Raw genomic sequence first — 230,686 nt, forward strand, 5'->3', positions numbered from 1 at the left:
CACTATGCTGCATTCAGACCAAGGATTTCAATACACAACCCATCACTATAACAAGCGCTTAGAGGAATATGGGATGATTGCGAGCCATTCCAGACGTGGAAATTGCCATGATAACGCCTGTATAGAATCTTTCTTTTCACATCTGAAGACAGAGAAAATTCATCTTACTCGCCCCAAAACGGCTGAGTCGCTTTACACGGCGATTGAAGAATACATCGCATTTTACAACTACAACAGATTTCAGAAAAAATTAAATAACCGTCCCCCAGTTGATTACCGGGAGACGGCCGTTGCATAGTTCGTTTTTTTCACTGTCTACTTGACGGGGGTAAGACCAAAATGGCGGATTTAATCGATCGGTGCGCGGATCGCGCCGCGGACGGTTAGGATTACGATGCTTATTGGAGGGCGCCCGTTTAAAGCGATTTGTAGTCTTGCGCGATCGCATCCATGACGCGCTTGCCCCACTTGGAAGCCTCCGAGCCCGGCTCGTTCCAGGCGTACGTGATCAAGGCCTTCCATAACGCCCAGCCCCGCGCGCGGTCCACGGCGGCTCGATCCGCGCGCATGCCGCTCAGGAAGACTTGTCGGCTGGCGGCGTCGAAGAAATTCCACGCCATCACCAAGTCGCTGGAAGGGTCGCCGACTCCCATCGTACCGAAGTCGATCACCCCGGACAGCCGGCCGTTCCGCGCCAGCAGATTGCCTACGGCTACGTCGCCGTGCACCCATACCGGCGCCGCTTCATAGCGGGTCGCCAGGGACAGCTCCCAGATTTCGGCGAAGCGCTTCCGGTCGTACGGATCGCCCAACTGCCCGATGACGGCTCTGGTATCCGAATCGTAGACGGACAAGTCTCCCCCGCGGTGGAAGTTCTGCACGCCGGCCGGAATGCCGCCCGTGGCGTCGATGGCTTCCAATTCCTTCAGAAACCCGGCCAGGTCTTCGGCAAATTCGTTCAGATCGCGCACGTTGGCATGCGTGACGGTATCGCCATCGATCCAACGGTTGACGGACCACGGAAGCGGATAGTCCTCGTCAGGCTTCCCTTCCGCGACGGGAGCCGGAATCGGAAGGGAGAGCAGCGGCTTGAAGACGGGAAGCCACGTCAGCTCTTTCGCAACCGCCGAAGCGTATCGTTCATGGCTCGGCAGGCGTACCGTCATGTCGTCGCCCAGCCGGTACGTCCGGTTATCGTGTCCGCTCTTCTCGACGGGTTTCAGCGCCAAGTCCTTCCACTCGGGAAATTGACGGTCGATCAGCCCGCGCACGAGCTCGGTCGTGATGTCGATCATAGGTCCTCGCCTCTTTCATGCTTCGTTCCCGCATCCTTACGGTACCTCGATCATAACAAGCCGAGCGCGGCGAGGCAAAGGATAAAACGGCTATCAATCAAATCCTCCCAGCCGTAACGTTCGAGCAAGTCCTTGCCCATTACCGTTCGAGCAAGTCCCGGCCTTTGCCGTCCGTCGCCGCAAGCGACTCGATCTTCCAAGGCTCGGCGGGCGTCCCGCGGACTAGTCGGAGCACGAACCTCGCTTGCCGTACCCGGTTGTCGGCGGCGTGCAGCTTCACCGCTTCGGAACGCTCCGCCACGAGGCCGTCTTCCGTGACGCTCGACGCTTTGCCCGCCTTGCTATCGGATGATATCCGCTCCGCCTTGCTCAGCAGCCGTTCCAACGACTCGTTGTAGGGATCGACGAACAGCATTCTGGCCGCCGGGAGTTCCTTGAGATTGTACGTTTTGAAAAACGTGGCGGCCAGCACATCCGGGTTCATGGTCCCCATATAGCCGGTAAGCTTGCCCGCCGCTTTATAAACCATGAGCTGATGCTCCGGGTCGACGCTCCGCGACTTATGCGTCGTGCTGCCGAGAAAATGCACGCAAAAATGCCCGGAAAACCCGTTATCCGGGATGCCGTCCCCGCCGTGCGGCATGCCGTGCATCGAGGCGGCCAGCACCGCATCGCCGGTTTCGACGAGAACCGCCCTTCGTTTCCAGCTCCATTTCCCCTCGTAGATGTCCTTCATAATCTCGGTGTCCTCCCGCGTCAACGGCTGGACATCCGCGTGGCTGCTGCCTGCCCGCCGCTGGACCCGGAAGGTCTTGCCCGTCTCCAAATCCGTCAGCGCGAACGTCGACGACATCGGAATGCGCGACTTTGCGTCATCCCAGGACAGCAGCGTGCCGTAATACGACCCCCGCAGCTCGTCGACCCGCTTCTTCAGCAGCAGCCGGTCCGGCCGCCGCAGGATGATCATCTCGCCCTGTTCGCCGTCGTACGCGAAGCCGTTGCGATCCACCGTAAGCGTCTGCCTGACCCCGCCCGTCCTCACCGAGAGGTACGTATCCGAGACCGGGAGATAAGGCGCGCGGATGCGAACGCCGTTGTTCAGCATCTTCAGCACGGCGTCGGGACTGCCCAGCGCCGTCTCGGCCGTTCGGCTTGAATTCGGCGCCGCCGCCACGCGCAACGTCGCTTCAGTGCCCGGCTCATTGTCCGGCGCGGCACAAGCCCCGACCGGTCCGAAGACGCTGCCGATCATCAGGGCCGCCAGCAGCATGATGCCGGTTTTCGTTTTGCGCAAACGATCCATGGTCTCTCTCCTCCATCGGGAGCTTGAATCGATCAAACTCCGCCTGTCGTGCGGTTCACCTTCACAGGATTTGCCAAATGGGCAGGCCTTATCCTCGGACCGCCGAACTTCGGCGCCAAGCGATTCGGCCGTTCGCATCGCTCATCCAGGCATGCGATCGCCGCCGCAACCAAAAACCGGCCCGCCCGATAGGGCAGCCCGGTTAGGACGATCGATCCATCATGACCGCGCTTGGAAATTCAAAAAACGCAGCGCAAGTTCCCGCCCCAAGGCTCGGCAGGCGATGCCGTCCGCAAACGCGGCCAGCCCTTCTTCGGCGGCTTCTTGCGCCTGTCCGTTTCGCTCCCGCGGAATCGGCGCCGGCGGCAGCGCGCCGATGAATTGAACCCGGTACGGATGATCGCGGAACGCATAGCCGACTGCATCCGATCCCAGCTTCATGTCCGGCAATTCGGCGGAATCGCCCCATCGAATCTCCAGTCCCCAGTCCGGCCGGCTTGCGGCAAAGACGACTTGCCGTTCCGAGCAGCGAATAACGAGGGTTTCTCCGTCTTCAACGTCGATCCGAACGATGAGCTCGCCGGGCACCGATTCGTCCGTCTGCACCGATCGGACGGCGAGCGGCCTGGCCTGCCCTTCGCCGTCGTAAGCGACGGGCCGAAGACCGGCCGGCTTATCCCCGCTGCTCCACCGGGCACTGTCTACGACCGGCAGGGTATCGTAATGACTGTAGCGATCCGGGCACGTCTCCCTTAAATACCGTTCCTCGTAACGTTCGTCGAAGAGGTGGATGTCGCGGATCCACAGCTCGCCGTCATTGTTCAGCAGGTTCAGCCGGTAATACCGGTTGTAATACCAGACGGATTGGCGCCCTTCTGCTCTCCAATCCGTAAGCGCGCTGATCGAGGAGGCCGGCGTGACGGGATGCGCCGCTTTGAACCAGCGGCCGGAAGCCTCCAAGGTCTCGACGCGCAGCTCGCCCTTCGCCTGCCGGGCGGCAAGCTCCTCCACCTGGTCGATCAAACCGTCCTTCATCAAGGCCCAGCCGAAGGAGTTCTCCTGCCCGACCTGCGTATAGCCGAAGGAAACCTGCTCCGGACGGAAGTTCACGTCGTAGAACCACCGGACCCACCGCGGAATGCCGCCGCCGCCCTCCGCGCCCGAATACACCGGCTCCAGGGTGATGACGCTCTGCCCGTTGCCGCCAAGCCGCGCATCGTATTGGTAGATCGGATCGCTCCCCAGCATGCGGAACACGGGGACCGGGATTTGGCACGCTTCGGTCTGCGCCGGCATGAACCCGTTCAGGCGGCTCGGGTAATAGGCTTGATTGTAATAACCGCCCCACAGCGTGTAACCATCGGTTCCCCATTGATCCTTGCAATTGCACGAAGCCGTGATGCCGTACGTATCCGATAAGTAAGCCAGCGCGTGGGCATCCAGGAACCAGGAGCCGACGGATTTGGGATAATAACCGAAGCGGGCGCGGAAATCCTCCATCAGGACATCCGCGAGCTTCTCCCGCTCCCGCGGGGTATAGCCGACCGTGAAGGCGACGTGCGCGTGCCAGTCCCAGGCGAATCGTCCCCGCCATGGAATGCCGGCCTTCTCGGCCAGCGGCTGCACGACCTCGAACCAGACGCCGATCTCCTGCGCGTCGTCCGCGTCTTGCAGCAGATCGGCGAAGGCGGGGTTGATCAGCGCGTCGTACTGCAGCAGCCAGGTCGCCGGCAGGCCGTGCCGCTGGACGAGCGACAGCTGTTCCTTGACCGGCTCGACCAGGTCGATGGGGTCCCGCGGCTCGAAGCCGCGGATGAAATTAATGATGTTCACGCGATTGGGATACGCCGTTTGTGCCTGATTCATGGCCTGATTCATGGCTTGCTTTCCACCTCTTCTACTCCCCGATGATCGCCGGCTTGTCGCTATAGACGTTGCGAGGGAGCGTCTTTTTGATATCGACCGTGATTTTGCCCGCGGGCGTGTCGCTGTACGCTTGATAGTCTTTGTTGAACTCGGCGATCGTCTCTTCGTCGTGGCCGCGGACCTTCATCTCGTTCAGGAACTGGTTATAGGCGGCTTCGAAGTCGCCGTCGTTCTTCGCCAGCAGCATTTTCGCGTAATACTTCAGACGGATATCGCTCTGTACGGGACCGTACTTCTCCACCGTGCCGCCGATCGTCGGCTTGATGCGGGCGGCTTTTGGCGTCAGGCCGAAGGTGCCCTGCTTGTGATTGATTTCCTCCGCCTTGTACAGCATCGCGTTGTAGGCCGGCCATGGCGATTCCATCGTCTTGATATGCGAGCTTCCGACGCTGGCGAGATTCTTCCACCACCAGAAGCCGTACTGCGTCACGCTTGCCATGCCGCCGTTGTCGCCGCCCCAGAATTTGGGACCGCGGAAGACGTCGTAATTTTCGACCGCCGCGCCGTCTTCCAGTTTATAGGCCCCCATGCTCTCCGGGCCGTACTCCATCAGGACGAACGCTTCGTTGGTCTGCATCCAGTCGAGGCCCTTCATGAGCCGGTCCGGGTCTTTGATCTTCGCGCTGATGCCCGTGCCGTTGGTCCCGAACGGATTGTAATTCGCGTATTGGGCCGGCTTAATCGTTTGCACGGCCGGAAGCGGCGCCGGATCGAACCAGCCGTCGGGAAACCCTTGCTTCTCGAGCGCGTTGTAGGTGATGGCTTCCGGAATATTGCGGTTCTTCAGCGTCGTGACGTTCGGATTGTCCCAGCCGCCGAACAGCATCGCGCCGAAGCGCAGATTGTTGACCTTCTCCTTGAACAGATCCTTCTTCTGGAAGGCGGTCTCGGGGTCGAGCAGGCCGTTCAAGTACTGATGGTTCAGCCAGGCGAACGCGTCTTTGAAGCCGGGCAGCTTGTAGTCGGGCACGACCGTGCCGTCCGCTTGTTCGTTGTAGCCGTTGTCCGTGCTCCGGACGCCGAACATGGACATGACGATCTCGAGACCGGCGAAATTCTCCCCGCCGAGCGACAGCGGGATCATCGCGCGGCCCTTGTCGTCCTTGATGCCTTTGACGGCGTTCAGGTACTTCTCGAACCCGTCCAGCGTCCGCAGGTCGTCGGCCGTCATGCCCGCTTTCTTCAGGATCGAGCTCTGCACCCACAAGCCTTGCGCGTTGCCCTGCCACGCGGACGGATTGTCGATCACGGGCTCGTAGGCGGACGGCACGAAATAGATATGCCCGTCGCTCGCCCGCCAATAATCGACGATGCGCTTATCGATCTTGGCCAGGTTCGGATACTTGTCGGGCTGGTTGAAATAATCGTCGAGCGGGAGCAGCTTCTTCTCGTTGATCAGACGCGACCAGACGAGACTGTCGGAAGGCAGAATGATGGCGTCCGGGAACGTGCCGGCCGCGAGCTTGAGGTTGATCTGCTGCGACAAGTCGCCGCCGTTGCCGATTTCGACCTTGTCCCAATTCACCCCCGACTGCTTCATGACTTCCTGCGTGATGGGACCGTCCAGATTGATCGGCGTCGTCATCGCGGGCGCGTACAAATTGTAATGCGTCTTCTCCGCCGGGGCGGCCGTATTCGCGTTCGCTTCGTTATTCGCCGCCGGCGCCTCGTTGCCCTTCCCCGAGCAGCCGGCGATCATCGCCGCGGCGGCCGTCATGACCAGCGCCGATTTGGCGCCGCGCTTCCATCCTTGTTTCATGTCCAATATCCCCCTATTCGGAAATCGCGTATCGATCGCGTATCGCGCGAGCCTACATCTATATCATCAATCGAACGCCCGGGCGCGGCGCGGGACGGCAGGATCCTTGCCGCCGCGGCGGCGGCCGGGCGCCCGCCTGGTACGCGGACGGCCGGCGTTATTCTTTGACGGAGCCGATCAGCACGCCTTTCACGAAGAAGCGCTGCACGAACGGATACACGACCAGAATCGGCAGAACGGTGATCATGATGGTCGCCATGCGCACGGACTTCGGCGTGATGGCATCCGGATTGTACAAGCGGGTTTGATTCATCGTCGTCATCTGGCTGGAGCTGATCATCTGGCTCGCCTCGATCGTGCTCAGCATGCGCTGCAAGTAGGTAGGCAGCGGCTGCAGCTGAATGTCGTTGACGAAGAAGGCGCCCGTAAACCAGTCGTTCCATTGCCCTACGGCCGTGAACAAGCCCAGCGCCGCGAAGAGCGGCATGGAGAAGGGCAGCACGATATGGATATAGATCCGCAGATAACCTCCGCCGTCAAGCTTGACCGACTCGACGACGCTTTCGGGAATGTTGTTTTGGAAGGAGGTTTTCATGACGAACATGTTCCAGATGCTGAAGAGAGACGGCAGCACGTATACCCAGAAGTTGTTGATCAGCCCCAGATGCATGAGTTGAATGTAGTACGGAATGAGCCCGCCGCTGAACAGCATGACGAACAGAAAGACGAACAAGAGCGGCTGTCTGCCCGGCAGTTCTTTGCGCGATAAGGCAAAGGCGACAAGCGACGTAATCAAGAGCGACCCGAAGGTGCCGATGACGGTCCGCTTCACCGTGACCCAGAAGGCGTTCAGAATCGTATTGTCGGACAGCATGACGCGGTAATTGTCCAGCGTGAAGAGCCGCGGCCACCAATAGATGCCGCCCAGGCTCGCATCCCGCCCCTCGTTCAGGGAGAGAATCAGGATATACCAGAACGGATAGACGCATAGAAAGGCGAAGACGGTCAATAACAGCGCGTTGCCGATCGAAAAGGATCGTTCCCCCAGCGTATAACGTCCCATGCGTTCACCCTCTTCCTACCATAAGCTGTCGCCGCCCATGCGCTTGGATAGCAGATTGCTGAACACGAGCAGCACGGCGGAGATGACGCTCGTCACGAGCCCGATGGCCGTGGTCTGCGAATATTGCGCTTGTCCGATGCCCAGCCGCAGCACGTACGTATCGACGACCTCCGCCACGCCCATGTTGGCCGGATTGATCATCGCGTAGATCTGATCGATCCCGACGCTGAGCAGTCCCGGAACCGTCAAGATCAGGACGATCGAGATAATCGGCACGATGCTCGGCAGCGTAATGTAGCGCATCTGGGCGAACCGGCCGGCCCCGTCCATGACCGCCGCTTCGTACAGCACCGGATTGATGCCGGAGATGGCGGCCAGATACAAGATGGTGCCCCAGCCGATTTCCTTCCACATGCTGCTCGCCACGAATATCGGGCGGAACCACGTCTCCGACCCCATGAACGCGATCGGCTCCATGCCGAGGCTGCGCAGCAGCGAATTCGCGCCTCCGCCGTCGATCGACAGGAACGCGTCGAGAAATCCGATCACCACGATCCAGGATACGAAGTGCGGGAGGTAACTGAGCGATTGCACGAGCCGCTTAAAGCGGAACGCCCGGATCTCGTTAATGAGCAGCGCGACGGCAATCGTGGTCGGGAACACGAAGAGCAGCCGGAGAAACGTAAGCAGGAGCGTGTTGCCGGTTGCCTTCCAAAAATCGTGGCTTGCCGCAAACTCTTTGAAATTCCGCAGGCCAATCCACGGGCTTCCCCAAACGCCGTCGGTGAAGTTATAATCCCGGAAAGCCATTTGCAGCCCTAACATGGGGATGTAGTTGAACAGAACGATCAGTACGATTCCCGGCAGCACGAAGGCGTACAGCGGGAGGTAGCCTTTCTGCTTCAACGTCCATAGGCGGTTCATGAATCGGTCTCCTTTCTCTTCCTCTTGCAGCGCTTCCTTGACTATAAGCGAGAGTTAAAGCGGTTACAATTATCCGATCGAACGATAAGTGCTGCTCTCGCGCTTTCATGCTTTCAAGCCGGCAAAGAGGGCGGTGCCATGGGAGCACCGCCCTTCGTCGCGACCTTATTCCGCTTGCGTATAGCCGTGAAAATCACGGTATTCCTTCGGGCTGTAACCGGTCACGCGCTTGAACAAGCCCGTGAAATACCCGATGTTCTGATAGCCGGCGCGCTCCGCCACCTCATACAGCTTGAGCTCCGGACGCAGCAGCATGTCCTTGGCTCGCTGAATGCGAATGCGGATTAACTGATCCGTGAACGAAGTGCCGAGCTCCGTCCGGAAGAGCGCCCCTAGATAGCCGGGACTCAAGAACACCGACTCCGCGACCGAGCGGAGGGACAGATTCTCATGGAAGCGTTCGTTCATGTACGCGATCGCTTTTTGCACCACGACCTGAGCGTGGCTCTTCTTCCGCTCCGCGATGAATTGGCTAACGTCCCGCAGAATACGGACGGTCTCCTGCAGCAGCTCCGGCTCCTCCCGGCACTCGAGAAGCTGCTCCCACAGCTTCCGTTCCGAGCCGAATCGGCGATGCGCTTCGCCGATTTCGGATGCCGCCCGGTACGCACCGCTAATCAGACGCATGCAGTAGCTTCTTAGCTCCGTGCCCTGCATATGGACATGGGCGGCAAGGCAGTTCAGCAATTCTCCCAGCAGCGTCAAGCTGTTCTGGCTGTCTCCCGCCCCGAGCATTTCGTAAAAGTCGTCGGTCAGCTCCTCGAGGCTCTTGGCCAGGCCGGCTCCCTGCTCCATCAGCATCTTCCAGCTGTAGACCCGTTCGTCGCAGCCGATGAGCCGCAGATTGACCGCCCGCTGCGCCAGCCGGAAGCTTTCGCTTAATTGGCCAAGCTTCGCGGCAGGCGGTCCGATGCCGATCCGCGCGTTGTCGATCCCCAGGCGTTCGATCTCCTCGCCGATGCGCAGCACGCACCGCATCGTATCCCGTTCGAACTCGCCGGCTTCGCCGCCCTGCAGAATCAGCACGATATTTCCGCGCTGCGACGTCGTGCGTAATTCCAGCAGCGAACCGCAGGCTGCCTGCGCGGCGCGTTCAAGCCTGCTCCTCTCCCGGCGGAGCCGCTCCTCCATCGGAAGCGAGGATGCCCGGTCTCCCTGGACGACGATCGTCGCCGCGCACCGCGGACCCTCGGCCGCGAAGAGGCCCAGCGCATCCGCTCGCGACCGGGCGGCCGCTTCGCCGACGACCAGACCGTGCAGGAGTTCCTGAACGAATTGCTCCTGCGCGATGGGCTTGAAGGCATCCAGCTGCTCCTTCATCTCCGTCGTTTCCCGGGTCGTCAGTCGCTTCGCCCGCTCCTCTTGATAGATGCGGTCCAAGACGGCATGCAGCTCGTCGAATAGAATCGGCTTGACGAGGAACGCATCGACCCCGATATCGAGCGCGGTCTTGGCATAGCGGAATTCTTCGTAGCCCGTAACCATCACGATGCGCATGCGGGGATTGATCGTTCGCATGCGGGAAGCAAGCTCCAAGCCGTCCGTGCCCAGCAACCGAATGTCCGTAATGAGCAGGTCGGGCTGCCGCTGCCGGGCATCCGCAAGCGCTTCGTCCGCGCTTTCCCATTCGCCGGTCACCCGCATGCGATACCGCTCCCATGCCGTATGCTTCACGATGGACCGGCGCTGGCGTTCCTCGTCGTCGACCACGAACACGTTCATCTCCATGTTAACCCCCCTCTTAGCCTGCCGCCGCGGCCTGCCTCTTCTGCTGCGGGATGTACAGCTGAACCGCGGTCCCTTCCCCGGGCGCGCTTCGGATGAGCAGCCGATACGACTGGCCGTGATGGCGCTTCAACCGCTCATTCACGTTATAGATCCCGAATCCGCCGTGCTCGCCGGCGCCGTCCGCGTTCTCCAGCAGCTCCCGCAGCTGCTCCTCCGTCATGCCGGAGCCGTTATCCGCGACCGTGATGCACAGCGATTCCTGCCGCAGCGCGGCGGAGATCGTCAGGCTGCCTCTTCCGCCGGTATGCACGAACGCATGCAGCAGCGCGTTTTCCACGATCGGCTGCAAGGTGATTTTGACGATGTCGCAGGAAAGCGCCGCTTCCTCCACGTCGAACGCGACGGTCAGCCTGCCGGGATACCGCGACTCGTGAATCTCCAGATAGGCTTTGACATGCTCCAATTCGTCCCTGAAAGGCAGGACGTCGACGCCGCGGTTCAGGGCCAGCCGGAAAAACTTGGCCAGCGCGTCCACCGTGCCGCTGATCTCGGAGGAACCGACGTCCATGGCCATGCTCTTCACGAGCGCCAGCGTGTTGTAGAGGAAATGCGGATTGATCTGCGCCTGCAGCAGGTTCAGCTTCTCCCTCTCCGCCCGGCTCCTGGCTTCGGCGATGTCTTCCATCGACTGATCCAGACGCATGGACATGGTATTGAACTCCGTTTCGAGATCCGCGAGCTCGTCCTTGCGGTGTACTTTGATGGTGAGTCCCAGATCCCCGCTTCGTACCCTGCGCATGCTCCGGATGAGGAAGTTGAGGCGCTTGGTGGTTCGCAGCCCGAACCCGGCGAGCACGCCGACGGTCAGCACGACGAACAGGATGCTGACGGAGACCGCCGCCTGCTTCACCAGCCGGAGCTTCTGCCACAGCTCTTGCTGGCTGACGACGGTCACGACCTTCCAGCCCAGCCGGTTCGTCTCGTATACGACCAGGCTTTGCTGGCCTTTGATTTTTGCCGGGTACCAGCCTTGCTTCGCGTCGTACACGCGTTCCAGATAGGCGGGCCGGACCGTGTCGGTGCCCCCCTGCGGATCCAAGTAATTCGCCAGCACCCTGCCCTGTTCGTCCAAGACCATGAAGCCGCCCTTCTTGAGCGCCAGCGGATTGGTGATCTGATCGAACAACGCCCGGTTCGACACTTCCACGTGAATGATCCCGTACTTCTCGTTCGATATGTAATCCACGAGCCATTCGCTCAGATAGAGGGAAGGCTCGGAATGATCGTCCTTCCAGTTGAAATACCAATAGAAGGATTGGTTCCCGGCCTTCATATCGGCATACCAATCCTTGGTCTCCGCCCGCTCGAGGTTCAACACCGTTCCTCCGTCCTCGTGCAGGTTCGGGTTGCTCTTGTAGAACTGAATGGTCTTCATCGGAAAATAAGAGCGGATGCGGCTGACGGCGGAATTGATCTGCTGCAGGCCCATGACTTCTTCTTCGAGCGACCGGTAAGGCTGCGTAAGCGTTGTCGTAATGCCGGAATCGAGCGAGAGCTGCATCAAGATATTCTGATACCCGATGATCCGGTATTCGATATTCTCGTTCAGCTGATAGACCACCTTCTCCAGCATCTCGCGTCCTTCCTTTTGCGCGAGCGAGAGACTGGCCGAAAATAAAACGTAGCCGATGATCAGGACGGGAATGATCAAGAACAAGATGACGACGAGAATCAATTTTTGCAGCAGCCGCACCCGGTTCCAATAGCCGGCGATCATGCACGTACTCCCTCCCGAATCGAAACCGCGAATGATGGACAAGGCCAGATTTTCATTTAGTAGTATGGCATACGTTCAACCTTCTGTAAATCGCTTTCATGGTAAGGATCGCCTATCCGGGCATGCGGCCCCGCAGCGTCAATCCAACTAAAAAACGCGTACCCTTGGGGTACGCGATGATGCGTCCTTCGCTGACCGCCGACCGGCCGGCGGCTGCTTGCCGGCGCTGCCGCCGGCCGGTCGGCGGCAGGCCGTTCGTTGATCCACCGGCGCGAACGGCAAGCCCCTTTCCCCGCAGGCCGCGGCCATCCGCTCGTTGAACGCCTGCTGCTTCCGCCTGACGGCCGCCGGCAAAGCGATCGCGGCCTCCGGCTTGCTTGAACCCGCGGACGGCGTTCCGCCGGGCGAGCAATCCATGTACGCCGCGGCCGCGGTCCGCATCTTGAAGTCGCTGACTCACCGGCTTAAAACGCGACGTACGCTTGCGCATGCTCGAATAACCAGGCTCGGTCCAGATAATCGCTCCGTTCCTCGCCCTCGTTACCTTTCCGGCCGTATTTGTCGATGAGATCGACGAACGCGGATTCGATGAACGCAACGCGCTCGGTTCCCCAGACGTCTTTCTTCAGCTGCGGGAAGCGGATGCCTTCCGCCATGTTCATGCCTTTCATCCGCTGAAAGGGCGCGGCCCACATCACCAAATCGCCCTTCAGGCTTTTGCGCGGAACCGCGAATTCCTGTAAGCCGACGATGCCCGTATTCGTGGAGAGCGCGATCAGCCCGCGCATATCCGCCTCCCGCCCGAATGGCTTCGCGCCGAATTGAAAGCATTCGATGCGGGTAATGCTGCATTTGCGCAAGAATTCAAGCCCCCATGCCGATTCGTGCACATGCGGCAAGGCAGCCTGAAGCGGACGAATACGCGGGTCATGGGCGACAGTCTCTTCCGTCGCGGCGCGGGCGGGAATCATGATGGGCATGTCTGCTCCTCCTCTACGATGGTGAAATGGATGATGAAAACAAAAAAAGACCTTCTCCGGAGTAAGAGAAAGGTCATGAACGGACAAAGTCGGATCCTCGCTCTTATCTCTCGGATTCGCTTCGTTCAGCGTTTCCGCAAGAATTAGCACCGTGCATGCCTTCGTAACGAAAAGGTATGTCGGTTGCCGGGCTTCATCGGGCTAGTCCCTCCGCCTGCTCTTGATAAGAAAGTTCAACGTATTTAGTTAGCTTCATCATACTATATCGCGTTTTGATGTCAAGCTATTTCACGGCTTACCCGTTACTAATTGCCAACCGTCTACGGCATAGCTGCTGATTTCCTCATGAATTCGTCCTCCGTACTCATTTTGCGGCGCCGGCATGGATCGGGCCATCCGTATGGCGTTTCTGTTTTCGTCAGCCGATCCGTTTGTCCAAGAGTAGGCGATTCCTTCCTTTTCCAATAGCGTATCCCAAATTGCCCCCTCGCAATCTAAGCGGGATGCGGACGGGCCTACGTTGTTGTCGGCAAAACAAAAAAGAGACCCGCAGCAACGGGCTGCGGGCCTAAGGTATATATCCTAAAGGGGGGTCGAGTTCCAGTATAGCTCCTTCACCTTAAGACAAGTTAAAGCGCACATTTCAGTTTCATTACAATTTTCTTACAAGTCTCCTCATCGACTTCGTACGCGAAGTCTTCGTCGATTCTTTTAAATCGGCAAATTGTGATTTTCTCACTAGTATAGAACTTGTCAAGCACTTTTCGATGCGTTGAATTCGAGTATACATAATTTGTTTGATCTGTATGATAAAAGAGGTCACGATTCATTTTGCGGTATGCGTTCCTGCATATCGCCTTTTTTATTTCTTCCTCCCAACACGCTCGCCCGTACTCCTTCCCCTTTCGCAGGTATCCCATCCTGTCAATCTTGTCGCATGCGCTGCCCTTCAAGCATGGCTTCTATTTTGCGCGCGCCCGTTACGCCGTTTTTTCGCCTCAAACTATAACCAAGCCAATTCTCGCGATGAAAGAAAAGAAATAGAACACTAAATTGCTTCCCGCCCCTTTCTGCCTCGCAATTTAACCCATGAAAGAAAAGTTCGTCAAAGCGATCGGGGGAATTGACAGACAAAAACTGACCGGAGTATACTGACTGCAGTCACATAAATGGTGGCCGACAAATAAACGGAGAGAGAAGGCTGTAAATCATGAAAATCGCAATCGTCGGAACGGGACATATCGGCAGTAACCTGGCGCGGATTTTCGCCCGCAACAAGCATGACGTGTCCATCGCCAATTCGAGCAATTCCCAAGCATTGCGCGATCTAGCCGCAGAAATCGGCGCAACGCCCGCTACGGTCCAGGACGTGGCGCAAGGCGCCGATGTCGTCGTCCTCTCCATTCCCCAGAAGCGCGCGGCCGACTTGCCGGCGGGATTTCTGGATCACGCTGCTCCGGGAGCGGTTGTCGTCGACACCGGCAATTATTATCCGCTGCACCGCGACGGTCTGATCGCGCCCATTGAGCAGGGAATGCCCGAAAGCCGCTGGGTCGAGCAGCAAATCAAGCGCCCGGTCGTCAAAGCGTTCAATGCGACGAATTGGTATAACTTAACGCAGGAAATCCAGTCGTTGACGCCTAACCGTTTCGCGCTTCCGGTATCCGGCGACGACGACGCGGCGAAGGAGATCGTCTTCCGGCTGGTCACGGAGGCCGGGTTCGATCCGGTCGATGCCGGCGGTCTTGACGAATCGTGGCGCCAACAGCCCGGAACGCCGGCTTACTGCACCGACCTCGACGTCGAGGCGATGCGCCAAGCTTTGTCCGCGGCCGCTAAGGAACGGAAGCCGGAGTCGTCGGCCATTCGCGCGAGCGAAGAAGAACTCAAGGCGGCGCAGGAGTCGCAAATCGCGTTTTTCCAGCGCTTCGATAACGCCATTCAGGTGCTGACGGCAGCCAACCCTTGGACGGAAGCCGCCGCAACCCGGCGGCTTGTCGCTCGGTTCATGGCGGGCAAGCACTCCATCGGAGACATTTTGGCGTATGTATTCGAGCACAAACGGCTGCTGGACGAATCGCCGGTCTAATTGCCGGACTAATTTATAGAGAAAATACGACAGCCGCAAAATCATCGGCTGCCGCGCCGCATCCGAACGTCCCGCCGGCGAAAGCGGTCCGTCCGAGCACGGTCCCTTCCCTTTCATGACCTGATCGAAGACAACGCAAGCCGCCGTTCGCGAACGGCGGCTTGTTGTCGTCCATGGCATTCATGGAGGGCGGCTACGCTTGGTAATCCCGGATCCATGCTGAACTCGCGATACGTCCTTGCCGCGAACCAGCCCCGGCTGTCCGGATTCTTTCAAGCCCTCGCCGATTACGCTCCGTCCGCGAATTTATCCAGCTTGGCGAGACCGTTACGCGTCAGCGCCTGCCGGTCCTCGTCGCGGTACATATTGATGACATTCGGCCACCCCAACGTTGTCGATTTGCGTTCGGTTCCCCTACCGATTCGGTTAGCATCCTGTATTTACCATGTTTGAACGACGTCGTCATGTGGTTAACACAAAAAGATTGCCACGCCCCTGCCAAAAAACCAATTTCCATTCGTTTCGCTTGGATGAAAACGAGCACTTTGGAAATAGTATGTCGAAAAGGATGGATACCTGCATGATTGTCATGAACAACGTCAACAAGGTTTACCCGGACGGCTATCAAGCGTTAAAAAATATCAATCTCGAATTCAAACAAGGCGAGCTTACGGTGCTGATCGGCCCGAGCGGCTGCGGAAAATCGACGACGATGAAAATGATCAACCATCTCGTCACGCCGACGAGCGGCTCGATTCTGATCGACGGCAAAGATACGCGCGAGATCGATCCGGTCGAGCTCCGCCGCGGAATCGGCTACGTCATTCAAAGCATCGGGTTATTCCCCCATATGACGATCGGGCGTAACGTAGGCGTCGTGCCCCGGTTGAAGAAATGGCCGGCCGACCGTATCGAGCAGCGCGTCGACGAACTGCTCAAGCTGGTCGGGCTGGAGCCGTCCACGTACCGCGACCGCTATCCCTCCGAGCTCAGCGGCGGCCAGCAGCAGCGCATCGGGGTCATTCGCGCGTTCGCGGCGGACCCGGACATCATTTTGATGGACGAGCCGTTCAGCGCGCTCGACCCGATCAGCCGCGAGCAGCTGCAGGACGAGATCGTCCGGCTGCAGCAGGAGCTGCACAAGACCATTATTTTCGTCACGCACGATATGGACGAAGCGCTCAAGATCGCGGACCGCATCGTCCTCATGAAGAGCGGCGAAGTCGTGCAGAGCGATACGCCGGAGCGGATCCTGCGGTATCCCGCCAACGAATTCGTGGAGTCCTTCATCGGTCAGAAGCGGCTGCGGCAAGAGGATCACGTCTACGAGAGTCCGACCGTCAACGAGGTCATGGTGAACCAGCCCGTAACCGCGTACCCCAACAAGGGGTTGGCCGAAGCCATCTCCATCATGGAGCGGCGCAAGGTCGATATGCTGTTCATCATCGACCGGCGGAGGCATCTCAAAGGCGTCGTGTCGATCTATAACGTCCTGGAGCATTACGGGGAGGAGAATATTACGGTGGCCGACGTCATGAAGCCCGTCCAATATTCCGTGCGCAGCGGCTCCCTCCTGTCCGAATCGGTGGAGATGATGAGCCACAGCCAGCTGTCCAATCTCGCCGTCATCGACGACCAGGAACGGCTCGTCGGGCTGATCACGCGGGGCAGCATCGTGCGCCATCTGGCGGAGATCTTCCCCGCTCCGGAAGAGGAGGCGTAACGGATGCAGACCTATTGGTCGTTCTTGCAGGAACGCTACGCCGACATCCTGCAGGCGTTGGGCCAGCATTTGGCCATCTCGCTCACGGCGATCGTGCTCGGCACCTTATTGGCCGTGCCGCTTGGCATCGCGCTCGTGTACAACCAGATCCGGTGGATCAACGGCAGCGTCTTCTTCGTGGCCAACCTGCTGCAGACCGTGCCGAGCCTGGCGCTCCTGGCCGTCTTGATCCCGCTCATGGGGATCGGCACGAAGCCGGCGGTCGTCGCGCTGCTGCTGTATACCATCATGCCGATTCTCCGCAATACGTACGACGGCTTCGATTCCGTCGACCGCAACGTGCTGGAATCGGCCAGGGGCATGGGCTACGGGACGATGCAGCGCATTCTGCTCATCCAGCTGCCGTTGTCGTTGCCCTACATCATGTCGGGCATCCGGGTCACGATGGTGTACATCATCAGCTGGGCGACGCTGGCGACCCTGATCGGCGCCGGCGGCTTAGGCCAGCTGATCGTGTCGGGGATGGCGGTCAACAAACCCGAGCTGATCGTGACGGGCGCCTTGGGCTCGATTCTGCTCGCGCTGCTCGTGGACGTGCTGCTCGGCATGCTCGAGAAGTGGCTGACGGGGCGGTTCGGCGGCGGCGCGAAACGAATGACGATATAGTGGAGGTTGAATGGAGAACACGATGATTGCGAAGCTGACCAAGACGATAGCGGTGCTCGGCTTGTGCGCGATGATGCTGGCGCTCGCCGCCTGCGGCACGGGAAATACCTTCATCATAGGCGCGCAGACGTTCACCGAAACCAAAATATTAGCCGAAATGTACAAAGCGCTCATCGAAGACCGGACGGACGTCAGTGCGGAGATCATTCCGGACCTCGCGTCGAGCCCGGTCGTGCTGCAAGCGATCAAGCGTAACGACCTGCAGATGGGAACGCTCTACTCCGGCGAGATCTTCAATAACCATTTTCCGATTCAGGAGACCAAGGATCGCCGGAAGGTGCTCGAGCAGGCGCAGGCCGGGTTCAAGAAATATTACGATCTCGATTGGATGGATCCGCTCGGCTTCGAGAATACCTATGCCTTCACCGTGCGGGCCGATCTGGCCAAAGCCAAGGGCTACGAGAAGATCTCCGATATCGCGGCCGATGCGCCGAACATGCGGCTCGGGGTCGACACGTCGTGGCTTGAACGGGCTTCCGACGGGTATCCGGCCTTCGCCAAGTATTACGGCATTACGTTCGGCAAGACGTTCCCGATGGAATTAAGCCTCGTCTACAACGCCGTCGCCCAAAATCAAGTCGACATCGTCCTCGCCTACTCCACCGACGCGCGGCTCAAGGCGTATCAGTTGAAGACGCTGGCGGACGACAAGCATTTCTTCCCGCCTTACGACGCTTCGCCGGTCATTCGCAACGATGCCCTCCGGAAGTATCCCGGCGTGGCGGAAGCCGTCTCGGAGCTGATCGGGAAGATCGACGCGCAGACGATGATCGACCTGAATTACGAAGTCGACATCGGCAAAAAAAGCGAACGCGAAGTCGCCCTCGCCTACTTGAAGCGGGTCGGCTTGCTTAAATCATAGGAGGATTGCGAATGGTTGAACCACATCTTACCTTTTGGGATTTCATCGACTACGTGCAGCGGAACTACGATCTGCTGCTGGGCTATCTGTACCGGCATATCCTGATGGTGCTGACGGGCGTCGGCTTCGCCTTCCTCGTCGGCGTGCCGCTGGGCGCGATCTGCACGCGAAACCGCGCCCTCGCCCGGATCATTCTCGCCATCATGAATATTTTACAGGTCGTGCCGAGCTTGGCCATGCTGGTCCTGCTGCTGTTGATCATGGGTCTGGGGTCGACGACGGTGACGGTCGGATTGTTTCTCTACTCGCTGAACCCCATCGTGCGGAACACGTACATCGGGCTGCAGCAGATCGATCCGAGCTACGTGGAGGCGGGACGCGGCGTCGGCATGAGCACGATGCAAATCCTGTTCCGCGTCCGCTTCCCGCTCGCGCTGACCTACATCATGACCGGACTTCGGATCTCCGCCGTCATCGCCATCGGCGTCGCTACGATCGCCCCGCTCGTCGGCGGCAGCGGCCTGGGCCGGGAAATCTACGCGGGCATCAACAACGGCAACTCGCTGCGCATCTTCTCCGGCGCGATTCCCGCGGCGCTGCTGGCGATCGCGGCCGACATCGTCCTCGGCTTCCTGCAGCGCAGGCTGCGGGTGGACAACCGCCGTTCGAAGAACGTCCTGCCGCCGACGCCCAAGACGCATGGGTGACCCGTTCCAGGATCAGCACGGCCTGGTCGTATCGCCCGCGCGGCTTGCCCGATATCCGCGATGAACGAAAGAAGCCGATCGATTCGATCGGCTTCTTTCGCGTAGGAGTATCCGGTTCATGGCTTGGCTTGCCCTAACGGTTCAAGATTTCATGACGGTGACGATGACGCCGTCCGTATTATTACCCGACAGCTCGTAGCTGCCGGTCGCGGGCACGTGAAGCGTCGTATCGGACGAGACCGGATAATAATACACGGCGTACGCGTCGTCTCCGACGGTCTCCGTCATGGATCGGCGCGCTTTCAACGCATCGAGGTATTCCTCGAACGCCCAGTGATTGTCGTGCATGATCGCGCTGTGCGGCAGCCCGACGTACCGGAAATGCCAAGGCTCGTCCATGACGCCGGTCACCTCCGTCTTATCCTCCGGATAGCGCGCGATGAACCCGTACTTCCACGCGTTCGCCTTCAGCCATTTCCCTTCCGGGGCGTCTTTCATCTGGGCCTTCGTCGAGCCGATATCCAGCGCCAGTCCCAAGCTATGCTCGCTATGTCCGGGAACCGCCGCGATGTCCGGTCCCAATTGTTCGTAGAGCGCTTCTTGCTCCTCGTCGTTGCGGTACCCGCTGCTGATCAGAAAATGATCGACGCCGTCTTTCGCGGCCTCCTTGATCATCGCGGCGAATTTGGCCGTCATCGCGGGCGATAGCCGGATCTGGTTGTCCAGGAGGCCGAAGCCGTTCACCAACTCCCGGTGCTGGAACAAATTAACCGCCTCGGCGTCCGCGTCGTTAGGCGGCACCGCGAGGGTCTCGTTCACGAGAAGCAAAGTCCCGTTATGCACCTGATCGGCCGCGACCCGAATCGCGAGCTCGCTGCTTGGCGCATGATTCGCCGGTGCCGGCGCTGCCGTTTCCGTAAAGGTCCCGCTCGCGGCCGGTTCCGCCGGCGCTCCCCGGTCCGCTTGCGCCTTGAACCGCGCGTAGACCACGCCAGCCAACAGCAGCATTGCCGCAAGCCATACTAACCGCTTTTTCACCTCATGTTTCCTCCCCGTTCCTTCTGGCTTTAGGTTAAAGCGAAGAAATGAAGAGAAACCGGTTGAAAAGCTTAAAGATTTATTAACGAAGGCCGATTTTGCATGCCTACGTCCGGCAGCGTTCCGAACGAAGACCGATTGGAATCATATTCCTTGCTCCGACGCATACTAACGTGCAGCTAAGATGGAGAGGTGTGTATCTGATGCCGGATAATGTCTACGCAGACTTGAAGGATACCCTCAATTCGACTGATTTCGAACAATCCGCGCATACGATTCAAGCCAAACGCGTTCACTTCACCTACTTGAAAACCATTGTGGACCAGCAGCTGATTCAGCGCGAAGTCCTGCACCGGATTCAAGCCGCGGATGCGGAGCTCGACGATTTGCTTGCGATCCAACGTTTGATCCCGCTGGAAAAGATCAACGTATCGTCCGATGTCGGCGAGATCGTGCAGCGATTGATCCGAGGCTCCGTGTACGTTCAGCTGGAGCCTGATTTCCATGAAGGGCTCTTGATCGACGTTGCGGATCTGCAGCGCGGGTACCGGAGCAATAACGAAGCGGACAATGAATACAGCGTCATCGGCCCGAAAGCCGGATTCGTCGAAGACCTCGATACCAACTTGAATTTACTGCGCAAAGAGCTGCTTACCGAACATCTGCGCTTCGAGGCGTACAGCAAAGGTTCGCTATCGCAAACGAGAGTGATCATTGCTTTCATAGACGGAATCTGCAACCCCGAGCATGTCGATACCGTCCGGCAGCGAATCGAAGACGCCGAGTTCGACGTGGTGTTCGATAGCTCCATCATTGATCAAGTCATCTCGGATAACGCGAATTCGCCGTTTCCTCTCTTTATGTCGACGGAACGCGTGGATCGAGCCAAATTCAGTCTTCTTAGCGGTCAAGTGGCCGTATTGAGCAGCGGGTCGCCCTATGTCATCACCGGACCGACCACCGTGTTCGATTTTTTCGCTTCGCCCGAGGATTATTATTTGCCTTGGATTTTGGCTTCCTTCTTTCGCTGCATCCGTTACTTTGGCGTCGCCTTCTCGATTCTTGCCTCTCCCTTCTATGTAGCCGTGCTGACCTTTCATTATTCCGTCATCCCGCAGCCGCTGCTTGGCCCCATTATCGAATCCCGGGCAAACGTGCCTTTTCCGCCGATCATTGAAGTGCTGCTTCTGGAGATCACGGTCGATATGCTGCGGGAAGCCGGGGCCCGGCTGCCGACCAAAGTCGGACAAACGCTCGGGATCGTGGGCGGCGTCGTTCTCGGAACGGCAGCCGTGCAAGCAGGTCTCACCAGCAATATCTTAATCATCGTCGTCTCCCTTTCCGCCCTGTCTTCCTTTGCCACCCCCAATTTCAAAATGGCGAACACGATTCGTTTTCTGCGGTTTCCGTTCATCGCGTTGGCGGCTGCCTGGGGCGGGTTAGGCATTACGATCGGGTTTCTGCTTCTGATCGGCCACTTGCTGCGGTTAAAGTCGTTGGGCACGCCTTATCTCGTTCCCTTGTTCCCGTTCCGGATCCGAAATTATGCGGACAGTTTTATCCGATCGTCGTTCAGCCTGACGAGCAATCGCCCTCTCTATCTGCGTCCGCTTAAATTGCATCGTTATAAGGTCCCGAAGCCGAAGGAACGCAACGATGACTACAATCGCGAATAAAAAAAAAAACCAAGTAAGGGAACTTGCGCCATGAATCGATACATCCCGCTTCTCTTCTGCTGCTTCGTCTTATCCGGATGCGCGGAACAACAGATCGTCGATCGGGTTAAGCTGATCCAAAGCATCGGCAACGACCCGCACGGCGATGCGATCAAGGTGAGCGCGACTTATCTGGCGTACGAAAAGAAAGCGAGATTGACGCTGCTGGAAGGCGACGTGAAATCGTTTGGCGATGCGTTCACGCCGTTCGCCTTGCAAACGGACCACCCCATTGCAAGCGGTCAATTGCAGACGGTGGTCATTAATGAAAAATTAGCCAAGCAAGGCGTATCCTTGCTGGCCGGCGGCATCGTGCGGGATCCCCTTATCAGCAATCGCGTTACGATCGTGCTGACGCCCGGTCGGGCGAGCGATATCTTAACCGCGTCGTTAAACTATCCGCCTGCCTACTTGCCCAACCTGATCCGACAAAATATGACGCATGAGAATACGCCGTTCACGAATGGCCATTTATTTCTAGACCAATACTTTGGGGCGGGACAAGACGTTTTTTTGCCGATTTTGGTCAAAGACGACAAAGGCGCTTTGCGAATGGACGGCGTAGGCGTGTTTCACGGCGACAAATTAGCGCTGTCGCTGAAAAATGAACAAGCGTTGTTCATCAAGCTTCTAAAAGAAGATAACGTCCAGATCCACACGAGCAGATACAACTTCAGAAACGATCGGAACAAGCTGATTTCCTTTAAAATCATTAACTCGACACACAGAATCGCCTTCCATGACGACACGGCTTCCATTTCTATGAAGGTCGTTATCGACCTTGGCGATTATTCCCCGGATTTGAACGTTGCTTTAGTCGACCGCGACATGCTCGAAGTCAAGGAACAGATCGAACGTCGCTTGACGGCTGAACTAAAAGCCATGCTGGAAGAATTCCAAACGAACCAAGTCGATCCGATCGGGATCGGCAATCTTTATCGGTCCTGCCACAGGGATTGGAACGAGCAGGCGTTTTATGCTCGTCTTTATCCGAAGCTCAAACTCGATGTACGGACGGAAGCGAAGATCGAATTGTTGGGAGTGGGGCATTAGTGCGGAACATGGTCAAGGAAAGCTACAAGGTCTCCGGCTTTTTCGTGTTTTTCCTCATCCATGCGTCTTTTGTCGGGGCAGGCGCCTTGAGTTTTCAACATTTCATGCTTGATCTATCCGGCTACGATACTTGGATCGTGGTGCTGCTAACGGGATTAAGCCTTCATCTCATCATTGGGATGATTTTCAAGATGCTCGGCAATCCGGCCAAGGATGTCATCGACTTGCATCGCTTCCTTTTCGGCAAATCCCTGGGCAGCATCGTTTCTCTCATTTTGGTCGGTTACTTTTTTTTGCTCGCCTTGACGACGTTGCGCAGCTATATCGAGATCATCCAAATTTGGATGTTCCCCCACTTCAAGACATGGGTGCTGGTCTGCATTCTCGTCTGCATCCTTTATTACGCCGTTTCCGGCGGATTTCGGGTGATCGTCGGCTATTGTTTCTTCGGGTTCCTGTTCTCCAGTCTGCTGCCGTTGTTCTTGTACTTCAACCTCAAATACGGTCATGCGAGCAATCTAGTGCCCATGGTTAATCACTCCGTTCGGGACCTGTTCGCGTCGTCGAGATTCTCGGGCATCTTCTTTATGGGGTTCGAGAGCGTACTGCTTTATTATCCGTTTATCAAGGCTCCGGAGAACAATGCGAAATGGGCCCATTTCGGATTGTTATTCGCCACGTTCAAATATTCCGCTCTCATGTTCATCACCTTCATGTATTTTAGCGAGGGACTGATCCAACATACCTTCTGGCCGACCTTTGTCATGCTGAAGGTCATCGAGTTTTCCTTTATTGAACGGATCGAGTTTATTTTTATCTGCATGTGGCTGGTGATCATTATCCCCGTGCTCTGCCTCTCGATCTGGAGCTGCACGCGAATCATCAAACGAACGACGAAGCTTAAACCCACCTGGTCGCTGCTCCTCATCCTGCTCGTCATGTTCCTGGCCGCTATTCCGTTCGACGATCGCATCAAGGTTCACTGGTTGGGGATGCAAGCGGTCCATATCGGGTTCTACTTCATTTATGCCTATATCCCGCTGCTGTTTGTCCTTTATTTGATTCGCAGCGGCCTCTCGCGGAACGCGCGGAAAGAACCGAAGACGGCGCTCCCCGAGGCATAATCGCCGGAAGAGATGGCGTCATCGGCATGCAACATACGACGACGAAGGCTGGCGCATGCGCCAGCCTTCGTCGTCGTGCCGCTTTAGAGCTTCGCACAGCCGCCTTAGAACTCCTTCAGAACACCCTCCGGGCCGTCACGAACCGGTCCTTCCACTGCCCGTCGAACGCCTCGATATGAACCCCGAGCTTGTCCGAATAGGTATGCAGGATTTTGCCGTCCCCGGCATAGATGCCGACGTGGCCGATATCGAGCCCTCTCGCGCCGAAAAACAGCAAATCGCCCTTCCGCAGGTCCGCGAGCTTGACCTCTTGGCCTTCCTTCGCCTGGTCGTACGAGATGCGCGGCAGCTCGATTCCGAGCACTTCGCCGAACACGCGCTTCACGAACGAGGAACAATCGAAGGCATCCGTTTGATCGGTCGCCGCGCCGAATTCGTAATGCGTCCCGATGAACGACGAGCCGAAGGCGATGAGCGCATCCGCCTGCTTCAACGTGAGTTCCGGGCTCGCGTAATCCGAATACTTCGGCTTGGCCGACATGAAGCCGATCTTTCCGTCCTCCGTCTGCACTTCGAGCCACTTCGCGTCGACGTCGCGAATGACATGGATCCGCTGTCCTTTCGGCAGCATCCGGACGACGGAAGCATCCGTTTCCGAGCCCGGCTCGCTTCGGAGGTTAACGCCGTATGTAATTTCGGTTTCGAACGTATGAACGGACGAGATGCTGATGGACCGGTCGTAAGCATGCCATTGGACGACATTGCCCAGGAGTTCGCTTACGAAGCGCAGCGGTACCATCGAGAAGCCGTTAATCAGCTTCCCCGGGGCGGCAAGCGGCTGCTTCTCCCCGTTTTTGTAAGCCAGGCTGTCGCCCAGCCGATAGGTAATGAGCGTATCGGCTTTCGTCGCCGTGACCGATCGCGTCTGCTCGTCCCAGCTTACCTTGGCCCCTTCCGCCTCGAAAATCGGACGCACGGGCACGTAACTGACCCCGTTCTCGATCACGGGCTGCGCGGCGAACGCCAGCGGACGGCCATCCAGCAGCAAGGACGGCGGCTGTTCCGGCTCCGCATGGGCGCGATGGGTTTGGACCGTCGTCATCGTCAAGACCAGCAACGCGAATGCTGCGGATTTGATTGTGCTTTGTTGCATGTTTTGGACACCCTTTCCAACCGAGATACTCTATAGACGCGAATCGTTTCGTTTTGTTCTGGTTTTCGGGCCGATGGATGATTTTACCATGATTCAACAACAGTATCCGCCGATCGAAAAAAAGCCTTACGGCGCTCGGGAATCCGAGCGTCGCAAAGCTTTTGCGCATGCCGTTCGGGCTGCCAGAACGAGCGGTTCGAAGCGCGGAGGGGTTATTTCTCCCAGAGCTCGATCAGCCGGCCGTCAAGATCCCGGATCCAAGCGAAATGGTCATATTCGCTGCTCTCTTTCGGCTTTGCAAGCGGAACGCCGAGTTGCTCGAGATGCTCGATCAGCGCGTCGAGATCATCGACTTGAAAATTCAGCATCGCTTGTTGATCGGTCGGAAAATAATCGTTCTCCTCGGCGAACAGCGAAAAGATCGTCTCGGTTCCTTCTTGGGCTTTTATCATCGTTAGGTTCCAATCGTTAATGTCAAGCCCCAGCGCGTCGTTATACCATTTTTTTGTCGCTTCGAGATTTTTCGTTCGCCAGAAAATGCCTCCGAAACCTTTGACCATCGTTTCCGCCCCTGTCCCTCATCGTATGTTCAGCTTAGCTACCGCCTTCGTTAGGTATTCGAGATCGCGGCGCCCGTTCTTCTTTCGGCGCCGCGCTGCCACCTCCAGATTCCCCTTTCCATGGAACGAATATTCCCCGCTCGCCGCATCTCTGCGCCTGAACAAGACCAAACAAAAAAACCAGCCATCGCGAGAACGATAGTTGGTTTCCTTCGGTGAGGCCTGGATTCCGCCGGTTGGACCGGCCGCGCATTTCGATACCGCTTCGTCTACAGTCGAATCGACACTTCCGTGCCGTCCTCGGCCTGAACATCGACCAATACCGTCCCTTTGCACCGCTGCAGCTCCCCGATCAGCAGCCGGATCGCTCGCTTCGTGCTTCGGTCGGTTAGAATCGATTGCGCCGATCGAACCCCCGATCGGCTGCCGTCCGCCGCGCCTTCGCGTCCGCCGTCCTTGCTCAGCCAATCCTTCATTTTACGCTGGACGATCGCGGAAGTCAGGATGCCGCTCCCCAGGCGCAGCACGAGATACGGAACCGGAATCGTGAACGCCCGTTCTTTGCTTTTGACCCTTACGATCATCATGCCCGGTCACTCAATGACGACGGAGACGGTCTCCTCGCCGGAGCGGACGTCGATGATTTGCCCGTCGAGCTCGTTCTCGATGGCATCGATCAGCAGGTTGATGTCGATGTCCTTCACGTACTTCGCGGCCTGCGGAATATTCGACGCGATGCTGTGCCCCGCTCCGAGCACGGCCTTCACGAGCTTCATCGGCAAATTGACGCTGACAGTCTCGTTATTTTGGGAGGCGATCCGAATTTTCAGCGTTTTGTTCAGGTACCCGCCGGAAGCGGACGACAGCCTCGCGGCATAGCCGGGTCTCCCCTGCGCCTGCGCGGCATGCGATGCCGGCGTCGTTTGCTTCTCCTTCAGCACGGCAATCAGCTCCGAAGCCCGGTCCGAATCGATTTTGCCTTCCTGCATCATGGTCAGCACCTTGCCGATTTCTTCTTTCATCGGGTCTGCCTCCTCCTTATTCTTCCTTCAATAATTTGACCGCTTCTTCCGCCGTGATCTCGCCGTTGTCGAGCATGGACAGGACCTTCTTGTGGTCGGCTTCCGGCTTCTTCCGCGTATCGTACCCGAGGGTCGCGATGATGTCGTTGAGCTTGCCGCGCACCGTCGGATACGAGATGCCGAGCTCCTTCTCCACTTCCTTGATGTTGCCCCGGTTCACGAGAAAGGTGATGACGAAATGGAGCTGTTCGGGCGAGAGCTGAGCCAGCTTCGATAATTCAAATCGGTTCTCGATCGTCGTCCGGCAATGACCGCATTCCAGCTTGACGGCGTGCAGCGGATGGTCGCATACCGGACATTGCGTGAGGATGGGATATTTCATGCTCCGCTCCTTTCTTGAATTGAATTATAAATCAATATCTTCAAGCTGTAAAGAAGAAAAATCAAATATATTGATATCCATATTAATTTTATTGATTAATTAAGTTAATACGGTTGAATTCTTAAAGTCCGGCCTAAAAAAAAGAACGCCTCGGCGAAGCCGCCGGCATGGCGTCCGGTTTCAACCCGGGCCATTCCGATCGACTCGTCGAGACGCGATTCACATGGGTACGCGACAGCTTGGGCGTCAGTCTTCGATGGCTTGGTAGACCGTGGTCCAGAAGTCGTGGATCAGCCGCGCCGAATCCGGTACGGACATTCCGACCTGCGTAAGCAGGATGCCGGTGAGCCGGTTGACCGGGTCGGCGTAGGTCGACGTGCCGCTTCCGCCGTCCCAGCCGAACTGGCCGACGGGCGCGTAATCGCCGCGATACGTGCGCACCGCCATTCCCATGCCCCAGCCGCCGTGCTGCCCTTGGCCGAACGACACGTGGACGTTGTCGGCGGCCATCGCGTTTCGCGCGGCTTGCTGTTCGGGCGTAAGACGGTTGGTCGTCATCAGCTCGACGGCCGGCCGGGATAGAATCCGCTCGTTCCCGTGCATCCCGTGATTCAGCAGCATCCGGTAGTAGGCGTGGAAGTCGTCGGCGGTGGAGACCAGACCGCCGCCCCCGCCCTGGAATGCCGGCGGCTGGCTGTGTCGTCCCCCGATCGCCTCGTCCCACACGTGGAAGGCTCCGGTCTGCGGGTCCGGGGCGTAGAGGGGCGGCAGCCGGTCCATCTTGTCGGCGGGCACGTGGAACCCGGTATCCTTCATGCCCAAGGGGGCGAAGAGCCGCTCGCGCAGGAACGTCTCGAACGACTGGCCCGATACCCTCGCGACGAGCACGCCGAGCAAATCGCTGCTGATGTGGTACTGCCAGCGTTCTCCGGGCTGGTACATCAGCGGAAGCGTGCCCAAGCGGCGCATCCACTCGTCCGGCTCGGGCATCGGCTGCGGCAGATCGGGCGTAAGCCCCTGCTCGAAGATCGCGCCCATGATCGGCGTGCCCAGCGAAGTCATGTCCATGCCGAGCCCGAACGTGGAGGTCAACACGTCCCGGACGGTGATCGGCCGCCGCGCCGGCACGGTGTCGTCCAGCGGGCCGTCGATCCGCTTCAGCACCCGCCGGTCGGCGAGCTCCGGCAGCCAAGTCTCGACCAAGTCATCCAGCCTCAGCCTGCACTCGTCGAGCAGGATCATGGCCGCCGCGACCGACACCGGCTTGGACGTCGAAGCCATCCGGAAGATCGTGTCCCGGCGCATCGGCGCGCCGCCGTCATGGCGCATCGTCCCGATTGCTTCGACGTGCGTCTCGCCGCCCCGGCTCACCAAGGCGACGAGCCCGGGAATCTTGCCGGAATCGACATGCCGTGACAGCATGGCGCGCATGCTGCGCAGTCCCGTTTCGGTGAATCCGTTGCTGCTTTGTCCCTTTTGCATCCGATATCCCTCTATTCGCTATTAGTATGAGGACCGATATACGTGCCATGACCTGCTTCGCGCGGCGTTGCCAATCACGTCGTCATACCGCTTCCCCATTCCAGAAGAAGGTAACAGCTGCTGCCGCTCCGCGCAATAAGAAGAAAGGCTTAATCCATTGCAGGCTAATCCGGCATCCGTCCGGGTACCTTATCGGACCTGAACGCGAGATCGCACCCGTCGATGGCGGCTAGATGACCGTCACGTTCGCCAATTCGGCCCCCATTCCCTTCAGCAGCGCATAGGTCAGTTTATCCATCGACGCGCCGTCGAAGCGAATGGTTTTGATCATCCGGTAGTACTTGTTCGTGAGCGCGAACCCCGGCTTGAACGACACGTTTTTGAGAGTCGCGCCATGGAACGAAACATCGGTCAAGGCCGCTTTGTCGAACTTCACGCCGATAAACGTCTGCCCGTCGAAGCGCTGCCCGCTCAGATCCGTGTATTTGAAGTCCACTCCGTCGAACACGCAGCCTTCGAACGTCGCTTTCCTGAGATCGGTCAGCGACATCGTCACGTCGGTCAGCCTTACGTCCGCGAAGCGGGCGCCGTCCAGCCCCGATTTGCTGAAATTGGTGCGGACCAAGATCGACTGATTGAAGCTGGCGTTCACCAGATCCAGCGAGGACAGGACGCAATCCGTCAAGTTCGCGCCGTCGAAATTCGCGCCGCGGACGTCGCTGCTCTTGAACGAGCTGCCGGTCAGATCCGCGCCCGAGAAATCGGAGCCGCGCAGCGCGCTGCCTTGAAACTGTCCTTTGTGAGCCGTCACGCCCGCAAAGTCGCTATCCGCCAGGTTGCTGCCGTTGAAGTTGGTCAGCACTTGCCGCTCCAGCGAGCGGGAGAGGTTGGCGACCTCCAGGATCGTCTGCTCGATGTCGCCGATGCTCTCGAGAGTCCGCTTGAATGCCGTCTCGTCGTCGATCCCCTCGGCTCGCAGCTCGCGATAGCGTTCTTGCAGATCGGAGAGCAGGTCCGCCTTCAATTCGGTGACGCTCTTGACTCCGTCGTACGGCGTAAACACGCTGTTCAGGTACTCCGTCAATTTCGCGTTCATCTTCATCCATCTCCCTAGACTAAATTTTCCAACACGCGCTTGGCGTACTCCCAGTTGCTCTTGTTGCGGGCGTAGGTCTCTTTGCCTTTACCGGTAATCCGAAAATATTTGCGCCGTCCGCCCTGCGATTCGTCGCCCCAGTACCATTCGATGTCGCCGTCGGCTTCAAGCCGCCGGAAGCTGGAGTACATCGTGGCTTCCTTCAGTTCGTACTCGCCGCCGGAACGCTCGGCGATCAGCTTGACGATCTCGTATCCGTAACGATCGGCTTCGGACAAGAGCCGTAAAATCATCGTGTCCGTATGTCCGCGAAGCAGGTCGGATGTGATTTTGTTCTCGCTCATACCAATCACCTCCATATCTGCATAATACGCCATACTACTATGACTGTCAAGGTACTTTCTTGAATAAAACACTATTTTGTTTCCGCACCTCGCATCGCGAACAAAAAACCGCGCGGCGCGCGGTTTTCCAAGGTGCTAGTTGCTTATGGCGGATGAGAGCACGAGAACTTCGAGGCGCTGCGCGGCGCGTTAGGCGCTGCTGCTTTAGGCAAAGAACCCGGGATTCTCGCGCACAAGCCAATCCAACGTTTCCGATATGCCGCGATCGCCGTTAGGAACAATCCATTCCTTCTTGATATGGGGGCTGTCCAAACAGTTCAGCTGGCTCAGGGCGATAGCCGCTTCTGCGGCGGCATCCTGTTCTTGCTCGCGGCCGCGTCGTTTTTTTCGCGCCAAGATGGCGTCCACGGAAGGCTGGAGCAGCACGACCAGCAGGTCCGAGACCGTTCCCTTCAACGCCTCTTGGTACGCAAGCAGAGGTCGCGGCGGATCGCAATACAGGATGAATTCAAGCACGACCCGTTTTCCTTCTTCTAATAGACTTCGTACCTCCGCCGCAACCCGCTTTTGAATGATCCGTTCTTCCTCAAGCGTTCGCAGCCCGTTTTGGGGATCGTTCGCTTTGAATTCGCGCCAGTAATCGTCCTCGCTCACGACGGTATAGCTGCATGCGTCTCCGATCCGTTTCGCAAGCGAAGTTTTCCCGCTCCCGCCGGGACCGGAAATCAGGATCAACTTTCGGGTAGGCGCCACCTGGAACAATCCCCCCTCTTCATTATTCTTCACCTTTAAGTCGGCGAGCGGGCCGGCGTTCGGCTTACTCATGGAATACTTCGCTACGAAAAGGCGAATTCCCTCTGAAACATGCCGAGCTTAGCATGCCGATCAAGAATGCGCTCTCCTGCTCGAAAAGACAAACAGACCGCGCGTTAAACGGCCGTCTGTTTTTCTCTCGATCCGCCAAACCCAATGACGGTGTACGTCTTTCTGCTTAGATTAGCCTGCACGCAAGGCGATTGCGCCATCTCCAGGCAATCGCGCATTGACGGAATTTGGAAAGTGAATTTTTTTTCATAACTTTCTCATAGAGTCGGGCTGACCCTTCATTCATGCGGGTTTCGGCTCTCAGTGGAAACCTCTAGGAAATGCCCGATCTGGTAAAGTGGTTACACGGCCAAATGAACCAAATATTAATAACTGGAGGGTGAATTACACATGAATATCCAAAAAACTAAAAATAAAATTTTCGCGGTCGGATTATGCGCCACGATCGGCTTAACGGCACTCGGCTTCGGACAAGCTCCGCAAGCGCACGCGCTGTCGTCGTCTTCCGCATCCAAGCTTCTGAATTACGGCGATAATTATTTGGGCACGCCTTATAAATTCGGCGTGAGCACGTCGACGACGAGATACTTCGACTGCTCGTCGTTCACGAAGCGCGTATTCAAGAAGCTGGGCTATAACCTGCCCCGCACCGCGCGCGATCAAGCAAAAGTCGGCCGTTACGTGTCGAAAAAGAATTTGAAGAAAGGCGACCTCGTCTTCTTCAAGGTACCGAGCCGCGGCAATTTCATCGGCCATGTCGGCATCTATGCCGGCAACGGTAAAATGCTGAACACGTACGGTTCCGGCGGCGTCAAGTTTACGAACATGAACTCCTCCTACTGGAAGAAGAACTACGCCACCGCGCGCCGTCTGGGCGCATAATGGATTCGATCTAACATTCACGGCCATGTAATAAACAGCGGCACTTCGGACGGAAACTACGTCCGGGTGCCGCTGTTTTTATATGTCGCTTGCCGTATAGGCCCATGTATATGTACGCCGCCCGCACTGTCGGCTGGGTCCGGTTATCGGGTACTATGCCCGATTGCCGATCGTTCCATGCCGACACCCGCATCGGGTTTGCATTTATATGTATTTGTATTTATATAAATGATCGTTTATACTAAAGACCGACAAGAGGTGATGACCTTGCAAGATATATACGCCATGATTGCCGAGCCGACTCGCCGGCGCATCTTGGACCGGCTGCTGCTTTCGGACTCGACGGTGAAGCAGCTCACCGAGGAGATCGGCGTCTCCCAGCCGCTTATCTCCAGCCATCTGCGCTTGCTGCGCGACAGCGGTCTCGTGCGCGTCCATGCCGATGCCCAGCGCCGCATCTACTCGCTCGACGCAAGCCCTCTGGCAGGCGTAGACGAATGGTTAAGCGCGTATCGCGACAGATGGAACCGGCGCATTGACCGGCTGGAAGCGCATCTGGACCGGCAAAAACGACTCAAGGAGGAACAAACGAATGAACGCGAACGAACGACGCCTTCCCAGCCTTAACCGGGCAGCGGACGGAGAATGGACGTTGGTGCTCGAACGCGAGCTCGCGCATCCGATCGAAGACGTATGGGCGGCCTTGACCGAAGCCGATCAACTGCCCGCCTGGGCGCCTTTCGCCGTTGACCGCAATCTGGATTCGGCCGGGCCCGTGGCGCTTTCCCACGTGAATCACGAACAAGAAGACGCGACGAGGCAAGGCGAAGTGCTTCTTGCGGAAGCGCCCCGCCTTCTCGTATTCCGATGGGGCAGCGACACGCTGAGGTGGGAATTGGCGTCGGACGGAAGCCGTACCGTGCTTGTGCTTCGCCACCTTTTCGCCGATCGCGGCATGGCTCCGTCGTACGCGGCGGGCTGGACGTTATGCCTCAAAGGGTTGACGGGCACGCTCGACGGCAAGCCGATGCCTTCGATGGCCGGCAGCCAAGCCGTCCGTTATGGTTGGCAAGAGCTATACGACGAATTCAAGCAGCGGTTCGAGACTAGCGGCCCGAAAGCCGACTAAAACCATAAAAAGCGAGGGAACACGATGAATAACGCAACGAAGATGACGATCGCGCGTCCGGCCCATGAAGCATTCGAGGCATTCGTCGATCCCGCGAAGATCGGCGGCTTCTGGTTCTCCTCCAGCTCCGAACGTTGGGAGCCGGGCAAGACCGTCAAGCTGCGCTACGAGGAATACGGGGCGGAAGGCGAAATCTCGATTAAAGAGATCGTCCAAGACCGGAAGATCGTCTTCGAATGGGATTACGGCACCGTGCACACGGTGACGATTTCCTTCGAGCAAGCGGACGCGAACCGTACGATCGTGGACGTGAACGAAGCAGGCTTCGCGGAGGACGCGGCGTCGATTCCGCTCATCGTCGGCAACAAGGAAGGCTGGGTGTACATGCTCACTTGCCTTAAAGGCTACTTGGAGCACGGGATTACGACGTTGCGAGCGGCCTTGGTGCACGGCTAAGGAAAATAAGCAAAAAGCAAGCTGCCGCGGCAGCTTGCTTTTTTGTCGTCTTCCCTCCATGCATTCGCAGATTCGACCTCACAGAGGGCACCTGGAAAGTTACAGGTAACGCATGCATGTCCGATCCCTCTTAATTGACGGAATTCGCTTGTGCCTCCGCCTCCGTGATCAAGGCCGCGAGCCGGTCCGGATAATCGGTGATGATGCTCGCCACGCCGGCGTCCAGCAGCCGCTTCATTTCGGCCGGTTCGTTCACCGTCCACGGATTGTAGACGATGCCGCGTTCCGCCGCCTGGGCCGTCCACTCCGGCAGCACCGCCCGATGGTGGGCATGAAGGGCGCTTGCTCCGATGCGCGCGGCGTATTCCCAAGGCTCATAGAGCCCTTCCACGTACAGCACGCCGGTCCGAATCTCAGGCGCCAGCTCCTTGCACAGCACCAGCGAATAGTGGTTGAAGCTGGAGACGATGATCCGCTCGCCCAACCCTTGGCGCCGAATCTCTTCGATGACCGCTTCCTCGAGGCCCGGGTAGGACACGATGCTGTTTTTCAACTCAAGGTTGACGTATACGTCTTCGCGCGGCTTCACCAGCTCGAGCAATTCGCTTAGCGTCGGAATGCGCTCGCCCGCGAAAGCCGGATCGAACCAGGAGCCGGCGTCCAGCTGCTTCGCTTCCTCCAGCGTCACGTCCTTCACGAGTCGGGGCGACCCGGCCGTTCGCTGCAGGGATTCGTCGTGGATCAGGACCAGTTGACCGTCCGACGTCATCTGCACGTCGGTCTCGATTCCCGTGGCGCCGAGCTCGATCGCGCGCCGGAACGCGGCCATCGTATTTTCCGGACAATAAGCGGAAGCTCCTCGATGAGCGATGTTCAGAACCATGTTCATTAGCGTGACCTCCAGTTCGATGATGGAAACGAATAATACCTGGATCATACCGGACAAAGATGCGGGCAATGTAATCGATTTGTTAAGAAGCGATTGCGGTCGCTTCGTTCGGCCGGACGAGAGCGGTCATCCGTAATCCCCGTCAAGCCCCCTTCCCCTTGCGATCGAGGCGCAGCACCATCGTCGACGTGACGATATTGCTCAGAAGCAGCCAGAGCAGCACGGCAGGAACGGCGGCAAGCAGCCCCCATGCGCCGTACGTCCTCGCCCCGCCGGCCAGACCGAACAGCGCGGCTGCCGGCGCGGCCAGCCAGAAGCGCACGAGACCCGCGGAACCGCGCAGCGCATGGTCCGTCCACCGGAACTGGGCGAAGAACGGCTCCTCCAGCATCCCGCGCCAATGCGAGATGATCCAGGTCGAGAGCAGCAGCAGGAGCGCGGCCCCGACGAACGGCTGGATGACGGCGGGCGACAGGAAGACCGCGGCCGTGGAGACGAACGCGAACCCGAGCCAGGTGCGAATGAGCGCCATCCGGCGGACGAACGCCTTCATGATCATCTCCGCGAGCATCGTCTTTCCGTCGAATCGCCGGAACAGCCGGTTCGAACGGCGCAGGAGCACCGGCCGGCCGAGCCGCACGCGGGGCTTTCGCTCGATGACGTTGCGGAGCAGCAGCTGCGTGCTCGCGAGCCGCGCCAGCTGCTCCTGCCGGGCGTCGGATTCGAAGGCGTCCCGCGCGCGCAGCTTGATGCGGAGCAGTTCGGCGCAGACGACGAGACCGGCCCCGGCCGGCGCGGCCAGCATGGCAGGCGCGCTGCCCCAGACGATCATCGGAACCAGATACGCCGCGGCGAGCAGCAGCGTGACGGCGGTCTTGACGAGCCATTTCCGAAAGCCCGCGAATCGGGCTTCGATAAGATTGCGCCACACGGCCCCGACGCAACTCCATATCCATGTGTATACGAGCATCATGACGATCGCGCCTGCCGGGTAATGATGCACCGCCGCGAAGAACGGCAGCAGCGCTCCGTAAAGGACGCCCGACAGCAGCAGCAGAACGCCCGCGGTGTACGCCGCGCCCCGCAGCAGCAGCCCTTGGATCCAGCTCCGCTTTTGGAGCAGGAACAGGACGTCGGCTTCTTCCGCGAACGAGCGGAACCGTCCGGCGAACACGACGACGAGCGGCAGACGCTCGCCCGTCCAGAGCGGCAAGTTCGCGAGCCACGACGGCGGATGATGCCAGAGGTCCGCGTACGTGCCGCCGGCGATCCAGACCGCCGGCACGAGCACGTACACCCACACCGTCCAGTCGAGCGCCGTGCGCCACGCTTTCCACTGCTCCGTCCAGAAGCGCCGCATCCTCCGCCGGAAGAGGCTTCCGGCGCGCCACCCGCCGATGGCCTGATTCGACATTCCTTTTCCCCCTTATGTCAACGCGTAGAAACAATCGGTCAGCGGAGCGTCCGCCGGACAGCCGGCCTGCTCCCGGACCTCCGCGAGCGAGCCCTGCGCCACGACGGATCCGCCGTTGAGGAGAATGATGCGATCGCAGATTCGCTCGGCGGTGTCGAGCACGTGCGTGCACATGAGCACCCCCGCTCCGCGGCGGCGTTCGTCCTGCAGGAGCTCCAGGAAATCGCGCGTCGCCCGGGGATCGAGCCCGACGAACGGCTCGTCCACGACGTACACGTCCGGCTCCAGCAGGAAGCCGATGATGAGCATCATTTTTTGCTGCATGCCTTTGGAGAAGCCGGTCGGCAGCTTATGCCGCTCGCCGGTCAGGCGGAACCGCTCCAGCATCCGTTCCGCGCGGGCGAGAAACGTCGCCTCGTCCAGCTCGTAGGCGGAAGCGGCCAGCTGGAGATGCTCCCACAGCGTCATGTACTCGTAGAGCACCGGCTGCTCCGGCACGTACGCGTAACGTCCCTGCTCGCCTCCGAGGCGCACGTCGCCGTCCACGCGGCGAAGCAGTCCGAGCAAGGCCTTGATCGTCGTGCTCTTGCCGGCGCCGTTCGGGCCGATCAAGCCGACGAGCTCGCCCTTCTCGACCGCGAACGTAATGTCGCGGATGATGTCCGCGTCCGAGGCATAGCCGGCTTTCCGTATGTCGACTTCCAATACCGTCATGCTTCGTCCTCCGCTTCGTAATCCAACATGATGTTTCGCACATCCGCGTTCACCGCAGTTACGACTAATTATCAGAAATCCCAATCTATGCTTTTATCATAGCATCTCTAGACGTATCTGTCCCTCCGGCCGGCATGCATTGCGTCATCGGCGAAAATCACCAAAATTCGGCATTGTTCGACCGCTATCCCGGCCTTATACTTAACCTAGCAAACAAACGTCATCGCCGAGAGGAGTGATTCCGCTGATTACCGAAGACCCTGCCCGCCTGTTCGACGACATGCTGACGCTGACCGCGGAGCTCTTCTTCGAACGCGAGCGCGCGGCGTTTTTGGACGGGTATTTGCGGGAAGCCGGCTCCGTGCTCGATATCGGCTGCGGGAACGGCGCCTATCTGGAAGCCGTCAAGCGGGCGTACCCTCGCCTGCGCTGTACCGGAATCGAAAAGGACGCACGCGTGTATCCGTTCGCGGCGGCCAGAACCGCGCCGGGACTTAGCTTCGTGCAAGCCGATTACAAGGATGCGGCGGCGGGCGGCGAGCCGTTCGACGTCGTCGTCATCAGGCTGGCGGCCCTGCATCTGCCGGATTTCCGGCACTTCCTCGCTTGGCTGCGCGGCGTCACGCATGAACGTTCGGCGATTCTGATTGTCGACTTGGACGACGCCGCGACCGGTCCGCTGCCCGGAGAGGAACTGCCGCTGTTCGATGCGTTGTTTCGCGCTTCGCGCAAACCGCTGCTCGCCCGGTTCCCGAAGCCTCCCCGCGAGGCGCTGGCCGAGCTCGCGCAGGCCGGAGGCTGGAGCGCGGACCTGCGGTCCTGCCGCATACGGGCCGATGAGCCGCACGCGAAACGCCGCATGTATCGGTACATGGAGACCTCGACCCGTATCCTGCAAGGCGGCCGACTCGACCCTGAACGTACAAAAGAGCTCGACGGCTGGTTGAGCAAGGAGAGCGCATCTTATTCCGCGGGCATGTTCGCGCTGACGCTGCGGCGGGACCGATACTCATGAACGGAGGTTCATCGAACGATGCTTTGGAAAACCGAATTCGAATCGGAGCTGACGCAGGTGTTCCGGGACGCGGAGCGGCTGATCGACGCCTTCCCGGCGCCGCTTAACGCGAAGGGCCGCGCCTATTTGCACGCCTTCAATCCGCTCAACCCGTCCGCCAAAAAAAATCATATCTGCTACCTGCTGCCGTTCTGGATGAGGCCGGTCGCGGACTTGGAAGCCGAACGCTATCGCCAGCTGTCGCTTGCAAACGTATTCGTGATGCTGTACTTCTTCATCCAAGACGATCTGATGGACGAAGCGCCCGCCGGCTGGAAGGAACAGCTCGCGCTCGGCAATCTGTTCCACCTCGGCATGCTGGACCTCTACCGCGCGCTGTTCGGTCATGCGTCTCCGTTTTGGCGCTATTTCCGGGATTACGTGACGGCGTGGTCGCTCGCCGTCGCCTATGAATCGCCCTCCGGCAGCCTTGTCCCCGGCGAGCTTGCCCGAAAAGCGGCGCCCGTCAAGCTGGCGAGTACCGGCGCGCTGCTGCTGGCCGGCAGGGCGGAGCTTGAGCCCGCCGTCTCCGAGGCGGTCGATTTGACGCTGGCCACGCTCCAGATGGCGGACGACTGGTCCGACTGGGAGGAAGACTTCGACCGGCGCAACGCCAACGGTCTGGTGGGCATGATCGAGGCCGAACATCGGGCGGCCGGACTTCGGCTTCCGCTGGAGAAGCATGCGATCCAAGCCGCCATTCATGTCGACGGCGCGCTCGTCCGTTACGCCCAAGCGGCCAAAGCGAACGGAGACGCGCTCGTCGGGCTTGGCCTGCCGCTCCGTCATCTGTCGGCGTTCCACGACTATTTGGCGGACGGGCTGTCCGCTTCGGCCGAAAGGCTGAGCGATACGAAAAAACGGCTGCTCGGCGGCGGGTTCGCTTATTGGCTCTCGCAGTATCAGGCTGAAACCGCCGGTATAAATCCGATGAAGGATGGACCCCATTAATGAAAAGGCCTGAACCGCCTTATCGACAAGGAGGCACGCGAACATGACACCGTCCGATACTCAAGCCGCCGTTTCCGTCAAGGAACGCATTATCGAGCGGGCCTGGCGCGACCCGGCGTTCCGAGCCGCCCTCGCCGCCGACCCCAAAGCCGCGCTGCGGCACGCGTTCGGACTTTGGATTCCGGACGAAACGGAGCTTGCCGTCATCGCCGAAACGCCGAGGCGGCTGGCGATCGTCATCCCGCCGAATCCGGCCGCCGTCGCGGAAAATCAGGAGAAGACCGATGATACGTGGTAAATGCGCCACCTCTTAAAAAAGGGAATTTCCGGTAGCGGAAATTCCCTTTTTTTGTCGTTTTTCCGTCGGAATCTAGCGATTTTTAGTAGAATTGCATCAGATTTAATGGTACACTTTACCTGGTACATAACTCCTATTAACGAGGTGCGAAACGGATGACCGAACAACAGCTGCAGCAACAAATTATCGAGAAAGCTTGGTCCGACCCTGCTTTCAAAGCCAAATTGCTGGCGAACCCGAAAGAAGCGCTGCAAGAAGCGTTCGGCCTGTCGCTGCCGGATGACGTCGAACTCGTCGTCGTTGAAGAAACGCCTACGAAATTCGCGCTCGTCCTTCCTCAAAATCCGGCGGACGCCGGGAAAACCGACGAATCGCTCGACACGTGGTAAAATCGAATCAAGGACGCAAAAAACGCGAAGGTCACATCGAGACCTTCGCGTTTGTTTCGACGAAGCGCGCGGCGGGAAAGCGGATCATCGCTTCGGTGCCGATGCCCTTCTGGCTTGTGAATTTGATCGTCCCCTGCATGACCTCGATGATGCGGAACGTCACCATCAGCCCCAGACCGGTCCCCTTCGTCTTGTTCGAGAAGTACGGTTCGCCCAATCGTTCCAGGACGCGCTCATCCATCCCGGCGCCGCTGTCCGAGATATGAATGACCACCTGCTCCCGTTCTTCGTACGCCCAAATTTTGACGACGCCCGCGCCTTCCAGCGCTTCGATGCTGTTCTTGATGATATTGATCAGCGCCTGCTTCAGCTTGGAGGAATTGCCCAAGATCCGCAGCGAGCGCGGCACGTTCATCTCCAGCCGCCCCCCGTGCAGATTCGCCAGCGGCACGATAATGCCTTCCACGTGCTTGAATTCCTCCGCCAGATTCAATTCGTGCACCTGCTCCATCTGCGGCTTCGCGAACGTCAGGAAATCGGTGATGATCGTCGAAGCCCGGTCGAGCTCGTCGATCGCAAGCTTGTAATAGTTCTCGCCGCTGCGCTCGATCTGATGGCGCGACTCGAGGATCTGAAGCAGGCCGCGCGTGACCTGAAGCGGATTGCGGACCTCGTGCGCCACGGAAGCCGCCAATTGGCTGATGATCTCCATCTTCTCCGACCGCTGCAGCTCGGAATTGTAAATTTCCAAGTCCCGCGAATACGTAAGGATCAATTTATGCTGATGCGCGAACCGTCGTCCGAGCAGCACGATGAGCGACAGGACGAACGCCACGAGTCCCCATTTCCACCACGACAGATCGTAGGTCTGGGAAGACGCGTAGAACTTCACGAGCTCCGCCGAACCGATGATGGCGAAGATCGCCAAGCCGACCGACAGGATGATCGAATCGATGTTTCGTCTCCACAGCTGCCTGCCCAGAATGACCAAAATGAGGATGAACTCGGCCAGCATCAGACAGCCGGCCGCCGTGACCGAGACGAAGAAATAAAACGACTGAAACTCATTGTGAAGCGCCCGGTTGACGATCAGCATGACAAGGCCGAATACGGAATAACCGATCTGGAACCGGCGGAAATGCTTCACGATGCCGCGATACCCGCTTCCGAACAAATACTCGAAAAACACGAGCAGCGCCGGCAGGAACGTGTACAGCGACAGATCGAACAAGCCTTGATAAACGAAGCCGTACGAACCGTAGAACGTGTACAAGAACGGGGAATACCCGATTAGCAGGCCGCCGATCGGCAGGATGATGAAGCAGAGCGCGAGCCAAAGCTTCAGCTGGTTCCGGTCAAGGAACACCGAGCAGATCAGCATGACGAACGCCACGAAGATGAACGCGCTTCCGAGGATGATATCCAGCAAGTCGTACTTCGCGTACAAGCGCATCAGATCTTGATAATTCGAAATATGAATGCCGCGCCCGAGACCCAACCGATCCGTATCGCTTTCCAGATGAAGCAGCAGCTCACGGCCGGAATCGTGATTCTCGAGCGGAATCAGCACGCGGTTCAAGTCGAACCAATGCTTGCGTTCCGAATGAAATACCGCTTCGCCGTTCAAGTACACGGTGATGTTCTGCGCGTAGATCGAACGAAAAAACGCGCCTTGGTTCTTGCCGATTTCCGGCAGCTTGATCCGAACCCACGCGGATTCCACGCGTTCCGGTTTCGAGACGACCGGAGCGGATGCCCGGATGTCCTGCCACCCCGACGCCCGCATCGCCTCGTCCGGCGATGCAAACCGGTCCCCGTCCGTCTCCCATCTCAGCTGCCAGGAAGAAATCGCGGCGTCCCCCGTGACCGGAGCCGCCTGCGCGGCCGTCGGCAGCATCGGAACAAGACAAGCGATGATGAAGAATAACCCTAAGACGACTTTAAGCTTCATTCCTTCCGACACCTCAAAACGTGGGTAATATGTATTGCGCCTATAATACCTTATTTCGACAAAATTTTCGTTTTGCCTGCCTCGTTTTCGACAAAACCCCAAAAATCATTCCATTTTTCGCCTCGCAGGTTTATTTTACCTCAAACGCGGAAAAATGTGGCACAAAAAAAAGCCGCGGGATCGCGGCTTTCTGCCAATCAAGCGTGAACCCGGCGACGGGCGCCGCCTTAGTCCTCGAACTCGACGTTATGGTACACCTGCTGCACGTCTTCCGAATCTTCCAGCAAGTCGATCAGACGCTCGAACTGCGCCTGCGCGTCTTCCGGAAGCGTGACGTACGTCTGCGGCAGCATCGTGAGCTCGGCGACGGTGAATTCCGAGATGCCGGCTTGCTTGAACGCGTCCTGCACGGCTTGAAACGCGCTCGGCTCCGCGTAGACGATGACGGCTTCGTCCTCTTCCACGATATCGCGCACGTCGACGTCCGCTTCCATCATGAGCTCGAGCACCTCGTCGACGGTCTTGCCTTCCACGCCGATTACGGCCGTGGCGTTGAACATGTACGACACGGAGCCGCTGACGCCCATGTTGCCGCCGCACTTCGTGAACGCGGAACGGACGACCGGCGCGGTGCGGTTCACGTTGTTCGTCAGCGCGTCGACGATGATCATCGAGCCGCTCGGCCCGAAGCCTTCGTAACGGAGCTCTTCGTAGCTCTCGTCGCCGCTGCCTTTCGCCTTCTCGATGGCGCGGTCGATGATCGCCTTCGGCACGTTATAGGTTTTCGCGCGTTCGAGCACGAATTTGAGCGCTTGGTTGGATTCCGGGTCCGGCTCGCCCTTCTTGGCGGCAACGTAGATTTCAATCCCGAATTTGGCGTAAACCCGGCTGGTATTGGCGTCTTTCGAAGCTTTCTTTTCTTTAATATTATTCCATTTGCGACCCATCTTGGTTCATTCCCGCTTTCTTTGGATTTCGATTGCACGCAATAACATTACCTCGTTTATTATTGCATTTTCCGCGGTACTAGAACAAGCTCTTGCGGGAAAATTGAGCCGAACCGCCCCGGGACGGCCGGCGAAGGCAGGCGATGGCAAACCGAAAAACCGGTTCCTGAGTCGGAACCGGTTTGCTCTTTGCATCGTTATTAGGCTCGATTACCGAGCCAGGCCATGACCTTGCATGCGCGGACGCGTTCGAATACGGCCGCCGTGCCCGGCTTTTGCCTTACTGCCCGCCGCCGGTTGGCCGGGCTTGCAGGTCGCCGATGATTTCCTTGGCCGCCCGTTCGCCGCTCTCGACCGCGCCGTTCATATAGCCCTGGAACGCCACGGACGTGTGCTCGCCGGCGAAGTGGCAATTCCCCCGCGTCCCTTCGCGCTCCTGCTCCACCCCGGCGAACGCCGTGTGCTGACCGACCTTCCGGTACGAATACGAGCCGAGGGAAAAGGGATTGCTTAACCAGCAGTCGCGCGCCGCCCGGCCGTTCCACTTGGCCGTCAGTCCCGGCAGGACCGGCTCGATCTGCCGCAGGAACTGCGCCGCGCGCTCGTGCGGCGTCCCCGTGATCATGCCCTCCCCGACGCTGCCGCCGGTGTAGTCCACGAGCAAGCCGGATGCGCCGGGCTGCCCCCGGACGACGTCGAACGTGTTCTGGTAGCCGGTGTCCGCGATCGTGTCGCCGTTCGAGCCGAGGCTATGCCAGTGCCGGTCGCGGAACTGCAGGTGCAGCTTGCTGTTCGCCCCCATGCCGAGCTCCCGGATCGCCGCGGCCTTGAGCGGCCGGAAGCCGGCCCGGCTGAAGTCGACGGACGAGCGGAGCACGGCGAACGGCAGCGTGAGCACGACCTTGTCCGCTTCGACGTCGACCGTCCCGGCATGCCGCTGAAACGTCAGCCGGTAGCTGCCGTCGGCCTGCTCGGCCAGCGCGATGAGCCGCATGCCGCGCCGGACCTGCGTCTCGTCGAGCTGGCCCGCCAGCCGGCGAACCAGCTGCTCGTTGCCGCCGCGGACCTGGTACCGCTCGTCGGAGAGCCCGAACATCCGGAAGCCGTCCTCCTCTTCCAGAATGCCGTGCAAATAAATGAAATTCAAGGCGCTCTGCATGCCGGCATCCGCGCCGTATTCGATCGTGCAGGCGATGTCCAGCAGCCGGCCGAATCGCGAATCCGCGCCGCCGGGCACGTTGGCCGCGATCCAATCCGTGACGGACATCCGGTCCAATTCGCGGCCCCGCTGCGTATAACGGTTATAGAGCGTCGGAAATCCCGCCGCCGTCAAATCGCGGTTCAGCGGCCCGATGACGGCTTTGAAGTCCTCTGCCGCTTCCGCGAACGAATACGGCTCGCCGTCGAAATAATACAGCGGCGCCGTGTCCGGGGGCTCGGCGTCGAGCAGATCGGTCAATTCCAGCCCCAGCTCGCGCGCGAGCCGGCGGAAGGCGCGGTGGCCCGTATCGATGAGCATGCCGCCGCGCTCGGCGACCTGCCCGTCTTCGAACTCGCCGTACCGGGTGCTGCAGCGGCCGGCCGCGGACTTCGCGTCCGCCTCGTAGACCGCGGCGTCGAAGCCGGCGGCCTTCAGCCGGTACGCGCACGTCAAGCCGGCGAGTCCCGCGCCGACGATCGCGATTCTTGGCGCCGCGGGCGCAGCCGCGTCCGCGAAAGCGCCGGCCTTCGCTGCCGGCCTTCGGGCATGCAGGGTCGGATCTTTTCCGTTTTGAATGTCGCCGACCAGGCGTTCCAGCATCGTTTTGCGGCGCTGGCGGCGTTCGTGAATCGCCTGTTCGACCGTCGTCTGCTTCGCATGAGAATCGGCTGCGACGATATACAGTTCGCGCAGCAGTCTGGCTAATGGTGTACGCGGCATCCTATCCTATCATCCTTCGAAACTCGGATTTGCTTGTCTGCAAGAGTTGTCTGCTCCAGCATATGCATCCTGCGAAGGCGCGGTTTTACGCAACCGTCTGTTTTTTCATCCCGTTTTCATCGTTTTCGGCTCCGGACGCGCATTGGGCCGGCTCACGGCCGAATGAATCATTCCACCGATTCGTGGTAAGATATACCTGGTCTGCCTGAAGGTCATTTTTATCATCTGGAGGTTAATTCGCATGCTGATTACCATTCTGATCGTGCTGCTCGTCGTCGTCCTCGTGCCTCCGCTCGTATTCTTCGGGTACATGTACGTCTTGTCGAAGCAGCCGAAGCACTCCGTCATCCGCGCCCATCCGTTCCTCGGCTGGATTCGTTACTTGCTCGAGAAGCTGGGACCGGAATTCCGCCAATACTGGTTCGATAACGATACGGAAGGCAAACCGTTCTCGCGCGCGGATTTCGTCGGACTCGTCTATGCGGCGAAGTACCGGACGGACCTGATCTCGTTCGGCGGCCGCCGGGATTACGAGAAGCCGGGCTATTATTTATCCAATGCGATGTTCCCCAAGCTCACCGGCGAGCTGCGGGTCGATAACGCCGTCGTGCGGCAAGGCCGAAGGTACGTCATCATGGACGAAGGCTTGTTCACGCGCAGGGAAAAAATCGTCGAGGAGCAGGTGAGACCGTGGCTGCTGCACGACGACGACGCCATCGTGGTCGGCGAGGGGCGTCGGGAGCCCTGGCGGCTCAAGGGCATGTTCGGTGCATCGGCGACGTCGTTCGGCGCGGTCGGCGAGCGGTACATCCACTCGACGGGAGCCGGCGCGCGCATGGCCGGCGGCTCGTGGATCAACACCGGCGAGGGCGGCGTCGCGGACGCCCATCTCGAGACGGGCGCGGACATCGTCGCCCAAATCGGGCCGGGCTTGTACGGCTACCGGGACGCGGAAGGGCATTTCTCGCTGGAGGCGTTCAAGTTCAAGGCGTCGCTCCCCCAGATCAAGGCGTTCGAGCTCAAATTCCATCAAGGGGCCAAAATCCGCGGCGGCCACTTGGAAGGCGCCAAAGTCACCGAGCCCGTCGCGAAGGCCCGTCTCGTCCCCGTCGGGCGTACCGTCAATTCGCCGAACCGGTTCGAGTTTCTGACGAAGCCGGAGGAAGCGCTGCAGTTCATTCGCACGCTGCAGGAAGAAGGCGGCAAGCCGGTCGGCGTCAAGATCGTCGTCGGCGATCCGAAGCGGCTGGAGCCGTTCTTCCAGGCGATGATCGACCTGGACGTGTACCCCGACTTCATCACGGTCGACGGCTCCGAGGGCGGCTCGGGCGCGACGTTCAAGGCGATGGCCGACGGCATGGGACTGCCGCTCTATCCCGCCCTGCTCATCCTCGACGATACGGCCCGCAAATTCGGCATCCGCGGCAAGTTCAAGCTGTTCGCGTCCGGGAAGCTCATCACGCCGGACAAAGTCGCGGTCGCGTTGGCGCTCGGCGCCGACGCCGTCAACTCCGCGCGCGGCTTCATGATGGCGAACGGCTGCATCATGGCGATGCAGTGCCACACCGGCAAATGCCCGACGGGCATCACGACGACGGACGATAAGTACCAGGAAGCGCTGGTACCGGAGGAGAAGCAATGGCGCGTCATGAATTACATCCTGCAAATGCGCGAAGGCCTCTTCTCGCTCGCCGCGGCCTGCGGGCTGTACAGCCCGAGCGAGCTGCGGCGCGAGCACGTCGTCTTCACGAGCGAAAGCGGCCAAACCGCGCGGGTCGTCGACCTGTTCCCGTATCCCGACGCCGGGTCGTAAACGGCCTACGCAAAAGCGGCTTCCCCTTTGGGCGGAAGCCGCTTTTCGCTGCCCCATGCCGGACGGTTTTTTGTTAAGCAGAGCATCGCGATGAGCCCGAGAAACAAGAGATCGCGGCGCCGGCCGGATTGCCGCCGCCTCCCCCCTCTCAAGAGCGGCTTTGCCAAACCGTCTTTAATGTGCTATTATTTGCACATATAATAACGACAAGGCGGTAGATCGCGATGGATATGCAATGGTTCGGTCAATCCTGTTTTCTTCTCACGTCCGCTCAAAGCACCCGCGTATTGATTGACCCCTTCCGCCGGTTTCTCGGGTATCGCATGCCGGTCGTGGAAGCGGATCTCGTCGCCGTCACGCACGATCACCGGGATCATAACCAGGTGAAGGCCGCTTCCGGCGACTTCAAGCTCGTGAACGGCCCCGAGCCGGCGACCGTCAAGGACGTCTCGATCCGCGGCGTCCGCACGTTCCACGACAAGCATCAAGGCGCGAAGCGAGGCAGCAACCTCGTCTTCGTCATCGAGCTCGACGGCCTCGTCGTCTGCCACTGCGGCGATCTCGGCCATCTCTTGACCCAGGAGCAAGCCGCCGCGATCGGCCGCGTCGACGTCCTGATCGTCCCCGTCGGCGGCAAAATGACGCTGGGCGGCGCCGAAGCCGCGCAAACCGTTGCGCAGCTCAAGCCGGCCGTCGCGATTCCGATGCATTACCGCACCAAGGCGACCGGCATCGTCGGCCGCCTGCTGTTCGAGCCGGCGGCGCCGTTCGTCGAGGCGACCGGGCTGCCCGCCGCTTCCGGCGTGCGTACGCTGACCCTGGACTCCGCTTCGCTTGATGCGAACCGGGGCGTCGTCGAAATGGCGTATGACAGCGAATAGAACGTTTAATGTCATTAACAATATCCGATCCGTTTTTCTTCCAACGTCCCTTGCTCTTGCAGCACAAAAAAGACCGCGCCCGACGCGCGGTCTTCGTGTATGCGGCGGTTAGTTGACTTCGATCATCCAGCCGAACGGATCTTCCAGCTTGCCGTATTGAATGCCCGTCAGGTCGTTGTAGATCTTCTCGGACAGCCGGCCCGTCTTGCCGCCGTTAATGATCAGCTTCTCGCCGCGCCAGTTCAGCTCGCCGATCGGCGAAATGACGGCCGCGGTGCCGGTGCCGAACGATTCCTCCAGCTTGCCGTTCTTGCCCGCCTCGTAAATTTCCTCGATCGAGAGCACGCGCTCGACGACCGGGACGTTCCAGTGCTTCAGCAGCTGAATGACGGAATTGCGCGTGATGCCGTCCAAAATGCTGCCGTTCAGCGCCGGGGTGTAGACGGTGCCGTCGATCTTGAAGAAGACGTTCATGCTGCCGACTTCTTCAATATACTTATGCTCCGCGCCGTCCAGCCACAATACCTGCGTGTAGCCCTGGTCCTTGGCCGCGTCCTGCGCCTTGAGGCCGGCCGCGTAGTTGCCCGCCGTCTTCGCTTCCCCGACGCCGCCGACCATGGCGCGCACGTAGTGGGACTCGACGAAGATTTTAACCGGGTTGATGCCTTCGGGATAATACGCGCCTACGGGAGACATGATGACGATGAATTGGTATTCGAGCGACGGCTGCACGCCGAGCAGCGCCTCCGTGGCGATGACGAACGGGCGGATGTACAGCGAGTTGCCTTCGCCGTCCGGAATCCAATCCTGGTCGATCTTCGCCAGCTCCTTGATCGCCTCGAGCGCCGGCTCCGTCGGAATCGGCGGCATGCTCATCCGGTCGTTCGAACGGTTCATCCGCTTCATGTTGGCGTCCGGACGGAACAGCTGCACGCGGCCGTCCGCCGTTTTATACGCTTTCAGACCTTCGAACACGGTTTGGCCGTAATGGAACACTTTCGCCGCCGGATCCAGCGTAATCGGCTGGTACGGCACGATGCGGGAACGGTGCCAGCCGAGCTCCGCCGTGTAATTCATAATGAACATATGGTCGGTGAAGTAAATGCCGAAGCCGAGCTTATCCTGCGGAGGTTTCGGTTTCGGAGTTGTCGTGCGTTCGATTTGAATCGGTGTCGATGCGATCATGCTGAATCCCTTCCCTCGTACGTAATAAGTGCACTAATTGCATTTTACTATGCCCGTGGCTATATTAATAATATCTAAATTATCCATTTTCCATACCCTATGGGTATCGTAAAGAGGCGAACCACGATGGACTTCAAGCAATTGAAATATTTCCTCGCGATAGCCGAGGAGAAGCAAATCACGCGCGCGGCCAAACTCCTGCACATGGAGCAGCCCCCGCTCAGCCGCCAGCTGATGCTGATGGAAGAGGAACTCGGCGCCAAGCTGTTCGAGCGCGGGCGGAAGCAGCTGACCTTGACCGCGGCCGGCGAGCTGCTCCGTTCCAAAGCCGAATCGCTGCTGGCGCAGCTCGACGAGACGATGCTGGAAGTCCGCGAGCTGGAGGAAGGCGTTCGGGGGACGCTCTCCATCGGGGCCGTCGTATCGTGCGTCTCGATCCTGCCGAAGCCGATTCGGCAGCTGCGCGCCGCCTATCCACAAATTACGTTCAAAATCACGGAAGGTGACCATTTTCTGCTCGGCGAAATGCTGGCCAAGCGGGCGATCGAGCTCGTCGTGTCCCGCCTGCCGTTCGAGACGGGCATCCTGCCGTCGAAGCTGTCGACGCTTCCGCTGCCGTCCGATCCGTACGTCACGGTGTTCCCCAGCTCTTGGGTGCCGCAGCCGCGCGCGGGCGGTGAAGAGCAGAGCATCGGCATGCGCGAGCTGGCGGAGTATCCGCTGCTCACGCTGAAGACCGACAACACGATCCGCATGCACGAGCAGGTCGTGAACGAATTCCGGCGCCATGGCCTTGAGCCGAATATTATCTGCGAATGCTCCAGCGTAACGGTCATCATGTCCTTGATCGCCTCCGGCATCGGCGCGACCGTCTTCCCGAAATCGATCCTCAACTCGTTCCCGTACGGCGACGTCACGATGCTGCCGATCCGGGACGCCAATTTCCAATCGGATATCGGCATCCTCTGGCTCAAGGACCACCGGCTGTCGAAGCGGGCGCAGCATTTCATCGATTATTTTCAGTCGGGCGGCGCTCAGACGTTCCGCAAAAACGTATAAATCCGCTCCAGCGCGGCTTCGAGCTGGGACTGCGAAGCGGCGTAGCAGCAGCGGATGAAGCCTTCGCCGCCGGGTCCGAACACCTGCCCCGGCACCGCGACGACGCCGACGGCGTCCAGCAGCCGCGTGGCGAATTCGTCCGAGCTTAAGCCCGTGCGCGCGATCGACGGGAACGCATAGAACGAACCTAGGGGTTCATGGCACGGAAGTCCGATTTCGCGCAAGCCCGCGACGAAGATCGCGCGGCGCCGGTTATAAGATGCCACCATCCGGTCTTTTTCTTCCAGACCGATCGTAAGCGAGGCATGCGCGGCAATCTGTCCCAGGATCGGCGCGCACGTCGCGGCGTACTGATGAATCTTAAGCATCGTCGCGATCAGCTCGGCCGGGCCGCAGGCATACCCGACGCGCCAGCCCGTCATCGCGAACGCCTTCGAGAACCCGCTGATCAGCAGCGTCCGCTCCCGCATGCCGGGCAGCTCCGCGATGCTTTCGTGGCGGCCGGCGTACGTCAGCTCCGCGTAGATTTCGTCCGTAATGACGATCAGGCCGCGCTCGGCCGCCAGCTTCGCGACCGGCCGCCAATCGTCCAGCGTCATGACGGCGCCGGTCGGATTGCTCGGGTAGCTGACGAGGAGCACCTTCGAGCGCGGCGTCAGCTTCGCCCGCAGCGAATCGGCCGTCAGCTTGAACCCGTTCTCCGCCGTCGTCTCGACCGGCACCGTCACGCCGCCGAGCAGCGCCGCGAGCGGCGAATAAGCGATATAGCACGGTTCCGGAATCAGAATCTCGTCGCCCGGCGTCAGGAGCGACCGCAGCGCGAGATCGATCGCCTCGCTGCTCCCGTTCGTGACGAGCACTTCGTCCCCGGGATCGTACGGCAGCCGGAACGAGGCGGCCAAGTAGTCCGCGATCGCTTCGCGCAGCTCGGGCAGGCCGGCATTCGGCGTATACGTCGTCCGGCCTTTCTCGAGCGCCGCCGCGCAGGCGTCCCGGACGGGCTTCGGCGTCACGAAATCCGGCTCGCCGACGCCGAGCGAGATGACATCCTTGCGTCCCGCCGCGTAATCAAAATACCTCCGTATGCCCGATGGCTGCATGTCGCGAGCCGCCGGCGACAAAAAATCCGTTAACGTTGTTCCGCCCATCCGTTTCTCCTCCTTCTTGATCGTGAAGCGCCCGAAGACGCCAAAAAGCCCGTCCCCAAAAAAGGGACGGGCCGTTACCCGTGTTACCACCCTAGTTCCGCCATCCGTCATGGACGGCAGCACTCCGTTACGTATCCGACAATACGCGTCCCGTTAACGCTGGACCTGCGGCATCGCTTACTTCTTGCGTTTCGGCTAGCTTCTCGGGGATGGCTTCGGCCGGCGTCCGAATGTTGGTTCGCACCTCTCCCAACTCTCTGCGATACGGACGGCCCGACGTACTCTTTCCCGTCAAGGAATTTCGGTTGTGTTGAATTAGTTGTCATTATAGCCAACAGCCGCCGAACGCGTCAATAGGCAAATTGCCGGCACGGTCAAAATCGCCGTTGACGCGCCGCGCGCCCGTCCGGTATGGCGGGTCTAGGAAAGCATTCCCAAATCAGCCGAATCACCCGCCATTCCGGCAGCCCGGAATTCCGGCATCCTTCGAATCCTGTACGCAAGAAGCGATTATCCCAAGAAAAGAGGTGCTCATGGACGATCGCTCCGCGCTCGTACGCGACCAATGGAACGAATGGTCCGAGACCTGGTACAAACGCTATCGGACCGGCGAGGTCATCGCCGGCTTGATCGCGCGCCCCGAATCCGCCTTCCACCCGGCGACGCTCGCGCTGATCAAGCGCGCGCTGCCGGACTTGCGCGGCAAACGGGTATGCGTGCCGTCGAGCGGCAACAATCACGCGGTCTTCGCCTTTCACCTGCTCGGCGCCCGCGTGACTTCCTGCGACATCTCCGGCCGCCAGCTGGACAACAGCCGCGCCATCGCTCTTCAGCACGGCTGGGCGATCGATTTCGTTCAGGCCGATACGATGCGGCTGGACGCGGTCGTCGACGGGGCGTACGACCTCGTCTATACGTCGAACGGCGTCCATGTCTGGATCTCCGACCTGCCGGCGATGTACGGCAGCATCCGCCGCGTCTTGAAGGACGGCGGCGCGTGCGTCATGTACGACGTGCACCCGTTCACAAGGCCGTTCGACTATAACGCCGACCGGAAGCTTCGCGTCGTCAGGCCGTACGACGGCACGGGGCCGTTCGGCGACGTGCCTAGGTATACGTGGCGCGTGCAGGATATCGCCAACGCGATGTCCGGCGCGGGGTTGCGCATCGCCCGCATCGAAGAAACGTACGCGGAAGACGGCTCCTTCTGGATCGACGAATCGCGGGACGACCAGGCGCCGCTCTCGCCGGCGGAACTGGAAGCGCTCGGCGATTGGCGCGCCAATCCGTTGGCCGCCCTGCCGCAATGGCTGTCGATTTATGCCGTTAAATAACCGATTCTGCCGCGATTCCGTCCAAGAACGCCCCGAGCTCGTTTAACGCCGCCAGCGTCTTGAACGGCACGGCGGAGCCGGGGCGGTCCAAGCCTTTCGGATTGATCCAGATCCCCTTGATGGCGAGCCGCTGCGGCGCGGCGATTTCCCATTCGTAATTGTCGCCGACCATCCACGCTTCCCGCGCGTCGACGCCAAGCCGTTCGAGCGCGTGCCGGTAGACGGCCTCTCCGGGCTTGCCCGTGCCGTACTCCTCCTCGATGAGGATGCAGTCGAAATGCGGCGCGAGACCGAACCGCTCGATCTTGCTCCGCTGCGCCCGCGAGCTGCCGTTCGTGATGAGCGCCAGCTTGATGCCGCGCGCCCGCAGATCGAGCAGCGTCTCCACGGCGCCATCGTAAAGCGCGACGGCGGCGTCGCGCGCCTCGCCGTACGCGCGCGCGATGCGCCCGGCCAGCCCGTCGTCGGCAAGCCCGGCCTCCTCCAGCACGGCCGCGACGATCGTCGTCCGCGCGGCGTCGAGATCGAGCCGTCCGACCCGATGCCGTTCGGCGTCGCTCCAGAACCATGCCGCCTGCCGCTTGATCCGCGCGATCAGCTCGAGCTGCCGCGCCTCCTCCTCCGGCATATGAAGGCCGCATACCTTGCGCCAGCAGCCGTCGATATCGACGCCGTGGTCGAAGGCGATGATCGTGTCGTCCAAGTCCAGCAAAATCGCTTTCGGCATCATTTCATCCCACGCTCCCCGCTACTAGGAATTGCTGCACATTCACTATACCAACGATTGGCTCGCGCGGGAATGCCGCCCATATAATTAACTCCGTTAATTATTTGAGTCGTTGTCGAATTCGTTTGCCACCGCCAGTTGCCTCTCCGCGAGCCCGAAGGCCCTTCCCCCGTAGTAAGCCAGCTCGTGAACGACCGCCGTCGCGCGCTCATGCGGCGCCACCGGCGAACGGCGAAACGGCGCAAGCATCGCGATCCATACCTTTCGCAACTCCTCATCCCCTCCCACATCCTTGATGCGAATGCATCCTTATACCGTTATAGTACGGGGAGGATTTCGGATGTTGCGCTCCCATTCGAATGGCGGTCGTCCAGAAATTAATGGGGTTAATTACATAAAGCGGAGCGGTATCCGCCCCGCCTAAGCAAGACGGCGGCAGTGGTATGCCGGAGCTGCGGAATCGGAATGCCCGGGCTGCAGGATCAGAATGCCCGGGCTGCGGAATCGGATCGTCTAAGCTGCCCGACAGCGTTCGACGAACCTCGTCGCAGCCGAATTCACCATCAAGACATTTAATGCCATTAACAGACCGTTTCGGATAAGTTCCGATACCGATCATTCCGTCGACCCTCATGACCGGATGTATGCGAGGTATCGGCTCATACCCGCCATTGTTTCGCGCCGCCCCTCGCTGACCGCAGACAAAAAAGCGCGCGGCCCTCCCTTATCGGGGCAGAGCCGCGCGCCTGAACGCATTGCTTTTTAAATTATTGCACGACCGAGTTGAACGACATGATCCACACGGAACCGCCGACGATGACGAGGACGATGAACAAGCCCAGGATCAGCGCCATGACGTTGTATTTCGGTCCTTCGCCTTCGCGGATGTGCATGAAGAAGAAGAGCTGCACGATCAGCTGAATGACGGCCATCGTTATGATGGTGACGATGACGCCCGTTTTGTTCATGCTCGTTTCGAACACGACCAACAGCGGAATCACGGTCAGGACGATGGAAATAAGGAAGCCGATGACATAAGCTTTTAGCGAGCCATGGTTCTCGTGTTCGTCGTGATGGCCGTGGCCGTGTTCGGCCGCGCCCGCAGGATGCTGACTCATCTTACATCACCCCCATCAGGTAAACGATCGTGAAGAGGAAGATCCACACCACGTCAAGAAAGTGCCAGTAGAGGCTGATGACGGTGATTTTCCGCCGCGTGACCGGCGTAATGCCGCGCATCTTCAGCTGGATCATAAGCCCGATCATCCAGACCAGGCCGACGGAGACGTGAAGGCCGTGCGTGCCGACCAGGACGAAGAACGCCGTCAGGAACGCGCTGGTGGAGATCGTCGCGCCTTCGTGCACCATGTTGACGAACTCGTTGATCTCGAGACCGACGAACGAGGCGCCGAGCACGACGGTCACGATCAGCCAGCCGATGAGCTGGCCGACCTTCTTCTGGTTCATTGCCAGGACCGCGAGTCCGCTCGTGAAGCTGCTCGTCAGCAGGATGAACGTTTCCGCCACGAAGCCCGGGATTTCGAACAATTCCTTGCCGGTCGGTCCGCCGTCGGTATGCGCCTTGAGGACGACATACGTGGCGAACAGCGTGCCGAACAGCAGGCAGTCGGTGACGAGGAAGATCCAGAAGCCGAGCACTTTCATCGACTCTTGGTCGTGATGGCCATGGTCATGCGACTCGGCCCCGTGCGAATGGCCGTGTTGAATGGCATGCTGCATTTATACCGCCCTCCCTGCTGCTTTTTCGGTCTCGATGACTTCTTCGACCGGTACGTAATAATCGGTGTCGTATTGGAAGGAACGGGCCAGCAGCGTCGCGCCGACGCCGAGCATCCCCAGGATCGCCATCCAGAGCCAGTCGAAGACGAAGCCGAAGCCCGCGACGAACCAGCACGCCGAGAAGATGAACGGAATGCCGGAGTTTTTCGGCATATGGATCGACTCCAGCTTCGATGCCGGAACCGGAGGAGCCGGCGCGAAATTGCGGCGCTCTTTCTCTTCCCAGTACGAATCCTGCTCGGCCGCGACCGGCACGACCGCGAAGTTGTACATCGGCGGCGGCGACGGAATCGACCATTCCAGCGTGCGGCCGTTCCACGGATCGCCCGTGGTGTCGCGTTCGCCGAATTTGACGCTGTAGAGGATCTGCCACACCTGGAAGACGAAGCCGATGCCCATGAGGAAGGCCCCGATCGTCGACACGAGGTTAAGCGGTCCCCAGCCCATATCCCAGCCGTACGTGTACACGCGGCGCGTCATGCCCATGAAGCCGAGCGCGTACTGCGGCATGAAGCAGACGTAGAAGCCGATGTTCCACAGCCAGAACGCGTATTTGCCCAACCGGTCGTTCAGCTTGAAGCCGAACAGCTTCGGCCACCAGTAGTAGATGCCCGCGAGATAGCCGAACACGACGCCCCCGATCAGCACCTGATGGAAGTGCGCGATCAGGAAGTAGCTGTTGTGGTACTGGTAGTCCGCCGGCGCCACCGCGAGCATGACGCCCGTCGCCCCGCCGACCACGAAGCACGGTATGAACGCGAGCGTCCACATCATCGGCTGCTCCAGCCGGATCCGGCCGCGGAACATCGTGAACAGCCAGTTGAACACCTTGGCCCCGGTCGGTATGCCGATCGCCATGGTCGCGATGGCGAAGAAGACGTTGACGTCCGCCCCGGAGCCCATCGTGAAGAAGTGGTGAACCCAGGTGAAGAAGGACAGAATACTGATGCTCATGAGTGCGAATACCATCGATTTATAGCCGAAAATCCGTTTTCGCGAGAACGTGGCGACGATTTCGGAGAAGATCCCGAACGCCGGCAGCACGACGATGTACACCTCGGGGTGACCCCACATCCAGATCAGATTGACGTACATCATCGGGTTCCCGCCGCCGTCCATCGTGAACAGATGGCCGCCGAGGAACCGGTCGATGAACAGCAGCGCGAGCGTCACCGTCAGAATCGGGAACGCGAAGATGATGATGACGCTGCTGGAAAAGACGGACCAGGTGAACATCGGCATTTTCATCAATTTCATGCCCGGCGCGCGCATCTTGAGAATCGTGACGATGAAGTTGATCCCCGTCGCGAGCGAGCCGATACCGGAAATCTGAATGCCCCAGATATAGAAGTTCTGTCCGACGCCGGGACTGCCCGACATCTCCGACAGCGGCGGATAGCTGAGCCAGCCCGCGTCCGGCGAGCCGCCGATGACGAAGCTGATATTGAACAGCATCGCGCCGAAGAAGAACAGCCAGAAGCTGACGGCGTTCAGATACGGGTACGCGACGTCGCGCGCGCCGATCTGCAGCGGCACGACCATGTTGAACAACCCGAACATCATCGGCATCGCCATGAACAAGATCATAATCGTGCCGTGCGTGGTAAATACTGAGTTATAGTGATCCGCCTGCAGGAAGTGCACGTTCGGCATCGCGAGCTGCGCCCGCATGAGCAGGGCGTCGACCCCGCCGCGGAACAGCATGAGCAGCGATGCGATCAAGTACATCATCCCGATTTTTTTGTGGTCGACGGTCGTTAGCCATTCCCGCCACAGCCAGCCCCACTTCTTGAAGTAGAAGAGAACGAACACGATGGCGATGGAGGTTAGTCCGATCGAGACGTCCGCGCCGTAGATAAGCGGATCGCCCGTCACAAAAAATGAGGAGGCGAATGATTTTATACTGGCGTACATAGTTGGTGCTCCTCCCTCATCCTACTGATGATTGTGATTCATTTCACTAGAATTCATATTGCTCATATCCATGTCGCTCATATCGTCCATGTCGTGGGCGTCCTTGGAATCGGACTTCGCGTCGTCCGCGTCGGCTTTATCGCCTTTGTCCGCGTCTTTGTCCATGTCCATATGGTGGCCGCCGTTCTTCGTGACGACGGAATCGAACAGATCCGCCGGATACGAGGAGAATGTCTGCTCGTCGGATTGGCTCGGTTTGGCCAGCGCCTCGTAGCCTTCCTTCGTCAGCTCGTTGTTCGAGCCTTTCACGCTTTGCACCCATTTATTGAAGTTTTCCTGCGATTCGGCGATGACGTTGAAGCGCATATGCGCGAAGTCTTTGCCGGAGAAGTTCGCGCCCGTGCCGTAATACTCGCCCGGACGATCGGCCTGCAGCCATAGCGACATCGCCATGCCCGGCATCGTATACTCTTGGCCGCCCAGCTGCGGAATCCAGAAGGAATTCATCGGCGCGTCGCTCGTCAGTTCGAAATCGACCTGCACGCCGGCCGGGATATGCACGTAATTGACGGTCGCGATGTTTTGATCCGGATATTGGAACAGCCATTTCCAGTCGAGCGACGTGACTTGAATCTTGATCGGCTTCACGTCCGTGACCGGCGGCTTCTTCGCCAGCGCATACGTATCGCGGGCCGTGTACGCGCCCAGGATGCCGATGATGATGACCGGAATGCCCCACCACAGAATTTCCAGCACCTTGCTGTCGTCCCAGTGCGGCTTATACGGCGCCTTGTTGCCCGGCTTGTCGCGATATCGCAGTACGATAAATACCGTGATCGCGAGCACGGGAATGACGACGATCGCGCAAAGGATGGCCGACAGAATAATCAGCCGGTACTGCGTTTCGGCGACGGGTCCCTGCGGGTCGAACACGACGAACTTGCCGTCGCAGCCGGACAAAAGCACGGTCGTCAGCAGTCCGGTTATCAGCAGCATCAAGCCGCGGAGTTTGGAACGTTTCTTCATCTTGCTACTCATCTCCTTACACATGCAGCGTGCTCTCATGGCCCTTTGACGCTAGCATAACAGATGACCGCGCGCTTGTTACCGCCGTTAACAAATCCGTCAATCTTCTGTTTCTTTTCCGACACTTTTCGTTCATCAGTCGTTCACGAATGGCGTAGTTAAGGGCTTTCATGGCGATTTATTAGGAAAATCCGGAAATGAACCCTGCATTTTCATCGGACAAGCTGTCACAATTTCGGGCTTTTCCAGAGCGCTCCAAAAACGCAAAAAAGAGACAGCGACGAATCGCTGTCTCTTGAACGCGTAAGCGCTATACGATTAAAGTTAAATGCGTTCCGGCTGTTGGCCTGCGGGCATTGCCTGCTGTTCTTTCGCGAACTTCGGCTGCAGCGCGTGGAACAACGACCCGAGCAAAAGCACTTGTATGCCGCCGATGATAAAGCCGAAGCCGACCATCAGGCCCAAGTTCGTGTCTTTGAAATCATGAACGAAGCAAGCGCTCATGATGATGCCGATGAGCATCAATCCAAAACCGATGCGCGGCATCAGGGACGTCCAGTACTTGATTTTCTCCGCTTGGGACGGGACGATCGCTTCGGTACCAGTTGTTTTTTGGGTTTCGTTCATCGTGCAACACTCCCGGTGACGTTTTATAGGAATAGTATAACACAATTTTGTCACGAAGCGTTCACTTTTTGTTCAATTATTAAAAAAATATTTTATCTTGCGCATCGCGAAGACTCGCCGCCCTCCCCATACGAGCGCGTAGCAGCGCCGCGCGCAAAGAAGCGCCCGCCGATTACCGCTTCCTTATCGGAACCGAATCGGCGGGCGCTTGCGCGTTCGAAGCCTTCTCCCTACGCTTGCGCGGCCGAGCCTCGCGGCCGTCGTTCAAGCTTCGTTGGAGTCCAGATGCGAATAATCCTTGAATTCCAGCAGCCCCGCCCGCTTCAACTCTTCCATATGAATCTCCGAGAGCTCCTCGAGGATCTCCTTCGCGGCGTCCGTCAACCGAATGAAAATGCTTCGCCGGTCGTTCGGATTCGGAAACCGCTGGACGAGGTCGAGCTCCTCGCAGCGCTGAATGAGCTCGATGCAGGAATTCGGCGTGATCTGCAGCCGTTCCGCCAACTCTTTGGGCGTGGCGTGCTCGCGGCCCGGGAAGCCCATGATCGACAGCATCAGCTGATGGTACTGCGGCGTCAAGCCCTTGCTTCGGGCCGCCTCTTCGCTGAAGCGGATGAATTTGCGGATTTGGTAGCGGAAATAAGCAAGCTGTTCGTAGATCGGTTTGGGCAGTCGTTCCTTCGCCATCGGTTTGGCCCCTTCCTGAAGTCGTTGGTTGCGTGCGATGCGGCTTCCTCGAGGCGTGCGCATCCTCGTTTCCTCCTATCTATACGCGCGGACGCGCATCTCCTTGTCAGGACTTTCCCGCGCACCGCAAATACTTTTATGTCATATTAAATAACATAAACCATCCGATGACGATTGACAAGATTTAATGCGTTATATAAACTAACATTAAAAATCCAGTTTGTTCGTAATCCGACATATCGATGTCTTGCATACGGGCAGCTGATCCGGCAAGGTGATGCAGCGTGACCACGAAACAGGTAAAAAGCGTTTGTCCTTACTGCGGCGTCGGCTGCGGCATCGTCATGGACGTCGAGGGCGGCCGCGTCGTCAAAGTATCCGGCGACAAGACGCATCCCGCGAATTTCGGCCGGCTGTGCACGAAAGGCGCCACCAGCGCCGCCGCGATCGCCGAATCGGGCCGGTTGGCTTCCGCGCACAAGCGAGACGCGCGCGGGCTGGCCCCGTCGCCCGTCGGCATGCGGCGGGCGATCCGCGAAACGGCCGGCAAGCTCCGCGCCATTCTCGACGAACACGGCCCGGACGCGCTCAGCTTCTACGTATCGGGCCAAATGTCGCTCGAAGCGCAGTATCTCGTGAATAAACTCGCCAAGGGATATGTAAGGACAGTTAACATCGAGTCTAATTCCCGGCTGTGCATGGCCAGCGCCGGCAGCGGCTACAAGCTGTCGCTCGGCGCCGACGGACCGCCGGGCTCGTACGAGGATTTCGACCGGACGGATCTCTTCTTCGTCATCGGCGCCAACATGGCCGACTGCCATCCGATTCTGTTCCTCCGCATGATGGACCGGGTCAAAGCCGGGGCGAAGCTGATCGTCGTCGATCCCCGCCGCACCGCGACCGCGGATAAAGCGTCGCTGTTCCTGCAAATCCGGCCCGGCACCGACCTCGCCCTGCTGAACGGCCTGCTGCACCTGCTGCACAAGCAAGGCGCCGTCGACGAAACGTTCGTCGCGGCCTATACGACCGGCTGGGAAGACATGCCGGCCTTCCTGGATGCGTACGACCCGGCGAGCGTGGCGCAAGCCACCGGCATTCCCGAAGCGGACATCCGCCGGGCTGCCGCGTGGATCGCCGAAGCGCCGGAATGGATCAGTTGCTGGACGATGGGGCTGAACCAGAGCACGCACGGCACATGGCAGACGAACGCGGTCTGCAATCTCCACCTGGCGACCGGCGCGATCTGCCGTCCCGGCAGCGGCCCTTTCTCCTTGACGGGCCAGCCGAACGCGATGGGCGGCCGCGAGATGGGCTACATGGGCCCGGGGCTCCCCGGCCAGCGATCGGCGCTCGTCGAGGAGGACCGCCGGTTCGCCGAAGATCTATGGCGGCTTCCGCGAGGAACGCTGCGGGCCGAAACGGGGCCGGGCACCGTCGCGATGTTCGAGCGCATGGCGGCCGGCGACATCAAAGCCTGTTGGATTATCTGCACGAACCCCGTCGCCTCCGTCCCGAACCGCGGCACCGTCATCGCCGGCCTGGAAGCCGCCGAGCTCGTCGTCGCGCAGGACGTATTCCTGGAGACGGAAACGAACGCCTACGCGGACTATCTGCTCCCGGGGGCTCTGTGGGCCGAGGCCGAGGGCGTCATGATCAACTCGGAGCGCAACCTGACGCTGATGCGCAAGGCGGTCGATCCGCCGGGCGAGGCGCTGCCGGACTGGATGATCGTCGCGCAGGTCGCCTGCGAAATGGGCTTCGCCGACGCGTTCTCGTACGCGTCGTCCGAGGACGTCTACCGCGAGCTTCAGCGGGCGTGGAACCCGAAGACCGGCTACGACCTGCGCGGGGCCGGCTACGATCGGCTCGGCGAGACGCCCGTGCAATGGCCGGCGGCGGCTGACGGCCCGAGCCGCAATCCGGTCCGCTACTTGAACGACGGCGCCGGCCCGCGGCTCGCCGTCCGCGAGGACGGCAGCGTGCCGCGGATCGTCTTCCCGACGCCGTCCGGCAAAGCCGCGTTCTTCGCCCGCCCCTTCCTTCCGCCCGCGGAGATGCCGGACGCCGAGCGGCGGTTCGTGCTGAACACGGGCCGCGTGCAGCACCAATGGCATACGCTCACGAAGACCGGCAAGATCGCCGCGCTCAACAAGCTGAACCCCGGGCCGTTCGTCGAGATTCATCCCGAGGACGCGGCCGAGCTCGGCATCCGCGAACGCGATCTCGTCGAGATCGCGTCCCGGCGCGGCAAAGCCGTCCTGCCGGCGGTCGTGACGGACCGCGTGATGCCCGGCGGCTGCTTCGCGCCCTTTCATTGGAATGACCTGTTCGGCCCGAACCTCGCCGTGAACGCGGTGACGAGCGACGCGGCGGATCCCGTATCGCTCCAGCCCGAGCTGAAATTTTGCGCGGTCTCGTTGAGGCGGACGACGCGTACGCAGGCGAATCAGGAGCGAACCGGCGGCGATCCCGTCGGCTCTCCCGCGCTCGAGCCCGCCGATTGGCAGCCCGCGGCCGAAGCGAGCGCCGCATTATTCAAGGAGGAGATCTTTATGGCCAAAGTGGATACATTGGCAAACATGCTGGGCATCGAATCGGGTTCCCCCATGACGCTCGACCAGCATGAGAAAATGTACGTGGCCGGCTTCATCGCCAGCCTGCGGACCGACGAAGCGGCGGCGGCGGCCGGCGTCCCCGTTCTCCCTCCGACCGCGCCGCTCGAGCCGTCCAAGCGGCTCTGGCTGGACGGCATCCTGGCCGGCATGTTCTCCCGCGCTTATTTGCCGGCGGCTGACTACGGATCGGGCGGCGCGGGCCAGGCGAACGGATCGGCCGTTTGGGGTGCCGCCGCGCCGATGTCCGGCGCGGCGATTGCCGAAGCGGCGGCCGCTCCCGCCGGCGTCCCGGACGCGCGGCGCCAAAGCGGCGCGCCGGCCGGCGCCCGGCCGGCCGAGGGGACGCGAACCGGCGTCACGATCCTGTGGGCGTCGCAAACCGGCACGGCCGAAGCGGCCGCGATCGAATGCGCCCGGCGGCTGCAGCTGGCGGGCAACGACGTGCGCCTCGTGAGCATGGACGCCTACGATATGGCCGAACTGCCGTCCGAGCGGCTGGTCGTGCTCGTCGCGAGCACGTTCGGCGCCGGCGATCCGCCGGATAACGGCGCGCGGTTCTGGCAGGCGCTTTCCGAAGACTCCGTCTTCCGGCTCGAAGCGCTGCGCTATGCGGTGCTCGCCTTCGGCGACTCCAGCTACGATCAATTTTGCGGCTTCGGGCGCAGTCTCGACGAGCGGCTGGGGCAGCTGGGCGCCAAGCGGCTGCTGGACCGCGCGGACTGCGACGCCGGCGGCGAGGACGCGCTGGACGCATGGCACCGGACGCTGGAGTCGGAAGTGAAGGCGCTTCGCGCGATCGACCCGGCAGCCGAGCCCGCCGACCGGCATTACGACCGCAACCATCCGCTGCCGGCGAAGCTGCTGGCCGCGCGGCCGTTGAACGGCCCGGGCTCGGAGAAGGATACCCGCCACTACGTGTTCGATCTGAAAGGCACGGGCCTCCGCTACGAAGCCGGCGACGCCCTCGGCGTCTGGCCGACCAACGATCCGGAGACGGTCGCGGATATCCTGGACTCGCTCCGGCTGCCGCCGGACGCCGAAGTCCACGTCAAGGGCGAACGCACGACGCTCGGGGCCGCGCTGCTCAAGCAAGCCGACATTACGCGGATCACGCCCGCGCTGCTGGAACTCGTTCGCGACCGCTCCGGCAGCGACCGGCTTGCCGCGCTGCTTCGGGACGATGCCAAGCAGGAGCTGAAAAAATGGCTTTGGGGCCGCCAGCCCGCCGATCTGCTGCGGGAGTTCCCGACCAAGGCCGGCGCGGAAGAGCTGCTTGCGGCGCTAAGGCCGCTGCAGCCGCGCCTGTACTCCATCGCTTCGAGCGCCGCCGCTCATCCCGGCGAAGTGCACATCGCGGTCTCGACCGTCCGTTACGAGCAGAACGGCAAGCTCCGCAAAGGCGTCTGCTCCGTCTACCTCGCGGAACGCGCGGACGAGGCGGCCGAGGTGCCGATCTTCGTGCAGAAGGCGCCGCACTTCCGCCCGCCCGCCGATCCGGCCGCGCCGATGATCATGGTCGGCGCCGGAACCGGCGTCGGCCCGTTCCGCGGATTTCTGCAGGAGCGCCGGGCGTCGTCCGCCGTAGGCCGCAACTGGCTGTTCTTCGGCGAGCAGCGCGAAGCCTGCGACTTCTACTTCCGGGAAGAGCTCGAGGACATGCGGGACGCGGGCGTGCTCCACCGGCTGACCACCGCCTTCTCCCGCGATCAGAAGGAGAAGGTGTACGTGCAGCACCGCATGCTGGAGCACGGCGCGGAGCTCTGGGCCTGGTTGAAGGCGGGCGCGCACTTCTACGTCTGCGGCGACGCGGGGATGATGGCGAAGGAGGTCGAAGCCGCCCTGAAGCAGATCATCCAGCGGCACGGCGGCATGAACGAAGCCGAGGCCGGCGCTTATATCCGGGAGATGGCGCGCGCGAAGCGATACGCGCGGGACGTGTACTGAGCGTTTTTCCAACCTAAGGCCCCGATGACGCAAAACGCAAAAAGCAGTCCGCCCGGTTCGTCCCGGACGGACTGCTTTTCCTATTCGCGCCTTCGGCCCCGTCAAGGCCCCGGCTTCCGCTCCCGCAGCAGCTTGGCGATCTCCTCGTCGATCGCGTCGCCGCGCTCGCCCTGCCGGAGCTCCGCCAGCGCTTCGGCGGCGAGCGCGTCGTCGCTCAGCCCGCGCAGCCGCTCCTCCTGCCCTTCCGCCGACGCGGCACGGCCGGCTTCCCATTCGGACGACGCGGCGAGCGCGCGCAGGCGCAGCTTGTCGTGCTTCGCGCCGGCTTCGTCCACCGCTTGCTTGAACGCGGCGTAGCGCGCCTTCGTCCGCGCGACGTCGTCCGCCATGCCGCGCACGGCCGCCTCCTGCGAGGCCGCCTGCCGCCGGCGCTCGTATTCGCGCTCCAGTCCCGCCCGGGCGGCGCGCTCGTCGCCCCGCGCCGCCGCCTGCTCGGCCGCCGCGCGGAAGCCGTCGGCTTGCCGCTCCAGCCCCCGCAGCCGCTCCTTCGCGGACAGCAGCCCGGATTCCAGCTTCCCGATCGCGACGGCGAATTCGCGCAGCTTCTCGCCCGCGGCTTCCGTATAGGCTTCGAACGACGGCTCGCCGCGGCCGCCGGCGCCGCTTTCGGACGCCAGCCAGCCTTTGATCCGCTTGATCAATCCCATTCCGCCGCCTCCGCCGTATTAGTCTTCGCAGTATTTGCGCTCATCCGCCGGCTGGAACGACGCTTGCGTGATGAACCGGCCGGGCTCGCCGTCGTCCCCGTACTCGTAGACGAATACATGGCCGCGCGGGATCTGATGGCCGAGCACGCGGACGTACGGGGCGTTCACCCGGTACACCGACGGGAACGGGCAGCAGTACCAGTACGAATCTTCCTTGATCATGCCCTGCGCGAGCAGCTCCTCGACCGTCGACTCGTACTCCCGCTCGACCGGCGTCTCGACGAACAGCTCCCAATGCTCGGTCAGATCCTCGATCGCCTGCGCGCGTTCGCCGGAACGGTTGATGTCGCGGATCGCGAGCTCCGAGGTCACCTTCCAAATATCGTCCGAGTCGAGCTTGCACGACTTGAACGCCGACCCGGAACGGATCGGGCGTGCGGGGATCCGCTTCAGCAGCTCGGGCTCCTTCAGCCCTTGCGCGATCAGGATGAAATTGGACAGCGCGATCCAATATTGCTCCTCCGCTTCCTCATGCGACTCGGGCGATACGCGGCGGCCGTTCGAAATCGTGCCGACGATGGAATCCCCGGCTTGGCGTCGCGTGCGCGCTTCTTCGTACAGCAGGATCGCTTCCTTAAAGCGCTCGTCTTCGTTGCGGGCGAGGTCGACGTCGAGCCGCAGCAGCTCCTCCATGTCGCCGGCGGCGCGCCGCAGCCCGGCCAAATGCGCTTCCGGGCAAGGCTTCGGCCCTTCGATCTGCTCGCCGAGCGTCACCGGCAGCGGAGTCCGCGCCGAATTCGCGAAGGCCGCTTCCTGCCGCGCCGCGACCATGATGTCCGGGAGCGCGCCGTACCAGACGTCCGCTTGATCGTGCGTAACGATCGGCACCGGCTTCGGCTCGTCGCCGTCCAGGGCGTCACCGATCAGCGCGTCCGCCATCGTCTGCAGGCTCCGCGCCGCCTGCACGAACGCCTGCGCCCGCGGCGAGCCGCTGCCGGCCAGCTCGGCGTGCAGCGCATACACTTGCTCGCCCAATCGTTTGTACGCTTCCAAATGCTCGATCGGGCATATTTTCTGCCCCGTGATTCCCTCGCGCAGCCAATCCATCAATCCCATGTTCCCTAACCTCCAAGTGGCGTAAGTTAAAAAAATGTACGCACCGCGCGTCGACATGTTTCACATTTTTTGTAATCCGATGATGTAAAACGGCCCTCTCAGCATACCACACGCGCGGGCCGGCGGGGGCACGCGGACCGAAAAAGGACGCTGCGGCAAGAAGCGCGCTTCGGGCCGGCCGTCTTCCCGGACCGCGGCCGAACGGCAAAAACCCCCGGCGACAAGACCGGAGGGTTACCGTTGCAAGCCGCGCATGCCGCGGCGATGCCGACGCTCAGCGCGTCAAGCCGGGCTCCGCCAGCCTGCGCCGCAGATGCTCGACCGCGCGCCAGCGGGCGATCAGGAAATAGACGAGCTGGATGGCGACGAACGACGCGAAGATTGCGAGCGAATGCGCCACGACGGAGTAATCGACGAGCAGCTGCAGCGCGAAGAACGCGACCGAGCTGTGCACGAGCGCCATCAGCAGCGGCACGAAGAACATGATGAACAGCTGCCGCGTCATGATCCGGCTCAGCTCTTTGCCGCTCAGGCCGACCTTGGCGATCATGCCGTACTGCCTCTCGTCGCGGTCCATGTCCGCGTACAGCCGGAAGTAGATCGTGCTCGCCGCGAACGTGAAGAAAACGATGCCGACGAGGCCGCTGACGATGAACAGCATGCCGTTCTCCTGCTTGGACGAGACCCATTCCAGCGCGAGCGAACGCAAGTAGTCGTTGCCGCTCCCGCCGTTGTTGACCCGGTCGACGAGCTCCTTCGACAAGCCGACGGTCTTCTGCCAGTCCGGGACGGCGAAGAGATACGTCCGGGAGAGCGACGTCTTATCGGTGACGCCTTTCTGCAAGCGGTCGTACAGGCCGTCGGTCACGACCAGCGTGCCGGCGTAGCCGACGTCCGGCAGGACGATGCGTGGCACGTATTTGACGATGTGCGCGTCCGTCTTCTGGCCGCCGACAACCAGCTCGACGGGGGTCGGATTGGCAGCAAGGCCGTTCGCCGTCCCCTCGCCGCCCGCCGGATTGCCGGATTGCTCCCAATCTTCCTTCTGCCAGAGATAGGACGGCGTCAGGAACGTCTCTCCGTCTCCGGCCAACGCTTCGGCGGGATATCCGAGATCCGCGGCAAGCCGGTTGTATTCGCTCAATTTCACCAGCGTGTACGACGAGTCGGTCTGCAGCGGCGACATCGGATGCACCGTGTACGGCCGGCCGGCCGATTGGAGCGCGCGGCCGATATCCGCGACGGCGGCGGGCTCCTTCGAATAATCCGCCGAATAGGACGAATAGCTGTAGGCGTACGGATTGTACATCGCCGCGAGCCCCGGATCCCCGAGCGCCAGCGTCGTGCCGATGCCGGTGAACGCCACCGCCGAGACCACCGCCACGATGAAGAACGTTGCCGCGTTGTCGCGCATCCGGTACGTCAATTCCGACAGCGTCAGCATGTTCGTCCGGCGGAAGAACAGCTTCTTCCCCCGCAGCGCCCGCAGCGCGTACACGCTCGTCTGGGTGAACAGAAAGTACGTGCCGGCAATCGACAGCGCGACGCCGGCGAGCAGCTGCTGGAACGAGAAGTGGCGGTTGATCGCGAAATCGAGCACGATGCCGTACCCGCCCGCGAGCAGCAGCACCGCAAGCGCCGACAGCCACGGCGAAGCCGCCGGTTCGGGCTTCGGTTTATCTTCGGCCAGGATCAGCTCGGCCACCCGCTCCTTGCCGGCCATGACGGACGTCAGCGACGCGATCATGAGGAACAGCACGCCGAACGCGACGACCGTCAGCAGGACCGCGTTCAGCGGCACGTAGAAGCGCAGGCCGTCCTCGATGGCCAGCAGCCGCGCGCTCGCGAGCAGGATCAGCTTGGAGAAGATCAGGCCGAAGCCGATGCCGAACGCGAGGGCGGCGAAGCCGATCCAGGCGTTCTCGACGAAGAGCATCCGGTTCAGCTGCCGCCGCGACATGCCGAGCAGGATGAGAATGCCGAATTCCTTCTTGCGCAGCTTCAGGAACGCCCCGACCGAATAGAGCAGGAAGAAGAACGAGAAGACGAAGATAATGACCTCCGACACCTGCATGCCGATGGTGCCGAGCCGGCTGAGCGTGCCGCTCGACGAGACCAGCTCGCCCTTCAGGTCGGGATGGAACAGCAGCAGCGCGTACGTGAAGAAGATCATGACCGAGAACGCGCTGCTGAGAAAGTGCGCCATGTAGATCCGCTTGTTGCGCAGGACGTTAAGAATGGCGAACCGGCGAAAATTCATGCTCCGACCCTCCCATCATCGACAGCAGGTCGATGATCCGCTGATAGAACGCGGCGCGGCTGTCCCCGCAGTGAATCTCGTTGTACAAGCGGCCGTCCTTGATGAAGACGACGCGGTGGCAGTAGCTGGCCGCGGCCGGGTCGTGCGTCACGAGCAGCATGGTCGTGCGGTCCGCTTCGTTGCGCTTCTCCAGGATTTCCATGACGTCGCGCGCGGCCTTCGAATCCAAATTGCCCGTCGGCTCGTCCGCGAGCACCAGCTTGGGCCGGTGGACGAGCGCCCGGGCAATCGCCGTCCGCTGGGCCTGCCCGCCGGAGATTTCATAGGTGCGCTTGCCCAGGATCGCCGAGATGCCGAGTTTGGCGGCGATTTCGTCGGCGCGCCGATTCATCTCGCCGAGCGGCACGCCGTCGAGCACGAGCGGCAGCAGGATGTTTTCTTTGACGGTCAGCGTTTGCAGCAGATTGTAGGCTTGAAAGACGAAGCCGAGCTCCCGGCGACGGAACAGCGCCAGCTGGTCGTACGTAAGCCGGTACGGGTCCTGGCCGGCGATCCGGACTTCGCCGGACGTCGGCTTGTCGATCGTCGACACCATGTTGAGCAGCGTGGTTTTGCCGCTTCCGGACGGACCCATGATGCCGACGAATTCGCCCTCGGCCACCGTCAGGTCGATATCCGCGAGCGCTTCGTACGAGACGGCCCCCGCGTAGATTTTGCCGAGATTGCGAACGGTTAGCAGATCCATCTCCTGTCCCCCTTGATTCATCGATGCCTCCAGTGTACCCGCTCGGGCGCCCGCGCTCCTATTGATCGCCCTTTCAGCAACCTTACAACGTTGTAAGCCGGCGGCCGAACGCGATGCGCACCGCGGTGCCGGCGCCGACCTCCGATTCCAGCTCCAGCCGCAGCTCCAGCTTCTTGGCCACCTCGTTCGCCAAGTACAGGCCCATGCCCGTCGATTCCTTGAACGACCGGCCGTTCTCGCCGGTGTAGAACGGCTGGAACACCCGCTGCCGGTCGGCTTTCGGAATGCCGACGCCGCGGTCGCGGATCTCGAGCACCGGCGCGCCGTCCCGCTCGAACGCCGACACCGTGACGGTCCGGCCGCTGCCCGACGAATATTTAATGGCGTTGGACAGCAGCTGCAGCACAATAAACCGAAGCCATTTGGCATCGGTCTGCACGACGAAGCGTTCGTCGACGTTCACTTCCGGATAGACGTGGCTGCGGATGAACAGGCGTTTGTATTCGTGCACGGCCTCGTTCGCCGTCTGCCGCAGGGACACCGGCTCCACGCCGAAATCCTGCTCGAACGTCTCGAGCCTGGCCGTATAGAGCATCATTTCGATGCCGTGCCGCATCCGGTCGCCTTCCTCCGAAATGCTTCGCAGGCGCTCGTCTTCCTCGTCCTGCGTGATCATTTCGATGACGGAGAGCGGCGTCTTCATCTGGTGCGCCCATTGGTTGATGAAGGTCAGATGCTCCCGCTGCTTGCGCTCCCAGGCTTGGATTTCGTTGCGGTAGTGGCTGTATTGGGCGTCCAGCAGGCGGCCGAGCGCGGACGGCAGCGGCGCCGTCTCCCGGCGTCCGACGGATTGGCCCAGCGAGCCGAGCCGCTCCGTCAGCCGGGCATAGAAGCCGCGATGCGTGAAGTAGCGGATGAGCAAGTAGCAGCTGAGCAGCACCGCGCTCAAAAATACCGCGTAGAGCGCCGTCGACGGCCGCGCGAAGCCGTCGAGGCGATAGACGAGCAGCACGACGGCCCACTGGAGCGCCGACCAGAACAAGAGCGGCAGATGCTCGCGCGCGAACAGCTTCATCGCGGAGCCTCCTCCGTCCAGACCGGGTTCAGGCGGTAGCCCGAGCCGCGGACCGTCTCCAGCGCCTGCTCGATGCCGAGCTCGGCCAGCCGCTTGCGGATGCGCGTAATGTTCACGCTGAGCGTGTTGTCGTCCACGAAAGCATCGTCCCACAGCTTGTCCAGGATCGTCTCCCGGCTCACCACGCGCGGACTTCGCTCGAGCAGCGTCTCGATCAGCACCGTCTCCTTCTTGCTCATGGCGACGGACCGGCCGTTCAAGTGGAGCTCCATCCGCTCCGGATAGAGCAGCAGGCCGGCATGGCTGACGATCCGCTCCTTGGCGGCGAGATCGCCGTACGCCCGCCGGAGCTGGTTGCGGATCTTGGCCATCACGATCTCGTAATGAAACGGCTTCGTCATGTAATCGTCGGCGCCGTTCTCGAGCGCCATCAGCTGGTCCATCTTGCCGCTCCGGGCCGAGATGACGATGATCGGGCAGCTGGATACCGCCCGGATCTGGCGGCACCAATAATACCCGTCGAAGCTGGGCAAATTGATGTCGAGCAGCACCATATGGGGCTCGAGCTCCCGGAACCGGTCCAGCACCGCGTCGAATTCGTCGACGATGACGCCGTTGAAGCCGTATTTCCGAATATGGGCCTGCAGCATCGCGGCGATCTTGCCGTCGTCCTCGACGATCATGATATCGTACATGGTTCCTTGTATCCCTCCTTGTTACCGCAGCGCGTGAAGCCCGGCGAGCGCCTTCCGCGCGGAACGACGTCCGGCTTCGGGAACGAACCGCTTCGCCGCCCGCATCCCCATCGCGCAGACGATCTCGTTCGTGATCGTGCCGGTGCGCGCCGCCATCTCGCCCGCGGTAATCCGCTCTTCGCCGTCCTCCCCGATGATCGTCGCCGCGTCGCCTTGGCGGACGTCCGGAATGCCGCTCACGTCGACGGTCAGCTGATCCATGCAGATGCGGCCGACGATGGGCGCCCGCCGCCCGCGGATCAGCACGCTGCCGCCCCGCTCGGACAGCTCGCGCGGAATGCCGTCCGCGTAGCCGATCGCGACCGTCGCGATCATCGTGTCGGACGCCGCCGTGAAGCTCCGGCCGTAGCCGACGGATTCCCCCGCCTTGACGGGATGCACCCGCGAGACGCTGGCCTTCAGCGCGAGCACGGGACGCAGGTCGAGCCGGGTCCGGGTCGCGTCGCTTTCCGAAGACAGCAGCCCGTAGAGCGCGATGCCCGGTCGAGCCAGATCCATATCGAGATCGGGGAAGTTCAGGATGCCGTAGCTGCTTTGCAGGTGCAGCCGTCCCGGATCGAGGCCCGCCGACCGGACGAGGGCGACGGCGCGCCGAAAGCGGTCGATCTGTTGGCGGCTGAACGCGATGTCGGCCGGATCGAGGCTGTCGGCTTCGGCGAGGTGGCTGTACGTGCCCGTTACCTCCAGCCGGCTGTGCCGGTACATCGAGCGGATTTCGTCGTCGTTGTCGCTTTGCTCGCCGAGCCGGTTCATGCCGGTGTCGATTTTGACGTGCACCTTGAACCGGCCGCCGTGCGCCTGCAGCCGCCGCGCGTCGTCGGCGTGGATGACCGTCTGCGTCAGCTTCCAGCGGATCAGCTCCGCCAGCCGCTCGGTCGGCGTGTAGCCGAGCACGAGAATGTCGCCTTTCACGCCGGCCTTCCGCAGTTCGACCGCCTCGCCGATTTCCGCGACCGCGAAATGGCGGACGCCGCCGCGATAGAGACGCTTGGCGACGCCGACCGCGCCATGGCCGTACGCGTTCGCCTTGACGACCGCCATGAGGCTCGTCCCTTCCGGCAGCGCCTCCCGCAGCGCACGCGCGTTATGGTCCAGACGCGCCAGGTCGATCTCCACCCACGCCCGCTGCCCGCCGGGCTTCCGCGAAGCTCTAGGTAACGCGAGTATAGCAAGCGCGGCGGCGATCAGCAACGTCAGCGCGGTCACGGAGGCGAAGAATACGAAGCTGTTGCCGATCACGACCGTTTGCAGACCGGCGAGCTTGGCGGCGCCGCGCACCAGGATAATGACGAGCGGGTGGAGCAGGTACGTCGCCGTGCTCATGTAACGGAGCCGGCGGCGCGACCGGCTGCTCCGCGCCGTCAGCAGGCGGAACAAGGCGTAATCGGCCGGAATGAGCGCGATGTACATATCCTCGTGCAAGGGCAGCCCGAGCCGGTGCAGCACCGTGCCTTCGAGCAGCAGCAGGGCGAGCGATGCCGCGAACAAGCCGCCGTACCACCGGGCGGAACGGCCGCTGCCGCTGCCGTCACCCGCACGCGTGCCGGCATATGCGCCCAAGGCGATGAACAGCGGCGCGAAGAACAGGCCGTTGCGCGTCTGGCCGAAGACGTCGAACAGCTGCGCATAGAACCCTGAGAGCGCGCCGGACTTCGCGGACAAGCCGTAGTAGCTGTCGCCGAACAAGCCGACGGCGTACAAGGCGCCCGCCAGGATCAGGATCGTCCGGTCGCGCAGCCGGAGCCGCAGCGCATAGACAATCGCGGTGCCGAGCAGCAGCGCGGGCAAATACCAGAGGTGATAAAACGTGCCGCCGAAGAAGAGGTCCCGCAGCAGCGCGCCGACCGTCAGACCCGGACCGAAATGGCCGGTATACAGATTCACCGGCAAGTAAAGCAGCAGGCCGAGCGCGTACAGGCCGCCGACCCGCCATAGGAACCGTTTGACCGGCGGCTTGTTCCGCGTCCCGTCCTTCGCGGGGCGGAAGAAGAAGAACCCGGATGCCAGGAAGAAGAACGGCACGGTGAGGTGCGAGAGAATGCCCGTCAGGACGAAATCGGCTTCCTTGTTCCACGAGGCAAGCGGTCCCGTATGGTTGGCGATGACGAACGCCGCGGCGACGAGCTTGACGAGGTCGACGCGGCCGAAGCTGCGGTCAGCGGCCATGGCGCTTCGCCCCCTTGCCGTAAACGGCCGTCACGACGAAGCCGTCCTCGTTGTTGCCGGATACGTCCCAGTCCGCCGCGCCGGCGGCGGGTACCGGGACGGGCGTGAAGCCGCTCGCGGCCGGCACGTAGTACGTCTCGGCCAGAAGGCCGGCGTCCGCGACGATCAGATGCTTCCCGCCAAACGCGTAGGTCTTCATGAACGCGGTATATTCCTCGAGGCACAGGTTTTCGCGCGCCATCACGGCCGCATGCGGGCGGCCGACGTAGCGAAAATGCCACGGCTCGCAGGCGATGCCCGTCACCGCCGTCTTGCCTTCCTCGTAACGCTGGATGAAGCCGTACGCCGGCGCCAGCCGCTTGAACGAAGCGGCCTCTTCCGCGCCCTCCGAGAACGACGGCGCGATGTAATCGAGCCCGCCGTCCGCGAGACCGACGTCGACGGCCAACCCGGTCTGATGCTCGCTCGCGCCGGGCAGCGCGACGTAGCTTTCGGTGTAAGCCGGTCCGCGCTCGCGCAGCGTGTCCAGGTAGATCTCCCGCTGCTTCTCCTTCGAGCGGTAGCCGCTCACGACGGCGATCCGCTCACGGCCGCCGCAGCCGTCCAGCAGCGCCGTGAGCTGCGCGAGGCATTCGGCGTCGAGCGCGACTTCGGGCTCTTGGCTGCTCGCCTCCTGCAGCAGGCTTCCGGCCATGGGGGCGAGACGCGTCTCGAACGTCCGCACGGGATGCGCGGCGTTGACCAGCACCAGCTTGCCGCTGCCCACCCGCTCCCCGCCCAGGTAGACCGTCCGGTACGCGCCTGCGAGCGGAGCGCCGCCGCGCGGCGGCCATGCCGGTTCTTCTATAGGTTTTCTCGTTATCGGGATCATATGCGACTTCTCCTCGCTTCCGGTTGGTTGTTCTTACGCTATGTGCAGGCGGGCCGCGCGGCAGTTCCTATCGGTTCGCCTTTCAGCTCTCTTACAGCGCCGTAAGGCGGGCGGGAACGGCCGGTCGGCCGCGCAGCGCCTCTTCGACGAGCCGGTCGAGCAGGTCCGGGAAGGCGAGTCCGGCGGCCCGCATCATGTTGGGATACCGGCTCGCGGGCGTAAAGCCGGGAATCGTGTTCGCTTCGTTGAAATAGAGCGCGCCGTCCGCCGCGAGGAACAAATCGACGCGCGCGTAGCCGCTGCAGCCGAGCGCCCGGTAGACGCGCAGCGCCGTCTCGCGGGCCTCGTCCGTCTTGGCCTTCCCGATGCGGGCCGGCAGATGGATGGACGACGTGCGCAGCGAATATTTCTCGTCGTGGTCGAAGAAGCCGCCCGAGAGCTCGATCTCGTCGAGCGCGCCGGCGAAGAGCTCCGTCCCGCCGAGCACCGCGCAGCCGATCTCGACGCCGTCGACGTGCGTCTCCACGACGAGCTTGTCGTCGTGCCGCAGCGCTTCGGCGATGCCGGCCTCCAGCTCCGCCGGGCCGTGCGCTTTCGTAATCCCGATGGACGAGCCGGAGCGGGCGGGCTTGACGTAGACCGGGTACGCGAGCCGATCGAGCCCGCCGCGTTCGCCGGCCGCCCATTGCGCCGCGGTCAGCGTCGCCGCTTCCGGGACGCGGACGCCGGCCGCTTCGACGAGCGTCTTCGCGACCGCCTTGTCCATGCAGACGGCGGACGACAGCGAGCCGCAGCCCACGAACGGCAGATCCGCGAGCTCGAGCAGCCCCTGCAGCGTCCCGTCCTCGCCGTTCCTGCCGTGCAGCACCGGGAAGACGGCGTCGAGCGGCGTGAAGCGGTATTCCGTTCCGGCCAGCTCGAACAATCCCTTGCGCGACCGGTCCGGCGACAGGAAGGCGGTCACGCAGCCGGGATGCGCCGCCCAGCGGTCGTCCCGAATGTCGTCTTCGCCGCCGAAGTAGCGCAGCCAGCGGCCGTCCCGCGTAATGCCGATCAGGGTCAGGTCGTATTTCGAGCGGTCGAGCTCCCGGATGACGGCGGCCGCCGACGACAGGGATACCGCGTATTCCGTCGACGCGCCGCCGAACAGGACGCCCAGCGCGATTTTGTCGTTCATCATGATCTCTCCTCGCATGAATCGATGTCGTGAAGTCTGGTTCGCTTTCCCTTACGAGTGTAGCCGCCTCCCTTCGATTCACCTATTGATTCGGCTTTCAGCAACCTTACAAGCTTGAAAGGCAAAGGAACGCGCACGACAAAAAGGGCAAGAGAGAACGCGTCTCTCTTGCCCCATATGGATGGCCGGAAATCATTCCGGACTGCCGATTGGCGGATGAATTAGAACGATTTTGCGAGATCTTGCGCCGCGGCGATGGCTTTCGCTTTGGACTCTTCGGCGTTGGCAAGCGCCATGCCTTCGACGTACAGCGGCTCGAAGGAAGGAATGCCGAAGAACGTGGCGATTTTTTTCAGGTAGCTGAAGCCGCTCTCCATGACGGCTGCCGGACCCGCGGAATATACGCCGCCGCTAGCTTGGATGTGCAGGCCTTTCTTGTCGGTCAGCAGGCCGACCGGACCTTCGGACGTGTATTTGAACGTTTTGCCGGCTACGGCGACGGAGTCGACGTACGCTTTCAGCACCGGCGGGAACGAGAAGTTCCACATTGGCGAGACGAAGACGTATTTGTCGGCCGCGACGAATTGGTCGACGAGCTGGCCCAGGCGGGCGACTTTCGCTTTCTCGGCGTCGGACAGTTGATCGAAGGCCGTGCCGGATTGCAGCTTGCCCCAGCCTGCGAAGACGTCGGCGTCGATTTGCGGGATGTCCGCTTGGAACAGGTCGAGGTGAAGAACTTCGTCGGACGGATTCGCTTCGCGGTAAGCCTCGATGAACGCTCTGCCTACGGCCATGGAAGCGGAAACGCTGTGATCGTGCGGGTGTGCAGTAATGTACAGTACGGTTGCCATTATCTGTATACATCCTTTCGGGTTGGTTTAATTTTAAGACTTCATCATTATCAGTCATTTTATCGGAGTTGGGAAGAAGGCACATTAAAGTGTTCAGGTATCCGCCGAGATACCACCAGAATTTCCCACGCTTTACGAATCCCTTACGACGGCCGGGACCGAAGCCGCAGAGGCACTTGCGCCGCGGCATGAAGGCCGCGTTCAAGGTTCGCCTTCCCGTCCTGTCCGCTTTCCAAGGTCCTTGAATGATTGACCTGGCGCAACAAAAAAACGGACGCCCCGCCAGTCCGGCGGTTTGCCCGTTCGCTTATCCGCGCTTCCGTCACGCTTCGATCCGGCCGACCGGGAGCGCCCGGTATTCCCGCAGCACGCGCGCGCTCCCCATGCCCACCTCGAACGCCAGCGTCGTCTTGTTCGGGTAGAAGGTCGCGGTTTTGTCCGTCCGTTCGCCCTCGTTCTCCATCATGACCGTCATGATGGATGACCGGCTCACGCCCATCTGCTCCAGCACGGCCAGCGCTTGCCCGACTTCGGGCGAATGCTCGAAGGTACCGATGATCATCACCTTATTCCTTCTCCCTTCCGAAGAGCCGCAGCGGAAAAGGGGGATAGCGTTCCGCGAAATAGCGCGCCTGCTCCAGCCGGAACAGCCGGTTGTGGTCGCGCGCCGTCATGCAGGCGTCGTACATGGCGCCCCGGATTACGGAAGGCATGAAGAGCAGCCACTGCGGATCGAGCGCGGCCGTCGCTTCCTTCAGCCGTCCGTTCAGCAGCAGCAGGACCGCTTCGTGGGAGCGCGACGCGATCGTCCGTGGCTTGATCACCGCGACGGCCGGCCTGGCGCCCTCCAGCTTGGCCAGATGGTATTGCTTGTTGTTCTCGACGGCTTTGACGTAGCTGTCCCAAATCGCGAATAAATAGACGATGGCGTAGGCGAGCACCCATCGGGGCTCCAGCAGCTCGGCGGCCAGGGCGTACCGTCCGCTGAACGAGTAGACGATCGCTTCGTTCACGTGCGCCGCCGTATTAATGACGACCTCCCAGGCCGACAGCAGAAATCCGCGGACGAACTGGTGAAGCAGGAAGTGGCCGAAGCCGGGAAAGGCGACCGACCACCACGCGATGATTCTCGGGTCCTGCCAGCGCAGGCTGCTGACTCCGTCCTGGCTGAGCAAAGCTTGTTGTCTGCGTGCCGGGCGGGATGGGTGCCGGGAGCTCAAGTCGATCGCATTCTCCTTCTCGTGGCGCTTCTGGATGCCGCGCGCCCCGCTGATCCGATAGCCGCTCGCAGCAAGGCGCGCTTCGATGGCACGCATTGCTACCACTATGCCCATTTCTTCCCGGGTTTAAAAGCCTGCTCTATAGCGCGCTCGTCCGCGAGGGACGCGCGCTCGCCGGCAAAGCCGGTTCGCGGCACCGGTTCGAGGGGCAATACGCCGAAGAAGCGGCCGGGGGTTCCCGGCCGCTTCTCCTCGTGCCCGCTTCTATGCGAGCCGCGGTTCGGGCCCGCGGTCTACCATTCGATCGCGATCGCAACGCCTTCCGGCCGTCCCGGATGGCGGACGAGCAGCGTGCCCGACGCCGGATCGTGCGCGAACTCGGCGTCCGCGCCGTCCGCCGTTACACGCGCCGGCGCCGCCGCGCAGCGGATGCGCGCGCTGACGGTCATGCTCGCCGGCGACTCCGAGACGAAGCCGTAGCGGCCCGGCTCGCGCCGCTCGTCCCGGACGCGGGACGAGCTGATCAGGATGGCCGGCTCGCCGCCGGCCGCCGCATCCTGAGCGAGGTCGTACAGCAGGCAGTTCTCGCCCGGCCGCAGCTCGACCCGCTCGAGGACCGGCAGATCCGCCTCGAACAGATCCACGAACCGGCCGTGGAGCGTCAACCCGCCGTCCGCTTCCGTCTCGTCCATCGCCTGCGCGATCACGTACGGTCCGCGCCGAATGCGGAGCACGCCGCTTTCGAAGTAGTCCTTCGCCTCGCCGCGCAGGGCAAGCGCCTTGCGGACCGTGTTCGCCACGAGCTCCGCGCCTTTGCCGGTCTTGGACAGCGCCGCGGGGTTGACGCGCACGAAGATCACCGCGCCGCCGCCCACCGCATGCTCGCCTTCCTCCGGATTGCGGCCGAGCCCCAGCGATTCGAACAAATGCTCCTCGGGCCGTTCGTACGTGCGGCTGCCCGCGCCGCGGTTCCACCATTCCTGCACGCCGTGGAACGGATCGCTGCCGTCGCCGGCGTAGATCAGCACGCCGCCTTCGCGCACCCACTGCCCGAGCGCCTGATGAATGCCGGGATGCTCCGGCTTCATGAACTCGTAGCTGATCAGCAGCACGCGGTATCCTTCCAGGTAGCCCGGGAACGTCAGGACGTTGTCGAGCTGCACCGGCCGCAGCGGGATGCCCCGCTTCACGAGCGGCAGCGCCAAGCCGTAGAACGCCGACCAGTCGAGCAGATCGCGCTGCTCCGCCGTCAGCTCGTCGGGCGCGCCGGTGCCGTCGTACTTGAACGCCGCGCGCTCGTCGCCCTCGCCGAGCACGTCGCCGCGCTGGTACATCGCGGAGTTGGCCAGCAGCAGGCCGATGCCGCGCGTATATTCGGTCCCGCCCGCCGCTTCTTCCGCTTCTTCATGGTTATGCATGTCCCGCAGCACGCTCATGACGGTCAGCAGCACCGTCGCGTAGTCGCCCGGGATGCCTTCCTTGCCCGCGCCGTCCGGGGTCGGGTATTTCCCTTCGAAGACGCGGCGCGGCCACGGACAGACCTCGTACTGGCTCACGCCGGGATGCAGCAGCGAGGCGACGACGGTCTGCCGGTAGTTGAACTTGTAATCGCTCCACGCGTAGCGGGGATTGTCCTCGATCGGATCGTGCAGGAACCACATCTCCCGGCCCGTGCCGCGGGTCAGCTCCTGCATGACGCCGTATTCCAGATACGCCGTCTCGAACGTGCGCTCGCGGCGCACGCCGCGGTAGACGTTGGCCGTCCGCGCCGTGCCGGTCCAGATCTGCGCGATGAAGCCGTCGCAGGCCGGCATCGAGACGAGCAGCGCCTCCGGGCTGACGATCCGCCACTGCGTGTAGTTGATGAGGCTGTGCGTCGGCACGTAGAACCGGACGGTCCGGCCGTGGGCAACAAGCGCGTACTCCTTCATCTGGCTGCAGATCCGGTCGAGCGCCCGGTAATACATCGCCGCCTTCAGCTTGGACGCGCGATACTGCGCGTCCGGCGAGCTATGCGGCGGGATCCAGTCCTCGCCGTAATAATTGAGCCACTCGCGCTTGAACGCGTCTTCGTAGCCGGATTGCGCCCAAAACTCCGGCTCCTCCATATGAATCGCCTCGACGCCGCTGTCGATCGCCTTCTTGATGTACGTCGCCAGGTACTCCGCGAACGAAATCGTCGGCACCATGTACGGCACGTCCTTGCCGTGCAGCATATGCGAGCCGTCGCGAATCTTCTGCGCCTCGTCCCAATGGTCCCGGCCGTCGAACCGGCTGTACAGGTAATCCTGGTATTGGCCCCAGGACACGCCCGTCATCAAGTGTATCGTATAGCCCGCTTTCTTCCAGCCCTCGATGCGCTCCGGCAGATCCTCGCCGATTCCGTACACCATGACGAAATCCGTGCGTAAATCGTAGTTCGGCCCGTACGGGCGGGACTCCTGAAACCCGGTCCATTCGGGGTTTGCTTTCGCTTTGCGGCTCACGGCGAATACGCCTCCTTAATAAAGCCGGCCGGCTTGCGCCGGCCGGGATTCATGGAATGTGGGATGCCGTTCGGGAACGGCCGGCCGTCAATTGGACGGGAGTTAGTTCGCCATTTGCAGCTTGACGACTTCTTTGCCTTTCAGGTTCTCGTTGACGTATTTCATCGCGTCCGCGTAACCCGATTTGTTCATTTGATCGCGCAGCTCGTTCAGCACCTTGATCGCCGCGGCGTCGGACTTCGTGAAGATCGCCTGCTGCCATACGTCGCTGATTTGGTCCATCGCCGGCTTAAGCGCCTCGTATTGCGGCGATTTCGCCAGCACGTCGCCCGGGTTGTAAGCGGAGATGACGCTGATGCCGTTCGGGCGGAGGATTTTGCGCGCGTTGTCCATGGCCGCCTTGCGGTCCTGGTCGGCCCAGATGTCGCCGCCGAGCGTGACCGTGCGGTCCAGACCCGTCATCGACTCGAAGCCGATGCCGAAGCCTTCGTTCTTCTTCACTTTGCCCGTCGTGTCGGCGTTGAATTTGTCGAACACGTCCTTCTTCGCGACCGGCTTGCCGTCGACCATGTCGTAATCGACGCCTTCGATGCCGTAGTGGACGAGCTTGAAGCCTTCGTCCGAAGCGAGGAAGTCGAGCAGCTTGAGCGAAGCGTCGACGTTCTTGTTCTTCTTCGTGATGACGGTGACGTTGTTGCCTTGGATGGCGAGGTCGGCCGGACGGTCAGCCTCGGCGCCGGCGCGCTCCAGCGGGCCGACCGGCACGTAGTCGCTGCCCGGATGCGCTTTCACGTAGTCCTTGGACGCGTCGAGAATGGCCGGGTAGTGCGCGGCCAGCACGGCGATGCGGCCCTGCTTGATTTTCTCGTTCGCGATCGGGTCGGTCTGCGTGAACGCCTCGGGATCGAGCAGTCCTTCCGAAATCAGCTTGCGGTAGTAGAGCGTATAATCCTCGTACTGCTTCGACATGAACGTATGCTCCAGCGTGCCGTCGCCCTTGTCGACGTAATCGGAACCGTAGAACATCGAGCTTCCGATCGTGACGGCCCAGCCGGCGTGGAAGCCGCCGAGCGGGATGACCGGCAGGCCGCTCTCCTGCAGGTTCGCGTCCTTGATTTTCTTCAGGAAGTTGTACAGGTCGTCCTTCGTCTTCACCGACTGCGGATCGACGCCGACCTTGGAAGCGATGTCCTTGCGGACGTAGAAGCCGTACAGCCAATCGAGCGCGTCCTGATCGCTTGCCGGCTGGTTCTGGTAGAGCAAATATTTTTTGTCGCCGAAGGCGCCGATCGCTTTGTCGTACAGGGCCGGCGGCACGTTCTCTTTGGCGATTTCTTTCGCGAGGTTCGGGTATTTGTCCAGGTACGGCGCCAGGTCGACCAGCTGGTCTTCCTTCGCGGCTTTCACGATGCCGTCCAGCTCGCCGCCCCATGCCGGGCCGGTGTAGATGTCGGGCAGATCCTGGGTAGCGAAGATCGTGTTGACCTTCTCGACCTCGCTGCCCTTCGTATAATCGAACTGCACGGTAACGCCGGTCTTCTCCTTGATCTTCTCGGCGATCGGCGTCATGTCGACGTCGCCCGCGGACGAACCGTTCCAGTTGTGCAGGATTTTCACCGTGACGGGTTTGTTGCCGGCCGCGGCGTTATCGCCGTTCGCCGCCGTATCGCCGCCGTTGCCCGCGCTGCCGTCATTGCCTCCGTTGCCGTTGCCGCTGCAGCCCGCCAGCAGGCTGCCGAGCAGCGTCAATGCCAGTGCCGAGGACATGACCGTCCCCTTCTTTTTCCACATGCGAACCCCTCCAATTTTAATAAGTGATCTATGATAAAGTTTCTCGCGAAACGTTTATCCGAAGGCACGCCTTGCAAGCGACCCCGAACCGCCTCGTACCGGAACGCCTTACCCTTTGACGGAGCCGATCATCGCGCCTTTGACGAAGAAGCGCTGCAGGAACGGATACACGCACAGGATCGGGAAGACCGCGATGACGAGCAGCGCCATGCGCAGCGATTCCGGCGTCGAGCCCGACACGTTGACGTTGATCGTCTGGCCGCCGTTCTGGGCGGCTTGCTGCATCGAATTCGACAGCGCTTCCGCTTCCGTCAGCATTTGCTGCAGCAGCGTCTGGACGGGAATGAGATCCTTGTTCGACACGTAATAGGCGCCGGTGAACCAGTCGTTCCAATGCGCGACCCCGACGAAGAGCCCGATGGTCGCGAGCACCGGCCCCGAGAGCGGCAGGATGATGCGGGCGAAGATTTGGAAGTCGCCGTAGCCGTCGATGCGCGCGGATTCCTCGAGTTCCTCGGGAATGCCCTGCAGGAACGTCCGGATGATGACGATGTGCATGAAGCTGAACAGCGACGGAATGACGTACACCCAGAACGTGTTGATGAGGTGCAGCTTCTGCAGCGTGATGAAGTACGGGATGAAGCCCGCGCTGAAGATCGTCGGCAGGAAGATGTAGAACGTGAAGAACGTCCGGCCGGGCAGCGATTTCTTCGACAGCGCGTACGCCATCAGCGTACACAGGAATACCGAGAGGAACGTGCCGAGCAGCGTCCGGGCCAAGGTGATTTTGTAGGCGGCCCAGATTTTCGGGTTATCGAACACCTGCCCGTAGTTGTCGAACGTGAATTTGCGAGGGAAGAAGTAGAGCGCCCCCATCATGGAGTCCTTCCCGTCGTTCAATGAGTAGACCAGAATGTAAATGAACGGATACACCATGGAAAATCCGAGAATGGCCAGAATAATGTAATTCAAAATATCGAATGGCGAGAATTGCCGCTTCTTCATGTCCGGTTCGCTCCTTCCTGCTCGTTAGAAAAGGGATACGTCGCTCACTTTGCGGGCCACCTTGTTGACCGTCAAAATCAAGATGAGCGCGATGATGCTTTGGAACAGCCCGACCGCGGCCGCGTAGCTGAGCCGGCCTTCGTTGATGCCCGCGTTGATGACGTGCACGTCGAGCACGCTTCCGATCGCGGCGGTCGCCGGTCCGTTCAGCAGGAGCAGCTGCTCGTAGCCGGCGCTCATCAGGCTGCCGGTGGCGAGAATGAACAGAATGACGGCGATGTTGCGGATGCCCGGCAGCGTGATGTGCCAGATCTGCTTATACCGGCCGGCCCCGTCGATCTTCGCGGCTTCGTACAGCTGCGGGTCGATGCCCGCGATGGCCGCGATGTAGATGATGGAGTTCCAGCCGATGTTCTTCCACACGTCGGAGCCGAGGATCATTTGGTAGAACCAGTTCGTGTTGTTCATGAATTGAATCGGGTCATGCACCAGGCCGAGCGCCTCGAGCGCGTTGTTGACCGGGCCTCCGTACTGGGCGAACAGCCGTTGGATCAGCGTCACGACGACGACCCAGGAGACGAAGTACGGCAGATACGAAAGCGTTTGCACGGTTTTCTTGAATTTGACGTTCCGAACCTCGTTCAGCAGGATCGCGAGGAGGATCGGCATCACGAAGCCGATGCACAGCTTCATCGCGCTGATTAGGATCGTGTTGCGGATCAGCTTGCTCGATTGGTAGTAGTCGAAGAACTGGTGGAAATATTTCAAGCCCGCCCACGGGCTTCCGGTGAAACCGCCGGAGAACTGGAAATCCCGGAACGCGACTTGAATGCCGTACAGCGGCACGTAAGAAAACAAGAAAAACCAGACGATACCCGGCAGCATGAACAGATAGAAGAGCTTGTGCCGCCAAATGCGTTTCCAAAGCAAGGATCCAGTCATGTCGTATGTCCCCTTTCAACTAAATAAACCCGTCTTGCCCGATGCCCGCCGAGCGAGGCATCCATATCCTTCCTTACATCTCACCAATAATATATATTAAATATTATATATATTCAATATATTTTTATTAAATTCTTAGCGGCAATTTTTTCTAGGTTCATCGGAGTCGCGGCAGACGGGCGGCCAACGGGCGGCAGACCGGAGCGGAACGCAAAAAAACCGGCTTCCGGGAAAGCCGGAAGCCGGTTTGGGGCAAGACGGGGCGGCGTTATGCCTGACGGGGCGGGCCGGACGTTTGGCGCACGACCAGCTCGGGTTCGATGAGCGTCTTCATGTACTTGAACCCTCTGCCGCTGCCCCGCTCGATGATCTGCAGCAGCATTTCCGCAGCCCGGCAGCCCATGTCTTGCTCGAACTGCTTGACGTGCGTGAAGAGGCTGAAGTCCTCCACGACGGAGGTCGGGTCGTCGAAGCTGACGATGGATACGTCGCCCGGCACGTTCAGGCCGGCCTGGCGGGCCATCCGGTAGATCTCGACGCCGAGCCTGCCGTTCAGCGTGACGTACGCCGTCGCCATCCGGTTGCGGATGTACCGGTACAGCGGATGGCGCTCTGTCTCGTCCCCTTCGTCCATGCGAAAATCCGTGATCATGTGGGCGGGATTGATCAGCGCCCCTTTGTTCTTCAGCGCGTTCATGTAGCCTTCGATCCGTTCCTGCACCGTGATCGTCTGCAGCGGGGAATCGGAGCAGATCGCGATTTCGCGGTGCCCCAGCTCCCACAGGTGGTCCACGGCGAGCCCCGCGCCCATTCGGCCGTCCGAAGCGATGTAGTTCGTCTCCACGCCGGGCAGGAAGCGGTCGATCAGGACGAACGGGAAGCCGGAAAATTTCATCGCGAGAATCTCGTCGTTATAGCGCTCTTCGTCCACCGGGAAGATCAGCAGCCCCTCCACCCCGATGTCCTTGAGCGTCTGGATCGCCTCGATCTCCTTCTGCAGCTCGCCGCCGGACAGGAGGATGATGCACCGGAATCCCCGTTCCTCCAGCGTTTTGCGAATGCCTTCCACGAGGCGGATGGCGAAAAAGTCGTAAATCGACGGCATGACGAGGCCGATGCCGCCTTGGCGCTTGCCCGCCTCGCCCCCGTCGGGAGCGCCGTGGCCGAACGCCGGCGAGGTCCCCTGCGAATCCGCCGCGGCGTCCTTGGCCTTGCCGCTGACGAAGCTGCCGCGGCCCGGCACGCGCGAGATGACCTTCTCGTTCGCGAGGCCCGACAGCGCGTTCACGACCGTGATTTTGCTGACGTTGAAGCGTTCCATCAGTTCTTTCTCCGTCGGAATGCGGTCGCCTTCCTTCAGCCCTTCCGATTCGATCAAGTCGCGGATGTAATCCTGGATTTTCTGGTATAACGGCACTCGGTCGGCTGTACTCATTCCATATCACCAATCTTCGCTATCATATTAGTATATATAATATATTTTTGTTTGCGGGTACGCAAGGGTGATTCTTTGCGCCTACTCGCCCTTTTTACAGGATCGTTCTGCACCTTTCGACCCAATCGCGTACGGGCTCTGATAGGAATTTGTAAGAACTTTTGTCGAAAGTATTGTAAGTACATATACAATATATTAAATATAAATTGACTCAACGTGTAAGGCCATCTTGGGTTCAGTCGAAGCTTCTTCGGAGGTGAACGCGAAGCATAAGCCGGATATCGGGGCTGGAGAACGCAGCCCTCCGGCGAGGATCAAGAGGAAGGGCATGATTCCAAGTTCAACCAATTCGACGAGGATGAGGTGTACCAATTCATGATGCGAAAAATTGCGACCGCGGGACTCGCGCTGGCGTGCACGCTGACCTTCACGGTCGGCGCCTCCGCGGAATCCCCCGCCGTTCAGACGGCACAGAAAGGCGGAAGCGGCATTTCCTGGCCGGCCGATCAGGCGCTTCCGAGCTTCGCCAAGGTCAAGCAGCTCGAAGTCGCCGACATTTACGATCTGCCGGGCGACGCCAAAATCATGCTGACGACGCTGGAGGGGATCGTCAACCGCGCGGAACCCCGCCTGTACGTACTCGAAAGCAAGGAAGAAGGCAAGTTCACTTGGCTGAACGACCTGGACGTGCCGTATAAAGTCCGCGACAACTATTGGGATATCGTGAAGACGTTCAAGAACGAGATCAAGGGCGTCATCGTCTACGATCCGAACGTGCCGGATTCCATCAACGTCGCCACGACGCTCGCCGGCCTGAAGGACGCCGTCGTCGCCAGCCCCGGGCTGGCGGAGAAGCTCGCCGCCGCGCCTTACGGCTTGAAGATCCTTGACGACCTGCGAGGCAAATTCAAGGATCGGCTCGACGCTTACACGTGGCAATACGATAATCTGTGGAGCCAGACGACGCACCGGATGCTGGTCGGGCTCAGCCCGGACACGTCCATCCGCATTCCGGACGGCTTCCCGGCTTCCTTCAAGACGATCGCCCAAGACACGACGCAGGAGCGCGACGCGAAGAACCGCAAGGTCTACGACCTCGACCTGACGCCGTTCCTCGGCAAGGACGCCGTCTTCCTTCGGTTCGACGACGCCTTCCCCCAAGACGGCTGGGGCACCGCCGTGCATGAAGTCACCGTCAAGGCGGACGGCCAAGAGATCGCCCGCTTCGTGCCGGGCACGCCGGAGGAAGAGCCGTTCCTCTACGACGCGCAGAGCTCGCAGCTCTCCACGGGCAGCGGCGGCCACCGCTTTGCCGACAACGGCCGTTATTTCGTCTACAAGTTCCCGGTTCCGGCCGGCGCGAAGCAGCTGACCGCTTCCGTCGATATGTGGAACCAGTACAAGGTGTCCGCGGGCAACGAGCAGCCGCTCTCCTCGGAGCAGAAGGAGCCGTACGGCTACCTGCGCGATTACGCGGTCGCCAACAAGGCGATGGTGTTCTGGCTCGACGCCAACGTGCCGGAGCAGCGCGCCCTGTTCGAGAAGATCCTCTCCGACGTCAAGCCGGGCACGCCGTACCTGGGCTGGTTCAGCAACGACGTTCAAGGCGAGTTCAACTCCGTCGAGATCACGTCCAATCACAGCGTCTACGTGCTGGCGGCGGACTGGTTCAGCAACATGTCGGTCTTCTCGGGCACGCAATTGAAAGCGAAGCTCCCCGCTCCGGCGAAGACGCCGAAGCTGGAAAATAAAATTTACGTCACCTATACGTTCAGCGAGGGCGACAACTTCCAGTACAACGAGCACCGGCTGCGCGTCCTGTGGGACGATCCGAACCGCGGCAAGGTGCCGATCAACTGGACGTCCAGCCCGCTGCTGTACGACGGCGCGCCGGCGATGCTCGACCACTACCTGAGCACGGCTACGCCGAACGACCAGCTGATCGCCGGACCGTCCGGCGCCGGGTACTTCTATCCGAACGCCTGGCCGGACAACACGTTCGCGCCGTACCTGAAGCAGACGAATTCCTACCTGAAGAAGACCGGCATGACGATTCCGTACGTGCTGAACCGCGTCGACGGCCAGAACGTGCCGCTGAGCGAAGCGAAGCTGAACGCCTACGCGAACGAGTACCGCGTGCCGGGTCTGTTCCTCAGCTGGGAAGACCGTTACGGCGTCTCGATCGAAGGCGGCAAGCTGCCGGTCTCGACGATCCAGGGCATCAGTACCGTCCAGGACGGCAAGCGCATCCTCGACGAGGCGAAAGCGAAATGGGACGGCAAGTCTCCGCTGTTCGTCTCGCTCGGCCTGCTGGCTTGGAGCATGACGCCTTCGGACGTCGTCGCGCTGAACGGCTCGCTCGACAGCGGCAGCTTCTCCGCCGTTCGCGCCGATCAGTACTTCGCGCTCGTACGCCAGGCGAACGGTCTGCCGGCCAAGCCGTAAGGCAGGCGCGTTCTATAGCGAAAGAGCGACAGCCGAGTTTGTCGGACTTGTCTGCTCGCAACGACCGATTTCCATTCGGCCTGGCAGCTCCCGGGAATTTTCCCGGGAGCTGTTTTGATGCGCGGCCGGCCGCTAATGGCGATTGACAGCCCGACTCCCCATCGAATATGATAGCATCAATCGATATTGTTAGTTAGCGCTAACATGCATTCAGAAAGGTGGCACGCCAGTGACAGAGAACGACCCCCGTCACAAATCGGGTACCCGGGAGCGTCTCATGAACGCCGCCGTCGACTTGATGGCCGAGCACGGGTACAAGGGCGCGTCGACGAAGGACATCGCCGCCGCCGCCGGCGTCAGCGAGATGACGCTGTTCCGCCAGTTCGGCAGCAAGCTGAACATGCTGGAGGAAGCCGTCGACCGGTATTACTACACGGTGGAATTCCGCAAGCTGTTCGCCGAACGGATCGTCTGGGAGCTCGAGCGGGACCTGCGCCTGATCGGCGAGACGTATCACGAGCTGATGGAGCGCAACAGCCGCATTCTGCTTATCTTCCAATCGGAGAGCCGGTCGATTCCGAGTCTGGCCGAACGGATCCGCAAGCATCCGCGCGCGCTGCAGGAGATGCTGACGGGGTATTTGGAAGCGATGAAGGAGAAAGGGAAGCTGGCGGACGTCGATCCCGCCACGAACGCGGCTTCCTACCTGTGGCTTCACCACGGCGCGTTTCTCAGCCGGATGCCCGGCGGCCCGAATCTGCTGGCCGATCTCCCGATCGCCGATTTCATCGACAACGGCGCGAAATTGTTCGCGCGCGCCTTATCTCCGCGCTGACGCATCGCTATGACGGCTTAGGCCGTTTTTTTACGGCCTGCATGTTAGTGTGCGCTAACTAACGTCTATGCGTTCAAAACCCGTATCCTGCAAGCTCAATCTATTTCGAAAGAAGGCCGATCGTCCATGGAATCGCAACCCCGCGCCGACAAGCTTATCCGCCTGCTCTGCTTTATCCTGCTTTTCTCCGTCATGAACGTCACGATGTTCAACATCGCCCTGCCGGACATTTCGCGCGCGTTCGGCCTGCTGCCGTCCGAGGCCGGCTGGGTCATCACCGGCTACTCGATCCTCTACGCGGTCGGGTCGCTCACGTACGGCAAGCTGGCCGACCGGTACCCGCTCCGCCGGCTGCTCACGATCGGGCTGCTCCTCTTCGCCGCGGGCTCGCTGCTCGGCTTTCTGTCGCCGAATTACGCGACGGTGTTGGCCGCCCGCTTCGTCCAATCCGCCGGCGCGTCCTCCATTCCCGCGCTCGTCATGATCGTGCCGGTCCGGCTGTACGCGCCGGAAGGCCGCGGCCGCGTGCTCGGCATCCTCGCCTCGGCCATCGCGTTCGCGTCCGGCGTCGGGCCGATCGTCGGCGGCTTCGTATCGGGCTGGCTCGACTGGCGCTATCTCTTCCTCATTTCGATCGGCACGCTCGCGGCGCTGCCGTTTCTGCGCAAGTGGCTGCCGGACGAAGAACCGCGGAACGGCAAATTCGACCCCCTCGGCGCGCTGCTGCTCGGGGGCTCCGTCACGCTCTTCATGCTCGGCATCACGCAGTGGAGCGGCTGGCTGGCGCTGACCGGCGCGCTGCTGCTCGCGCTGTTCGTCCTGCGGATCGTCCGGACCGCGGATCCGTTCGTGCAGCCGGCGGTTTTCCGCAGCGGCGGCTTCCGCTCCGGCTTGTTCAGCAGCTTCCTCGTCTACGCCGTCTCGTTCACCGTCACCTTCGTCACGCCGATGCTGCTGAACGCGGCGAACGGCCTCGGCACGTCGGCGATCGGCCTCTTGATGTTCCCGGCCGCCATGAGCGCCGCCGTCTTCGGCCGCTACGGCGGCAAGCTGGCCGACCGCCGCGGCAGCCTCTTCATCATCGTCGCGGCGCTCATCCTCCTCGCGGCCGGGCAGCTGGCGCTCTCGTTGTTCAGCGGCGGCGCGGCGGGCTACGTCGCGGCCTGCCTCGTGTTCGGCAACGTCGGCGCCGCGTTCTACCAGGCGGGGATGACGAAGCTCGTCGCCTCGACGCTGCCCGCGGGACAAACCGGGGTCGGCATGGGCATCCTGACGCTCGGGAACTTCCTCTCCTGCGCGATCGCCGGCGCCGTCGTCAGCAAGCTCGTCGACGGCGCCGCTAGCGGGAGCGCCTCCCCCGCGTTCGGCGTATTCGGCCACGCGGGCGCGGCCGCCGTGTTCGGCAACGTCTACTTCGCTCTCGCGGTACTCTGCCTGCTGAACCTGGCGTTCGTCTGGGCGGCGTTCGGCCGACGGCGCAAAGCCGCGCGGCAGGACGCGTCCCCCGGGGCCGAGACGCAGCGGGCGTGAGCGCGGCTCTTTGGTTTGGGCCGCAAGCCGGTTGGCGGCCGCATGTACGGTACCTCGTACCGCTCTTTGCGCCGACTCGGCTGTCGAGCGAACCTGAAGCTGCGGCGTCAGCCTCGCGCACCTGCTGAACGACGCGATGCAAACCGCCGTGCCGTCCGCGTTTCCGCTCTTCCAAACCACGATGCGGCTCTCGTTCACCCAGATCGGCTGGGTAGCGTTCGTGCTCAACATTACCGCCTCGTGCTGCAGCCGCTCGTCGGCTGCTTGTCCGACCGCCGGCCGATGCCGGGCCTCCTGCCGCTCGGCATGGCGTTTTCGCTGCTCGGCATGCTCGGCTTCGCGTACGCGGATACCTCGGGCTGCTGCTCGCCGCGGCCGCCCTGATCGGCGCCGGCGCTTCCGTCCTCCATCCGGAATCTCCCGCGTCGCCCGGATGGCGGCGGGGCGCGGCCGGGGCATGGCGCAGTCGGTCTTCCAGGTCGGCGGCAACACCGGCCGGGCGCTCGCGCCGCTGCTCGTCGGCTTCGTGCTGCTGCCGCTCGGGCAGCGCGGCTTCCTCTGGTTCACCGTCGCGGCCGTCCTCGGCATCGCGGTCCAAACCGTCGTCGGCCGCTGGTACAAGCGGCAGTTGGCCGCGGCCGCGCCGGCGAAGAAGGCCGTCGCCGCGGTCTTGGACTCCCCGTCGCGCCCGACGCATTCCCGGCTGTTCGTCGCCGGCACGATGACGCTGCTGATCGCCCTGCTTTTCTCCAAATTCGTCTACATCGCCGGCATGACGGACTTCTATGCGTTCCACTTCATGGAGCGCTACCATCTGCCGCTCGACCGCGCAAATCTGCCTCTTCGCGCTGCAGTTCGCCGGCATGGCCGGCACGCTGCTCGGCGGACCGCTCGCCGACCGCTTCGGCCGCAAAACGATGATCTGGATTTCCGTCGCGGGGACGGCGCCGTTTTCGCTGCTGCTGCCGCATGTCGGCCCGGCGGCCGCGCTCCTCCTTTGCTGCGCGATCGGCATGATTCTCATATCCGGCTACTCCGTCATCATCGTCTACGCGCAGGAGCTGCTGCCGCGTCACGTCGGCACGGTATCCGGCCTCTTCTTCGGCCTTTCGTTCGGCATGGCCGGCCTCGGCTCCGTGCTGCTGGGGCCGATTGATGGACTCCAAGGCGCCCGATTTCGTCGTCGGTCTCTGCGCCTTCCTGCCGCTGATCGGCGTCTGCGCCTTCCTGCTGCCGCGCGAATCCAAGCTGACGCGCGGATCGGACGCGGCGTGAACGGCGGCCGAAACGATTGAGGAATCGCGAAGACAGGCGTACAATGGGCAAGGAGACGGACGGCGCATTGCCGCAATTGCAAGCAGGCAAGGCATCACGAAAGGAGTTTGACGCACTTCTCATGATCATCGATATTCAACATGTCACATGGCGGCGCGAGCAGCTGACGCTGCTGAAGGACGTGAGCTGGCAGGTCGCGCCGGGCGAGCATTGGGCGCTGCTGGGCTTGAACGGCTCCGGCAAGACGACGCTGCTGAATCTCGTCAACGGGTATTTCTGGCCGTCCGAAGGCGCGGTCAGCGTGCTCGGCCGCCGCTTCGGCGAAGTCGACCTGCGGGAGCTCCGCAAGGAAATCGGCTGGGTCAGCACGTCGCTGCAGGAGAAGCTGTACGCCTCGGACCGGACGCAGCATATCGTCATCAGCGGCAAGCATGCCACCATCGGACTGTACGAGCGCGTGACCGACGAGGAGCTGGATTTCGCCCGCGAGCTCATGGCGAAGCTGGGCTGCGCCCATCTGTGGGACCGCGAGTTCCGCACCTGCTCCCAGGGCGAGAAGCAAAAGCTGCTCATTGCCCGGGCGCTCATGGCGAAGCCGCGCATCCTGATCCTGGACGAGCCGTGCAACGGGCTCGATCTGTTCTCCCGGGAGCGGCTGCTCGCCAGCATCAAAGACTTGGCCGGGAGCGAAGACGCGCCGACGCTCATCTACGTCACGCACCACACGGAGGAGATTTTGCCGGCGTTCACGCACGCGCTGCTCATCCGCGACGGCGAGGTCGTCCGCAGCGGCCGGACGGAGGACGTGCTGACGACGGACGGCCTGAGCGCGTTCTTCGAATCGCCGGTGGCGGTCGAGAAGCACGGCGAGCGGGTGTACGTGCGCGTAGCGGAATAATGGGAACAAAACGCCGAGGGGCCCTTGGGACGACTCCGCGTTTTTGTTCCCGCCCGGACGCGGCGGCAGCAACCGTCGCGGAACGCAGGAAAGCGGTCCCGGCTCCCGGGACCGCTTTCCTGCGTTCGAACAGGCGGGACGACGCGCACTTCCGCCCCACGCGCCCGATTCGCCGCGCTTACTTTCCTTCCTCCGCGACCGAGAAGCCGTACTTCGCGAACACGTCCGCCGCGGCACGCGTCCGCAAGTAATCGTAGAACGCCGCCGCTTCGGCCGGATGCTTGCTCGCCTTCAGCACGCCGCCGGGATACCGGATCGGCGCATGAAGCCCCGGGTCCACCACGAACGCGATGCCGGCCTTCTTCGACGTCAGCGCGTCCGTCTTGTAGACGAAGCCCGCGTCCGCGTTGCCGGTCTCGACGTACTGCAGCACCTGCCGGACGTCCTTGCCCTGTACCGTTTTCGGCTGCAGCTTCCCCCACAGGCCGGCGTTCGTCAGCGCTTCCTTGGCGTAGCCGCCCGCCGGAACGCTTTCCGGAATGCCGATCGCGAGCCGCTTCACGCCGCCTCCCGCCAAATCGCCGAGCGTCCGCGCGCCCGTCGTCCCCGCGGGCACGACGACGACGAGCTCGTTCCCGAGCAAGCCGCCTTCGCGCGCCGGATCCACGAGACCTTGATCCAGCAGCGCGTCCATGTTGCGGTCCGAGGCGGAGAGGAACACGTCGGCGGGCGCGCCCTGCTCGATTTGCTTCTGCAGCGTGCCCGACGCGCCGAAATTATAGGTCAACGCGATGCCGTCGTTCGCCGCCTCGAAGGCGGGCTTCAGTTCCGTCAGCGCGTCCGTCAGGCTGGCCGCGGCCGAGACGACGAGCTCGACCCGCGCCCGCTCCGGCCCCGTCGGAGCGCCGTTCGTCGCGCCATCGCTGCCGCTCCCCGCGTTCCCGCAGCCGGCCAAGGCGGCGGCGAGCGCCGGCAGCAAGAACGGCGCAAGCCGTTTTTTCTTCCCCATCATGCTTCGACAGCCCTCCCGAATCCGATCGTATAACCCGCATTATAGCAAGGCCCGGCGGTCCCTGCCAAACGCGTCCCGGCAGGATATGGTACAATAAGGGCAATCAAACGGCCGGCATGCGGCAATTAAACTTACGCGGGAGGACCCGACCATGGCCAGCGACGAATCCTATACGACCGAAGAAATCGCGAAGCTGCTCAAAATCTCCAAGCTGACGGTCTACGACCTCATCAAGAAGGGCGAGCTGCCCTCCTACCGCGTCGGCAAACAGATGCGGATCGATGCCGCCGATCTCGACGCGTACAAGCAGCGGGCCAAAGGCATCGCCTTCGCCGAACGGCCGCTCCCGGCCGCGGAAGCGGCGCCGCCGCCCGCCTTCGCCGCGCGGCCGGCCGGCGTGCGCCCGCTCGTCATCACCGGCCAGGACGTCAGCCTCGACATCCTGGCGAAGCATCTCGAGCAGCGGCTGCCGGGAGCGCGTCCGCTGCGGGCGCATGTCGGCAGCATGGACAGCCTCATCGCGATGTACAAGGGCGAAGCCGACATCGTCAGCACGCATCTGCTCGAGGGCGAGACCGGCCGCTACAATCTGCCCTACATCCGCAAGCTGCTCGTCGGCGCCTCCTATCTCGTCGTCCATCTGCTCGCCCGCAAAGCCGGGCTGTACGTGGCGCGCGGCAATCCGCTCGGCCTGCGGGGCTGGGACGACCTCGGCCGGCCCGGGCTGCGCCTCGTCAACCGCGAACGCGGCTCCGGCGCCCGCGTGCTGCTCGACGAGCAGCTCCTGCTGCGCGGCATGAAGCCGGACCGGCTGCTCGGGTACGACCTCGTGCGAACGAATCATCTCGGCGTCGCCGCCGAAGTCGCCGCCGGCGGGGCCGACGTCGGCGTCGGCAGCGAGAAGGCCGCCTCGCTCGTCGAAGACGTCGACTTCATTCCGCTCATCGACGAGCAGTATGACCTCGTCGTCCTGAAGCACGCCGCTTCGCGGCCTTGGATCCCGGAGCTGCTCGGCATCCTCCGGTCCGACGCGTTCAAGCGGGAGCTTCAGGCCATCGCCGGCTACGACCTGTCGCGGACGGGCGAGGTTTTGCACGAGACGTGAGGAACGGGGATGCGGCCGAGGCCGGGCGCGCAAGCGGCAGGACCGGCGCCGGGGACTCGGCTTCTTCGCCTAAACGCGCCGTGCCCGGCCGGGCCGCCTCCCGAACCATGCGAAAGAACCCGCCTTAGCAAGCGGGTTTTTTCGCGTTTCGATTAAAATTTTCCGTATCCCGCTTCATTATTGCCATCGCCCCGGCGAGCGCTTCCCCGGCTCCCACGCGCGGCGCCTGCGGCCGCACGCTCATCGGCTCCGTTCATCGTCTTCCGGTTCCCCGCCCCCGGCCCCTTCCTCGCCGGACGGCTCCGGCTCGGACGCCGGCTCCTCCGCCTCGGACGCGGGCGCCTTCGCCGCGCCGTTCCCGCCCGCTTCCTGTCCCGACGCCGTCACCTTCGGCGGCTCCGGCCGCGTGCGGCCGTACAGCGAGACGTAAAGCCCCTCGATCTCCTCGCCCGTCAGGTCGCCTTGCTTCAACAGCTCCTCCGCGATGAGGTGCACGAACTCGGCATGGTCCCTCACCAGCTTCTTGACCTGCTGCATCTGGTCCCTCAGCAGCTCGTTGATTTTCGGCCGGAGCGTCTTCAAGGCCTCCTGATGCGAGCCCGCCGCGAGGAAGCTGAACAGCTCGTCGCCCATGCCCACCATGCCGAGATACGCGCCCGCCATCGACGTCGCCTGCTGCAGGTCGGACGTGACGCCGTTCAGCTTCTTGCCGAGGAACTCCTCCTCGACCGCCCGGGCGGCCAGACATACCTGAATGCCCGCCAACATCTCGCTGTCGCTCCGGTTGTACCGCTCGTGCGTCGGCTTCGTGGCCGCCAGGCCGAGCGCGCTGCCGCGCCGGATGATCGTCACCTTCCAGACGCGCTCGTGCGGCTTCAGCAAATATTGGGCAACCGCATGGCCCGCCTCGTGATACGCGACGTTGCGCTTCTCGTCCTCGCTCATCGACCGGAGCGGCTGCTTGAGGCCCCATTCGTACGTCTCCATGGCGACGCGGAAATCCAGGTAAGTGGCCAGCTGCGCGCCGCGCTGATGCGCGATGACGACGGATTCGTTGACGATATGCTTGATCTGCGCCGGGCTGTAGCCGATCGTGTCGAGCGCGGCTTTCTCCGGCGTCAGCGTTTCGTCGTGCTTCACTTTCTTCAAATAATACTGGAAAATATCGATCCGTCCGTCGTAATCCGGCGCGTCGACCCACAGCTGCCGGTCGAACCGTCCCGGGCGAAGCAGCGCGGGGTCCAGCACCTCCGGCAGGTTCGTGGCCGCGACGGTCAGCACCGCCGGTCGCTCCGCCTTCTTGCGCCGCAGGCCGAGCGAGCGGAGCAGCTTCGCGATTTTGCCGTTATCGAGGTTCGGCGGGTCCATCTGCAGCAGCAGCTCGTTCAAGAGCCCGGAGCCGCCGCCCATGCCCATCATCCCGAGCATGGCGCCGCCTCCGGCGCCGTTTCGCCTCATGCCGATCGCATCGATCTCGTCGATGAATATAATGCATGCGCCGTACACCTTCGCCAGATTGCGGGCCTTCTTGTACAGCCGCATGACCTTCATGTTGCCGACGCCGAAAAACATGTTTTGGAAGCTCGGCGCGGACGCGTACGCGAACGGCACCTTCGCTTCGTTGGCGATGACCTGCGCCAGGTAAGACTTCCCGGTGCCCGGCGGCCCGCACAGCAGGAACCCCCGGATCGCTTCGCCGCCCATTTCCTTGAAATCCTTGACGCCGCCGAGCAGCGTCACGATCCGCTTCGCGTTGTCCACAATTTCGGGATTGCCCCGGTAATCGTCCCAAGTCGCGCCCGTTTCGCCGGGCAGGACCCAATACGTTCGACCCCGCGCCAGAAACCAGAAGAGCGCGACGAACTGCACGATCATGAAGGCCATGGCAAAGAGCAGCTGCACCAGCAGGCTGAGAATGCTCAGCGCCACCGCGAGCACCGTCGGTCCGCCGGTCAGCACGTACCAGAGGACGATCGCGATCACGAGCAGCCAGAGGAGGAATTTCCGCCATTTCTTCCATCGATATCTCCCCATCGCCACACTTCCTTCACAAGTGAACTCTAACCCAAATTTATTAGTCTATGGATCAAAATATGCGCAAGTGAAAGAAACAATCAGGGGCCGAAAACGGCGCGAAAAGAGGAAGGAGCCGCGGCTCCTTCCTCTTAATCTCACGCGGAATGTGAGGCTTCCGGCCGGACTTCCTCGGCCGCGCCCGCGCCGCGGCGCCCCCATAGAACCGGCGCCAGCAGCAGCCCGAGCACGCCGACGCCGGCCGTCGCCCACCCGAACGCCGCGAACACGGGACGCGCCCCCGCCGCGTCGATCAGCAGGCCGCCGGCGAGCGGCGCGCCCAGCATGACGAGGCTCGTCAAGGTCTGGTCGACGCCGAACACCCGGCCGATGAGCGCCGCGGGCATCTCCTTCTGCAGCAGATAGATTTTCGTCGCGATGCACGCCCCGTTCCCGACGCCGAGCAGCAAGCCCAGCGCGAGCACGGCCGCGGCCGGCGCGCCGACCGGCAGCATGCCGAGGCCCGCGATCGCCGCGCCGAGCAGGGCATAGCCGCCGCCGAGGCCCCAGCCGTAGGGAAGGCGCTTGCGCTTGTTCAGCAGCAGCATGATCCCGACCGACCCGGCGCCGATCGCGGCGATCAGCCAGCCGAGCAGCGACGGCCGGCCGGGCGCCAGCTCCCGAAGCAGGATCGCGAACTGGTAGTCGACCATCAGGATGGCCGTCAGCCCGACGAACCCAAAGAGCAGCGCGTGCAGCACGGGCTTGGCGCGGACGACCGCCCGCAGCCCCTCGCGCCATTCCGCGGCCGCCGACGGGCGCTTCTCCGCTTCCCGGTTCCGCGCGGGGTCCGGCTCGGCCGAGCGGACCGTCCACAGCAGGCCCGCCGACAGCAGCCGGGCCGCCGCGTGCGCGAGGATGCAGGCGCCCGGCGACAGCGCCGCGAGGACGAACGCGCCGGCGAGCGGACCGGCGATCTTGGCGCTCTGCTGCAGCATCCCGTTCAGCGTCGTCGCCCGCAGCAGCTGGTCCGCCGGGACGATATGCCGCGTGACGGCCTGTTGGGCCGGCGCGATGAACGCGGCGGCCCCCGCGCGCAGCGTCAGCAGCGGGATGAGCGCGTACACGTTCGGCGCCGCCAGGATCGCGACCGTAACGGCCGCCGTGAACAGGTCGCTCAGCAGCATGAGCCGAATGCGCGGCAGCCGGTCGGCCGCGACGCCCGCCAGCGTGCCGAGCAAGAGGCCGGGGAGCGCCATGACGACCGGGATCCAGGACAGCGTCACCGGTCCCGCGCCCCAGCGGTACACGATCAGCACCTGGATCGCGATCGCGTCGAACCATTCCCCCATCGCCGCGCCCGCGTAGGCGGCGAACATCCGCGCGAAGACGCGGTTCCCCCACAGGCTGTCCGCGCGCGCGCCGCGCGTTGCTTTTCTTCTCGTCATGATGCGTTCTCCTTCCGATTCCCGAGTCGCCTCCTAAGGCCTTGGAACCATCGTAACGGAGAATTATCAGAGGACTGTCAGACGAAACGAAGATGTCGCATTCGGGCGGCTTTACGTTAAGCAGCGCTCGAGCATCGCTCTCGCCTCGCCGAGGAGCTCGCCGTAGCCGTGCTCCCGTTCGAGCTCCGCCCGCTGCGCCTCCAGCTTCCGCCGGAGCGCGGCGCGCCGGGCGTCCGGCTTGCCGCCCGGCATGGCGTCCGCCTGCCCGGCCGGCGGGCGGTCCAGGCCGAGCAGCAGCTGGCGGACGGACTGGAGCAGGAGCGGCACGTTTTCCGACTGCCGCAAGACGTGCAGCCCCGCATCGACGGCCTGCGCCGCTTCCTTCGTCCGGCCGGACCGCAGCAGGTACATCGCCCGCAGCAGATGGAAACGGCCGATTTCCCGCAAGTACGGCGCAGCCGCCAGCATGCGCTCCAGCGCTTCGAGGCCGCTCGCCGCGGCCTCGAGGTCGCCTTTGACGATGCGGACGTACAGCTCCGCGAGCGCCACGGGCATGGCGAAGCCGGCCGTCAGGTCATCGCGTTCCACGACCTCGCGGGCGACGGCAAGCCGCGCCTCCGCCTCCGCGATCCGCCCCGTGTCGGCGTACAGGTCGACGATGTTCAAAATATACAGCTCGCGCCGCTGGTCCGGCGCCAGCACCCGCAGCTCCAGCGCCCGCTCGAACCGCGCCAGGCTGTCGAGCGGATCCGCCAAGTAGGCGTAGAACAACAGCACCCAATAGAGGCGGTCGGCGGGCGGCGCGTCGTCCGTATGCAGAAACCACGCCAAATCGCCTTGAATGAAACGCAGGTACACGCCATAGAACGCGTCGACCTCGATGCCGAGCGCGTCCTGCTGGGCGGCCAGCGTCAGCATGGAGCGGCCTTGGCCGTACAGATGGTATTTGCGGAACAAGCCCTGCACGGAGGAGCGGATCTCCTCGTCCAGGACGGACGGATTCGGCGCCGCGGGCGCCTCCGTCACGCGCAGGCTGTAGCCGCAGCCGCGGACGGTCGCGACGGCGAGCTGCGGCAGGCGGGCGAGCTTCCGGCGGAGGCGGTAGACGTGATCGTCCACGGTCCGCTCGTCCGGGTACTGGCCCGGCCAGACGTGGTCGAGCAGCTGCTCGCGCGAGAATACCTGCCCGCGCCGGTCGTACAAGAACCGCAGCAGCGCGTATTCTTTGGCGAGCAGCGTCGCGGTTTCCGGCCCGCAGCTGACCGTCAAGGTGCCGGGGTCGAACCAGATTTGCGCCATGCGGGCCCTCCTTCGAAATAAATATTGAAACCCTGACAATTAGCTGTCAGGAATGATCCGCTAAAATGAAGTCAGGCGGTTCGGAACACCACCGAAAACGACGACGGAGGCTGATGAAAATGAAAGAACGGAACACCCACCACGCGCTGGAGATGATCGCATTCCATAATTGGGCGAACGTGACGATGATCTGCCGGCTGCAAGAGCTGCCCGGGGACGCGTATCGCCGGGAAGTGACGAGTTCGTTTCCGACGCTGGCCGACGCGCTGGCCCATATTTACCGGGTCGACCGGGGCTGGCTGCTAATGATGCAGGGGCTCCGCATGGCCGACGCCATGGAGGCGACCGCCCCCTTGGACGATGAAATCCGCGCGCTCTCCCTGGACGCGGCCGAAGCCGCGTTCCGTTCCCAGGGCGAAGAGATTGCCGCGTTCCTGAGGCGCCAAGACGACCTCGACGCGGTCCTGACGCTCGATAATCCGTATGCCGGCATCCGGGACGTCAAGCTGTCCGAGATGGCGCTGCAGATCGTGAACCACGGCACCTACCACCGCGGCAACATGTCGGCCATGCTGCGGCAGATGGGCATTCCGTCCGTCATGACGGAGCTCGCGCTGTACTGGTACGTCCGCTGAACCGCAGGCGCCAAACAAAAAAGCAGCCCCGGACAACCGCTTGTCCGGAGCTGCGCCCGCCCGCGGCGGCTATGCCTGCGGCCGGGGTTATACCTCGCCCCAGTACACTTCCGTCTCGTAGTCGAACGCGACTCTGCCGTCCTCGTTCGTCTCGTCGAAGAGCCGCCGCAGCGCCGCGAGCATCGGCTCGTGGTTCGGATGGCCCGGCATCGGACTGTACGACGAAGACAGCAGCCGGCCCTTCAGTCCCTCGTAGTCGAAGGCTTGGCTCATCCCGAAGCGCGCCTCGCGCATCGTCCCTTCCCGGAAGAACGCGGCGAGGTCGGCGGAGGCGATGTTTTTGTGCGTCATTTGCTCGTAATCGGTCGCGTACCGTTTCAGCAGCGCGTCGTACCCTTCCCGGAACGGCGTGCCTTCCGTCAGGCGGGAGTTCCAGATCAGCGCCGCCTTCCCGTCCGGCTTCAGGATGCGGCGGAATTCCGTCCGCGCGGCCGCCCGGTCGAACCAGTGGAACGACTGCGCGCACGCGATGAAATCGACGGACGCGTCCGTCAGCGTCGTCTCTTCGGCCGAGCCCGCCACGGCGAGAAACTGCGGCTCCCGCGCCAGCGTCTCCACCGCGGCCGTCCGCATCTCGTCGTTCGGCTCCACGGCGATGACCCGGCTTCCCTGTTCCAGCAGCAGCTTCGAGAAAATGCCCGTTCCCGCGCCGAGGTCCGCGATGACCGAGCCGGCGTCGAAGCCGACGGGCCCGTACAAGTAGTCGATCGCCTCCTGCGGATAGGTCGGCCGGAATTTGACGTACGTGTCCACCCGGTCGGAAAACCGTTCCTTGCTGTTCATGTCGTGCACGCTCCTTTTTTCTCGCGATTCTGCTTGCCCCTGCGGTTTCGCATGCCGTCCGTCGCGGCATGCGTTCAGTGCCATTATACCTCGCCGCGCGTGCCAAAAAAACCCTGTCCGCCAAGACAGGGTTCTTCGCGCCGTCTTCAGGCGCCCGCGCCCGGAATCGGCTTCATGATATCGATGTAGACGCTGCCGTCCAGGAAGACCGGCTCGAACGTATCCAATCCGCGCTCGACCAGGAAGGTCGCCCCGCCCGCGGCGTCGAACTCCGCGCCGTGGCAGGGGCACCAGAAGTACGTCTCGGGACGGCCGGCCCGCTGCGCTTCGGTCGCAGGCACCACCGAGCAGCCGAGATGCGAGCAGGCCGGCGACAGGACGAGCAGCTTGCCGTCCTCGCCGGCCGCGATATAGACGAAGCCCTTCGCCGGCTTCGTATACCATGCGTCGATGTATTCCGCGTCGTAATCGACGCGGGTCACGCCGCGCAGCCGCTCCAAGTCCGCGACCGCGCCGACCCTGGCGTAATTGCCCGGCGGCGGTCCCTGGACCGGGGACTTTCGGTGCGTCACGGCGCCGTAGTAGAACAGGCCGGTGCTGCCGGCCAACAGCGCGGCCGCGCCGATCGCGAGCTTCGCGGTCGTGCCGAGAAACGCGCGCCGGGTAATGGCGTGCGGAACCTTGCGATCCATGGCGATCGCTCCTTCCGTGCGGAATGGCTGCCGCTCCCGCTACGTCTGTCCCTCCGGCCGGCGCTCGAGCATGCCCTGCACGAACCAAGCGTACACGGCGTACCCGGCCAGCACGGCGGCAGCCGTCAGCAGGAACGGCAGCGAATAATGGTTGCCCGCCAAAATAATCCCCGCCCCGTACGAGGCGATGGTGTTGCCGACGCTGCGCGACACCGTCCGCAGGCCCGCGAACAGGTTGCGGTCCGCTTCGGCCACGGCCGACATACACTCGCTGTCCGTCAAGTTGTTCAGCATCGTGAAGCCGGTGCCGCGGAGCAGCAGCAGCACGGCGAACGCGGCGGCCGGCATGGCCGCGGCCATCAGCGCCACGATCGCCGCGTTGTAGAGGAACAGGAAGACGAACGTCCGGCGGCTTCCCCACCGCTCCACGGCGTACGGCATGACGATCGAGCCGAGGAAGAAGAAGAAGCCGGACAGCGCGAGCAGGCCGGAAATCGTCCCGTCCGCCATCGCGTAGCGGAACTTCAGGATGACGTTCAGGAACGGGCTGAGCAGCCCGTACGCGAAGCCGGAGCTGAAGACGAGCAGCGACAGCGCCAGCAGGAACGCCGTCGCGCGCCGCTTCCTCGGCTTCGGCGCGGCAGGCGCCGCGGAAGCCGGGGAGGCCGTCGGCCCCGCGGCGGCTTCCGCCCGGGCGTGCGTGGACGGCAGCAGCAGGCCGCGCAGAATGCCCGAGAGCCCCAGGCAGGCGCCGGCCACGAAAAAGGCGTACTGGTAAACCGTCGTGTGGCCCGGCAGCCATTGCGGCAGATAGCCGCCGAGCCACGTGCCGACGCCGGTGAAGAACGTGAACATGGCGAACAGCAGCGAATAGGCGCTCGTCTCTTCCTTTTTGGTGCGGCAGTACTGGAAGATCAGCTGAATCTCGGAGTTCACGACCGCCGTGATGCCGAGCGACCAGATGAGCTGGGCCGCCGTGATCGCGGCCAGGCTCGTGGCGACGCCGAACAGCGCGAGCGCCAGGAAGGCGAGCAGCATGCCGGCGACGAGCATCGTTTTGCGGCCGATGCGCCTCACGGCGATGCCGGCGGGCAGGCTGGCAAGCCCGATCGTCAGCGCCCCGAGTGACGTGATGCGGCCGATGTCGTCATTGGAGAAGCCGAGGTCGAGCAGATGCAAATTAAGAATGAGGGCGAAGATGCCGGAGGCGATGCCGAATAAGCTCTCCGTCGCGATGAAACGCTTCACCCCCGGGGATAAATCGCGAACCAAATTGGCGGTGTACGTCCACATGATGATGGTGCCTTTCCTCTAGCTGCGTAATGTGCGTAATATGCGCGATGCGCGCGTATACGCTTCATTGTACACGGCCGCGTCAGCCCGGTCCAAGTTCTTTTTCCGGAACCGCGAGCCTGAAAAAGCCGCCGGCCTCCCCGTCGCAGCCCTTGAGCGCGTAGAGGACGATCCCGTCCTTGCCGGCCTGCCTGGCGATGCCTGCGCATGTCGCGGCCGGACGGCCCAGGTCCTTGCCGAAGGCGTCCATCGCGTTGTCGTACGTAAAATGAATGGTCTGCCCGTCGTAAACCAGCTCGCTGATGATCGGGTCGCCCTCGATCGTGTATGCCGTGACGCGCACCTGCGCGGGTTCGTCCTTGCCCGATTCGACCCGCTCCGCGAACGCCAGCCACTTGTCCAGGTTCGTGTACCGTCCGTGCACGTTCACGACGTCGCCGTTCTTGGCGGCTTCCTCGGACGCGTAGGGCTTCGCCGGCTTCGGAAAGCCCGCGGCCGAGCCGCCGGCCCCGCTGCCGTCGCTGCGTCCGCAGCCTTCCAGCAGCGCGGCGGCCAGCAGCACGGCGGCCATCGTTTTGGTCATCTGCGTTTCCCCCTCCGATTAATGGACGCGCCTGCGGGGATAAGGTTGCAATAACGACTCCCAAATTAGGAATTATCAAGGATGTTTCACCCTGACCCCCGCCTAGGACTCCGTCCACGCCACGCTCCGCAGCAGCCGATGCTTCATCAGCTGCAGGACGAAATCGGCGTAATAATCCGGCCGCACGATGGCGGCATAGACATGGTTCGGATACGCGTAGAACAGCACGTCGGTCAGCACGTCGTTATCCTCGAAATAAGCTCTGACCGCCTTCAGCCTCGGCACGAGCGTCTCGGCATCGTCAAGCAGCTCGATCCGGAATTCGATGTCGTCGCCGTTCGGGCTTTCCTGCATGCGAATGCGCTTGTCGTCAAACTGATACGTCAGCATTTGGCATTCCTCCTCCTTACATTAAATACCGCGCGTAAATATAACCGGCCGCCAGCGCGACCGACAGCAGCATGAGCGGGAACGCGACTTTCATGTAGGCGACGAAGCGGATCGGGTGGCCTTCCTTGGCGGACAGGCCCGCCGCGATGAGATTGGCGCTCGCCCCGATCAGCGTGCCGTTCCCGCCCAGGCAGGCGCCGAGCGCGAGGCTCCACCAAAGCGGCTCCAGGTTATCGATGCCGCGCGCGCCCATTTCCTGTATGAGCGGAATCATCGTCGCGACGAACGGGATGTTGTCCAGGAACGCGGAGGCGATCGCGCTGAGCCACAGGATCAGCATGGACGCCGCGGCGACGTTGCCGTCCGTGAGCTCGATCGCCTTGGCGGCCAGATCGGCCATGACGCCGGTCTCGACAAGCCCCGAGACGAGGATGAAGAGGCCCGCGAAGAAGAAGATCGTCGGCCATTCGATCTTCTTGAACGCTTCCTCCATCCGGTGCTCGCCCGTGAGCAGCAGCAGGAGGAAGGCGCCCGAGAGCGCGACGGCGGCGGATTCCAGATGCAGCGCCTGGTGCAGGAAGAACCCCAGGATGGTCAAGCCCAGCACGGACAGGCTCTTGACGAGCAGCTTGGCATCCGTGATGAGCTCGGATTGGTCCATGTCCATCAGGTTCCGCATCCGCTCGGGCGTCGTGCGCAGCTGCTTGCGGTACAGCAGCGCGAACAGCGGCACGTACGCCGCCATGACGATCGCCGCGATCGGGGCCAGGTTCGCGAGGAACGCTCCGAACGTCAGTTCCTTCACCGCGCTGCCGATCATGATGTTGGGCGGATCGCCGATGAGCGTGGCCGTGCCGCCCACGTTGGAGGCCAGAATCTGCGTGATCAACAGCGGAATCGGCGAGAAGCCGAGCTGCCGCGCGATGCTGAAGCTGATCGGCACCATCAGCAGAATCGTCGTCACGTTGTCCAGGAACGCGGAGGCGACCGCCGTCAGCAGCGCCAGCGCGATCATGATCGGGACGGGACGGCCTTTCGCCTTCTTCGCGGCCCAGACCGCCGCGTACGCGAACGCCCCCGTGTCGGCCGCGACGGCCACGATGATCATCATCCCGATCAGCAGGCCGAGCGTGTTGAAATCGATATGGTGCAGCGCCGTCTCCTGATCGACGATGCCGAGCGCGATGACGAGCAGGCCGCCGATCATGGCGACGATGGTACGGTGGATTTTTTCCGAAACGATAAGTGCGTAGGCGGCCGCGAAAATGCCGATCGCCCAAATGGCTTGTTGGTCCATGCCTTCCTCCCTCTAGCGGTTCTTCGCGTTTACCGGCTGCCTTCATTTATGCCCGAAAAAAGACAAAAAGAGCCCGTCGATGACAGGCTCCTCCGGTAACGCGTTATGCGGTTATGTTCATTTATTATCCTACATGACGGACGGGGGCGCTGTAAAGCAAAATCGCCCGCGGTGCCCGCCCGCTCACCGCGGCTTGACCGGGCTCTCCTTCAGCAGCGCCGCCAGCTCCGACGTGTACCGGGCCAGCCGCACGCTGATTTCGGAGCGCATCACGTCGCGCGTCATGCCGAAGCGGTCCTCGTAGCCCCGGCAGTAGTAGCGGTGGTACACGACGAGATCGGACTGCTCCTCGTTCAGGATCCGGATGTTCCGCTTCTTCAGCTCCCGCCGCAGGCCGTACAGGTCCTGCGCGATCCGGTCCAAAATCTTCTGCCCCGCCATCAGATACGCGCGCTTCAGCACCGTCGTCATATGCTCCACGTCGGCGATGCTCTTCTCCACCATTTTCTCCATGTGCGGCAGCAGGATATAGTCGCGCAGCATGGCCCGCTCCTCCGTCGAAATGATGCCCCGCTCCCGGGGCGCCTGCGCGCGCGCGGCCGCGGCGCCTTGCCCGTTCTCTCCCGCTTCCCCCTCGTCGTAGCGCTCCACGTGCTCGGTCAATAACATTTTGGATTTCCAGCGTTCGTTGCCGTCCAGCTTGCTCATTTGTAGTGTCCTCCAATTTGTTCCGCCCTTTCGCGCGCCACGCCGGCCTCCAGCAGCGACGAGGCGCGCATGATGGCCGTGCTTCCGTACCGTTCCTTGATGGCGTCGATCATCCGCTCCTTGCGATAGGCGCGGGCGCGGTCCTCGAACAGCGTCAGCTGTATGACGTTGTCGTCCGTCAGCTGCGACAAGGCGATGCTGAGCCGGCTCACCGGCAGCCCGTGCCAATGCTCCCGGAACAGCTTCAGCGCGGCGGCCGCCACCTCGTGGGTCAGGGACGTCGGCTGCGGCAGCGTCAGCTGCCGGCTGAACCAGGCGGAGCGGGCGCCGTCGGTTTCCGCCGCGGCCACGGACACGACCGAGCCCAGGAACCGGTTGCGCCGCGTGCGCTGGCATACCTCCACGACCAGCTCCAGCAGCACGACCTCGATGTCCTTCAGCTCGCGGTACAGGTTCCAGCGCAAGGCTTTGCCGTGGCTGACCGACTTCAGCTGATGCCGGATGCCCGGCTCCACCGGGCTCGGGTCGATCCCCCGCGCGGTCTGCCAATAGTAGCCCGCCTGGATGTCGCTCTGCTTGCCCATCTCGCGCCGCATGCGCCGCTTGAATTCGCCGAAGTCCATCCGGGCGATGTCGCCGATGCTCGACAGGCCCATCCGGTTGAAATGCCGGGTCATCGCGGAGGCGACCATGAACATCTGGTGCACGGGCAGCGTCCAGAGCGTGGATTCCAGCTTGTCGTACGACAACTCGAAGACGCCTTCGTCGGTCTTCTTCGCGTAATTGTCGGTCGCCATCTTGGCGAGAATCTTCGTCGGGCCGATGCCGACCCGCGACCAGACGCCGGTCGACTGCAGCACGTGCTGCTGAATGCGCGCGGCCAGCTCCTTCGGCGACCCGCCGAAGTAAGCGAGCGAGTCCGTCACGTCCAAAAACTGCTCGTCGATGCTGTACGGCTCCACGAGCTCCGTATACGATTCGAAAATACGGGTAATCAATAACGAGATCTGAATGTACGTCCCCATACGGGGCCGGATGACGACGAGGTCCGGACAGCGCGCCATCGCCTCCCCGACGCGCGACGCCGTCGTCACGCCGCGGGACTTGGCGATGGGGCAGGCCGCGAGCACGATGCCGTTCATCCGCGCGGGATCTCCGACGGCGACCGGCTTGTCGCGGTACTCCGGGTGCGCCGCTTTCTCCACGGAGGCGTAGAAGGACTGTCCGTCGATCAGAAAGATATGCCTCGACATCTATGAACCCCCTCAGGAACGCGAATATATGTTCGTATGCCCTTATTATATACCGAATACGCGTTCGCAATGCAAGGGAAAAATCTCCCTGTCCGTCCGAATTCCGCGCCTGCCCGCGCAGCGGAAAAAAGCGGCAGCCGCGCGCTCTCGCGCCCGCGGCCCCCGCCGTTCGGACAAGCGAAGCCGCGCGGCGCGCCGTTCGACGGCGGCCGCGCGGCTTCGCTTGTCGTTTGCCGGCGAACGCCGTTCGCGCGTTCGCCTCTTCCCCGCTCGCTTCCGTCCGCTTACGGCAGCGCGAGCAGCTCGCCCAGCCGGTCGATCGTCCGCCCCGGTTCGGCCGCCATGCCGTCCGGCCACGAACGGCCGAGCCGCATCCAGACGGTCGCCATGCCGAAGCGGGCCGCTCCCTCCACGTCGTTCGCGGGATGGTCGCCCACGAACAGGCACTCCCCGGCGCGGAGCCCGAGGCCGCCGGCCGCCATCGCGAAGAGGCGCGGGTCCGGCTTCTTCGCGCCCGCTTCCTCCGACACGAGTATAAGGTCGAACGCGTCCCGGATGCCGAGCCGGTCGAGCTTGCCGTATTGGGTGGACGCCTTGCCGTTCGTGATCAGCCCGGTCCGGTACTTCGCCCGCGCCCGCGCGGGCACCTCCCGCGCCCCGTCCATCAGCACGGCGCAGGGCAAGTAGGCGCCCCGATAAAACGCCGCCAGCTCGTCCGGGTCCTGCTTCCGCGCCCAGGGCAGCTCGTCCAGCAGCTCCGCGAACAGCGCCTCCCGCGGCTTGTAGCCGTCCATGTCCGGCTCCGCGACGCGCGCCCGCAGCGCCCGCGGGTCCTCCGCGTGCCCGAAATACCGCGCGAAAAAGGCGTCCATGAAGCCGCCGAACATCCGCGTGCGGTCGAGCACCGTGTTGTCGAGGTCGAACAGCACCGCCTTGATCCCGTTCGCCCCGAAGCTTCCCGCCGCGAAGCCCCCGACTCCGGAATCGGGCCCTTCCGCCCCGACCCTTTCCGAATCAAGCCCTTCCGGTTCAAACCCTTCCGTCCCAAACGCTTCAATCGAATTGCCTTTCGGTTCGCGCTCTTCCATCCGCCATTCCTCCCAAACCTTTGCGAGTCCGGTTCTCCGTACCAACCGCCGCCCTTCAAGCATTCGCCGTCCCGGCCGCGCGACGCCCGCGCCGACGGGATGCTTCGCGCCGTCCAGGATGAACCAGCCGTCGCCCGCGGCGACGAAGCACAGCTCGAAATAATCGTGAATCTGCAGCGGCGTGAACCAGGCGGCGTCGGTCAGCCGGTCGATGTAGACGAGGTTCGGATACTCGGGGCTGAAGGGAAGCTCGTACCGCAGCTCGTCGGGGGCCAGCCGCAGCGTCGCGCGGGCCGACGGCCGGGCGATTTCGACGAACGCGGGCCGCGGGCCGTACGGCTCCTTCATGGCGCGCTCCCCGCCGCGTCCGCCCCGCCCGGGTCTTGCACCATCGCGATGAAGGCGACCGGGCCCGCTTCGAACTCGGCCGCCGCGCGGAAGCCGAACTTCGCGTACAGCCGGATCGCCCGCCGGTTGAACGCGGCTGCCGTGAGCCGTTTGGGCCGCTCGCCGCAAAGCTCGTCCGCGAAGCGCAGCACGGCCGCGAAGAACGGCGCGCCGAGGCCGCGGCCGGTCAGCTCCGGCTTCATGCCGAGGCCGATGTCGAGCCAATCCCCGCCGTACGCGTACGTCCCGTTCGGCACCCGGGCCGCGGCGCCCAGGCAGAGGAAGCCGGCGAGCTCGCCGCCGTCGCCGCGCACGGCGGCGTAGCCTCCGGCCAGCATCTCCTCCTCCGCCGCCTCGGACGGCGCGTTGTTATAGAAATCGTAGGGCGCCTCGTACCGCCAGCCGAGAATCTCGGCGGCGGCCGCGCGATTCATGTCCGCCAAGCGAAATTCCATGGGCGGCCCCTCCTTCCCTGTTCCGGCCGGCGGCCGCTTCCTTATCACCAAAGAAGTTCGCCCTCCGCCCCGCGAGTCCTGCCGCCCGCGGGCGGCGAATAATTAAGGCTTCCCGCATTGGGCTTGGAGCGGATTATCCGGTATGATGGAAGGAGTCGCCTCAGCCATGGACAGACACCTACAATCGCACGCAACGGGAGGAATGGAAGATGGAATACACGCGTTTGGGCCGGACCGGCCTCGAAGTATCGAAAATTTGCCTCGGCTGCATGAGCTACGGCATGCCGGAGCGGGGCGCGCACACGTGGACGCTGGACGAGGAGAAGAGCCGGCCGTTCATCCGCAAGGCGCTCGAGCTCGGCATCAATTTCTTCGACACGGCCAACGTCTACTCGGACGGGACGAGCGAAGAGATCGTCGGCCGCGCCCTGAAGGACTTCGCCCGCCGCGAAGAGGTCGTCGTCGCCACGAAGGTGCACGGACGGATGCGCCCGGGCCCGAACGGCGCCGGCCTGTCCCGCAAGGCGATCCTGAGCGAGATCGACGACAGCCTGCGCCGCCTCGGCACGGACTACGTCGACCTGTACCAGATCCACCGCTGGGATCCGAACACGCCGATCGAGGAGACGATGGAGGCGCTGCATGACGTCGTCAAAGCCGGCAAGGCCCGCTACATCGGGGCGTCCTCCATGTTCGCCTGGCAATTCCTGAAGGCGCAGCATACGGCCGAAACGAACGGCTGGACGAAATTCGTCAGCATGCAAAACCACCTGAACCTGCTCTACCGCGAGGAAGAGCGCGAAATGCTGCCGCTGTGCGAAGAGACCGGCGTCGGCGTCATCCCGTGGAGCCCGCTCGCGCGCGGCCGGCTGACGCGGGAATGGGACGAGGTCAGCGAGCGCTCGGAGACGGACCTCTTCGGCAAAACGCTGTACTCCGCCGCCGTCGACGCCGACCGCGCGATCGTGGAGCGCGTCGGCGCGATCGCGGCCGAGCGGGGCGTGAACCGCGCCCAAGTCGGCCTCGCCTGGCTGCTTGGCAAATCCGCCGTCACCGCGCCGATCGTCGGCGCCACGAAGACGCACCACCTGGACGACGCGGCCGCGGCGGTATCGCTGTCCCTGACGGCGGAGGAGATCCGGTCGCTGGAAGAACTGTACGTGCCGCATCCCGTGCGCGGCTTCTAAACGAACGCGCGGCCCGCAAGCGCGAGAAGGCCCCTCGATGACGCGAGGGGCTTTTTCGCGCTTGCCGCCGAACCACGCTCCCGTTCCCCCGCGCTCCCCTTCTCGCGGGGCTCCCGCCCGCCCGTTCGCGGTTTGCGCCGGCCTGCATAATTTTCGCGGCGAAGCCGAAAACTAGCGGTTGTTCCATCATTTAGCATGCCGCGAGGACGGATCATCATGACACAGACCCAGACCCATACGGAGGCGCTCGATGCGCTGCTCGCCGCGGCGCGGCGCTCGAGCGACTTCGCGTCCGGCACGCTCCCGTTCGCGGATCCGCCGATCGCGATCGCGTATTTCAAGACGCTGATCGACGACGAGCTGCTCCGCGAGCATCTGCTGGAGGCGCTCCAGACGCGGCTGCCCGCGCCGTGCCGCAGCCTGGAGGAAATCGCGCGGGCGCTGCCGATCGACGGCATCGAGCTGACGGACGACGTCGGCGCGATCCAGCACAAGCTGTTCAAGGGCCACGTCCTGCTCCGGCTGGACGAGCGGGACCCGCGCTGCGCGCTCGTGCCGCTGGTCAGCCGCAAGGGCATCCGGCAGAGCAACATTACGGAGAGCGAGTTCAGCGTCGTCGGGACGAACGTCGGCTTCATCGAGGATCTGGAGACGAACCTCCGCCTGATCCGGAGCCAGCTGAACGTGCCGAACCTCGTCGTGAAGGAGGTGTCCGTCGGCAGCGTGTCGCGCTCCCGGGTCGCCGTGCTTTACCTCGACGGCGCGGCCAACGAGGATCACGTCGCCCATATGCTGCACCGCCTGAACGCCGTCGATTTCGACGTGCTGTTCGACACCTCCCAGCTCGATCAGATCCTCTCGGACAATTCGATGTCGCCGTTTCCCCTGTTCACGACGACCGAGCGCCGGGACCGCGCCGTGTTCGCGCTGCTGATGGGCCAGGTCGCCGTCGCGAGCGAAGGCTCCGCCTACTTCCTGCTCGGCCCGTCGACCCTGTTCGATTTCTTCCTGTCCACGGAAGACTATTTGCTCCCTTGGGTACTGGCCTCCTTCTTCCGCATCATCCGGGTGCTGGGCGTGATCTACTCCGTGTTCGCGTCGGCCATGTACGTGGCGATCGCGACGTTCCATTACGAGGTCGTGCCGAGCGGTCTGCTGGGTCCGCTCATCAACTCGCGGAACAACATTCCTTTTCCTCCGGTCATGGAGGTGCTGTTCCTGGAAATCACGGTCGAGCTGCTGCGCGAAGCGGGCGCGAGGCTGCCCAAGCGGATCGGCCAGACGATCGGCGTCGTGGGCGGCGTCATTTTGGGACAAGCGGCGGTCGAAGCCGCGCTGACGAGCAATATTCTGATCATCATCGTGTCCCTGTCGGCGCTCGCGTCCTTCGTCACGCCCATCTATAAGATGTCGAACGCCATCCGGTTCATCCGCTTTCCGATCATTATGCTGGCCGCCGTCTGGGGAGGGCTCGGCATCCTCATGGGCTGCGGCTTCCTGCTCGTGCACCTGACGCGCCTGCGGTCGCTGGGCTCGCCGTACACCGCCCCCTTCTACCCGCTGCGGTTCAAGGATTGGAACGACAGCCTGGTGCGTTCCTCGTACCAGCGCCTGAACGGCAGGCCCGGCTACCTCAGGCCGCAAACGCAAATCCGGTACAAGCCCAAGCCGGTCAAGCGCGAAAACCGATTGGACAAGGAGTGACGCCATGGCTGCGGTCCCCCCGTTCCTCCGCGCGGCCGCGGCCGTCGCGGCGGCCGTCCTGCTGAGCGCCTGCGGCAGCCGGCAGGTGATCGACAAAATCAATCTGGCGCAGACGGCCAGCTACGACTTGGCCGGCAGCCGGACCGAGACGGCCGTGCTGGTCGGCGATTACGCCAAAAAAGGCGAGACCCGGGCCGAGCTGCTGCGCACCGGATCCGCTACGCGCCTCGACATGATTCCGCGGCTGCAGGCCAAGTCCGGCAAGACGCTGCAGTACGGGCAGCTGCGGATGGTCGTCTTCGGCAAGGCCTTCGCTTCGCAGGGAATCGACGACATCCTGGAAAATTTCTTCCGCGATCCCAAAGTATCGAGCCGGCTCCAGCTGGCCGTCGCAGACGGCGAGGCGTCGAAGCTGCTCGCGGAAGCGGGCAAGCAGCGCGACGCGTCGTACCTGCTGACGCTCGTCGAGGACAACATGAAGCACGGGAATCTGCCGCGCCTCGGCTTTCAGAAGACGCTGTTCGACTACTACGGGGAAGGCCGGGACATCGTCCTGCCCTATCTGACGACGGAGCGGGGCGAAATCGCGGTCGGCGGGGCGGCTTTGTTCAAAGGGGACGCTTACGCGGGGCGCGTGGACGCCAACGAGGCCTTCCTGCTGAAGCTGCTGGCGGGCAGCGCCCGCGACGGCAGCTATACCGCCGCCCTGCCGGGCGCCGCGGACCGCGACAGCCTGGTCATCCGGTGCCTGTCGTCCAAGACGAAGCTGCGTCTGCTGCAGCCGGGGCCCGTGCCGGCGATCCGGTTCGACGTCCGGCTGAACGTCCTGCTCCAGGAAGTGCCGCACGCGATGCGCGCGATGTCGGACCGGGAATTGGCGAAGCTCGAGGAAGAGCTGCGGCGCTTGCTCGAAGGGCGGATCGAAGCGTTCGCGACCGACTGCGCGAAGAAGGGATTGGACCCGCTCGGGCTCGGGGATTTCGCGCGAAGCCGGACGAGGGGATGGCGGGCGGAGACGTTTTACGCCGCGTATCCGTCCCTGAAGGCCGAAGCGAAGGTCGACCTGCGCATCGCGCAGACGGGCGTGGGCAAAATGGGGCATAGATTGGCGAGGTGAGCGAAAAGTGAACGCGGAGACGAAAAGCGCGCGCTATACCGTGTCTTCCCTGCATCTGCTGAGCGTCCTGTACGTCAGCGCGGTGGACATCAGCCTCATGGGCTTCCAGCGCGAGGTCGCCGAAGGCGCGGGCCACGACGCCTGGGTCGCCGTCATCGCGGCGGGCATCGGCGTCCATGCGGTGCTATGGCTGATGTACGGCACGGCGTCGCGCCTGCCGCACGCGGACGCCACGCTCGCGGCGATCAACGTCCGCTGCTTCGGGCGGCTGCCGGGCGGCGCGCTGAACGGGCTGTTCATCGTATTCGCCCTGCTCGGCGCCTTCCTGACGTTTCGCTCGTACGTTGAAATTTGCAAAACCTGGATTTTCCCGTCGATGAATATTTGGCCGTTCAGCCTGCTCCTGCTCGTGCTGGTCTATTACGCGGTCAGCGGCGGCTTCCAGACCGTCGCGGGCTTCTGCTTGTGGGGGCTGCTGAGCGTGCTGCTGTTCGTCGCGCCGTTCACCTTCATGCTGCTGCCGATGCTTCATCCCCAAAACCTGCTGCCGCCGTTCGACCATTCGCTCCCGCAATTTTGGGTTTCGACGAAGGAGATGGCCGCCCAATATCTCGGCATCGAGGTGCTGCTGGTGGCGTATCCGTTCATTCAACACCCCGCCAAGTCCCGGCGATGGGCCCACGCGGGCATGCTCCTCGCGACGGGCATGTTCATGCTGATGCTCCTCATCGCCTGCATGTACTTCAGCGGGGGGCAGCTGCTGGAAACCGTCTGGCCGACGCTGAACGCGATGTCCGTGCTGGAGATTCCGCTCATGCAGCGGCTGGAGTACCTCATCCTCTCCATCTGGCTGCTGAAAATCGCGGCCAATATCTCGCTCGCCCTATGGGCCGCGTGCCACACGGCGAAGGTGGCGTTCCGGGCGAAGCCGCGCGTCATGCTCGTCCTGTCGCTGCTCCTGCTCGCGGCGCTTCCCTGATCGTCGAGGAAGCCATCGCGCTTGCGATCTTCGTCCTGCTGCTCCTCCCGTTCCTGCGCCGGGGCGCCAAGTCCTAGCGCCGCCGTTTCAGGTCGTTTTCGCCGGGACCTCTTCCCCGGCTCGGCGTCCTTGTTCCCGTTCGCGCGCGGACCGGGCTTCCGCCGAACTTGAACACGAGCACGCCCGCCGCGATGACGAGCACGCCGATCGCCTGCCGCGGCGTCACCGCAGCCTTCGCCAGCCCCATCCAGCCTTGGGCGTCCCACAGCAGGGAGAACGCCAGCTGCGCGGTCAGCGAGATCGCGACGGCATACGTAGGGCCCAGCCGCCGGATGCCCTGCACGAGGCAGGTGACCACGCCGACGCCGAGCAGGCCGCTGAACCAATACCACGGCTCCATGGAACGGAATTCGAACAGGCGGCCGCCTTCGGACAGCAGCCCGAGCGACAGCGAAGCCGCGAAGCCGAGGCCGAGCACGAGCGCCGTCGTCGCCGCGCCGCCCGCGCGTTCGCTCACCTTGCTGTTGAAAATATTTTGCGCGCTCACGAGCGCGCCCGCGAGCAGCGCCCATAGCATTCCCGTCAGCATCCCGATCGCTCCTATTCGTAGATATTGCGTCCCGCCCGAGCCCGCAGGCCCGCCCGGTCCTTCACGGCGATGAACCCTCTGCCGCGTTCGATCAACCCTTCGTCCGCGAACTGTCGCAGCACGCGGTTCACGTGCCGGTAGCTCGTGCCGATCTGGTTCGCGGCATCCCGGAGCCCGGAGGTGCCGAGCCGTCCGCCGTCCGGCGCGTCCGGCTCCTCGAAGGTCACCGCGAGCAGATAGCTCGCGAGCCGCACCTCGACCGGATGCATCAGATTGAAGCTGAGCGAAAGCGACTTGGCGAAAAACTTCCGCGACACGATGTCGAGCAGAAACCGCAGCAGCGGCGCGTGGTCGCCGGCGTGCTGCCGCAGCCGCGCGTACGGCGCGCCGATGACGAAGCCGGCCGAGACGGCCTCCACCGTGTTCAGGATCTCCGCGCCCTGCACGTATTCGATGTCCCCGATCGCGTCGAGCGGCGTCTTGAAGCTGAGAATCAGCGTCTTCCCCTCCGCCGACGTCGTGTAGATCTTGATCTTTCCCTTCACCAGCACGTACAGCCACCCCGCCGGATCGCCCTGCCTGCACACGAACTCGCCCGGCTCGAACCGGTACAGCCCGATATGCGGCAGCAGCGGCTCCGGAAATACGCGCTCGAGGCCGTACTCCCGCATGTACCGCGCCAGCAGCCCGCGATCCTTCGCTTCCTTCATCTGCGCTTCGCCCTCCTTCTCATCGGACTTCCTATTGCCGGATCTTCTCCTATAGCAAGAGTCTTCCAGCAAGAATCTTCCCGGCGCTGGCCCATTATCCCTATTGAAGCCCCAGTATGGCCACGCCCGCGATCATGATGCCGATGCCGATCAGCTGCGGCGGCTTCATGCGCCGCTTCGGCACGCCGAACCAGCCCCGGCCGTCGATGACGAAGGTCAGCCCCAGCTGCGCGATGAGCAGCACGGACGTCGTCATCGTCGCGCCGTTCTGGCGAATCGCCTGCACGCTGCTGAAAATGACGACCGCGCCGAACGCCCCGCCGATCAGATAGAGCGGCTTCACCCGCTTCAGCTCCCGCCAGCCGGCGTCCCGCGAGGCGAGCAGCATCGCCAGCGCCGCGACGAAGCCCGTCAGCTGGGTCAGCGCGGCCGCCTGCCATGTCCCGATGCCCGCGCTGATCCGCGCGTTCGCCACGCCCTGCAGCATGATGAAGAAGCCGCCCAGCACCGCGAATACGATTCCTTTCACTGCCCGTTCCCTCCCGCGCTTCATGTCTTCGTCCATTAAATAACGGCTGCCGGGGCGGCGGGAAGGACATATGTCCCAAACGGCGAAAAGCGTGCGTGCGGCAGCACGCGGACGCGAAGCGCATGGCGGACGGCCGGGGGACGCGGCATGCATCGGCGGACGGCCGCGCGTGCGCGTCATGCGGACGCCGCGACGCCCGCGGTTCGCGCGCGTTCTCGCGAACGGACCGCGAATGGGCGCCCGCCCGCAGCCCGAAGAGGCCGCCGACTCGTCGTCGGCAGCCTCTTCCCCGCGCGCGGCGGCGGCTTGCCGGGCGCGCGGCAGTTCCTCCGGCGCCCGGCAGCTCTTCCCGCGCCTGCTCCCTTCGGACGCTTGGCGCGGCCCCGACGCGCCGATCCGGCGTCCGCGCCTTCGCCTTCGTTTATCGCCGCTTGCGAGGCCCGCGCCTACCGCCGGTTCCAGCCGTCCTTCAGCGGCACGATCCGGTTCAAGACGAGCCGGCCATCGGCGGCAGGCTTCGGATCCGCGTAGAAGAATCCGTGACGGATTAATTGAAACCGGTCCTCCGGCCGCGCGTCCCGGGCGGCCGGCTCCAGCAGCGCGTCCTCCGCCGCGACGAGCGATTCCGGATCGAGCGCCGCCGCCCAGTCCGCGCCGCCGCCGTCCGTTTGCGGCAGCTCGCCTTCCCGCAGCAGCTTCCCGTACAGACGCACGTCGGCGCGGACGGCATGCTCCGCGGATACCCAGTGGATCGTCCCTTTGACCTTGCGTCCGGCGAAGCCCGTGCCGCTCTTCGTCTCCGGATCGTACGTGCAGCGCAGTTCCGCGATTTCTCCGGTGGCGGGATCGCGGACGACCTCCTCGCAGCGAATGAAATACGCGCCTTTCAGACGCACTTCCGCGCCGGGACTGAGCCGGTGGAAGCCCTTCGGCGGCTCCTCCGTGAAGTCGTCGCGCTCGATGTAGAGCGTCCGCGAAAACGGCACCTCCCGCTTGCCCAGCGCTTCGTTCTCGGCGTTATTTTCGATCGGCAGCATCTCCGTCTCGCCCTCCGGATAGTTCGCAAGGACGACCTTGAGCGGGCGCAGCACCGCCATCAACGCGGGCACGCTTCCCTTCAAATCCTGCCGCAAACAGTGGTCGAGCAGCGAGATATCGACCGTGCTCTGCGTGCGGATGCCCCCGATCTCGCCGATGAAGCGGCGGATGCTCGCCGGCGTGAAGCCGCGCCGGCGCAGGCCGCGCAGCGTCGGCAGCCGCGGATCGTCCCAGCCGTCCACGAAGCCGCCCTCGACCAGCTGCCGCAGAAACCGTTTGCTCGTCACCGCGCCCGTCAGGTTCAGCCGCCCGAATTCCCGCTGCCGCGGCGGCTCGGCGACGCCCAGCTCGCGCAGCACCCATTCGTACAGCGGGCGGTGGTCCTTGAACTCGATGGAGCAGAGCGAATACGTGATGCCCTCGATCGCGTCCTGTATCGGATGGGCGAAGTCGTACATGGGGTAAATGCACCACGCCGTCCCGGTCCGGTAATGCTCGGCGTGCAGGATGCGGTAGAGCACCGGGTCGCGCAGGTTCATGTTGGGCGAGGCCATGTCGATCTTGGCGCGGAGCACCTTGGACGCCGCCGGATAGTCGCCGCGCTTCATGCCTTCGAACAGCGCCAGATTGTCCGCGGCCGCGCGGTCCCGGTACGGGCTGTTCCGGCCGGGCTCCGTCAGCGTTCCGCGATAAGCCGCGACCTCCTCGGGGCCGAGGTCGCAGACGTAAGCCTTGCCCTTCTCGATGAGCGTCACCGCCGCCGCATGGATGCGGTCCGAATAATCGGAGCCGTAGTAAATATGATTTCCCGGGTCGTACCCGAGCCACTTGATGTCCTCGATAATCGCGCGGACGTACGCCATGTCTTCCTTGAGCGGGTTCGTATCGTCGAAGCGCAGGTGGAAATCGCCGCCGTGCCGCGCGGCGATGTCATGGTTCGTCTGAATGGCGTACGCGCTCCCGATGTGGAGATAGCCGTTCGGCTCGGGCGGGAAGCGGGTACGCATCGGTCTTCCGAAAGGATGGGACGCGAGTTCCTCCTCGATCGATTCCGCCAAAAAATGTTTCGCTTCGGCATGTTCCTCTGTCATGGCAAGGCGCCTCCTCAACGCATAATTGAGGCGGATGCATCCGAGCGCCGCCGGGCGGCATCCGCGAAAAACAAAAAAAATCCCACCTCCAAGACCGTCGGTCTTGGGGACGAAATTTTCGCGGTGCCACCCCAGATTCGCTAATGCGTCGCCGCATTAACCTCTTCGAGTACGGCGCTTGCGCGAGGCAAGGCGATACTCTAGCCCTGTAACGGGAGCGCCCGTCATGCCATCCCCGCGCGGGCGGTTCCGGCATGCCGCTCCGAGACTTGGTTCGCGGCGGGCGCCAGGCTCCCTCTCAGCTGCCGGAGCTCTCTGGACAAGCGCGTCGTCCGCTACTCTTCTCTTCATCGCGTTTGCGTTTGCGATTGTGTTTCTGTGATGCTTCCAGCTTACCAAATCCCGCCGGCGGCTGTAAACCGGCCGGCGCGCGGATTTTCCGGCAGGCGGGAATTTCCCAACAATTGAGGCTGGGTATTCCGCATCGAATCGCGTACGATTGATTCTTGAACGGCGCCATGCGCGGCGCCGAAATGCGAAATGCGACTACGATCGGAAAGCGAGACATGCGTCCATGAATGCCAACGGTTCCTTCGGTCGTCCGATTCTTGCTCTGATGCTTATTATCGGCATGACTTTCGGCTTTTATCCCCATGCGACAGCGGCCGCGGCGGCGCCGGCCGCCCTGCCGTACGACGATATACGCGACAATTACGCCGCGGCAGCGATCGTGAACATGACGAAGCTCGGGTTCGTGACCGGAACGGGCCTGCGCCGGTTCGAGCCGGACAAGGCGATCACCCGCGCCGAGTTCGCGACGATGCTTGAGCGGCTGCTCGGCATCCGGCCGGTCTCCGCCGCCATCCCCGCGTTCGCCGACGTTCCGGTCTCCGCCTGGCATTACGGCTGGGTGCAGGCGGCGATTCAATTGAACCTCGTGCAGGGCGCCGCGCCGTCGCGCTTCGAGCCGAACCGGCCCGTCACCCGCGAAGAGGCGGCCGTCCTGCTCGCCCGGGCGGCGAAGCAGTCCCTGCCGCCGGCGTCTTCGGTGCCGGACGGCCTGTACGGGGACGAAGCGCGGATCGGCGACTGGGCGCTGCCCGCCGTCTACCGGCTCTGGCAGCGGGATCTGATGGGCGGCGACGCCGGCGGCTTCCGCCCGCGGGACGCCATCACGCGGCAGGAAGCGGCCGTGCTGCTGAACCGGACGTGGACGCACGCCGATTGGGCCGCGGAGATCCAAGCGGCGGCGCCGTCCCCGATCCAGCTCGGCTGGCAGTACGACCAGACGACGCTGCAGTACGAGGCCCAAGTCGCGAAGTCCGAGGCGAATACGCTGTCGCCGCGCTGGTACTTCCTCGGCAAGACCGGCGCTCTCGAAGACGGCACGGACGCCGCGCTGGCCACGTGGGCCCATGCCCGCGGCAAACGCGTATGGGCGATGGTCGGCAATCACTCCGACGCGGCCGCGACCCACGCCATGCTGGCGAGCCTGGGCAAGCGGCAAGCGTTCGTGCAGCAGCTCGCGGACCGCGTCCGGCTGCATGGCCTCGACGGGCTGAACATCGATTTCGAGAACATGCTGCCCGAAGACCGGGACGTCTTCACGGCGTTCGTCGCGGCGCTGGAACAAGCGCTCGACGCCTCGAACGCCGCGGTGTCCGTCAACGTCTCGCCCGATGTCGGCACGGACTGGACCGCCGTCTTCGACTACGCCGCGCTCGCGAACGCCGCCGATTACGTCGTGCTCATGGGGTACGACGAGCATTGGGACGGCGATCCGATCGCGGGCTCGGTCGCTTCGTTCCCTTGGGTACGCCAGGGCCTGGCGACGCTTCTGCGGGAGGCGCCCGCCGGCAGGGTCATCCTCGCGCTGCCGCTGTATACGCGCCATTGGACGCAGACCGGCGGCGGTCCCGCGACCTCCCTCGACATCGGGCTCCCGGAACAGAACGCCCTCGTCCGCGCGAAGAAGCTCTTGCCCCGCTGGGACGACGCGCTGGGACAGTACTATGCCGAGTACGCCGACCGGACGCGGCTGAACCGCCTCTGGCTGGAGGACGGCCGTTCGCTGTCCCGCAAGATCGGGCTCGGCGCCGCGAACGCCGTCGCCGGATACGGCTATTGGTACATCGGCGGAGAGAGCTCCGATGTGTGGACGAGCGTCCGCAATGCCATCCGCTTCGACGCGTATACGTTCGCCTAATCGGCAAGCGAACGCTCTTCCGCGGCGGCGCAGCGCGTCAAAAAGGCGGCATCCGCGCGATGCCGCCTTTTCGGGTACGCGTTCAATCGAGCGCGGGATCGTTCGCGCCGCGGTCCGTCCGAACCGTATCGCTGGCGTTGCCGTAGTCCTCCAGCGTCTTCCACGCGTCCGCGTCGTCGAACCGGCCGGCATTGGCCCGGCGGCCCGATCCTGCGCCGGACGGCGGCGCGGTCATGACGTCCTCTTCCGGCGGACGCGCCTCCGACAGCGTATCGGACGCATGCGCCACGCAGCGTCTCGCGGCCGGCAGCGCTTCGAGTCGCTCGAAGGGGATCGGCTCGCCGCAGATCTCGCAGATCCCGTAACGGCCGGTCGCGATGCGATCCAGCGCGGCCTCGGTTTCCTCCAGCTGCCCGTCCAGCCGCTCGTCGATCGCCATGTCCCGTTCGCGCTCGAACGTCTCCGTGCCCAAGTCCCCGGGATGATTATCGTAAGCCGACAGCTCGCCCGTCGACGCCGTTTCCGACGCCGCGGCCGCGCCGTCCGCGTCTTCGCGTTCGAAATGATCCTGCAGCTGCCGCCTCTCCTCCAGCAGCAATTGCTTCAATTCCTCTACTTGTCGTTCCGTTAGCGGGTTCATCGGCAGGTCTCCCCTTTCCGGCTTTGAAGGCAAGCCATACCTTCGTATACCCTCCGGCAGCGGATGATGACGCACGCGGCGAAGCCGTTCACCCCTGATGCTTCAAGTAAAACAGCAGGCCCGCCCGATCGACGTCGGCAAATTGCAGCGGGTCTTGCGCCATCATGCGCCGGATCTCTTCGACCGCCACCCAGCGGGGCCGCAGCGTTTCGTCGCCCGATTCGAGCAGCTCGCCCGCCGCCTTGCAGCGAAAGTAAACGCCGACGGAATCGATCGGCCCTTTCGTCGTCTGATACGCCGCGAACGGACGGATGCACTCCACCTCGAAATCGGGATTGATGCCCGCGGTCTCGATCCGCGTCTCCTCGCCTTCGATTTCGACGAGATCGAGCCCCGTCTCTTCCTTGACTTCCCGAACGAGCGCGGCGACGAGCGATTCGAACGGCTCGATTCGCCCGCCCGGCAGCTCGATGCGCCGCGGCCCGCCGGGCTTGTTCCGCGTTTGGACGATAATTTCGGCGCGATCGCCGACGGTGCGCTCGATAATCGCGCGCGAATTGACGTAGAACATGCCTGAAACCCCTTTCCGCTTGGTATTCGGTTAAGAATTCCACGCCCCGGCCTCGGGGTCCTTCCCTTCCTACCCTTCCGTTCATCGATGACCGTTCAAGCGCGAAAAAGACTCCGTCCCCTTATAAGGGACGGAGTCTTCGGTATCGCAAGCGCCAATGCGCGGGTGTTAGCCCAGCGTTTTGTCGCCCGGTTTCCAGTTGACCGGGCACAGGCCGCCGGATTGCAGCGCCTGCAGCACGCGCAGCGTCTCGTCGACGCTCCGGCCGACGTTCATGTCCGTCACGACCTGGTAGCGCAGGATGCCTTCCGGATCGATGATGAAGAGGCCGCGGTGCGCCGCGCCTTCTTCGCTCAGGATGCCGTAGGCGTGCGCCGTTTCCTTCGTGAAGTCGGACGCGATCGGGAAGCGGACCGGACCGATGCCGTTCTTGTCGACCGGCGTCTCGATCCAGGCGCGGTGCGTATACACGCTGTCGACGGAAGCGCCGAGCACTTCGCAATCCAGGCTCTTGAACTGTTCGTACGCGTCGCTGAAGCCGACGATTTCCGTCGGGCAGACGAACGTGAAGTCGTACGGCCAGAAGAACAGCACGAGCCATTTGCCGCGGTAATCGGAGAGCGAGACGTTCTCCTCGAGCGTCTCGAGGTTCTTCGTGGAAGTCAGCGTGAACTCGGGCGCGGGCAGGCCGACTTTGGCGAACGGGTAAGCGACGGTTGGTTGCATGGTCATGGTTTAAAATCCTCCTGTGTATGTGAATGAATGGGTTGGCGACGGACTAGGCTTGCAGCTCGGCGACGGCGCGGTTCAGCTGCGTCTGGTTGAAGCCGAGAATTTTGGCTTCGCCGATGACGGTCACGGGCACGGAGCGCATGCCCGTATTCCACAGTTCTTCGGCATACTTCTCGTCTTGGTCGATATTGCGTTCCTCATAGGCGACGCCGCGGTCGCTCAGGAACGATTTCACTTGCTTGCAGAAATTGCAGTGCGTGCTTGTATACACGATTACGGGATTGGCACCAGACATAGTTATTCCTCCTTAAGCGGATGTCATTCAGACGGTTGCGGCGGAGAACGCTTCGGACGCTTCCAGGAACCGTTCGGCGTCGAGCGCGGCCATGCAGCCCGTGCCGGCGGCGCTGATGGCTTGGCGGTACCGGTTGTCCTGGACGTCGCCGCACGCGAAGATGCCGGGGACGTTCGTTTCCGTGGTGCCGGGCTTCACGACCAGGTAGCCGTGGTCGTCCGTCGTCAGCTGGCCGCCGAGAAATTTGGTGTTCGGCGTATGGCCGATGGCGATGAAGACGCCGTCCGTCTCGAGCAGCTCTTCTTGGCCGGTCGCGTTGTTCAGCGCTTTAAGTCCTTTCACGCCCTTGTCGTCCGCGACGACCTCGAGCGGCGTGCGGCCGAGCGCCCAGCTGATTTTGGCGTTGTCGCGCGCTCTTGCCTGCATGATTTTGGAGGCGCGGAGCTCTTCGCGGCGGTTGACCACGACGACTTCCGAGGCGAAGCGCGTCAGGAAGCTTGCTTCCTCCATGGCGGAGTCGCCGCCCCCGACCACGACGATTTTCTTGCCGCGGAAGAAGAAGCCGTCGCAGGTGGCGCAGGTGCTGACGCCGCGGCCGACGTTGTCGCGCTCGCCGGGAATGCCTAAGTATTTCGCCGAGGCGCCGGTCGAGATGATGAGCGTTTCGGCCTGCAGCTCGCCGAGCCCTTCCACCTTCAGCGTGAACGGCCGTTTCGACGCGTCGACCTCGGTCACCCAGCCGGTCTTGAACTCGGCGCCGAACCGTTCCGCCTGCTTGCGCATGTTGGCCATCAGCTCCGGCCCCATGATGCCGTCCGGGAAGCCCGGGAAATTCTCCACTTCGGTGGTCGTCGTCAGCTGGCCGCCCGGTTCCGGGCCTTCGATGACGAGGGGGTTCAGGTTCGCTCGCGCTAAGTAAATGGCGGCCGTCAATCCGGCCGGGCCGGTACCGACGATAATCGTTTTTCGCATAGGGTTCCCTCCGTTTTTATATTTAGATTTAGTTTAATTATTGGGTACAAAAAAATCATACCATCCATGCGCGAGGCTTGCATGAAGGTATGATGAAGCGATCATGAAGGAACGATGAAGAGTCGGTAAAGGTTCGATGAAGAGTCGCGCGGTTCCCGAACAGGACGCCGAATGCGGCCTAGTCGAGCCGGCGGAAGCGGTCTATTCCAGGCGGATATTCGCTGGGCGACCCCGTCACGGACAGCCGCCGCAGGTCGATGCCGTCGCGGACAGCCGCAGGGCGGCCTCCGTGTTGCCGAAGGCCGCCCTGCGAATGGCGCGTACGCTTACTCGCCGAGCCGGTAGCCGACGCCGCGAACGGTCGCGATATAGACCGGCCGCTTCGGGTCGTCGCCCAGCTTCTGCCGCAAGCTCTTGATGTGCACGTCGATCGAATTGCTTCCGCCGAAATAGCCGTCGCCCCAGATCGCCTCCATGATTTCCTGGCGGGACAGGACGCCGCCGTCCGACGTCAGCAGCACGCGCAGCAGGTCGAATTCGGTCTTCGTCAGGTCGATCTTCGCGCCGCGGTGCAGGACGATGATTCGTTTCAGATCCATCTCCACGTCCTTGAAGCGCAGACGGTCGGCTGACGCGTCGGTCTGCGGCTTGCTCTGGCCCGCGAGAGCTTCGATCTTCGCGAGCGCCGTCTCGAGCGCCGACGGCCATGCCAGCGTGTGGCCCTCCGGCACGGGCCGCACCGTGCGGCTGCCGACCAAATAGAGGCAGTCGGCCGAGCCGGCCGCCTGCGCCGGGACGACCTCCTCGGTCCCCCACGTGAGGTCCACGACGACGAGGTCGTTTTGAAGCAGGGACAGCACCGACTCCTTGGCGCTGTGGAACATCAGCACGTCGTAGCAGCGGGCCATCAGCTCCGAGACGAGCCCCTGCAGCCGCGCGGGAAACGGGCTGATGACGACGATTCTTCGCGTCGTATCGCAGAACGCGCCGTCCGGAAAAGCATCCGCGTTCAATGCGTCGATAGGCTGGCCGACGTCCGACATTCCGCGCACACCCCTTTGAATAGAAATTGTTCCTCCGAAATCGCGTACCCGGTCTCTTCCTCGATCCGCCGAAGCCATTCCTTCGGCGAGACCGTCAGCACTTCGCTGACTTTCCCGCAGGATACGCAGACGATGTGCTGGTGATCCTCGGTCCGCGCGTCGTAGCGGCTGGCATCCTTCTCGAGCTTCAGCTCGCGGATGAGCCCCTGTTCGGTCAAATAGCGGAGCGAATTATATACGGTCGCGTAAGCGACGCTTTGGCCTTGGCTCTTCAGGCGGTCGATGATGTCCGAAGCGGTCGGATGGTCGTGCGAATGGGTCACGATATCCAGGATCAGCTTTCGGGGCGCGGTCAACGTTTGGCGGGACATCCGAATCCCCTCCTCGCAGTTTTTAGACTTAGTTTAAATTTAATCCTTCCGGCCGCATTCGTCAAGCTGACGTCGCAGCGGTTCAACCGCCCTTCTTCCGCCCGTCGTAGGCAAACATCGTAATGCTGTAAAAGAACCGTCCGGCTTCGCCGAGCGCCTGCTGCTCCTGCAGAAAAGCGGCATAGTCCGCCTCCGCGACCAAGCCCCGCTTCGCCATCGCGCCGAAATCCATGGCGCGGTCGTAGCCGTAACGACCGGGCTCGAAGCGCGTATCCGTCAAGACGAAGGCGTCCACGGCGCCGTCGAACAATCCGCTGCCGTTCACATGCTTCCACAGCCGGCGGCCCATCCAGGCATCGCAATCGTCCATCCAGGCTTGCTGCCAGTCGCTGTATGCCTGCACGAGGCGGCGCACGCGGGCTTTGTCCGTGCCGTCGAACAGCTGGGTATCGAAGTCGAGATGCGCCATCACGGTTTGCCCGCCGGGCTTCAGCACGCGATGGATTTCGCGGAGCAGCGCCGCTTTATCGACGATGCATTCCAGCAGGTTGATGGAATACACCGCGTCGAAGCAGCCGTCCTCGAACGGCAGGCCCGCGGAAATATCCATCGTCCGGAAGCGGAACCGCCCGTCGCCCGCCGCCGCCGCTTCGGCTTCCGCGATCGCGGCCGCGGACGCGTCCACGCCGTCGTACGACGCGTCGCGAAGCCGTTTCCCGAGCGCAAGCAGGTCCCCGCCAGGTCCGCACCCCAAATCGAGGACGCGCATGCCTTCCCGCAGCTCGAGCTTCCCGAGCACGAACGTCTTCAAGTCCTTCTTCTCCATGGTCGACCACTCCCCTTCGCATCTTTGGCCCGCTTGAACCGGGCCGCCCGGAAAAACAAAAAAGCCCTCGTCTCTATGATTAGAGACGAGAGCCATGTTCCCGCGGTACCACTCTACGTGCCGATACGCGCTTCGGCCGCTCGCCGGAATAACGGCCCTTCGCCGGATTCGCCTACTTCGTTTCGGCGGATCATCTCCCGGGTGCGCTTCGTGTCCGCGCGCACGTGCCGGCTTCCACCGCCCCGGCTCGCTGCGACGTGCATCGCGGAACTACTCTCCCGTTCATGGATCTTCGAATATGAGCTGTCGATCGAATTTCCGACTATGCACGGCAAGAAACTTATTCCAGTTATAACCCGGCGGCCGAAGCGCCGTCAAGCGCGAATCGCGCCGCGTGCCGCACCCAAGCGGCTAGAACCCGTACACGCGCCCGAAAAACCGCTTGATCAGCGCCGCGACCGTCACGCTCGCCTCCTCGAGGAGGAAATGGCCGCCGCACAGCAGATGCAGCTCCGCCCGAGGGAGTTCCCGCCCAGTCCAACGCGATTTCCGGGCGCAAGCGCGGACCCGGGGCCAACCGCGGCGAAGCCGGTCCTGGCATGCGTCCCGACGCCGGGCCCGAACGTCCCGATCGTCCGTCCCTAAGACGGCCGAACGCCCGCATGGTGAAAATCGCAGTCCCGCGTATGGTCGTCGACCATCCCGGACGCCTGCATCAGGGCGTAGCAGATCGTCGATCCGACGAACTTGAAGCCGCGCTTCTTCAAATCCTTGCTGAGCGCGTCGGACTGCGGCGTCGTCGCCGGCACCTCGGCGGCGGAGCGCCGGTCGTTCCGGATCGGCGCCCCGCCGACGAACCGCCAGATATAAGCGTCGAAGCTGCCGAACTCCGCCTGCACCTGCAGGAAGCATCGGGCGTTCTCGACTGCCGACCGAATCTTCAGCCGGTTGCGGATGATGCCTTCGTCGGCCGCCAAGGCTTCCAGCTTGTCGTCGCCGTACGCCGCCACCAGAACCGGATCGAAGCCGTCGAACGCCCGCCGGTACCCTTCGCGCTTCTTCAGCACGGTGTACCAGCTGAGGCCCGCCTGCGCCCCTTCCAGCGACAGCAGCTCGAACCACTTCCGGTCGTCATGGACGGGAACGCCCCATTCGAAATCGTGGTAATTCTGATAAAGCGGGTCTTCGTTGACCCAGGCGCATCGTCTCGGCATCGCTCGTCCAGCTTCCTTTCAAAGGCATGTTTTCGATCGTGATTGCTTCCCTAATCGTAGCACAAACAGAACATACGTTCCATTGTTTTTTCTGCTCTCCCTTAACGTCGCCGCAGCGCCGAAAACGGCCGTCCGGCCGCATCGAAAGCGATGCGCCCGAACGGCCGTTCCGGCGAGCCGAGCGCGAACCCGTCACAGGGTCAGCTCGATATGGTGGACCGCCCGATCGTCCGCGAGCGGGATGGCCGCCCCTTCCTCGGACGCCCCGGCATGAAGCGCCACGGCGTTCCCGTCGATCGCGAGCGCCGACAAGCCGCCCGTCTTGCGGGACGGATTGAGAACGCGGATGCGGTATTCGGCGCTTTTGTACGCGTAGGTCATCTCGAATTCCGGCCAATCCGACGGAATGCACGGCTTTACGATCAGCCGGTCGCCGTTGCGCTTCAGCCCGAGAATCCACTCCACGCCGGCCTGGTACATCCAGCCGGCCGCTCCCGTGTACCACGTCCAGCCGGCATGGCCGCGATGCGGCGGCTCCGAGTAGACGTCGGCCGTCATGACGTACGGTTCCCCGACGTAGGTACGGGCTTCGAGCTGGGATTTCGTATGCGAAACCGGGTTGAACAGGTTGAACAGCTCGAACGCCTTGTTCCCGTCCCCGAGCAGGCTCCAGGCCACGATGCTCCAGATGACGCCGTGCGTGTACTGGCCGCCGTTCTCCCGGATGCCCGGCGGATAAGCTTGGATGTAGCCCGGGCTCGGCTCCGTCTTATCGAACGGCGGGGTCAAAATATGGGCGATGCCGAGGCTCCGGTTCACGAGCTCGCGGTCGAACGAGCGCATCGCCTGCTCCGCGCGGTCATGCGGCGCCATGCCGGAGATGACCGACCAGGATTGGGCGATCGCGTCGATCCGGCACTCGGCGTTATGCACGGTGCCGAGCCAGGTGCCGGCGTCGGTGAACGCGCGGCGGTACCATTTGCCGTCCCAGGCCGCTTCCTGCATCGCTTCCGCCAGCTCGCGGCGGGCGTTCCGGTACCGGTCCGCCCGCTCGCCGTCGCCGCGCCGCTCGCAAACGTCCGCGATGGCGCGCAGGACATCGCCGAGGAACCAGCCGAGCCAGACGCTCTCGCCGCGCCCTTGCGGGCCGATGTTGCTCATGCCGTCGTTCCAGTCGCCGATGCCCATGAGCGGGAGCCCGTGCTCGCCGATCCGGCCGAGCGAGCGGTCGATCGCGCGGAAGCAGTGGTCCAGAACCGTGCCGCTCTCCCCGGACAGCACCGTCTCCTCGTAACGTTCGTGTTCGTCCGCGGATAACGGCCCGCTCTGCAGATACGGCGCGGTCTCCTCGAGGATGCTTTCGTCGCCCGTATGCGACAAGTACCGCGCGACGGCGTACGGCAGCCACAGGAGGTCGTCCGAAAACTTCGTCCGGATGCCGCGGTGCGTCTCTTCGTGCCACCAGTGCTGCACGTCGCCCTCGAGATACTGGTGCGAGGCGTGGCGGATGATCTGCTGCCGCGTCATTTCCGGACGGCTGTGCAGCATCGACAGCGAATCCTGCAGCTGGTCGCGGTAGCCGAAGGCGCCGCCGGCCTGATAGAAGCCGGAGCGCGCCCACATCCGGCAGGACAGCGACTGGTACAGCAGCCAGTTGTTCAGCATGTAATCCATTTCGGCCGACGGCGTCTTCACCCGGATCGTGCCGTTGATGCCCTTCCAGTAGGCGCGCATCTCTTCGAGCGCCAGGTCGCAGGCCTCGGGCTCGCGATACTTGCGGGCGAGCCCGACCGCGGCTTCGCGGGAATCCGCGCAGCCGAGCAGGATGTACACGACGCGCTCCGCGCCGGGCTCGAGCGCGACGGATGCCTGAACGGCCCCGCACGCGTCGTGCGACGGGCCCGTCTCCCCGGACAGCCGCGTCCGGCGCATCGCGGCCGGCTCCTCGAGATCGCCCTCGCGGCCGACGAACGACAGCCGGCTGCCGGTCCAGGAACGGTCCGCCTCCCCCGCCGGCGGGTTGACGGCCAGAAACGCCGTCGCCTCGCGGAACGTGTCCTGATATCCGTTGCGGGCCAGCAGGACGGCGTCCGCCGCCTCCCAATCCGTGACGATATGGGACGCGGTCCCTTCGCGGTGAACGCCGATGACCCATTCGGCGTAGTACGTGACGGACAGCCTGCGGACATCGTCCGTAACGTTGCGGAGCCGCAGCCGGACGATCTTCACGGCATCCTCCGGCGGGACGTAGACCGTCATCTCCTGACGGATGCCGAGGCGCTCGGTCTCGTAGCGCGAGTAGCCTTGGCCGTGCGCCACGGCGTACGTCCCCTCCGTCTCCCGCTTGCGGGAAGGCGCGGGGCCCCAATATTCGCCGCTGTCCTCGTCGCGGACGAAGACGGCCTCGCCCGGCGGATCCAGCGCGGGATCGTTGGACCACGGCGTCAGCTTGCATTCCCGGCTGTTGCGCCACCACGTATGCCCGGTGTAGAGCTCGGAGGCCAGGCAGCCGAACGTCGGATTCGCGATCGCGTTGATCCACGGCCCCGGCAAGCGCTGGCCGCCGCGGAGCACGATCCGGTATTCAGAGCCGTCCGCCGCGAAGCCGCCGTAGCCGTTGTAGAACGCCAGGCCCGCGGCCTCGTCGCCCGACGCGGCGGGCGCCGGGTAGCGGTTCGGCGCCGCCGCGGGCGCCAGCCCGGGCGGCTCCGCGCCGCGCTTCGGCTCGTGCGGCTGCAGCTGCGCCCGCAAGCTCGGACCGTCCGCTTCCAGCACGAGCCGGGCGACGGCGAACAGCAGGTCCTTGTCCGCTTCGGGCTGCGACGCCGCCGCCACGATATGAACGCCCGCCCCGCCTCCGCGGTTCGGCGCGAACTGCTCGACCAGCCGCAGTATCGCCTCCCGCAGCTCCTGCTGGTACCCGCCGTCCGATTCGTTCCAGACGACGAGGTCGAAGAGCACGCCTTTCTGCCGCAAATACTCGTACCCGACCAACAGCTTATGGACGAAGGGCAGGTTCGACGTGTCGGCGATCCGCACCAGCGCGACCGGACGGTCGCCGGACACGCCGTGCGCCCATAGTCCGGGCTGGCCTTTCGCGTTCGCTTCGATGGCCGCCTCCTGTTCGGGCCGCAGCGCCGACGGATACAGCACGCGTCCGGCCAGCAGCTGGTAAGCCGCCGCGTCCGCGTCCGTAATCCGCAGATGCTGCAGGTCGATCTGGCTCCGCGTCCAAGCGAGCCGGAACGAGCGCTCCGCCTGCTCTTCCATCGTGAGCGAGGCCGCGATCTCGAGCGCCTGCTCCCGGCTGTCGGCGACGCCGGTTACCGCCGTGAGGCTGACCTGTTCGCCCGGCTCGAGGCGAAGGCGCCTGCGCAGAATGAACGCGGGGTCGGCGACCGAGCCGGTCGCCCCGCCGAGGCGCGCATCCAGCCCCGCGGGCTTCGCGAGCGAATGCCCCCGGCCGATGAAGGCGGCGCGATCGGTCTCGAATTCCGGCTCGCCGAGGCCGCTTCCGCTTCCCCCGAAGGCGTGGAACGCCCAAAGGGAGCGCTCGCCTTCGCCGCGGGGCCGCTTGCGGGCGAGCAGGCACTGCGCTTCCGGCGCGTATTCCGTCTGGATGAACAGCTTCGTGAAGGCCGGATGCGCCTTGTCCGCGTCATGGTCCGCCATCGCGAGCTCCAGGAACGTCGTCGCCTCGAGCACGCGAGCCTCCCCCGTGCCGTTCGTCAGCGTGAGCCGCCGCAGCTCCGCGTTATGCTCCGCGGACACGGTGACGTCCAGCCGCGTCTCGATGCCCGCGTCCTCGCGCAGGAACGTCGTCCGCTCCTGCATGAACTGCACGCGCTGCTTGTCCGCCGGCGCGCGGCACGGCTGATAGGACGGCGACCAGCAGACGTCGCGGGCCGCGTCCCGGATGTAGAGGTAATTGCCCCACGGATCGAGCACGGGATCCTCGCGCCAGCGGGTCACGTCGAGCCCGTTGTACCGAATGAACCCGGCGCCGGTTTCCGTGACGACCGTCGTCAGCGCCCCGTTGCCGTGCACGTTCGCTTCGGGCGCGGGCGCCGGCACCGCCGCGAACTCGCGCAGCGGCACGTTCTGCGCGGGCTTGGGCTCGCCCCCGCTCCGCGTCCGGCCCGGCAGCTCCCGCGTCAGAACCGCCGATTTCGGCGGAATGCGCTCGATCAGCAGCAGCTCGGCGGCCCGGACCCGTTTGTCGGCATGGAAATCGTCGATCATGCAGTTCGGCGCGAGCAGGTTGGCGAGCGTCAGCAGGCTCATGCCCTGGTGATGCGCCATGAAGCTGCGGATGACCTTGTGCGATTCGCCCTGGGGCATCCGCCCCGCCGTGAAGTCGATCGCCTCGTAATAGCCGTATTGGCCTCGGGCTCCGAGCGACTCCATCCGGTCCAGGCTGCGCAGCCCCTCCCGCAGCGCGTACGGCAGCGCCATGATCGTCGCGTACGGCGAGACGACCAGGTCTTCGTCCAGCCCCCGCTTGAAGCCGAGGCCCGGCACGCCGAACGCCCGGTATTGGTAGTTGAGCTGATAGTCGTAGGCGTAATAGCCCGATTCCGAGATGCCGAACGGCACGCCGCGTTCCTTCGCGTATTCGATTTGGCGGCGCACGACGCCGCGGTACGTGCTGTCCCAGATCGTGCCGGGGTACGTCCGCATGATCAGCCACGGCATCATGTATTCGAACATCGTGCCCGACCACGAAATCAGCGCCGTGCGGCTGCCCTGCTTCTTGGCCGTGCGGCCGACCGCGAGCCAGTGGGCGACGGAAATTTGGCCGAGCGCGATCGCGACGAAGCTCGTCTGCCTCGCCTCCGACGCCAGCAAATCGTACAAAATCGTGTCCCGCCGCCCCGAATCGGCGTGATAGCCGAGCACGAACAGCTTCGCTTTATGGTCGTACAGCTCGCGGAAGTCCGTCGCGACGATCAAGCGCTCCAGCCGCTCGGCCAGCTCGTAGCCGCGACCGATCCACGCCGCCGCGCCCGGCTGGATCCGCCCTTCCGGGTTCCGCTGCCGCCGCTTCGCTTCGTAGAGCTCGTCCGGACGAGCCTGGTCGAGCTCCAGCGCGAACTCCGCGCCGACCGCCGCGAGCGGTCCCGGCGCGGCGCCCTTGGCCTGCCAGCCGTCCGTCCGCAGCCAGCGGAGCAAGCCCTGCTTGACCGTCATGAGGCTGGCCACGAAATTGCCGGAATCCACCGTCGAGACGTACGCCGGGCGCAGCAGCTCGAGCGTCGAGGTATCGTACCAGTTGTACAGATGCCCGTGCCATTTCTCCATCCGTTCGATGACGCCGACGGTCCGCTCCAGGCGCTCGACCATATCCGGCGTCGCGATAAAGCCGAGCTCCCGCGCGGCGACCGCGGCCGACAGCAGGAAGCCGATATTGGTCGGCGACGTCCGGTGGGCGACGCCGTTCGCCGGGTCGATCTGCACGTTGTCCGGCGGGAGGTAATGATCCTCGGGTCCGGCGTAATCTTCGTAGAACTGCCAAATCTCCTTGGCCAGTCCGCGCAGCCGTTCCGCCTCCGCCGCTTCGAGCGGCCGGCTTGCCGCCAAGGCCGGTCCGTCCAGCCACCGCACCGCGAGCGGAGCCAGCGCCCAGAACAGGCACAGGGCGAGCCCGAACCACAGCGAGCCGCCGGTCGCCCGGAACGCCGTCGCCGCCGCGAACAGCACGATGAGGGCGTAGCCGCCGCCCGCGCCGAGAATCGTTTGCCGCCGTGCTTTCCCTTGGCTGCGCTCCGTCTGGGAGAAGCTGGTCCACTCGAGCAGGCGGCGCTTGCTGACGAACATCCGGTACACGGTCTTCGCGACGGCGTCCAGCAGGACGGCCGTTTGGAACGGCAGCGTCCACAGTCCGATTCCCGCCAGCACGAGCGTCGCCCACAGCCGCCGCGGCCGCGGATCCGCCGGATCGAGCGCCGCGAACTGCCGGATAAGCGGCAGCAGCAGCGTGAGGAGCAGCACCGTCAGCCAGCGCCACGTATAGCCGGGCAGCACCGTGACCGCGAGCGCGAACAGGACGAAGAGCGCGATCGGCAGCAGGCTGCGGCGCAGGTTGTCGACGATCTGCCAACGCGTGAGCAGCGACAGATCGATCGGCCGCAGCGCGCCCCGGCGGTCGCACAGCTTGGCGCGCAGCCAGCAGAGCAGCTGCCAGTCGCCGCGCACCCAGCGGTGCATCCGTTTCTGGAAGGAAAGGAACGTCGACGGATGCTCCTCGATCAGCTCGATGTCGGACACGAGACCGGCGCGCAAAAACCCGCCTTCGAGCAAGTCGTGGCTCAGCACCGTGTTGTCGGGAATCCGTTCGCCGAGCAGCCGGCCGAACACGTCGACGTCGAAGATGCCCTTGCCCGTGAAAATTCCGACCCCGAGCGCGTCCTGGTACGGGTCCGACACGGCAAACGCGTAAGGATCGATCCCGGGATCCGACCAATAATACGCGAGCCGCGAACGCATGGCGGAATCGTGGCTCGTGCCGACGCGCGGCTGAAGCACGCCGTAACCCTCGACGACCCGCGTCCCCGCCGCGTTCAGCCGCGGCCGGTTGTACGGCAGATGCAGCGTGCCGATCAGCCGCTGCGCGCTGCCGAGCGGCAGTTGGGTGTCGGCGTCGAGCGTGATGATGTAGCGGATCCCCGGCAGCACGCCCGCGTCGCCGTGCCGGATCTCGTAGCTCGTGTCCCCGCCGCCGCGCAGCAGCTCGACGAATTCGACCAGCTTGCCCCGCTTGCGCTCCCAGCCCATGAACACCCCTTCGGCGGGATTCCACCGGCGGCGGCGCTGGTAGAAGTGGAACGTCGGCCCGTCCTCGCCGCCCCCGTAAAGGTCGTTCAGCCGGTCGATCTTCGCCTTGCCGGCAGCGACGAGCCGGTCGTCGGACGCGAGCCGTTCCTCCGCCGCGTCGGCGAAATCGCCCAGCAGGGCGAAGTGGACGTTCCGGTCCCGGTTGGCCAAATAGTGGATCTCCAGCCGGTCGGCAAGCTCCTCCACTTCCTCCGCGGTCGACCAGATGGCCGGAATGATCACCATCGTCGACGCGTCCGCGGGAACGCCGCAGGAAAAATCGTACCGCAGCAGCGGTCTCGTCCGGCACAGCCGCTCGATGCCGAAGTGCAGTCCCGTCATGACCCATTCGCTGACCGGGAAGAGCAGCGCCGCGACGATCGCGGCGGCGCCCGCCGCCGTCAGGCCGGCCCGCCCGCCGCCGATCCAGACCGCCGCCGCGGCCGTCAGCAGCGCGAACAAGACCAGCAGGGACGCAAAATAGCCCATGGGCGCGCGTTTGGCGACGCTCGCGCCGGGCATGCGCTTCGGGCTGCTGCATTGTTTGAGCGAATGGACGAGGCGTTCGACGCCCTTCGGCTCGAACAGGTAAAACGCCGCGAACGCTTCGCGGGCGAGATCGCCGCGGTCTCGTTCGTCGCGCGCGCCCGCCCCGTCCGGCGAGGACCCCGCGGCCGGGCCGGCGGCGGACGCCGGCGCGCCGGCGCGGCGTTCGAATTCGTGCTTGGCCAGCGCGAGCGCCTGCGCGGCGACCAGCGTTTCCGGAACGCGCATGCGCCGCGCGAGCTCCGCGATCCGGTTCAGCAGCTCGTTCCGGCTGGACGCGTCCAGCCGCACGTAAAGGCCGGAGGCGTCGTCGCGCATCGTGCGGTCGAGCAGGCTGACCGTCGCGAACAGCTCGTTCCAGTCGCGGCGCTCGTTGCTCCGCAGGCTCGTGATCAGATTGCCGGCCTTCGCCTGATAGGCGGTTTGCAGCTTCGCCTCGTACGTGACGACGCGGTCGAGGTCCTCCGAGCCGTTCTCGTATTTGCAGACGAGCCATTCGCGCACGGCCGCCGAGTCGCCGGACCATTCCCGCAAGTGGCTGATCAGATGCGCCGCCCACGGGCCGGACAACGGCTCGCTTTGGCCCGCTTGTTCCAGCGCTTTGCCGATGACCTCGGCGTTCAGCTTGGCCGGCTCGATCCGCCCGAGCAGTTCCTGCACCTCGCCGCATACCTCGCGCCGGTCGCGGACCATCGCCATCGTCTCGGCGATCCGGCCGACCAGCGCGATTTTCAGCATAAGCGGGATCGAACGGGTCTCGGCCAGCGTCAGCACGGACACTTCCTGGTAGGCGTTCAGATACGCCGCGAGCGTCTCCTCGCCCAGGACGCCGTCCACTTGGTCGAGGTAGGCCGTGCAGACCGCGTGAATGCGCAGCTTGCCGTCGCCGCGCAGCCGGGGCATGGGCGGAAAGGTCCGCTTGGCCAACTGCAGGCGGACGTCGAGCGCTTGCTCCTCGATGAATTCCGCGTTGTCGAGCAGCCACGCTTCCGCCTGCTGCCCGCAGCCGGGCGGCCCGTCCTGCAGCCTCGCCGCGAAAGCCCGCAAGCCCGCGATGTCGGCCTCGAACTGCCGATGCAGGTAGCCGGGCTGGCCGGCGGCGGCTTTGACGTGCTGCTGCAGCGCGAGCTCGTGCGCGTGCTGGCTTATTTTCTCAATCGTTATCGACATGAACAGGTTCCTCCGGAGTAATTCGGTGAATGAATGGACTACCAAATTATTCCCATCGGAACGGCATTTTATGAGCGGTCGGCCGGTTTTTCCCGGTCCTATTTTTCGCGGCAAGCAAAAAACAAGCCCCCGACGGCGGCGTCGGCGGCTTGTTTTCGGTGCCCGATAAGGCGCGAAAACGATCGCTAAGCTAGCATTTAGGCGGCATATTGGTGCCGTCGTCTACGCGATCATTCCGTTCTTCGGACGCTATCCTTCGACGACGTCCGCCCGCAGGTCGCTCGCGACGTCCATCATCTTCGGAATGACGGCCTCGTTCGTCCCGGACGCGTACAAGTCCCCCTGATAATGGCGGAACGGAATGACGGCGGAACCGATTCGCCAGAGGAAAAAATCGCCCGGAATGGTGACGGTCGTCGACCCGTGAACCGTGTACTCCGGCGTATAGTCGAAGTCCGGCTTGTCCTCGAAATACCGCTTGCATTCCTCAAGCGAGATGGACTCCCCGTTGCCTTGCAGTTCGCGCGTGATGCGATAACGCTTGCTCATAACCATGCCCCCGTTCCGACTGTTAGGATTGACTGCTGAAGCGATGTCCGCGCGGCCATCCCGATCCGCGGATTCCGGAGATTTCGCCGCCGCCGAATGTAAGCGCCGAACCGGCAGCATACTGGAACATAAGCTCCAATTCGCCCCCGCCCTGGCGGCTGATTCCATTCCCGAAGCATTCCGCCCGCGGGTACGCGCTTTCTTCTCCTTCCGGTTCCGGCGGCATTTCGCCGAACGGACATGCGCGCGAACCTCCCGGCTCGCGTTAAACTCATGGGCTCCATTATAACATGCCGCGAAGCTTGACGAATAATTTCCTTGCATTTCCACAAACTATGAAATAGATGTAAATTTTGACATAAGGAGCCGCCCCATGAGAGTCATCGCCGGCTTGTTTTCCACGCTAATGCCCGGATTCGGCCAAATTTACAACCGCCAGTTTTTGAAAGGCATCATCTTCGTCATTTGCGAACATTTCGACAACGTCGCCGGCAACATCAATTCCGCGATTCACCTCGACTTCAACGGCCACCATGCGCAGGCGGTGGGCGTGACGGATTTCGGCTACATGCTCTTTTACCCCGGCTTCTACGCTTACGCCATCTGGGACGCCTGGTATTACGCCAAGCCGGGCGCCGATAAAGCGAAAACGGCGATTCCGTACCTGATCGGCGGCTTCGCCGGCGAGTTTTGCGCGATCTTCGCCAACCGGCTGCCCTTTCCGACCCTTATGGCCGGCCTGTCCATGCTCGTGCCCATTTACGCCGGCATGCTGATCCACCGCAAGGAAGGGCAATCCGTGCCGGAGCCGTCCTTGCAAGCGCCATCCGAGCCGCCGGCGACGCGCCAATGACGAGCGGCTTGCGGTGAGCGCGGAGCTTGGCTGCGCCTGCCGCTTGCAGGGACTTGGTGTTTTCACAGTTCGAGCCGCATGCGGACCATCCTCGACGCGTGACCCTCCAGCTCATCCTCGAATTCGCCGACGGCTTTGAAGCCTTTGGCGGTATAGAAATTCATGCCCGTCCGGTTATCCGCCTCGACGTTAGCGCACACGAACTTGGCTCCCGCCGATCCGGCTAGACCGGCTTGAAGCAGCGCCGTGCCGATCCCCTCGCCTTGATGCCCGGGAAGCAAATAGATGGCCGCGAGCTCCGCTTCGCCGCCTTCCCGAACGCGCGAAAAGTTCGCGAACCCGACGATCCCGCCTTCGCGTTCCGCGACGAGCATGAGGGAACGCGCCAGCCGCATCGCCATCATCTCGTCGCCGTAAGCGTTCCGCAGGAAGCGGTCCTGCGCGTCCGGCGGGATGATCCCCGCATACGCCGCGTGCCAGCTGGCTTCCGCCACCGCCCGTACTGCCGGGATATCCTTCGGCTCCATGGCTCGAATCATGAATTCCCCTCGCTTTCGGGTGCGCGCTGACCGATCGGATGCTCGCCCACGAAGCCCAGCATCAAATCGTTCACCTGCTCCGGATATTCCCGGACCATACGGGGCCGGTGGCTGCCGCCCGCGATCACCGCCGTGCGCGAGCCTTCGATCAGCGCGCCGAGCCGCCGGATCTTCGCTTCGCCGACGAACGGATCGTGCTCGCCGGTGACGAGCAGCGACGGACAGCGGATGCCGCCGAGCTGCGCCTCGGTCAGCTGCGGGTACAAGCGCCAGTCGCCGCGGACGGCCTCCTCGTGCCGCTCGGCCATCAGCCGGATCGTGTCGTCCTTGCCGTGGGCCAGCAGCCATTCCGGCTCGTATTCGTCGGCGCCCTCCGGCTCGGCGAAGCCGCTCGTGCCGATCGTCGTCAGCGTCGCCACGCGCCCCGGATGCAGCGCGGCCCCGTACAATCCGACGTTCGCGCCGAGGCTGTAGCCGATCCAGTGCGCCTTCGCGATGCCGAGCGCGTCCAAGAACCCGATCGCGTCCTCCGCGAGCCGCGGCGTGCTCCATGCCGGACTGTCGCAGCGCGACCGCCCGTGGCCCCGGAAATCCGGATAATAACACGTATAGCCGCGCTGGAAGTCGAGCAGCTGGCCGGCGAACGCCAGGATGCCCCGGGAATAGCCGCTGTGCAGGAACAGGATCGGCTCGCCATAGCCCATTTTCTCGTAAAACATGTCCACGTCGCCGGCGCGCGCGTAAGGCATGTCCCCATCTCCTTTCGTTCAGATGCCACCGCCCCGGATGTTCGAATGTTCCCGCGCTTCCTCCGCCGGAATAAACGCGTCCGCCCGCGGGTTCTGGAGCGCCGGCCTATAAGAAAAAGCCGCGCGAACGCGGCTTTCCCGGTCGACCCGGCACAGCGGGCCGCAAGGCTACAGGTTCTCGTCCGCCACGCCGTCCAGCCACGCCGCGATGCCCGCGATCGCGGTAGGAACGCTTCCCGGTTCGAACGGCGAAGGCAGGCCCGCGGAGGCGACGAGCTCGAGGAACGAGCGGCTTCCGCCGGCGCGGCACAGCCTCAGGTAGCTGGCCCAAGCTTCCTGGTAATCCTCGCGCATCCGGTTCCAGTAATGGAACGCGCACAGCTGGGCCAGCGCGTAGTCGATGTAATAGAACGGATAGTGATAAATGTGCAGCTGGCGCTGCCAATACCCGCCGTTCTCCAGGAAATCGTTGCCCTCGTAATCGCGGTGCGGCAGATAGGCCCGCTCGATGTCGCGCCACATGCGCTTGCGATCGGCCGGCGATGCGTCCGGATTGGCGTAGATTTCGTGCTGAAACGCATCGACCGCCGTGATGTACGCGACGCCGAGCAGCGAGCCCGCGAGATGGCTGAAGCGGTATTTCTCGGCATCCTCCTTGAAGAAATGCTCTATCCACGGCCAGGCGAAAAATTCCATGCTCATGGAGTGGATCTCGCAGGCTTCCGACGTCGGGAACAGGTACTCCAGCACGCCCAGGTCGCGGCTCTCGTACGATTGGAACGCGTGGCCGACCTCGTGCGTCAGGACGTCGATGTCGCCGGCGGTGCCGTTGAAGTTGGAGAAAATAAACGGCGCGCCGTATTCCGGCAGGAACGTGCAGTAACCGCCGCCCTGCTTGCCCTTCTTGCTGACCAAGTCCATGAGCCCGCGGTCGATCATCATCCGGAAGAAGGCGTCCGTCTCCGGGGACATCTCCGCGTACATCCGCGTGCCCTGCGCCACGATCCAGTCCGGGTCGCCCTTCGGCGTCGGATTGCCCGACGGAAAGCTGAACGACTCGTCGTAATACCGGAGCCGGTCCACGCCGATGCGGCCGCGCTGGCGCTCCTTCAGCTTCGTGGCGACCGGCACGATGTGCGTCAGCACTTCTTGGCGGAAGCGGCTGACCAGCTCCTCGTTGTAATCCGTGCGGCTCATCCGCGCGTAGCCGAGCTCGGTGAAGCTGGCGTAGCCGAGCGTACGGGCGATTTTCGTCCGAACCTTCACGAGCTTATCGTAAATATCGTCCAGCTCCGCCTCGTGCCCGGCCATGAACGCGTAGCGGCTCTCCGCGGCGCGGCGGCGCGTATCGCGGTCGGTGGATTGCTCGAACGGAATGAGCTGGGGAAGCGTCCGCTCCTCGCCCTCGAACGGAATTTTCGCCGATGCCATCAGACGCGCGTAAGCGGAGACCAGCTTGTTCTCCTGCTGGAGTTCTTCGATGATCGCCGGCGCGAACGTCTTCAGCGACACCTCGGCGAGGCGGAACAGCTGGCTGCCCCAACGGACTTCCAGCTCGGCGCGGAACGGCGATTCGACCAGCGCGCGGTAATACGCCGTCGCGTATTCCTGCACGACCGGCTTGATCTCGTCCATGTATTCCTGCTCCGCTTTGTAGAAGGCGTCGTTCGTATCGACGGAATGCCGAATCTCGACGAGCTGGCATTGCGTTTCGAATTCGCTGCGAAGCGCGTTGACGGCTTTCATCGCCTCGCTTTGCGCCTCGGCGCCGCCGGCCTCGTTGAATTGGCGGATCAGCGCGCTATACCGTTCCCCGATCGCCTTCGCGTCGGGCCGTTCGTAGGCGTACTGGGCGAATTTCAACGTTTCCAAAGTCATCCTATCCCTCCGTTATCGTGGTTCTCCGCCCGGCATAGCCGAACGCATCCACCCGGGCATCCGGGCCGTTACGCTAAATATTTCAACAATAGGCGGCGGATTCCTGCCCGGGGCGGCGGACAACTGGAAATTTCCGGGGGGGGGGGGGCGGCTTACGCGTTCAGATCGTAGCCGATCGACGAAGCCCGCTTAAGGAAGACGGGACGCACGGCCGTCGTCCGAACCGGCGGTTTCCGGCCAAGTCGCCGCCCGCCGTTACCGCCCGTCCGGAAATCCCGGCCGATCCCGTGCGCGGCAGCCAGGCTACAGCAGCTTCCTCAATGCTTCCGCGAGCGAGACCTCGCCTTTCACGGACTCGGTCCCCGTCCGTTCGAAATCGATCCAGCCCGAATTAAAGCCGTCGAGCATCGCGAGCCTGCCGCCCAGCCGGTCTTCCGGCGCGCCTTGGCCGATGAACGCTTCCGCCCATTCCGCGCGGGGAATCGCTTCGGCGCGCACGTCCCGGTTCAGCAGCGCGGCCAGCGCGGCGGCGAGATCGGCGGGCGAATACGCCGCCGGGCCTTCCAGCTCGAGGCGGCGGGTGCCGCTCCACCGCTGCCGCAGCGTCTTGGCCGCGATCGCTCCGATATCCGCCGTGGAGATCATCGGGATCTTCCGGTCCAGCGGATAAAGGCTATGCGCGATCGCGCCCCGTTCGCGCGCGGGAGCGATGTCCCACAACGCGTTCTCCATGAACCAGGCGGCTCTCAAAAACGCGCCGGGCATCGGCAGCCTTCCGAGCTCCCGCTCGAAAATATGCAGCGATTCGATGATGCCGAGCCCGCGGTCGCGGTGGGCGCCGACGGACGAGAGCGCGACGAACTTCGGCGTTCCGGCCGCCTGCAGCGCCGTTCCGATCGCCTTGGCGAAGGCGTGCGTCTCGGGAAAGCCCGCTTCGGGGTAGAATAGCGGCGGCAGCAGGACGAACGCGCCGTCCGAGCCGGCGAAGGCGGTCTCCAGCGCCGCCGCGTCGCGATAATCCGCGAAGGCGACCTCCGCGCCCAGCGCCTTCCAATCGTCCGCTTTCCGTTCGTCGCGCAGGACGGCCCGGACCTGATGTCCCTCCGCCAGCAAATTTCTTGCGACCGCCCCTCCGACTTGTCCCGTCACGCCCATAATCGTATACATGAATGATGCCTCCTTCGTCGTTTGCGTTTATCCTACCACGAGAAGTTACATGTTTCAAGTTACAATTTTTATAAATTGTAACTTGAAACGAAAGAGGCAAAACAATAGCCGTCGGGGCGCGTCTCCTTCGACGCGGCCGCCAACGGCTATGTACCAAGTCCGATCAAACGTTTCGTGCCAAGAACGCCGCAACCGCGCGGCGAGCCGTCTTCAGCTGCCCGCGCCGAGACCGTGCAGCGTCAATTGCCAGACGGCTTCGAAGCCGGCTTCGGATTCGGGCGTGTCCCACTCCGCGGCATGCGCGGCATGATGGAACCGGGTAAACGCGTAGAACACGCCCGCCGCGGCTTGCCGCGCATCCTTGCAGACGAACGCGCCGGAATTCGCGCCCGCCTCGATAATGCCGGCCAGCTGCTCCGCGAGCAGCCGGGCATGGCCCTCCAGCGCGCCTTCCGTCTCCGCGACCAGCGCGGCGTACATCGCGAACAATTCGGGGTCCTGCCGCGCGCGTTCGCGCTTGAATTCGCGCAGCGCGGACAGCCAGCGGTACAGCTTCGTCTCCGGCGGCGCTTCTTCGGCCAGCACGGCGCCGAGCGGCTCGAATACGCCTCCCATCCATCGTTCCACGACCGCCAGGCGCAGCGCCGCCTTGTTCTCGTAATGCCGATACAACGCCGCATGGCTGACGCCGAGCGCGCGGGCGACATCGGACATGTTGGTCTTCGCGAGCCCGAATTTCCGCAGCGCGCCTTCGGCGGCATCCAGGATCGACGCCTTGGACAGTCCGTCTTCCGCCACCGTGCGCACCTCCTTCCGCTGGACGCGGCCGGGCGGCGCTTCGCGCCGATGCGGCCGCATCGCGTTTTGAGCCCTATTATAGCATAGATGACCGGCCGTTCGGCGGCGGGGTTAGTTGACGGTATAGACGCCTGCCTTGTACGTCAGCGTATACGTCATGCCGGCATCGGTCAGCACCGCGGCCGCGATGCTGTCCGCCACCAGCCGGCTGTTCCGTCCCGACGCGTCGACTTTATACAAGCCCGGCTCGTAGCCCTTGGCGACATAATAAACGCCCGTCTCGCCGACCGCGTACGAAGCGGCCGGCCGCTCGCTCAACCGGGCTTCGCGCCCCGTCGCGAGATCGTAGCGGTACAGCGTGCCGGGATCCCACGCGCCGGCGTTCGCGGCCAGCTCGGTATAGTAGAAGGCGCCGTTCGCGAACCGGACGTTCTGCGCCTTGCGGGCCGTAAGCGTACGCGGATTCGCTCCGGCAAGATCGACGCTCTTCAAGCCGGCGGACGCGCCGTCGACGTAGACGATCCCGCCGTTTACCAGCCAAAACGAGCTCGCCGCGCCCGTAAGCTTGACCTGCGTGCCGTCCGAAAGCCTGATTTTGTATACGGCCGCAACGTCCTTCGGGTCGTTCTCCAGGTAGCCGAGCGTGTAGAGCCAGCCGTCCTGAATCGCCAAGCTCGCGTTCCCCCCGAGCCCGATGCCGTAATCGTCGATCGTGCGGGTGATGCCGTACGTGAACCCCTGCTGCCCGAATGCCGAGGATGCGCCGGTCTTCCGATCGATTCGGACGAGATTGCCGCTCGCGTCCGCCATCGGATGGAAATCCGTCATGTAAAGATATCCGCCGTCCTCCGCATAGTTGATGACGCTTTTCGCGTCCGCGACCTCCGTCAACGCCGCTCCGCTCACCTTGTACAGCGTCTCGCCGCCCATCGTCAAATCCCCGGTATGCAGGATCACGCGCAATTCCCCGCCGTCGCCGCGGATATCCGTTACCCAGCCGTCCTCCGGCTTCCATTGCGGAATGGCGGCGATCGTCCGGGATTGGCCGGACGCGAAATCGTAGGCGTCCAGCTCGGAGGCGCCGCCGACCGCCGTCACGAAATACAGCTTGCCGTCGATCGCCTTCGCGGCATGTAATAGCGGATTGCCCGGAAGCTTGACCTCGGCCGCCTTCCCGCCGTCGGATTGGCGGTACAGCGTTTCGAAGGCGGCGTTCGTCCGATACGCGGTTTTGTAATAGTATGCCGCATTGCCGAATTTGCCAAGCGGCGTCGGCGCGTTCTCGTACGCGACCGGCTTGCGGGGATCGGTCAGCACCCGCTTGATGCGGTCCTTGACCGCCAGCGTATCCGGACTCGTCAGATCGACGCGCTCGCTGCCGATCAGGATGAGGCCGTCGAGCCAATCGATCTCCTTGTCCAGCGCCTCCGCCGCGCTCCGTAGCGGCAGCACGATCCGGCCGTCCACCTGGAGCGGCGCGGCGTCCATGCCGACCGGCTCGCCGTTGACGAGCATCGTCTTGCTGCCGACCGCGAACTGGACGCGCTTATGCAGGTTCGGGTTGCTCAGCAGCACATCCTTCGGGCGGGCCGCCTGCCACACCGCGTCCCAGCTGCCTTTTCCCAGGTCGGCATTCGTCGCGAGCGTGCTCAACAGCCGGATCGGGACGAAAACGCGGCCGTTCCGCTCCACGATGTCGTAGTCGCTGTACAATAAATCGGTCAACTGCCCGTTCAGGAACGCCTTGTCGCGGTAATCGAACGGCAGCACGATCAGCCGGTCGAACGCTTCGCGCAGCGTCGCCTTGCCCGGCGAATCCGCCGCGGCGCCGTTCGGCGCGGGTCCGAGGACGCCGCTCATCAAGCCCGCGCACGCGAGCGCGGTAATCAGCCGTTTCTTCATGTGCATCCCTCTCCTTGGTTCTGAATTCGCCTATCCGGATCCCCCCAATTATGGACGCAGCTGGAATGGAATTGTTGCAGCGGATCGGCGGCTCGTTCTTGCGCATGACAAAAAAACCGCCGGCAGTCGCCGACGGTCAACGGAGCAGGCGGAGCTTATGGACACCGTGCGCAGGGCGCGCTTTCGCGTTCGGTTGGCGCCGGCGGACGGGAACGCTAACTGCGTTTCGCGATCTCGCTTCGCAGCATGAAGGTGAAGGCGAGCACGAAGATGCCGAACCATAGCGCCGCGAACAATACGAGAAACGTGCCCAGGCCGAGCCCGAGCTTCTTCGAAGCGTAGACGGATACGGCGGTGGCGCCGAGAACGGACAGCACCAGCGCGTTGTTCTTGATTCGTTTGATCGGCACGCGAATGTTTTTCCGTTTCATTGCGACACGCTTCGCGCGCGGTACGCGGATTTCGGGTACGGCGCGGAAGCTTCCTCCCATCGATCGGGCAACCGGACGAGCAGCCGCCGGGCCCAGCTTCTTTCGAACCTCAAATGACGATCCTGCAATAACGAACCTCTATTGTACGACGATCCTGTAATAACGAACCTCTATTATACATGAAATCCGTCGTTCGGTGTCCGAATCCGGCGAAATCTTGCCGGCGCGGCGCAAACCGATCGGACGCCAGCCGAAAAAAGCCCGCGCCAAGCGCGGGCTCCGGACATTCGGTACGGCCTGATGCCAACGCGTCAAAACCCATGCCCCGCTTGCGCCAGCGGCCGCCGCTACCGATAGGCCCGTTCCGCGGACAGCGGAGACAGCGCCCGGGTCCGATCGAAATATATAAAGGCGTCGTAGCGTTTCGGTATCACGGTCGGCACATAATTGCCGCGTTCGCTCGACGGGCGGTACACGACGCCGATCGCCCGATGGCCGAGCTCGGTCTCGTCGAGCGCGGTCGCGTCTCCGCCGAACAGCAGCAGCTTGTCCCAAGCGCCGCTTCGATGCAGCCGTTCCTCCCAGCTGCCGGCGATCGCTTGCGGAACGGGCATCTCCTCCGCCGGCGCACCCCAATCCTTCCCCGCGACGACCGTGCCGGCATAGCTGCCGTAGCCGACCGCGAACACGGCTTCCCCGCGCTTCTCGCGCAGCAGCTGGCCGACGTTGACCATCCCGTCCGCGGCCATGTCGGTCGCGCGCGCATCGCCGATGTGCGTGTTATGCGCCCAGACGACCGCCCGGGCGCCGGGTCCGTGGAACGCGGACAAACGCTCCAGCGCTTCGACCATGTGGCGGTCCCGCACGTTCCACGATTCCGCGTCGTGCCGGATCATCGTGCGGTAGTACGCTTCCGCGCCCCGGACGGCGAGCGCGTTCATCTCCGCCGAGAGCGCTCCTTCGCGGTCGCCCGCATCCGCTTCCTTCCGCTTGTCCTGCAGGCGGCGGAGCAGCTCCACGACCTCGTCTTCGCAGCCTTCGCCGTAGAGGGCGGCCGCCGCGCCGTACCGCTGCTCGTCTTCCCCGTGGGGCTCGAAGCAGGCGAAGGCGCGCTTGGCCGCCTCCAGATCCGAACCGGGCCGCGCCTCCAGGTAGCGCAGAATCGCGTCCATCGACTCCCACAGGCTGTACACGTCGATCCCGTAGAAGCCGGCCTTGTCCGCTTCCGCCCGTCCGGCATTGTAGGCGCGAAGCCAGTCGGCAAGCTCGGCGATATCCCGGTTCGCCCACATCCACGCCGGCCAGCGTTCGAAATCGCGAAGCGCGGAACGGGCGTCCGCGCCGCCGTCCGAATGGCCTTTGACGTAGCGGTTCAGCGTGAAGCAGGACGGCCAATCGCCCTCGACGGCGACGAAGCGGAAGCCATGGTCGGCGATGAGCCGCTTCGTCAGCGCGGCCCTGTCGGCATAATAATCGGTCGTGCCGTGGGACGCTTCTCCCAGCAGCACGTAATCGGCCCGGCTCGCCCGGGCGAGCAGCTCCCGCGCGCCGTCCGGTCCCCGGTACGGCCTCGCCAGCTTGCCGATCGCCTTCAGCACGGCATCTTCCATATTCCCAACCCTTTCGCTTGCGACATGCTGGAGATCAGAAGGAGTTTGCGCGAAAAGGATGCGGGCTATGCGGAAATGCGGTCGCAGGAGCGGGACGATGAGCAGGCCAAACGAGCCGGACGCAAGCACGGGACGAATAAGCAGAACGAATAAGCGGGACGAAAGCCGCCGGCAGTCATCGGACTGCGAGCCGGCGGCCCTTCGTCGTACGGGTTACCCGAGCAGTCCCCGCGCCAGCATCGACTCGGCGAGCAGCACCGCGCCCTTGCCGGCGCCCAGCTTCGTGTTGTGGGAGACGAGGACGTACTTCACGCCGCCGAGCACCGGTTCGTCCTCCAAGCGTCCCATGCTCGTCGTCATCCCGCCGCCGAGCTCGCGGTCGAGGCGCGGCTGCGGGCGGAACGGGTCGTCGAACAGCCGGATGAGCCGGTCGGGGGCCGAATGCAGCGCGCTGCCGGCGAACGGATTATACCGTTCGACCGCGTCCTTGATCTCGGCCAGCTCCGCTTGCCGATTCAAGCCGACGAACACCGACTCCGTGTGGCCGTCCGAGACGTTCGCGCGCGTACAGATGCAGTTGACGTCGATTTCCGCGGGCGAGATGCCGTCTCCGGCGTAATCGCCGAGAATTTTCAGCAGCTCCCGGCGCACCTTGCCCTCCTCGTTCGGAATGTACGGGATGATATTGTCCAGAATGTCCATCCCCCGCACCCCCGGGCTGCGCCCTGCGCCGCTCAGCGACTGCATCGACACCATGAGCACGCTGCGGATGCCGAATATCGCCTGCAGCGGCTTCAGCGTGACGGCGAGCCCGGTCACCGTGCAGTTCGGCACGGGCAGCACGTAGCCTTTCCACCCGCGTTCCCGCTGCTGCTTGCGGATCAGGTCCGCATGATCGTCGTTGACGCCCGTGATGAGCAGCGGCGTATCGTCGAAATACCGGAAGGCGGAAGCCGTCGAGAAGGTCGGCGTCGTTCGCGCGAACCACGGCTCCAGCTCCTGCGCGAGCTCCGATTCGATCGCCGTGAAGATCACGTCGACCGCCTCCGGGCGGAACGTCTTCGAGGACGTCACGGGAACGTCCAGCATATCGTCCGGCACCGGCGCTTGCTGAACCCACCGGGAAGCGCCGTTCGCTTCCCGCAGCGCTTCCCGGTACGTGCCGACCGTCCGGGACGTCACCATTCGAACCACTTCGAAATTCGGATGTCGGGATAAGGCCTGCACGAACTGCTGGCCCGCCATGCCCGTCGCGCCGACGACGGCCGCTTTCAATCTTGTCATCGCTCTCACTCCTCGTTTTGTTAATCCCGCACCGCATGCTTGCCGCGCGCCCCCGAGCGGTCTTACGGATAATCCGCCCATACAAAAAAATCCCGCCCCCAAGACTATCGTAGTCTCAGGGACGAGATTGCTATGCTCGCGGTACCACCCGGATTCGCGGATTCGTCGCCTCCTCCGCCTCTTCGAGTACGGCATCACCGCATGGCGGGACGCGATACCCTAGCTCTGTAACAGGAGCGCCTGTCGCGCCATCCCCCGAAGGTTCCCGCGCGCTGCTCGGAGGCTTTCTTCGGCCAGGCGCGGCTTCGCTCCTTTTCAGCTGCCGGAGCTCTCTGCGGAAGCGCTGCTTGGCGTACTCTTCTCGTCGTCGCATGTCGATGTTAGCCAAGAGATTACCAGAGAACCGGGGCGGTGTAAAGCGAAATGTTCGTTCCTTCGGCAGCAAGTCCGCCCGCGCGGTTCAATTGCGTTCGCGTCCGCGGCCGCTTACGCCCGCGGCGCGATGCGCGCGATAACGGGATAATGGTCCGACGGGTAGCGGCCGTCTATGTCGCCGCGGTCCACCTGCACGGCGGATACCGTCAGCGGCGCGTTGACGAACAGATAATCGATCGGCTCGCCTTCCGTGCCGCCCCGGAAGTCATGGAACGTGCGGCCGGGCGATGCCTCCAGCGCGGCGTACGCGTCGGTCAGCTCCGAGCGGTCGCCGTCGATATCGGTCTGTCCGCGAAGGAACCGGATGACGCGGTCGCCCGGCTCGGCATTGAAGTCGCCCATGAGAATCGCCGGACGATCCTGCCCCTCGCGCGCCATGCTCCGCAGCACGAGCCGCATGCCCTGCTCCCGCGCCTGTTCCCCGATATGGTCGAGATGCGTGTTGTATACGGCGATCTCGCGTTCCGGCGACCCGGCGGCGCGGAAACGGCCCCATGTGCAGATGCGCGGCAGCGAGCTGTCCCAGCCCACGCTGCCCGCTTGCTCCGGCGTCTCGGACAGCCAGAATTGCCCCTGCTCAAGGAGGTCGAAGTCGGCCTTGCGGTAGAAGATCGCGCAGTGCTCGTCCTCCGTCCCGCCGCCGCGGCCCTCGCCGATCCAAGCGTAATCCGGCAGGAGCGCGTTCAGCTCCTCCAGCATGTGCAGGAACCCTTCCTGGATGCCGAACAGGCTCGGCGCGTGCGCCCGAATCGTCGCCGCCGCCGCTCCGATACGGTTCGGCCAAGCGTTATCCCCGTCGTTCGCCGAGGAGTTCCTAAGGTTAAACGTCATCACGGTCCATGCCATGGCAAATCCCCTCCGGTTAGGTGCTGTCAAACCCGCCATTATTCTAACATGGAACCCCTTACAAGGATAGGGCTTGGCCGCAACTCCGTCGCCTCCGCCCGGCGATCCGGCCCGGGTTCATCGCCTCCGTCTCACAGATGCGAGCCGCCGCTGGCGTCGATCAGCTGCCCGGTAACCCACCGGCTGTCCGGAGACGCCAGGAACGCGACGACGTCCGCGACGTCCTCCGGCTGCCCCCATCGGCCGAACGCGGCGTAGCCGGCGCCGAACCGCTCGGCCTCGGGATCCTGCAGCATCCCGGCGTTCATGTCGGTCGCGACGAAGCCGGGCTGCACGGCATTGATCGTAATGCCGCGCGGCGCGAGCTGATTGGCCAGCGCGAGCGTGAGCGCGTTGACGGCCCCCTTCGTCATGCTGTACGCCGGGACGGCCGGCAAGGAAATGCGCGTGACCGCGGACGACAGATTGACGATGCGGCCCCCGTTCCGCAGCCGCGGCAGCGCTTGCCGAATGAGGAAGAACGGCGCTTTCGCGTTCACCGCCATCAGTTCGTCGAAGGCGGCTTCCGTCGTATCGCCGATGGCGGCCGGCAGGCCGATGCCCGCGTTGTTGACGAGGATGTCGAACCGGACGTCGTCCGTGCGCGCGGCCAGCGCCTTATCCATCGCTTCGCAGAGTCGCAGCGCCCCTTCCGCCGAACGAAGCTCGGCCCCGATCGCGAACGCGGATCCGCCTTCTTGTTCGATCTCCCGCACGACCGCTTCCGCGCGCTCCCGGTTCCGCCCGTAGTGCACGGCCGTCAGCGCGCCTTCCTTGGCAAGCCGCAGCGCGACCGCGCGGCCGATGCCGCGGCTCGCGCCCGTCACCACGGCGATTTTCCCTTCCAGTCTGTTCATGTTCCCAGCTCCTCTCGCGTCGGCGGGCTTTGCCCGCCCCGCTTTCTGTTATACCACGGGGCGGATTTGGAAATATTGCGCTCTCATTGCAGGAAGGCGGCGCGAGCGGGGCCGCATGCAAAAAAGCCGCGCGATGCGCGCGGCTCCCTCCGGTTCGCTCAAAGCTGAATGAACACTTTGTTCGCTTCGACCTTGACCCGGTACGTCTGCAGCTCCTTGCAAGCGGGCACGCGGACCGCGGCGCCGGTCGGGATATCGAAACGCCCGTTATGCTTCGGGCATTCGATCAGGTTCCCCATGACGAGGCCGTCCGCCAGATGGAACCGGCCGTGCGTGCAGAAGCCGTCGGTCGCGTAATAATCGCCCTTCTCCGTCCGGTAGACCGCGAAGGTCCGCTCGGCGAGGTCGAAGCGGATCACGTCCTCGACGTCGATCTCGCCCGCCTCGCATACTTCCACCCATTCTCCGTTTGTCATTACGCTTCGCTCCTTGTGAGATCGTCCGCTTCCGGTACGCGCTCGGGGCCGTAGCGGTACGGCTGCGCCGTGACCGGCAGCGGCTTCACGACGACGTACGCCGGGTCGCGCTTCTGCTTGCGCAGCGCGGCGAACACTTCCTTCAGCGCGGCCCGGAAGCTCGGACGCGCCTGCGGGCAGTCGTGCTTCATCGCGTCGTGCAGTCTCGGCAGCGCGTGGAACGGCACCATCGGAAACATATGATGTTCGACGTGGTAATTCATGTTCCAGTACAAATAACGGAAGATCCGGTTCATATAGATAGTACGCGTGTTCAGCCGGTGGTCCAGCACGTCCTCGTAGAGCCCGAGATGCTGCGTGACGCCGAACAGGAGCACCAGCAAGCCGCCGTAGAACGACGGCAGGACGATATACATCGCGGGCAGGATGCTCCCCGTGAACAGGCAGGCGGCGATGACGGCCAGGAAGATCAGCAGGTAAACGCGGGCTTCGCGGAACGCTTTCGGATATTCGGATGCCGGAATGTAGTCCTTCTCCTGCGCTTCCATCCGGCCGACGGCGTGCAGCGCGAACCGTTTGATTTCGATCGGGCCGCCGTAGAGATGGAACAGCTGCATGTACAGGATTTTCCAAATCGGCGGTCTCGGCGTAATGATCTCCGGATCCCGGCCGACGATGATCGTATCGGTATGATGGCGGGCGTGGCTCCAGCGCCAAGGCGTGGCGGACCGGAGCACGCAGAACGAGGCGATATGGTAGACGGCGTCGTTCATCCACGGCGTCTTGAACGCGGTGCCGTGCCCGCATTCATGCCATCTCGAATCGCCGGGCGTCGCGTAGAGCAGGCCGTAGAGGAAGAATGCCGGAACCGCCCACCACGTCCCCCAGGATAGATAACCGAGGCAGCCGAGCACGATCAGGCCGCCGAACCAGATCAGCGTGTCCCGGATCGCCGGGCCGTCCTTTCGCTTCATCAGCTCCTTCATCTTCGCGCGCGGAATCGCCGTCGCGTACCATTCCGCCGACGCAAGTCCCATCTCCTCCGCCCGCTTGCTCTCGATGCCCTGCAAGCCGTAATCCCTTCGCTGCACGACAACTGCCATCGTGTACGCCTCCTTTTTCGTTGCTACGCTTCGTGTGCCCGGGCACGGACATGCCCAAAAAAGAAAGCCTTACAGGCTTTCGGGAATATAAATGTGCGTCTCCGTAAAATGGTGCTCCGCCTCGGGCTGCTTGCCGGCGAACACGCGGTCGAACAAAATCCGCAGCGACAAGTAGCCCTGCCGTTCCGGGTTCTGGACGATCGTAAAATCGATGATCCGCTCGCGCAGCCCCTGCTCCGCCGCCGGCAGCAGGTCGTTGCAGACCACGCGAATCCGGCCTTCCCTGCCGTGCCGCTTGATGGCGTCGACGCAAGCGGCGACGTCTCCGGTCGCCATATAGATGCCGGCAAGGTCCGGGTGCCGGGCGAGGACGCGGTCCAGCCGTTCGAACGTATCGGCGTAGCGGTCGAAGCCTTCGATCACGGCCACCGCTTCCAGCCGGCCGCCCCCTTCGGCGAGTCCTTGCCGGAAGCCTTCGACGCGCGAACGATGGGCATGGAACTTCAGGCTGCCCGTGACGATGACGACCTTCGCTTCCTCCCGCAGCACGCGGTTCATGAGCCCGGCCGCGACGAGGCCGCTCTTGCGCAGGTCCTGGCCGACGAAGCAGAGCCGCTTGCTCCCCTCGACGTCCGAATTGAACGTGACGACGGGGACGCCGCGTTCCGCGGCGAAGTCGATGCTCGCCCGGATCAGCTCGTCGTCCATGACCGAGAACAAGATGCCGCTCGCGCCCGCTTCGACGAGCTCGCGGATCGCGGCGGCCCCTTCGTCGGGGCGTTCGTTGTCCACGTAGCGGTAATCGAGGCGGACGCCGAGATCCTTCAGTTCCTCGGCGGCGGCGCCGATGCCGCTGCGGATGAATTCGAAGAATTGGATGTCCTTCGGCGGCATCACGATGCCGAATACGATCGGTTTTTTCTGATAAGCCAGCGCCTTGGCGGCCAAATTCGGGACATATTGCAATTCGTTCGCAATCTCGAGGATGCGGTCGCGGACATTCGGCTTGACGCCGGGCCTGCCGTTCAGCACCCGGTCCACCGTGCCCCGCGAGACGCCCGCTCTTCGTGCGATTTCCCTGATGGTTACGGTCATGATTCGCTCCTAATCCTGGTAGTGTGCTCGGGCACATTTCTCATTATAGAGCGAATCGCCGGCGCTCACAAGCCTATTTTGCGGCCAAGCCTTCCTGTTCGGAGGCGTCTATCGGATACGCGGCGAGCCAATGCGCGGCTAACCGGCGCATGCCGGCGCGCATGCCGCGCTAGACGCCCGCCTGCTTGAGCTTCCCGTCGAGGAACGCTTTCGCGCGCGGAATGTCCGTCTCGTCCAGATGCTCGATGATGATCGGGATGTTCGGGTGCAGCTTCGCCAGCCGCTGCAGGTACAGATCGTAGTTCAGCTCGCCGAGCCCCGGCGCGGGCAGCTCGACGGCGCCGGCGCCGCGGAACGAGTGGGATTCCGAGGCATCGATGGCGGCGTGCTTCTCGCCGGTGTCCTCGGCCCGCTTGCAGTCCTTGGCGTGCGCGATTTTGATGCGATCCCCCAGCATGTTGAAGATGCGGTTCAGCGTCTCGTCGACCCGGTCGATGTTGTCGTCGGTGAAAAAATTCGTCGGGTCCATGAGCAGCCCGAGGCCCGGATGGTTCACGTCCGCGAACAGGCGCGCGACTTGGTCGACGGAGCCGATGACGTTGTTCACGTAGTTTTCGACCAGGAACACCGCGCCGTGGTCATAGGCGAATTTGGCCAATTCCTCGAGCTGCCGGCACGTCTCCTCGTACGCCTCCTCGGTGCCGTTGCGGGGATCCCACACCCAGTCGCTGTCGGTGTTGAACGTGCCCGTCTCGCTGACGACGTAGGGGCTGCCGAGCTCCCGGGCGAACTCCAGGATCTTCTTCACGCCCTGCACGTTCCGCCGTCGCTTGACCGGGTCGGCATGGATGAGGTTCGTATAGCCGGAGATGCAGACGATCGGCAGATTGGCGTCGCGGAACGCGTCGCGGATAACGCGGCATTTGTCCCGCGTCAGCGATTCCGGGGCCAAGTCCATGTCCTTGAAAGCCAAGTCGAGCTGCACGCAGGAGAAGCCGTCCCTCTTGATGCGCGCGATCGACTCCTGCAGCGTGTACGGATAATACGCGTTGAAAATCCCCACTGAAAGCATGAAGCATACCCTCCCGTAACGGTTAGTGTTCGCCGAGCGCGTCGGCGAACCGGATCGTCCTGCCTTCGGCGATCGACCGGTAGCAAGCGTCGACCGCGGCCATCGTGCGCAAATTGTCCCGCCCGCCGATCTCGGGCTCGGTGCCGTTCTCGACGGCCCGCAGCAGCTGCGCCATCGTGCCCTGGAACGCGTCCGGGAACCACACGCGGTCCCAGCGCGGGCGGATCCATTCGTTCGGCGCTTGGCGGGTCGTGAACGCCAGGGTGCTCGGGCAGCGCTCCGGGTATGCCGGCCAGCCGATCGTCCCCGCGGCCATGCCGTCCAGCCCCTCGACGCGCCATTTGATGTACAGGTCCTTCTCCGTGCCTTCGCCCGGCCATGCCCAGACGTCGTCGAGGCTCGTCGCCATCAGCTCGCCGGCGTACCGGAACGTATACTGCGTGATGCCGTCGAGATGCGGGAATGCCGAGCGCGGATCGCGGCGCGCCACCGCCGTGACGGTCTCCGGGTCTCCGAACAGGTAGCGGAACGCGTCGATGTGATGAATGCCCATGTTGAGGAGCTCGATGCGGTCGTACCGCTCCAGAAACGGCTGCCAGTGCGGAATGGCCCGCATCTCGATCGTCGCGAGTACCGGCTCGCCCAGGAGGCCGCGATCGAGAATCGCTTTCAGGGCGCGGATCGACTGGTCGTAGCGCATGTTGGAGTTGACCGCGAGCTTGATGCCCGCCTCTTCGCACAGCGCCACGATTTCGCGCGCTTCGCGCGTGTTCATCGCCAGCGGCTTTTGGCACAGAATACCCCGGATATGGGGCTGCTTGACGGCTTCCCGCACGATCTCGAGCTGCCGGTCCGGCGGGAAAGCGACGTCGAGGATTTCGATGTCCGGATTCCGGACGAGCTCCTCCCACGTGCGGTGCACCTTGGGAATGCCGCGCAGCTCGGCGGCGGCCCGCGCGTTCCCGTACGTGCGGGAGGCGATGGCGACCGGGTTGAAGCCGGCGTCGCGGTAGGCGACCAGATGGCAGTCGCGCATGATGAAGCCCGAACCGATGCAGCCGATCCGGTGATCCATTCGCTTCGGCAGCTCCGGCGCGATGATCGATTCGAAATCGATAGGCTCCATGCGATCTTCCTCCTTCGCGTCTTACTTTTGGTGGTCTTCGATCCAAATGTCCGTCTCGAGGCGTCGCTCCTCGCCCGCGGGAAGGCCCTGCGCCCCCGTCAGCTCATGCTCGTAAGGCAGATTGAAGGCGTCCGTCACGTACGTGTAGGGCTCGATCGAGAACGCATCGTCCCAATCCGGACGGAACAGCAGCACGAACCGGAACGCGCGGTCGAGCCGGTACGCGATCGAGTAGCCGGCATCGCCGAGCGCGATGCGGCAGACCGGATCGGCCTGCGGGTCGAGCGTCAGCATCGCGCAGCCGAGGGGCGGAAGCTCCGCGAGCGGCGCGCCGCCTTCGCTTGCGACGGCCCGGCTAAACGCGGTGGCGGACGGCCTGCCGGTCGCGAACGACAAATTCGTGATCGGCCATTGCTCCCGGGCCGGCACGCTAAGCGCCGCGCGGGCGGCGCCGTCTTCCGGGACCGCGAAGTACGGGTGCAGCCCGTAGGCGAACGGTGCCTCGTCCGTTCCCTCGTTCCGGATGACGCTCTCCATGCGCAGCCGGCCGTCCCGCAGCCGGTACGTGACCGTAAAGGTCAGCGCATGCGGAAAATAAGCCAGGATATCGGGGTGGTCCGCGTACCGGAACCGGCTGGACGCCCACGCCCCCTCGGCTTCGTCGGCGCCGAAGCCGAGGATCTCCCACGCGCGGCGGCACAGCTCGCCGTGCAGATGATGGTCGGGCGGCTCGTTGAGCGGGAGCCGGTAATCGCGGCCGCGGAACGCGAAGCGGCCGTCCCGGATCCGGTTCGGCGGCGACAGCACGGGCGTGCCGTACCTCGATCCGGCCTCGTCCCGGAGCGTCCGGAGCGGGACCGGCGTCCGGATCGCGTCGCGGCCGCCGCTCGCGAAGGCGAACAGGTTATTGCCCGCACCCGGAAGCAGCCTCGCTTCGGAGCCGGTCCCCGCGTCCGTCAGCACGACGACGGACATGCCGTCCTCGTCGCGCAGCGCCGCTGCGTATCGATGCATGCGACATCCTCCCTTTTCGTTAGCATTGCGTTGAACCGCCCTCTGATAGCGGTTACATTCATTTCGTGCTCGGGCACATAAATTATATAACGGACTTTGGATTCGTACAATAGCGTTTTCGATGGGGCCGCATACGAAAAAACCGCCGAACGGCGAGCCGCCCGGCAGTATTGCTGGCACGACGATATGGGAATACGGGCTGACGCCGCATCCGCTCATTTCGACAACCGGCGATTGAACCGGCGATGCCAGCGCGCTAACGCCAGCGCGACGGCATAGAAGCACGCCGAATACCCCAAATGCCAATGCATATAAACGATAAACCGTACATGGACCAGCAGCGCTTCGAGCAGCATGGCAAAAACCAGCCATGCCGCGGCATAGATCCAGAACCGTCGCCTGCTCTCCGGCATGAAGTTCACGTACAACACGCCGAAGGACGGCCCCAGCACGAGCTCGAGCCCATGCACCCACAGCTGGAAGCCGGGTTCCGCCTACCCGACCGCGTTCGGCGTTCGCGCCAAAAAAGCAAGTCCTTCACAAGAACTTGCCCGCTGAAAAGCCCGTTGCGATAAACGGTTGCCTTCGCTCGCCGACCGAAGCTTCAGGACGGCTCGCGCTCGAGATCGCCGATCATGTTCGCGAGGCGGCCCGCGAGCTTCACGATATCCGCATAAGCGGCGACGGTCAGTTTCTGCCGTTCGGCGGCGGCCTTCTGCCTCGCGGCCCGCGCCGCCGGCCCCGCGTCGTAGCCGTCCTCGCCGTCCCCGTCGGCCGCATGGGCGCCGCCCTCGGCTGCCGCCAGCCGGCCGATCGGCCGGCCTTCCGCCAGCAGCGACCGCATGTCGGCGACGTCCCCGGGATGCAGCTCCCGCCGGGCTCCCTTCAGCGGATTGCTGGCGTCCAGCCGCGCCGCGACTTCCGCCAACTCCGCATAATCGTCGGCGGTGACGGGGGATGGCTGCTCGTAGCCGCCGTCCTGCTCCAGCGCGGCATCCAAGCGGGCATGCAGCTCCCGGAGCGCCTGCAGCGTCTCGTCCCGGTCCAACCCCGGGTCGGTATCCAGCTCCGTCAGCACGTCAACCGTCGTTTCCTCGTCGATGCTCGCCTTGTAGACGGTCCTCCGCTCGATGACCGCCTCGGCGGCCGCGGGCAGTACGGGCAGCGCGGCCTCCGGCCGGATGTACCGGCGCCGGAGCTTGGCGGACAACTTGCCGGCATAGCCGCGCCCGTCGTCTCCCTCCAAGCGGAACGTCCGGCCGGCCGCGTTCAGCGCGGTCAAGCTGCCGCGGACCGGGACGAAGACGGACGTCGTCTCCGTCGCGTCGATATAGGCGCTCACCTCGCGCAGCAAGCGCGCGTCCGCATCCACGGCGCGGCAGTCGCCGGCCGGAGTCGCCCACTCGAAGACGACCGGCGCCTCCGGCTGCGCCAGAACGGCCGCCAGCCGGCCGAAGGCCAGCACGGCCGGCGCGCGCATCTCCCGCAACCGCGCCCGTAAATCGTCGGTTACGCCGCAGCCGGCCGCTTGCATCAGTTCGAACAACCGGCCGACGGCTCCGGTCGCGGGCGTGACGCCGAACAAATCCGCCGTTCCCGCCGACGCCAGCCGGACCGCGTTCAAGGCGCGAGCCGTCACGACGAGCGCGTTGTCCCGGCGAATCGCCGCGGCGGCGGTCTTCGTCCCGTCCGTCCAACGAACGTCGAGCGAAGCGAGGACGTCCTGCAGCGCGGCGGCCGGTTCCCCGCCCCCCTGCGCGCCGAACGCCGCCGCGCCGCCGTCCGTCCGCGCGTACAGGCCGATGACGTCGCGCCCGGTCTCGGCCGCTTCCGCATCGGCCGTTATCCAATCATGCCGTTCCAAGTCGGTTTCACCTCAAAGCCATTCCATAATCGCGGGCCGCGGCCCGTTATCGCTCGCTCGCTTCAATCCTATCCGGCTCGGCCGGAAACGCAATGACGGCCTCCGTGCCGGTCGAATCGGCATGCAGCGTCAGCTCGCCGCCCATCTCCAGCACGATCTGCCGCGAGATGAACAGGCCGAGCCCGTTGCCCGAAGGCTTCGTCGTGAAAAACGGCATGAACAGCTTCTCCAGAACGTCCGGGGGAATGCCCGGCCCGGAATCCTTGACGACGATCGCCGCCTTGCGGCCGTCCCGCCTGACGGCCAGCGCGAGCGTGCCTCCGCTGCCCATCGCTTCGAGTCCGTTTTTGCACAAGTTCAGAACCACCTGCTTCAATTGCGCGCCGTTCGCAAGGATGTCCGCATCCTCGCCGGTCAGCCCCGATAGGTCCAGCTGCGTGTTTTGCATGTTTGCGTCGACGTAGATGAGCGGCAGCAGTTCCTGCAGAAGCGCCGAGGCGTTCAGCCGGGCGACGGAGCTTTCCTTCGGCTTGCGCAGCCGCAGCATTTCGCTGACGAGGTCGTTGATGCGGGCGAGTTCCGACAGGATAAGCGGGATGTAGGATTGTCCGCCGAGCCCTTGCGCCTTCAGCTGCTCCCCGAGCAGCTGCACGAAACCGCTCACGGCCGTCAGCGGGTTGCGAATCTCGTGGGCGGCGCCGGCCGCCAGCTGGCCAAGCGCGGCGTTCAGCTCCGAGACGCGCAGCATTTTCTCCATGTTTTTGCGCTCCGTGATGTCGACGGCCGATCCGAAAATGCCCGTAATCGCGCCATGCTCGCGGCTCGGGCTCAACGTTTTGTACAACATCCGCCCCATCAGCTCGAATTCGAGGCTGACGGTCTCGCCCCGCCATACCCGCTCGTAAAGGTCGCCTTCCTTCTCCATGCGCCCCGGGAAGAGCTCGCGCACCGTCCGGCCGTAGCTGTTCGCCGTCGTGTAGCCGAATTCTTCCGCGATTCGGCCTTCGGCAAGCACGTAATAAAACTCGTTGTCCGCGCGCCGCTTCATCTTGATGACCAAGGCGTCCATGGAGCGGATCGTCTGCAGCAGCTCTTCCTGCACGGATTCGTACCGGTAGTTCTCGATCGCGGTCACTTTCGTGATGTCCCGGCCGACGGACAAATTGCACTGGACGCCGTCGATCGTCACCGTCTCGACGGATAGAATGAACGTCAGCGTCCGGCCGTATTTGTCGCGCGGGTTCAGCACCAGATCCTCGACGCAACCTTGCGCCGCAAGCTTGGCCTTGAAAGCGTCGCGCTGCGCGGCGCCGTCCCACGCGTGCAGATCGAACGCGGTCAAGCCCTTCAGCTCGTCCGATTCGTAGCCGAGCCGCTCGGAAAACGACTTATTCGCATAAATGATTTCGCCGTTATCGAAGGCCGTCACGCATATGAACTCCGACTTCTTGTTGAAAAAACGGTTCAGCAGCAAGTGCAGCAGCTGCGGATTTTTTTGATGAAAAAGCTCATGCTCGAACGTCTCCCGGAATTCCCCCATGCCTGCCCCCAACTTCCCGCGTCGTGTCCCTCGGTGTCATTATAAACGCTTGGCCGTTTCCGGCAAAGTGGCGTATTTTGACTTCCGGCGTCAATTATCGGCTTGCGGCGCCGCCGGGCATAAAGGCACGATGCGCGCCGCGATGTTCAATGCGGTCCTCCGGGCACGGCCTCGTTCATCGCGTCGTAATGGGTATCGCCCAGCCCGTAATCGGGAAATCGGCGATGCCGCTCCCGAATCAACGCCTCCTTCGGCCGCCGCGCGTTTCCGCCCCCGTCTCGCGGCGCCGGCGTCCGCCGTTGCGTAGTCATTCTCTCCTATCATTCTCTTTCGACGGCCCGCCTTCCTGCCTCGAAACGAAAGATCGGGCACAGGCGCGGCTCGCCGCCCTCGACAACGCGTTAGCTTCGTCATAGAATACCCCAGCAAGCCTGCTTGATCATTCCGCCATTCGGAGGTGCGCCGTGAAGAAGAATCGAACCCTGCAGCGTTCGTCCAGGGTCAAACGGAGCAAGCCGGCCGCCGCGCGCAAGTCGGGCAAAAAGTCCGCGCGAGGCGCCCGGTCGATGAAGCAAGCACGGAAATCACGCCGGCCCGCGCTCGCGGGACGTTCCCGCAGCCGCGCGGCAGGCGGGCCGTCCGCTCGCCGCAATGCCGAATCCGCCAACGAGAGCGCCGTCTCGCTCCGGGTTCCGGCGCTGCAGCTGCCCGAAGCGCGTCCGTTCGTTCCGCAGCCGACGAATGCGCGGATGCTGTCGGGCGAGCGGCTGTCGATCCTGTACGTCGTCCACGCTTTCTACCCGGATTCGTATACCGGCACGGAAAAATTCGTCTTGAACCTCGCGCGCGGCATGATGCAGCGCGGGCACCGCGTGAAAGTCGCGACGTATGGCGAACGGCTCCCGGAGGACGCCGCGGATGCGGACGGCATCGCCTGCGCGTCTTACGAGTATGACGGCATACCCGTCTTGGCCTATCGCGACGTCCGCGAAGATCCGGCCGGAACCACCGACGTCGCGGAGAATCCCCGGTTATCCGCCTGGGCGGAAGCGGTGCTGCTACGGGAGCAGCCAAGCCTCGTCCATGTCGCGCACGCGATGCGCGGCTTCGCGTTCGTGCAGGCTTCGATCCGGCTCGGCATTCCGTACGTGATGACGCTGACGGATTATTGGTCCGTCTGTCCCCGGCTCAATCTGGTCCGGGTCGACAAGCAGCTGTGCGGGGGACCCGAAGGCGGGGCGGCTTGCCAGACCCGTTGTCAAATTCCGCAGGCCGGGGACCGCTTGCAGGCGATCGCTTCCCTGCTGCAAGGCGCGCGGCGCCTGTTCTCGCCTTCGATGTTCCTTGCCGCTTACGTGCGGCACGTACTGCCGGATTTGACCATCGAAGCGCTGCCGCACGGCATGCGAAGCGACACGCTCGCCGCCAATGCCCGCACGTACCGGAGAGGCGCGCCGCTGACGCTCGTCTACGGCGGATCGCTGAGCGAGCACAAGGGCGTGCACGTGCTCGTCCGGACGATGTCTCTCGCGCGGTCGCGCCGGCTTCGGCTCCGCATCTACGGCGACGGCAAGCCGGAGTACGAGGCCGCGCTGCGGAGACGGGCCGCCGGCGACCGGCGCATCACGTTCCACGGCGCGTATGCCGAGTCGGATCTTCCCCGCCTCTATCAGGAGGCCGATCTCGCCGTCGTGCCCTCCGTCTGGTACGAGAATTACCCGCTCGCGCTGCATGAGGCGCTGGCTTCTCATGTGCCGGTCATCGCCTCCAACGTCGGAGGCATGGCCGAGAAAATCGTCGACGGGCTGAACGGGTATACGTTCCGGGTCGGGGATGCGCGGCATTTGGCGGACCGGCTGCGCCTGCTGCTCCGCAAGCCCGGGTTGATCAACGGTCTGAAGGCGAACATCCGGGCCAATCCGCTGCCCGCGGCGGAGGAAGAGCTGGGCGCCTACGAATCCGTTTATTTCGAGCATGCGCGCTGACGGCGGCGGGATTCCGGGCAGCGATGCGGCTGCCGGAACCGGCTGGCGCGTATGAACCGGCCGGCCCGCAAGAACCGGAACGCAAAAAAGCCGCCAAGGATGAACCTTGGCGGCTCTTATCGCGGGCATCGGCGACACCGCGCCGAGCCTGGTCGCGTCAATCGTAGGGGAGCGTCGCGCCGTCTTGCTCGGCCGACTGCGTCACGCGCTCCACGAGCCGGAGACTGGCAAGCCCTTCGGCGATCGGACACAACTCAGGCCCCTCGCCCCGCAGCGCCGCGACGAACGCTTTCGTTTCCTCCAGATAGACGTCGCGTTCTTCGCCGAACGCCTTGCGCACCGGCTCGGAGCCCGACGTGAAGACGAACTCCGCCCGGTTCGGGCCGTCGAAATACGCGGTCAGCTTGGTGCAAACGACCGTGAAGGAGCTGTTCCACTCCGACGGCACCGCGCTGTTGGACGCGCAGATCGAAGCCATGGCGCCGGACGCGAACCGCACGACCGCCGCGCTGGTGTCCTCGACGGTATAATCGGGCACCTCGCGGTGCGCCAGATTCGCCGTGAAGCCGCTGATCCGCGACGGCGTACCCAGCAGATGCATCGCCATGTCGTACGTATGAATCGCTTGCTCGAACACTTGTCCCCCGGAACGGCTGCGGTCCCGCCACCAAGGCGCGTGCAGCGAGTTGCAGTCGTAGCGCCCGTCGAACAGCGTCGGCGCCCCGGCCGTGCCGTCCGCCAGCATGCGCTTCAGCTCTTGCACCGCCGAGCCGAACCGGTTGTGATAACCGACCTGCGACGCCACGCCGGCCTGCTCGACCGCGCGCGCCATGCGGGCCGCCCTGTCCGAATCGAGCGCGATCGGCTTCTCGACGAAGACGGCGATTCCCCGCTCCGCGGCGGCTTCCGCTTGGCCGATATGGCCGTCGGGCGGCAGACAGACATACACCGCGTCGAGCTTCTCCTTCTCCAGCATGTCCGCGTACAACTCGTATGCGGCCGCGCGGCCGCCCGCGTGCTCGGCGGCGAACGCCTCGGCCTTCGCCTGCGTCGTCCCGCAGACGGCGGTCACGTTCACGCCCGGCAGTCCGTTCAAATGCTTGGCATGCAGCCGGCCCATTCCGCCCAAGCCGATGATGCCGACTCGCAATTCTTTCCCCACGTCCCCCGCACCTCCATGCGTTTTCCCGTACTTCCCATTCATTATAGGGCGGACGAAGCATGGCTTACACTGCATCTTTGCGACGCTGACGGCGAAAGTCTTTTCGTCAGCTATTCGAATCCTGATCGCGTTCGTTGCGGTATTTGAGCGGCGAGACGCCCGTTTTGCTTTTGAAGAAGCGCGAAAAATCGTCGGCATCCTCATACCCCGTCAGCCTCGCGATCTCGGCGATCGGCCGCTTCTCCATCTCGAGCAGTTGCTTCGCTTTGCGCAGGCGAAGGTGCAGCTGCAGCTGCATCGGCGTGATGCCGAAAATGCGCTTGAACTGGTTGGAAACGTAAGTCGGGTGCATGTGGTACCGTTCCCCCAACCCGGCGAGATCGATGCGCGCTTCCGGAGCATCCAACAGCTCGTTCAAAATCGCCGTGAACGCGTCCGCGTAGATCGCTTTCAGCCGGACCTCGGGCCGCGCGAGCGCGCTCTCGATCAGAATCGCCGCGAGCTCCTGCGCTTTGGCCCCCGCCATCAAGCTGTCCGCGAGCGACCGCGGCCGTTCCGTGCACTGCCGGTACTCGAGGAATATCCCTTCGAACCGCTCCGGCTCGGGAATGCGGAAGACCGGCGGAAGCTGAAACCATTGCAGCGCGTCGATGCAATCCGCGATCGTAAGCGTGAAATGCCAGGAGAGGAAGGTCGCCGGCTCGTCCGAATCTTTCACGAGATCGTGAAGCGCGTGCGGCGGGACGAAGAGCGCTTCTCCCTTCCGCGCGCGGTAGTCCTTGCCGCCGAAGCGAAGACGGCAGGCGCCTTCCCGAACGAAAGCGACGACGTAAAACGGCAGGACGCGCTCGCGCTGCTGAAGCTCCGTACGTCGATGTAGATCGTGCTGCAGGATTCGGAGCGAAGCTTTCTCGATCAGCTGCAGCCATGGTTGCATGCCGTTCATTGATGCCTCCTGATAAATGATGGATTAAAAATGATAACAAAATAGACTTCTTTACATTATAAGTGAGATTGCGAGAATAGAAAGGGGGAAATTTGTACGGAATATATCATCCACAAGAACCATATTAAGGAATTACAAGCGGATAGACGGCATATTTCCCGCTTACATTCGACGTCGGCGGACAAAATTCTCCCTTGCTTTCCGACTGCATATTGAATCCTCTATTCCGCTGCTGCTTCGAAGTCTCGTCATTCGCTCGCCTAACCTTCGTCGCCGCTCGCATGCCGCCGCAAAGAACCGAACGCGAAAAAGGCGTTCCCGGGCGAACCGGAAACGCCGTAATCTTCTTCGTCTTGCCGCGTTTAGTCGGCTTGCGGCGTCTGGCCCTTCGGACCGCCCGGATTGCGCGCCGCGAACGTTACGCAATCCGTCGCCAGGATGACGGCGCGGCCGTTCCGTTCGATGTCGAACGCAAGCGGCTTGACGGACCGCATCGGGATGTCCCATCCGGCAAAGCGGCCGTCCAACAACGCCAACAGGTCCGGCGTCGGCAGATTGATCTCGAACATCGGGTCGAGCGGCTCTCCGGTCAGGACGTCCGTCTCCGTATTGCCGGTGCCGGCGATGACGCAGACGATGCCGCCCGCCCGCGTGCCTCGGACCATGTCGCCGAGTTTCGCATCGAGAGCCGACCGCGAGCATAGATGCTCCAGCGTCGAGACGGCGATGATGAAGTCGTACCCGCCCGGTTCGATCGCGAAGGCTTCGATGCTCGACAGCACGGGCCGCAGGCGCGATTCGACGCCGTACGTCCGGCCGTATTCGGTCAAGCGGGCGATGGCCGATTCCAGCAAGTCCACGCAGACGACGGCGCCTCTCCGTCCCGCCAGCTTTTCCGCGATCGGGATGCTGTTCCGGCCGACGCCGCAGCCGAGATCGAGCACCTGCAGCTCCTCCCGGTCGTCGAACGCGTCGAACAGCTCCATGACGGTCCGCACGGGTTTATGCAGCCAAGAGCCGGGCGCGAACAGCCGGTGATTCCGGTAGCAATCGTCGTGATACGCCTTCTCCTGCCCGCGGATCAAGGCGATTCGCCCGCCCTCCCGTCCCGGCGCAAGTTCCGGATCGGCATTTCCTATCGAGACCGGACGTTCCGCCGCCTCCTCGTGTTCATGCTTCGTCATGTGCCCGCCTCCGTTGATAGGTCATGAAGTCCGCAGCACGCCGATGATTCCCGTCCCCCGGGTGTAGCCGCCCTGCGCCATCGCCGGATCGACGCTCCACAGCCCGGCTATGCGCCGTACATCCTCCTCGTCCGGGAATACGGGGTCAGCCGCCTCCGGACCTGTAAACAAGCGGTTGTCCGTTCGTTCCTCTTCGCTCGGCTCGCCCCGATCGAACACGATTGCTCCGCTGCCGGCATATGCGAAGCCGCGAACGATTACCCCGTCCACCGACCTCGCCCAGGCGCGGTAGCCGACGACGCGATGCGTCCCGAAATAGCACGCTTCGCCGAAGGCGCGGCTGAGCGCCTCCAGCGCCGGAAGCGGACCCGATTGCCCGTCGCCGGTCAATTCCGGCATGGCCGGCTGAATGACCAGCGTCCAACCGTTGACGGGCGGCGTCACGAAGCAATAGCCGGCGTCGGCCCCGGCCAGACCGGTTCGCCAATTGGCGCGCTGCCGCCCGTTCAGCCGAAGCAGGTCGGCGACTGCCCGCGTATCCGTCGTACGGACGGCGAACCATTGGCTGCTATAGCCGAACGGGAGCGGAAAATCGGGCTCGTCCGCGAACGCGGCCGGGACGGCTTCCCCGCCGGACTTGCCGGCGGGCGGCCGCATGGCGCGCTGCCTGCGCTGGTAATGCCATATCCCGAATATCAACGCAAAAAACAAGACGGCCGGAACGGCCGCCGCAACGATTGGACTCACGATCGGTTATCCCCTTCATGCTGCAGTTTCTTGATGAAATAATAATGCCGGTGTCCGGCCGGCGCATCCTCGATGACGGCCAGCTCGGCATAGCCGTGCCTCGCGTAAAACGCCGGCGCCTGGAACGAGAACGTGTTCAGCTTCACGAACGCGCAGCCCCGCATCCTCGCCTCGCGTTCCGCCGCCTCCAGCAGCGCGGATCCCGCGCCCCGGCCGCGATAGGCGTCATCGACCCAGAGAATGTCGACTTCGAACCAGTTCCAGCAATAGACGCTCAAGACGCCGCCGATGATTCGGCCGTCCGCATCCCGCTGGACCAGGTTGATCTCTTCGTAGCGGCCGCGATACGCTTCCGGCAGCCGGCTCGCGTTATACGCGATCAGCCGGTCGCGGACGCAGCCGCTCTCGTCCGCCGATGCGGCCGCTTCGGGCTTCGGCAGGTTCATGGTTCGTTTCTCTGCTACACGAAGCTCTTCCTGCACGCCGGGCCGCACGGTCAGCGTGCCCGCCGCTTCCTCCGGGCTTGCGCCCCGCGCGCGGTCCAGCTTGTCCGCGTAGAAGCCGATCGCCTTCCCGTATGCCGCGATGCCCGAATCCCCGCTCGTCTCCGCAAGCTGGCTCAATAAGATGGCCATCGCTTCGGCATGCCGGTTCAGATTATGCAGCGTCATCGCCCGGAAAGTCTGGAACTCCCGGCGGCCGGGGTACTCCCTGACGGCCTCGTCGAACAGATCCAGCGACTGCTCGTACCGGCCAAGCGTCCGCAGCGTGCTGCCCAAACCGAGCAAGGCGCCCGCCCGGTCATCGCCCGCAAGTCCGCAGCGAAGCGCCCGCTCGTAATGCGGGACCGCTTCCCGTTCCAGCTCCATGACGTCGTGCACCCAAGCCAGCTGGTACCACGCTTCCGCGTTGCCGGGCTCCTCTTCGACCAATTGCTCGAGGACCCGCTTGGCCGCCTCCGGCTCGCCCCGTTCGCGCAGCGCGATCGCGCGCTGCAGGTTCGTTTGCTTCATGCGTAATGACATCCTTCTGTCTTTGGCTTCTGTCTGATTTTGGCTTCTATCTGTGTTTGGCTTCTGTCTTTTGGCTGCTGTCCGATTCGGCCGCCTACATGTCGGAAGCGCCCGGCCGCCATCCGGTTTGTTGGCTCCATTTGCTCGCGCTGCGCAACATGTCCCAAATGTACGGTTCCTTCTCCTCCACATAACGGTCCCGCTCATGGCGATGCGACTTGGCGAGCGAATGCTTGATCGCGGCGTACCGCTTCGCCTCGTGCGCGTGCGCGCGGACGTAATCGCGGAAAAGCAGCGACAGCTGCTCCGAGAAGCTGCCGTGCTCGCGAACGTGGATATGCGTCCGGCGCATGCCCTCCGACTCGCGGTAATACCGCTTCGTCAAATCCGGATTATCGGCGCGCAGCACGTACCCGAGGCCGGTCAGCGCATCGGAAATCGCCTCGAGATCGGTTAGCCCGCGGGCGGAAACTTGCACGTCGATGACCGGTTTGGCATCCAAGCCGACGATCGACGTCGATCCGATATGGTCGATGCGAACCGCGCGGTCCGCGAGCGCGCGTCTCAGGTTGGCGCCGATGTCGGCGAATTCCGACCGCCAGTTCGCGTCGAACGGCACGATGACGACGGACTCCTTCATGATTTCACCTTCTTGACGGCTGCGAACAGCACGTAGCCGATCGCCAGCAGCACGAAGCAGACGGCGAATCCGATGGCGTAGCCCGTCCAGCCGACGTTCAGCACCAGGAAATAGCTGTCATGATACTGAAAATCGTTTTGCTGGCTTTGCATCCGGGCTTGCAGCCCCAACGCGATAAAGTAGACAAACCACGGCATGACGGCGGAAATGCCGATTCCTTTCAGCAGCAGACGCAATTTCATAGTCAATCTCCTTTCGCGGATGAACGTCAAATAAGGAAACGCCGATGCTTTGCGCCAAAACGATGGTGACGGACTTGTTTACGTAAAACGACGGTCGGCTTGCACCTTAGACGGCCCGGCGGTCTGCGGTCGAACGGCTTTTCGGAGATCCGCTCTTCAGGGGAACCGCTCCCGATCGTCCGCGTTAGGCGCCGGACCCGCCGAGCCTGCGCAGCGCATGGCCCAGCCGGTAAAGCTCCGCCAGCTCCTGCCGATCGCCGTCCAGAAAACGCCGAACCGCTTCGTCGATCGGAACCGGTTCCACGAGGACCACCCGCTCGCCGTCCGGAGGGTTCAGCGGCATGCCGACCAACTCGACCTCCCCGTGCCCGACGAGCCGGCGGAACCGGGGATGCGGAATGTACGGCCGGTATGGCGCCGGCGCGCTCGAACGGCAATCGAAATAGCCGAATACTTGAAAATCGGACACGAGCTCCGCGCCCAGCTCCTCCAACAATTCACGCCGGAGACCGTCCCGATGCGGCTCGCCTTCCTCGAGCGTGCCGCCGGGCAGCTCCCAACGGCCGTTATCCAGCCGAATCATGACCACGCGGTCGCCGATATGCGGCACGATGCTGACGTTGCTGACGAGCGATAGGTCCCCGGGATCGTCGGCCCGCACGAAGCGTCCCGTCACCGGTCCCCAATCGACCGTCCCGGACAAGGTCGGATAATGAATGGCATTCCATGCGACCAGCTCGTTCTCCTCCTTTTTTCCCTCGGCCCGCGCTCTCTCACATCCAAGCCGACGATAAAATCGCGCCCGAGGCCATAAGGATCAAGCCCCTCGTCCAAGCCCGTCCCAGCCTGCGCGAGCGATCCGACTTGTACCAGCCGTTAAACTGCAGCGCGTTACGATACAGCACGACGAACAGGGCGAAGTTGCCGGCGCCCCGCAATAACGACGGCCGAGGCTCGCCGAACGTCCCGAAAACGGCTCGTTCCATCCCGTCGAGCAGGAAGAGCGTCAGGAAAAGCAACACGACGATTCGTGCCAGTTCGAGCAGAAAAGCGGCCCCTTTAACCATGCTGAACTACCTCCTTCTCTCCCGCGCTCGACGATTGACCGGCGCTGCCGCTGCGCTTCGCTGCCGTTATCCTGGACGGCATGGTGTTGAAAAGGGTTACAATTTCCGGCAGAAGACCGGATGCGCGGCCAAGGGCACGTCAGGAACCGTCTTCCGGTCGTCTGTCGGCCGGCTTCGCGGCGATTCCGTCCCGCTCCATCGCTTCCTTGGCCGCGTTCCGGCGCGGCAGGCGATAAAGCACCTCCGCGAGCTGAAGCACGATGACGGCCAGCAGCGCCACGACGACGATCTTGAACAACATGCCGCATTGCCCTCCTTCGGCTTGGCGTTACTCGGCGCCGATCTGCGTTTTGACCAGCCGGACGAAGGTCTGCTGCTCCGCTTCGGGCGGCCGCTCCGTCAACCGCGCGGCCGCCAGCGGCAAAATCCAAGACTCCACTTCCCGCAGCTGGATGCCGGTCCGTTCCAAATATCGCGTTACATAACCGCGGACCAAGCCTTGCCGCAGCGCGTCGACCGTGCTGACGAGCTCTCGCGGCGTGCCCGGCGGAAGCGCGCCGTACCGCAACAGCAGCATCGTCCGCGCCGCGTCGCAGGCCGGATGTCCGCTCGCGCCGTTCATCCAATCGATGATCCAGGCGCCGTCCGCCACCATGATATTGTCGGGATGGAAGTCGCCGTGGCACAGCTTCGCCGCGTCCGGCAGCGCGTCCAGCCTTCGCAGCGCCGCCTCCTTCTCCGCTTCCGTCAGCCGCTGCGCTTCCCGGATCCGCGCCTGCAGCGTCCCGCGCTGCGACGGAAGTCCAGGAGGCGCATCCAGCTCGTGGACGGCGGCATGCAGGTCGGCCATCTGCCGGACCAGCCCGTCCGCGCGTTCGGGCCGGGCGAGCATGGCGGCGAGCATGGATTCGCCGGCGATCCGTTCGAAAACGATGCCTTGGCGTCCGTCGATCTCCAGCCGCTCGAGCGGAAGCGGCGTGGCGATGCCGGCTTCGCGCGCGCGCCTGCCGACGCGGAACTCGTCTTCGATGAGCGGCACCGGGATCCCGGGGCGGAAGAGCTTCAGCACCGCGGACTCGCCATAGGGGTACACCTCTGCCGTACGGCCTTGCGCGAACGGTTCCGGCAATCGGCGCATGCGTTCGCTCCTTTCTCGGTCAGAGATCGATTCCCCTATGAAACGTCAGCACCGCGCGCTCGTCCGCGTCCTTAGTAATGCCAGAGAACGACGCGCTGCGTTGACTGCGTCATGAATCGCCCTTGAACCCCAGGCCCTTCACGGCCATTGCTTCGCGGATCAGATCCACTGCCTTCGGCCCGATGCCGTGCAAGGCAAGAAACTCGCCGGCGGACAGCCTGGCCACCTGCGCCAGGCCGGTCAAGCCCGCGTTCGCCAGCGCGCGCCGCGCCGGCTTCGACAAGCCGGCCGGCAAGTCGGTGCCCGGCAAGCTGGCGGGTTTTGCTTCCATTATGTCATACCCCCGTTTCGTTGAATAGGTACGGCTCCGGCCGCGGTCCGACCGTTGTTGAGATACACGTTCCGCCTTTTGCGGTCCGCCTCATCCGCCGTCCCCCTGCCCGCTCCTTGCCAAACCGGCTCACTTGTACTTCCGGTCGAATTCGGCGCTTCTTTCTTTAACTACGTCGGAATAGCGCCGAATGATCCCTATAAAAAAACGACTTTCATAGACGAGGATAGCCAATCCGATCACCGCGAGACCGATCGCCAGCCCGTGCGCCCAGGCGCCGCCCGTCTCCCGCAGCGCGGCCCTGAACCGCCCGTCCGACGTCTCCCAGAACGTCATGTTCGAAGCGTAGACGGCCGCCGCAATAGCGGTCCCGACGTACAACAGAATGCCCCCGATCAGCAGGAAGCCGCCCATCAGCATGCGTTTCATCGCGTTCACCTCGCTTTGCGCGTCCCCTTCTATTATAACGGCATTCTAAATATTGGAAAACAAAAAAAGGCCGAATTGTCCAAAATTGACAACCCGCGCCTTCCTTTTTCATCCATAAATCGCTTCCGTTCGGCTCAATCGCCCCCGCCTCGCGTCCCCATTCGGGCCCAAATGCGGTTGCCGGCATAGACCGCGAGCAAAAACGCCGCATAGACGCAGACGGCCGCGATCAGCGATTGCCGGTCTCCCGCGAGCCGTCCGCCGATGAAGGCGAAGACGAGCATCGCCGGCATTTTCCCGAGCAGCGACGCTCCGGCATAGACGGCGAAGGGGATCGGCAGGGCGGCGGCGTACACGTTCACCGCCTGCTGAGGGACGACCGGCAGCAGCCGCGCCACGACGATCGAGCGAAACGGGTAGCGCTCGACGAGCGCCGTCCACCGCTCCGTCGCGCGATGCTTGCCGAGCAGCCGCCGCGCCCGGCCGCGCAGCGCGTACCGGAACAGGCCGTACATGACCAGGGCGGCCAGCCAGGCGCCGGTCAGGCTGATCAGCGCCCCGGGAAGCGCGCCGTACAAAAATCCCATCGTGCCGATGACGACGCTGAACGGGATCACGGGCACGAACGCGAGGCCCGTGACGAGCAGCAGCATGAGCGCCGGCGAGGCGTCGCCCGACTGCATCCAGGCGAGCAGCGCCGCTCGGTTCGCCCATACGGCCGCCAGCAGCGCGAGATAAGCCGGCACAGGCAGCCAGCGCTTCCTGGCGGTTGCGACTCCGTTCGGGGATCGTTCCATGTCGGCTTCTACTCCTTGCGCTAGCATGCGATAGGGAGCCGGCTTGTCCAGCCGGCCCGCATCAGGTACCTCCCATTATAACGCCAATCCGCGGCGGGAGAAACCGCCGGGCCGCCCGTCACGAAGAATACGCGAGCGCGAACGATAGATTCGCCCCGTTAGCCGCCCCGAATCGCGAACTTCCGTCTTTCCGTGCATCCGTGCGCGTGCCTAAAATCTCCGAAGCAAGCGCCGCATCAACAAACAAAACCGGCGACCGCCGAACGAGGAAGCCTCCCCGTTCGGCGCGCCGCCGGCCAGTTGCCTATTATCAGTGAGCCGTCAGCTTCAGCAAGACCGATTCCGCGGCCTCGAGCGGCACGCGCAGCTCGCCGCGCGCTTCGGAGACGGCGCCCGACCACAGCTCCTTGACCTGCCAACCGGCGGCGTCGCCGCCCGGAACGACGCGTCCGAGCGGAATCGTTTTCGTCGCCGGCGCCGACTTGTCGAAGTTGAATACCGCGAGCAGCACGACGCGCGTTCCGTCCTCTTCCTCCGACTCCAGCATGAACGCGTCCGCCGCGCCGGACCCCGTATGGCTTTCCACGGGCACGAACGCCCGGCCGAGCCGGGCAACCGCCAGCACCTCCGCGTTCGGCAGCCACGCAGCCGCCCGTTCGCGCGCCTCGGGCTTGCGGAAATCGTCGCCCATGAGGAGCACCGTGCCGCTGACGACCGACGCGTTCAGCCGGCTGCGCCCTTCATGGGGGGCCGTCGGATCCTGGTTGAAGCTCTTGTACAGGACCGTATGGTCGGGATCGTTGAACCGGTACAGCGCGTCGTTCGCCCACCAGGCGCCGGTCAGCGCGTTCAGCATGTATTCCGTGTCCGCCAGCAGGCCGAACGCGTCGCAGGAGATGCGCCGGCTGTGCCCGTATTCCGACGGGAAGAGCGGCGCGATCGACAGGTTGATATGGAACGGCCGGCCGATGCGCGCGGGATCGAGCAGCGCGCGGATATAATCCATGCCGACACGGTACGCCTGAATGCCCGTCTGCGCCGACGCGTCGTAATGCCGGCCCTCCAGCGCCCCGTGTCCGAGAAAATCGAGCTTCACGTATTCGAAGCCCCGCTCGACGAACCGGTTCAAATGATAGGCCGTGCGCTGCAGGCTGCCGGGATGCGTCGGGTCGATCGCGAGCCCGCCGTCGAGATCCGGCAGCAGCCGCCCTTCGCGGTCGCGCAGCAGCAGCTCGTCGTAGGTATGGCGGCCGTCGGTGCCTTCGACGACGCGACCGGCATCCTTGCCCCAGAAGGCGAACGGCGTCCAATAGATGCCCGCCTTCTGGCCGTTGCCCTTGACATGGGCGACCGCCCGCTCCAGCTCCTCCGGCGTCAAGTTCGTCCAGAACGAGTCGAAGTTGATATAGACGACGCCGTCGTTATGAAAGCCCCGATCCTGCATCCCGCGCAGAAAATCCGAGGTCGACGCGTACAGGTCGTAGTCCAGCTTCTCGGCCGCCGCGGACCAGCTGTTCCATCCGAACGGCACGCCGTGCGCCCACGGCAGCGCCGGGGCGATCGCCGCGTTCGCCCGGCCGAACGCCTCGAGGCCGCGCCGGTAGTCGGCATAGGCGCCGATCCAGATATCCGGCGATGCGATCGACCGGCCCGACAGCGCGCCGTGCGGAACGCTGTCGCGCGTCAGCTCGTCGGCGGCGCCGCCGAAGACGGCGATCGACTCGACGGCCGTCGCGCTGCCGCTCGAGAGCGTCAGCCCGGTCTTCCACGCGTCGTGGCGGATCGAGCCGAGCACGACGCCCCGGCGGGACGCCGGCTCGTACACGGCCGTCGCCTCGTAGCTCGCCGCGGCGCCGGGCAGCGCGACCGCTTCGTAGCGTACCCACTTGTCGTTGTCGAACGGCACGCGCAGCGCCGCGAGCGCTTCCCGTTCGCCGGCCGGTCCGGCGCGCAGCGCGCCGGACGCGGCGTCCGCGAGCAGCGGCGCCATGTAATCGGACGCCACTTCCCCGCCGTCCACCGCTTCCAGCTCGAATGAAACGACGAAGCACGGCTGCACTTCGTATACCGTGAACTGCTGCCTCACGGCCGGCAAGCCCGCCGCCTCATGCCGGACGGTCGCCCGCACGCCGCGTCCCAGAGCGTCTTCGACATCCCGGACCGTCCCGCCGGCGACCCCGCGCATCCGGTAATCCTTCTCCGTGCTAAGCAGCCGGTTCCCCAGCCGGTACGCCGCCGACGCGCCGGCCAGCGACGCCCCTTCTCGCCAGACGGCGCCGTACGTCCCCGTAGCCAAGTCCACGGTCAGCGTCAGCGCGCCGTTGTCGATCGTCAGCGCCGTCTCCCCGATCGCAGCCGCGATCCGCGTTTGTTCGCTCTTCATCTCGCATCGCCTCCGTTTCGACGGATAAGAGGGGGCTTTGCAGCCCCCTTCGTTATCCGGTTATTTCCAAAGCTCCATGCGCGTTTTGTAGTTATCCGTGATGGCCTTCTCGACGCTCTCGTCGCCCGCCGCTTTCATCTCCGCCAGCATGGCGTCGAAGCCGGCGTTCGCTTCCTGCTCGGACTTCGAGATGATGATCTTGGTCAGCGACTGCTTCATGATGTCCTGCACCTTCTGGTAGCTCAGCGATACCGGCGTGCCGCCCTCCGGGTTCAAGTTGTCGTACGGCGACGTGTCGTAGACGGAATCCAGCAGGTTCTTGGACGCCATCTGCTCGATCTCGCCGCGGTTCAAGCGGGAGACGTCGTACGGCGTGCCGTCGGAGCCGAGCCCGTTCTTGATGAACCAGGTCCACGTCCGGATGCCCGTCTTCTTCGTCTCGCCCGCCCAGTCGTCCTTCAGCGCCTGCAGCACGTCCGGCTTCGGCGTATGCTTGCCGTCCTTCAGGTCCCACGTCTGGCCTTCGACGCCCCACATAAGGAGGTACTGGCCTTCTTCGCTCGCCAGGTAGTTGATGAACTTCATCGTCTCTTCCGGATGCTTGTTCTTCTTCGTGATCGCGATCGCGTCCCAGCCGAGCGGGCTGCGCGGTCCGAACGTCGTCTGCGACGGGTCGGTGCCCGGCGCCACGACCTTGTAGGCGAACAGCTGCTTATCCGCGCCGCCGTCCTTCTTCAGCGCGCCGTTGGCGTTGCCGAGATCCCAATACGCCGATACGGTCGAGAACACGATGCCGTTCGAAATCTTCTGCTCCCACGTCTGCGACTTGTTGACCGCCCAGTCCTGCTCGATCAGCCCTTCGCGGTACAGCTTGTTCATATAGAGGATCATCTCGCGGTATTTCGGGTCCTTCACGTCGAATTTCAGGCTGTCGCCGTCCTCGTAGTACGGCTTCATGCCCCACATGCCCTTGAACGTGCCCAGCACCGCGCCCATGTTCTCGGCGTTCAGCGTCAGCGGAATCGAAGGCTTGCCGTCGATCGTCGGGTACTTCGCCTTGAAATCCTTCAGCAATTGTTCGAACTCGTCGGTCGTGAACGGCTGGCCGCCCTCCGCCTTGTCCGGCGCGAGCTCCTTCAGCATGTCCTTGCGCATCTGCACGCCGAACACGGGATCGTTGTCCATGCCGTACCAATTCGACAGGTAATAGTTCTTGCCGTCCTTGAATCGCGTCTTCGATAAAATATCGCCGTACTGCGACTGCACGTCCGGCCCGTATTTGTCGATCAGGTCGTTCAGCGGGATGATCGCGCCGGCCGCGATGTACTTGTTCACGATGTCGCCGCCGCGGTCCATCAGGATGATGTCGGGCAAGTCGTTGCTCGCGAGCATGAGGTTCAGCTTCTCCGACGGATTGCCGGTCGGCTGCTGGATTTCGACCTTCACGCCGGTGCGCTTCATGATTTCCTGGGCGACCGGATTATCGAACGCGGCGCCGGTGTTCTTGTCGAAGAAGGTCAGCGTGATCGGCTCCGACGGCTTGTTCGCGTCCGTCTGGTCGCCGCCGTCGTTCGCGGGCTGCGCGTTCGTGCCGGCATTCGAGCCGCCGTTCGCATTCGAATTCGTATTCGCCGCGTTATCGGACCCGCCGTCGCCGCAGCCGGCCAGCAGCGCGGGCATAAGCGCCGCCGCGAGCACGACGGGCAGTACCTGTTTTTTCTTCATGGAACGTATCCCCCTAGATCCGTAGTGGTTGCGATCCGCCATGCGGACCATCCTGTCTCGCTGATGCGCGTCTTCCGAATTCGGCAGGCCGGGCGCGACTATGGCCGGCGGTCACCCCTTTCATGGCCGGCATTGCCGGCGCCATTGCGGATCAGCTCTTGACGGAGCCGAGCGTCATGCCTTTGACGAAATACCGCTGCAGGAACGGGTACACCATGACGATCGGCAGCGTGGCGACCATCGTGGCGGCCATCCGGATCGTATCCGAGGACACCGCCAGCCGCTTGCTGGAATCCGCCAGCTTCTGGGCGTCCGACACCATCGCGCCGGTCTGGTATTGATTGAGGATCTTGACCAGCACCGCCTGCAGCGTCTTGAGGCTGGACTTGTAGGTGAACACGTACGAATCGAACCAGGCGTTCCAGTGGCCGATCGCCGTGAACAGCGCGATCGTCGCCAGCACCGGCGTCGTAAGCGGCAGGATGATCCGGAAGTACACCTGCAGGTCGTTCGCGCCGTCGATCTTCGCCGACTCCGAAATTTCCTGCGGCAGCTGCTCGATGAACGTCCGCACGAGAATCATGTAGAAGACGTTCATGAGCCCCGGCAGGACGAACACCCAGAACGTGTCGATCAGGTACAGATTCTTCAGCACCATGTAGTACGGGATGAGCCCGCCGCCGAAATACATCGTGAAGATGAAGTACAGCGTGACCGGCCGCCGGAACGCCAGCTCGCGGCTGCTGAGCGGGTACGCCAGCAGGCTGATGACCATGACGGTCAGCGGCGTGCCGATCACCGTCCGCGCGACCGTCACCCAGACCGCGTGCAGAATCTCGCGGTCGGTCAGAATTTCTTTGTAGCTGGTGAAGTTCAGCTCCCGCGGCCAGAAATAAACGCCGCCCTTGATCGTATCGGACGCGCTGTTGACCGACAGCACGAACACGTTCCAGAACGGATAGAACGTCACGAACACGACCGCGATCAGGAACAGATGCACGATGCCGGTATACAGCACGTCTCCCGTCGATTTGCCTCTCATGTCTCCACTCCTTTGCGTGATGGCTGCGGCTTAGAACAGCGCCTGGTCATGGACCTTCTTGGCCAGCCGGTTGACGGCGAGCACCAGGACGAACGCCACGAGCGACTTGAACAAGCCGACCGCCGCGCCGTAAGAGAACATGCCGTTCTGCAGGCCGTACCGGTACGTGTACGTGTCGATGACGTCGGAATACTTCAGCACGAGGTCGTTCTGCATCAGGTACTGCTGGTCGAAGCCCGCGTTCAGCACGCCGCCGACCGCGAGGATGAGCAGGATGACGATCGTCGGCCGGAGCGCCGGCAGCGTGACGTGCAGCATTTGCCGGACGCGGCTCGCGCCGTCGACCTTCGCCGCCTCGTACAGCTCGGGATTGATCGACGTGATCGCCGCGAGGTACATGATGGCGTTAAAGCCCATGTCCTTCCACATGTTCGAGAAGCCGATGATCCACCAGAAGTACGGGCCGTGCTGGAAGAAGGCGATCGGTTTGTCCGTGACGTGCAGCAGCATGAGCAGCTTGTTCACGAGGCCTTGCGTCGACAGCACCGAGATGATGATGTTGGCCGCGATGACCCACGAGATGAAGTGCGGCAGGTACGAGACCGTCTGCACGAACTTCTTGAACGCCCCGAAGCGCACCTCGTTGATCGCGATCGCCAGGATGATCGGCGCCGGGAAACCGAGCAGCAGGCTGAGCAGGCTTTGCGCCAGCGTGTTCCGGAGAATGATCCAGAAGTCGCCGCTTTCGAAGAAATACTTGAACCACTGCAGCCCCACGAACTCGCCGCCGAAGAACGACGACGCGAACGAGCCTCCGGGCGTGTAATTGATGAACGCCATATACAGGCCGAACATCGGCGTATAGGAGAACAGCAGGGTGCAGATAAAGGCGGGCAGGATCATCAGCCATAGCAGCTTCTGGCCGCGTAACCGTTTCCAATTGCCCGGGCGCCGTACGGCCGGCAGCGGGCCGAGCGCTTCCGCGTCGGGTTTCACGATTGCTTTCCTCCGTCCACTTAAGTTGTCGTCTCGCATCGGAACAATCCCCATTATAGGAGACGGCCGCCCTTCCATCCATGCAAACATTCGCCGATTCATGCTCCAAACCGCCGCAGTTGCTTTCGTCCCATTGTTGAAATCCGCCGGCCGCACTACAATAATGAAGCGGCGATCGCCATAGCCGGGCGCCGCGCTCGCGCGATCTTCCGTTTCATATCGATAAAGGGATAAAAGGGGGCAGCACCATGTATTCCATCCTGCTCGTGGACGACGAAAAAATGGAGTTGGATACGCTTTCGCGGTACGTCCCGTGGGACGCGATGGACATCGCGGTCGCCGGCACGGCCAAGAACGGCCGGGAAGCGCTCGAGCTGGCCAAGGCGCTGGACCCGGACGTCATCCTCACCGACGTGCGCATGCCGATCATGGACGGGCTCGAATTCGCCAAGCGGGCGAAGCAGCACAGCAAGCGGGTCAAGATCGTCTTCCTGAGCGGCCACGACGAATTCCAATATATCAAGGCCGCCATCGCCGTGGAAGCGTCCGGCTACCTGCTGAAGCCGATCGATCTCGACGAGCTGCGCCAGCTGATGGAGAAGGTGAAGCTGAAATGCGACGAGGCGCGCCTCGCGGAGCAGACGATCGCGATGGCGAAGGAGAAGCTGCTGCGCGCGCTGTTCCTCGAACCGGGCGATGACGCCCGCGAAGAAGCGGCCGCGAAGCTGCTGCGCATGGACGGCATGCCGGAGCTGCTCCGGGGGCCGCTCAAGGTCGCCTCCCTCTCGGTCGCCTGGATCGGTGACGACGGCGGCTCGGCGTCCGGCGAGCAGGCGCCGAAGCAGCTCGAAGCGAGCCTCACGGAAGCCGTCCGCGCCCGGCTCAAGGCGCTTGGCTTCGCCGGCGGGCTGATCGACGGGGAATACGGCGATTTCGCCGCGCTGTTCCCCGCCGCCGATCCCCGGAACGACGACGCGCTGTGGACCGGCCTGCAGCGGGAAATGGCGGAGAGCTTCCCGGTTCGCCTCACGATCGGCCTGTCCCGGCCGGGCGAGCGGCCCGAGGACGCGTACGCCCTGCTCAAGGAAGCGCGCGCCGCGGCGGAGCACGCCTTCTACGTCGGCAAAGGCGCGCTGATCCGCGCGGAAGCGGTTCGGGAACCGAGCACCGGGGAGGTCGGAGTCGAAGCGTACCAGGCGGCGCTGCTGCGCGCGATCGGCCAGCTGAAGCCGGACGAAGCGGAGCGGGAGATCGACCGTTTCATGGAAGAGCTGAAGACGCGCCGCGTTCACCGCCATCCCGCCCGGGCCGCCGCCGTCCGCCTGCTCTCGGGCGTGAAGCATCAGCTCGGCCAGGCGGTCAAGGACGCCGAGGCCGCCGGCCCCGTCCGCGGCGAATGGGACCTCATGAACGGCTGCGAGGTGCTGGGCGACATCGGCGATTATTTGAAGCAAGCGTGCGGCAGCCTCATCCTGGTCCTCTCGGAGAAGGACCGGGACCGGCATCTCGGCATCGCCCGGAGCATCGAGGCGATCATCGCGCGCGATTATCGTTTGCCGCTGACCGTCGAGGACATCGCGAAGGAAGTGTATCTGTCGCCGAACTACGTCCGCACGATTTTCAAGGAGAAGACCGGCCGCACCATTCTCGAGGCCATCACGGACATGCGGATGGCGCGCGCCTCCGCCCTGCTCGCGGACCGCTCGCTGAAGATCCACGAGATCGCCGGGCGGGTCGGCTACGAGAACGTGTCGTACTTCTGCTCGCTGTTCCACAAGACCGCCGGCGTCACGCCGAACCAATACCGCAAACAATTTTATTGACGCCGGAGGAGAATCCTTGTGCGACGCCCGCTGGAACGCTACCTCATCCGCCCCTTCCTGGACATGCGCCTGCGCAACAAGCTGTTCGTGGCGCTCGGCCTCGCGTCCGTCGCGCCCCTGCTCTTCTTCGCCGTCTACTCCTACGAGACGATGAAGAACGAGCTAAGCCGCCAAGTGTACGCCAGCATGGCGACGACGACCGATCAGATCGGCGCCAACCTGAAAATGAAGCTGGACTCGTATTCCAAAGTGTCCTCCTCCCTGTACCTCGACCGGCGGCTGCGCGATTTCCTGTCCGCCGACTACACGAACAGCAGCGCCTATATCGACGGTTACGATTACCTCGACGGCGTGTTCCGGAACATGCTCGTCACCAATTCCGATATTACGAGCATCTCCGTCTACCTGGACAATCCGACGCTGCCCGTCGACGAGGTCTACGTCCGGCGCGCAAGCGCCGCCGACCGGCTGACCCCGTGGTACGAAGCCGCGAGCAAGGCCTACGGCAACGTCACGTTCACCGCGATGCCGGCGACGAGCCCGACCGACCAGCAGGTGACCCAGGGGGTAGAGGAACGCAAGCCGTCGCGCATCGTGCTGGCCCGGCTGCTCGACAACGACAGCCTCAATTACCCGTACGGCATCCTGACGATGGACATCCCGGAATCCGACCTGTACGTCCTCATGGCGAAGGAGAACCGCAACAAGGACCTGTTCATCGTATCCGATAAAGGCGTCATCATCTCGGCGCGGGACAAGGCGAAGCTGAACCGTCCCCTCGCCGCGTTCGTGAAGGGCGCCGACGCAAGCGGCGGACGGACGGGCAGCTTCCTCGGCCAATACGGCGGCGAGCGCGTGTACGTCGTCTACTACGTCATCGGGAACGGCTGGAAGGTCGTCTCGATCGTGTCCTACGACAGCCTGCTCAGCAACGTGAAGCTCGCGTTCTCCCGCCTGTTCACGATCGCGATCGTCTGCATCCTCATCGCCATCATCCTGATCTATATCGCGGCGCGGATGTTCACGAAGCGGATCGAGAAGCTGCTGCAGATCACGCGCCGGATCGAGCGCGAGGACTTCGACGTCTCGGCGGGCTCCGTCTCGCAGGACGAGGTCGGCCGGCTCATGTTCGCCATGACGAAGATGGCGGGCCGCATGAAGGCGCTCATCAACGAAGTGTACAAGAAGGAAATCGCCAAGAAGGAAGCCGAGATGAACATGCTGCAGGCGCAAATCAATCCGCACTTCCTGTACAACACGCTGGCGTCCATCTCCGCGCTCGCGATGCGCAGCGGCGACGGCCGGATCCAGTCGATGGTCACGCATCTCGCGAAGTTTTACCGGATCTCGCTCAACAAAGGCAAGACCATCGTCAGCCTTGGCGAAGAGCTGCGGCTCACGAATTCGTACATCGCCATCCAGCAGCTGCGGTTCAACGGGCTGCTGCACCTGCACGACGACATCGACGAAGCCGCGCTGCCGTATCCCGTCGTCAAGCTCGTGCTGCAGCCGTTCATCGAGAACGCGATCAATCACGCGATCTGGGACGACGATGCCGGCTTGAACATTCTACTGAAAGCCCGGATCGAGGACGGGACGCTCGTGCTCGAGGTCATCGACGACGGCATGGGCATGCGCCCGGAGACGCTGCAGCGGTTAATCGCCGGCATGGCCGGCGACGACGGAGGCGCGGCGGGCGAAACCGCGGCCGGCGCGGCCGGGTCGCCGGGCGGCCCGGGCGGCGCCGCGAGCGGCGGGTACGGGATCCGCAACGTCGACCGGCGCATCCGGATGACGTTCGGCGACGCGTACGGCGTCCGGATCTACAGTCGGCTCGGCATCGGCACGACGGTCCAGCTGCGGATGCCGCTGAGCGGTCCGCTGTAAGCCGCGGCGCGGTTGGGCACGGTGACGCACGGATGCCCGAAGATGCGATGGACGCCGAAGCGGCAATCGAGTCGCGCAAGCAAGGCGCCGATCCGGTTACCGCGGCCGGGCCGGACGATGAACGCGGCTCGAGGCACACGCGGATGCGGCGAACGGCGCCGGCACCGGAGCGCCTCGATCGTTCGCAGCCACGCAAAGAGACCCGAGGGGCGATCGCCCCCCCAGGTCTCTTCTCTTGTTCGCGCTCATAGCCTGCGCTGTTCCGCCGGTGCCCGTCCTACTTCGGCTCCAGCTTGAACAGCTTCGATTCCGCGGCGCCGAGCTGCACCGTCAGCTGGCCGGATACGGTCGCGGCGGCGTTCGCCCACAGGTCGGTCGCCTTGTAGGCAGCCGCGTCTTTCAAGCCCGCCCGGGCCAAGTTTATCGTCATGGCGGCGGCCGTCTTGTCATAATTGAACACGGCCAAGTAATACGTATCCTTGTCCTTCAGCACGAACGCGTCCGCCGCCCGCGCGCCCGTGTTGCCTTCGACCGGACGGAACGCTTCGCCCTTCTTCGCGAGCGCCAGCACGGCTTTGTTCGTCAAGAGCGCCTTCATGTACTCCTGCGCCCGCGCGTCGTGCACGTCGTCGGAATTGAGGAACACGGTGCCCGAGATGACGGCGGAGTTCACGCGGGAACGCGCCTCCTCAAGCGATCCCGCGCGGGCCAGCGCCATATGGTCGGGATCGGTGTAATGGTAAATCGTGCCGTTCTGCCACCAGCCGTACGTCAGCGCGTTCAGCTCGAATTCCGTGTCGGCTATGCTGCCGAACGTGTCCGTCGCGATTCGGCGGCTGTGCGCGTACTGGCTCGGGAACAGCGGCGCGATCGACTCGCTGATGAACATTTGGTCCGCGACGAGCTTGTCGACGTACGCCATGCCCTGATTGTACGCCTGGGTGCCCGTCAGCACGTTCGGATCGTCATGCTTCCCTTCGAGCGCGCCGTGCGTCAGGAAATCCAGCTTGATGTATTCGAAGCCCAGCTGCTTGAATTTGTTCAAGTAATAGTCCATCCGCTGCTTGGCGCCCGGATGCGTCGGGTCGATGGCGTACGCGCCGTCGAGCTTCGGCAGCGGCTTGCCGTCCTTGTCCCGCAGGATGATGTCGCCGTATTTATACGTCGCCGAGCCTTCGACCGGCTGGTCCATGTTGTCGCCCCAATAGACGAACGGCCCCCAATAGATGCCGGCCTTCTGCCCGTTCCGCTTGATCGTCGCCACCGCGTCCTTGAGCTGCGCGTCGGACAAATTGTCCCAATACGAATCCATGTTCACGTACGTCGTGCCTTCGTTGTTCAAGCCCTGCTTCTGCAGGCTGGCCTTGATGAAGTTCGACGTATCGATGACGTCCTGGAACGTCAAGCGGCTCTCGTACGCGGCCCAGCTGTTCCAGCCGACCGGCACGCCTTCCGGGACGCGCTCGCCGAACGCGAGCGGCGGCGCGATGACCGCGTTCGCCCTGCCGTAAGCTTCCATGCCCGAGCGATAATCGTCGTAGTAGCCGACGAAAGCCGTCGGCGACTGCACGAGCGTGCCCGTCACCGTGCCGTGCGGCTGCGAATCGTGGGTCTTGGCGGAAGAAGCGCCGCCGTAGACCTCGAGCGCGTTCAGCTTGTTGTCGCCGCCCGCGAAGCGGATGCCCGTCTTCCACGTGTCGTGCGTCACGGAGCCGACGACGAGGCCGCTTCGGCTCGCGTTGTCGTAGACCGCGGACACTTCGTAGCTCGTGTCGGAGGAGTTGATCGGCACGCCTTGGGAGCGGATCCACATGTCGTTGTCGTACGGCACCGCCAGCACGCGGCCGTCGTTCGCGCCCCCCGCGTCGATGCCCCCGGCCGTATTGGTGACGACCGGCGCGAACCGGTTCGTCGCGATCGGGGCCGCGCCCTGCGCGTCCGTCCGCGTCAGGAAGAACGTCTCGCCGGCATAGATCTGATAGACCTGCGTCAAATCCGGCTGCCCGTCCTGCTTATTCACGATTTTGAACGAAATCCCCTTGCCGAATCCGTCCTTGATCGGCTTCACGTCGGCCATCGCGAACGTATGCGTGCCGTAACAGCTGCTGGCCAGATCGCCGAACTTGCTGTAGACGCCCTTCGCGACCGTCTTGCCCTGCCACGCGTAGGACGCCATGCCCGTCTTCAGGTCGATCGTGACGGCGTACTTGCCGTTATCGACGACCACGGTCCCGGCGAATTGCTTGACGGCGATCGCTTGCACCGTCTTACTGGCGACGCTCGCCCCCGGCTGCGCCGGCGTGTCGGCCGCGCGCTCGCACGGCTGCACCGCGCTGCCGTCGCCCGCGGTGACGACGAGCTTGTCGAAGTCCGGCGCGTAGCCGCCGCCGTCGGAGAACAGGATGGCGTTATCGCCCGTCTTCAATTGCGCGGCGAACGCGTACGTGCCCGTCGTGTTCCAATCCGCCGTCGCCGGGAACAGGATGTTTTGCGCCGCGCCGCCGTTCACGCTGACGTCGGCCGCGCGGGCGTCGCCCGAAATGTAATGCACGGTCACCGTGTAGCTGCCCGCGGCCGGCATCTGGATGCCGTTGAACTGCAGCGAAGCGCCTTGGTATACATTGCCGACCTTCTTGCCGCCGGAGCAGCCGCCGCATTCCGCGACCTTCGCGTTGCCGGTCAGCGCGTTCGCCGGCGCTTCGGCTTCATAGCCGGACGCGAGCGGGGCGAGCGCGATCCGGTCGATGTCCGGCGAATATTGCCCGCCGTCGGAGAAGAGGATGTCGTTCTCGCCTGGGTTCAGCGTGACCGTCAACGACTGACTGCCGACCGTGTTCCAATCCGCCGTTTTCTCGAAGTCCACGTGGCGCGCTTCGCCGCCGTTGACCGAGATATCCGCGCTGCGCGGATCGCCGGAGATGTAGGATACGGTCATCGTGTAGGCGCCGGCCTCCGGCACCGTCACGTGATTGAACCGCAGCGAGGCGCCCTGGTACAGGTTGCCCACCTTCTTGCCGCCGGAGCAGCCGCCGCAATCGCTCACCGCCGCGTTGCCCGTCAGCGCGTTCCCGGGATCCTCGGCTTCGAAGCCGTCGTTCGCGGGCTTGACGTCGATTTTGTCGATGTCCGGCGAATAGCCGCCGCCGTCGGAAATATCGATCGTATTGGCGCCCTGCTTCAGCGTCATCCGGATCGTCTTGGCGCCGAGCGAGTCCCAATCGGCGGTCTTGGCGAAGTCGTAGTGCTCCGGCGCGCCGCCGTTGACGCGAATATCGGCGCCGCGCGGATCGCCGGAAATATAAGCGAACGAGACGTCGTATTGGCCGGCCTCCGGCGCTTCGACGTCCGCGAAGCGCATGCTGCTGCCCTGGTACAGCCCTCCGACCTTCTTGCCGCCCGAGCAGGCCGCGCAATCGGCCGCCGACGCGTTGCCCGTCAGCGGATTGCCGGGCGCTTCGGCTTCGTAGCTGGCGATCGGTTCGTCCGCCGCCGCTTCGGCGATCAGCGCGGTCTGCTGCGCGCCGTCCGGCACGGAGGGATCGGCCTTCAGCGTCGGAAGCGAGCCGGCGCCGTAACCGATGCAGCTGACCGCCAGCAGCACGGCCGCGATCTTCGAAAGCGTTCTCATCATGGTCATCTCCTTCTCTTGTGCGAGTTGTCTCGTCGTACATGTCTCACTCTAATGGAGCTTTCGCGGAGCCGCCATATCCGAATCCTCCGAAACATGCCGCAAACCGACCGAAAAAAAGGCCCTGAAGGACCCTCGCGCGCAAAAAAGGACGAACGGCTTGGGCCGTTCGTCCCTTCGATCGACTGCTTCGATTTACAAAGCCTTGCGCATGTTCACGTGCGGAATCCCCGCGTCCAGGAACACGTCGCCGGGCTCGGTCTCGTAACCGAGCTTATGATAGAAGCCTTCCGCCGTCACCTGGGCGCCCAGCACGGCCGCCGAATAACCCGCTGCCTTCGCGTCTTCCTCCATCGCCGCCAGCAGCTTCCGCCCGATGCCCGTGCCGCGGTACGGGAGCAGGACGGCGATGCGCTGCATCTTCGCGACGCCCGGCTCGTACGCCTTCCACCGGCCCGCCGCGATCGCCTTGCCGTCCGCCTTCACGACGAAATGATGGCACGATGCCGGCGTCTCGTCGTACTCGTCGCGCTCTTCCTCGGGCGGCACCTTCTGCTCCTCGACGAAGACGGTGAACCGCACTTCGATCGCTTCTTCCAATAATTGGGGCGTGTCGATTCTTAAGATTTCCATAAATGACTTTTACCTCTTTCCGTTGTCGATGAATCCGTTGGCATTGGGCTGCAAATCCGCCTGCTGCCCGGCCGAATCGTTAGCGTAATAATCTTCGATCGGCCCTTTGAGAAAAGGGCTGACGGTGCCGAGCGCGAACAGATGAAGTTCGTGCATCGCCCGGGTGCATACCGTATAAAAAAGCCGGCGTTCGCTCTCCTCGCCGTACCCCGACGGCTCGCCGGACGCATCGTAGACGAGCACCGCGTCGAACTCCACGCCCTTGGCCAAGTACGACGGAATGACGACGATCCCCGGCTCGAACGTCGACGTCTCCGACTGCACGAGACGCAGCGGCACGCGGTCGCGCAGCGCTTCGTAGACCGCCTTGCTCTGGGCGCCGGTCTTGCAAATGACCGCGATCGTGCGGTTGCCGTTCGCCGCCAAGCCCGCCAGCCGCTCTTCGATCAAGCCGTTCAGCGCGTCGGAATCCGCCGCGACGGTCAATACCGGCTTGTCGCCGCCCCGGTTGAACGGCTCGATCCGGTCGCCGTCCGGGATCAGCTTGCTCGTGAATTCCACGATCGGGCGCGTGGAGCGGTAGCTCTGCCGGAGCACGATCGTCTCCGTTTCTTCCGACGCGTAGAGCGAAGCCAGCGCGGTGAAGCCGGTGCTCGCCTCCTCGGACGCGTGCGCCTGAATCGACTGGTTCAAGTCGCCAAGCGCCGTAATCCGGCTGAACGGGAACAATCGCTGCAGGTAGGCGAATTGAAACGCCGTATAATCCTGCGCTTCGTCGATCAGCACGTGCCGGACCGACGTATTCGTCTGAAAGCCGCGGATGCGCTCCACCACGTACAGGAACGGCGTCGCGTCCTCGTAGGCCATCTTCTTCACGAGCAGCCGGTCGATCGTGTCTTTGCAGATCGCCTCCCACTGCCCGGGCAGCTCGATGCCGGCTTGAGCCGCCGCCGCGGCGGCCATCTCCGAATCGAGGAACAGCTTCAAGAACGTCGAGCGCACATCGACGAACGTGAGCTTCTTGATGCGCGTCCGCGTCGGCTTGACGGCTTCCATGACGACGTATTGCCCGAGCAGCTCGCGCTCGCGGTCGAAGTCGTCGAAGGATTCGTCCTTCAGCTGCCGGTTTTGGCGCCGCAGCGTCTGGTACGCTTTCAGGTACGTTTCTTTGTCGAGCAGCTCGACCGCGCCGTCGACCCACGGCTCCGTCCGCGCCGTCTTTTGGCGTTCCTTCAATAGACGCAGCAGCCATTCCGCCGTCAGGCGCATCCGGTTCGGCACGGAGATCGAGCGGTCCAGGCCGTAGAAATGCGCGCCGATCGCTTCGCCGGACACGAGCGTCTCCTCGCGGAACCGGACGTCGCGGAACACGAGGCCTTCGCGGCCGAGCACGCCCAGGAAGCCATCGATCAGCCGCACGAAGCCCGTCGTCGCCTTGTAGCGGATCCCTTCCATCCGGGAGCCGTAGCCGGGCTCGAGCTCGGCGCGCAAGGCGTATTCCAGCTGCGCGTACGGATTTTCCAGCTTGAAGGAATGGCCGAGCCGAGCCGCCAGGTAGTCCTGGAACGTCGTCTGCTGCATGTTCTCCTCGCCGAGCTCGGGCAGCACCGTGGAGACGTAGCTGTTGAACATCGGGTTCGGCGAGAACAGCACGATCTGATCCGCGTTCAGCGTCCCCCTGTAGCGGTAAAGCAAGTAAGCGACGCGCTGCAGCGCAGCGGACGTCTTCCCGCTTCCCGCGGCCCCTTGCACGAGCAGCAGCCGGCTTCGCTCGTTGCGGATGATCCGGTTCTGCTCCCGCTGAATCGTCCCGACGATGCTCCGCATCTGCGCGTCCGACTGCCGGCCGAGCACCTCCTGCAGCAGCTCGTCGCCGATCGTGACGCCGGTATCGAACAGGCTGACGATTTCGCCCTCCCGGATGACGAACTGGCGCTTGAGCAGCAGCTCGCCTTCGATGAGCCCCGACGGCGTCTTCAGCTCGGCCGGCCCCGGCGGGTAGTCGTAGTACAAGCTCGCGATCGGCGCCCGCCAATCGTAGATCAAATAATGTTCGTCCGCGCGGTCGCGCAGCGAGGCGATGCCGAGATAGACCCGGTCCGCCTGCGCTTCGCCGTTCTCCAGAAAATCGATGCGACCGAAATAAGGCGAGGATTTGAGCTTGCGCAGGGTCTTCAGCTGGCGGGCGGCATGGCCGTGCGTGCGCTCCCGTTCGGACAGGATTTCGGCCTGCTGCTTCAAGCTCGCGAACGTCTCGGCCATCTCGGCCGAATCTTCGAAATTGACGGTGACGTCGTCCCAGAAGTTTTTGCGGATGTCGACCATTTCCAGGTGCGTCCCGGACGTCTGCAGCTCCAGCGCTTCGATGCTCCGGTCGACCTGCCGGACGACCTCGTCGACGCGCCGCTGCTCGGCCGTCCATTCCGGCTCTCTCTCGCTCACCTTCATCACCCTTTCCCCGTTATCGCCACAATGGTTATGTAGACATGCGACTCCCCTTCAACCGCCGTTCGCGCGAACGACGGAATCGAAGGGGAGCCGGTGCACCGCTTATGGTTACGCGTTGACTTTGCTATGTCCGAACGTCTTGGCCGCCTGTTTGGCTTCTTCGATCGCCTTGGCCTTGATCTGCTCGGCCTTGTCCGCCATCGCCGCCATGCCTTCGCAGAAGAGGCCTTTGAAGTCCGTCACGCCCATGAAGGACATGATGCTCTTCAGGTGGCGATGTCCGCTTTCCATGCCCATGCCCGGACCTTCTGAATATATACCGCCGCTCGCTTGAATATGAATGGCGGCTTTGTCCGGCAGCAGCCCTACCGGGCCTTCCGCCGTATACTTGAACGTCTTGCCCGCGACGCAGATGGCGTCGATATAAGCTTTCACGATCGGCGGGTACGAGAAGTTCCACATCGGCGAGACGAAGACGTACTTGTCGCCGGCCACGAATTCGTCCACCAGCTCGTTGAGACGCGCGACCTTCGCCTGTTCGCCGCCGGACAGCGCCGTGAACTCGCTCCCTTCGCGGAGCTTGCCCCAGCCGCTGAAGACATCGGCGTCGATATGCGGAATCTGCATGTTGTATAAGTCCAAATGCTTGATTTCATCCTGCGGATGAGCGTCTTTGTACGCGTCGATGAAGGCCTGTCCCACGGCCATGCTGAACGACTTGGAATGGTCGTGCGGATGCGCGGTGATATACAATAATTTCGCCATGGTCGAATGCGATCCCTGCCTCTTCGTTAAAGTGGGTTGACACGCCCAATAGGGTGCGCCGCCGCGAAGAGGTTCATGTAACGGGAAACCGCGCGGCCGTTCGAATGTTGCTGGTCGGTCTGCTTGATTTACCCGAATGTCGCGGCCTGCCTTGACGGTACGGCCCAAGCGCATAACGCATGGCGAATCCGCGAAAACTAATCGAAATACCGCGCGTGCCAACCGCCGCAGGCGTCCGTTTCCGGTCTGCCGTCTTACAGTTATAGCATAGTCTGAACGAATATGCCACTCGCATGCTTCAGGCCGGCCGGCTGGACGAATCGTCCTTCAACATTTCGAGGAAACGCGCCGCTTGGGGCGGCAAATCCTCCTCCGCCCTCGTGTACAGCATGACGGGACAGCGCAGCTCGACGCCGTCGGCCTTCACGCGAGCCAGCTCTCCGCGGCCGACCGCCTTGCGCGCTTCCAGCGCGGACACGAGCGCGAGCCCGATGCCGGCGGCCGCCGCATGAAGCGCCTCGTGGGCGCCGCCGACCTGAATGGACGCCCGCGGCGCGGGCATTCCCCGCATCTCGCACAAGGCGGCGAGCTGCTCGCGCGCGTCGCAGCCTTCCTCCCGCATCACGAACGGCTCGTTCGCGATCGTCCGGAACGGGACGCGCCGGCCCGCGAGCGGGTGATCCGGCGCGGCGACGAACCACAGCTCGTCCTCGCGCAGCATCTTGCCGAAGAGGCCCGGATGACTGCGGCAGCCGCCGCTGACGAAGGCGGCGTCCGCTTCGTAGCGCCGCAGCGCTTCGAGCGCATCGTCCGCGCGCAAGGTTCGCAGCGCGATCGCGACGCCGGGGTTCGCTTCCCGGTAGGCCGCCAGCAGCTCCGGCAGCAGGAAGCTGGCCGGCAGCGAGGTCGCGGCCATGCGAAGCTCGCCCGCGGCTCCCGCGGCGTAGGCGTTCATGTCGCGCGCGATCTCGCGCTGCAGCGCGTATAAGCGGGCCGCATGCGCCGCGAGCCGTTCACCCGCCTCCGTCAGGAAAATCCCCCGCCCTTTCGGCGCGAGCAGCGCCCGGCCGAGCTCGGCCGACATGTTCCGCACGTGCGCCGTCACCGCCGGCTGGCTGATGCCGAGCGCTTCCGCCGCCTTCGTTACGCTTCCCGTGGCCGCCACATGGTGAAAGACGATCAATCCGTATAAGTTCATCCCGCGTTTCTCCTCGCTTGCCGGTTACTCGGCCATCCCTTTACAATCATAATAATTTCTTATACCGCTCTTACTATTTCGAGATTGGGCTTATTAAATGATTGTTATATATTGTAGGTTTCGTCGGGGACAGCCACAAGCGAACACCTATTAAAAAAGCGCTAAAGTCCGCGCGTCCATCGCCTAAGCCAAGCGGCGGCGCGCGTCCGACGACAAGGATGCGGTCCGATAGCAAAAGGCCGATCCGGTTTCGGAACGGCCCTGGCTTTGGTCAAGAAGCGATCAGGAAGCGAATGCGCGCGTCCTCAATTGGCTTTCGCTCGGAATTCAAGCGACATGCTTATGTCGGACGCGTCGGCTGCGCGGTCCCATGAGCTTCGCGATCCGCGAGCGGCAAGTCCGGCAGCGTTACGGTAATGGTCGTGCCGGCGCCCGGCTTGCTGCTTGCTTTCACCTCGCCGCCGTGCAGGTCGACGATGACTTTGACGATGGACAGCCCGAGCCCGCTGCCGCTGCCGTTCATCCGGCGCGACCGGGATTTGTCGGCCTTGAAGAATCGTTCGAAAATATGCGGCAGGTCCTCTTCGGAGATTCCGATGCCGTTATCGGATACGCAGATGACGGCGCCGCCGGCCGTGCGCTTCGCCTCCACGGACACGGTACCGCCCTCCGCCGTGAATTTCAGGCTGTTCGTCAAGAGATTCATCCACACCTGGGAGAGCAGCTCTTCGTCTCCGTTCACGAACACCTTCTCGTCGAGATTGACGTCCATGTAAATATCCTTCTCCGACCAGACCGGCTCGCAGGCGAGAATCGTCGACCGCAGCTGCTGGTCCAGCCGGTACGTCTTCGGGTGCAGCTGCTGCTGATCCGCCTCCAGCGTCGTCAGCTTCATCAGGTTGTCGCTGAGCCGGGACATCCGCACGCTCTCCGCTTCGATGATGCCGGCGTAATGCTGGCGCTGCTGGTCGTCCAGCCCTTCCTGCTGGAGCGCCCGGGCGAAGCCCCGGATCGAGGTGAGCGGCGACTGGATTTCGTGCGACACGTTCGAGATGAACGCCTGGCGCATTTGCTCCATTTGGTTCAACTCCGCCGCCATGTCGTTGATGCTCGTCGCCAGCTCCCCGAAATGCCCGCGCATCCGGTCGGCCTTGTCGATCGACACCGTGAAGTCGCCTTTGGACATCCGGCGAATCGCCGAAATGTAGACGGAGAAGCCGCCCTGCTCACGCCAAGGCCGGCCGATCAGCAGCATCAGCACGAACATGAGCAGGAAGCCGAAGAACACCGTCATGACCTGCTGCCAGAAATCCTGGTACAAGCTCGGCGCGGGTTGCTCCAGAAAGAGCGCGTACGGCTTGCCGCCGAGCGAGACCGGCACGCCCGCCTGCGCGACGCCTTTGGAGAACGGGTATTTCCGCTCGACGTGCGCCGCCGCGTCTCCGGCCAGAACCAGATTGAGGTTGGCCGGGCTCATGACCGGCTTGTCGGAAGGGCTGGAACCGCCGCCGGACGCGGCGATCCGGATGCCGGACGCGTCCGCCAGCGCGACGGCGTATCCCCGTTCCTCCGCGGCCGCCTGCAGCGTCGCCGGCCATTCCCCGGGCGGGCGGCTCGCCAGGGTGGCGCCGATCAAGCGGCCGTCCTGCGCCAGCCGTTCCGTGACGGTCGCGCGGCCGTGGCGCTCTTTGACGAAGCCAATGACGGTGAACGAGGCGGCGAAGCAGGTGTACGTCAGCAGGTTCATGAGCAAAATGCCCGCGATGATCTTCAAGGTTTGCTGCCAGATCGGCGGCCGGGAGGCGGAGCCGGACCGGGCGCCCGGCGCTTTCGGGTTCGCGCGGGGGTTGAAGCCGGTCTTCGCGCTGCGCTTCGCGCCGGACGATGGGCCGGATGCGGCGGCGCCGCGCTTCGCGCCGGCATTACAATCATGACCGCTAGGGTTCATGGGCGTCACACCTCCAGCCGGTAGCCGAGCCCCCGGATCGTCTGGATGCGGAATTTGCACCGTTCCTCGGGGAATTTTTCGCGCAGCCGCTTGATATGCACGTCGACCGTGCGCTCGTCGCCTTCGTAATCGAAGCCCCACAGCTGCTCGATCAGCTGCTCGCGGGAGAACGTTTTGCCGGGATAGCTCGCCAGCTTGAACAGCAGCTCGAACTCCTTGAGCGGGAGCGCCACCGTCTCGTCGCCGACCGTCACCGCGTACGTCTCGCGGTTCAGCGAAACCTTGCCAGCCTGCACGCTCTGCGACGTCGCGATCCGGTAACGCTTCAGCAGCGCCCGCACGCGCGCCACGAGCTCGAGCGGCTCGAACGGCTTGACGAGGTAATCGTCGGCGCCGAGCTCGAAGCCTTTGATTTTCTGGCTCGTCTCGCCCTTGGCCGTCAGCATGAGGACCGGCAGCTCCGTATCCCGCCGAAGCTCCCGGCACAGCTCCCAGCCGTCCATGTTGGGCATCATCACGTCGAGAATCACGAGCTGCGGCTGGGTCGTCCCCAGGACGCGGAGCGCTTCCTCGCCGTCCTCCGCCTCGACGACCTGAAAGCCCTCGCGGACCAGAAACAACCGCACGAGCTCGCGAATATGGGGATCGTCGTCTACGACCAGCAATGTCGTCATGGCCATCATCTCCGCTTGTAGTCTGAGTCGGACCTGCTTACGTTGGTCCTTGCCGATTAACTATAGGACCGGTTCGTGAACGGAATATGAACGCGGGAGGAGCGGACTGCGCCGGTTCGTGAACGCGAAGCAGCGAACCGTTCGGATGGTTGTACCCAAGCAGCCGGATCGCTTCGGCCGCGACGCGCGCGGGCGGCCAAAGTCCGCCTTGTTCGAAGCGCTCCCGAAAGAAGGGCTGCAGCGGAAAATCCGCTTCGCTCCGCTCGCGTGCGTCCGCTTGCATGCGAGTATCCGTCATGCCGGGATCGAGGGCATAAGCCAGAATCGGATGCGGCCGTCCGGCCTGTTCGTCGGCGATGCAGCGCGTCAGCATGTTCAGCGCGGCTTTGGCGCTGCAATAGAGGCTCATCCACGGAGCGGAGTGAACCGCGAGCCCGGACGTAACGTTGACGATCCGCTTGACAATCGGCAGCGGCTGCGCATGGCGGACGAAAGCCCCGCATAGCGCCATGGGCGCGATAAGGCTCGTTTGGATATGCGCCGTCATCTCCGGGACGCGAATCGCTTCGATCGGCCGAATCGGCTCCAGCATCGCCGCGTTGTTGACGAGCAGCAGCTCCTCCGGAGCCAACGCCGCCACTTCCGCGAATAGCCGGTCCGCCATCGCTTCGACTTTCCCTGCGTCCGACAAATCAAAGGAGACTGGCGTAAATCGTTCGAGGCCGGACAATATGCCGGACGTCGACCGGGCAATGCCGATAACGCTATAGCCCTTCTCGTGCAGCGTGGCGGCAAGCGCCTCCCCTATGCCGCGGGAAGCACCGGTGACGATGGCCACTTTGGTCTCATTCGCCACGATCAACCCTCCTTAGCTCATTCATCTCAATCATTCCGAAGATTTCAATTTCTTACGGCGCCGTACACACGATTGTTGGCGACTCCAGCCCTCACGCTTCCTTCGTGCTCCGTTCCAGCCGCTCGGTCTCCTCCTCGATCCGGCTTGGATCGATCCGCTCGAACAGCAGCTCCAGTCCTTCGACCGGGCGGCCGGCCGGCACGGATGCCGGACGCCAAGCCGGCGGGTCCAGCGCGAGGAAGCCTCGGAGCTTGCCGCAGGCAAACGGCAGAAACGGCTCCAGCAGCCGCGACAAGTTGACGATCATCTGCGTGCAGGCGTGCAGCGTCTTGCCGCAGGCCTCGCGGCTCGTCTTGATCTGCGCCCATGGCTTCTGCTCGTCGTAATACTTGTTCGCGCTGCGGATGAACGCGAAAATCAGCTCCAGCGCCTCCTTGAACCGGCCCTGCTCGATCAGCGCCCCCGCGTCCGCGTACAGCCGCGCGATGACTGCCTCCCACTCGCGGTCGAGGCTGCCGTCCGGAATGCGGCCGTCGTACGACTTGGCGACGAACGCCAGCGTGCGGTTGACGAAATTGCCGAACGCGCCCAGCAGCTCGCCGTTATGGCTGTGGATGAACTCCCGCCAAGAGAAATCGGTGTCGCGCTTCTCCGGGCCGTTCGCGAGCAGAAAATACCGCACCGAGTCCGGCTGGTACCGGCTCAAGACGTCCGGCACCCACACCGCCCAATTGTTGCTCGTCGAAAATTTCTTCCCTTCCAGCGTCATGTACTCGCTCGACACGATGCGGTCCGGCAGATGCAGGCCGCCCCCGCCCATCAGCAGCGCCGGCCAGATGAGCGTATGGAACGGAATGTTGTCCTTCCCGTGGACGTAATACGCGGTGATCGGGTCTTGCCCGTCGAGCCAGAACGGCTCCCAGGCGCCGCCCGTTTCCTCGCTCCACTGCCGGCTCGCGGACAAATAGCCCGTAACGGCCTCGATCCAAACGTAAATCTTCTTGCCCTCGAAGCCGTCCAGCGGCACGTCGATGCCCCAGGCGAGATCGCGGGTCGCGGCGCGGTCCTGAAGGCCTTCTTCCAAATACCGCTTCGTCAGCTGCTTCGCGTTGTCCTTCCAGTCTTCGGATCGTGCCGCGTAGGCGGCGAGCGCCTCCTGGAACCGCGACAGCGCCAAATAATAGTGGTCGGTCTCCCGCTCGACCGGCGGGTTGCCGCACAGCTTGCAGGTCCGGTCGGTCAGATCGGACGGATCTAGCAGCGTAGAGCAATAATCGCATTGATCGCCGCGCGCCCGGTTCCCGCAGACGGGACAGGTCCCTTCGACGTACCGGTCGGGCAGAAACCGCCGGTCCGTCTCGCAATACGTCTGCATCGTCGATTTCGTGTACAGCCAGCCGTTCGCGAGCAGCTTCAGGAACTGCTCCTGCACGACGCGCCGATGGACGGGCTGATCCGTGCGGGTATACAGATCGTACGAGAATCCGAGCTGCCGGAAGCAATCGGCGAACTCCGCATGATACCGGTCCGCGATATCGCCAGGCTCGACGCCTTCCCGGATCGCCTGCACTTCGACGGGCGTTCCGTGGCAGTCGCTGCCGGACACGTAGAGCACCCGATCGCCCTTCAACCGGAAATACCGCGCCAGCACGTCGCCCGGGAGCACGCTGGCGAGCCGCCCCAGATGGAGCGAGCCGTTCGCGTACGGCCACGCGCCTCCGATAAATATCGTCGCCATTCCATTACCTCCTTATATGATTCGAAGCTTGCTCCTCCGCCGCACGGCGGGCCGAGATGCGGAGGGCATGCCGATCGGCGCCGAAACGCCAAAAAAGCCCCCGTCCCCAAGGGACGGGAGCTGCATGCTCGCGCGGTACCACCCAAATTCGCGAATGCCTTGCGGCATTCGCCTCTGCGGGTACGGCGCCTGCGGCGCGTACCCAGCACGGTAACGGGTGCGGAACCCGGCGCAGCCTACGTCCGCGAACGGATTCGGTGCGCGGCTCGGAGACCATGTTCCCCGGGTCGTCTTCGCCCCTTCTCAGCTTTACGGGGTTCTCTGTCGAAAGACGGCGAGCGGGTACTCTTTCTCTTCTTCGCCTGTGCGGATTTTCCAAGTTCGTGTAAATCATAGACAATCGCCTCGCCGAAGTCAAGCGGACGGCCGCCCGAATGCCGCTGCGGAGGCGCGGTCAAGCCCGGTTGCCGCGCCCGGGCAGCATGCGGTCGGCCAGCCAGGCGAGGCCGATGCCGGCGGCGTAGCGAAGCAGATCGACGGCCAGGAAGCCGTGGCCGAGCGCGAGTCCGCCGAGCGTCGTCTCCCGCAGCCGGTCGATCCAAGCCGCCCGGTACAGCTGGCTGAACTCGTCGGCGCAACACGCCAGCAGCGCCGCGAGCGCGGTCCCCGCCGCGCCCCCGGCCCCGCGGCCCGGACGTATCGTCCGGAAGCCGAGGTAAATCATGGCCGCCCAGAGCGCGTCCCCCGCATGCTCCGCCAGCCATGCCGGCAGCGCGTCCGCGTACCGCCTGGAAGCAAGGCCGAGCAGGACGACGGCGACCGTCGCGGAGGCATAGCCGACCCGCAGCCGCCTGGTCTTTTCGATCAAGACAAGTCCCCCCTCGCCGGGCCGCGAAGGCCATCAATACGGCAAATTATCGGTTGGATTGCCGTTGCCGCCCGCGCTGCCATTGCCGTTCTGCGGGCTGTCGTCCTTCTCCTTGCCGCGTCCGACGACCTCCAGCACCTCCAGCAGATCCGGCGGCGTCAGCAGTTCGACCGGCGACACGCTGCGATCGAATTGGAAGAAGTCGCCTTCGATCAACGCCACGTAGCGGCCGTTGTACGTCGCGAAATGAACGGATCGGCCGAACTCCGCCAGCGGTCCTTTGACCGACACGTCGCCGAGCTTGAACGCCACGGTCAGATTCGGCTGCTGCTCCACGAGCCGGTCCGCCGCGGCGACCACCTGCTCATGCGACCAGGCTTCCTGCAGCTCCCGCTTCTCGCTCGCCGCCCATGCCTCGTACTGATGCGCCTCCTGCTGGCGTTCCTCGCTTTCGTGGCCCTGCCACTTATCCTCCATGTATTCGTGCACCATCGTCAGCACCTGCTCGTTCATGAGCTCGGGCATCGCCTTCTCGTAGCTGACGAACCGGAGGAAATCCTCGAAGTAGCGCGCGTGCGACGCCTGGTGGATCTTCAGCTCCCAATACTCCAGCATCCCTTCCTCCGGCATGTACGGGTATTGGATCGACTTCATGTTGCGGGCGCTGATGGCCATCTCCACGTGGGAGATCAGATTGCGCTCGTCGGTGATGCGGGCGATCTTCGGCTCGAAATCGCACTTCAGCACGAACAGAATCGGCTGGTCCGTGTATCGGTTCGGCGTGGCGTGCACGACGATGAACGCGCCTCCGCGCACCGCGGCGGCGTCCATGTACAAGCGCACGAGCTCGTCCGCGAAGCCGTGAAATTCCGTCGCGTCCGCCGCGGTGCGCAGCCGTTGAAACGTATTGTAATTCGGGTTGCTGTCGAGCTCGTAGCCCGGCTCCGCGATGAACCGGCCGATCTTGGTCGGCGCCGCGTCCGTGGCGGGATGGCGCTCCGCCTTGCGCTTCACGATCCGCGCGAACTCGCCGTCCAGGAACGATTTCAGCTCGCTGTCCGCGTAATCCTCCCGGTCCATCGTCTGATAATGGGTAAACGTCTTGGCCGCGTTGTTGTCGCCGCCCTCTCCTTGAACGACGAAGAACGATAAATAGTCCACGATAAAATCCATGCCGGTCACCGAACTCCTTTTGCGAAATGCTGCGCGTGCGCCGAGAACGGCGCCCGAACGTCTAGCATAGCACAAACGGCGCGCGCTGTCGTGACCGGATGCGCGCCCGAACGCCACTCCGCGGGACGAGACGCGCACGAAGGCGCATCCGAAGAAGCGAGCGGTTAGGCGTCGAAACTGGCAGCCTCAATCCATCGCACCCGCGCCATCGCTGGAAACGCTTGCGGCATCCATATAAAAAATCCGCCTGCGCGAACGCAGGCGGATCTATTAACGCATCGTCACACCGCCGCCGGCTCGGCGACCAGCGACGTCAGCTCGCCGCAGTAGAGCAGCTTCAGCTTGTGCAGCGCGCGGGTACAGGCGACGTACAACAGCTTGGCGTCGTTGCCGCCGTAGCTGACGCCGTCGGCATCGGCCACGAGCACGGCGTCGAATTCCAGCCCTTTGGCCAAATACGCCGGCACGACGGTCAGCCCGCCGCCGTAGGCTTCCTGCTTGCTCTGCACGAGCGCCGCCTCGATGCCGGCCTCGCGAAGACGCGCCGCGATTCCGTCGCACGAAGCGATGTTGCGGCCGAGCACGGCGATCGTACGGTATTCTCCGCTCCGCTGCCAATCCCGGACCGTCGCGGCGACGTCGTCGAGGCGCCGTTCGTCGGTTGCGGCCCGGATGACGTCCACCGCCTCGCCGCTCCGGAACACCGGCACGGCCGGCTTCACGCCGTCGCCCATGCCGCCGAGGACGCGATTGGCGAACTCGATGATTTCCATCGTCGAGCGATAGCTGCGGTCCAGCTCGTAGTAGCCGGTGTCCGCCTCGGGGAACAGCGACGTCAGCTCCGCCCAGCCGTGGATGCCGGCGTAGCCGTGAATTCCCTGCTGCAGGTCGCCGAGCACCGTCATGGACGACTGGCGCTGGCACAGCTTCAGCGCTTCCAGCTGGAACGGCGAGTAATCCTGCGCTTCGTCGATGACGATATGGTCGTACGGCGACCCTTCGAAACCGTTCAGGCGCACCTGGACATACACGAGCGGCGCCAGGTCCTCCGGCCGGATCAGCGCGGCTTTCAGCTGCTTGATCGTCGCGGCGGCGCTTTTGGCCGGGAGCAGCGCCTGGGCGGCGGGCTCGGCGAGCAGCGACGCGTACAGCTGCGCCGGCGTCGGCGCCGGAATTTTTTTGGCATAGGCGTTCAGCTTCGCGTTCAGCTTGGCCTTCAGCTTGGCATCCGTCTGGCGGCGCGCCTTCCATTCCGACTCCAGCCAGCGCTTCAGGCGGCTGACGAGCCGGGCCCGGCGCTTCATGTACGGCTCCCCGACGTCGTCGGTCGCGAGCCACTCGGCGATCATCGACGGCGTCACCCGCCACCCGGCCATCGGCTCGAACGGTTCGTCCGGCATAAGCGACGCCTCCGTCAGCGCCAGCTTCGCGTCGACGAGCGCCTTGAAAGCCAGGCTACCCTTGACGCGGCCGGCCGACGCGAACAGCTCCTCCCGCGTGCGCGGCTGCTCGAACCAGTACGCCATCGGATCGTACGCCTCGTCAAGCCGGACGGTTTGCCCCAGCTGATCCAGTCCCCAGTCCGCGAACGTCGTCTGCAAAATATCGCCGACGCCGAGCTCCGGCAGCACGCCGGAAATGTAATCCAGGAACATCCGGTTCGGCGCGAAAATGACCATGCGGTCCGCGCGGACGCTGCCCGCGTACCGGTACAGCAAGTAGGCGAGCCGGTGCAGCGCGACGGTCGTTTTTCCGCTGCCCGCCACCCCTTGGATGAAGACGGCTTTGTTTTTGTCCGTCCGGATGATGCGGTCCTGCTCCTGCTGGATGGTCGACACGATGTCGCGCAGCTTGTTGTCCTTGTTCTCGCCCAGCCGGTAAAGCAGGAATTCGTCGGTGACGCTCTCGTCCTCCTGTCCCCGGACGTAGCTGTCGACGACGCGCTCGAGCTTTCCTTCGCGCACGAGCAGATTGCGCTTCAGGTGGACGGTGCCTTCCACCTCGCCGTCCGGCGACTCGTAGGCGATGGGCGCCTCGCCGCCGCTGAAGGCGTAAAACAAGCTCGCGACGGGCGCGCGCCAATCGACGACCATCACTTCGTTGGTCCGCTGATCGGCCACCCCGGCTTTGCCGATATAAAGCGGCTTCGGCGCGGGCTTCGCGCCTTCCTGAAAGTCGATACGTCCGAAATACGGCTCGCGCTCCGCGACGGTCAGCCGCTGCTCCCGCTGCTCGCGCTGCAGCTCGAGCATTTGCTCCGTAAAATCGTTGCCGGTATAGCGCGGCCCGATCTCGCGCAGCTGCTTGCGGATGTCGGCCAACACTTCGTCGATGCGCTTCGCCTCTTCTTGAAAGGCACTTTGAACGGTCAAGTCAGTTACCTCCCTCATCGACGCATGCCGATGCGAACGACGCGGCCGGCGCCGCCTCCGAAACGACCCGGCCGGGGCCGGAATTCGAAAATGAAGGCGGCGAAAGCCGCATTCGCATGCGGCTTGGTCTGTTCGTATAAGTCATGTAATCGGTGCGTCCGTTAGGAGCATGAGTGCCCACTATAGCATAAGCGGCGAAGAACTGTCAATCGATGCCATTCGGCTTGCGGTTCGATCGCGAGCGGCTCGGCCGGTAGCGGCGGGTCTTCGATCGCGAGCCCTTCTCGCGGTTATCGCGAAGGCCGGCTTACAACGACTCCAGCCAAACGATAATGGCGATGTGGGCGAGCAGCATGACCGGAATGCCCGCGGCGAACGCGGCATGCTTCGTCTTGTGCCGGAACAGCCGCATGGCCGCGAACGCGCCGAGCGCGCCGCCGGCCGCGCTCGTCCCGAGCAGCTTGCGCTCCGGGATGCGGTGCCGGCGGTCCTTGACCGCCCGGATCTTGTCGACGCGCATGAGCGCGAACGCATAAATATTGATGATCAGCAAGTAGAGCGCGGCGATTTTTTCGATCGTCGTCATGGGTAGGCATTCTCCTTTGGCATGGCGGGCGGCTTGAATCGCAAGCCGCCGGATAGGCGTGAGGCCGGCGTGCGAGGCGACCGACGGAGCGTTCGGCATGCGGCGCGGCGCTGCCGGAGCGGCAATCGCCGGGCCGACGGGATGACCGCTCAACGCGGCGGACGCGGCTTGGCCCGGTTGGTCGCCGGCGCCTCGAGCGGGTCGTCCGGCCAGTAATGCTTGGGGTAACGCCCCTTGAGGTCCTTCTTCACCTCGAAGTAGGCGTGCTCCCAGAAGCTGGCCAGATCCTGCGTGACCTGTACCGGGCGATGCGCCGGCGACAGCAGGTGAATGGTGACGGGCAGCTTGCCCCCGGCGATGCGCGGCGTCTCCCGCAGCCCGAACAGCTCCTGCAGGCGGACCGCCAGCACGGGGGAAGCCGGATCCGCGTAATCCACCGGAACTCTCGAGCCGCTCGGCACGGTCAAATGCGTCGGCACTTCCTTCTCCAGCCGCTGACGATCCTGCCAGGACAGCAGCGATTCCAGAATCGCGACCATGTCGAGCCGCGCCAGATCGCCCCGTCCGCGCATGCCGCCGACGTAGGGGCCGAGCCACTCCGGCAGCGCAGCCAGCAGCGCTTCGTCGGAAACGTCGGGCCATTCCGGATTGTGCGCGTGCATCAGGTTCATCCGGTCCCGCAGCTGCTTCGCCGCTTTGGACCACGGCAGCAGCCCGAGCCCCTGCTCCGCGAGGCCGGCGAGCAGCGCCGCCTGCACGATCGCCGGATCGGGATCGGCCCACTGCGTTTCCTTCAGCACGATCGCTCCGAGCCTGACCCGGCGGCGGGCCCGCACGCCTTCCGCCTGGCGGTCCCATCTCGCTTCCGTCTCGACGAGCAGCAGGTCGCCGAAGTACGTCTCCAGCTCGTCCGGGCCGAGCGGCGCGGCGAGCTGGATGCGGCCGTCGCTGCCGCTGTCCTCCAGCTCGGCGACGGCGAGGTACGCCGCGGCCGAGAGCGGCTGCAGCTCCTGCACGGCGGCGCCCCGCCCGTTGCGGAGCAGGAAGCGGCCGTCGGCGCGCCGCTGCGCGATGCGGTCGGGGTACGCGAGCCCGAGCAGCACGCCGCAGGCGGCGTCCGGGCGCGGCGCGGCTTGCGGCGGCGCGGCCGAGCCCGCGCTCGGCGATGCGCCGCCGCCCGCGCCATGCGCCGCGCGCGGCGCGATCCCGGCCGCGCGCATCCATTCGCGCGCTTCCGCGTTCAGCCGCTGCAGCGCGGCGGGGTCCGCGGCTTCGCCGGCGGCGCGGCCGCGCAGCGCGTCGAGGCGCAGCCGCATGTCCACGCTGCGCGAGCGCAGCACGTCGCGGTCGCCGAGCAGCGCCGCCAGCTCGCAGGCGAGCGCGCCGAGCCCGAGCGGCTTCGCCGCGAGGACCATATGCGCGAGCCGCGGATGCATGCCGAGCTCGGCCATCGCCTGGCCGTGCGGCGTCGGTTTGCCGGCGGCGTCGAGCGCGCCGAGCTCCCGCAGCAGCTCGGCCGCCTGCGCGTACGCGGCGGCCGGCGGCGGCGTGAGCCACGCGAGCTCGCCGGGCGCGTCGATGCCCCAGACGGCGAGCTCCAGCGCGAGCGGCGCCAAGTCCGCGCCGAGCAGCTCCGGGTCGCTTTGCGGTTTCAGCTGCCGGTGCTCGCTCTCCGTCCACAGCCGGTAGCAGACGCCCGGCGCCTCGCGTCCGGCGCGGCCGCGCCGCTGATCGGCGGAAGCGACCGAGACCGGCACCGTCTCGAGCCGCGCCATGCCGGTGCGCGGCGAGAAGCGCGGCACGCGGCTCTGGCCGCCGTCGACGACGATCCGCACGCCGCGGACGGTCAAGCTGGACTCGGCGATGGACGTGGCGAGCACGATCTTGCGCTCGCCGCCCGCCGCGGCCGAGACCGCTCGGTCCTGCGCCTCCGGCGGCAGCGCGCCGTAAAGCGGCAGCACGGCCACGCCAGGCGGCAGCGACAGCCCTGCGGCGCCGCCCGACTGCGCCGCGCGGAGCAGCTGCTCCGCGCGGCGGATCTCGCCCGCGCCCGGCAGGAAGACGAGCGCGTCGCCGTCATGGGCGCGCATCGCTTCGATCGCGCGGCGGGCGACCGCCTCCTCGATCCGGCCCGCGACCGGCTTCGGCTCGTAATGGGTTTCGACGGGATAAGCCCGTCCTTCGCTGACGAGCAGCGGCGCGCCGCCGAGCAGGTCCGCGACCGGTTCCGCTTCCAGCGTCGCCGACATGACGAGCAGCCGGAGCTCTTCGCGGAACACGGCTTGCGCCTGCAGGCAAAGCGCCAGCCCCAGATCGCCGTGCAGATGGCGTTCGTGGAATTCGTCGAAGATAACGAGCCCGACGCCTTCCAGCGACGGGTCGTGCTGGAGCATCCGCGTCAGCACGCCTTCCGTGATGACCTCGATCCGCGTGGCCGGACCGACCTTGGTATCCATGCGCACGCGGTAGCCGACCGTGCCGCCGACCGCTTCGCCGAGTGAACCGGCCATGAACCGCGCGGCCGAGCGGGCGGCCAGCCGGCGCGGCTCCAGCATGAGGATGCGCCGTCCGGCCAGCCACGGCGCGTCCAGCAGCGCAAGCGGCACGCGCGTCGTTTTCCCCGCGCCGGGCGCCGCCACGAGAACGGCCGACGTCCGCTCGGCGAGCGCCGCGCGCAGCTCGGGCAACAGGCCGTCGATGGGCAGGGCCTCCGCCGATTTGATTTTAGGTTGTGATGGATCGTTCATAGCCGAAATTCCCCTGTCTTGTCAGTTCCTACGCTCGTATTCCTACGCTCCATTATAGAGACGATGCCCCGAGCCCGTCAAAAAAAAGCGGCCTTCTCCTGCCGCCGCTCCATCGCGCGCGCAACGCAAAAACGCGCAAACCGTCCGGCTTGCGCGCTCACGCTGCCGCGAACTCGCGCGGCGTCTCCAGTATCCGTCCTCTTTTCGAGCCTATCGCATCGACCGGCCTTGGCGCCTCCGCATCATGCTTCGCCCTGCGTCCGGACGGCCTCCTCGACCGTGCCGTATACGAGGCGCCCGATCGCGTCGCCGAGCGCGGTAGCCGCGCCCGCGTACCGGTGCGTCCGTCCGTGCCGGCCGGTCTGGCTGGCGCCGATCGCGATGGCGTCGGTCGTCGTACCCGTCGCCGGCAAGCCGTGCTTTTGGTCTAAAATGCCGCAATCGTGCAGCGCCGCCGACTTCGCTTCCGTCGCGGTGATGACGGCGTTGACCATCGCGGACGCCGTCATGCTGCCGTCGACGAGCACGAACAGATTGATCGTGCCCGGCGCGTAAGCCGGGAACGTCTCGCGCGCGCGTCCCGCCCGGGCGGCGTTGCCGGTGCCGGCCGTCGCGCAGCACAGCAGCCCGAACGCCTCGCCCGCCGTCTCCGCGACGGACGCATGCGTCAGCTTCGCCGCGGTCAGGAACCCGATCGTCGTCTCCGGCGAATAGCCCCACAGCGCCAGCATCCGTTCGTAGTCGCGCGCGGGATCCGAACAATCGTAATCGAGCGGCACCTCCCGGTTGACGAACCGGTCGGCCGTGCCGTAGCCGCCGCCGTATACGGCGCTGCTCAAGACGTAGAAAGGCTTCTCCGTCTCGATGACGAGCCGGTCCGCCGCCAGACTCATCGCCATGCCGGGACAGATCGTCGATGCGAACGTTTTGCTTCCCGTCCGAAACGGCTGGGTCATTCCCCGACCCCCTCCGAATCCGGACTGTCCGCGGCTAACCCGGCGATCGCTTTCAGCCGGGCGACGTCGACATGTTGCCGCACATGCGCCGCCAAACGCGCGAAGGCCGCCTCGCGGCGCTCGTTGAACCGCACGCCGCCGTCCGCGGGCGCCCAGCCTTTGGACGCGCGGAGTCCGTTCAGCCAAGCCCGCCGGAAGTCGTCGTTATGCAGGACGCCGTGCAAAAACGTCCCCCATATGCGCCCGTCCGCGCTTGCGCAGCCCTCCTCCGCTTCGCGTTCCGCCGCTGCAAGCCCACCGTTAAGCCGGCTCTCGCTCAGCCTGAACGGCCTGACCGCCTCTGCCGCAGGCTCCGACGGCCACCCGCGCTCAGCCGCTGCGCGCTCGGGCCGCCATTCCACGATGCCGGTATGAATCTCGTAGCCCGCGACGGGATACGCGGTCGGCAAGCCGGGCAGCGCGACGTTTCCTTCCGCCCGGACCGTCCGCTTCTCGGCCGAGAACCGCACGTCGAACGGGAACCAGCCGAAGCCCGCCAGCTCGGGCCGGTCCGACTCCGTGCGGTCCGGATCGCGCAGCGTCTCGCCGAACATTTCGTAGCCGCCGCATAAGCCCACGATGTGCCCGCCCTGCCGCCGATGCGTTTCCAGCCGTTCCGCCAGGCCAGACGCGCGCAGCCAGAGCAGGTCGTCGACCGTGTTTTTGCTTCCCGGCACGATGACGGCATCCGGCTCGCCCCATTGCTCCGGGCGCGTCACGAACCGAACCGCCGCATCCGGCTCGGCGCGAAGCGGATCGAGGTCGGTAAAATTCGAAAGATGCGGCAGCCGAACGACGGCGATGTCCAGCGCATGCGTCACGCGGCTCGAAAACGCTGCCCCGCCGGCCTCCGCCCGGATGGCTTGATCGAGCGACAGCGAATCTTCGTCCTCCAATCCGAGATCGGCTAGATACGGCACCACGCCCAGCACCGGCTTGCCGGTCCGCGCCTCCAGCCAGTCCAGTCCCGGCCGGAGCAGAGACGCGTCGCCGCGGAACTTATTGATGACGAAGCCGCACACCCGAGCGCGCTCCTCCGGCTCCAGCAGCTCGAGCGTGCCGACGATCGACGCGAAGACGCCGCCCCGGTCGATGTCCGCCGCCAGCACGACCGGCGCCTCCGCCCAAGCCGCCGCCCGCATGTTGACGATGTCGCGGTCCTTCAGATTGATCTCCGCCGGGCTGCCCGCGCCTTCGAGCACGACGGCGTCGTATTCGCCGCGCAGGCGCCGAAGCGCGTCCCGCACGATCGGGCCCGCTTCGGCAAGCACCTCCTCCCGGTAGGTCCGCGCCTCGTAATCGCCGAGCGGCCTGCCGTGCACGACGACCTGCGACACCATGTCCTTCTTCGGCTTGAGCAGAATCGGGTTCATGTCGGTCGTCGCGAGAATGCCGCAGGCATCGGCCTGCATGCCCTGCGCGCGGCCGATTTCCTTGCCGTCCCAGGTGACGTAGGAGTTGAGCGACATGTTCTGCGATTTGAACGGAGCGACGGAATAGCCGTCCTCCCGCAGGATCCGGCACAACGCCGTGACGAGCAGGCTCTTCCCGACATCGGAAGCCGTCCCTTGGACCATCAAGGTTCTGGCCGGCTGCGCGGCGCGCGATTCTCGGCTCATACTTCCTTCGCCTCCCTCTCCGGCATCGGCCGGGCGAGCAGCGCCCGCAGGGCCGCTAGCAGCGTCTCGTTGTCTTCCCGCAGCCGCACCGCGACGCGAAAATAACGCTTGTCCAGGGCGCCGAACCGGGACGCGTCTCGGATCAGAATGCCCAGGCGCCCCAGCTCCTCCTGCAGCCGGTCCGACGTCCAGCCGATCCGGCCGGGAATTGCCGCCAGCACGTAATTGACCGCCGCGCCGCCGTACGCCGTCAGACCGAGCTCCGTCAGCCGGGCCGCGAGCCAGGCGCGCTCTTCCCTCGCCCAGGCGACCGTCCGGGCCGCGTACGCGGCCTCGTCCAGCACCGCTTCGCCGATGCGCTGCGCCAGCGAATTGACGCTCCACGGCACCTGCAGCGCCGCCAGGCGGCGGATGAGCGCAGGCGATGCCGCCATGTAGCCGAGCCGGATGCCCGGCACGGCGTAAAACTTCGTCATCGACCGAATCACGATCAGACGGTCGCGGGACGCGGCTTCCTTCAGCAGGCTGAGCTCCGGTTCGTTCGCTGCGAAATCCATGAACGCTTCGTCGACCGCCGCCATGGCGCCGCTAGCCAGCAGCTTCTCCACGACGTTCCGCGCGACGCATTCGCCGGTCGGATTATTCGGCGATCCCAGCATCCATAGCGTCTCGCCGGGCGCCAGGCCCGCTTCCCGGAGCTGCCGCAGCATCCGATCGACCGCTTCGCCGGTCAGCCGGAACCCGTCTTCGGCCCGCAGCCCGATCGCCCGGACCGCGCTGCCGTTCTTCTCCGCGGCCTCGCGGTATTCGCCGAAGCACGGCTCCGCGAGCACCGTCGTCTTCGGCTTCAGCGCTCGGAACAACAGATCGATCAGCTCGGCCGCGCCGTTGCCGACCAGCAGGCCGTCCGCGCGTACGCCGTGCCGGGCGGCAAGCTTGCCGCGCAGCCCGCGAACCGCGGGATCGGGATAACGCGCGATTTCCCCGGCGTCGGCGTAGCTCTTCAGGATATGGCCCACGCAAGCCGGCGGGCCGAACGGATTCATGTTGGCGCTGAAATCGACGAACGTCTTCGGTCCGTCCTCGGCGCCGTACAATTCCCGGGCGGTGACCCAATCGCCGCCATGGCCGTACCGTTCCAACATATTACCACGCCTCCTTCTTAATGCAGCTGCAGCACGAGCGCAAACAATAGGATCGCCTCGAGGATTTCCGTCATCGCGCCGTAGGTATCGCCGGTCAGCCCGCCGAGCTTGCGGCAGAGCCGCCACGCCAGCAAGGACCCCGCGGCCGCCGCGAGCGCGGCCGAAACGGCGATCGCCGCGAGCCAGCCGCCTTCCGGCGCCGGAAGCGCCAGCGCGGCGACGCCCGTCAGGACGGCCTGCACGGCCGCGGCCGCCAGCGCATGCCGCGCCTTGACGCCCCGGAACAGCACGGCCATCCCTTCGTCCGCCCGCGCGAACGGCCAGAACGCCATCGCGACCGCGACCCACAGCCGGCTCCAGCCGCAAGCCAGCGCCAGCAGCGCCGCTTCGGCCGGCCAGTTCCGCCCTTGCTCCAACCAGACGTCGAGCAGCGAGAACTTGAAGAGCAGCAGCACGATCGCGGCCAGTACGCCCATGGCGCCGACGCGGCTGTCCTTCATAATCTCGAGCATCCGTTCGCGGGAACGATGGCTGAACACGCCGTCGGCCGTATCCATCAGCCCGTCCAGATGCAGCCCGCCGGTCAGCAGCAGCCAGAACGCGACGAGCAGCACGGCCGCCGGCATCGCGGGCACGCGTCCGGCCAAGCCGGCGCCCGCGGCCGCGGCCGCGCCGCCGATGACCGCGCCGACGACGGGATAGTAGACGACGCTGCGCGCCAGCATCTCCGGCGTGAAGGGAATCGCGACCGGCACCGGTATGCGCGTCAGCAGCTGAAACGCCGTTCCCGCCGCTTGCAATTCCCGTTTCAAGAAGCCGAAAGCCGTAGCAGCAGCCATGCCGCAAGCACCCCCGCAAAACAAAATAGACTGACCATGTACAGCAGCCGTATCGTCCGCACGATGTCGGCCGGCTCGATCGGCCGCAGCGGCCACCCCATCCGGGCGCGCTCGCTCACCCGGCCGAAGTACACGTTCCGGCCGCCGAGCTCGATTCCGAGCGCGCCCGCCGCCGCGGATTCCGGAATGCCGCTGTTCGGGCTCGGGTGCAGCCGCGCGAACTGCCGGACGGCCCGAATCGCCCTGGCCGCCGACAAACCCGGCGTCGCCCAAGCCGCCGCGGCCATCAGCCCGCCGCAGAGGCGGGCGGGGATATAGTTGAGCGCGTCGTCGAACCGGGCGGAAGCCCAGCCGAAGTGCGCGTACCGTTCGTTTTTGTAGCCGACCATCGAATCGAGCGTATTGGCCGCCCGGTACAGCATGGCCAGCGGCGCCGCGCCGAGAAGCGCGAACAGCAGCGGGGACAGGAAAGCGTCCACCGTGTTTTCGGCCACCGTTTCGACCGCCGCGCGGGCGGCATCCTTCGCCTCCATGGCCGACGTGTCGCGGCTCACGATGTAGCCTGCGTAGGTGCGCGCTTCGTCCAGCTTTCCGGCGGCAAGCGGCCGGAAGACGAGCATCGCCGCGTCCTTCAGCCCTTTGACCGCCATCGTCGTCGAAACCAGCCAAGCGGACGCGGCGTAGCCGAGCCAAGGATGAATCCGGGCGGCCGCGAAGCAAATCGCCCACGTCGCGGCCGCGGCCGCCAGCACCGTGACCGCCGTCAGCGCCATGCCCCGCTTCCGCAGCGCCGCCGCGCTTAATTCAACGCCCTCCGGCCTCAGCTTGCGCTCCAATCGGGCGATGAGACGGCCGATGAGAATCACCGGGTGCGTCAGCCATTTGGGATCGCCCGCCGCCCAATCGATCGCGATCGCCGCGGCAACGAGCAGCAGCGTCTCCTGCAGCGAGTAGAAGAGCATGCCGGTTCAATCCTCCTCCAGCCGAAACGCGTGCCGCTTGAGGTCGAGCGGGATGCCCGCCACGACGAGATAGGCTTCGGCGCAATGGCCGGCCAGCTTGCGGTTCAACCGGCCCGCTTCGTCCCGGAACCGCCGCCCGAGCGGGTAGGCCGGAACGATCCCGCTGCCGACCTCGTTCGTCACGAGCAGCAGCGGACCGGTATACGCGTCAACCGCGGCAATCAGTTTATCGAGCTCCGCTTGCAGCCGGTCCTCGTTCGCTTTCGTCTCCTGCTCGCCGTCGGTTCCCGGGTCCAGCCGCAGCAGCCAATTCGTCAGCCATAACGTCAGGCAATCGACGAGAACGGCCGGACGGCCGGCGCCGCCGGCCTGCTCCCGCTCGAGCTCGCCCAGCAGCCCGGCGAGCGCGAGCGGTTCCTCGATCGTCCGCCAGGCGTAGCCGGAGCGCTCGCGCTGCTGCCGGTGCAGCCGGGTCCGTTCCTTCATTTCGTCATCGAAGCTCTGGGATGTCGCGATATAGACGCCGCGGTCCGACAGCTTGCGGGCATAGGCCTCGGCGAAGCCGCTCTTGCCGCTTCGCGCTCCGCCGGTAATGAAGATCGCCATACTCTCTCCCCTTCGTTCCGATTATTGGCCGGTCTTTCGCCGGTCTTGCGCAGGTCTTCCCCCGTTCGCGGCGCCGTTACTCTCTCGACACGCCGGCGCTCTCGAACGTCGCCATCTCACGCATGACGCCCAGCGCCGCGTCCACGAAATGAAACGCCAGCACGGCGCCGGTGCCTTCGCCGAGCCGCATGTCGAGATGGATCATCGGCTTCAGGCCGATCCGTTCCAGCAGCCGGGCATGCCCCTGTTCCTGCGAGAGATGCGAACCGAGCATGTACGGCACCGCCTGCGGCGCGATGGCCGCCGCGACCAGCGCGGCCGCGGACGAGATGAAGCCGTCGACGACGACCAGGCATCGATTGGCCGCGGCGCCGAGAATCAAGCCGGCCAGTCCCGCGATTTCCAAACCGCCGACCTTGGCGAGCGTGCCGATGGGGTCGGAGCCGTCCGGCGCGTGGAGCGCGATGGCTCTCGCGACGACGTCGACCTTATGCCGGCGGCGGTCTTCGGCGATCCCCGTCCCGAGTCCGACGGCCTCGTCCGGCGTCAAGCCGCCGAGGGCGGCGCAGAGAGCGGCGCTCGCCGTCGTATTGCCGATGCCCATGTCGCCGGTCGCCAGCATGCGGTAGCCGTCCCGCGCCAGCTCCGCCGCGAGCTCGAAGCCGCTCCGAAGGGCGGACACGGCATCCGCGCGGGTCATCGCCGCTTCGCGCGCCAGGTTCGCCGTCCCCTTGCGGGTCTTGCGGACAAGGAGCGCCTCGTGCGCCAGATCGGCGTTCACGCCCATGTCGACGCAGAATACGTCGGCGCCGGCGCCGCGGGCGAGCACGTTGACGGCCGCGCCGCCGGCAAGGAAGTTCATCACCATCTGCGGCGTCACCTCCGCCGGAAACGCGCTGACGCCTTCCTCGCAGACGCCGTGGTCGCCCGCCATGACCACGACGGCGCGCTTCGAGACGTCCGCCGCGAGCTCGCCCGTAATACCCGCCGCCTGCGAGGCGATCCGCTCCAGCAGTCCGAGACTGCCCGGGGGTTTCGTCAAGCTGTTCAGACGGCGCTCCGCCGCTTCCATCGCCGCGCCGTCCAGCTCGTCGATTCCGTTAATTAATGCCATAAATTCTTGTTCATTCCCGAACCCGCCATTCAAATCCGAGTCCGCTCCATATCGCTCAACCATTTTCTCGCTTCCTTTCCCGTCTGCTTTCGGCCGGCGCGGCTTCCGGCAGCAGCAGCAGCTGCGGCACGCCGGTTTCCGGATGCGGCAGCACGACCGTCCGCGCGCCGAACACCCGCGCGACGAGCTCCGGCCGGACGACCTCGGAGGGCGGGCCGAACGCCTCGATTTTCCCTTCGCGAAGCACGAGCAGCTCGTCGCAGTAATGCGCCGCGAGGTTAAGGTCGTGCAGCACCGCCACGACGGTCAGGCGCCGCTCGGCCTGCCACCGCTTGACCGCATCGAGCAGCTGCACCTGGTAGCCGATATCCAGATATGTCGTCGGCTCGTCAAGCAGCAGCAGCTCCGGCTCCTGCGCCATCGCCTTCGCCAACGCGACGCGCTGCCGTTCGCCGCCGCTCAGCGCGTCGATGGGCCGATCCTGCATATCGGCGAGCCCGAGCTCCCGCAGCACGCGTTCCACCGTGCGCTCGCCTTCTTCTCCTTCTTCGCCCAGCCAATTCTGGTACGGAAACCGGCCCATCGCGACCGTTTCCCGCACCGTGAAGCCGACGGCGGGCAGTCCGCCCTGCTGCAGCACGGCGACGCGCTTCGCGAGGTCTTTGCGCTTGTAGGCCGAAACCGCTTTGCCCTCCAGCAGCACCTCGCCCGCTGCCGGCCGTTCCGTGCCGGCAAGCAGCCGCAGCAGCGTCGATTTGCCGACCCCGTTCGGTCCGATGATGCCGTACATCGCGCCTTGTTTCCATTCGAAATTAATGTCGTTAAGTACCTGTCGGCCGCCGAGCGATAGCGCGACTCCTTTGGCTTCGATCATGCCGGGCCGCCCCCTTGCAGCACTTTGCGCCGATAGAGCAGGTAGGCGAAGAACGGCGCGCCGATGATCGCGGTCACGATGCCGAGGGAGATTTCCTTCGGGCTCAGCGCCGTCCGCGCGAGCGTGTCCGCCCACACGAGGTAGAAGCCGCCGCCCAGCGCGGAGAGCGGCACGATGATCCGGTAATCCGGGCCGACGAGCAGCCGGATCAGATGCGGCACGACGAGGCCGACGAAGCCGACGACGCCGGCGACGGACACCGCGACCGCGGTGAGCAGCGTGGAGACGACCAAGACGATCAGCTTCGTGCGCTCGACGTTGACGCCCAAATGCGCCGCGTGCCTTTCGCCGAACGCGAAGAGGTTCAGATGCTGCGCATACCGGATCATGACCGGCAGCCCGACGAGGAGGAACGGCGCGATCAGCTTCGCGTGCGACCAGCTCCGCGCGCTCAGGCTGCCCAGGAGCCAGAACATCGCCTCGTTGACGACGTTTTGCGACAGCGTGACCAGGAAGGACACGACCGCGCCCAGGAAAGCCTGGATGACGACGCCGGACAAGATCAGCGTCTCGACGTTCATTGCCCCCCGCGCGCGGGCCAATCCAAAGACGGCGAGCAGCGTCGCCATGCCCGTGACGAACGCCACGAGCGGCACCGTCCAGAGCCCCAGCGCCGTCTGCAGCCCGAACACGATCATGCACGCGGCGCCGACCGAGCAGCCCGATGCGACGCCGAGCGTGAACGGATCGGCTAGCGGATTGCGCAGCACCCCTTGAAAACCCGCTCCGGCCAGCGCCAGGCACGCGCCGACGAGCATCCCGAGCACGACGCGCGACAGCCGGAGCTGCGTGACGATGGCGATATCCGCCGCGTCCCACTTGCCGCCGGCGTCCGGCATGCCGGGCAGTTGGTGCACGAGGATGCCCCAGACGTCCTTTAGCGGGAGGCCGGCGGAGCCGATCGACAGGCTGACGACCGTTGACGCAAGCAGGAGGAGCATCGCTGCTCCTCCGTATAGGAATAGTTTCGTCCGCATGTTAGTGGAACAGGTCCGGATGCAGCTTCTTCGCCACGTCCAGCAGGCCGTCCGCGAGGCGCGGACCGACGCGCGTCAGCGGGTCCTGGTCGACTTCGAACAAGTTGTTGTTTGCGATGGCATGGATCGACTTCCAGCCCGGGCGCGATTCGATCGCCGCCAGAATCGGATTTTTCTCGCCTTCCTTCACGGTCATCGACGCATAGACGATGTCGTCCGGATTCGCCTTGACGACGGCTTCCGGATCGATCTCGTACCAGCCCGCCTCCGTCGCGACGTTCGTGCCGCCGGCCAGCGTGATGAGCTCATCCAGAAACTCGCCCTTGCCGACCGTCCAGCCCGGGGAAAATTCGAGGTACACGTTCGGCTTCGGCGCGTCCTTCAACGCATCCGTCACCTGCTGGCGCACCTGCTCCATATGACCGGTTACCGCCGCCGCTTCCGCCGGCTTGTCCAGGATGGCGCCGATCTGCTTGATTTTGTCGATGACCGCGTCATACGTCTTCGGATCCGATGCGTACACGGGCAGCTTCAGCGAGCGGAGCTTGTCGACGACGGCTTGGCTCAAGCTGTACGAGGCCAGAACGAGATCGGGCTTCAGCGAGACGATTTTCTCGATGTCCGGGTTCATGTCGCCGATCTTCGGCTTATCCGCCGCTTCCTTCGGATAGTTGGAATTGCTGTCGACGGCCGCGACGGCGTCCCCCGCCCCAAGCGCGTAGACGATCTCCGTCTCGCTCGGCACGAGCGTCACGATCCGCTGCGGCGCGGCGTCGAACGTCAATTCGGTGCCCGTCGCGTCCTTGACCGTGAGCGGATAGACGGTCGCCTTCGCCGCCGCCCCTGCCTCGCCGCCGGCCGAACCTTGGTTCGCGGCCGGTTCGCCGGACGCGTTGGCGCCCCCGTTCGCGCCGTTCGCCGCATTGTTCGCAGCCGCTTGATTCGCCGCTCTGCCGTTGCCGTTTTCGGTTTTGTCCGTGCCGCAAGCCGCCGCCAGCAGCAGCATCGCCATCCCAAGCAGCAGAAGCGCCGCCTTGCGAATCGTTGGTTTCCTCAATCTGTTCATCTTGTCTCTCTCCCGTTCCGATCATTCTGCGTACCGTTTTTCGTTTGCCGGCCGTTCGTTCAGGCGCAACAAAAAAAGCGTCTCCGACTTCAGTGTCAGAAACGCTCCTGTTCCATGAACGGCGGCGGCTGGCTTTCGCCTGCGCGGCGAACCTAAATCGCTGCGGCGCCAGCGCCGATTTCTAACACCTCCCTAAGTCCACGTAGGTAGCGTTAATCCGCTGCAGGCAGGTCTCCTGACTCGGAGCGTCGGGCGCGACCCGTCTTCCCGGACGCGCGTTCGCGCCCAGTGACATATCGGTCAACCCTTGCCGCGGCCGGGGTTCGGCCGAGGCGCTCCTTACAGTGGCGGGTCCGTGCCGGCTTCTCACCGGTCTTCCCTATTAAGCCGAACCTCGCTTGATTCGCGATCGTCCGGCACCATGCAGCTCGCCTATGCAATTGTCCTGAGCTACTATACCACTCTCCGGGAAGCCTTGTCTACCCGAATCGTCGCCGGGCGGGGGGTTCTTTTGAACGAGTCGTGGCGCATAACTATGATCTCATCGAAATCCGAGTCCATCACCGTCCATCGGGAGGTCTTCCCATGCCCAACCGGAAAGAACGGCGAACGGCCCGCGGGCTTGCCGCGTTGTACGCGGCCGCGGCCGTGGTTGCCGTCGCGAGCAGCCAGAGCGGCCGCAGCGGCGGCCCGGCAATCGCGCCTACGACGACAGACGCCGATTCAGCCCGCGGCTCATCTGCCCGTTCAGACGCAGCGCATTGCCCACGACCGATACGGAGCTGAGCGCCATCGCCGTGCCCGCCATCCAAGGTTCGATGCCTCCGACGGCCGCGAACGGGATGACGACGGCGTTATATAAGAACGCAAACCCGAGATTCTGCCGGATGTTGCGCACGGTCAGCCGGCTGATCAGCAGCGCCTCGGAGATGCCCGTCAACCGGGAGCGCAGCAGCGTCATGTCCCCGGCGTCGAGCGCCGCCTCCGTGCCGCCGCCCATGGCGATGCCGACGTCCGCCGCCGCCAAGGCCGGCGCGTCGTTCCAGCCGTCGCCGGCCATCGCCACGACGGAGCCGTCGCCTTGGAGCTTGCGGATCAGCTCTGCCTTCTCTTCCGGAAGCAGCGAGGCGCGGACGTCGCGAATGCCCGTCATCGCCGCCGCTTTGCCCGCCGCCGCGGGATGGTCCCCCGTCGCGAGCAGGACGCGGATGCCCTGCCGCTGCAGGTCGTCCACCGCTTCCCGGGACGTGCGCTTCACGGCGTCGGCGAACGCGAACGCGCCGGCGCACGCGCCGTCCACGAACGCGTAGACGACCGTTTCGCCGTCCGCCTCCCGCTCGGCGGCGAAGCCGTGCAGCGACCGGTGAATCGTCCAGGACCGTTCGGCGGCGAAGCCGGCGTTGCCGACGGCGACCGAACGGCCGTCCACGGTCGCCTCGATGCCCTTGCCGGGATAGGCCGCATACGCGGACGACGCCGGCACGACCAAGCCCGCGCGCCGGGCCGACTCCCGAAGCGCGTCCGCGAACGGATGCCGCGACCGCTCTTCCGCGGCCGCCGCGAGGCGAAGCAGCGAGGACGGGGCGCCGTTCAGCGCGCTGATGCCCGTCATCGTCGGCTTGCCTTCCGTCAAGGTACCCGTCTTGTCGAGCACGATCGCGTCTAGCTGCGCCAGCCGTTCCAGCGCGCCCGCTTCCTTCAGCACGATGCCTCTGCGCGCGAGCTTGCCCGTCGCCAGCACGAGCGAGATCGGCGCGGCGAGGCCGAGCGCGCACGGACAAGCCGCGAGCAGCACGGCGAGCGCATGGATCGAGGCGGTCTTCCAATTGCCCGGATCGAGCCGCAGCAGCCACAAGGCCAAGGTGCCGAGCGACAAGACCATCATGACGGGGACGAACACGGCCGCCAGCCGGTCCACCCTCCGTCCGATCGACGACTTCGTCGCCTGCGCCTGCCGCGTGATCGCCGCGATGCGGCTCAGCATCGTTTCCCGTCCCGTCGCCAGCACCTGCATCCGCAGCGTCTGCCCCCGGACGGTCGTCCCGGCGTACACGCGGTCGCCCGTTTCCCGCTTCACCAGCCCGCTCTCGCCCGTCAGGAACGACTCGTCCAGCGTCGTCTCCCCTTCGGCGACGAGCCCATCCGCCGGCACGCGCTCGTTCGGCTCGACGAGCAGCCGGTCCCCGGCGCGAATCCGGTCGAGCGGAATCCGTTCCGGCTTGCCGCCGCGGACGACGACGGCTTCTTTCGCCTGCAGGGACGCGTAGCCGTCCCCGTCCTTCATCGCCCGTTCCGACGCGGCCGCCTCCAGCAGCTTCCCGCCGAGCACGGCTGTGATGACGACCGCCGAGGTCTCGAAGTACAACGCGCCGCCCGTCATCATCGCGATGTAGCTGTAGACGTACGCGGCCGTCGTGCCGATCGCCACGAGCACGTCCATGTTCGCCGTCCGCTCCCGCAGCGCGTAGAAGGCGCCGAAATAGAACGGCATGCCGATAAAAAACTGCACGATCGACGCCAGCAGCAGCTGCAGAATCGGCTCTTCGATGAACGACGGCACCGGAACGGCGCTTAGCGCGGGGTAATGGTGGGCCATCGTCCACAGCAGCGGCAGCGTCAGCGCGCTGCCGGCGAACACGCGCAGCTTGAGCGCGTCGATCTCCGATCCGCCGTCCTCCCGCCCGTGCGGATACGCCTGAAACCCGATCTGCCCGATCCTCTCGATAATGCCCGCCGGGGTCGCCGTTCCCGGGGCAAATGTAATGTAAGCGGACTTGGCCGCATAATGCACCGAAACGCCGGATACGCCGGGCAACCGGCCGACCGCGCGTTCGATCCGGGTCGCGCACGCCGCGCAGCTCATGCCCTGAATGCGCAGATCCAGCACTTCGTCCTCGTGTGGAGGCTGCATGGCCGCCCTCCTTCGCCTTCTCGATTGAACGTCGGCCGCATCACGGCCGCAAGACAACCCAAGCTGTCCTACTCTCCACTATATGGCGGCGAAGGATGCCGCATGATCATAAAAAAAGCACCTTCGCATCGAAATGCGAAAGTGCCGTTTTGCGGTTGCTGCCGTTACTCGCCCTTGACGACCTCGCCCGGCCAGCTGAGCATGCCGCCGAGCACGTTCACGACCTCGTAGCCTTGGGCCGCCAAATAATCGCACGCCCGGCTGCTGCGGTTGCCGCTTCTGCACATCAGGTACAGCGGTTCCTCGAAGCCGTTCAGCTCGCCCAGCCGCTCCACGAATGCGGATAACGGCATGCTGACCGCTTCCTTGATATGGCCGTCCGCCCATTCGTCCGGTTCCCGGACGTCGATGAGGCTCAGCTTCTCGCCCGACCGCAGCCGGGTTTCCAATTCGCTTGCCGTAATTTCTTCCATCGTCTATAACGCTCCTTCAAGCTCGAGTTGCCGATCTTATATGCATTTTACCTTCTGCTTCCCGCCGATGTCCAGTTGCCCCCGGCAATCAAAAGAAAAGCATCCGCGTTCGCCGCGGATGCCGCCTTTCGCTTATGGACCGGTTTAGACGCGGACCGCCGTGCCGCTCACCGCGACCATCAGCATGCCCTCGCGGACGACCTCGTAATCGATGTCGATGCCGACGATCGCGTTCGCGCCCAGCCGGGACGCGTTGCTCGACATTTCGTTGAACGCCACGTCGCGGGCTTCCTTCAGCTTCGTCTCGTACGCGCCGGAACGGCCGCCCACGATGTCGGTGATCGAGGCGAACAAGTCGCGCACGATGTTCGCGCCCATGATCGCTTCCCCGGTCACGACGCCCAGGTATTCTTGAATCGGATTGCCTTCAATCGTCGGCGTTGTCGAAAAAATCATCAAAATCCCTCCCAATCGGTATACGTATAAGTCTGATACGTCCCGGCTTGCCAAAACGTTTCAAATTCCGCGGCATTTTGCGGCCGACTCCCATCGCCCGCCCGCTTGCGACGGTAGAATGACCACATCCCGCCGCCTTTATGCAAGCGTCACGCGGACCTCGTCCGTCCTTCCGGCCCGTGCTTCGCCGACGGCGGCCTCCGCTTGGCAGCCGTCATCCTGCAGCCGAGCAGCACCAGCGCGGACCAGAGAATCAGGTAGCCGTTCCACAACGACTGGAAATCCCCGTGGAAGTTGGCGTACGGGCGGTTCAGCCGGAACGGCGTCCAGACGTATTCGCTTATCCGAAAGGAGGCGATGGCCAGCAGCAGCAAGCCCACGGCGGCAAACGCGCCCGCGAGCCTGCGGTTCCTCGCCGCCCGGTAAAACAACGACGCGACGAACACGCCGAACATCGCGGAGGACAGCGGCGCCACGATCAGCGCGCTGACGAGGCGGTTATGGTCGCCGGTGACGACGATTTTCGCCGCGAACAACAGCAAGCCGAAGGCGGCGGCCGTCGTCCACAGCAGCGCTTTCGTGCCCGGCGCGGCCGATGCCGGAAGCCGCTCGAGCCCGGCGGAACCTCGCCAGCGCATGTACCGCCTCAGTAGAAGCAGTCCCGGAACGGCTACCCCGATAAGCGAGAACAGGTATTGCAGCAGCTTATAGACGCCGTAGCCGCCGATCTCGGCGCGCAGCGGCGGAAACCAGCCCACGAACGCGCCGCTGCCGTGCGTCCAGGCGTCCATGAAGATATGCGTCCAATACCCGATGTACAAGGAAACGAGGAAAATCAGCCATGTACGCGCGGAATTGAGCTTCCATGCATCCGAGCTCAGGCTTGCGGCAAACCGGTCCAGCCCGCCGGTCGCCGGGAGCAAGCCCGGCAGCGCCGGCTTGACGACGGCGTGGAATGCCGCCGCGGCCGCGATGCTGAGCGGCAGCCCCTGCACGACGAAGCCGCGGAACGAATGGCCGATCGTCTGATAGGATTGCAGCGCCATGAAGTACTCCATGTCGGGAATCATGCTCCCGAGCACGAGGCCGGTCAAGCTGAGCTTCGGCGCGAGACGGCGCAAAGGCACGGCAAACAGCGGATGCGAGAACGTGAACGGCATCCGCTACTCCAGCCCCCCGAACTTATCGAGCGGCCACAAGCGGAACACGGCCCTGCCTTCGATGCTCGACAGCGCGATCGGTCCCAGCATTCGGCTGTCCTGACTGTTTTCCCGGTTGTCGCCCATGACGAAGAGATGCTTCGCGGGCACCGTATACGGCACCTTCATCCCGTTCGCGTAGCTAAGTCCCTTCACGTACGGTTCCTCGAGCTGCTTGCCGTTCACCAAGACATGGCCGTCCTCGGTGAAGTCGATCGCGTCCCCTGGAAGGCCGATCACGCGCTTGATGAGCCGCTTATCGCTCTCGGGCCCGTCAATGATGACGATATCGCCCCGATGCGGCGATTCGAAATGATAGCTGAGTTTGTCCTCGATCAGCCGCTGCCCGTCCACGAGCGTTTTTTGCATCGATATGTTTTTGACCTCGGTTTGCGCGAAGGCGTAATTCTGAATGAGCAGCGCCGCCGTAATCGCGATGCCTAGCGTCACGCTCCAATCCCGCAGCTCGCGGATCCATGGCTTTTTCATCGCATTCAAACTCCTTTCCGGTTTCCGGCATCGTACGTCCGCGGGACCCGCTACCTAATACGACAAAACCCGCCGATAAGTTTCTTTCCGAGGAACTTCCTGGTTAAAAAGGATTGCTCTTCCTTGGGACCTGATATACAGTAAGTACGCTGTCATTCGAAATCCATGCCAAAGGAAGTGAAGGTTCCGTTGTCCGCTGAAGAACAAGCCGGCGAACGTCCCTTGATCGCCGCGACCCGCGCCGACCACGCCGTCTTCGTCGTCGTGACGCTGCTCTATTGGTCGACGCTGTACGTCTACGTCCCCATCCTGTCTCCGTTCATGAAGAGCGGCGGCTATGCCGACGACCTGATCGGCATCGTGCTCGGCAGCTACGGGTTCGTGCAAATGCTCGTGCGGTTTCCGCTCGGCCTGCAATCGGATAAGCTGCACAAGCGCAAGCCCTTTCTCATGCTCGGCATGATTACCGGCGCGATCAGCTGCCTGCTGTTCATGGTGCCCGGCTCGTGGCTCTGGCCGCTCGCGGGCCGCATGATGTCGGGCGTCTGCGCCTCGGCGTGGGTCGCGTTCACCGTCCTGTACGCCGCTTACTTCGCCGCATCGGACGCGACGAAGGCGATGAGCAACATCAGCGTCCTCACCGTCGCCGGCCAACTGATCGGCATGATCTTAAGCGGCTGGCTGTCGGACGCGTACGGCTGGAACGCGGCCTTCGGCGCCGGCATCGTGCTCGGCGCGGCCGGGCTCGCGCTGGCCTTCGCCGTCAAAGAACCGCGCGAAGGGGTCGCCCGCGCCCCGATCTCGCTCCGCCACCTGCGGGAGGTCGTCAGCACCCCTTCCTTGCGCCAAGTCTCGACGCTGTCGATTCTGGCCCACTCCGTGCTGTTCATTACGATGTTCGGCTTCACGCCGCTGAAGGCGACGTCGCTTGGGGCCTCGGCCGGCCAGCTGACGCTGATCGTCGTCGCGTTCATGGTTCCGCACGGACTCGCGTCGCTCGTAACCGCGCGCTGGCTCGTGCCGCGCTTCGGCACCTGGAACGTCATCGGCGCCGCCTACCTGTTCAGCGGCCTCTTCACCGTCGCGATCGCCTTCTCGCCGAACCTCGGCCTGCTCGCGCTGACGCAGGCGCTGAACGGCTTCGCGCAGGGCATGCATCTGCCGATTCTGCTCGGGCTTGCGATTCGGCCGTTCGCCTCCGCCAAGCGGGCGACGGCGATGGGCTTCTACCAGGCCGTCTATTCGGTCGGCATGTTCGCCGGGCCGTTCCTGGCCGGCTTCGTCAACGACCGCTTCGGCCGGGATTACGGCTTCTGGCTCGGCGGCGCGTTCGCCGCGGCGGCGCTGGCGCTGACGCTGTACTGGAAGCGCTCTACCGGCTCGGCCCCCATCTAAAAAACACCTGCCGTTCGCGCAACGCGTCGAATCGGCAGGTGTTTTTCCTAGCTTACATGCACTCTTCCGGTTCTTCCGTCCGTGCATCTTCCAGCGAGATTTTTTCCGCGACCGTATCCCGGATGACGGATACGACCGTCTGCAGCAGGTAGTTGATGTCCGCTTGGCTTTGCTGGAATTCCGTGATGATCGGAATGCCGTCCAGCTCGTCCTGCAGCGAATCGATTTCCTTCTCGATCTTCGCGACCATGTCGGCGTTCTTGAACGTCGTCTCGAACGCGACGGCTTCTTTCTGCTTCTTCTTGATTTGGGCGATCAGGCCTTGAATGCGCTCGTTGCCTTGAATCTGCTTCTCGGCGCGCTGGAACTGCTGCACTTCCTCGGAGGAGAACAGCATGTTCGCCAGCTCCTTGGTCTTGGCCATGATGTCCGCGCGAACGATGATGTCTTCCGTATTGAATTTCGGCACGCCGCAGCTTTCGCCGTGATCATGCTCGTGATCGTGTTTCGCCGTTTGTTCGTTTGCCATCGTATCCAGCTCCTCTATATCGTTAAGATACGGCTTCCTGCCCGAATGCTTCCGCAACCGCCTCAGCCTTGATGTACCATGTCTGCACGTCCGTCACGCGCGCGTGAATGAACTGCCCGATCCACGACGCGGGGCCTTTGACGTGCACGAGCTTGTTCGTGCGCGTGCGGCCGGACAGCATCTCCGGATTGTTCTTGCTCTGGCCTTCGATCAAGACCTCGACGGTCTCGCCGTCCAGCAGCAGGTTGCTCTGCAAGCTCAGCTCGCCGATCAGTTCGTTCAGCCGCGCCAGACGCGCCTTCTTGACGTGCGGCGGGATATTGTCTTCCATGCCAGCGGCAGGCGTGCCTTCGCGCGGCGAGTAGATGAAGGTATACGCCGATGCGAAGCCGACCTCCTTCGCGAGCGTCAACGTTTCTTCGAACTGTTCGTCCGTCTCGCCCGGGAACCCGACGATGATGTCGGTCGTCAGCACGGCGTCCGGCAGCGCCCGTTTGATTTTGTTCGCGAGCTCCAGGAATTGCTCCCGCGTATACTTGCGGCTCATCCGCTTGAGTACCTCCGTGCTGCCGGACTGCATCGGCAGGTGGATGTGCTCCACGAGGTTGCCGCGCGTGGCCAGCACGTCGATCAGATGGTCGTCGAAATCCCGCGGATGGCTCGTCGTGAAACGGATGCGCGGAATATCGATTTTGGCCATGTCCGCCATCAGATCGCCGAAGCGGTAGTCGAGATCCTCGAAGTCTTTGCCGTACGCGTTGACGTTCTGCCCCAGCAGCGTGATCTCTTTGAACCCTTGCCGCGCGAGCTCCCGCACTTCCGCGATAACGTCCTCCGGACGCCGGCTGCGTTCCTTGCCGCGCGTATACGGCACGATGCAGTACGTGCAGAACTTGTCGCAGCCGTACATGATGTTCACCCAGCCGCGCATGCCCTCGCGCTTCTTCGGCAGATTCTCGATGATGTCGCCTTCCTTGGACCACACCTCGACGACCATCTCTTTGCCGAAATACGCGTCCTGCAGCAGATACGGCAGCCGATGAATGTTATGCGTGCCGAAAATCAAATCCACGAACGCGTGCCGCTGCATGATTCGCCCGACGACCGATTCTTCCTGCGACATGCATCCGCAGACGCCGAGCAGGAGCTCCGGCTTCTCGAGCTTCAGGTGCTTCAGGTGGCCGAGCTCGCCGAATACTTTGTCTTCCGCGTTCTCGCGCACGGCGCAGGTGTTCAGCAGTATCACGTCCGCCTCGCTGCGATCCTCGGTCGGGAGATACCCCATTTGCTCGAAGATCCCCTTCATGACCTCGGTGTCGTGCTCGTTCATCTGGCAGCCGTAGGTCGTGATATGGTACTTTTTCCCTTTCCCGAGCTCCTGCAGCTCCGGCGGAATGGCGGATTCGTAATGGACCCGGATTTCTTCCTTGCCCCGGCGCTTCTCGTCCTTGTAGCTCGGCGCCGAGTTGATCGTTATGTCTCTACCGTTGATCCGATAGGTCGTTTTTCCGTCCTCTTCCTTCAGTACCTTCGCGCCCGAAAAGTCGAAGTACTTCGAGAAGTCCTTCTCGGTGGTGCCCACGCCGTCACGTCCCCTCTTTATACGCATCCATTCCCGCATTATATCAAAATCTGCCGCGATTAGAAAGAAGAAGCAACGCCGCTTCAAGGCTACGATGGCACAAAAAAGCGGTGCCGCTTGGCGGCACCGCCCGTTTACCCGATGATCTCCGCCTCGTCGCCGGTCTTGGCGCCCGCGGCGTTCGCTTCGTCGGTATCGATATGCATGTCCAGCGCGAAATCGGGCGATACCCGCGCGACGACGTTCTCGAGCACGACGCCGCGCTCTCCGCTTAAGCGGACCGACAGCTTCTGCTTGTCCGAGATGCCCCAGCGCTCCGCGTCGCTCGTGTGGAAGTGGATATGCCGCGCGGCGACGATGACGCCTTCTTCGATCGTGACCTCGCCGGCAGGTCCTTTGATCGTAATGCCCGCGGAGCCCGCGATGTCGCCCGATTCGCGGACCGGCGGATTGACCCCCAGCGCGAACGCGTCGGTGCGCGAGATTTCGAGCTGCGTGCGCTTGCGCACCGGGCCGAGAATGCGGACCTTCGCGAAGCTGCCTTTCGGTCCGACGACTTCGACCGTTTCGTTCGCCGCGAATTGGCCCGGCTGCGAGAGCGGCTTGAAGACGGACAGTTCGGCCCCCGGCCCGAACAATTGGTCGAGATGCGCCGGAGAGAGATGGATGTGGCGGGCGGAGACGCCGACGGGAACTTTTTTCATGCTAGCACCTGCTTTTCTTCGAGTAGTCTTGGGTTGCGCGGCGTCGACGGGTCGCGTTGGCTCGCCTTCGACCGCCGGTTGTGTTCGATTTTCCATGGCTTCGCCGCGTCCGGCGTAGGGCCCTCACGTTCAAGAAGGCACGCCGTCCGGAGAGAGCGGCATGCCTTCTTGATCACGCGTTCGCGCGATCGGGGATTATTTGAATTCCGCGACGAGCTTGGCGAATTGCTCCTGGGAGAGCGCGAGGTCCTGGTTGGCCAGACCTTCCGGCTGGAAGCCGCCGATCATGGACTCGTACGATTGACGTTCTTTGTTTTGATAGATCAGGCCGGTCAGCATGCCGTTCGTTTCCATGATTTTATTCATGGCCGCGATGCGGTTGGACGGATCGTAATCCGGGAATTGGTCCAGGTTGACGATATTCTCCTTGAACCAGTCGTACGTGTTCACTTTGTTGAACGTGACGCACGGGCTGAACACGTTGATCAGCGAGAAGCCTTTATGGTTGAGGCCGGCTTCGATCAAGGCCGTCAGCTGCTTCAGATCGCTGGAGAAAGATTGCGCGATGAACGTCGCGCCGGCCGACATGGCGATTTCGAGCGGCGACAGCGTGGACTCGATCGAGCCTTCCGGCGTCGATTTCGTTTTGAAGCCCTCGGCGGAACGCGGCGACGTTTGGCCTTTCGTCAAACCGTAGATTTGATTGTCCATGACGATGTACGTCAGGTCGATGTTGCGGCGGATCGCATGGACCGTATGCCCCATGCCGATCGCGAAGCCGTCGCCGTCGCCGCCGGAAGCGATGACGGTCAGCTCGCGGTTCGCCAGCTTGACGCCTTGGGCGATCGGCAATGCCCGGCCGTGAATGCCGTGCAGGCCGTACGCGTTAATATAACCCGAAATCCGGCCGGAGCATCCGATGCCGGAGATGACGGCGAGGCTTTCCGGCTCCAAGCCGACGTTGGCCGCCGCGCGCTGGATCGCCGCCTGGACGGAGAAGTCACCGCAGCCCGGGCACCAGTTCGGTTTTACGTTGTTGCGAAACTCTTTGAATGTTGCCATGTTAGACCAACTCCTTGCATGCTTTGTGCACTTCGGAAGGCAGGAACGGATTGCCGTCGTATTTCAAGACGCTTTTGATTTTATCGGCGTGACCGGCATGCAGCTTCACTTGGTCGGCCAGCTGGCCCGTCGCGTTGTTTTCCAGTACGACGACCTTCGAAGCCGCGCTCAAGTAAGGCTCGACCAGATCCGCCGGGAACGGATGGATTTGGCGGATGGTCAGGTGGTTCGTTTTCAGGCCGTCCGCTTCCATACGAACGCGCGCCTCGTCGATCGTGCCGCCCGTCGAGCCCATGCCGATGATCAGGAGATCGGCTTCCGCATGCGGAGCGTCCGCGCGAACGGCATCGCGAATGTGCAGGCCGTTCAGCTTGTTCAGGCGTTTATCCATCATGTTCTTGCGGTTTACCGCGCTTTCCGACGGACGTCCCGTTTCGTCGTGCTCGACGCCCGTTACGTGGTGCAAGCCGAATTTGTCGCCCGGGATGACCCGCGGGGAGACGCCGTCCTCCGTCAGCTCGTAGCGCTTGAAGAGCTCGTTCGGCTGGAGCTCCGGCAGCTCGCGAACGAGCTTGCCGCGGCTGATCGGCACTTTATTCAAATCCAGCTGCTCGCATGACTGCTTGCCGAGCGACAGCTGGAGATCCGTCATCAGGATGACCGGAACTTGGTATTCTTCCGAAAGGTTGAACGATTCGATCGTGTCGTAGAAGCAGTCTTCGAGCGACGCGGGCGCGATGACGATCTTCGGAATTTCGCCGTGCGTGCCGTACACCATCGCGTTCAAGTCGGACTGCTCCTGCTTCGTCGGCAAGCCCGTGGACGGACCGCCGCGCTGCGTATCCACGATGACGAGCGGGGTTTCCGTCATGCCCGCGAGGCCGATCGCTTCCATCATGAGCGACAGGCCGGGACCGGCGGACGCGGTCATCGTGCGCACGCCTGCATAGTTGGCGCCGATCGCCATCGTCACCGCGGCGATTTCGTCTTCCGTCTGCACGACGGTGCCGCCGAATTTGGGAAGCTTCTTGATCAAGTATTCCATGATCTCGGACGCCGGCGTAATCGGATACGCGGACATGAGGCGGCAGCCGCCGGCCAGCGCGCCGAGGCCGATCGCTTCGTTGCCGATCATGAACAGCTTCTGCTTGCCGTCGGCAGGCTCGAGCTGGAATTCTTCCAGCGGTCCGCCCGCGAGCTCGAGCACGAAATCCGCGCCGCGTTTGACCGCCTCGATGTTTTTCTCGACGATGGCCGGACCCTTGCGCCCGAACTCTTCTTCGACGGCTTTATTGAATACGTCGATTGGCAAGCCGAGCAGCGCCCAGGATGCGCCGGACGCGACCATGTTTTTCATCAGCGACGTGCCGAGCTCTTCGGCGATCGACGTGATAGGCACGGGAAATAGACGAGCATTGATCCCGTCCGGAAGAACCGGGTTGAACTTGGCGTCGGCTACGACCACGCCGCCGGTACGCAGCTCATGGGCGTTCAAATCGATGCTTTCTTGGTCGAACGCGACCAAAATATCGAGATCGTCCGAAATGGCAAGCTTCGGCGTCGTGCTGATCCGGATTTTGTTGTTCGTGTGGCCGCCCTTGATCCGCGACGAAAAGTGGCGGTAGCCGTACAAATAATAGCCAAGCCGGTTAAGCGCCGTCGAGAAAATACGGTCGGTACTCTCTACGCCCTCCCCTTGCTGCCCCCCGATTTTCCAAGACAATTGACTGATCAAAATGCCCATCTCCTCTTTGAATGAACCTGCAATATTTTCGACAACATTAAAAATCGGTAAATGGATTCTAGCTTATAATCAAATAAATTTTATGTCTCTAAGTACTAAAATGCAAGCTGTTCCCGCTTTTTTTCGAATAGTTCTTTTCGATTATACCCATACCGCTGCGAGATTGAAATAAATGGAATCGTTCATTGCGGCAGATGCTTTGCCAAAAACGTCATCGCGTTCGTTTCGAAGAACGCGCCGACCAGCGCATCGGAGTAGTTCGCCGACAGCGCATCCTGCAGCCGGTGAAGCTCCCCCGGATGGGTCAGCTCGCGAACGTACTGGTCGATTCCGTCGAAATCCGAGCCGAACATCAGCTGGCGCTCGCCGCCAAACTCGCAAATCCGTTCTACGTGACGCAGCACGTCAGCAATTGCGGCAGGCGCGCGCGTCGAAGACACGAATTGCGGAACGAACGTCACGCCGATCAGCCCGCCGGCGGCGAGAAGCGCCTTGATTTGCTCGTCCGTCAGATTGCGCGGATGCGGGCAAAGGCTGCGGCAGTTGGAATGGGAGGCGATGACCGGCTTCCCCGACAGCTGCAGCGCATCCCAGAAGGCGCGGTCGCTCAGATGCGATACATCCACTAGTATACCCAATCTATTACATTCTTCTACGAAGGCTCGGCCTTTTTTTGTCAATCCGCCGCCGCGCGGCTCGAGGACGCCGTCCGCTCCCCAGTTGGCGTTGTTCCAGGTGAGGCCGGCCGCCCGTACGCCGAGCGCGAACAGGATGCGCAGCATCGCCAGGTCCCCCTGCAGGCCGTCAGCGCCTTCGAGCGACAGCATGGCTCCGATCGTCCCCGGATTCCGCCGGAGCGCCGCCACGTCCCCTGCCGTGCGGATAAACGCCATCTCCGGCAATGCGAGCACCTTGCGGTAGAAGAGATCCACGCTTTGCAGGAGGGGCACCATCGTTTTCTCCATCCGGTCCGGGATATAGAGCGCGAACGTTTGAAACGTCGAGCCTGCCTGCTTCAAGCGGGGAAGCGTCACGTCCAGCTTGCCTTGGTCGTCCCGCTCGAACGAGAGCGTCGGGTCCTCCAGCAGCTTCCAAATGACGTCGCAATGAAAATCGGCTTTACGAACGGGTTCCATCGCCATCTTCCTTCCGTTTACGGTTTTTGGACTCCTTTAATGATTAGAAAACAATGCAAAAAAACCTGCCTACGTCGTAAACAGGTCAAGTCTCTAACATGATTGGTCCGGACTCCGGCTTTATCTGGGTTCTACAATGAGCTTGATCGCCGTACGATCTTCGCCGTCGATGACAATATCCGTGAATGCCGGAATACAGATCAGGTCCACGCCGCTCGGGGCTACGAACCCTCTCGCGATCGCGACCGCCTTGACAGCTTGATTCAACGCACCAGCCCCGATAGCTTGCAATTCAGCCGCTCCGCGTTCACGCAAAACGCCGGCAAGCGCTCCTGCAACAGAATTTGGATTAGACTTTGCTGAAACTTTTAAGACATCCATGGAAAGTGACCTCCTCGGGAATGATGGATGAATACCGCTATTCAGATAGTATTCGAGAGAGGCGAAAAAATTCCTTCTTTCTTGATGCTTTGTTTGCTAAATCTTCTGAATTGCAAGAATCTTTCATAGAGCAAGATGTTCCGGATCGGACGCTTACGGCCCTCTCGTGTCCTTCCTCGTTACTATTAGCCGGAAACGCGCGAAGCTAAACAAGCATATGACCACCGCTATGGCGAGCTCGCGCACAAAATAAAAAAATGGCTGCTACATGAGCAGCCATTCCGTTTCCGTCAGCCGGATTTTTTGAATTTTCTTCGCTTTGCCCGTCGCATCGTCGATCTCGACCGCAACCGCGTGCAAATGCCAGTCGCCTTCGTCGACGACGAACCGAGCGGGCAGCTGGGTCAGAAACTTATGCAGGACGGGGCCGCGTTCCATGCCGAGCACGCCTTCCATGGAACCCGTCATGCCGACGTCCGTGATGTACGCCGTTCCGTTCGGCAGCACCCGGTCGTCGTTCGTCTGCACATGGGTATGCGTGCCGACCACGATCGAAGCTTTGCCGTCCAGGTGCCAGCCCATCGCGATCTTCTCCGACGTCGCTTCCGCGTGGAAATCGACCAGGATGTTTTTCGTCTTTTGCGCGAACTGCTCGATCAGCTCGTCCGCTTTGCGGAACGGGCAATCGATCGGCGGAAGGAATGTCCGGCCCTGCAGGTTGATGATCGCCAGCTCTTTCCCGTTCGCTTTAATAAGCGTCGCTCCCTGCCCGGGCGCCTCCGGCGCAAAATTCGCCGGCCGGACGATCCGCGGCTGATCGTCGATCCATTCGAAAATATCTTTGTTGTCCCACGTATGATTGCCCATCGTGATGCCATGCACGCCGGCGTCCAGCAGTTCCTTGACGATCGGCGCGGTGATCCCCCGGCCGGCAGCGGCGTTTTCGCCGTTCGCGATGATGATGTGCGGGGCGTATTTCGTTTTGAGCGCGGGCAGCACCTTCTTGACGGCCGCGCGCCCGACGTTGCCTACGATGTCGCCGATAAACAATACGTTCATGTCGTTCCTTACCTTTCTGTCATAAACCGGAAAAGTGGCTGCCAGGCAGCCACTTTTCCGGTTCAATCTGCTATGCGGTTATTTGGCATATTCGACGGCCCGCGTCTCGCGGATGACCGTTACTTTAATATGCCCCGGATAATCGAGCTCGTTCTCGATCTTCTTCGTAATGTCGCGCGCCAGGCGGAATGCCTCGGTATCGTCGATTTTCTCCGGCTGCACCATGACGCGAACCTCGCGTCCGGCTTGGATCGCGTACGATTTCTCGACGCCGTCGAACGATTCCGAAATGTTTTCCAGCTTCTCCAGCCGCTTGATGTACGTCTCGAGCGTCTCTCTTCGTGCACCCGGTCTAGCGGCCGACAGCGCATCCGCAGCCCCGACCAGCATGGCGATGACCGAAGTCGCTTCGCAATCGCCGTGGTGGGAGGCAATGCTGTTGATGACGATCGGGTGTTCTTTGTACTTCTTCGCCAGCTCCACGCCTATCTCGACGTGAGATCCTTCCACTTCATGATCCAGCGCTTTGCCGATGTCATGCAGCAATCCGGCTCTTCTTGCAAGCGTGATGTCCTCGCCCAGCTCCGCTGCCATCAGACCGGTCAAATACGCGACTTCCATGGAGTGCTTCAGCACGTTCTGTCCATAGCTCGTACGGTATTTTAAACGGCCCAAAATCTTGATCAAATCCGGGTGCAAACCGTGTACGCCGACTTCATACGTCGCCTGCTCTCCGTATTCGCGGATGCGTTCGTCCACTTCCTTGCGAGACTTCTCGACCATTTCCTCGATGCGCGCAGGGTGGATGCGTCCGTCTGCGACGAGCTTCTCGAGGGATGTCCGGGCAATTTCGCGGCGGATCGGATCGAAACCGGACAATATGACCGCTTCCGGTGTATCGTCGATGATGAGATCGATACCGGTCAACGTTTCCAGTGCGCGGATGTTGCGGCCTTCGCGGCCGATGATGCGACCCTTCATTTCTTCGTTCGGCAGCGCGACGACGGACACCGTCGTTTCGGCTACGTGATCGGCCGCGCAGCGTTGGATGGCCAGCGAGATAATATCGCGAGCTTTTTTGTCAGCTTCTTCCTTCGCTTGCTGCTCGATCTCTTTGATCATTTGCGCCGTTTCATGGCGAACCTCTTGCTCGACGTTGGTCAGAATGACTTGCTTGGCTTCCTCCATCGTCAGGTTCGAAATGCGCTCCAGCTCTTGAAGCTGCTGCTTGTAGAGTGAATCGATCTGCTCTTGCGTTTCTTCGATCCGCTTCTCTTTGTTGGCTACTTGTTCTTCTTTGCGTTCCAGCGCTTCTATTTTTTTATCCAACGACTCCTCTTTCTGAATCAGTCGTCTTTCAAGACGCTGTACCTCATTGCGACGATCGCGAATGTCTCTCTCAGCTTCGGTACGGAGCTTGTGGACTTCATCTTTCGCCTCGAGAACCGTTTCTTTCTTCAGCGCCTCCGCGTCTTTCCTCGCATTATCTACGATTTGGCTTGCGGCTTGCTCGGCACTGGAAATTTTGGCCTCGGCGATCGATTTTCGAATAAAATAACCGACACCAAAGAAAATTGCACCAACAACGAGAGCGATCAGGATAGTTGCCCATACTGGCATTATCTCACCTCCTCGTTGTTCACCAAAGCAAACGCTTGGGACAGTATTTGGTTTTTTCCAGCCGGTTTTTAGCTTTCACACTTAATTTGGCGAAAATAATGGTTTCGAATCAATTTTTGGAAGGAAAATCGATTCTGGATGAAAGAATACAAATTCATTTTATCTGTTGTGAAAATCAATTGTCAAGCATATGCCCATCTTCGTCCTCGAGTTCGCTTTGCGCGGCCGCTTTGACCGCCTCTCGGACGGCGCCCGAAGGGAATCCTCTGCGCAGGAGAAACGCGGCCAGTTTATGCTTCCGTTCCCGCTCTTCGCCCTTCAGATGCGGCCATTTCTTGATCGCGGCGTTCACGGCGATCTCCGTCTCCGATTCTTCGTTCAACTTAGATGCGGCCTCCTTGGCGGTATCGCGCTTGATGCCGCGCTGCAGCAGCTCCTGCTGCAGGAGACGTCTCCCCTTCGATTGCGACCGCATCCGCTGGGCGGCGTACAGCTCGGCATACACCGAATCGTTCACCAGCCCTTCGCGTTTCAGCCGTTCGATCGCTTTGCGGACAGCCCCCTCTTCCAGCTCTTTCTTGGCCAGATAGCGGCCGATTTCCTTCTCCGTCCTCTGCCTCGCTCCTAAGTAAGCAAGCGCCAAGACGTACGCCCGATGCTCGCTGTCCTCGTGCAGAATCTGCTTCAATTCGTCGGCATCGATCTCCCGGCCTTTGAACAGCCGAAATTTGATGAGCAGGTCTTCGTGCACGCTCGTGAACGGGTCCCGGGCATCATTGACAAACAGGTGATACCGCTGCTTTTTCTTCTTGTCTTGTTCGACGCTTGTGATCGTAAGAATAAGATCCACACCTCTCTCCTAAACAAAGAAGCACCTCGTCAAAGGTGCTTCTCGAATCGTATAGGCTCGCTTATGCTTTACTTGCTTATGCTTTATTCGAGCTCGAGTTCCAGCTCATCGTCTTCCTCGTCTTCGCTGAACGCGGCGGCGTTAGCCGTTGCGGCCGCCACGTTACTGGCGTCGCGGATCTGTTTCTCGATGACGGAGGAGATATCCGCGCGTTCCTTCAAGAATTGCTTCGCGTTCTCGCGGCCTTGACCGAGGCGTTCGCCGTTGAAGGAGAACCAGGCGCCGCTCTTCTGAATGATATCGTGTTCGACGCCGATATCGACGATGCTGCCTTCCTTCGAGATGCCTTCGCCGTACATGATATCGATCTCCGCTTGCTTGAACGGAGGCGCGACTTTATTCTTCACGACCTTGATGCGCGTACGGTTGCCGACCACGTCGTTGCCTTGCTTGATCGATTCGATGCGGCGGACGTCGAGACGGACCGTCGAATAGAATTTAAGCGCACGGCCGCCTGGTGTCGTCTCGGGGTTACCGAACATGACGCCGACTTTCTCGCGCAACTGGTTGATGAAGATCGCGATCGTCTTCGACTTGCTGATCGCGCCGGAAAGCTTCCGAAGCGCTTGCGACATCAGACGCGCCTGCAGGCCGACGTGGGAATCCCCCATGTCGCCTTCGATTTCCGCTTTCGGCACGAGCGCCGCGACGGAGTCGACGACGACGATATCGACCGCGCCGCTGCGAACGAGCGCTTCGGCGATTTCGAGCGCTTGCTCGCCCGTGTCCGGCTGGGAGAGCAGCAACTCGTCGATGTTGACGCCGAGTTTATTGGCATAGGAAGGATCCAACGCATGTTCCGCATCGATGAATGCGGCTTGTCCGCCCGCGCGTTGAACTTCCGCGATCGCATGAAGCGCTACGGTCGTTTTACCGGAGGATTCCGGTCCGTACACTTCGATAACCCGGCCTCTAGGGAAACCGCCGATGCCAAGGGCAATATCTAACGCGAGCGAGCCGCTGGATACGGTCTCGACTTGCATGTGAGTCGATTCACCAAGTTTCATAATGGAGCCTTTACCAAATTGCTTCTCTATTTGACGCAGAGCCATTTCAAGCGCAGCTTTACGATCCGCCAACGAACTCACATCCTTCATGATTTATACTCTCATGATACCTTGTTTTAACTGCTTTGACAAGACTTTTTACGAACATATATTCCTATTTCTCTATTGGCCAATAGAGCGCATAAAAAAAACCGCAGCAAAGTAATCTTCGCCACGGTTCTTCCGTCTAGAGTCGATTATAGTCGATCCCTATCGGGTTGGCAAGCTTTAATTTTACACGATCCGCTAGGCATCTTCGCGGTCGGACAAAGCCTGCCATAACCGGTACAGCAGCGATTTGGCGGCGCGGACCCGGATCATCTCGCGGTTGCCGTTCAGCGTCGCCGTGAACACCTTCGTTTGCTTACCCCGTTCGGCGAGGCCGAAATAAACGAGGCCAACCGGCTTGCCCTCGGACTCCGATGGTCCCGCGACGCCGGTGAGCGAGACGCCGAAGTCGCTCTCGGCCAACTCCCGCGCCCGTTCGGCCATCAGCGCGGCCGTCGACTCGCTGACGGCTCCCGGCGCGCCGGGACCTTCCAACTGCGACAGCGGAATGCTGAGCAGGCGATGCTTCATTAAATTCGTGTACGTCACGACGCCGCCCGTAAACTCGCCGCTGCTTCCGGGAATCCGGGTAATGAGCTGCGCCAGCAGCCCGCCCGTAAGGCTCTCCGCGCTCGCCAAGGTGCGTCTGGACGCCCGCAGCAAACGAATGACCGCTTCTTCCAGCGTGATGTCTTCCCTGGCATAGAGATGCTGCCCGACGCGCTCGCGAATCGCCTTCTCCGTCTCGTCCAGCCTGCCGTTCGCCTCGAGCTCGCTCAACGCTTTCGTCGACAGCCGGATCGCCACCTCGCCTTCCTTGGCGTACGGCGCGATCGACGGATCCGTCTGGTTCTCGATCAAGTCGATGAGCGCGTTCTCCAGGCTGGACTCGCCGATGCCGGCGAACTTCAAGAGCCGCGAATACAGGCGCCGTTCCTCGTTCATGACGGTGCGCAGCCAAGCTTTAGCAGGGCCGTCGAACATGGGCTTCATCTCGCGCGGCGGCCCGGGCAGCAGCACGTAATGCGTGCCGTCGGCCGTAAACGCGTTGCCGACCGCCAGCCCCGCTTCGTTGTGCAGCGGTTCGCTGCCCTCGATCAGGTTCGCTTGCCTGCGGTTGCTTTCGACCATATGAATGCCGCGCGAGGCAAACATCGCCTCGATTTTATCCATGCTCGGCTTATGCTCTTCGATGGCACGGCCCAAATATTCGGCCAGCGCGTCCTTCGTCAAGTCGTCCATCGTCGGGCCTAAGCCCCCTGTAAACAGAATCAGATCCGCGCGGGTACGCGCCAATTCGATCGCTTGGCGGATGCGGGCGGCGTTATCGCCCACGACGGTTTGAAAATAGACGTCGATTCCCATTTCCGCGAGGCCTTGCGACAAGTACGTCGCGTTCGTGTTGACGGTTTGGCCGAGCAATAGCTCCGTGCCGACCGCGATGATTTCTGCGCGCATGTGAACATCTCCACTTCGTATGTATAGGATGGGCGAACTGAACCGGAACGCAAGAGAAGAAAAGCATCACTCTTCCATGAACGGCGAAGAAGTGATGCCCGACTGTCGAACTATGCGGTAAGCGGTATGAGGTTTTTGTTTTTGACGAAGTAGTCGATGCCCGAGTATACCGTAATGATCGCCGCCGCGTAAATCGAAATCTGATCGAACGGAAAGTCGAGGAAGGCGAACGGGAAGTTGTTGAGCAGCAGCGCGATGATCATCGTGATCTGCACGGCCGTCTTCCACTTGCCCCATTTGCTCGCCGCCACTACCGTGCCCTCGAGCAGCGCGATTTGCCGCAATCCCGTCACCGCGAACTCGCGGCTGATGATGACGATGGCGATCCAGGCATGCAGTTTCTCCATCTCCACGAGGGAGATCAGCACCGCCGCGACGAGCAGCTTATCCGCCAGCGGATCGAGCAGCTTGCCGAGGTTGGTGACGATTTTGTTCTTGCGCGCGATGTAGCCGTCGAGTCCGTCCGTGCTCGCCGCTACTATGAATACGAGCGTGGCCAGGATTTGATTCCACGTAATGGAAAAATCGGAACCGTCGAACGTGAGCGGCTTCAAATCGACGTTGATGAGCAGCAGCACCATGATGATCGGCACCAAGAAGATGCGTGCGAGCGTAATGCGGTTGGCCAAATTCACTTAGAGCCCCTCCCCGGACATGTCGAATTCGTAAGCGTGCGTGATCCGCACCCTTTGAATTTCGCCGATCGCGGCCTTGCAGTTCGAAATAAACACTTCGCCGTCGATTTCCGGAGCGTCGTAAGGCGAACGGCCGACGTATACGTCGCTGCGACCGTCGTAACGTTCGACAAGCACGTCGATTTCCTGGCCGATGTACTTGCCGCTCAAATCCTTCGACACTTGGCGCTGGAT

General features: G+C 63.3%; 202 protein-coding genes, 1 pseudogene, 2 riboswitches and 1 other annotated feature (1 of these 206 cut by a window edge). Of the genes and pseudogenes, 39 read left to right on the forward strand and 164 right to left on the reverse strand.

The genetic code is table 11. The annotated features are described in order from the left end of the window. Positions 1-298: IS3 family transposase (locus BMZ79_RS04825; RefSeq protein ID WP_143088895.1), on the forward strand; the 298-nt coding region annotated here is incomplete at its 5' end. Between the two features lie 118 nt (positions 299-416). Here BMZ79_RS04825 and BMZ79_RS04830 read toward each other — a convergent pair. The 9 genes from BMZ79_RS04830 to BMZ79_RS04875 form a co-directional block, all read right to left on the reverse strand. Further along, entirely contained in the window at positions 417-1,295 is an 879-nt protein-coding gene (locus tag BMZ79_RS04830) for an aminoglycoside phosphotransferase family protein (RefSeq protein WP_090637160.1), read from the reverse strand. Positions 1,296-1,434: 139 nt separating this feature from the next. Next, positions 1,435-2,598, reverse strand: a complete 1,164-nt coding sequence (locus BMZ79_RS04835) for a hypothetical protein (RefSeq protein WP_090637162.1) — start codon at positions 2,596-2,598, stop codon at positions 1,435-1,437. A gap of 219 nt (positions 2,599-2,817) precedes the next feature. Beyond that, positions 2,818-4,476 carry a hypothetical protein gene (locus BMZ79_RS04840; protein ID WP_256252563.1) on the reverse strand — a complete coding sequence of 553 codons (1,659 nt, stop codon included), beginning with the start codon at positions 4,474-4,476 and terminating at the stop codon, positions 2,818-2,820. A gap of 19 nt (positions 4,477-4,495) precedes the next feature. Then, a complete protein-coding gene (locus BMZ79_RS04845) occupies positions 4,496-6,283 on the reverse strand; it encodes a type 2 periplasmic-binding domain-containing protein (protein ID WP_090637164.1) in 1,788 nt (595 codons plus the stop codon). A gap of 157 nt (positions 6,284-6,440) precedes the next feature. Next, a complete protein-coding gene (locus BMZ79_RS04850) occupies positions 6,441-7,346 on the reverse strand; it encodes a carbohydrate ABC transporter permease (protein ID WP_090637166.1) in 906 nt (301 codons plus the stop codon). 15 nt (positions 7,347-7,361) lie between these two features. Next, complete coding sequence (locus BMZ79_RS04855) at positions 7,362-8,270, reverse strand: ABC transporter permease (protein WP_090637167.1); 909 nt, start codon at positions 8,268-8,270, stop codon at positions 7,362-7,364. A gap of 165 nt (positions 8,271-8,435) precedes the next feature. Further along, the gene (locus BMZ79_RS04860; protein ID WP_090637169.1) at positions 8,436-10,058 is read right to left on the reverse strand and encodes a response regulator; all 1,623 of its coding nucleotides are present in this window, start codon (positions 10,056-10,058) and stop codon (positions 8,436-8,438) included. Positions 10,059-10,071: 13 nt separating this feature from the next. Next, positions 10,072-11,835, reverse strand: coding sequence for a sensor histidine kinase (locus BMZ79_RS04865; RefSeq protein ID WP_090637171.1), 1,764 nt, complete (start codon positions 11,833-11,835; stop codon positions 10,072-10,074). A gap of 464 nt (positions 11,836-12,299) precedes the next feature. Next, entirely contained in the window at positions 12,300-12,815 is a 516-nt protein-coding gene (locus BMZ79_RS04875) for a hypothetical protein (protein ID WP_090637175.1), read from the reverse strand. A gap of 100 nt (positions 12,816-12,915) precedes the next feature. After that, positions 12,916-13,045: riboswitch (SAM riboswitch) on the reverse strand. A gap of 980 nt (positions 13,046-14,025) precedes the next feature. On the opposite strand from BMZ79_RS04875, the gene BMZ79_RS04885 reads away from it, so the two are divergent. Next, the gene (locus BMZ79_RS04885; RefSeq protein WP_090637179.1) at positions 14,026-14,904 is read left to right on the forward strand and encodes an NADPH-dependent F420 reductase; all 879 of its coding nucleotides are present in this window, start codon (positions 14,026-14,028) and stop codon (positions 14,902-14,904) included. Positions 14,905-14,917: 13 nt separating this feature from the next. Here BMZ79_RS04885 and BMZ79_RS34660 read toward each other — a convergent pair whose 3' ends face one another. Further along, positions 14,918-15,088 carry a hypothetical protein gene (locus BMZ79_RS34660; protein ID WP_256252564.1) on the reverse strand — a complete coding sequence of 57 codons (171 nt, stop codon included), beginning with the start codon at positions 15,086-15,088 and terminating at the stop codon, positions 14,918-14,920. Positions 15,089-15,484: 396 nt separating this feature from the next. Between BMZ79_RS34660 and BMZ79_RS04890 the strand changes: the two genes are divergently transcribed. The 4 genes from BMZ79_RS04890 to BMZ79_RS04905 are packed head-to-tail and all read left to right on the forward strand — an operon-like array spanning position 15,485 to position 18,922. Beyond that, a complete protein-coding gene (locus BMZ79_RS04890) occupies positions 15,485-16,627 on the forward strand; it encodes an ABC transporter ATP-binding protein (protein WP_090637181.1) in 1,143 nt (380 codons plus the stop codon). A 3-nt stretch (positions 16,628-16,630) separates the two neighbouring features. Beyond that, the gene (locus BMZ79_RS04895; RefSeq protein WP_090637183.1) at positions 16,631-17,293 is read left to right on the forward strand and encodes an ABC transporter permease; all 663 of its coding nucleotides are present in this window, start codon (positions 16,631-16,633) and stop codon (positions 17,291-17,293) included. Positions 17,294-17,303: 10 nt separating this feature from the next. Beyond that, a complete protein-coding gene (locus BMZ79_RS04900) occupies positions 17,304-18,215 on the forward strand; it encodes a glycine betaine ABC transporter substrate-binding protein (protein WP_256252565.1) in 912 nt (303 codons plus the stop codon). Positions 18,216-18,226: 11 nt separating this feature from the next. Continuing rightward, positions 18,227-18,922, forward strand: a complete 696-nt coding sequence (locus BMZ79_RS04905; RefSeq protein ID WP_090637184.1) for an ABC transporter permease — start codon at positions 18,227-18,229, stop codon at positions 18,920-18,922. A 141-nt stretch (positions 18,923-19,063) separates the two neighbouring features. Here BMZ79_RS04905 and BMZ79_RS04910 read toward each other — a convergent pair whose 3' ends face one another. Beyond that, complete coding sequence (locus BMZ79_RS04910; RefSeq protein WP_090637186.1) at positions 19,064-19,960, reverse strand: M15 family metallopeptidase; 897 nt, start codon at positions 19,958-19,960, stop codon at positions 19,064-19,066. 227 nt (positions 19,961-20,187) lie between these two features. On the opposite strand from BMZ79_RS04910, the gene BMZ79_RS04915 reads away from it, so the two are divergent. Genes BMZ79_RS04915 through BMZ79_RS04925 form a run of 3 tightly spaced genes read left to right on the forward strand, consistent with a single transcriptional unit; the run spans position 20,188 to position 23,852 of the window. Continuing rightward, a complete protein-coding gene (locus tag BMZ79_RS04915; RefSeq protein ID WP_256252566.1) occupies positions 20,188-21,636 on the forward strand; it encodes a spore germination protein in 1,449 nt (482 codons plus the stop codon). Between the two features lie 30 nt (positions 21,637-21,666). Next, entirely contained in the window at positions 21,667-22,728 is a 1,062-nt protein-coding gene (locus BMZ79_RS04920) for a Ger(x)C family spore germination protein (RefSeq protein WP_090637189.1), read from the forward strand. 8 nt (positions 22,729-22,736) lie between these two features. Then, positions 22,737-23,852, forward strand: coding sequence for a GerAB/ArcD/ProY family transporter (locus BMZ79_RS04925; RefSeq protein WP_256252606.1), 1,116 nt, complete (start codon positions 22,737-22,739; stop codon positions 23,850-23,852). Between the two features lie 115 nt (positions 23,853-23,967). Here BMZ79_RS04925 and BMZ79_RS04930 read toward each other — a convergent pair whose 3' ends face one another. The 9 genes from BMZ79_RS04930 to BMZ79_RS04970 all read right to left on the reverse strand — a co-directional run bounded on the left by BMZ79_RS04930 (position 23,968) and on the right by BMZ79_RS04970 (position 30,716). Beyond that, positions 23,968-25,005 carry a stalk domain-containing protein gene (locus tag BMZ79_RS04930; RefSeq protein ID WP_090637192.1) on the reverse strand — a complete coding sequence of 346 codons (1,038 nt, stop codon included), beginning with the start codon at positions 25,003-25,005 and terminating at the stop codon, positions 23,968-23,970. 212 nt (positions 25,006-25,217) lie between these two features. Continuing rightward, a complete protein-coding gene (locus tag BMZ79_RS04935; protein ID WP_090637195.1) occupies positions 25,218-25,565 on the reverse strand; it encodes a VOC family protein in 348 nt (115 codons plus the stop codon). A 269-nt stretch (positions 25,566-25,834) separates the two neighbouring features. Beyond that, positions 25,835-26,152 carry a hypothetical protein gene (locus BMZ79_RS04940; protein ID WP_090637197.1) on the reverse strand — a complete coding sequence of 106 codons (318 nt, stop codon included), beginning with the start codon at positions 26,150-26,152 and terminating at the stop codon, positions 25,835-25,837. 6 nt (positions 26,153-26,158) lie between these two features. Continuing rightward, positions 26,159-26,587, reverse strand: coding sequence for a hypothetical protein (locus tag BMZ79_RS04945; RefSeq protein ID WP_090637199.1), 429 nt, complete (start codon positions 26,585-26,587; stop codon positions 26,159-26,161). A gap of 16 nt (positions 26,588-26,603) precedes the next feature. Beyond that, a complete protein-coding gene (locus tag BMZ79_RS04950; RefSeq protein ID WP_090637201.1) occupies positions 26,604-26,969 on the reverse strand; it encodes a DUF2089 domain-containing protein in 366 nt (121 codons plus the stop codon). A 246-nt stretch (positions 26,970-27,215) separates the two neighbouring features. Beyond that, positions 27,216-28,451: a serine hydrolase domain-containing protein gene (locus BMZ79_RS04955; protein ID WP_090637203.1), complete on the reverse strand. Its 1,236-nt coding sequence runs from the start codon at positions 28,449-28,451 to the stop codon at positions 27,216-27,218. Between the two features lie 229 nt (positions 28,452-28,680). Beyond that, positions 28,681-29,547 carry a pentapeptide repeat-containing protein gene (locus BMZ79_RS04960; RefSeq protein WP_090637205.1) on the reverse strand — a complete coding sequence of 289 codons (867 nt, stop codon included), beginning with the start codon at positions 29,545-29,547 and terminating at the stop codon, positions 28,681-28,683. A gap of 14 nt (positions 29,548-29,561) precedes the next feature. Next, positions 29,562-29,891: a PadR family transcriptional regulator gene (locus BMZ79_RS04965; RefSeq protein WP_090637207.1), complete on the reverse strand. Its 330-nt coding sequence runs from the start codon at positions 29,889-29,891 to the stop codon at positions 29,562-29,564. A gap of 204 nt (positions 29,892-30,095) precedes the next feature. Further along, entirely contained in the window at positions 30,096-30,716 is a 621-nt protein-coding gene (locus BMZ79_RS04970; RefSeq protein WP_090637209.1) for an AAA family ATPase, read from the reverse strand. Between the two features lie 390 nt (positions 30,717-31,106). Between BMZ79_RS04970 and BMZ79_RS04975 the strand changes: the two genes are divergently transcribed. The 4 genes from BMZ79_RS04975 (at position 31,107) to BMZ79_RS04990 (ending at position 33,183) form a co-directional block, all read left to right on the forward strand. Continuing rightward, on the forward strand, positions 31,107-31,598 hold the full coding sequence (locus BMZ79_RS04975) for a C40 family peptidase (protein ID WP_090637211.1): 492 nt from the start codon (positions 31,107-31,109) through the stop codon (positions 31,596-31,598). A gap of 228 nt (positions 31,599-31,826) precedes the next feature. Further along, positions 31,827-32,225 carry an ArsR/SmtB family transcription factor gene (locus BMZ79_RS04980; protein WP_218154658.1) on the forward strand — a complete coding sequence of 133 codons (399 nt, stop codon included), beginning with the start codon at positions 31,827-31,829 and terminating at the stop codon, positions 32,223-32,225. Beyond that, positions 32,191-32,727 (forward strand): SRPBCC family protein, encoded by a 537-nt coding sequence (locus BMZ79_RS04985; RefSeq protein WP_090637215.1) that lies wholly within the window; start codon positions 32,191-32,193, stop codon positions 32,725-32,727. Before BMZ79_RS04980 ends, BMZ79_RS04985 begins: the two co-directional genes overlap by 35 nt. 24 nt (positions 32,728-32,751) lie before the next feature. Further along, the gene (locus BMZ79_RS04990) at positions 32,752-33,183 is read left to right on the forward strand and encodes an SRPBCC family protein (protein ID WP_090637217.1); all 432 of its coding nucleotides are present in this window, start codon (positions 32,752-32,754) and stop codon (positions 33,181-33,183) included. A 130-nt stretch (positions 33,184-33,313) separates the two neighbouring features. On the opposite strand, the gene BMZ79_RS04995 is transcribed toward BMZ79_RS04990, so the two are convergent. The 3 genes from BMZ79_RS04995 to BMZ79_RS05005 form a co-directional block, all read right to left on the reverse strand. Beyond that, positions 33,314-34,072, reverse strand: coding sequence for a glycerophosphodiester phosphodiesterase (locus BMZ79_RS04995; protein ID WP_090638679.1), 759 nt, complete (start codon positions 34,070-34,072; stop codon positions 33,314-33,316). 142 nt (positions 34,073-34,214) lie between these two features. After that, positions 34,215-35,486 (reverse strand): ABC transporter permease, encoded by a 1,272-nt coding sequence (locus BMZ79_RS05000; protein WP_090637219.1) that lies wholly within the window; start codon positions 35,484-35,486, stop codon positions 34,215-34,217. Positions 35,487-35,498: 12 nt separating this feature from the next. Continuing rightward, positions 35,499-36,200 (reverse strand): ABC transporter ATP-binding protein, encoded by a 702-nt coding sequence (locus BMZ79_RS05005; RefSeq protein WP_090637221.1) that lies wholly within the window; start codon positions 36,198-36,200, stop codon positions 35,499-35,501. Between the two features lie 235 nt (positions 36,201-36,435). Here BMZ79_RS05005 and BMZ79_RS05010 point away from each other — a divergent pair, with 235 nt between their 5' ends. The 4 genes from BMZ79_RS05010 to BMZ79_RS05025 all read left to right on the forward strand — a co-directional run bounded on the left by BMZ79_RS05010 (position 36,436) and on the right by BMZ79_RS05025 (position 38,892). After that, positions 36,436-37,215 carry a class I SAM-dependent methyltransferase gene (locus tag BMZ79_RS05010; RefSeq protein WP_090637223.1) on the forward strand — a complete coding sequence of 260 codons (780 nt, stop codon included), beginning with the start codon at positions 36,436-36,438 and terminating at the stop codon, positions 37,213-37,215. An 18-nt stretch (positions 37,216-37,233) separates the two neighbouring features. Next, entirely contained in the window at positions 37,234-38,205 is a 972-nt protein-coding gene (locus BMZ79_RS05015; RefSeq protein ID WP_090637225.1) for a hypothetical protein, read from the forward strand. Positions 38,206-38,248: 43 nt separating this feature from the next. Then, a complete protein-coding gene (locus tag BMZ79_RS05020) occupies positions 38,249-38,503 on the forward strand; it encodes an NHLP leader peptide family RiPP precursor (protein ID WP_090637227.1) in 255 nt (84 codons plus the stop codon). Positions 38,504-38,658: 155 nt separating this feature from the next. Further along, a complete protein-coding gene (locus BMZ79_RS05025) occupies positions 38,659-38,892 on the forward strand; it encodes an NHLP leader peptide family RiPP precursor (protein WP_090637229.1) in 234 nt (77 codons plus the stop codon). Positions 38,893-38,923: 31 nt separating this feature from the next. Here BMZ79_RS05025 and BMZ79_RS05030 read toward each other — a convergent pair whose 3' ends face one another. The 3 genes from BMZ79_RS05030 to BMZ79_RS05040 all read right to left on the reverse strand — a co-directional run bounded on the left by BMZ79_RS05030 (position 38,924) and on the right by BMZ79_RS05040 (position 43,711). Next, positions 38,924-40,843, reverse strand: coding sequence for a sensor histidine kinase (locus BMZ79_RS05030; protein ID WP_090637231.1), 1,920 nt, complete (start codon positions 40,841-40,843; stop codon positions 38,924-38,926). Positions 40,844-41,070: 227 nt separating this feature from the next. Then, on the reverse strand, positions 41,071-41,790 hold the full coding sequence (locus BMZ79_RS05035; protein WP_090637233.1) for a YebC/PmpR family DNA-binding transcriptional regulator: 720 nt from the start codon (positions 41,788-41,790) through the stop codon (positions 41,071-41,073). Between the two features lie 280 nt (positions 41,791-42,070). After that, positions 42,071-43,711, reverse strand: a complete 1,641-nt coding sequence (locus tag BMZ79_RS05040; RefSeq protein ID WP_090637235.1) for a flavin monoamine oxidase family protein — start codon at positions 43,709-43,711, stop codon at positions 42,071-42,073. 241 nt (positions 43,712-43,952) lie between these two features. On the opposite strand from BMZ79_RS05040, the gene BMZ79_RS05045 reads away from it, so the two are divergent. Beyond that, a complete protein-coding gene (locus BMZ79_RS05045) occupies positions 43,953-45,524 on the forward strand; it encodes an FMN-binding glutamate synthase family protein (RefSeq protein WP_090637237.1) in 1,572 nt (523 codons plus the stop codon). 230 nt (positions 45,525-45,754) lie between these two features. Beyond that, positions 45,755-46,405, forward strand: a complete 651-nt coding sequence (locus BMZ79_RS05050; RefSeq protein ID WP_256252607.1) for an MBL fold metallo-hydrolase — start codon at positions 45,755-45,757, stop codon at positions 46,403-46,405. 108 nt (positions 46,406-46,513) lie between these two features. On the opposite strand, the gene BMZ79_RS05055 is transcribed toward BMZ79_RS05050, so the two are convergent. Further along, positions 46,514-47,590, reverse strand: a complete 1,077-nt coding sequence (locus BMZ79_RS05055) for a branched-chain amino acid aminotransferase (protein WP_090637240.1) — start codon at positions 47,588-47,590, stop codon at positions 46,514-46,516. A 126-nt stretch (positions 47,591-47,716) separates the two neighbouring features. Here BMZ79_RS05055 and BMZ79_RS05060 point away from each other — a divergent pair, with 126 nt between their 5' ends. Then, positions 47,717-48,649: a LysR family transcriptional regulator gene (locus BMZ79_RS05060; protein WP_090637242.1), complete on the forward strand. Its 933-nt coding sequence runs from the start codon at positions 47,717-47,719 to the stop codon at positions 48,647-48,649. Here BMZ79_RS05060 and BMZ79_RS05065 read toward each other — a convergent pair. Then, positions 48,625-49,797 (reverse strand): aminotransferase class I/II-fold pyridoxal phosphate-dependent enzyme, encoded by a 1,173-nt coding sequence (locus BMZ79_RS05065; RefSeq protein ID WP_090637244.1) that lies wholly within the window; start codon positions 49,795-49,797, stop codon positions 48,625-48,627. The two genes, BMZ79_RS05060 and BMZ79_RS05065, sit on opposite strands and share 25 nt — an antisense overlap. A 533-nt stretch (positions 49,798-50,330) precedes the next feature. Here BMZ79_RS05065 and BMZ79_RS05070 point away from each other — a divergent pair. Then, positions 50,331-51,131, forward strand: coding sequence for a class I SAM-dependent methyltransferase (locus tag BMZ79_RS05070; RefSeq protein WP_090637246.1), 801 nt, complete (start codon positions 50,331-50,333; stop codon positions 51,129-51,131). Here the strand turns inward: BMZ79_RS05070 and BMZ79_RS05075 are convergent. From BMZ79_RS05075 to BMZ79_RS05110, 8 genes are all read right to left on the reverse strand, one after another. Beyond that, complete coding sequence (locus BMZ79_RS05075; protein WP_090637248.1) at positions 51,124-51,861, reverse strand: HAD family hydrolase; 738 nt, start codon at positions 51,859-51,861, stop codon at positions 51,124-51,126. The genes BMZ79_RS05070 and BMZ79_RS05075 overlap by 8 nt on opposite strands. A gap of 93 nt (positions 51,862-51,954) precedes the next feature. Then, positions 51,955-52,128: a hypothetical protein gene (locus tag BMZ79_RS34150; protein WP_177222018.1), complete on the reverse strand. Its 174-nt coding sequence runs from the start codon at positions 52,126-52,128 to the stop codon at positions 51,955-51,957. Positions 52,129-52,625: 497 nt separating this feature from the next. After that, complete coding sequence (gene cyoD / locus BMZ79_RS05085) at positions 52,626-52,976, reverse strand: cytochrome o ubiquinol oxidase subunit IV (protein WP_090637252.1); 351 nt, start codon at positions 52,974-52,976, stop codon at positions 52,626-52,628. A 1-nt stretch (position 52,977) separates the two neighbouring features. Then, positions 52,978-53,598: a cytochrome o ubiquinol oxidase subunit III gene (gene cyoC / locus BMZ79_RS05090; protein ID WP_090637254.1), complete on the reverse strand. Its 621-nt coding sequence runs from the start codon at positions 53,596-53,598 to the stop codon at positions 52,978-52,980. Then, positions 53,599-55,572 carry a cbb3-type cytochrome c oxidase subunit I gene (locus BMZ79_RS05095; RefSeq protein WP_090637256.1) on the reverse strand — a complete coding sequence of 658 codons (1,974 nt, stop codon included), beginning with the start codon at positions 55,570-55,572 and terminating at the stop codon, positions 53,599-53,601. It lies immediately after the preceding gene. A gap of 21 nt (positions 55,573-55,593) precedes the next feature. After that, positions 55,594-56,598, reverse strand: coding sequence for a ubiquinol oxidase subunit II (locus BMZ79_RS05100; RefSeq protein WP_090637258.1), 1,005 nt, complete (start codon positions 56,596-56,598; stop codon positions 55,594-55,596). A gap of 324 nt (positions 56,599-56,922) precedes the next feature. Then, entirely contained in the window at positions 56,923-57,225 is a 303-nt protein-coding gene (locus BMZ79_RS05105) for a hypothetical protein (RefSeq protein WP_090637260.1), read from the reverse strand. Between the two features lie 264 nt (positions 57,226-57,489). Continuing rightward, positions 57,490-57,912: a MarR family winged helix-turn-helix transcriptional regulator gene (locus BMZ79_RS05110; RefSeq protein WP_090637262.1), complete on the reverse strand. Its 423-nt coding sequence runs from the start codon at positions 57,910-57,912 to the stop codon at positions 57,490-57,492. Positions 57,913-58,196: 284 nt separating this feature from the next. Between BMZ79_RS05110 and BMZ79_RS05115 the strand changes: the two genes are divergently transcribed. Beyond that, positions 58,197-62,471, forward strand: coding sequence for a sulfite reductase subunit alpha (locus BMZ79_RS05115; RefSeq protein WP_090637263.1), 4,275 nt, complete (start codon positions 58,197-58,199; stop codon positions 62,469-62,471). Between the two features lie 101 nt (positions 62,472-62,572). Here BMZ79_RS05115 and BMZ79_RS05120 read toward each other — a convergent pair whose 3' ends face one another. From BMZ79_RS05120 to BMZ79_RS05200, 17 genes are all read right to left on the reverse strand, one after another. Beyond that, a complete protein-coding gene (locus tag BMZ79_RS05120) occupies positions 62,573-63,178 on the reverse strand; it encodes a hypothetical protein (protein WP_090637265.1) in 606 nt (201 codons plus the stop codon). An 18-nt stretch (positions 63,179-63,196) separates the two neighbouring features. Continuing rightward, entirely contained in the window at positions 63,197-64,294 is a 1,098-nt protein-coding gene (locus tag BMZ79_RS05125) for a hypothetical protein (RefSeq protein WP_143088896.1), read from the reverse strand. Between the two features lie 274 nt (positions 64,295-64,568). Further along, positions 64,569-66,554: an FtsX-like permease family protein gene (locus tag BMZ79_RS05130; protein WP_090637269.1), complete on the reverse strand. Its 1,986-nt coding sequence runs from the start codon at positions 66,552-66,554 to the stop codon at positions 64,569-64,571. Further along, positions 66,526-67,299, reverse strand: a complete 774-nt coding sequence (locus BMZ79_RS05135; RefSeq protein WP_090637270.1) for an ABC transporter ATP-binding protein — start codon at positions 67,297-67,299, stop codon at positions 66,526-66,528. The genes BMZ79_RS05130 and BMZ79_RS05135 overlap by 29 nt, the downstream gene beginning before the upstream one ends. Positions 67,300-67,381: 82 nt before the next feature. Next, a complete protein-coding gene (locus BMZ79_RS05140) occupies positions 67,382-68,374 on the reverse strand; it encodes a sensor histidine kinase (protein WP_090637272.1) in 993 nt (330 codons plus the stop codon). Then, positions 68,371-69,069 (reverse strand): response regulator transcription factor, encoded by a 699-nt coding sequence (locus BMZ79_RS05145; RefSeq protein WP_090637274.1) that lies wholly within the window; start codon positions 69,067-69,069, stop codon positions 68,371-68,373. Before BMZ79_RS05145 ends, BMZ79_RS05140 begins: the two co-directional genes overlap by 4 nt. 21 nt (positions 69,070-69,090) lie before the next feature. Further along, a complete protein-coding gene (vanT, locus tag BMZ79_RS05150; RefSeq protein ID WP_090637276.1) occupies positions 69,091-71,295 on the reverse strand; it encodes a serine racemase VanT catalytic subunit in 2,205 nt (734 codons plus the stop codon). Beyond that, positions 71,285-72,166 (reverse strand): D-alanyl-D-alanine carboxypeptidase family protein, encoded by an 882-nt coding sequence (locus BMZ79_RS05155; RefSeq protein ID WP_090637278.1) that lies wholly within the window; start codon positions 72,164-72,166, stop codon positions 71,285-71,287. The genes vanT and BMZ79_RS05155 overlap by 11 nt, the downstream gene beginning before the upstream one ends. 91 nt (positions 72,167-72,257) lie before the next feature. Continuing rightward, the gene (locus BMZ79_RS05160) at positions 72,258-73,346 is read right to left on the reverse strand and encodes a D-alanine--D-alanine ligase family protein (protein WP_090637279.1); all 1,089 of its coding nucleotides are present in this window, start codon (positions 73,344-73,346) and stop codon (positions 72,258-72,260) included. A 218-nt stretch (positions 73,347-73,564) separates the two neighbouring features. Further along, positions 73,565-74,194 (reverse strand): FMN-dependent NADH-azoreductase, encoded by a 630-nt coding sequence (locus tag BMZ79_RS05165; RefSeq protein ID WP_090637281.1) that lies wholly within the window; start codon positions 74,192-74,194, stop codon positions 73,565-73,567. 322 nt (positions 74,195-74,516) lie between these two features. Further along, entirely contained in the window at positions 74,517-74,756 is a 240-nt protein-coding gene (locus BMZ79_RS05170) for a hypothetical protein (RefSeq protein ID WP_090637283.1), read from the reverse strand. Positions 74,757-74,760: 4 nt separating this feature from the next. Then, on the reverse strand, positions 74,761-75,510 hold the full coding sequence (locus BMZ79_RS05175; protein WP_256252608.1) for a hypothetical protein: 750 nt from the start codon (positions 75,508-75,510) through the stop codon (positions 74,761-74,763). A 197-nt stretch (positions 75,511-75,707) separates the two neighbouring features. Continuing rightward, positions 75,708-77,900, reverse strand: a complete 2,193-nt coding sequence (locus BMZ79_RS05180; protein WP_090637285.1) for a hypothetical protein — start codon at positions 77,898-77,900, stop codon at positions 75,708-75,710. 102 nt (positions 77,901-78,002) lie between these two features. Continuing rightward, positions 78,003-79,691 carry a type 2 periplasmic-binding domain-containing protein gene (locus BMZ79_RS05185; protein ID WP_090637287.1) on the reverse strand — a complete coding sequence of 563 codons (1,689 nt, stop codon included), beginning with the start codon at positions 79,689-79,691 and terminating at the stop codon, positions 78,003-78,005. A gap of 108 nt (positions 79,692-79,799) precedes the next feature. Continuing rightward, positions 79,800-80,696: a carbohydrate ABC transporter permease gene (locus BMZ79_RS05190; protein ID WP_090637289.1), complete on the reverse strand. Its 897-nt coding sequence runs from the start codon at positions 80,694-80,696 to the stop codon at positions 79,800-79,802. Positions 80,697-80,720: 24 nt separating this feature from the next. Further along, entirely contained in the window at positions 80,721-81,638 is a 918-nt protein-coding gene (locus BMZ79_RS05195) for an ABC transporter permease (RefSeq protein ID WP_090637291.1), read from the reverse strand. Between the two features lie 268 nt (positions 81,639-81,906). Next, positions 81,907-83,073 carry a GntR family transcriptional regulator gene (locus BMZ79_RS05200; RefSeq protein ID WP_090637293.1) on the reverse strand — a complete coding sequence of 389 codons (1,167 nt, stop codon included), beginning with the start codon at positions 83,071-83,073 and terminating at the stop codon, positions 81,907-81,909. A 375-nt stretch (positions 83,074-83,448) separates the two neighbouring features. Here BMZ79_RS05200 and BMZ79_RS05205 point away from each other — a divergent pair, with 375 nt between their 5' ends. From BMZ79_RS05205 to BMZ79_RS05225, 5 genes and pseudogenes are all read left to right on the forward strand, one after another. Further along, positions 83,449-85,518, forward strand: coding sequence for a GxGYxYP domain-containing protein (locus tag BMZ79_RS05205; protein ID WP_090638684.1), 2,070 nt, complete (start codon positions 83,449-83,451; stop codon positions 85,516-85,518). Between the two features lie 229 nt (positions 85,519-85,747). Continuing rightward, entirely contained in the window at positions 85,748-86,353 is a 606-nt protein-coding gene (locus tag BMZ79_RS05210) for a TetR/AcrR family transcriptional regulator (RefSeq protein ID WP_256252567.1), read from the forward strand. 126 nt (positions 86,354-86,479) lie between these two features. Next, positions 86,480-87,883, forward strand: a complete 1,404-nt coding sequence (locus BMZ79_RS05215) for an MFS transporter (RefSeq protein ID WP_090637297.1) — start codon at positions 86,480-86,482, stop codon at positions 87,881-87,883. A gap of 103 nt (positions 87,884-87,986) precedes the next feature. Continuing rightward, a pseudogene (locus tag BMZ79_RS05220) lies at positions 87,987-89,158 on the forward strand (MFS transporter); the annotation flags it as partial. Positions 89,159-89,279: 121 nt separating this feature from the next. Next, positions 89,280-90,056, forward strand: coding sequence for an ABC transporter ATP-binding protein (locus tag BMZ79_RS05225; protein ID WP_090637299.1), 777 nt, complete (start codon positions 89,280-89,282; stop codon positions 90,054-90,056). A 178-nt stretch (positions 90,057-90,234) separates the two neighbouring features. Here BMZ79_RS05225 and modA read toward each other — a convergent pair whose 3' ends face one another. Next, positions 90,235-91,068 carry a molybdate ABC transporter substrate-binding protein gene (modA, locus tag BMZ79_RS05230; RefSeq protein WP_256252568.1) on the reverse strand — a complete coding sequence of 278 codons (834 nt, stop codon included), beginning with the start codon at positions 91,066-91,068 and terminating at the stop codon, positions 90,235-90,237. Between the two features lie 151 nt (positions 91,069-91,219). Between modA and BMZ79_RS05235 the strand changes: the two genes are divergently transcribed. Then, positions 91,220-92,173: a helix-turn-helix transcriptional regulator gene (locus tag BMZ79_RS05235; RefSeq protein ID WP_090637301.1), complete on the forward strand. Its 954-nt coding sequence runs from the start codon at positions 91,220-91,222 to the stop codon at positions 92,171-92,173. Positions 92,174-92,413: 240 nt separating this feature from the next. On the opposite strand, the gene BMZ79_RS05240 is transcribed toward BMZ79_RS05235, so the two are convergent. The 3 genes from BMZ79_RS05240 to BMZ79_RS34665 form a co-directional block, all read right to left on the reverse strand. Further along, complete coding sequence (locus tag BMZ79_RS05240) at positions 92,414-94,207, reverse strand: AAA family ATPase (protein ID WP_090637302.1); 1,794 nt, start codon at positions 94,205-94,207, stop codon at positions 92,414-92,416. A 137-nt stretch (positions 94,208-94,344) separates the two neighbouring features. Further along, complete coding sequence (locus BMZ79_RS05245) at positions 94,345-95,634, reverse strand: MFS transporter (protein ID WP_090637304.1); 1,290 nt, start codon at positions 95,632-95,634, stop codon at positions 94,345-94,347. 111 nt (positions 95,635-95,745) lie between these two features. Continuing rightward, positions 95,746-96,933 (reverse strand): winged helix-turn-helix domain-containing protein, encoded by a 1,188-nt coding sequence (locus tag BMZ79_RS34665; RefSeq protein WP_090637306.1) that lies wholly within the window; start codon positions 96,931-96,933, stop codon positions 95,746-95,748. Between the two features lie 119 nt (positions 96,934-97,052). Between BMZ79_RS34665 and BMZ79_RS05255 the strand changes: the two genes are divergently transcribed. Continuing rightward, positions 97,053-97,568, forward strand: a complete 516-nt coding sequence (locus BMZ79_RS05255) for a DinB family protein (RefSeq protein WP_090637308.1) — start codon at positions 97,053-97,055, stop codon at positions 97,566-97,568. 87 nt (positions 97,569-97,655) lie between these two features. Here the strand turns inward: BMZ79_RS05255 and BMZ79_RS05260 are convergent, their stop codons facing one another. The 10 genes from BMZ79_RS05260 to BMZ79_RS05305 all read right to left on the reverse strand — a co-directional run bounded on the left by BMZ79_RS05260 (position 97,656) and on the right by BMZ79_RS05305 (position 106,557). After that, positions 97,656-98,411, reverse strand: coding sequence for a class I SAM-dependent methyltransferase (locus BMZ79_RS05260; protein ID WP_090637310.1), 756 nt, complete (start codon positions 98,409-98,411; stop codon positions 97,656-97,658). Positions 98,412-98,557: 146 nt separating this feature from the next. Further along, on the reverse strand, positions 98,558-99,103 hold the full coding sequence (locus BMZ79_RS05265; protein WP_090637312.1) for a QcrA and Rieske domain-containing protein: 546 nt from the start codon (positions 99,101-99,103) through the stop codon (positions 98,558-98,560). A 39-nt stretch (positions 99,104-99,142) separates the two neighbouring features. Continuing rightward, the gene (locus tag BMZ79_RS05270) at positions 99,143-100,396 is read right to left on the reverse strand and encodes an MFS transporter (RefSeq protein WP_090637314.1); all 1,254 of its coding nucleotides are present in this window, start codon (positions 100,394-100,396) and stop codon (positions 99,143-99,145) included. Between the two features lie 82 nt (positions 100,397-100,478). After that, on the reverse strand, positions 100,479-100,979 hold the full coding sequence (locus tag BMZ79_RS05275; RefSeq protein ID WP_090637316.1) for a DUF4362 domain-containing protein: 501 nt from the start codon (positions 100,977-100,979) through the stop codon (positions 100,479-100,481). 102 nt (positions 100,980-101,081) lie between these two features. Further along, positions 101,082-101,369, reverse strand: a complete 288-nt coding sequence (locus tag BMZ79_RS05280) for a hypothetical protein (RefSeq protein ID WP_090637318.1) — start codon at positions 101,367-101,369, stop codon at positions 101,082-101,084. A gap of 16 nt (positions 101,370-101,385) precedes the next feature. Beyond that, the gene (locus BMZ79_RS05285; protein ID WP_090637320.1) at positions 101,386-102,666 is read right to left on the reverse strand and encodes an ArsB/NhaD family transporter; all 1,281 of its coding nucleotides are present in this window, start codon (positions 102,664-102,666) and stop codon (positions 101,386-101,388) included. Between the two features lie 183 nt (positions 102,667-102,849). Next, a complete protein-coding gene (locus tag BMZ79_RS05290) occupies positions 102,850-103,374 on the reverse strand; it encodes a YhjD family protein (protein WP_090637322.1) in 525 nt (174 codons plus the stop codon). Beyond that, positions 103,371-104,627, reverse strand: a complete 1,257-nt coding sequence (locus tag BMZ79_RS05295) for a DNA polymerase IV (protein WP_090637323.1) — start codon at positions 104,625-104,627, stop codon at positions 103,371-103,373. The genes BMZ79_RS05290 and BMZ79_RS05295 overlap by 4 nt, the downstream gene beginning before the upstream one ends. Positions 104,628-104,911: 284 nt before the next feature. Next, the gene (locus tag BMZ79_RS05300) at positions 104,912-106,063 is read right to left on the reverse strand and encodes an HAD family hydrolase (protein WP_256252569.1); all 1,152 of its coding nucleotides are present in this window, start codon (positions 106,061-106,063) and stop codon (positions 104,912-104,914) included. After that, positions 106,060-106,557, reverse strand: a complete 498-nt coding sequence (locus BMZ79_RS05305) for a GNAT family N-acetyltransferase (protein WP_090637325.1) — start codon at positions 106,555-106,557, stop codon at positions 106,060-106,062. The genes BMZ79_RS05300 and BMZ79_RS05305 overlap by 4 nt, the downstream gene beginning before the upstream one ends. Before the next feature lie 209 nt (positions 106,558-106,766). Here BMZ79_RS05305 and BMZ79_RS05310 point away from each other — a divergent pair, with 209 nt between their 5' ends. From BMZ79_RS05310 to BMZ79_RS05325, 4 genes are all read left to right on the forward strand, one after another. Beyond that, a complete protein-coding gene (locus BMZ79_RS05310; RefSeq protein WP_090637327.1) occupies positions 106,767-107,744 on the forward strand; it encodes an aldo/keto reductase in 978 nt (325 codons plus the stop codon). Between the two features lie 216 nt (positions 107,745-107,960). Continuing rightward, the gene (locus BMZ79_RS05315) at positions 107,961-109,448 is read left to right on the forward strand and encodes a spore germination protein (protein ID WP_256252570.1); all 1,488 of its coding nucleotides are present in this window, start codon (positions 107,961-107,963) and stop codon (positions 109,446-109,448) included. Positions 109,449-109,452: 4 nt separating this feature from the next. Continuing rightward, complete coding sequence (locus tag BMZ79_RS05320) at positions 109,453-110,565, forward strand: Ger(x)C family spore germination protein (RefSeq protein WP_090637329.1); 1,113 nt, start codon at positions 109,453-109,455, stop codon at positions 110,563-110,565. A 7-nt stretch (positions 110,566-110,572) separates the two neighbouring features. After that, positions 110,573-111,544: a GerAB/ArcD/ProY family transporter gene (locus tag BMZ79_RS05325; RefSeq protein WP_177222019.1), complete on the forward strand. Its 972-nt coding sequence runs from the start codon at positions 110,573-110,575 to the stop codon at positions 111,542-111,544. Positions 111,545-111,617: 73 nt separating this feature from the next. Here the strand turns inward: BMZ79_RS05325 and BMZ79_RS05330 are convergent, their stop codons facing one another. From BMZ79_RS05330 to BMZ79_RS05345, 4 genes are all read right to left on the reverse strand, one after another. Beyond that, positions 111,618-112,133 carry a DMT family transporter gene (locus tag BMZ79_RS05330; RefSeq protein ID WP_090637332.1) on the reverse strand — a complete coding sequence of 172 codons (516 nt, stop codon included), beginning with the start codon at positions 112,131-112,133 and terminating at the stop codon, positions 111,618-111,620. An 11-nt stretch (positions 112,134-112,144) separates the two neighbouring features. Next, the gene (locus tag BMZ79_RS05335; RefSeq protein WP_090637334.1) at positions 112,145-112,843 is read right to left on the reverse strand and encodes a Crp/Fnr family transcriptional regulator; all 699 of its coding nucleotides are present in this window, start codon (positions 112,841-112,843) and stop codon (positions 112,145-112,147) included. A gap of 100 nt (positions 112,844-112,943) precedes the next feature. Next, a complete protein-coding gene (locus BMZ79_RS05340; RefSeq protein WP_090637336.1) occupies positions 112,944-113,372 on the reverse strand; it encodes a DMT family transporter in 429 nt (142 codons plus the stop codon). 446 nt (positions 113,373-113,818) lie between these two features. Next, the gene (locus BMZ79_RS05345; protein WP_090637338.1) at positions 113,819-115,501 is read right to left on the reverse strand and encodes a glutamine--tRNA ligase/YqeY domain fusion protein; all 1,683 of its coding nucleotides are present in this window, start codon (positions 115,499-115,501) and stop codon (positions 113,819-113,821) included. 102 nt (positions 115,502-115,603) lie between these two features. Continuing rightward, positions 115,604-115,861, reverse strand: a binding site (T-box leader). Positions 115,862-116,132: 271 nt separating this feature from the next. Here BMZ79_RS05345 and BMZ79_RS05350 point away from each other — a divergent pair. After that, on the forward strand, positions 116,133-117,707 hold the full coding sequence (locus BMZ79_RS05350; protein ID WP_218154661.1) for an S-layer homology domain-containing protein: 1,575 nt from the start codon (positions 116,133-116,135) through the stop codon (positions 117,705-117,707). An 82-nt stretch (positions 117,708-117,789) separates the two neighbouring features. Here BMZ79_RS05350 and BMZ79_RS05355 read toward each other — a convergent pair whose 3' ends face one another. From BMZ79_RS05355 to BMZ79_RS05410, 11 genes are all read right to left on the reverse strand, one after another. Then, on the reverse strand, positions 117,790-118,347 hold the full coding sequence (locus BMZ79_RS05355) for a TraR/DksA C4-type zinc finger protein (RefSeq protein WP_090637342.1): 558 nt from the start codon (positions 118,345-118,347) through the stop codon (positions 117,790-117,792). An 88-nt stretch (positions 118,348-118,435) separates the two neighbouring features. Further along, the gene (locus BMZ79_RS05360; protein ID WP_090637344.1) at positions 118,436-118,918 is read right to left on the reverse strand and encodes an NUDIX hydrolase; all 483 of its coding nucleotides are present in this window, start codon (positions 118,916-118,918) and stop codon (positions 118,436-118,438) included. Between the two features lie 168 nt (positions 118,919-119,086). After that, complete coding sequence (locus BMZ79_RS05365; protein ID WP_090637346.1) at positions 119,087-119,650, reverse strand: peroxiredoxin; 564 nt, start codon at positions 119,648-119,650, stop codon at positions 119,087-119,089. 46 nt (positions 119,651-119,696) lie between these two features. After that, entirely contained in the window at positions 119,697-119,945 is a 249-nt protein-coding gene (locus BMZ79_RS05370) for a glutaredoxin family protein (protein WP_090637347.1), read from the reverse strand. A gap of 27 nt (positions 119,946-119,972) precedes the next feature. Beyond that, on the reverse strand, positions 119,973-120,917 hold the full coding sequence (gene trxB, locus BMZ79_RS05375; RefSeq protein ID WP_090637348.1) for a thioredoxin-disulfide reductase: 945 nt from the start codon (positions 120,915-120,917) through the stop codon (positions 119,973-119,975). Between the two features lie 326 nt (positions 120,918-121,243). Further along, positions 121,244-121,930: a winged helix-turn-helix domain-containing protein gene (locus tag BMZ79_RS05380; protein WP_256252571.1), complete on the reverse strand. Its 687-nt coding sequence runs from the start codon at positions 121,928-121,930 to the stop codon at positions 121,244-121,246. Next, the gene (locus tag BMZ79_RS05385; protein ID WP_090637351.1) at positions 121,927-122,331 is read right to left on the reverse strand and encodes a Fur family transcriptional regulator; all 405 of its coding nucleotides are present in this window, start codon (positions 122,329-122,331) and stop codon (positions 121,927-121,929) included. The genes BMZ79_RS05380 and BMZ79_RS05385 overlap by 4 nt, the downstream gene beginning before the upstream one ends. A gap of 82 nt (positions 122,332-122,413) precedes the next feature. Further along, positions 122,414-123,157, reverse strand: coding sequence for a methyltransferase domain-containing protein (locus tag BMZ79_RS05390; RefSeq protein ID WP_177222020.1), 744 nt, complete (start codon positions 123,155-123,157; stop codon positions 122,414-122,416). 641 nt (positions 123,158-123,798) lie between these two features. After that, positions 123,799-124,371 (reverse strand): DNA-3-methyladenine glycosylase I, encoded by a 573-nt coding sequence (locus BMZ79_RS05400; protein WP_090637357.1) that lies wholly within the window; start codon positions 124,369-124,371, stop codon positions 123,799-123,801. A gap of 192 nt (positions 124,372-124,563) precedes the next feature. Beyond that, positions 124,564-132,900 (reverse strand): GH36-type glycosyl hydrolase domain-containing protein, encoded by an 8,337-nt coding sequence (locus BMZ79_RS05405; protein WP_090637359.1) that lies wholly within the window; start codon positions 132,898-132,900, stop codon positions 124,564-124,566. Positions 132,901-133,149: 249 nt separating this feature from the next. Next, positions 133,150-133,449: a hypothetical protein gene (locus tag BMZ79_RS05410; protein WP_090637361.1), complete on the reverse strand. Its 300-nt coding sequence runs from the start codon at positions 133,447-133,449 to the stop codon at positions 133,150-133,152. A gap of 373 nt (positions 133,450-133,822) precedes the next feature. Here BMZ79_RS05410 and BMZ79_RS05420 point away from each other — a divergent pair, with 373 nt between their 5' ends. Then, positions 133,823-134,302, forward strand: coding sequence for a hypothetical protein (locus tag BMZ79_RS05420; protein WP_256252572.1), 480 nt, complete (start codon positions 133,823-133,825; stop codon positions 134,300-134,302). A 62-nt stretch (positions 134,303-134,364) separates the two neighbouring features. Here the strand turns inward: BMZ79_RS05420 and BMZ79_RS05425 are convergent, their stop codons facing one another. The 21 genes from BMZ79_RS05425 to BMZ79_RS34160 all read right to left on the reverse strand — a co-directional run bounded on the left by BMZ79_RS05425 (position 134,365) and on the right by BMZ79_RS34160 (position 156,438). Further along, the gene (locus tag BMZ79_RS05425; RefSeq protein ID WP_090637364.1) at positions 134,365-134,841 is read right to left on the reverse strand and encodes a GNAT family N-acetyltransferase; all 477 of its coding nucleotides are present in this window, start codon (positions 134,839-134,841) and stop codon (positions 134,365-134,367) included. Further along, positions 134,838-135,590: an alpha/beta fold hydrolase gene (locus tag BMZ79_RS05430; RefSeq protein WP_090637366.1), complete on the reverse strand. Its 753-nt coding sequence runs from the start codon at positions 135,588-135,590 to the stop codon at positions 134,838-134,840. Before BMZ79_RS05430 ends, BMZ79_RS05425 begins: the two co-directional genes overlap by 4 nt. A gap of 168 nt (positions 135,591-135,758) precedes the next feature. Further along, positions 135,759-137,468, reverse strand: coding sequence for a M3 family oligoendopeptidase (locus BMZ79_RS05435; RefSeq protein ID WP_090637367.1), 1,710 nt, complete (start codon positions 137,466-137,468; stop codon positions 135,759-135,761). Positions 137,469-137,771: 303 nt separating this feature from the next. Further along, positions 137,772-138,635 (reverse strand): NmrA family NAD(P)-binding protein, encoded by an 864-nt coding sequence (locus BMZ79_RS05440; RefSeq protein ID WP_090637369.1) that lies wholly within the window; start codon positions 138,633-138,635, stop codon positions 137,772-137,774. 210 nt (positions 138,636-138,845) lie between these two features. Further along, positions 138,846-139,433, reverse strand: a complete 588-nt coding sequence (locus BMZ79_RS05445; RefSeq protein WP_090638692.1) for a TetR/AcrR family transcriptional regulator — start codon at positions 139,431-139,433, stop codon at positions 138,846-138,848. 111 nt (positions 139,434-139,544) lie between these two features. Then, positions 139,545-141,335 (reverse strand): stalk domain-containing protein, encoded by a 1,791-nt coding sequence (locus tag BMZ79_RS05450; protein ID WP_177222021.1) that lies wholly within the window; start codon positions 141,333-141,335, stop codon positions 139,545-139,547. Positions 141,336-141,550: 215 nt separating this feature from the next. Beyond that, entirely contained in the window at positions 141,551-141,766 is a 216-nt protein-coding gene (locus BMZ79_RS05455; protein ID WP_090637373.1) for a hypothetical protein, read from the reverse strand. Positions 141,767-142,113: 347 nt separating this feature from the next. Further along, positions 142,114-143,376 carry an erythromycin esterase family protein gene (locus BMZ79_RS05460; protein WP_090637375.1) on the reverse strand — a complete coding sequence of 421 codons (1,263 nt, stop codon included), beginning with the start codon at positions 143,374-143,376 and terminating at the stop codon, positions 142,114-142,116. 213 nt (positions 143,377-143,589) lie between these two features. After that, on the reverse strand, positions 143,590-144,660 hold the full coding sequence (gene asd, locus BMZ79_RS05465) for an aspartate-semialdehyde dehydrogenase (RefSeq protein ID WP_090637377.1): 1,071 nt from the start codon (positions 144,658-144,660) through the stop codon (positions 143,590-143,592). Positions 144,661-145,146: 486 nt separating this feature from the next. Continuing rightward, positions 145,147-145,941: an endonuclease/exonuclease/phosphatase family protein gene (locus BMZ79_RS05470; protein ID WP_090637378.1), complete on the reverse strand. Its 795-nt coding sequence runs from the start codon at positions 145,939-145,941 to the stop codon at positions 145,147-145,149. Positions 145,942-146,072: 131 nt separating this feature from the next. Then, positions 146,073-146,837 (reverse strand): SDR family oxidoreductase, encoded by a 765-nt coding sequence (locus tag BMZ79_RS05475; protein ID WP_090637380.1) that lies wholly within the window; start codon positions 146,835-146,837, stop codon positions 146,073-146,075. Positions 146,838-146,995: 158 nt separating this feature from the next. Then, positions 146,996-147,313, reverse strand: coding sequence for a MocE family 2Fe-2S type ferredoxin (locus BMZ79_RS05480; protein WP_090637383.1), 318 nt, complete (start codon positions 147,311-147,313; stop codon positions 146,996-146,998). Continuing rightward, a complete protein-coding gene (locus BMZ79_RS05485) occupies positions 147,313-148,416 on the reverse strand; it encodes a fatty acid desaturase family protein (protein ID WP_090637385.1) in 1,104 nt (367 codons plus the stop codon). The genes BMZ79_RS05480 and BMZ79_RS05485 overlap by 1 nt, the downstream gene beginning before the upstream one ends. A 69-nt stretch (positions 148,417-148,485) precedes the next feature. Next, positions 148,486-149,511: a LacI family DNA-binding transcriptional regulator gene (locus tag BMZ79_RS05490; RefSeq protein WP_090637387.1), complete on the reverse strand. Its 1,026-nt coding sequence runs from the start codon at positions 149,509-149,511 to the stop codon at positions 148,486-148,488. A 169-nt stretch (positions 149,512-149,680) separates the two neighbouring features. Further along, on the reverse strand, positions 149,681-150,583 hold the full coding sequence (locus BMZ79_RS05495) for a sugar phosphate isomerase/epimerase family protein (protein ID WP_090637389.1): 903 nt from the start codon (positions 150,581-150,583) through the stop codon (positions 149,681-149,683). Between the two features lie 22 nt (positions 150,584-150,605). Next, complete coding sequence (locus BMZ79_RS05500; protein WP_090637391.1) at positions 150,606-151,709, reverse strand: Gfo/Idh/MocA family protein; 1,104 nt, start codon at positions 151,707-151,709, stop codon at positions 150,606-150,608. Between the two features lie 21 nt (positions 151,710-151,730). Next, positions 151,731-152,723 (reverse strand): aldose 1-epimerase, encoded by a 993-nt coding sequence (locus BMZ79_RS05505; protein WP_090637393.1) that lies wholly within the window; start codon positions 152,721-152,723, stop codon positions 151,731-151,733. A 215-nt stretch (positions 152,724-152,938) separates the two neighbouring features. Then, on the reverse strand, positions 152,939-153,193 hold the full coding sequence (locus BMZ79_RS05510; RefSeq protein WP_090637396.1) for a hypothetical protein: 255 nt from the start codon (positions 153,191-153,193) through the stop codon (positions 152,939-152,941). Positions 153,194-153,327: 134 nt separating this feature from the next. Continuing rightward, positions 153,328-154,587: a hypothetical protein gene (locus BMZ79_RS05515; protein WP_090637398.1), complete on the reverse strand. Its 1,260-nt coding sequence runs from the start codon at positions 154,585-154,587 to the stop codon at positions 153,328-153,330. Positions 154,588-154,633: 46 nt separating this feature from the next. Continuing rightward, positions 154,634-156,127 (reverse strand): PAS domain-containing sensor histidine kinase, encoded by a 1,494-nt coding sequence (locus tag BMZ79_RS05520; RefSeq protein WP_090637400.1) that lies wholly within the window; start codon positions 156,125-156,127, stop codon positions 154,634-154,636. A gap of 146 nt (positions 156,128-156,273) precedes the next feature. Further along, entirely contained in the window at positions 156,274-156,438 is a 165-nt protein-coding gene (locus BMZ79_RS34160; protein WP_177222022.1) for a hypothetical protein, read from the reverse strand. A gap of 153 nt (positions 156,439-156,591) precedes the next feature. Between BMZ79_RS34160 and BMZ79_RS05525 the strand changes: the two genes are divergently transcribed. Next, a complete protein-coding gene (locus tag BMZ79_RS05525) occupies positions 156,592-158,112 on the forward strand; it encodes a glycosyltransferase family 4 protein (RefSeq protein WP_090637402.1) in 1,521 nt (506 codons plus the stop codon). 157 nt (positions 158,113-158,269) lie between these two features. Here the strand turns inward: BMZ79_RS05525 and BMZ79_RS05530 are convergent, their stop codons facing one another. From BMZ79_RS05530 to BMZ79_RS05615, 18 genes are all read right to left on the reverse strand, one after another. Then, a complete protein-coding gene (locus tag BMZ79_RS05530; RefSeq protein WP_177222023.1) occupies positions 158,270-159,274 on the reverse strand; it encodes a Gfo/Idh/MocA family protein in 1,005 nt (334 codons plus the stop codon). Positions 159,275-159,380: 106 nt separating this feature from the next. Further along, the gene (locus tag BMZ79_RS05535; protein ID WP_090637406.1) at positions 159,381-160,220 is read right to left on the reverse strand and encodes a helix-turn-helix transcriptional regulator; all 840 of its coding nucleotides are present in this window, start codon (positions 160,218-160,220) and stop codon (positions 159,381-159,383) included. Positions 160,221-160,582: 362 nt separating this feature from the next. Further along, positions 160,583-161,404: a class I SAM-dependent methyltransferase gene (locus BMZ79_RS05540; protein WP_090637407.1), complete on the reverse strand. Its 822-nt coding sequence runs from the start codon at positions 161,402-161,404 to the stop codon at positions 160,583-160,585. A 21-nt stretch (positions 161,405-161,425) separates the two neighbouring features. After that, positions 161,426-162,151, reverse strand: a complete 726-nt coding sequence (locus BMZ79_RS05545; RefSeq protein ID WP_090637409.1) for a hypothetical protein — start codon at positions 162,149-162,151, stop codon at positions 161,426-161,428. Next, positions 162,148-163,164 (reverse strand): tetratricopeptide repeat protein, encoded by a 1,017-nt coding sequence (locus BMZ79_RS35570; RefSeq protein WP_371263633.1) that lies wholly within the window; start codon positions 163,162-163,164, stop codon positions 162,148-162,150. The genes BMZ79_RS05545 and BMZ79_RS35570 overlap by 4 nt, the downstream gene beginning before the upstream one ends. A 94-nt stretch (positions 163,165-163,258) precedes the next feature. After that, entirely contained in the window at positions 163,259-163,804 is a 546-nt protein-coding gene (locus BMZ79_RS05560) for a GrpB family protein (protein WP_090637411.1), read from the reverse strand. Then, complete coding sequence (locus BMZ79_RS05565) at positions 163,801-164,046, reverse strand: hypothetical protein (RefSeq protein ID WP_090637413.1); 246 nt, start codon at positions 164,044-164,046, stop codon at positions 163,801-163,803. The genes BMZ79_RS05560 and BMZ79_RS05565 overlap by 4 nt, the downstream gene beginning before the upstream one ends. Positions 164,047-164,230: 184 nt before the next feature. Continuing rightward, positions 164,231-164,749, reverse strand: coding sequence for an NUDIX domain-containing protein (locus BMZ79_RS05570; RefSeq protein WP_305728338.1), 519 nt, complete (start codon positions 164,747-164,749; stop codon positions 164,231-164,233). Between the two features lie 70 nt (positions 164,750-164,819). Further along, positions 164,820-165,113 carry a hypothetical protein gene (locus BMZ79_RS05575; RefSeq protein WP_090637417.1) on the reverse strand — a complete coding sequence of 98 codons (294 nt, stop codon included), beginning with the start codon at positions 165,111-165,113 and terminating at the stop codon, positions 164,820-164,822. A gap of 139 nt (positions 165,114-165,252) precedes the next feature. Further along, entirely contained in the window at positions 165,253-165,414 is a 162-nt protein-coding gene (locus BMZ79_RS34165) for a hypothetical protein (RefSeq protein WP_177222024.1), read from the reverse strand. Positions 165,415-165,441: 27 nt separating this feature from the next. Then, on the reverse strand, positions 165,442-166,251 hold the full coding sequence (locus BMZ79_RS05580) for a phosphotransferase family protein (RefSeq protein ID WP_090637419.1): 810 nt from the start codon (positions 166,249-166,251) through the stop codon (positions 165,442-165,444). 109 nt (positions 166,252-166,360) lie between these two features. Beyond that, a complete protein-coding gene (locus BMZ79_RS05585) occupies positions 166,361-166,582 on the reverse strand; it encodes a helix-hairpin-helix domain-containing protein (RefSeq protein WP_090637421.1) in 222 nt (73 codons plus the stop codon). A 129-nt stretch (positions 166,583-166,711) separates the two neighbouring features. Then, positions 166,712-167,011 (reverse strand): hypothetical protein, encoded by a 300-nt coding sequence (locus tag BMZ79_RS05590; RefSeq protein ID WP_143088897.1) that lies wholly within the window; start codon positions 167,009-167,011, stop codon positions 166,712-166,714. A gap of 134 nt (positions 167,012-167,145) precedes the next feature. Next, entirely contained in the window at positions 167,146-167,808 is a 663-nt protein-coding gene (locus BMZ79_RS05595) for a TVP38/TMEM64 family protein (RefSeq protein WP_177222025.1), read from the reverse strand. 310 nt (positions 167,809-168,118) lie between these two features. After that, positions 168,119-170,191 (reverse strand): alpha-amylase family protein, encoded by a 2,073-nt coding sequence (locus BMZ79_RS05600; RefSeq protein WP_090637427.1) that lies wholly within the window; start codon positions 170,189-170,191, stop codon positions 168,119-168,121. 60 nt (positions 170,192-170,251) lie between these two features. Next, positions 170,252-171,916: an extracellular solute-binding protein gene (locus BMZ79_RS05605; RefSeq protein ID WP_090637429.1), complete on the reverse strand. Its 1,665-nt coding sequence runs from the start codon at positions 171,914-171,916 to the stop codon at positions 170,252-170,254. A 151-nt stretch (positions 171,917-172,067) separates the two neighbouring features. Further along, on the reverse strand, positions 172,068-172,958 hold the full coding sequence (locus BMZ79_RS05610; RefSeq protein ID WP_090637432.1) for a carbohydrate ABC transporter permease: 891 nt from the start codon (positions 172,956-172,958) through the stop codon (positions 172,068-172,070). A gap of 30 nt (positions 172,959-172,988) precedes the next feature. After that, a complete protein-coding gene (locus BMZ79_RS05615; protein ID WP_371263654.1) occupies positions 172,989-173,861 on the reverse strand; it encodes an ABC transporter permease in 873 nt (290 codons plus the stop codon). A 341-nt stretch (positions 173,862-174,202) separates the two neighbouring features. Here BMZ79_RS05615 and BMZ79_RS05620 point away from each other — a divergent pair, with 341 nt between their 5' ends. Both BMZ79_RS05620 and BMZ79_RS05625 read left to right on the forward strand, forming a co-directional pair. After that, positions 174,203-175,777, forward strand: coding sequence for a response regulator (locus BMZ79_RS05620; protein WP_090637436.1), 1,575 nt, complete (start codon positions 174,203-174,205; stop codon positions 175,775-175,777). A gap of 18 nt (positions 175,778-175,795) precedes the next feature. Next, positions 175,796-177,664, forward strand: coding sequence for a cache domain-containing sensor histidine kinase (locus BMZ79_RS05625; RefSeq protein WP_090637438.1), 1,869 nt, complete (start codon positions 175,796-175,798; stop codon positions 177,662-177,664). A 277-nt stretch (positions 177,665-177,941) separates the two neighbouring features. Here the strand turns inward: BMZ79_RS05625 and BMZ79_RS05630 are convergent, their stop codons facing one another. The 29 genes from BMZ79_RS05630 to lepB form a co-directional block, all read right to left on the reverse strand. Then, positions 177,942-181,292 carry a carbohydrate-binding protein gene (locus BMZ79_RS05630; RefSeq protein WP_218154662.1) on the reverse strand — a complete coding sequence of 1,117 codons (3,351 nt, stop codon included), beginning with the start codon at positions 181,290-181,292 and terminating at the stop codon, positions 177,942-177,944. 195 nt (positions 181,293-181,487) lie between these two features. Further along, a complete protein-coding gene (locus BMZ79_RS05635) occupies positions 181,488-181,925 on the reverse strand; it encodes a GNAT family N-acetyltransferase (protein ID WP_090637442.1) in 438 nt (145 codons plus the stop codon). A gap of 9 nt (positions 181,926-181,934) precedes the next feature. After that, positions 181,935-184,373, reverse strand: coding sequence for an RNA polymerase recycling motor HelD (helD, locus tag BMZ79_RS05640; RefSeq protein WP_090637444.1), 2,439 nt, complete (start codon positions 184,371-184,373; stop codon positions 181,935-181,937). A 108-nt stretch (positions 184,374-184,481) separates the two neighbouring features. Continuing rightward, entirely contained in the window at positions 184,482-185,138 is a 657-nt protein-coding gene (locus BMZ79_RS05645) for an FMN-dependent NADH-azoreductase (protein WP_090637446.1), read from the reverse strand. Between the two features lie 298 nt (positions 185,139-185,436). Next, positions 185,437-186,336, reverse strand: coding sequence for a LysR family transcriptional regulator (locus BMZ79_RS05650; RefSeq protein ID WP_090637448.1), 900 nt, complete (start codon positions 186,334-186,336; stop codon positions 185,437-185,439). 340 nt (positions 186,337-186,676) lie between these two features. Further along, positions 186,677-188,284, reverse strand: coding sequence for a HAMP domain-containing sensor histidine kinase (locus tag BMZ79_RS05655; protein ID WP_256252576.1), 1,608 nt, complete (start codon positions 188,282-188,284; stop codon positions 186,677-186,679). A 5-nt stretch (positions 188,285-188,289) separates the two neighbouring features. Then, positions 188,290-188,958, reverse strand: coding sequence for a response regulator transcription factor (locus BMZ79_RS05660; protein WP_090637450.1), 669 nt, complete (start codon positions 188,956-188,958; stop codon positions 188,290-188,292). Between the two features lie 37 nt (positions 188,959-188,995). Beyond that, on the reverse strand, positions 188,996-189,814 hold the full coding sequence (locus tag BMZ79_RS05665) for an SDR family NAD(P)-dependent oxidoreductase (RefSeq protein ID WP_177222027.1): 819 nt from the start codon (positions 189,812-189,814) through the stop codon (positions 188,996-188,998). Between the two features lie 91 nt (positions 189,815-189,905). Next, positions 189,906-191,552: a methionine--tRNA ligase gene (gene metG, locus BMZ79_RS05670; RefSeq protein WP_090637454.1), complete on the reverse strand. Its 1,647-nt coding sequence runs from the start codon at positions 191,550-191,552 to the stop codon at positions 189,906-189,908. Positions 191,553-192,006: 454 nt separating this feature from the next. Beyond that, complete coding sequence (locus BMZ79_RS05675) at positions 192,007-192,420, reverse strand: ribosomal maturation YjgA family protein (RefSeq protein WP_256252578.1); 414 nt, start codon at positions 192,418-192,420, stop codon at positions 192,007-192,009. Positions 192,421-192,453: 33 nt separating this feature from the next. Beyond that, on the reverse strand, positions 192,454-193,593 hold the full coding sequence (locus BMZ79_RS05680; RefSeq protein ID WP_090637455.1) for a DUF3900 domain-containing protein: 1,140 nt from the start codon (positions 193,591-193,593) through the stop codon (positions 192,454-192,456). 281 nt (positions 193,594-193,874) lie between these two features. Then, on the reverse strand, positions 193,875-195,983 hold the full coding sequence (locus tag BMZ79_RS05685; protein ID WP_090637457.1) for a HelD family protein: 2,109 nt from the start codon (positions 195,981-195,983) through the stop codon (positions 193,875-193,877). Positions 195,984-196,272: 289 nt separating this feature from the next. Next, positions 196,273-196,551, reverse strand: coding sequence for a DUF1294 domain-containing protein (locus tag BMZ79_RS05690; RefSeq protein ID WP_090637458.1), 279 nt, complete (start codon positions 196,549-196,551; stop codon positions 196,273-196,275). A 149-nt stretch (positions 196,552-196,700) separates the two neighbouring features. Beyond that, the gene (gene hrpB, locus BMZ79_RS05695; protein WP_090637460.1) at positions 196,701-199,298 is read right to left on the reverse strand and encodes an ATP-dependent helicase HrpB; all 2,598 of its coding nucleotides are present in this window, start codon (positions 199,296-199,298) and stop codon (positions 196,701-196,703) included. Positions 199,299-199,540: 242 nt separating this feature from the next. Next, positions 199,541-200,254, reverse strand: a complete 714-nt coding sequence (locus BMZ79_RS05700; RefSeq protein ID WP_090637462.1) for an adenosylcobinamide amidohydrolase — start codon at positions 200,252-200,254, stop codon at positions 199,541-199,543. Then, a complete protein-coding gene (locus BMZ79_RS05705; RefSeq protein ID WP_090637463.1) occupies positions 200,251-201,912 on the reverse strand; it encodes a cobyric acid synthase in 1,662 nt (553 codons plus the stop codon). Before BMZ79_RS05705 ends, BMZ79_RS05700 begins: the two co-directional genes overlap by 4 nt. Continuing rightward, on the reverse strand, positions 201,909-203,057 hold the full coding sequence (locus BMZ79_RS05710; protein WP_090637465.1) for a pyridoxal phosphate-dependent aminotransferase: 1,149 nt from the start codon (positions 203,055-203,057) through the stop codon (positions 201,909-201,911). The genes BMZ79_RS05705 and BMZ79_RS05710 overlap by 4 nt, the downstream gene beginning before the upstream one ends. 17 nt (positions 203,058-203,074) lie before the next feature. After that, the gene (gene cobS / locus BMZ79_RS05715) at positions 203,075-203,869 is read right to left on the reverse strand and encodes an adenosylcobinamide-GDP ribazoletransferase (protein WP_090637467.1); all 795 of its coding nucleotides are present in this window, start codon (positions 203,867-203,869) and stop codon (positions 203,075-203,077) included. Next, a complete protein-coding gene (cbiB, locus tag BMZ79_RS05720; protein ID WP_090637469.1) occupies positions 203,866-204,858 on the reverse strand; it encodes an adenosylcobinamide-phosphate synthase CbiB in 993 nt (330 codons plus the stop codon). The genes cobS and cbiB overlap by 4 nt, the downstream gene beginning before the upstream one ends. Before the next feature lie 6 nt (positions 204,859-204,864). Continuing rightward, positions 204,865-205,464, reverse strand: coding sequence for a bifunctional adenosylcobinamide kinase/adenosylcobinamide-phosphate guanylyltransferase (gene cobU / locus BMZ79_RS05725; RefSeq protein WP_090637471.1), 600 nt, complete (start codon positions 205,462-205,464; stop codon positions 204,865-204,867). 76 nt (positions 205,465-205,540) lie between these two features. Further along, positions 205,541-206,578, reverse strand: a complete 1,038-nt coding sequence (gene cobT, locus BMZ79_RS05730; protein ID WP_090638704.1) for a nicotinate-nucleotide--dimethylbenzimidazole phosphoribosyltransferase — start codon at positions 206,576-206,578, stop codon at positions 205,541-205,543. 55 nt (positions 206,579-206,633) lie between these two features. Next, entirely contained in the window at positions 206,634-207,452 is an 819-nt protein-coding gene (locus tag BMZ79_RS05735; RefSeq protein WP_090637473.1) for an ABC transporter ATP-binding protein, read from the reverse strand. After that, a complete protein-coding gene (locus tag BMZ79_RS05740) occupies positions 207,449-208,489 on the reverse strand; it encodes a FecCD family ABC transporter permease (RefSeq protein ID WP_090637475.1) in 1,041 nt (346 codons plus the stop codon). The genes BMZ79_RS05735 and BMZ79_RS05740 overlap by 4 nt, the downstream gene beginning before the upstream one ends. A 1-nt stretch (position 208,490) precedes the next feature. Beyond that, entirely contained in the window at positions 208,491-209,555 is a 1,065-nt protein-coding gene (locus BMZ79_RS05745) for an ABC transporter substrate-binding protein (RefSeq protein ID WP_090637477.1), read from the reverse strand. A 207-nt stretch (positions 209,556-209,762) separates the two neighbouring features. Next, positions 209,763-209,995, reverse strand: a riboswitch (cobalamin riboswitch). Between the two features lie 263 nt (positions 209,996-210,258). Then, the gene (locus BMZ79_RS05750; protein WP_090637478.1) at positions 210,259-212,466 is read right to left on the reverse strand and encodes a heavy metal translocating P-type ATPase; all 2,208 of its coding nucleotides are present in this window, start codon (positions 212,464-212,466) and stop codon (positions 210,259-210,261) included. Positions 212,467-212,630: 164 nt separating this feature from the next. Beyond that, the gene (locus BMZ79_RS05755) at positions 212,631-212,939 is read right to left on the reverse strand and encodes a rhodanese-like domain-containing protein (RefSeq protein WP_090637480.1); all 309 of its coding nucleotides are present in this window, start codon (positions 212,937-212,939) and stop codon (positions 212,631-212,633) included. Between the two features lie 144 nt (positions 212,940-213,083). Next, positions 213,084-213,395 carry a heavy metal-binding domain-containing protein gene (locus BMZ79_RS05760; protein WP_090637482.1) on the reverse strand — a complete coding sequence of 104 codons (312 nt, stop codon included), beginning with the start codon at positions 213,393-213,395 and terminating at the stop codon, positions 213,084-213,086. A 149-nt stretch (positions 213,396-213,544) separates the two neighbouring features. Next, complete coding sequence (locus BMZ79_RS05765; protein WP_090637484.1) at positions 213,545-214,555, reverse strand: DUF4184 family protein; 1,011 nt, start codon at positions 214,553-214,555, stop codon at positions 213,545-213,547. Between the two features lie 3 nt (positions 214,556-214,558). Beyond that, complete coding sequence (lepB, locus tag BMZ79_RS05770) at positions 214,559-215,083, reverse strand: signal peptidase I (RefSeq protein WP_090637486.1); 525 nt, start codon at positions 215,081-215,083, stop codon at positions 214,559-214,561. 165 nt (positions 215,084-215,248) lie between these two features. On the opposite strand from lepB, the gene BMZ79_RS05775 reads away from it, so the two are divergent. Beyond that, positions 215,249-216,478 carry an MFS transporter gene (locus BMZ79_RS05775; protein ID WP_090637488.1) on the forward strand — a complete coding sequence of 410 codons (1,230 nt, stop codon included), beginning with the start codon at positions 215,249-215,251 and terminating at the stop codon, positions 216,476-216,478. A 52-nt stretch (positions 216,479-216,530) separates the two neighbouring features. On the opposite strand, the gene BMZ79_RS05780 is transcribed toward BMZ79_RS05775, so the two are convergent. The 14 genes from BMZ79_RS05780 to rimO all read right to left on the reverse strand — a co-directional run. Next, positions 216,531-217,007, reverse strand: coding sequence for a YlbF/YmcA family competence regulator (locus tag BMZ79_RS05780; RefSeq protein WP_090637490.1), 477 nt, complete (start codon positions 217,005-217,007; stop codon positions 216,531-216,533). Positions 217,008-217,029: 22 nt separating this feature from the next. Further along, a complete protein-coding gene (gene miaB, locus BMZ79_RS05785; protein WP_090638706.1) occupies positions 217,030-218,616 on the reverse strand; it encodes a tRNA (N6-isopentenyl adenosine(37)-C2)-methylthiotransferase MiaB in 1,587 nt (528 codons plus the stop codon). Positions 218,617-218,723: 107 nt separating this feature from the next. Further along, positions 218,724-219,293, reverse strand: coding sequence for a phosphate propanoyltransferase (pduL, locus tag BMZ79_RS05790; RefSeq protein WP_090637491.1), 570 nt, complete (start codon positions 219,291-219,293; stop codon positions 218,724-218,726). A gap of 195 nt (positions 219,294-219,488) precedes the next feature. Further along, on the reverse strand, positions 219,489-220,355 hold the full coding sequence (locus BMZ79_RS05795; protein ID WP_090637493.1) for a 2-oxoacid:ferredoxin oxidoreductase subunit beta: 867 nt from the start codon (positions 220,353-220,355) through the stop codon (positions 219,489-219,491). Position 220,356: 1 nt separating this feature from the next. Next, positions 220,357-222,090: a 2-oxoacid:acceptor oxidoreductase subunit alpha gene (locus tag BMZ79_RS05800; protein WP_090638709.1), complete on the reverse strand. Its 1,734-nt coding sequence runs from the start codon at positions 222,088-222,090 to the stop codon at positions 220,357-220,359. Positions 222,091-222,281: 191 nt separating this feature from the next. Next, entirely contained in the window at positions 222,282-223,235 is a 954-nt protein-coding gene (locus BMZ79_RS05805) for a dipeptidase (protein ID WP_090638711.1), read from the reverse strand. A 120-nt stretch (positions 223,236-223,355) separates the two neighbouring features. Next, positions 223,356-223,616, reverse strand: coding sequence for a stage V sporulation protein S (locus BMZ79_RS05810; RefSeq protein WP_028597363.1), 261 nt, complete (start codon positions 223,614-223,616; stop codon positions 223,356-223,358). A 264-nt stretch (positions 223,617-223,880) separates the two neighbouring features. After that, positions 223,881-224,675, reverse strand: a complete 795-nt coding sequence (locus BMZ79_RS05815) for a TIGR00282 family metallophosphoesterase (protein WP_090637495.1) — start codon at positions 224,673-224,675, stop codon at positions 223,881-223,883. Positions 224,676-224,753: 78 nt separating this feature from the next. Then, positions 224,754-226,295: a ribonuclease Y gene (rny, locus tag BMZ79_RS05820; RefSeq protein ID WP_090637497.1), complete on the reverse strand. Its 1,542-nt coding sequence runs from the start codon at positions 226,293-226,295 to the stop codon at positions 224,754-224,756. 175 nt (positions 226,296-226,470) lie between these two features. Further along, a complete protein-coding gene (locus tag BMZ79_RS05825) occupies positions 226,471-227,145 on the reverse strand; it encodes a RecX family transcriptional regulator (protein WP_090637499.1) in 675 nt (224 codons plus the stop codon). Between the two features lie 83 nt (positions 227,146-227,228). After that, on the reverse strand, positions 227,229-228,284 hold the full coding sequence (recA, locus tag BMZ79_RS05830; protein ID WP_090637501.1) for a recombinase RecA: 1,056 nt from the start codon (positions 228,282-228,284) through the stop codon (positions 227,229-227,231). 213 nt (positions 228,285-228,497) lie between these two features. Next, entirely contained in the window at positions 228,498-229,757 is a 1,260-nt protein-coding gene (locus BMZ79_RS05835) for a competence/damage-inducible protein A (protein ID WP_090637503.1), read from the reverse strand. A 110-nt stretch (positions 229,758-229,867) separates the two neighbouring features. Next, entirely contained in the window at positions 229,868-230,452 is a 585-nt protein-coding gene (gene pgsA / locus BMZ79_RS05840) for a CDP-diacylglycerol--glycerol-3-phosphate 3-phosphatidyltransferase (RefSeq protein ID WP_090637505.1), read from the reverse strand. After that, positions 230,453-230,686, reverse strand: partial view of a 30S ribosomal protein S12 methylthiotransferase RimO gene (rimO, locus tag BMZ79_RS05845; protein WP_090637507.1) — the 3' end only. 1,092 nt of this gene lie beyond the right edge of the window; only the last 234 of its 1,326 coding nucleotides appear in the window; its start codon lies off the right edge, out of view; its stop codon occupies positions 230,453-230,455.

This window comes from Paenibacillus sp. UNC496MF (genome assembly GCF_900113915.1).
Taxonomy (GTDB): Bacteria; Bacillota; Bacilli; order Paenibacillales; family Paenibacillaceae; genus Paenibacillus_Z; species Paenibacillus_Z artemisiicola.

Bases quoted from the DNA above. Each gene is read 5' to 3' on its own strand.
- BMZ79_RS04830 (WP_090637160.1), bottom strand. From the start codon at position 1,295: ATGATCGACATCACGACCGAGCTCGTGCGCGGGCTGATCGACCGTCAA.
- BMZ79_RS04835 (WP_090637162.1), bottom strand. From the start codon at position 2,598: ATGGATCGTTTGCGCAAAACGAAAACCGGCATCATGCTGCTGGCGGCC.
- BMZ79_RS04840 (WP_256252563.1), bottom strand. From the start codon at position 4,476: ATGAATCAGGCCATGAATCAGGCACAAACGGCGTATCCCAATCGCGTG.
- BMZ79_RS04845 (WP_090637164.1), bottom strand. From the start codon at position 6,283: ATGAAACAAGGATGGAAGCGCGGCGCCAAATCGGCGCTGGTCATGACG.
- BMZ79_RS04850 (WP_090637166.1), bottom strand. From the start codon at position 7,346: ATGGGACGTTATACGCTGGGGGAACGATCCTTTTCGATCGGCAACGCG.
- BMZ79_RS04855 (WP_090637167.1), bottom strand. From the start codon at position 8,270: ATGAACCGCCTATGGACGTTGAAGCAGAAAGGCTACCTCCCGCTGTAC.
- BMZ79_RS04860 (WP_090637169.1), bottom strand. From the start codon at position 10,058: ATGGAGATGAACGTGTTCGTGGTCGACGACGAGGAACGCCAGCGCCGG.
- BMZ79_RS04865 (WP_090637171.1), bottom strand. From the start codon at position 11,835: ATGATCGCCGGCTATTGGAACCGGGTGCGGCTGCTGCAAAAATTGATT.
- BMZ79_RS04875 (WP_090637175.1), bottom strand. From the start codon at position 12,815: ATGCCCATCATGATTCCCGCCCGCGCCGCGACGGAAGAGACTGTCGCC.
- BMZ79_RS04885 (WP_090637179.1), top strand. From the start codon at position 14,026: ATGAAAATCGCAATCGTCGGAACGGGACATATCGGCAGTAACCTGGCG.
- BMZ79_RS34660 (WP_256252564.1), bottom strand. From the start codon at position 15,088: ATGAATGCCATGGACGACAACAAGCCGCCGTTCGCGAACGGCGGCTTG.
- BMZ79_RS04890 (WP_090637181.1), top strand. From the start codon at position 15,485: ATGATTGTCATGAACAACGTCAACAAGGTTTACCCGGACGGCTATCAA.
- BMZ79_RS04895 (WP_090637183.1), top strand. From the start codon at position 16,631: ATGCAGACCTATTGGTCGTTCTTGCAGGAACGCTACGCCGACATCCTG.
- BMZ79_RS04900 (WP_256252565.1), top strand. From the start codon at position 17,304: ATGGAGAACACGATGATTGCGAAGCTGACCAAGACGATAGCGGTGCTC.
- BMZ79_RS04905 (WP_090637184.1), top strand. From the start codon at position 18,227: ATGGTTGAACCACATCTTACCTTTTGGGATTTCATCGACTACGTGCAG.
- BMZ79_RS04920 (WP_090637189.1), top strand. From the start codon at position 21,667: ATGAATCGATACATCCCGCTTCTCTTCTGCTGCTTCGTCTTATCCGGA.
- BMZ79_RS04925 (WP_256252606.1), top strand. From the start codon at position 22,737: ATGGTCAAGGAAAGCTACAAGGTCTCCGGCTTTTTCGTGTTTTTCCTC.
- BMZ79_RS04930 (WP_090637192.1), bottom strand. From the start codon at position 25,005: ATGCAACAAAGCACAATCAAATCCGCAGCATTCGCGTTGCTGGTCTTG.
- BMZ79_RS04935 (WP_090637195.1), bottom strand. From the start codon at position 25,565: ATGGTCAAAGGTTTCGGAGGCATTTTCTGGCGAACGAAAAATCTCGAA.
- BMZ79_RS04940 (WP_090637197.1), bottom strand. From the start codon at position 26,152: ATGATGATCGTAAGGGTCAAAAGCAAAGAACGGGCGTTCACGATTCCG.
- BMZ79_RS04945 (WP_090637199.1), bottom strand. From the start codon at position 26,587: ATGAAAGAAGAAATCGGCAAGGTGCTGACCATGATGCAGGAAGGCAAA.
- BMZ79_RS04950 (WP_090637201.1), bottom strand. From the start codon at position 26,969: ATGAAATATCCCATCCTCACGCAATGTCCGGTATGCGACCATCCGCTG.
- BMZ79_RS04955 (WP_090637203.1), bottom strand. From the start codon at position 28,451: ATGCAAAAGGGACAAAGCAGCAACGGATTCACCGAAACGGGACTGCGC.
- BMZ79_RS04960 (WP_090637205.1), bottom strand. From the start codon at position 29,547: ATGAACGCGAAATTGACGGAGTACCTGAACAGCGTGTTTACGCCGTAC.
- BMZ79_RS04965 (WP_090637207.1), bottom strand. From the start codon at position 29,891: ATGAGCGAGAACAAAATCACATCCGACCTGCTTCGCGGACATACGGAC.
- BMZ79_RS04970 (WP_090637209.1), bottom strand. From the start codon at position 30,716: ATGAGTAAGCCGAACGCCGGCCCGCTCGCCGACTTAAAGGTGAAGAAT.
- BMZ79_RS04975 (WP_090637211.1), top strand. From the start codon at position 31,107: ATGAATATCCAAAAAACTAAAAATAAAATTTTCGCGGTCGGATTATGC.
- BMZ79_RS04980 (WP_218154658.1), top strand. From the start codon at position 31,827: ATGATCGTTTATACTAAAGACCGACAAGAGGTGATGACCTTGCAAGAT.
- BMZ79_RS04985 (WP_090637215.1), top strand. From the start codon at position 32,191: ATGAACGCGAACGAACGACGCCTTCCCAGCCTTAACCGGGCAGCGGAC.
- BMZ79_RS04990 (WP_090637217.1), top strand. From the start codon at position 32,752: ATGAATAACGCAACGAAGATGACGATCGCGCGTCCGGCCCATGAAGCA.
- BMZ79_RS04995 (WP_090638679.1), bottom strand. From the start codon at position 34,072: ATGAACATGGTTCTGAACATCGCTCATCGAGGAGCTTCCGCTTATTGT.
- BMZ79_RS05000 (WP_090637219.1), bottom strand. From the start codon at position 35,486: ATGTCGAATCAGGCCATCGGCGGGTGGCGCGCCGGAAGCCTCTTCCGG.
- BMZ79_RS05005 (WP_090637221.1), bottom strand. From the start codon at position 36,200: ATGACGGTATTGGAAGTCGACATACGGAAAGCCGGCTATGCCTCGGAC.
- BMZ79_RS05015 (WP_090637225.1), top strand. From the start codon at position 37,234: ATGCTTTGGAAAACCGAATTCGAATCGGAGCTGACGCAGGTGTTCCGG.
- BMZ79_RS05020 (WP_090637227.1), top strand. From the start codon at position 38,249: ATGACACCGTCCGATACTCAAGCCGCCGTTTCCGTCAAGGAACGCATT.
- BMZ79_RS05025 (WP_090637229.1), top strand. From the start codon at position 38,659: ATGACCGAACAACAGCTGCAGCAACAAATTATCGAGAAAGCTTGGTCC.
- BMZ79_RS05030 (WP_090637231.1), bottom strand. From the start codon at position 40,843: ATGAAGCTTAAAGTCGTCTTAGGGTTATTCTTCATCATCGCTTGTCTT.
- BMZ79_RS05035 (WP_090637233.1), bottom strand. From the start codon at position 41,790: ATGGGTCGCAAATGGAATAATATTAAAGAAAAGAAAGCTTCGAAAGAC.
- BMZ79_RS05040 (WP_090637235.1), bottom strand. From the start codon at position 43,711: ATGCCGCGTACACCATTAGCCAGACTGCTGCGCGAACTGTATATCGTC.
- BMZ79_RS05045 (WP_090637237.1), top strand. From the start codon at position 43,953: ATGCTGATTACCATTCTGATCGTGCTGCTCGTCGTCGTCCTCGTGCCT.
- BMZ79_RS05050 (WP_256252607.1), top strand. From the start codon at position 45,755: ATGCAATGGTTCGGTCAATCCTGTTTTCTTCTCACGTCCGCTCAAAGC.
- BMZ79_RS05055 (WP_090637240.1), bottom strand. From the start codon at position 47,590: ATGATCGCATCGACACCGATTCAAATCGAACGCACGACAACTCCGAAA.
- BMZ79_RS05060 (WP_090637242.1), top strand. From the start codon at position 47,717: ATGGACTTCAAGCAATTGAAATATTTCCTCGCGATAGCCGAGGAGAAG.
- BMZ79_RS05065 (WP_090637244.1), bottom strand. From the start codon at position 49,797: ATGGGCGGAACAACGTTAACGGATTTTTTGTCGCCGGCGGCTCGCGAC.
- BMZ79_RS05070 (WP_090637246.1), top strand. From the start codon at position 50,331: ATGGACGATCGCTCCGCGCTCGTACGCGACCAATGGAACGAATGGTCC.
- BMZ79_RS05075 (WP_090637248.1), bottom strand. From the start codon at position 51,861: ATGATGCCGAAAGCGATTTTGCTGGACTTGGACGACACGATCATCGCC.
- cyoD (WP_090637252.1), bottom strand. From the start codon at position 52,976: ATGAGTCAGCATCCTGCGGGCGCGGCCGAACACGGCCACGGCCATCAC.
- cyoC (WP_090637254.1), bottom strand. From the start codon at position 53,598: ATGCAGCATGCCATTCAACACGGCCATTCGCACGGGGCCGAGTCGCAT.
- BMZ79_RS05095 (WP_090637256.1), bottom strand. From the start codon at position 55,572: ATGTACGCCAGTATAAAATCATTCGCCTCCTCATTTTTTGTGACGGGC.
- BMZ79_RS05100 (WP_090637258.1), bottom strand. From the start codon at position 56,598: ATGAAGAAACGTTCCAAACTCCGCGGCTTGATGCTGCTGATAACCGGA.
- BMZ79_RS05105 (WP_090637260.1), bottom strand. From the start codon at position 57,225: ATGAACGAAACCCAAAAAACAACTGGTACCGAAGCGATCGTCCCGTCC.
- BMZ79_RS05110 (WP_090637262.1), bottom strand. From the start codon at position 57,912: ATGGCGAAGGAACGACTGCCCAAACCGATCTACGAACAGCTTGCTTAT.
- BMZ79_RS05120 (WP_090637265.1), bottom strand. From the start codon at position 63,178: ATGGGATTGATCAAGCGGATCAAAGGCTGGCTGGCGTCCGAAAGCGGC.
- BMZ79_RS05125 (WP_143088896.1), bottom strand. From the start codon at position 64,294: ATGGGATTGATGGATTGGCTGCGCGAGGGAATCACGGGGCAGAAAATA.
- BMZ79_RS05130 (WP_090637269.1), bottom strand. From the start codon at position 66,554: ATGAATTTTCGCCGGTTCGCCATTCTTAACGTCCTGCGCAACAAGCGG.
- BMZ79_RS05135 (WP_090637270.1), bottom strand. From the start codon at position 67,299: ATGGATCTGCTAACCGTTCGCAATCTCGGCAAAATCTACGCGGGGGCC.
- BMZ79_RS05140 (WP_090637272.1), bottom strand. From the start codon at position 68,374: ATGAAGCTGTTCGCGCGCGAGCATCTGCCGCTCTTGTTCTGGTCGGCG.
- BMZ79_RS05145 (WP_090637274.1), bottom strand. From the start codon at position 69,069: ATGTACGATATCATGATCGTCGAGGACGACGGCAAGATCGCCGCGATG.
- vanT (WP_090637276.1), bottom strand. From the start codon at position 71,295: ATGGCCGCTGACCGCAGCTTCGGCCGCGTCGACCTCGTCAAGCTCGTC.
- BMZ79_RS05155 (WP_090637278.1), bottom strand. From the start codon at position 72,166: ATGATCCCGATAACGAGAAAACCTATAGAAGAACCGGCATGGCCGCCG.
- BMZ79_RS05160 (WP_090637279.1), bottom strand. From the start codon at position 73,346: ATGATGAACGACAAAATCGCGCTGGGCGTCCTGTTCGGCGGCGCGTCG.
- BMZ79_RS05165 (WP_090637281.1), bottom strand. From the start codon at position 74,194: ATGGCAACCGTACTGTACATTACTGCACACCCGCACGATCACAGCGTT.
- BMZ79_RS05170 (WP_090637283.1), bottom strand. From the start codon at position 74,756: ATGATCATCGGTACCTTCGAGCATTCGCCCGAAGTCGGGCAAGCGCTG.
- BMZ79_RS05175 (WP_256252608.1), bottom strand. From the start codon at position 75,510: ATGCGTGCCATCGAAGCGCGCCTTGCTGCGAGCGGCTATCGGATCAGC.
- BMZ79_RS05185 (WP_090637287.1), bottom strand. From the start codon at position 79,691: ATGTGGAAAAAGAAGGGGACGGTCATGTCCTCGGCACTGGCATTGACG.
- BMZ79_RS05190 (WP_090637289.1), bottom strand. From the start codon at position 80,696: ATGAAGAAGCGGCAATTCTCGCCATTCGATATTTTGAATTACATTATT.
- BMZ79_RS05195 (WP_090637291.1), bottom strand. From the start codon at position 81,638: ATGACTGGATCCTTGCTTTGGAAACGCATTTGGCGGCACAAGCTCTTC.
- BMZ79_RS05200 (WP_090637293.1), bottom strand. From the start codon at position 83,073: ATGAGTACAGCCGACCGAGTGCCGTTATACCAGAAAATCCAGGATTAC.
- BMZ79_RS05205 (WP_090638684.1), top strand. From the start codon at position 83,449: ATGATGCGAAAAATTGCGACCGCGGGACTCGCGCTGGCGTGCACGCTG.
- BMZ79_RS05215 (WP_090637297.1), top strand. From the start codon at position 86,480: ATGGAATCGCAACCCCGCGCCGACAAGCTTATCCGCCTGCTCTGCTTT.
- BMZ79_RS05225 (WP_090637299.1), top strand. From the start codon at position 89,280: ATGATCATCGATATTCAACATGTCACATGGCGGCGCGAGCAGCTGACG.
- modA (WP_256252568.1), bottom strand. From the start codon at position 91,068: ATGATGGGGAAGAAAAAACGGCTTGCGCCGTTCTTGCTGCCGGCGCTC.
- BMZ79_RS05235 (WP_090637301.1), top strand. From the start codon at position 91,220: ATGGCCAGCGACGAATCCTATACGACCGAAGAAATCGCGAAGCTGCTC.
- BMZ79_RS05240 (WP_090637302.1), bottom strand. From the start codon at position 94,207: ATGGGGAGATATCGATGGAAGAAATGGCGGAAATTCCTCCTCTGGCTG.
- BMZ79_RS05245 (WP_090637304.1), bottom strand. From the start codon at position 95,634: ATGACGAGAAGAAAAGCAACGCGCGGCGCGCGCGCGGACAGCCTGTGG.
- BMZ79_RS34665 (WP_090637306.1), bottom strand. From the start codon at position 96,933: ATGGCGCAAATCTGGTTCGACCCCGGCACCTTGACGGTCAGCTGCGGG.
- BMZ79_RS05255 (WP_090637308.1), top strand. From the start codon at position 97,053: ATGAAAGAACGGAACACCCACCACGCGCTGGAGATGATCGCATTCCAT.
- BMZ79_RS05260 (WP_090637310.1), bottom strand. From the start codon at position 98,411: ATGAACAGCAAGGAACGGTTTTCCGACCGGGTGGACACGTACGTCAAA.
- BMZ79_RS05265 (WP_090637312.1), bottom strand. From the start codon at position 99,103: ATGGATCGCAAGGTTCCGCACGCCATTACCCGGCGCGCGTTTCTCGGC.
- BMZ79_RS05270 (WP_090637314.1), bottom strand. From the start codon at position 100,396: ATGTGGACGTACACCGCCAATTTGGTTCGCGATTTATCCCCGGGGGTG.
- BMZ79_RS05275 (WP_090637316.1), bottom strand. From the start codon at position 100,979: ATGACCAAAACGATGGCCGCCGTGCTGCTGGCCGCCGCGCTGCTGGAA.
- BMZ79_RS05280 (WP_090637318.1), bottom strand. From the start codon at position 101,369: ATGCTGACGTATCAGTTTGACGACAAGCGCATTCGCATGCAGGAAAGC.
- BMZ79_RS05285 (WP_090637320.1), bottom strand. From the start codon at position 102,666: ATGGACCAACAAGCCATTTGGGCGATCGGCATTTTCGCGGCCGCCTAC.
- BMZ79_RS05290 (WP_090637322.1), bottom strand. From the start codon at position 103,374: ATGAGCAAGCTGGACGGCAACGAACGCTGGAAATCCAAAATGTTATTG.
- BMZ79_RS05295 (WP_090637323.1), bottom strand. From the start codon at position 104,627: ATGTCGAGGCATATCTTTCTGATCGACGGACAGTCCTTCTACGCCTCC.
- BMZ79_RS05300 (WP_256252569.1), bottom strand. From the start codon at position 106,063: ATGAAGGAGCCGTACGGCCCGCGGCCCGCGTTCGTCGAAATCGCCCGG.
- BMZ79_RS05305 (WP_090637325.1), bottom strand. From the start codon at position 106,557: ATGGAATTTCGCTTGGCGGACATGAATCGCGCGGCCGCCGCCGAGATT.
- BMZ79_RS05310 (WP_090637327.1), top strand. From the start codon at position 106,767: ATGGAATACACGCGTTTGGGCCGGACCGGCCTCGAAGTATCGAAAATT.
- BMZ79_RS05315 (WP_256252570.1), top strand. From the start codon at position 107,961: ATGACACAGACCCAGACCCATACGGAGGCGCTCGATGCGCTGCTCGCC.
- BMZ79_RS05320 (WP_090637329.1), top strand. From the start codon at position 109,453: ATGGCTGCGGTCCCCCCGTTCCTCCGCGCGGCCGCGGCCGTCGCGGCG.
- BMZ79_RS05330 (WP_090637332.1), bottom strand. From the start codon at position 112,133: ATGCTGACGGGAATGCTATGGGCGCTGCTCGCGGGCGCGCTCGTGAGC.
- BMZ79_RS05335 (WP_090637334.1), bottom strand. From the start codon at position 112,843: ATGAAGGAAGCGAAGGATCGCGGGCTGCTGGCGCGGTACATGCGGGAG.
- BMZ79_RS05345 (WP_090637338.1), bottom strand. From the start codon at position 115,501: ATGACAGAGGAACATGCCGAAGCGAAACATTTTTTGGCGGAATCGATC.
- BMZ79_RS05350 (WP_218154661.1), top strand. From the start codon at position 116,133: ATGACTTTCGGCTTTTATCCCCATGCGACAGCGGCCGCGGCGGCGCCG.
- BMZ79_RS05355 (WP_090637342.1), bottom strand. From the start codon at position 118,347: ATGAACCCGCTAACGGAACGACAAGTAGAGGAATTGAAGCAATTGCTG.
- BMZ79_RS05360 (WP_090637344.1), bottom strand. From the start codon at position 118,918: ATGTTCTACGTCAATTCGCGCGCGATTATCGAGCGCACCGTCGGCGAT.
- BMZ79_RS05365 (WP_090637346.1), bottom strand. From the start codon at position 119,650: ATGACCATGCAACCAACCGTCGCTTACCCGTTCGCCAAAGTCGGCCTG.
- BMZ79_RS05370 (WP_090637347.1), bottom strand. From the start codon at position 119,945: ATGTCTGGTGCCAATCCCGTAATCGTGTATACAAGCACGCACTGCAAT.
- trxB (WP_090637348.1), bottom strand. From the start codon at position 120,917: ATGCGAAAAACGATTATCGTCGGTACCGGCCCGGCCGGATTGACGGCC.
- BMZ79_RS05385 (WP_090637351.1), bottom strand. From the start codon at position 122,331: ATGTCCCGCCAAACGTTGACCGCGCCCCGAAAGCTGATCCTGGATATC.
- BMZ79_RS05390 (WP_177222020.1), bottom strand. From the start codon at position 123,157: ATGGAGAAGAAGGACTTGAAGACGTTCGTGCTCGGGAAGCTCGAGCTG.
- BMZ79_RS05400 (WP_090637357.1), bottom strand. From the start codon at position 124,371: ATGCCGAGACGATGCGCCTGGGTCAACGAAGACCCGCTTTATCAGAAT.
- BMZ79_RS05405 (WP_090637359.1), bottom strand. From the start codon at position 132,900: ATGTCGATAACGATTGAGAAAATAAGCCAGCACGCGCACGAGCTCGCG.
- BMZ79_RS05410 (WP_090637361.1), bottom strand. From the start codon at position 133,449: ATGAGCAAGCGTTATCGCATCACGCGCGAACTGCAAGGCAACGGGGAG.
- BMZ79_RS05420 (WP_256252572.1), top strand. From the start codon at position 133,823: ATGAGAGTCATCGCCGGCTTGTTTTCCACGCTAATGCCCGGATTCGGC.
- BMZ79_RS05425 (WP_090637364.1), bottom strand. From the start codon at position 134,841: ATGATTCGAGCCATGGAGCCGAAGGATATCCCGGCAGTACGGGCGGTG.
- BMZ79_RS05430 (WP_090637366.1), bottom strand. From the start codon at position 135,590: ATGCCTTACGCGCGCGCCGGCGACGTGGACATGTTTTACGAGAAAATG.
- BMZ79_RS05435 (WP_090637367.1), bottom strand. From the start codon at position 137,468: ATGACTTTGGAAACGTTGAAATTCGCCCAGTACGCCTACGAACGGCCC.
- BMZ79_RS05440 (WP_090637369.1), bottom strand. From the start codon at position 138,635: ATGTATACGATTATGGGCGTGACGGGACAAGTCGGAGGGGCGGTCGCA.
- BMZ79_RS05450 (WP_177222021.1), bottom strand. From the start codon at position 141,335: ATGAAGAAACGGCTGATTACCGCGCTCGCGTGCGCGGGCTTGATGAGC.
- BMZ79_RS05455 (WP_090637373.1), bottom strand. From the start codon at position 141,766: ATGAAACGGAAAAACATTCGCGTGCCGATCAAACGAATCAAGAACAAC.
- BMZ79_RS05460 (WP_090637375.1), bottom strand. From the start codon at position 143,376: ATGGAAGATGCCGTGCTGAAGGCGATCGGCAAGCTGGCGAGGCCGTAC.
- asd (WP_090637377.1), bottom strand. From the start codon at position 144,660: ATGACAAGATTGAAAGCGGCCGTCGTCGGCGCGACGGGCATGGCGGGC.
- BMZ79_RS05470 (WP_090637378.1), bottom strand. From the start codon at position 145,941: ATGGCATGGACCGTGATGACGTTTAACCTTAGGAACTCCTCGGCGAAC.
- BMZ79_RS05475 (WP_090637380.1), bottom strand. From the start codon at position 146,837: ATGAACAGACTGGAAGGGAAAATCGCCGTGGTGACGGGCGCGAGCCGC.
- BMZ79_RS05480 (WP_090637383.1), bottom strand. From the start codon at position 147,313: ATGACAAACGGAGAATGGGTGGAAGTATGCGAGGCGGGCGAGATCGAC.
- BMZ79_RS05485 (WP_090637385.1), bottom strand. From the start codon at position 148,416: ATGGCAGTTGTCGTGCAGCGAAGGGATTACGGCTTGCAGGGCATCGAG.
- BMZ79_RS05490 (WP_090637387.1), bottom strand. From the start codon at position 149,511: ATGACCGTAACCATCAGGGAAATCGCACGAAGAGCGGGCGTCTCGCGG.
- BMZ79_RS05495 (WP_090637389.1), bottom strand. From the start codon at position 150,583: ATGCTTTCAGTGGGGATTTTCAACGCGTATTATCCGTACACGCTGCAG.
- BMZ79_RS05500 (WP_090637391.1), bottom strand. From the start codon at position 151,709: ATGGAGCCTATCGATTTCGAATCGATCATCGCGCCGGAGCTGCCGAAG.
- BMZ79_RS05505 (WP_090637393.1), bottom strand. From the start codon at position 152,723: ATGCATCGATACGCAGCGGCGCTGCGCGACGAGGACGGCATGTCCGTC.
- BMZ79_RS05520 (WP_090637400.1), bottom strand. From the start codon at position 156,127: ATGGGGGAATTCCGGGAGACGTTCGAGCATGAGCTTTTTCATCAAAAA.
- BMZ79_RS34160 (WP_177222022.1), bottom strand. From the start codon at position 156,438: ATGACTACGCAACGGCGGACGCCGGCGCCGCGAGACGGGGGCGGAAAC.
- BMZ79_RS05535 (WP_090637406.1), bottom strand. From the start codon at position 160,220: ATGAACGGCATGCAACCATGGCTGCAGCTGATCGAGAAAGCTTCGCTC.
- BMZ79_RS05540 (WP_090637407.1), bottom strand. From the start codon at position 161,404: ATGACGAAGCATGAACACGAGGAGGCGGCGGAACGTCCGGTCTCGATA.
- BMZ79_RS35570 (WP_371263633.1), bottom strand. From the start codon at position 163,164: ATGAAGCAAACGAACCTGCAGCGCGCGATCGCGCTGCGCGAACGGGGC.
- BMZ79_RS05560 (WP_090637411.1), bottom strand. From the start codon at position 163,804: ATGAAGGAGTCCGTCGTCATCGTGCCGTTCGACGCGAACTGGCGGTCG.
- BMZ79_RS05565 (WP_090637413.1), bottom strand. From the start codon at position 164,046: ATGAAATTGCGTCTGCTGCTGAAAGGAATCGGCATTTCCGCCGTCATG.
- BMZ79_RS05575 (WP_090637417.1), bottom strand. From the start codon at position 165,113: ATGGTTAAAGGGGCCGCTTTTCTGCTCGAACTGGCACGAATCGTCGTG.
- BMZ79_RS34165 (WP_177222024.1), bottom strand. From the start codon at position 165,414: ATGTTGTTCAAGATCGTCGTCGTGGCGCTGCTGGCCGTCATCGTGCTT.
- BMZ79_RS05580 (WP_090637419.1), bottom strand. From the start codon at position 166,251: ATGCGCCGATTGCCGGAACCGTTCGCGCAAGGCCGTACGGCAGAGGTG.
- BMZ79_RS05585 (WP_090637421.1), bottom strand. From the start codon at position 166,582: ATGGAAGCAAAACCCGCCAGCTTGCCGGGCACCGACTTGCCGGCCGGC.
- BMZ79_RS05590 (WP_143088897.1), bottom strand. From the start codon at position 167,011: ATGAAACGCATGCTGATGGGCGGCTTCCTGCTGATCGGGGGCATTCTG.
- BMZ79_RS05595 (WP_177222025.1), bottom strand. From the start codon at position 167,808: ATGGAACGATCCCCGAACGGAGTCGCAACCGCCAGGAAGCGCTGGCTG.
- BMZ79_RS05600 (WP_090637427.1), bottom strand. From the start codon at position 170,191: ATGAAGAGCGAACAAACGCGGATCGCGGCTGCGATCGGGGAGACGGCG.
- BMZ79_RS05605 (WP_090637429.1), bottom strand. From the start codon at position 171,916: ATGAAGAAAAAACAGGTACTGCCCGTCGTGCTCGCGGCGGCGCTTATG.
- BMZ79_RS05610 (WP_090637432.1), bottom strand. From the start codon at position 172,958: ATGAGAGGCAAATCGACGGGAGACGTGCTGTATACCGGCATCGTGCAT.
- BMZ79_RS05615 (WP_371263654.1), bottom strand. From the start codon at position 173,861: ATGATCCTGCCCGCCTTTATCTGCACCCTGCTGTTCTCCTATACGCCG.
- BMZ79_RS05620 (WP_090637436.1), top strand. From the start codon at position 174,203: ATGTATTCCATCCTGCTCGTGGACGACGAAAAAATGGAGTTGGATACG.
- BMZ79_RS05630 (WP_218154662.1), bottom strand. From the start codon at position 181,292: ATGAGAACGCTTTCGAAGATCGCGGCCGTGCTGCTGGCGGTCAGCTGC.
- BMZ79_RS05635 (WP_090637442.1), bottom strand. From the start codon at position 181,925: ATGGAAATCTTAAGAATCGACACGCCCCAATTATTGGAAGAAGCGATC.
- helD (WP_090637444.1), bottom strand. From the start codon at position 184,373: ATGAAGGTGAGCGAGAGAGAGCCGGAATGGACGGCCGAGCAGCGGCGC.
- BMZ79_RS05645 (WP_090637446.1), bottom strand. From the start codon at position 185,138: ATGGCGAAATTATTGTATATCACCGCGCATCCGCACGACCATTCCAAG.
- BMZ79_RS05650 (WP_090637448.1), bottom strand. From the start codon at position 186,336: ATGAACTTATACGGATTGATCGTCTTTCACCATGTGGCGGCCACGGGA.
- BMZ79_RS05655 (WP_256252576.1), bottom strand. From the start codon at position 188,284: ATGAACCCTAGCGGTCATGATTGTAATGCCGGCGCGAAGCGCGGCGCC.
- BMZ79_RS05660 (WP_090637450.1), bottom strand. From the start codon at position 188,958: ATGACGACATTGCTGGTCGTAGACGACGATCCCCATATTCGCGAGCTC.
- metG (WP_090637454.1), bottom strand. From the start codon at position 191,552: ATGGCGACGATATTTATCGGAGGCGCGTGGCCGTACGCGAACGGCTCG.
- BMZ79_RS05680 (WP_090637455.1), bottom strand. From the start codon at position 193,593: ATGGATTTTATCGTGGACTATTTATCGTTCTTCGTCGTTCAAGGAGAG.
- BMZ79_RS05685 (WP_090637457.1), bottom strand. From the start codon at position 195,983: ATGAGGGAGGTAACTGACTTGACCGTTCAAAGTGCCTTTCAAGAAGAG.
- BMZ79_RS05690 (WP_090637458.1), bottom strand. From the start codon at position 196,551: ATGACGACGATCGAAAAAATCGCCGCGCTCTACTTGCTGATCATCAAT.
- hrpB (WP_090637460.1), bottom strand. From the start codon at position 199,298: ATGAACGATCCATCACAACCTAAAATCAAATCGGCGGAGGCCCTGCCC.
- BMZ79_RS05700 (WP_090637462.1), bottom strand. From the start codon at position 200,254: ATGACCCAGCCGTTTCGGACGGGAAGCAAAACGTTCGCATCGACGATC.
- BMZ79_RS05705 (WP_090637463.1), bottom strand. From the start codon at position 201,912: ATGAGCCGAGAATCGCGCGCCGCGCAGCCGGCCAGAACCTTGATGGTC.
- BMZ79_RS05710 (WP_090637465.1), bottom strand. From the start codon at position 203,057: ATGTTGGAACGGTACGGCCATGGCGGCGATTGGGTCACCGCCCGGGAA.
- cbiB (WP_090637469.1), bottom strand. From the start codon at position 204,858: ATGCTCTTCTACTCGCTGCAGGAGACGCTGCTGCTCGTTGCCGCGGCG.
- cobU (WP_090637471.1), bottom strand. From the start codon at position 205,464: ATGGCGATCTTCATTACCGGCGGAGCGCGAAGCGGCAAGAGCGGCTTC.
- cobT (WP_090638704.1), bottom strand. From the start codon at position 206,578: ATGGCATTAATTAACGGAATCGACGAGCTGGACGGCGCGGCGATGGAA.
- BMZ79_RS05735 (WP_090637473.1), bottom strand. From the start codon at position 207,452: ATGATCGAAGCCAAAGGAGTCGCGCTATCGCTCGGCGGCCGACAGGTA.
- BMZ79_RS05740 (WP_090637475.1), bottom strand. From the start codon at position 208,489: ATGCGGACGAAACTATTCCTATACGGAGGAGCAGCGATGCTCCTCCTG.
- BMZ79_RS05745 (WP_090637477.1), bottom strand. From the start codon at position 209,555: ATGAACAGATTGAGGAAACCAACGATTCGCAAGGCGGCGCTTCTGCTG.
- BMZ79_RS05750 (WP_090637478.1), bottom strand. From the start codon at position 212,466: ATGCAGCCTCCACACGAGGACGAAGTGCTGGATCTGCGCATTCAGGGC.
- BMZ79_RS05755 (WP_090637480.1), bottom strand. From the start codon at position 212,939: ATGGAAGAAATTACGGCAAGCGAATTGGAAACCCGGCTGCGGTCGGGC.
- BMZ79_RS05760 (WP_090637482.1), bottom strand. From the start codon at position 213,395: ATGATTTTTTCGACAACGCCGACGATTGAAGGCAATCCGATTCAAGAA.
- BMZ79_RS05765 (WP_090637484.1), bottom strand. From the start codon at position 214,555: ATGCCGTTCACGTTCTCGCATCCGCTGTTTGCCGTGCCTTTGCGCCGT.
- lepB (WP_090637486.1), bottom strand. From the start codon at position 215,083: ATGAAAAAGCCATGGATCCGCGAGCTGCGGGATTGGAGCGTGACGCTA.
- BMZ79_RS05775 (WP_090637488.1), top strand. From the start codon at position 215,249: ATGCCAAAGGAAGTGAAGGTTCCGTTGTCCGCTGAAGAACAAGCCGGC.
- BMZ79_RS05780 (WP_090637490.1), bottom strand. From the start codon at position 217,007: ATGGCAAACGAACAAACGGCGAAACACGATCACGAGCATGATCACGGC.
- miaB (WP_090638706.1), bottom strand. From the start codon at position 218,616: ATGCGTATAAAGAGGGGACGTGACGGCGTGGGCACCACCGAGAAGGAC.
- pduL (WP_090637491.1), bottom strand. From the start codon at position 219,293: ATGAAAAAAGTTCCCGTCGGCGTCTCCGCCCGCCACATCCATCTCTCT.
- BMZ79_RS05795 (WP_090637493.1), bottom strand. From the start codon at position 220,355: ATGGCAACATTCAAAGAGTTTCGCAACAACGTAAAACCGAACTGGTGC.
- BMZ79_RS05805 (WP_090638711.1), bottom strand. From the start codon at position 223,235: ATGGAACCCGTTCGTAAAGCCGATTTTCATTGCGACGTCATTTGGAAG.
- BMZ79_RS05810 (WP_028597363.1), bottom strand. From the start codon at position 223,616: ATGGATGTCTTAAAAGTTTCAGCAAAGTCTAATCCAAATTCTGTTGCA.
- BMZ79_RS05815 (WP_090637495.1), bottom strand. From the start codon at position 224,675: ATGAACGTATTGTTTATCGGCGACATCGTAGGCAACGTCGGGCGCGCG.
- rny (WP_090637497.1), bottom strand. From the start codon at position 226,295: ATGCCAGTATGGGCAACTATCCTGATCGCTCTCGTTGTTGGTGCAATT.
- BMZ79_RS05835 (WP_090637503.1), bottom strand. From the start codon at position 229,757: ATGCGCGCAGAAATCATCGCGGTCGGCACGGAGCTATTGCTCGGCCAA.